The sequence below is a fragment of the Paraburkholderia sp. 32 genome (genome assembly GCF_050435345.1).
GTDB lineage: Bacteria > Pseudomonadota > Gammaproteobacteria > Burkholderiales > Burkholderiaceae > Paraburkholderia > Paraburkholderia tuberum.
Genome location: NZ_JBNDKD010000003.1, coordinates 1,374,876 through 1,601,565 on the forward strand (window position 1 = coordinate 1,374,876; position 226,690 = coordinate 1,601,565).

General features: G+C 64.4%; 214 protein-coding genes, 6 tRNA genes, 1 other RNA gene, 9 pseudogenes and 1 riboswitch (2 of these 231 only partly in view). Of the genes and pseudogenes, 100 read left to right on the forward strand and 130 right to left on the reverse strand.

Annotated features, from left to right (window positions below; all coding sequences use genetic code 11):
* Nucleotides 1-1,556: the 3' portion of a DUF6600 domain-containing protein gene (locus OKW26_RS28955; protein WP_429355934.1), read on the forward strand. 988 nt of this gene lie to the left of the window's left edge; the window shows 1,556 of its 2,544 coding nt (coding positions 989-2,544); its start codon lies beyond the left edge, outside the window; it ends in the stop codon at nt 1,554-1,556.
* A gap of 112 nt (nt 1,557-1,668) precedes the next feature.
* Here OKW26_RS28955 and OKW26_RS28960 read toward each other — a convergent pair whose 3' ends face one another.
* Nucleotides 1,669-2,640 (reverse strand): thymidylate synthase, encoded by a 972-nt coding sequence (locus OKW26_RS28960; protein ID WP_090801238.1) that lies wholly within the window; start codon nt 2,638-2,640, stop codon nt 1,669-1,671.
* Nucleotides 2,641-2,975: 335 nt separating this feature from the next.
* On the reverse strand, nt 2,976-4,370 hold the full coding sequence (locus tag OKW26_RS28965) for a sigma-54 dependent transcriptional regulator (RefSeq protein WP_090801240.1): 1,395 nt from the start codon (nt 4,368-4,370) through the stop codon (nt 2,976-2,978).
* 538 nt (nt 4,371-4,908) lie between these two features.
* Between OKW26_RS28965 and OKW26_RS28970 the strand changes: the two genes are divergently transcribed.
* The 9 genes from OKW26_RS28970 to OKW26_RS29010 all read left to right on the forward strand — a co-directional run bounded on the left by OKW26_RS28970 (nt 4,909) and on the right by OKW26_RS29010 (nt 13,384).
* On the forward strand, nt 4,909-5,385 hold the full coding sequence (locus tag OKW26_RS28970) for a hypothetical protein (protein WP_429355935.1): 477 nt from the start codon (nt 4,909-4,911) through the stop codon (nt 5,383-5,385).
* A gap of 119 nt (nt 5,386-5,504) precedes the next feature.
* A complete protein-coding gene (locus tag OKW26_RS28975; protein WP_184061375.1) occupies nt 5,505-6,056 on the forward strand; it encodes a hypothetical protein in 552 nt (183 codons plus the stop codon).
* Nucleotides 6,053-6,721: a hypothetical protein gene (locus OKW26_RS28980; RefSeq protein ID WP_429355936.1), complete on the forward strand. Its 669-nt coding sequence runs from the start codon at nt 6,053-6,055 to the stop codon at nt 6,719-6,721. The genes OKW26_RS28975 and OKW26_RS28980 overlap by 4 nt, the downstream gene beginning before the upstream one ends.
* Before the next feature lie 25 nt (nt 6,722-6,746).
* Nucleotides 6,747-8,138, forward strand: coding sequence for a hypothetical protein (locus tag OKW26_RS28985; RefSeq protein ID WP_184061373.1), 1,392 nt, complete (start codon nt 6,747-6,749; stop codon nt 8,136-8,138).
* 105 nt (nt 8,139-8,243) lie between these two features.
* On the forward strand, nt 8,244-8,957 hold the full coding sequence (locus OKW26_RS28990) for a C39 family peptidase (RefSeq protein WP_090801251.1): 714 nt from the start codon (nt 8,244-8,246) through the stop codon (nt 8,955-8,957).
* Between the two features lie 7 nt (nt 8,958-8,964).
* Nucleotides 8,965-9,774 (forward strand): peptidase C39, encoded by an 810-nt coding sequence (locus OKW26_RS28995; RefSeq protein WP_429355937.1) that lies wholly within the window; start codon nt 8,965-8,967, stop codon nt 9,772-9,774.
* A 92-nt stretch (nt 9,775-9,866) separates the two neighbouring features.
* Entirely contained in the window at nt 9,867-11,318 is a 1,452-nt protein-coding gene (locus tag OKW26_RS29000; RefSeq protein ID WP_429355938.1) for a hypothetical protein, read from the forward strand.
* A gap of 24 nt (nt 11,319-11,342) precedes the next feature.
* Nucleotides 11,343-12,812, forward strand: coding sequence for a sigma 54-interacting transcriptional regulator (locus tag OKW26_RS29005; RefSeq protein WP_429355939.1), 1,470 nt, complete (start codon nt 11,343-11,345; stop codon nt 12,810-12,812).
* A gap of 71 nt (nt 12,813-12,883) precedes the next feature.
* On the forward strand, nt 12,884-13,384 hold the full coding sequence (locus OKW26_RS29010) for a dihydrofolate reductase (protein ID WP_184061487.1): 501 nt from the start codon (nt 12,884-12,886) through the stop codon (nt 13,382-13,384).
* A gap of 97 nt (nt 13,385-13,481) precedes the next feature.
* Here OKW26_RS29010 and pmbA read toward each other — a convergent pair whose 3' ends face one another.
* Nucleotides 13,482-14,852, reverse strand: a complete 1,371-nt coding sequence (pmbA, locus tag OKW26_RS29015; protein ID WP_184061368.1) for a metalloprotease PmbA — start codon at nt 14,850-14,852, stop codon at nt 13,482-13,484.
* 150 nt (nt 14,853-15,002) lie between these two features.
* Here pmbA and yjgA point away from each other — a divergent pair, with 150 nt between their 5' ends.
* Together yjgA and mog are read left to right on the forward strand one after the other, a co-directional pair.
* On the forward strand, nt 15,003-15,620 hold the full coding sequence (yjgA, locus tag OKW26_RS29020) for a ribosome biogenesis factor YjgA (RefSeq protein ID WP_187619756.1): 618 nt from the start codon (nt 15,003-15,005) through the stop codon (nt 15,618-15,620).
* On the forward strand, nt 15,601-16,242 hold the full coding sequence (gene mog, locus OKW26_RS29025) for a molybdopterin adenylyltransferase (RefSeq protein ID WP_429355940.1): 642 nt from the start codon (nt 15,601-15,603) through the stop codon (nt 16,240-16,242). Before yjgA ends, mog begins: the two co-directional genes overlap by 20 nt.
* A 38-nt stretch (nt 16,243-16,280) precedes the next feature.
* Here the strand turns inward: mog and orn are convergent, their stop codons facing one another.
* Nucleotides 16,281-16,892 (reverse strand): oligoribonuclease, encoded by a 612-nt coding sequence (gene orn, locus OKW26_RS29030; RefSeq protein ID WP_090801266.1) that lies wholly within the window; start codon nt 16,890-16,892, stop codon nt 16,281-16,283.
* A gap of 227 nt (nt 16,893-17,119) precedes the next feature.
* On the opposite strand from orn, the gene OKW26_RS29035 reads away from it, so the two are divergent.
* The 3 genes from OKW26_RS29035 to OKW26_RS29045 are packed head-to-tail and all read left to right on the forward strand — an operon-like array spanning nt 17,120 to nt 19,696.
* Nucleotides 17,120-18,379: a M48 family metallopeptidase gene (locus OKW26_RS29035; protein WP_429355941.1), complete on the forward strand. Its 1,260-nt coding sequence runs from the start codon at nt 17,120-17,122 to the stop codon at nt 18,377-18,379.
* Nucleotides 18,376-19,374 (forward strand): ribosome small subunit-dependent GTPase A, encoded by a 999-nt coding sequence (gene rsgA, locus OKW26_RS29040; protein WP_429355942.1) that lies wholly within the window; start codon nt 18,376-18,378, stop codon nt 19,372-19,374. Before OKW26_RS29035 ends, rsgA begins: the two co-directional genes overlap by 4 nt.
* A gap of 1 nt (nt 19,375) precedes the next feature.
* The gene (locus tag OKW26_RS29045) at nt 19,376-19,696 is read left to right on the forward strand and encodes a DUF2007 domain-containing protein (RefSeq protein ID WP_184006321.1); all 321 of its coding nucleotides are present in this window, start codon (nt 19,376-19,378) and stop codon (nt 19,694-19,696) included.
* A gap of 72 nt (nt 19,697-19,768) precedes the next feature.
* Here OKW26_RS29045 and OKW26_RS29050 read toward each other — a convergent pair whose 3' ends face one another.
* The 6 genes from OKW26_RS29050 to rpsP all read right to left on the reverse strand — a co-directional run bounded on the left by OKW26_RS29050 (nt 19,769) and on the right by rpsP (nt 24,157).
* Nucleotides 19,769-20,707, reverse strand: coding sequence for a CobD/CbiB family protein (locus OKW26_RS29050; RefSeq protein ID WP_090801273.1), 939 nt, complete (start codon nt 20,705-20,707; stop codon nt 19,769-19,771).
* Between the two features lie 151 nt (nt 20,708-20,858).
* On the reverse strand, nt 20,859-21,617 hold the full coding sequence (locus OKW26_RS29055) for an NUDIX hydrolase (protein ID WP_184061363.1): 759 nt from the start codon (nt 21,615-21,617) through the stop codon (nt 20,859-20,861).
* Nucleotides 21,618-21,704: 87 nt separating this feature from the next.
* Complete coding sequence (gene rplS, locus OKW26_RS29060; protein WP_013090115.1) at nt 21,705-22,091, reverse strand: 50S ribosomal protein L19; 387 nt, start codon at nt 22,089-22,091, stop codon at nt 21,705-21,707.
* A 149-nt stretch (nt 22,092-22,240) separates the two neighbouring features.
* Nucleotides 22,241-23,008: a tRNA (guanosine(37)-N1)-methyltransferase TrmD gene (trmD, locus tag OKW26_RS29065; RefSeq protein ID WP_184027806.1), complete on the reverse strand. Its 768-nt coding sequence runs from the start codon at nt 23,006-23,008 to the stop codon at nt 22,241-22,243.
* A gap of 25 nt (nt 23,009-23,033) precedes the next feature.
* A complete protein-coding gene (rimM, locus tag OKW26_RS29070; RefSeq protein ID WP_184061361.1) occupies nt 23,034-23,768 on the reverse strand; it encodes a ribosome maturation factor RimM in 735 nt (244 codons plus the stop codon).
* A 134-nt stretch (nt 23,769-23,902) separates the two neighbouring features.
* Nucleotides 23,903-24,157 carry a 30S ribosomal protein S16 gene (gene rpsP / locus OKW26_RS29075; RefSeq protein WP_013090118.1) on the reverse strand — a complete coding sequence of 85 codons (255 nt, stop codon included), beginning with the start codon at nt 24,155-24,157 and terminating at the stop codon, nt 23,903-23,905.
* A gap of 261 nt (nt 24,158-24,418) precedes the next feature.
* Between rpsP and OKW26_RS29080 the strand changes: the two genes are divergently transcribed.
* Both OKW26_RS29080 and OKW26_RS29085 read left to right on the forward strand, forming a co-directional pair.
* Nucleotides 24,419-25,513, forward strand: coding sequence for a PQQ-dependent sugar dehydrogenase (locus tag OKW26_RS29080; protein WP_429357139.1), 1,095 nt, complete (start codon nt 24,419-24,421; stop codon nt 25,511-25,513).
* A 191-nt stretch (nt 25,514-25,704) separates the two neighbouring features.
* Nucleotides 25,705-26,172 carry an NINE protein gene (locus OKW26_RS29085; RefSeq protein WP_090801282.1) on the forward strand — a complete coding sequence of 156 codons (468 nt, stop codon included), beginning with the start codon at nt 25,705-25,707 and terminating at the stop codon, nt 26,170-26,172.
* 36 nt (nt 26,173-26,208) lie between these two features.
* Here the strand turns inward: OKW26_RS29085 and OKW26_RS29090 are convergent, their stop codons facing one another.
* Both OKW26_RS29090 and OKW26_RS29095 read right to left on the reverse strand, forming a co-directional pair.
* A complete protein-coding gene (locus OKW26_RS29090) occupies nt 26,209-27,360 on the reverse strand; it encodes a PA0069 family radical SAM protein (RefSeq protein WP_429355943.1) in 1,152 nt (383 codons plus the stop codon).
* 145 nt (nt 27,361-27,505) lie between these two features.
* Complete coding sequence (locus tag OKW26_RS29095) at nt 27,506-27,994, reverse strand: Lrp/AsnC ligand binding domain-containing protein (protein ID WP_090801287.1); 489 nt, start codon at nt 27,992-27,994, stop codon at nt 27,506-27,508.
* Nucleotides 27,995-28,047: 53 nt separating this feature from the next.
* Between OKW26_RS29095 and OKW26_RS29100 the strand changes: the two are divergent.
* Nucleotides 28,048-29,460: pseudogene (locus tag OKW26_RS29100) on the forward strand (D-amino acid dehydrogenase); the annotation flags it as partial.
* A gap of 139 nt (nt 29,461-29,599) precedes the next feature.
* On the opposite strand, the gene OKW26_RS29105 reads toward OKW26_RS29100, so the two are convergent.
* The 6 genes and pseudogenes from OKW26_RS29105 to OKW26_RS29130 all read right to left on the reverse strand — a co-directional run bounded on the left by OKW26_RS29105 (nt 29,600) and on the right by OKW26_RS29130 (nt 35,959).
* Entirely contained in the window at nt 29,600-31,390 is a 1,791-nt protein-coding gene (locus tag OKW26_RS29105; RefSeq protein ID WP_429355944.1) for an acyl-CoA dehydrogenase, read from the reverse strand.
* A 98-nt stretch (nt 31,391-31,488) separates the two neighbouring features.
* Nucleotides 31,489-32,436, reverse strand: a complete 948-nt coding sequence (locus tag OKW26_RS29110; RefSeq protein ID WP_429355945.1) for an electron transfer flavoprotein subunit alpha/FixB family protein — start codon at nt 32,434-32,436, stop codon at nt 31,489-31,491.
* A 13-nt stretch (nt 32,437-32,449) separates the two neighbouring features.
* Nucleotides 32,450-33,200: pseudogene (locus tag OKW26_RS29115) on the reverse strand (electron transfer flavoprotein subunit beta/FixA family protein).
* Between the two features lie 235 nt (nt 33,201-33,435).
* The gene (locus OKW26_RS29120; protein WP_429355946.1) at nt 33,436-34,233 is read right to left on the reverse strand and encodes a MetQ/NlpA family ABC transporter substrate-binding protein; all 798 of its coding nucleotides are present in this window, start codon (nt 34,231-34,233) and stop codon (nt 33,436-33,438) included.
* Between the two features lie 48 nt (nt 34,234-34,281).
* Nucleotides 34,282-34,935 carry a methionine ABC transporter permease gene (locus OKW26_RS29125; protein ID WP_184070708.1) on the reverse strand — a complete coding sequence of 218 codons (654 nt, stop codon included), beginning with the start codon at nt 34,933-34,935 and terminating at the stop codon, nt 34,282-34,284.
* Entirely contained in the window at nt 34,925-35,959 is a 1,035-nt protein-coding gene (locus tag OKW26_RS29130) for a methionine ABC transporter ATP-binding protein (RefSeq protein WP_090801299.1), read from the reverse strand. Before OKW26_RS29130 ends, OKW26_RS29125 begins: the two co-directional genes overlap by 11 nt.
* 239 nt (nt 35,960-36,198) lie before the next feature.
* On the opposite strand from OKW26_RS29130, the gene OKW26_RS29135 reads away from it, so the two are divergent.
* Complete coding sequence (locus OKW26_RS29135; RefSeq protein WP_184061352.1) at nt 36,199-37,104, forward strand: alpha/beta hydrolase; 906 nt, start codon at nt 36,199-36,201, stop codon at nt 37,102-37,104.
* A 27-nt stretch (nt 37,105-37,131) separates the two neighbouring features.
* Here the strand turns inward: OKW26_RS29135 and OKW26_RS29140 are convergent, their stop codons facing one another.
* Entirely contained in the window at nt 37,132-37,941 is an 810-nt protein-coding gene (locus tag OKW26_RS29140) for an enoyl-CoA hydratase (protein WP_090801303.1), read from the reverse strand.
* A gap of 79 nt (nt 37,942-38,020) precedes the next feature.
* Nucleotides 38,021-38,944, reverse strand: coding sequence for a histone deacetylase family protein (locus tag OKW26_RS29145; RefSeq protein ID WP_090801305.1), 924 nt, complete (start codon nt 38,942-38,944; stop codon nt 38,021-38,023).
* A 334-nt stretch (nt 38,945-39,278) separates the two neighbouring features.
* Between OKW26_RS29145 and mltB the strand changes: the two genes are divergently transcribed.
* Nucleotides 39,279-40,457, forward strand: coding sequence for a lytic murein transglycosylase B (gene mltB, locus OKW26_RS29150; protein WP_429355947.1), 1,179 nt, complete (start codon nt 39,279-39,281; stop codon nt 40,455-40,457).
* 111 nt (nt 40,458-40,568) lie between these two features.
* Here mltB and cysM read toward each other — a convergent pair whose 3' ends face one another.
* The 17 genes from cysM to gyrA all read right to left on the reverse strand — a co-directional run bounded on the left by cysM (nt 40,569) and on the right by gyrA (nt 59,877).
* Complete coding sequence (gene cysM, locus OKW26_RS29155; protein WP_184061349.1) at nt 40,569-41,471, reverse strand: cysteine synthase CysM; 903 nt, start codon at nt 41,469-41,471, stop codon at nt 40,569-40,571.
* Nucleotides 41,472-41,707: 236 nt separating this feature from the next.
* Nucleotides 41,708-42,082 (reverse strand): ComEA family DNA-binding protein, encoded by a 375-nt coding sequence (locus OKW26_RS29160; RefSeq protein WP_184056269.1) that lies wholly within the window; start codon nt 42,080-42,082, stop codon nt 41,708-41,710.
* A 78-nt stretch (nt 42,083-42,160) separates the two neighbouring features.
* Entirely contained in the window at nt 42,161-43,153 is a 993-nt protein-coding gene (rfaD, locus tag OKW26_RS29165; RefSeq protein ID WP_187612423.1) for an ADP-glyceromanno-heptose 6-epimerase, read from the reverse strand.
* Between the two features lie 85 nt (nt 43,154-43,238).
* Complete coding sequence (gene rfaE1, locus OKW26_RS29170) at nt 43,239-44,246, reverse strand: D-glycero-beta-D-manno-heptose-7-phosphate kinase (RefSeq protein WP_090801312.1); 1,008 nt, start codon at nt 44,244-44,246, stop codon at nt 43,239-43,241.
* The gene (locus OKW26_RS29175; RefSeq protein ID WP_429355948.1) at nt 44,212-45,615 is read right to left on the reverse strand and encodes a UDP-glucose dehydrogenase family protein; all 1,404 of its coding nucleotides are present in this window, start codon (nt 45,613-45,615) and stop codon (nt 44,212-44,214) included. Before OKW26_RS29175 ends, rfaE1 begins: the two co-directional genes overlap by 35 nt.
* Nucleotides 45,616-45,741: 126 nt before the next feature.
* The gene (gene lapB / locus OKW26_RS29180; RefSeq protein ID WP_184061347.1) at nt 45,742-46,917 is read right to left on the reverse strand and encodes a lipopolysaccharide assembly protein LapB; all 1,176 of its coding nucleotides are present in this window, start codon (nt 46,915-46,917) and stop codon (nt 45,742-45,744) included.
* Nucleotides 46,918-46,986: 69 nt separating this feature from the next.
* Nucleotides 46,987-47,280, reverse strand: coding sequence for a LapA family protein (locus OKW26_RS29185; RefSeq protein ID WP_184027701.1), 294 nt, complete (start codon nt 47,278-47,280; stop codon nt 46,987-46,989).
* Between the two features lie 298 nt (nt 47,281-47,578).
* A complete protein-coding gene (locus OKW26_RS29190) occupies nt 47,579-47,902 on the reverse strand; it encodes an integration host factor subunit beta (RefSeq protein ID WP_006050255.1) in 324 nt (107 codons plus the stop codon).
* Nucleotides 47,903-47,923: 21 nt separating this feature from the next.
* A complete protein-coding gene (gene rpsA, locus OKW26_RS29195) occupies nt 47,924-49,657 on the reverse strand; it encodes a 30S ribosomal protein S1 (protein WP_008921410.1) in 1,734 nt (577 codons plus the stop codon).
* A 164-nt stretch (nt 49,658-49,821) separates the two neighbouring features.
* Nucleotides 49,822-50,508, reverse strand: coding sequence for a (d)CMP kinase (gene cmk / locus OKW26_RS29200; protein WP_429355949.1), 687 nt, complete (start codon nt 50,506-50,508; stop codon nt 49,822-49,824).
* Nucleotides 50,509-50,555: 47 nt separating this feature from the next.
* On the reverse strand, nt 50,556-51,860 hold the full coding sequence (gene aroA / locus OKW26_RS29205; RefSeq protein WP_262419968.1) for a 3-phosphoshikimate 1-carboxyvinyltransferase: 1,305 nt from the start codon (nt 51,858-51,860) through the stop codon (nt 50,556-50,558).
* Nucleotides 51,861-51,878: 18 nt separating this feature from the next.
* Nucleotides 51,879-52,820, reverse strand: coding sequence for a prephenate dehydrogenase (locus OKW26_RS29210; protein ID WP_184028740.1), 942 nt, complete (start codon nt 52,818-52,820; stop codon nt 51,879-51,881).
* Between the two features lie 61 nt (nt 52,821-52,881).
* Nucleotides 52,882-54,003 (reverse strand): histidinol-phosphate transaminase, encoded by a 1,122-nt coding sequence (hisC, locus tag OKW26_RS29215; protein WP_429355950.1) that lies wholly within the window; start codon nt 54,001-54,003, stop codon nt 52,882-52,884.
* 81 nt (nt 54,004-54,084) lie between these two features.
* Complete coding sequence (pheA, locus tag OKW26_RS29220) at nt 54,085-55,164, reverse strand: prephenate dehydratase (protein WP_018421374.1); 1,080 nt, start codon at nt 55,162-55,164, stop codon at nt 54,085-54,087.
* A 63-nt stretch (nt 55,165-55,227) separates the two neighbouring features.
* The gene (serC, locus tag OKW26_RS29225) at nt 55,228-56,310 is read right to left on the reverse strand and encodes a 3-phosphoserine/phosphohydroxythreonine transaminase (protein WP_429355951.1); all 1,083 of its coding nucleotides are present in this window, start codon (nt 56,308-56,310) and stop codon (nt 55,228-55,230) included.
* A gap of 206 nt (nt 56,311-56,516) precedes the next feature.
* Nucleotides 56,517-57,122 carry a DUF2059 domain-containing protein gene (locus OKW26_RS29230; protein ID WP_184027684.1) on the reverse strand — a complete coding sequence of 202 codons (606 nt, stop codon included), beginning with the start codon at nt 57,120-57,122 and terminating at the stop codon, nt 56,517-56,519.
* A 124-nt stretch (nt 57,123-57,246) separates the two neighbouring features.
* Nucleotides 57,247-59,877: a DNA gyrase subunit A gene (gene gyrA, locus OKW26_RS29235; RefSeq protein WP_429355952.1), complete on the reverse strand. Its 2,631-nt coding sequence runs from the start codon at nt 59,875-59,877 to the stop codon at nt 57,247-57,249.
* A 475-nt stretch (nt 59,878-60,352) separates the two neighbouring features.
* On the opposite strand from gyrA, the gene ompA reads away from it, so the two are divergent.
* The 5 genes and pseudogenes from ompA to OKW26_RS29260 all read left to right on the forward strand — a co-directional run bounded on the left by ompA (nt 60,353) and on the right by OKW26_RS29260 (nt 63,803).
* Nucleotides 60,353-61,000 (forward strand): outer membrane protein OmpA, encoded by a 648-nt coding sequence (gene ompA, locus OKW26_RS29240; RefSeq protein WP_090801331.1) that lies wholly within the window; start codon nt 60,353-60,355, stop codon nt 60,998-61,000.
* Nucleotides 61,001-61,235: 235 nt separating this feature from the next.
* On the forward strand, nt 61,236-61,934 hold the full coding sequence (gene ubiG / locus OKW26_RS29245) for a bifunctional 2-polyprenyl-6-hydroxyphenol methylase/3-demethylubiquinol 3-O-methyltransferase UbiG (protein WP_429355953.1): 699 nt from the start codon (nt 61,236-61,238) through the stop codon (nt 61,932-61,934).
* A 41-nt stretch (nt 61,935-61,975) separates the two neighbouring features.
* Nucleotides 61,976-62,689 (forward strand): phosphoglycolate phosphatase, encoded by a 714-nt coding sequence (gene gph, locus OKW26_RS29250; RefSeq protein ID WP_429355954.1) that lies wholly within the window; start codon nt 61,976-61,978, stop codon nt 62,687-62,689.
* A gap of 144 nt (nt 62,690-62,833) precedes the next feature.
* Nucleotides 62,834-63,203: a transfer-messenger RNA gene (ssrA, locus tag OKW26_RS29255) on the forward strand.
* A 232-nt stretch (nt 63,204-63,435) separates the two neighbouring features.
* Nucleotides 63,436-63,803: pseudogene (locus OKW26_RS29260) on the forward strand (COG4315 family predicted lipoprotein).
* 115 nt (nt 63,804-63,918) lie between these two features.
* Here OKW26_RS29260 and OKW26_RS29265 read toward each other — a convergent pair.
* Complete coding sequence (locus tag OKW26_RS29265) at nt 63,919-64,185, reverse strand: hypothetical protein (RefSeq protein WP_018421395.1); 267 nt, start codon at nt 64,183-64,185, stop codon at nt 63,919-63,921.
* Between the two features lie 130 nt (nt 64,186-64,315).
* Nucleotides 64,316-65,395, reverse strand: coding sequence for a substrate-binding domain-containing protein (locus OKW26_RS29270; RefSeq protein WP_187614509.1), 1,080 nt, complete (start codon nt 65,393-65,395; stop codon nt 64,316-64,318).
* Between the two features lie 133 nt (nt 65,396-65,528).
* Here OKW26_RS29270 and OKW26_RS29275 point away from each other — a divergent pair, with 133 nt between their 5' ends.
* The 4 genes from OKW26_RS29275 to OKW26_RS29290 are packed head-to-tail and all read left to right on the forward strand — an operon-like array spanning nt 65,529 to nt 70,854.
* The gene (locus tag OKW26_RS29275; RefSeq protein ID WP_429355955.1) at nt 65,529-66,014 is read left to right on the forward strand and encodes an NAD(P)H-dependent oxidoreductase subunit E; all 486 of its coding nucleotides are present in this window, start codon (nt 65,529-65,531) and stop codon (nt 66,012-66,014) included.
* Nucleotides 66,011-67,585: a formate dehydrogenase beta subunit gene (locus OKW26_RS29280; RefSeq protein WP_429355956.1), complete on the forward strand. Its 1,575-nt coding sequence runs from the start codon at nt 66,011-66,013 to the stop codon at nt 67,583-67,585. The genes OKW26_RS29275 and OKW26_RS29280 overlap by 4 nt, the downstream gene beginning before the upstream one ends.
* 15 nt (nt 67,586-67,600) lie before the next feature.
* Nucleotides 67,601-70,585: a formate dehydrogenase subunit alpha gene (fdhF, locus tag OKW26_RS29285; protein ID WP_429355957.1), complete on the forward strand. Its 2,985-nt coding sequence runs from the start codon at nt 67,601-67,603 to the stop codon at nt 70,583-70,585.
* Between the two features lie 8 nt (nt 70,586-70,593).
* Nucleotides 70,594-70,854, forward strand: coding sequence for a formate dehydrogenase subunit delta (locus tag OKW26_RS29290; protein ID WP_018421400.1), 261 nt, complete (start codon nt 70,594-70,596; stop codon nt 70,852-70,854).
* An 86-nt stretch (nt 70,855-70,940) separates the two neighbouring features.
* On the opposite strand, the pseudogene OKW26_RS29295 reads toward OKW26_RS29290, so the two are convergent.
* Nucleotides 70,941-72,664: pseudogene (locus OKW26_RS29295) on the reverse strand (FAD-dependent monooxygenase).
* A 211-nt stretch (nt 72,665-72,875) separates the two neighbouring features.
* Between OKW26_RS29295 and OKW26_RS29300 the strand changes: the two are divergent.
* The gene (locus tag OKW26_RS29300) at nt 72,876-74,723 is read left to right on the forward strand and encodes a tetratricopeptide repeat protein (protein ID WP_429355958.1); all 1,848 of its coding nucleotides are present in this window, start codon (nt 72,876-72,878) and stop codon (nt 74,721-74,723) included.
* A 74-nt stretch (nt 74,724-74,797) separates the two neighbouring features.
* Here the strand turns inward: OKW26_RS29300 and OKW26_RS29305 are convergent, their stop codons facing one another.
* Nucleotides 74,798-76,099, reverse strand: coding sequence for an MFS transporter (locus OKW26_RS29305; RefSeq protein ID WP_429355959.1), 1,302 nt, complete (start codon nt 76,097-76,099; stop codon nt 74,798-74,800).
* A 323-nt stretch (nt 76,100-76,422) separates the two neighbouring features.
* Here OKW26_RS29305 and OKW26_RS29310 point away from each other — a divergent pair, with 323 nt between their 5' ends.
* On the forward strand, nt 76,423-76,947 hold the full coding sequence (locus tag OKW26_RS29310) for a GNAT family N-acetyltransferase (RefSeq protein ID WP_018421404.1): 525 nt from the start codon (nt 76,423-76,425) through the stop codon (nt 76,945-76,947).
* A gap of 201 nt (nt 76,948-77,148) precedes the next feature.
* Entirely contained in the window at nt 77,149-78,186 is a 1,038-nt protein-coding gene (locus tag OKW26_RS29315; protein WP_429355960.1) for a hypothetical protein, read from the forward strand.
* Between the two features lie 9 nt (nt 78,187-78,195).
* Here the strand turns inward: OKW26_RS29315 and OKW26_RS29320 are convergent, their stop codons facing one another.
* From OKW26_RS29320 to OKW26_RS29330, 3 genes are all read right to left on the reverse strand, one after another.
* Nucleotides 78,196-78,909, reverse strand: a complete 714-nt coding sequence (locus OKW26_RS29320; protein ID WP_429355961.1) for a DUF2968 domain-containing protein — start codon at nt 78,907-78,909, stop codon at nt 78,196-78,198.
* Nucleotides 78,910-79,254: 345 nt separating this feature from the next.
* On the reverse strand, nt 79,255-80,706 hold the full coding sequence (locus OKW26_RS29325) for a gamma-glutamyl-gamma-aminobutyrate hydrolase family protein (protein ID WP_429355962.1): 1,452 nt from the start codon (nt 80,704-80,706) through the stop codon (nt 79,255-79,257).
* 128 nt (nt 80,707-80,834) lie between these two features.
* On the reverse strand, nt 80,835-82,592 hold the full coding sequence (locus OKW26_RS29330; RefSeq protein ID WP_429355963.1) for a cation:proton antiporter: 1,758 nt from the start codon (nt 82,590-82,592) through the stop codon (nt 80,835-80,837).
* A gap of 214 nt (nt 82,593-82,806) precedes the next feature.
* Here OKW26_RS29330 and OKW26_RS29335 point away from each other — a divergent pair, with 214 nt between their 5' ends.
* The 7 genes from OKW26_RS29335 (at nt 82,807) to guaD (ending at nt 92,865) form a co-directional block, all read left to right on the forward strand.
* Nucleotides 82,807-84,186, forward strand: a complete 1,380-nt coding sequence (locus tag OKW26_RS29335; RefSeq protein WP_429355964.1) for an amidase — start codon at nt 82,807-82,809, stop codon at nt 84,184-84,186.
* Nucleotides 84,187-84,314: 128 nt separating this feature from the next.
* The gene (locus OKW26_RS29340; RefSeq protein WP_429355965.1) at nt 84,315-84,824 is read left to right on the forward strand and encodes a disulfide bond formation protein B; all 510 of its coding nucleotides are present in this window, start codon (nt 84,315-84,317) and stop codon (nt 84,822-84,824) included.
* Nucleotides 84,825-85,210: 386 nt separating this feature from the next.
* Nucleotides 85,211-86,749 (forward strand): xanthine dehydrogenase small subunit, encoded by a 1,539-nt coding sequence (gene xdhA / locus OKW26_RS29345; RefSeq protein ID WP_429355966.1) that lies wholly within the window; start codon nt 85,211-85,213, stop codon nt 86,747-86,749.
* Complete coding sequence (gene xdhB / locus OKW26_RS29350; RefSeq protein WP_429355967.1) at nt 86,749-89,238, forward strand: xanthine dehydrogenase molybdopterin binding subunit; 2,490 nt, start codon at nt 86,749-86,751, stop codon at nt 89,236-89,238. Before xdhA ends, xdhB begins: the two co-directional genes overlap by 1 nt.
* Nucleotides 89,219-90,235: a xanthine dehydrogenase accessory protein XdhC gene (gene xdhC, locus OKW26_RS29355; protein ID WP_429355968.1), complete on the forward strand. Its 1,017-nt coding sequence runs from the start codon at nt 89,219-89,221 to the stop codon at nt 90,233-90,235. The genes xdhB and xdhC overlap by 20 nt, the downstream gene beginning before the upstream one ends.
* 47 nt (nt 90,236-90,282) lie before the next feature.
* Nucleotides 90,283-91,332, forward strand: a complete 1,050-nt coding sequence (locus tag OKW26_RS29360) for an adenosine deaminase (protein WP_429355969.1) — start codon at nt 90,283-90,285, stop codon at nt 91,330-91,332.
* A 165-nt stretch (nt 91,333-91,497) separates the two neighbouring features.
* Nucleotides 91,498-92,865 (forward strand): guanine deaminase, encoded by a 1,368-nt coding sequence (gene guaD, locus OKW26_RS29365; protein WP_429355970.1) that lies wholly within the window; start codon nt 91,498-91,500, stop codon nt 92,863-92,865.
* Between the two features lie 78 nt (nt 92,866-92,943).
* Here guaD and OKW26_RS29370 read toward each other — a convergent pair whose 3' ends face one another.
* The 18 genes from OKW26_RS29370 to OKW26_RS29455 all read right to left on the reverse strand — a co-directional run bounded on the left by OKW26_RS29370 (nt 92,944) and on the right by OKW26_RS29455 (nt 110,260).
* Nucleotides 92,944-93,318, reverse strand: a complete 375-nt coding sequence (locus OKW26_RS29370; protein ID WP_184061309.1) for a hypothetical protein — start codon at nt 93,316-93,318, stop codon at nt 92,944-92,946.
* 11 nt (nt 93,319-93,329) lie between these two features.
* Complete coding sequence (locus OKW26_RS29375) at nt 93,330-94,142, reverse strand: hypothetical protein (RefSeq protein WP_429355971.1); 813 nt, start codon at nt 94,140-94,142, stop codon at nt 93,330-93,332.
* Nucleotides 94,143-94,289: 147 nt separating this feature from the next.
* Complete coding sequence (locus tag OKW26_RS29380; protein WP_429355972.1) at nt 94,290-95,534, reverse strand: NAD(P)/FAD-dependent oxidoreductase; 1,245 nt, start codon at nt 95,532-95,534, stop codon at nt 94,290-94,292.
* A complete protein-coding gene (locus OKW26_RS29385; protein WP_429355973.1) occupies nt 95,531-96,811 on the reverse strand; it encodes a beta-ketoacyl-[acyl-carrier-protein] synthase family protein in 1,281 nt (426 codons plus the stop codon). The genes OKW26_RS29380 and OKW26_RS29385 overlap by 4 nt, the downstream gene beginning before the upstream one ends.
* On the reverse strand, nt 96,808-98,034 hold the full coding sequence (locus tag OKW26_RS29390) for a beta-ketoacyl-ACP synthase (RefSeq protein WP_187613236.1): 1,227 nt from the start codon (nt 98,032-98,034) through the stop codon (nt 96,808-96,810). Before OKW26_RS29390 ends, OKW26_RS29385 begins: the two co-directional genes overlap by 4 nt.
* Nucleotides 98,034-98,759 carry a 3-ketoacyl-ACP reductase FabG2 gene (locus tag OKW26_RS29395; RefSeq protein WP_090801376.1) on the reverse strand — a complete coding sequence of 242 codons (726 nt, stop codon included), beginning with the start codon at nt 98,757-98,759 and terminating at the stop codon, nt 98,034-98,036. Before OKW26_RS29395 ends, OKW26_RS29390 begins: the two co-directional genes overlap by 1 nt.
* Complete coding sequence (locus OKW26_RS29400; protein ID WP_429355974.1) at nt 98,756-99,244, reverse strand: hotdog family protein; 489 nt, start codon at nt 99,242-99,244, stop codon at nt 98,756-98,758. The genes OKW26_RS29395 and OKW26_RS29400 overlap by 4 nt, the downstream gene beginning before the upstream one ends.
* A 5-nt stretch (nt 99,245-99,249) precedes the next feature.
* Nucleotides 99,250-100,434: a beta-ketoacyl-[acyl-carrier-protein] synthase family protein gene (locus OKW26_RS29405; RefSeq protein ID WP_429355975.1), complete on the reverse strand. Its 1,185-nt coding sequence runs from the start codon at nt 100,432-100,434 to the stop codon at nt 99,250-99,252.
* Nucleotides 100,431-102,890, reverse strand: coding sequence for an MMPL family transporter (locus OKW26_RS29410; RefSeq protein WP_429355976.1), 2,460 nt, complete (start codon nt 102,888-102,890; stop codon nt 100,431-100,433). Before OKW26_RS29410 ends, OKW26_RS29405 begins: the two co-directional genes overlap by 4 nt.
* Complete coding sequence (locus tag OKW26_RS29415) at nt 102,890-103,609, reverse strand: LolA family protein (protein ID WP_429355977.1); 720 nt, start codon at nt 103,607-103,609, stop codon at nt 102,890-102,892. Before OKW26_RS29415 ends, OKW26_RS29410 begins: the two co-directional genes overlap by 1 nt.
* Entirely contained in the window at nt 103,597-104,037 is a 441-nt protein-coding gene (locus OKW26_RS29420) for an acyl-CoA thioesterase (protein WP_184068732.1), read from the reverse strand. The genes OKW26_RS29415 and OKW26_RS29420 overlap by 13 nt, the downstream gene beginning before the upstream one ends.
* A 90-nt stretch (nt 104,038-104,127) precedes the next feature.
* Entirely contained in the window at nt 104,128-105,852 is a 1,725-nt protein-coding gene (locus OKW26_RS29425; RefSeq protein WP_429355978.1) for a glycosyltransferase family 2 protein, read from the reverse strand.
* Nucleotides 105,852-107,561 carry an AMP-binding protein gene (locus OKW26_RS29430; protein WP_429357140.1) on the reverse strand — a complete coding sequence of 570 codons (1,710 nt, stop codon included), beginning with the start codon at nt 107,559-107,561 and terminating at the stop codon, nt 105,852-105,854. The genes OKW26_RS29425 and OKW26_RS29430 overlap by 1 nt, the downstream gene beginning before the upstream one ends.
* Nucleotides 107,561-108,229, reverse strand: coding sequence for a hypothetical protein (locus OKW26_RS29435; protein ID WP_429355979.1), 669 nt, complete (start codon nt 108,227-108,229; stop codon nt 107,561-107,563). The genes OKW26_RS29430 and OKW26_RS29435 overlap by 1 nt, the downstream gene beginning before the upstream one ends.
* Nucleotides 108,229-108,480, reverse strand: a complete 252-nt coding sequence (locus OKW26_RS29440; protein ID WP_013090186.1) for an acyl carrier protein — start codon at nt 108,478-108,480, stop codon at nt 108,229-108,231. Before OKW26_RS29440 ends, OKW26_RS29435 begins: the two co-directional genes overlap by 1 nt.
* A gap of 2 nt (nt 108,481-108,482) precedes the next feature.
* Complete coding sequence (locus OKW26_RS29445; protein ID WP_090801395.1) at nt 108,483-108,782, reverse strand: phosphopantetheine-binding protein; 300 nt, start codon at nt 108,780-108,782, stop codon at nt 108,483-108,485.
* Nucleotides 108,757-109,551 (reverse strand): 1-acyl-sn-glycerol-3-phosphate acyltransferase, encoded by a 795-nt coding sequence (locus OKW26_RS29450; protein ID WP_184068744.1) that lies wholly within the window; start codon nt 109,549-109,551, stop codon nt 108,757-108,759. Before OKW26_RS29450 ends, OKW26_RS29445 begins: the two co-directional genes overlap by 26 nt.
* A complete protein-coding gene (locus OKW26_RS29455) occupies nt 109,535-110,260 on the reverse strand; it encodes a beta-ketoacyl synthase chain length factor (RefSeq protein ID WP_429355980.1) in 726 nt (241 codons plus the stop codon). The genes OKW26_RS29450 and OKW26_RS29455 overlap by 17 nt, the downstream gene beginning before the upstream one ends.
* A gap of 495 nt (nt 110,261-110,755) precedes the next feature.
* Nucleotides 110,756-110,969: riboswitch (yybP-ykoY riboswitch) on the forward strand.
* A gap of 10 nt (nt 110,970-110,979) precedes the next feature.
* On the opposite strand from OKW26_RS29455, the gene OKW26_RS29460 reads away from it, so the two are divergent.
* Complete coding sequence (locus OKW26_RS29460; protein WP_429355981.1) at nt 110,980-111,552, forward strand: TMEM165/GDT1 family protein; 573 nt, start codon at nt 110,980-110,982, stop codon at nt 111,550-111,552.
* Nucleotide 111,553: 1 nt separating this feature from the next.
* On the opposite strand, the gene OKW26_RS29465 is transcribed toward OKW26_RS29460, so the two are convergent.
* Nucleotides 111,554-112,246: a DUF4136 domain-containing protein gene (locus OKW26_RS29465; RefSeq protein ID WP_184068756.1), complete on the reverse strand. Its 693-nt coding sequence runs from the start codon at nt 112,244-112,246 to the stop codon at nt 111,554-111,556.
* Between the two features lie 323 nt (nt 112,247-112,569).
* On the opposite strand from OKW26_RS29465, the gene pepN reads away from it, so the two are divergent.
* The 5 genes from pepN to OKW26_RS29490 all read left to right on the forward strand — a co-directional run bounded on the left by pepN (nt 112,570) and on the right by OKW26_RS29490 (nt 117,465).
* Nucleotides 112,570-115,266 carry an aminopeptidase N gene (pepN, locus tag OKW26_RS29470; RefSeq protein ID WP_429355982.1) on the forward strand — a complete coding sequence of 899 codons (2,697 nt, stop codon included), beginning with the start codon at nt 112,570-112,572 and terminating at the stop codon, nt 115,264-115,266.
* A 196-nt stretch (nt 115,267-115,462) separates the two neighbouring features.
* Nucleotides 115,463-115,744 carry a type II toxin-antitoxin system RelE/ParE family toxin gene (locus OKW26_RS29475; RefSeq protein ID WP_090801404.1) on the forward strand — a complete coding sequence of 94 codons (282 nt, stop codon included), beginning with the start codon at nt 115,463-115,465 and terminating at the stop codon, nt 115,742-115,744.
* Nucleotides 115,745-115,760: 16 nt separating this feature from the next.
* Complete coding sequence (locus tag OKW26_RS29480; RefSeq protein ID WP_090801406.1) at nt 115,761-116,213, forward strand: HigA family addiction module antitoxin; 453 nt, start codon at nt 115,761-115,763, stop codon at nt 116,211-116,213.
* Between the two features lie 85 nt (nt 116,214-116,298).
* Nucleotides 116,299-117,315: a class 1 fructose-bisphosphatase gene (locus tag OKW26_RS29485; RefSeq protein WP_090801408.1), complete on the forward strand. Its 1,017-nt coding sequence runs from the start codon at nt 116,299-116,301 to the stop codon at nt 117,313-117,315.
* A 74-nt stretch (nt 117,316-117,389) separates the two neighbouring features.
* Nucleotides 117,390-117,465, forward strand: a tRNA-Thr gene (locus tag OKW26_RS29490).
* 362 nt (nt 117,466-117,827) lie between these two features.
* On the opposite strand, the gene OKW26_RS29495 is transcribed toward OKW26_RS29490, so the two are convergent.
* The 7 genes from OKW26_RS29495 to OKW26_RS29525 all read right to left on the reverse strand — a co-directional run bounded on the left by OKW26_RS29495 (nt 117,828) and on the right by OKW26_RS29525 (nt 123,070).
* Nucleotides 117,828-118,091 carry a hypothetical protein gene (locus OKW26_RS29495; protein ID WP_429355983.1) on the reverse strand — a complete coding sequence of 88 codons (264 nt, stop codon included), beginning with the start codon at nt 118,089-118,091 and terminating at the stop codon, nt 117,828-117,830.
* 119 nt (nt 118,092-118,210) lie between these two features.
* Complete coding sequence (locus OKW26_RS29500; protein WP_429355984.1) at nt 118,211-119,182, reverse strand: Tim44 domain-containing protein; 972 nt, start codon at nt 119,180-119,182, stop codon at nt 118,211-118,213.
* A gap of 126 nt (nt 119,183-119,308) precedes the next feature.
* On the reverse strand, nt 119,309-119,665 hold the full coding sequence (locus OKW26_RS29505) for a hypothetical protein (protein ID WP_090801418.1): 357 nt from the start codon (nt 119,663-119,665) through the stop codon (nt 119,309-119,311).
* 383 nt (nt 119,666-120,048) lie between these two features.
* Nucleotides 120,049-120,354, reverse strand: coding sequence for a DUF4148 domain-containing protein (locus OKW26_RS29510; RefSeq protein WP_184068778.1), 306 nt, complete (start codon nt 120,352-120,354; stop codon nt 120,049-120,051).
* 491 nt (nt 120,355-120,845) lie between these two features.
* Nucleotides 120,846-122,105, reverse strand: coding sequence for a putative Na+/H+ antiporter (locus OKW26_RS29515; protein ID WP_429355985.1), 1,260 nt, complete (start codon nt 122,103-122,105; stop codon nt 120,846-120,848).
* Between the two features lie 82 nt (nt 122,106-122,187).
* On the reverse strand, nt 122,188-122,313 hold the full coding sequence (locus OKW26_RS29520; protein WP_143037115.1) for a PliI family lysozyme inhibitor of I-type lysozyme: 126 nt from the start codon (nt 122,311-122,313) through the stop codon (nt 122,188-122,190).
* A 271-nt stretch (nt 122,314-122,584) separates the two neighbouring features.
* Nucleotides 122,585-123,070: an SgcJ/EcaC family oxidoreductase gene (locus OKW26_RS29525; protein ID WP_429355986.1), complete on the reverse strand. Its 486-nt coding sequence runs from the start codon at nt 123,068-123,070 to the stop codon at nt 122,585-122,587.
* Between the two features lie 853 nt (nt 123,071-123,923).
* Here OKW26_RS29525 and OKW26_RS29530 point away from each other — a divergent pair.
* A complete protein-coding gene (locus OKW26_RS29530; RefSeq protein ID WP_429355987.1) occupies nt 123,924-124,607 on the forward strand; it encodes an ureidoglycolate lyase in 684 nt (227 codons plus the stop codon).
* Between the two features lie 148 nt (nt 124,608-124,755).
* On the opposite strand, the gene OKW26_RS29535 is transcribed toward OKW26_RS29530, so the two are convergent.
* Nucleotides 124,756-125,787, reverse strand: coding sequence for an AI-2E family transporter (locus OKW26_RS29535; protein ID WP_429355988.1), 1,032 nt, complete (start codon nt 125,785-125,787; stop codon nt 124,756-124,758).
* Between the two features lie 47 nt (nt 125,788-125,834).
* The gene (locus OKW26_RS29540) at nt 125,835-126,506 is read right to left on the reverse strand and encodes a DedA family protein (RefSeq protein WP_429355989.1); all 672 of its coding nucleotides are present in this window, start codon (nt 126,504-126,506) and stop codon (nt 125,835-125,837) included.
* Nucleotides 126,507-126,529: 23 nt separating this feature from the next.
* On the opposite strand from OKW26_RS29540, the gene OKW26_RS29545 reads away from it, so the two are divergent.
* The 3 genes from OKW26_RS29545 (at nt 126,530) to OKW26_RS29555 (ending at nt 127,663) form a co-directional block, all read left to right on the forward strand.
* Nucleotides 126,530-126,715, forward strand: a complete 186-nt coding sequence (locus OKW26_RS29545) for a hypothetical protein (protein WP_429355990.1) — start codon at nt 126,530-126,532, stop codon at nt 126,713-126,715.
* Between the two features lie 3 nt (nt 126,716-126,718).
* Complete coding sequence (locus OKW26_RS29550) at nt 126,719-127,060, forward strand: hypothetical protein (RefSeq protein ID WP_429355991.1); 342 nt, start codon at nt 126,719-126,721, stop codon at nt 127,058-127,060.
* Nucleotides 127,061-127,204: 144 nt separating this feature from the next.
* Nucleotides 127,205-127,663 (forward strand): hypothetical protein, encoded by a 459-nt coding sequence (locus OKW26_RS29555; protein WP_429355992.1) that lies wholly within the window; start codon nt 127,205-127,207, stop codon nt 127,661-127,663.
* Nucleotides 127,664-128,242: 579 nt separating this feature from the next.
* Here OKW26_RS29555 and OKW26_RS29560 read toward each other — a convergent pair.
* Together OKW26_RS29560 and OKW26_RS29565 are read right to left on the reverse strand one after the other, a co-directional pair.
* Nucleotides 128,243-128,797, reverse strand: a complete 555-nt coding sequence (locus OKW26_RS29560; protein WP_429355993.1) for a hypothetical protein — start codon at nt 128,795-128,797, stop codon at nt 128,243-128,245.
* A 339-nt stretch (nt 128,798-129,136) separates the two neighbouring features.
* Nucleotides 129,137-129,388, reverse strand: coding sequence for a hypothetical protein (locus tag OKW26_RS29565; RefSeq protein WP_184053110.1), 252 nt, complete (start codon nt 129,386-129,388; stop codon nt 129,137-129,139).
* Nucleotides 129,389-130,053: 665 nt separating this feature from the next.
* Between OKW26_RS29565 and OKW26_RS29570 the strand changes: the two genes are divergently transcribed.
* Together OKW26_RS29570 and OKW26_RS29575 are read left to right on the forward strand one after the other, a co-directional pair.
* Nucleotides 130,054-130,203: a hypothetical protein gene (locus OKW26_RS29570; RefSeq protein WP_018421453.1), complete on the forward strand. Its 150-nt coding sequence runs from the start codon at nt 130,054-130,056 to the stop codon at nt 130,201-130,203.
* 278 nt (nt 130,204-130,481) lie between these two features.
* On the forward strand, nt 130,482-131,078 hold the full coding sequence (locus OKW26_RS29575) for a chorismate mutase (RefSeq protein ID WP_429355994.1): 597 nt from the start codon (nt 130,482-130,484) through the stop codon (nt 131,076-131,078).
* Nucleotides 131,079-131,116: 38 nt separating this feature from the next.
* Here OKW26_RS29575 and OKW26_RS29580 read toward each other — a convergent pair whose 3' ends face one another.
* Both OKW26_RS29580 and OKW26_RS29585 read right to left on the reverse strand, forming a co-directional pair.
* A complete protein-coding gene (locus OKW26_RS29580) occupies nt 131,117-132,265 on the reverse strand; it encodes an exonuclease domain-containing protein (protein ID WP_429355995.1) in 1,149 nt (382 codons plus the stop codon).
* Nucleotides 132,266-132,596: 331 nt separating this feature from the next.
* Nucleotides 132,597-132,800 (reverse strand): cold-shock protein, encoded by a 204-nt coding sequence (locus tag OKW26_RS29585; RefSeq protein WP_018421456.1) that lies wholly within the window; start codon nt 132,798-132,800, stop codon nt 132,597-132,599.
* A gap of 391 nt (nt 132,801-133,191) precedes the next feature.
* Between OKW26_RS29585 and OKW26_RS29590 the strand changes: the two genes are divergently transcribed.
* Nucleotides 133,192-133,440 (forward strand): hypothetical protein, encoded by a 249-nt coding sequence (locus tag OKW26_RS29590; RefSeq protein ID WP_429355996.1) that lies wholly within the window; start codon nt 133,192-133,194, stop codon nt 133,438-133,440.
* 525 nt (nt 133,441-133,965) lie between these two features.
* Nucleotides 133,966-135,135 (forward strand): porin, encoded by a 1,170-nt coding sequence (locus OKW26_RS29595; protein ID WP_090801447.1) that lies wholly within the window; start codon nt 133,966-133,968, stop codon nt 135,133-135,135.
* Between the two features lie 134 nt (nt 135,136-135,269).
* On the opposite strand, the gene greB is transcribed toward OKW26_RS29595, so the two are convergent.
* Nucleotides 135,270-135,839: a transcription elongation factor GreB gene (gene greB, locus OKW26_RS29600; RefSeq protein ID WP_184053119.1), complete on the reverse strand. Its 570-nt coding sequence runs from the start codon at nt 135,837-135,839 to the stop codon at nt 135,270-135,272.
* Between the two features lie 123 nt (nt 135,840-135,962).
* Between greB and OKW26_RS29605 the strand changes: the two genes are divergently transcribed.
* Nucleotides 135,963-136,039 (forward strand) — tRNA-Arg (locus tag OKW26_RS29605).
* Between the two features lie 75 nt (nt 136,040-136,114).
* Nucleotides 136,115-136,191, forward strand: a tRNA-Arg gene (locus OKW26_RS29610).
* A gap of 74 nt (nt 136,192-136,265) precedes the next feature.
* Here the strand turns inward: OKW26_RS29610 and OKW26_RS29615 are convergent.
* From OKW26_RS29615 to OKW26_RS29635, 5 genes and pseudogenes are all read right to left on the reverse strand, one after another.
* Nucleotides 136,266-136,751, reverse strand: coding sequence for a phage protein NinX family protein (locus tag OKW26_RS29615; protein WP_429355997.1), 486 nt, complete (start codon nt 136,749-136,751; stop codon nt 136,266-136,268).
* A 123-nt stretch (nt 136,752-136,874) separates the two neighbouring features.
* The gene (locus OKW26_RS29620; RefSeq protein WP_090801451.1) at nt 136,875-139,235 is read right to left on the reverse strand and encodes a RelA/SpoT family protein; all 2,361 of its coding nucleotides are present in this window, start codon (nt 139,233-139,235) and stop codon (nt 136,875-136,877) included.
* Nucleotides 139,236-139,333: 98 nt separating this feature from the next.
* Nucleotides 139,334-139,537, reverse strand: coding sequence for a DNA-directed RNA polymerase subunit omega (gene rpoZ / locus OKW26_RS29625; protein WP_008921215.1), 204 nt, complete (start codon nt 139,535-139,537; stop codon nt 139,334-139,336).
* 60 nt (nt 139,538-139,597) lie between these two features.
* A pseudogene (gene gmk / locus OKW26_RS29630) lies at nt 139,598-140,282 on the reverse strand (guanylate kinase).
* 19 nt (nt 140,283-140,301) lie between these two features.
* Nucleotides 140,302-141,225 carry a YicC/YloC family endoribonuclease gene (locus OKW26_RS29635; RefSeq protein WP_090801455.1) on the reverse strand — a complete coding sequence of 308 codons (924 nt, stop codon included), beginning with the start codon at nt 141,223-141,225 and terminating at the stop codon, nt 140,302-140,304.
* Nucleotides 141,226-141,425: 200 nt separating this feature from the next.
* Here OKW26_RS29635 and rph point away from each other — a divergent pair, with 200 nt between their 5' ends.
* The 6 genes from rph (at nt 141,426) to OKW26_RS29665 (ending at nt 145,689) form a co-directional block, all read left to right on the forward strand.
* Nucleotides 141,426-142,163, forward strand: coding sequence for a ribonuclease PH (gene rph, locus OKW26_RS29640; RefSeq protein WP_429355998.1), 738 nt, complete (start codon nt 141,426-141,428; stop codon nt 142,161-142,163).
* A gap of 53 nt (nt 142,164-142,216) precedes the next feature.
* Entirely contained in the window at nt 142,217-142,822 is a 606-nt protein-coding gene (gene rdgB / locus OKW26_RS29645) for an RdgB/HAM1 family non-canonical purine NTP pyrophosphatase (RefSeq protein ID WP_429355999.1), read from the forward strand.
* Nucleotides 142,819-144,048: a radical SAM family heme chaperone HemW gene (gene hemW / locus OKW26_RS29650; protein WP_187613210.1), complete on the forward strand. Its 1,230-nt coding sequence runs from the start codon at nt 142,819-142,821 to the stop codon at nt 144,046-144,048. The genes rdgB and hemW overlap by 4 nt, the downstream gene beginning before the upstream one ends.
* A 55-nt stretch (nt 144,049-144,103) precedes the next feature.
* Nucleotides 144,104-144,193 (forward strand) — tRNA-Ser (locus tag OKW26_RS29655).
* A 287-nt stretch (nt 144,194-144,480) separates the two neighbouring features.
* Nucleotides 144,481-145,245: a hypothetical protein gene (locus tag OKW26_RS29660; RefSeq protein ID WP_429356000.1), complete on the forward strand. Its 765-nt coding sequence runs from the start codon at nt 144,481-144,483 to the stop codon at nt 145,243-145,245.
* Nucleotides 145,246-145,470: 225 nt separating this feature from the next.
* On the forward strand, nt 145,471-145,689 hold the full coding sequence (locus tag OKW26_RS29665; RefSeq protein WP_429356001.1) for a hypothetical protein: 219 nt from the start codon (nt 145,471-145,473) through the stop codon (nt 145,687-145,689).
* A 145-nt stretch (nt 145,690-145,834) separates the two neighbouring features.
* Here OKW26_RS29665 and OKW26_RS29670 read toward each other — a convergent pair whose 3' ends face one another.
* The 3 genes from OKW26_RS29670 to OKW26_RS29680 all read right to left on the reverse strand — a co-directional run bounded on the left by OKW26_RS29670 (nt 145,835) and on the right by OKW26_RS29680 (nt 147,987).
* Nucleotides 145,835-146,239 (reverse strand): RidA family protein, encoded by a 405-nt coding sequence (locus OKW26_RS29670; RefSeq protein ID WP_429356002.1) that lies wholly within the window; start codon nt 146,237-146,239, stop codon nt 145,835-145,837.
* Nucleotides 146,240-146,321: 82 nt separating this feature from the next.
* Complete coding sequence (locus OKW26_RS29675) at nt 146,322-146,552, reverse strand: hypothetical protein (protein ID WP_429356003.1); 231 nt, start codon at nt 146,550-146,552, stop codon at nt 146,322-146,324.
* A gap of 214 nt (nt 146,553-146,766) precedes the next feature.
* Nucleotides 146,767-147,987, reverse strand: coding sequence for a Bcr/CflA family multidrug efflux MFS transporter (locus OKW26_RS29680; protein ID WP_184058073.1), 1,221 nt, complete (start codon nt 147,985-147,987; stop codon nt 146,767-146,769).
* Nucleotides 147,988-148,269: 282 nt separating this feature from the next.
* Between OKW26_RS29680 and OKW26_RS29685 the strand changes: the two genes are divergently transcribed.
* From OKW26_RS29685 to OKW26_RS29705, 5 genes and pseudogenes are all read left to right on the forward strand, one after another.
* Nucleotides 148,270-148,761 carry a hypothetical protein gene (locus OKW26_RS29685; protein WP_184058075.1) on the forward strand — a complete coding sequence of 164 codons (492 nt, stop codon included), beginning with the start codon at nt 148,270-148,272 and terminating at the stop codon, nt 148,759-148,761.
* Nucleotides 148,762-148,901: 140 nt separating this feature from the next.
* On the forward strand, nt 148,902-150,185 hold the full coding sequence (gene hemL, locus OKW26_RS29690; protein ID WP_429356004.1) for a glutamate-1-semialdehyde 2,1-aminomutase: 1,284 nt from the start codon (nt 148,902-148,904) through the stop codon (nt 150,183-150,185).
* 63 nt (nt 150,186-150,248) lie between these two features.
* Nucleotides 150,249-151,400, forward strand: coding sequence for a bifunctional diaminohydroxyphosphoribosylaminopyrimidine deaminase/5-amino-6-(5-phosphoribosylamino)uracil reductase RibD (gene ribD / locus OKW26_RS29695; RefSeq protein WP_187617179.1), 1,152 nt, complete (start codon nt 150,249-150,251; stop codon nt 151,398-151,400).
* Between the two features lie 15 nt (nt 151,401-151,415).
* Nucleotides 151,416-152,051, forward strand: coding sequence for a riboflavin synthase (locus OKW26_RS29700; RefSeq protein ID WP_429356005.1), 636 nt, complete (start codon nt 151,416-151,418; stop codon nt 152,049-152,051).
* Nucleotides 152,052-152,267: 216 nt separating this feature from the next.
* Nucleotides 152,268-152,384 (forward strand): annotated as a pseudogene (locus OKW26_RS29705) (energy transducer TonB family protein); the annotation flags it as partial.
* Between the two features lie 323 nt (nt 152,385-152,707).
* Here OKW26_RS29705 and catA read toward each other — a convergent pair.
* The 7 genes from catA to OKW26_RS29740 all read right to left on the reverse strand — a co-directional run bounded on the left by catA (nt 152,708) and on the right by OKW26_RS29740 (nt 159,965).
* The gene (gene catA, locus OKW26_RS29710; RefSeq protein ID WP_429356006.1) at nt 152,708-153,643 is read right to left on the reverse strand and encodes a catechol 1,2-dioxygenase; all 936 of its coding nucleotides are present in this window, start codon (nt 153,641-153,643) and stop codon (nt 152,708-152,710) included.
* Between the two features lie 78 nt (nt 153,644-153,721).
* Nucleotides 153,722-154,012 (reverse strand): muconolactone Delta-isomerase, encoded by a 291-nt coding sequence (gene catC, locus OKW26_RS29715; RefSeq protein ID WP_090801477.1) that lies wholly within the window; start codon nt 154,010-154,012, stop codon nt 153,722-153,724.
* Between the two features lie 27 nt (nt 154,013-154,039).
* Nucleotides 154,040-155,176 (reverse strand): muconate/chloromuconate family cycloisomerase, encoded by a 1,137-nt coding sequence (locus OKW26_RS29720; protein ID WP_429356007.1) that lies wholly within the window; start codon nt 155,174-155,176, stop codon nt 154,040-154,042.
* Between the two features lie 306 nt (nt 155,177-155,482).
* Nucleotides 155,483-157,126, reverse strand: coding sequence for a GMC family oxidoreductase (locus OKW26_RS29725; protein ID WP_429356008.1), 1,644 nt, complete (start codon nt 157,124-157,126; stop codon nt 155,483-155,485).
* Nucleotides 157,116-157,781 (reverse strand): gluconate 2-dehydrogenase subunit 3 family protein, encoded by a 666-nt coding sequence (locus OKW26_RS29730; RefSeq protein WP_429356009.1) that lies wholly within the window; start codon nt 157,779-157,781, stop codon nt 157,116-157,118. Before OKW26_RS29730 ends, OKW26_RS29725 begins: the two co-directional genes overlap by 11 nt.
* Nucleotides 157,778-158,815: a hypothetical protein gene (locus OKW26_RS29735; protein WP_429356010.1), complete on the reverse strand. Its 1,038-nt coding sequence runs from the start codon at nt 158,813-158,815 to the stop codon at nt 157,778-157,780. The genes OKW26_RS29730 and OKW26_RS29735 overlap by 4 nt, the downstream gene beginning before the upstream one ends.
* Before the next feature lie 28 nt (nt 158,816-158,843).
* Nucleotides 158,844-159,965 (reverse strand): enolase C-terminal domain-like protein, encoded by a 1,122-nt coding sequence (locus OKW26_RS29740; RefSeq protein WP_187630788.1) that lies wholly within the window; start codon nt 159,963-159,965, stop codon nt 158,844-158,846.
* Nucleotides 159,966-160,294: 329 nt separating this feature from the next.
* Between OKW26_RS29740 and ribBA the strand changes: the two genes are divergently transcribed.
* From ribBA to OKW26_RS29760, 4 genes are all read left to right on the forward strand, one after another.
* Nucleotides 160,295-161,428 carry a bifunctional 3,4-dihydroxy-2-butanone-4-phosphate synthase/GTP cyclohydrolase II gene (gene ribBA / locus OKW26_RS29745; protein ID WP_184023248.1) on the forward strand — a complete coding sequence of 378 codons (1,134 nt, stop codon included), beginning with the start codon at nt 160,295-160,297 and terminating at the stop codon, nt 161,426-161,428.
* A gap of 48 nt (nt 161,429-161,476) precedes the next feature.
* Nucleotides 161,477-161,989: a 6,7-dimethyl-8-ribityllumazine synthase gene (ribH, locus tag OKW26_RS29750; protein ID WP_184058095.1), complete on the forward strand. Its 513-nt coding sequence runs from the start codon at nt 161,477-161,479 to the stop codon at nt 161,987-161,989.
* Nucleotides 161,986-162,420, forward strand: a complete 435-nt coding sequence (gene nusB, locus OKW26_RS29755; protein ID WP_429356011.1) for a transcription antitermination factor NusB — start codon at nt 161,986-161,988, stop codon at nt 162,418-162,420. Before ribH ends, nusB begins: the two co-directional genes overlap by 4 nt.
* Before the next feature lie 159 nt (nt 162,421-162,579).
* Nucleotides 162,580-163,776 carry a pyridoxal phosphate-dependent aminotransferase gene (locus OKW26_RS29760; protein WP_429356012.1) on the forward strand — a complete coding sequence of 399 codons (1,197 nt, stop codon included), beginning with the start codon at nt 162,580-162,582 and terminating at the stop codon, nt 163,774-163,776.
* Nucleotides 163,777-163,874: 98 nt separating this feature from the next.
* Here OKW26_RS29760 and OKW26_RS29765 read toward each other — a convergent pair whose 3' ends face one another.
* Complete coding sequence (locus OKW26_RS29765) at nt 163,875-165,089, reverse strand: transglycosylase SLT domain-containing protein (RefSeq protein ID WP_429356013.1); 1,215 nt, start codon at nt 165,087-165,089, stop codon at nt 163,875-163,877.
* A 615-nt stretch (nt 165,090-165,704) separates the two neighbouring features.
* Between OKW26_RS29765 and OKW26_RS29770 the strand changes: the two genes are divergently transcribed.
* Nucleotides 165,705-167,279 carry a UbiD family decarboxylase gene (locus OKW26_RS29770; RefSeq protein WP_429356014.1) on the forward strand — a complete coding sequence of 525 codons (1,575 nt, stop codon included), beginning with the start codon at nt 165,705-165,707 and terminating at the stop codon, nt 167,277-167,279.
* Nucleotides 167,280-167,325: 46 nt separating this feature from the next.
* A complete protein-coding gene (locus OKW26_RS29775) occupies nt 167,326-168,006 on the forward strand; it encodes a LysE family translocator (protein WP_184053273.1) in 681 nt (226 codons plus the stop codon).
* A gap of 72 nt (nt 168,007-168,078) precedes the next feature.
* On the opposite strand, the gene OKW26_RS29780 is transcribed toward OKW26_RS29775, so the two are convergent.
* The 3 genes from OKW26_RS29780 to OKW26_RS29790 all read right to left on the reverse strand — a co-directional run bounded on the left by OKW26_RS29780 (nt 168,079) and on the right by OKW26_RS29790 (nt 170,111).
* On the reverse strand, nt 168,079-169,044 hold the full coding sequence (locus tag OKW26_RS29780; RefSeq protein ID WP_429356015.1) for a threo-3-hydroxy-L-aspartate ammonia-lyase: 966 nt from the start codon (nt 169,042-169,044) through the stop codon (nt 168,079-168,081).
* A gap of 206 nt (nt 169,045-169,250) precedes the next feature.
* On the reverse strand, nt 169,251-169,562 hold the full coding sequence (locus OKW26_RS29785) for a hypothetical protein (protein WP_184058106.1): 312 nt from the start codon (nt 169,560-169,562) through the stop codon (nt 169,251-169,253).
* A 387-nt stretch (nt 169,563-169,949) separates the two neighbouring features.
* The gene (locus tag OKW26_RS29790; RefSeq protein ID WP_167368604.1) at nt 169,950-170,111 is read right to left on the reverse strand and encodes a hypothetical protein; all 162 of its coding nucleotides are present in this window, start codon (nt 170,109-170,111) and stop codon (nt 169,950-169,952) included.
* A 276-nt stretch (nt 170,112-170,387) separates the two neighbouring features.
* Here OKW26_RS29790 and OKW26_RS29795 point away from each other — a divergent pair, with 276 nt between their 5' ends.
* The 3 genes from OKW26_RS29795 to OKW26_RS29805 all read left to right on the forward strand — a co-directional run bounded on the left by OKW26_RS29795 (nt 170,388) and on the right by OKW26_RS29805 (nt 172,450).
* The gene (locus OKW26_RS29795; protein WP_429356016.1) at nt 170,388-171,323 is read left to right on the forward strand and encodes a Rossmann-like and DUF2520 domain-containing protein; all 936 of its coding nucleotides are present in this window, start codon (nt 170,388-170,390) and stop codon (nt 171,321-171,323) included.
* Nucleotides 171,324-171,408: 85 nt separating this feature from the next.
* Entirely contained in the window at nt 171,409-171,729 is a 321-nt protein-coding gene (locus OKW26_RS29800; RefSeq protein ID WP_184058111.1) for an EthD family reductase, read from the forward strand.
* A gap of 157 nt (nt 171,730-171,886) precedes the next feature.
* Nucleotides 171,887-172,450 (forward strand): YggT family protein, encoded by a 564-nt coding sequence (locus tag OKW26_RS29805; RefSeq protein ID WP_184058113.1) that lies wholly within the window; start codon nt 171,887-171,889, stop codon nt 172,448-172,450.
* 58 nt (nt 172,451-172,508) lie between these two features.
* Here OKW26_RS29805 and OKW26_RS29810 read toward each other — a convergent pair whose 3' ends face one another.
* Nucleotides 172,509-174,092, reverse strand: a complete 1,584-nt coding sequence (locus OKW26_RS29810; RefSeq protein WP_429356017.1) for a methyl-accepting chemotaxis protein — start codon at nt 174,090-174,092, stop codon at nt 172,509-172,511.
* 224 nt (nt 174,093-174,316) lie between these two features.
* Here OKW26_RS29810 and OKW26_RS29815 point away from each other — a divergent pair.
* Nucleotides 174,317-174,390, forward strand: a tRNA-Gly gene (locus tag OKW26_RS29815).
* A 126-nt stretch (nt 174,391-174,516) separates the two neighbouring features.
* On the forward strand, nt 174,517-175,323 hold the full coding sequence (gene trmB / locus OKW26_RS29820) for a tRNA (guanosine(46)-N7)-methyltransferase TrmB (protein WP_429356018.1): 807 nt from the start codon (nt 174,517-174,519) through the stop codon (nt 175,321-175,323).
* Nucleotides 175,324-175,394: 71 nt separating this feature from the next.
* Here trmB and OKW26_RS29825 read toward each other — a convergent pair whose 3' ends face one another.
* The 3 genes from OKW26_RS29825 to OKW26_RS29835 form a co-directional block, all read right to left on the reverse strand.
* The gene (locus tag OKW26_RS29825; RefSeq protein WP_184058119.1) at nt 175,395-176,231 is read right to left on the reverse strand and encodes an undecaprenyl-diphosphate phosphatase; all 837 of its coding nucleotides are present in this window, start codon (nt 176,229-176,231) and stop codon (nt 175,395-175,397) included.
* A 90-nt stretch (nt 176,232-176,321) separates the two neighbouring features.
* Nucleotides 176,322-176,915, reverse strand: coding sequence for a DUF1439 domain-containing protein (locus tag OKW26_RS29830; RefSeq protein ID WP_184058121.1), 594 nt, complete (start codon nt 176,913-176,915; stop codon nt 176,322-176,324).
* Nucleotides 176,916-176,999: 84 nt separating this feature from the next.
* On the reverse strand, nt 177,000-177,302 hold the full coding sequence (locus tag OKW26_RS29835; RefSeq protein WP_429356019.1) for a YkgJ family cysteine cluster protein: 303 nt from the start codon (nt 177,300-177,302) through the stop codon (nt 177,000-177,002).
* A 178-nt stretch (nt 177,303-177,480) separates the two neighbouring features.
* On the opposite strand from OKW26_RS29835, the gene hemN reads away from it, so the two are divergent.
* From hemN to OKW26_RS29850, 3 genes and pseudogenes are all read left to right on the forward strand, one after another.
* A complete protein-coding gene (hemN, locus tag OKW26_RS29840) occupies nt 177,481-178,866 on the forward strand; it encodes an oxygen-independent coproporphyrinogen III oxidase (protein WP_429356020.1) in 1,386 nt (461 codons plus the stop codon).
* 123 nt (nt 178,867-178,989) lie between these two features.
* Nucleotides 178,990-179,074, forward strand: a tRNA-Leu gene (locus OKW26_RS29845).
* 198 nt (nt 179,075-179,272) lie between these two features.
* A pseudogene (locus tag OKW26_RS29850) lies at nt 179,273-179,593 on the forward strand (Arm DNA-binding domain-containing protein); the annotation flags it as partial.
* A gap of 294 nt (nt 179,594-179,887) precedes the next feature.
* Here OKW26_RS29850 and OKW26_RS29855 read toward each other — a convergent pair.
* From OKW26_RS29855 to OKW26_RS29870, 4 genes are all read right to left on the reverse strand, one after another.
* A complete protein-coding gene (locus OKW26_RS29855; RefSeq protein WP_429356021.1) occupies nt 179,888-180,331 on the reverse strand; it encodes a DUF4279 domain-containing protein in 444 nt (147 codons plus the stop codon).
* The gene (locus OKW26_RS29860; RefSeq protein ID WP_429356022.1) at nt 180,315-181,091 is read right to left on the reverse strand and encodes a hypothetical protein; all 777 of its coding nucleotides are present in this window, start codon (nt 181,089-181,091) and stop codon (nt 180,315-180,317) included. Before OKW26_RS29860 ends, OKW26_RS29855 begins: the two co-directional genes overlap by 17 nt.
* 322 nt (nt 181,092-181,413) lie before the next feature.
* On the reverse strand, nt 181,414-181,833 hold the full coding sequence (locus tag OKW26_RS29865) for a DUF4279 domain-containing protein (protein WP_429356023.1): 420 nt from the start codon (nt 181,831-181,833) through the stop codon (nt 181,414-181,416).
* Between the two features lie 9 nt (nt 181,834-181,842).
* Nucleotides 181,843-182,619, reverse strand: a complete 777-nt coding sequence (locus tag OKW26_RS29870) for a hypothetical protein (protein WP_429356024.1) — start codon at nt 182,617-182,619, stop codon at nt 181,843-181,845.
* A 631-nt stretch (nt 182,620-183,250) separates the two neighbouring features.
* Between OKW26_RS29870 and OKW26_RS29875 the strand changes: the two genes are divergently transcribed.
* The 3 genes and pseudogenes from OKW26_RS29875 (at nt 183,251) to OKW26_RS29885 (ending at nt 185,478) form a co-directional block, all read left to right on the forward strand.
* Nucleotides 183,251-184,105, forward strand: coding sequence for a PA4780 family RIO1-like protein kinase (locus tag OKW26_RS29875; RefSeq protein WP_429357141.1), 855 nt, complete (start codon nt 183,251-183,253; stop codon nt 184,103-184,105).
* Nucleotides 184,106-184,204: 99 nt separating this feature from the next.
* Nucleotides 184,205-184,829 (forward strand): annotated as a pseudogene (locus OKW26_RS29880) (tyrosine-type recombinase/integrase).
* A 115-nt stretch (nt 184,830-184,944) separates the two neighbouring features.
* Nucleotides 184,945-185,478, forward strand: coding sequence for a GNAT family N-acetyltransferase (locus OKW26_RS29885; protein WP_429356025.1), 534 nt, complete (start codon nt 184,945-184,947; stop codon nt 185,476-185,478).
* Nucleotides 185,479-185,575: 97 nt separating this feature from the next.
* Here the strand turns inward: OKW26_RS29885 and catB are convergent, their stop codons facing one another.
* Both catB and OKW26_RS29895 read right to left on the reverse strand, forming a co-directional pair.
* Nucleotides 185,576-186,217 (reverse strand): type B chloramphenicol O-acetyltransferase, encoded by a 642-nt coding sequence (gene catB, locus OKW26_RS29890; RefSeq protein ID WP_090801522.1) that lies wholly within the window; start codon nt 186,215-186,217, stop codon nt 185,576-185,578.
* Between the two features lie 225 nt (nt 186,218-186,442).
* Nucleotides 186,443-186,994: a GNAT family N-acetyltransferase gene (locus OKW26_RS29895; RefSeq protein ID WP_429356026.1), complete on the reverse strand. Its 552-nt coding sequence runs from the start codon at nt 186,992-186,994 to the stop codon at nt 186,443-186,445.
* A 438-nt stretch (nt 186,995-187,432) separates the two neighbouring features.
* On the opposite strand from OKW26_RS29895, the gene OKW26_RS29900 reads away from it, so the two are divergent.
* The 4 genes from OKW26_RS29900 (at nt 187,433) to OKW26_RS29915 (ending at nt 189,584) form a co-directional block, all read left to right on the forward strand.
* On the forward strand, nt 187,433-187,654 hold the full coding sequence (locus OKW26_RS29900) for a VOC family protein (protein WP_429357142.1): 222 nt from the start codon (nt 187,433-187,435) through the stop codon (nt 187,652-187,654).
* 200 nt (nt 187,655-187,854) lie between these two features.
* Nucleotides 187,855-188,427: a GNAT family N-acetyltransferase gene (locus tag OKW26_RS29905; RefSeq protein WP_429356027.1), complete on the forward strand. Its 573-nt coding sequence runs from the start codon at nt 187,855-187,857 to the stop codon at nt 188,425-188,427.
* Between the two features lie 100 nt (nt 188,428-188,527).
* Nucleotides 188,528-189,037: a GNAT family N-acetyltransferase gene (locus OKW26_RS29910; protein WP_429356028.1), complete on the forward strand. Its 510-nt coding sequence runs from the start codon at nt 188,528-188,530 to the stop codon at nt 189,035-189,037.
* Between the two features lie 241 nt (nt 189,038-189,278).
* Nucleotides 189,279-189,584, forward strand: coding sequence for a hypothetical protein (locus OKW26_RS29915; RefSeq protein WP_429356029.1), 306 nt, complete (start codon nt 189,279-189,281; stop codon nt 189,582-189,584).
* Nucleotides 189,585-189,596: 12 nt separating this feature from the next.
* On the opposite strand, the gene OKW26_RS29920 is transcribed toward OKW26_RS29915, so the two are convergent.
* Nucleotides 189,597-190,862: an IS256 family transposase gene (locus OKW26_RS29920; RefSeq protein WP_429352297.1), complete on the reverse strand. Its 1,266-nt coding sequence runs from the start codon at nt 190,860-190,862 to the stop codon at nt 189,597-189,599.
* Nucleotides 190,863-190,984: 122 nt separating this feature from the next.
* Here OKW26_RS29920 and OKW26_RS29925 point away from each other — a divergent pair, with 122 nt between their 5' ends.
* Both OKW26_RS29925 and OKW26_RS29930 read left to right on the forward strand, forming a co-directional pair.
* On the forward strand, nt 190,985-191,227 hold the full coding sequence (locus tag OKW26_RS29925) for a GNAT family N-acetyltransferase (RefSeq protein ID WP_429356030.1): 243 nt from the start codon (nt 190,985-190,987) through the stop codon (nt 191,225-191,227).
* 128 nt (nt 191,228-191,355) lie between these two features.
* On the forward strand, nt 191,356-191,706 hold the full coding sequence (locus OKW26_RS29930; RefSeq protein WP_429356031.1) for a VOC family protein: 351 nt from the start codon (nt 191,356-191,358) through the stop codon (nt 191,704-191,706).
* Nucleotides 191,707-192,044: 338 nt separating this feature from the next.
* On the opposite strand, the gene OKW26_RS29935 is transcribed toward OKW26_RS29930, so the two are convergent.
* Together OKW26_RS29935 and OKW26_RS29940 are read right to left on the reverse strand one after the other, a co-directional pair.
* A complete protein-coding gene (locus tag OKW26_RS29935; RefSeq protein WP_429356032.1) occupies nt 192,045-193,307 on the reverse strand; it encodes a glycosyltransferase family 87 protein in 1,263 nt (420 codons plus the stop codon).
* Between the two features lie 296 nt (nt 193,308-193,603).
* Nucleotides 193,604-193,801 (reverse strand): hypothetical protein, encoded by a 198-nt coding sequence (locus OKW26_RS29940; protein ID WP_429356033.1) that lies wholly within the window; start codon nt 193,799-193,801, stop codon nt 193,604-193,606.
* Between the two features lie 179 nt (nt 193,802-193,980).
* Between OKW26_RS29940 and OKW26_RS29945 the strand changes: the two genes are divergently transcribed.
* The gene (locus tag OKW26_RS29945; RefSeq protein ID WP_429356034.1) at nt 193,981-194,877 is read left to right on the forward strand and encodes an alpha/beta fold hydrolase; all 897 of its coding nucleotides are present in this window, start codon (nt 193,981-193,983) and stop codon (nt 194,875-194,877) included.
* A gap of 24 nt (nt 194,878-194,901) precedes the next feature.
* On the opposite strand, the gene OKW26_RS29950 is transcribed toward OKW26_RS29945, so the two are convergent.
* From OKW26_RS29950 to OKW26_RS29990, 9 genes are all read right to left on the reverse strand, one after another.
* Nucleotides 194,902-195,735, reverse strand: coding sequence for a M55 family metallopeptidase (locus OKW26_RS29950; protein WP_429356035.1), 834 nt, complete (start codon nt 195,733-195,735; stop codon nt 194,902-194,904).
* Nucleotides 195,732-196,847 (reverse strand): P1 family peptidase, encoded by a 1,116-nt coding sequence (locus OKW26_RS29955; RefSeq protein WP_429356036.1) that lies wholly within the window; start codon nt 196,845-196,847, stop codon nt 195,732-195,734. The genes OKW26_RS29950 and OKW26_RS29955 overlap by 4 nt, the downstream gene beginning before the upstream one ends.
* Nucleotides 196,844-197,749: a glutathione ABC transporter permease GsiD gene (gene gsiD / locus OKW26_RS29960; RefSeq protein ID WP_429356037.1), complete on the reverse strand. Its 906-nt coding sequence runs from the start codon at nt 197,747-197,749 to the stop codon at nt 196,844-196,846. Before gsiD ends, OKW26_RS29955 begins: the two co-directional genes overlap by 4 nt.
* Before the next feature lie 7 nt (nt 197,750-197,756).
* The gene (gene gsiC / locus OKW26_RS29965; protein WP_090801536.1) at nt 197,757-198,677 is read right to left on the reverse strand and encodes a glutathione ABC transporter permease GsiC; all 921 of its coding nucleotides are present in this window, start codon (nt 198,675-198,677) and stop codon (nt 197,757-197,759) included.
* A gap of 128 nt (nt 198,678-198,805) precedes the next feature.
* Nucleotides 198,806-200,368, reverse strand: coding sequence for a glutathione ABC transporter substrate-binding protein GsiB (gsiB, locus tag OKW26_RS29970; protein ID WP_090801538.1), 1,563 nt, complete (start codon nt 200,366-200,368; stop codon nt 198,806-198,808).
* A 153-nt stretch (nt 200,369-200,521) separates the two neighbouring features.
* Entirely contained in the window at nt 200,522-202,444 is a 1,923-nt protein-coding gene (locus OKW26_RS29975) for a dipeptide ABC transporter ATP-binding protein (RefSeq protein ID WP_429356038.1), read from the reverse strand.
* A gap of 70 nt (nt 202,445-202,514) precedes the next feature.
* On the reverse strand, nt 202,515-203,504 hold the full coding sequence (locus tag OKW26_RS29980) for an isoaspartyl peptidase/L-asparaginase family protein (RefSeq protein WP_429356039.1): 990 nt from the start codon (nt 203,502-203,504) through the stop codon (nt 202,515-202,517).
* The gene (locus tag OKW26_RS29985) at nt 203,501-204,592 is read right to left on the reverse strand and encodes a MurR/RpiR family transcriptional regulator (RefSeq protein ID WP_429356040.1); all 1,092 of its coding nucleotides are present in this window, start codon (nt 204,590-204,592) and stop codon (nt 203,501-203,503) included. Before OKW26_RS29985 ends, OKW26_RS29980 begins: the two co-directional genes overlap by 4 nt.
* A 216-nt stretch (nt 204,593-204,808) precedes the next feature.
* Nucleotides 204,809-206,077, reverse strand: coding sequence for an MFS transporter (locus tag OKW26_RS29990; protein ID WP_429356041.1), 1,269 nt, complete (start codon nt 206,075-206,077; stop codon nt 204,809-204,811).
* A 94-nt stretch (nt 206,078-206,171) separates the two neighbouring features.
* Here OKW26_RS29990 and OKW26_RS29995 point away from each other — a divergent pair, with 94 nt between their 5' ends.
* Together OKW26_RS29995 and OKW26_RS30000 are read left to right on the forward strand one after the other, a co-directional pair.
* The gene (locus tag OKW26_RS29995) at nt 206,172-206,882 is read left to right on the forward strand and encodes a pseudouridine synthase (RefSeq protein WP_429356042.1); all 711 of its coding nucleotides are present in this window, start codon (nt 206,172-206,174) and stop codon (nt 206,880-206,882) included.
* A gap of 167 nt (nt 206,883-207,049) precedes the next feature.
* Entirely contained in the window at nt 207,050-207,238 is a 189-nt protein-coding gene (locus OKW26_RS30000) for a hypothetical protein (RefSeq protein WP_090801547.1), read from the forward strand.
* 111 nt (nt 207,239-207,349) lie between these two features.
* Here OKW26_RS30000 and OKW26_RS30005 read toward each other — a convergent pair whose 3' ends face one another.
* On the reverse strand, nt 207,350-208,381 hold the full coding sequence (locus OKW26_RS30005) for an SDR family NAD(P)-dependent oxidoreductase (RefSeq protein WP_429356043.1): 1,032 nt from the start codon (nt 208,379-208,381) through the stop codon (nt 207,350-207,352).
* 94 nt (nt 208,382-208,475) lie between these two features.
* Here OKW26_RS30005 and OKW26_RS30010 point away from each other — a divergent pair, with 94 nt between their 5' ends.
* The 4 genes from OKW26_RS30010 to OKW26_RS30025 all read left to right on the forward strand — a co-directional run bounded on the left by OKW26_RS30010 (nt 208,476) and on the right by OKW26_RS30025 (nt 212,055).
* Nucleotides 208,476-209,507 (forward strand): CDP-6-deoxy-delta-3,4-glucoseen reductase, encoded by a 1,032-nt coding sequence (locus OKW26_RS30010; protein WP_184072636.1) that lies wholly within the window; start codon nt 208,476-208,478, stop codon nt 209,505-209,507.
* 313 nt (nt 209,508-209,820) lie between these two features.
* Nucleotides 209,821-211,005 carry an acetylornithine transaminase gene (locus OKW26_RS30015; protein WP_429356044.1) on the forward strand — a complete coding sequence of 395 codons (1,185 nt, stop codon included), beginning with the start codon at nt 209,821-209,823 and terminating at the stop codon, nt 211,003-211,005.
* Nucleotides 211,006-211,024: 19 nt separating this feature from the next.
* Nucleotides 211,025-211,498, forward strand: a complete 474-nt coding sequence (locus OKW26_RS30020; RefSeq protein WP_184072640.1) for a GNAT family acetyltransferase — start codon at nt 211,025-211,027, stop codon at nt 211,496-211,498.
* A gap of 263 nt (nt 211,499-211,761) precedes the next feature.
* Nucleotides 211,762-212,055 (forward strand): GYD domain-containing protein, encoded by a 294-nt coding sequence (locus OKW26_RS30025; protein ID WP_018421572.1) that lies wholly within the window; start codon nt 211,762-211,764, stop codon nt 212,053-212,055.
* Nucleotides 212,056-212,174: 119 nt separating this feature from the next.
* On the opposite strand, the gene OKW26_RS30030 is transcribed toward OKW26_RS30025, so the two are convergent.
* The 7 genes from OKW26_RS30030 to OKW26_RS30060 all read right to left on the reverse strand — a co-directional run bounded on the left by OKW26_RS30030 (nt 212,175) and on the right by OKW26_RS30060 (nt 219,247).
* Nucleotides 212,175-212,879: an ABC transporter ATP-binding protein gene (locus OKW26_RS30030; protein ID WP_409259243.1), complete on the reverse strand. Its 705-nt coding sequence runs from the start codon at nt 212,877-212,879 to the stop codon at nt 212,175-212,177.
* 17 nt (nt 212,880-212,896) lie between these two features.
* Nucleotides 212,897-213,688, reverse strand: a complete 792-nt coding sequence (locus tag OKW26_RS30035; RefSeq protein ID WP_184023151.1) for an ABC transporter ATP-binding protein — start codon at nt 213,686-213,688, stop codon at nt 212,897-212,899.
* Nucleotides 213,689-213,708: 20 nt separating this feature from the next.
* On the reverse strand, nt 213,709-214,878 hold the full coding sequence (locus OKW26_RS30040; RefSeq protein ID WP_184058163.1) for an ABC transporter permease subunit: 1,170 nt from the start codon (nt 214,876-214,878) through the stop codon (nt 213,709-213,711).
* Nucleotides 214,879-214,904: 26 nt separating this feature from the next.
* Nucleotides 214,905-215,855, reverse strand: a complete 951-nt coding sequence (locus OKW26_RS30045) for a branched-chain amino acid ABC transporter permease (protein WP_184051600.1) — start codon at nt 215,853-215,855, stop codon at nt 214,905-214,907.
* 228 nt (nt 215,856-216,083) lie between these two features.
* A complete protein-coding gene (locus tag OKW26_RS30050) occupies nt 216,084-217,286 on the reverse strand; it encodes a branched-chain amino acid ABC transporter substrate-binding protein (protein WP_184058165.1) in 1,203 nt (400 codons plus the stop codon).
* A 543-nt stretch (nt 217,287-217,829) separates the two neighbouring features.
* Complete coding sequence (gene ispH, locus OKW26_RS30055; RefSeq protein ID WP_018421578.1) at nt 217,830-218,789, reverse strand: 4-hydroxy-3-methylbut-2-enyl diphosphate reductase; 960 nt, start codon at nt 218,787-218,789, stop codon at nt 217,830-217,832.
* A 2-nt stretch (nt 218,790-218,791) separates the two neighbouring features.
* Entirely contained in the window at nt 218,792-219,247 is a 456-nt protein-coding gene (locus OKW26_RS30060) for an FKBP-type peptidyl-prolyl cis-trans isomerase (RefSeq protein WP_090801560.1), read from the reverse strand.
* 206 nt (nt 219,248-219,453) lie between these two features.
* Here OKW26_RS30060 and radC point away from each other — a divergent pair, with 206 nt between their 5' ends.
* The 4 genes from radC to nadB all read left to right on the forward strand — a co-directional run bounded on the left by radC (nt 219,454) and on the right by nadB (nt 222,812).
* A complete protein-coding gene (gene radC / locus OKW26_RS30065; protein ID WP_429356045.1) occupies nt 219,454-220,365 on the forward strand; it encodes a RadC family protein in 912 nt (303 codons plus the stop codon).
* Between the two features lie 210 nt (nt 220,366-220,575).
* On the forward strand, nt 220,576-220,809 hold the full coding sequence (gene rpmB, locus OKW26_RS30070; RefSeq protein ID WP_007180631.1) for a 50S ribosomal protein L28: 234 nt from the start codon (nt 220,576-220,578) through the stop codon (nt 220,807-220,809).
* A gap of 10 nt (nt 220,810-220,819) precedes the next feature.
* Nucleotides 220,820-220,987, forward strand: coding sequence for a 50S ribosomal protein L33 (gene rpmG, locus OKW26_RS30075; RefSeq protein ID WP_008919555.1), 168 nt, complete (start codon nt 220,820-220,822; stop codon nt 220,985-220,987).
* A gap of 226 nt (nt 220,988-221,213) precedes the next feature.
* Nucleotides 221,214-222,812, forward strand: a complete 1,599-nt coding sequence (nadB, locus tag OKW26_RS30080; RefSeq protein ID WP_184058169.1) for an L-aspartate oxidase — start codon at nt 221,214-221,216, stop codon at nt 222,810-222,812.
* A gap of 124 nt (nt 222,813-222,936) precedes the next feature.
* On the opposite strand, the gene nadC is transcribed toward nadB, so the two are convergent.
* The 4 genes and pseudogenes from nadC to OKW26_RS30100 all read right to left on the reverse strand — a co-directional run.
* A complete protein-coding gene (gene nadC, locus OKW26_RS30085) occupies nt 222,937-223,860 on the reverse strand; it encodes a carboxylating nicotinate-nucleotide diphosphorylase (protein WP_429356046.1) in 924 nt (307 codons plus the stop codon).
* A complete protein-coding gene (gene nadA, locus OKW26_RS30090; protein ID WP_429357143.1) occupies nt 223,860-224,999 on the reverse strand; it encodes a quinolinate synthase NadA in 1,140 nt (379 codons plus the stop codon). The genes nadC and nadA overlap by 1 nt, the downstream gene beginning before the upstream one ends.
* Before the next feature lie 130 nt (nt 225,000-225,129).
* Nucleotides 225,130-226,326 carry a DesA family fatty acid desaturase gene (locus OKW26_RS30095; RefSeq protein ID WP_429356047.1) on the reverse strand — a complete coding sequence of 399 codons (1,197 nt, stop codon included), beginning with the start codon at nt 226,324-226,326 and terminating at the stop codon, nt 225,130-225,132.
* A 200-nt stretch (nt 226,327-226,526) separates the two neighbouring features.
* Nucleotides 226,527-226,690: pseudogene (locus OKW26_RS30100) on the reverse strand (hypothetical protein); its annotated part runs 560 nt beyond the window's last position; the annotation flags it as partial.

Sequence of the window (226,690 nt, forward strand, 5' to 3'; positions counted from 1 at the left end):
GCACGTGGGCCTGGGTGCCAGGTCCGCTCGAAGCGGACGCGGCGCCGGTCTATGCGCCGGCGCTGGTCGCATTCGTCGGCGACGACGACGGCGGTGTCGACTGGGGTGTGAACCTGGCGGTCGGCGGCGTCGTCGCGGCGGGCGTCGCGTGGTTTCCGCTCGGGCCGGGCGAGCGGTGGCATCCGCATTGGGGCGGTCACGACCGCTGGAGCGCTGGGTACTACGACCGCGTGAACCGCACGACGATCGTCAACGACTACCGCCGCAACGTGAACATCCGCAACACATACGTGAACTATCGCGTGCCGGGCGGTGTGACAGCCGTGCCGGCGACAGCGTTCGTGCACGGTCAGCCCGTCCGACGCTTTTCGCAGAAGGTCGATCCGGCGCTGTGGCGCAACGCGCGGATCAACCCGGGCGCACCGGGGATCGCGCCGGTGCGCGAAAGCTTCGGGTCGGATCTGCGGCGCGCGAACTACCGGCCACCGGCGAGCGTCGTCGGCCGGCCGGTCGTCGCGACTCGCAATCCCGTCATGCCGGCCGCTTATCACGACGAGCTCGCGCAGCGCTTCGCGCAAAGCGGCGGTCGGGTGCCCGGCGGCGGCCAGCCGGTCGTGCGCACCGCGGTGCCGGCGCATATGACCGGCGCACCGAGCGCGCTGCCGGTGGCGAACGTGCGGGTCGTGCAATCGCATGTGCCGGGACGTCCGCCGGGGATGGCCGCGGGTGCGCCTGGCGCGCCTGGCGCCCCCAGCGCAATGGGCGGTAACGGCCCGCATGGCGTCGAGCAGGCTGGCCAGCGGCCCGGCGAAGCCAGCGTCGTGGGGCCGCATGGCGAAGCGCCGCAAGCGCGTCCGGCCATGCCGCCGCAGACGGTCGGCAAGCCGCGTCCGCCGCAGTCTGGCGAGAGCGGGCTCGCGGGCAATATGGGCCATCCGTCGAATGGTGTGCCGCGGCCGCCGCAAGCAGCCGGTGGGAATTCAGCCAACGCGGCGGCGTACGCACGGCAGCGCGGCGCGCCGCAGGAATGGGGCGCGGTCGGTAGGTCTCAGCCGGCATGGACGCAGCCGCATACCCCGATGGCGCAGCAGGCACCGCGCATGGCGCAACCGGGCGGCCCGCAACAGCCGAGCTTCGCGCAACAGGCCGGTGTACCCCATCCGCCGGACAACCCGGCTGCGCAGCAACAGGCGCGTGTGCCAAACTCGCATCCGCCTGTGACGCAACAGGCGCCGCACGCCCTCCCGCCGCAGCAACCGCGTCCCGAACCACAAATGCAGCAGGCGCAACAGCGGCGTGTCGAACCGCGTCCGCAGCCGATGCCGCAAGCCCCTCGCCCCGAACCGCAGTTCCGGCAGGCGCAGCAGCCGCATTTCGAACCGCGTCCGCAGCCGATGCCGCAAGCCCGGCCCGAGCCGCGTCCGCAGATGCAGCAGCCACGCCCCGAACCGCGGCCCCAGCAGGTGCAGCAGCCACGTCCGCAACCCCAGCCGCAACCGCAACATGCCGAGCAGCACCAGGGCGGCGGCAATCGCGACGAGCATCACAAGAGCTAAGCAGGACGCCTGCCGTCCCGGCAACAATAAAGCCCCGCGATGCAAACCATCGCGGGGCTTCTGTTATTCGACGACGACAAGGGCGAGCGCTACCGCCCCGCTCCCACCGACATCAGATCGCCATCGGCGCCGTCAACGGCTCGTGATGCCGATAGCCGACCAGAGAGAAATCCGCAGGCTCGATCGTCTCGAGCCATTCCGGCTCGTACACGCCAGTCTTCGCGTAGTCGGGCACGCGATCGGAAATCGCGAGCCGCGGACTCTCGTACGGCTCGCGCTCGAGCTGCTGGTGCAGCATATCGAGCTGATTCTCGTAGATGTGCGCATCGCCGATGAAATAGCTGAACCAGCGCGGCGTATAGCCCGTCAGCCGTCCGACCAGATGCAGCAGCGCCGCGCCCTCGGTCAGATTGAAGGGCGTGCCAAGCCCGACGTCGTTGCTGCGGATATACAGGCATAGCGAAATTTCGCGGCGTGTAACGTTCGGCAGAAACTGGTACAGCAGATGGCAAGCCGGTAGAGCGATCTGGTCGAGCACGGCCGGGTTCCAGGCATGGAACAGAATGCGTCGATCGGCGGGGTTCTGCATGATCGTGTCGAGACACTGGCGCAGCTGGTCGATCGCCTTGTAAAGCAGCACCTTCGAGCGGCCTTCTTCGTCGAACTGCGTGATCACGCGAAAACCGCGCGCCTGCGCGTCAGCGAGTTGCGCACTTGCGCTGGCGTCGAGCACCTTGTAGGCCGGCCACTTGCGCCATTGCACGCCGTAGACATCACCGAGATCATCCGGGCCCTCGCGATACGGATTGGCGAGCCACTGCGCGTTCTGATTCGCGTTCCCGTCCCACACCTTGCAGCCGAGCTCGCGGAAATCCGCGGCGCTGCGCGAAGCACGCAGAAACCCGACCAGCTCGCCGATCGCCGACTTGAACGCGAGCTTCTTCGTCGTGACCGCTGGAAAGCCTTGTTGCAGATCGAAGCGCAGCATCGCGCCGGGCATGCTGATGGTGCGGATGCCGGTGCGGTTTTCCTGCCACGTGCCGGTGTCGAGAATCGTACGGACGAGGTCCAGGTATTGTTTCATGCAGTTTCCTTCGGCGCGGCGCGAACCCGATCAGGCGCGCACACGGAATTGAGCAAAACCCGATTCTAGCAAGCGCGACCGCACGCCGCCGGGGCATGGCGCGCCGCAGGGGGAATATCGAGGGAAATATCAGACGGAAAGGAAAACACCGCGGTACGCGATATACGGGCAGCAAATACGTACATGCAAAAGTGCTTCGACGCGACGCTTGCCGGCGGGCGTCGCTGCGCCCGGAAGGCACAGTCAATCCGTCCGAACCGCACAGCCCGAGACCCCCGGCGACGCGCCAGACCTTCACCTGCCACGTCGCCCGTCTCGCCGCTCGCCCGCGCCGCCTACAGATGCTGCACCGACGCCGGCAAATCGCCGTGCGGCGGCGCCATCGGCTCACCTTCCATATGACGCATGCCGTGCGAGCACAGCAGCCGGTACAGCGTTACTCGCGAGATGCCAAGTTCCTGCGCCGCGTCTCCGAGCCGCCCGCGATGCCGCAGCAACGCAAGCTCGATCGCCTGACGCTCGGCCGCTTCGCGCGCCTGCGCGAGCGACACCGGCACGATCTCGACGTATTCGGCAAGTTCGAGGTCGCGCGCGGTGATCGCGCGTCCCTCCGACATCACGATCGCGCGCCGCACCCGATTGATCAGTTCGCGCACGTTGCCGGGCCAGCCGTAGTTATGCAGCGCGGCGATCGCGTCGGGCGCGAAGCCACGCAGGCGGCGGCTCGCATCCTTCTTGAAACGTTCGAGCATGTGCCGCGCGAGCAGTTCGATGTCCTTGCCGCGCGCGCGCAGCGGCGGCTCGTCGATCTGCAGTACGCAGAGGCGGTGATAGAGGTCGGAACGGAAGCGCCCTTCGATCATCGCTGCGGTCATGTCCACGTGCGTGGCCGAAATGATGCGCACGTCGACGTCGATCGCGCTATGGCCGCCGAGCCGCTCGACCTTGCGCTCCTGCAGGAAGCGCAATAGGCTCGCCTGGCTTTCGAGCGGCAGATCACCGATTTCGTCGAGAAACAGCGTGCCGCCGTTGGCCGCCTCGACCCGGCCGATCTTGCGCTGGTTCGCGCCGGTGAACGCACCGCGCTCATAGCCGAACAGCTCCGATTGCAGAAGATGCGGCGGGATCGCACCGCAATTGATCGGCACGAACGGCGCGTTGCGCCGCGCCGAGCGTTCATGAATGGCGACTGCCGTCAGCTCCTTGCCGGTACCCGATTCGCCGGAGATGAACACCGGCGCGTCGGTCATCGCGACCTTGCGGATCGAGCGGAACAGCGCGAGCATCGCGTCGCACGAGCCGACCATCTCGCCCTCGGCGCCTTGCGAGCCGTCGTGCGACGCCGTTTCGCTCAGCGAGATCATGCCGTACGCATGACCGACCGAGTCGACAATACGGTCGCCAGAAGACGGCACCGTCACGTAATCGAAACAGTAGTCGCGCACGAGCCGGCGCAACGCGGCGTCCTGGAGTTGGCCAGGCGTAGTGGCAGCGACCCAGCCGACGTTCGGCATGGTCAAACAGGATTCAAAAGCGGCGATTTCGTGCGGCTGGAAATCACTGGACAGATCGAGCAGGCCGCCAGCAGCCGAGCCGGTGCGCACTGCCCGGCGCGCATCGCGCGCCGATCCCACGACTTCGACATGCCAGCCACGCTGCATAAAACGCGTATTCAGTTCCGCGCTCGGGTCACGCGAAACGTAAATCAGTTGCCGCGTTGCGGGTTCCATTATTCAGATCCTCTCGCCAACGAACGTTAAGGACGACGCATGCACCTGAAATTGCGGTTCAGACACGCTGACTCGTCCAGGATTCGCGAATCGCAAAACCCGAACGGCCATTCCATTCCGTGCGGACAGCTGATCCCCAAGAAAGCGGCGTGTGTGTTCGAGACGGCCCGATATGGGCCTTTTTTAAATCTGAAGCTGTTTTCGAGAGCTTACTATACGCGCGCCGCTTCGAAAACAATTATGCGAATTTAATCGATCGACCCGTTGCCCATCAAGGCTTAGCGGCCGATCGCGATTTATTCAGCCGACAAATCAAACATTAGTGGAAGCGCTTTTCGTGGCGTTCTCGCGACAGTATTTCGTACCTCGCGGATTAACGAATTATAGGTATTTTCTGCTGACCCGTTTCAGGGCTGCAACGTTTTTTCCCGATTTGGAACGTATTAGTCGTGTTTGCGCTGGTTGGCGCCAGACGTATCAATGGATTGCGAGCGATGGCACACGTTTCGCTAATTGGCGTGCACCAGGGAGACACATCATGCGACTCGCATTGCGCATCGATCTGATAAACCGCCGCGCACCATACTTCGCGATCTGCGCAGCTCTCGCATTCAGCGCCCTGCCGGCGAGTGCCGGCACGCCGACAGCGCAAGCCGCCCCGGCGCGATTCGCCACGCTGACGGATTCCAGCGATGCTGCCGACCCCGCCTCCGCCAGCCTGCAAGCCACCACGCCGGTTGCCGCGGAGGACGACAGCCAGGTTGCCGCCAACCCGTCGACCCCGGCTGCCGATGCTGCATCCATGAACGATATTTCGCTCGACGACCAGATGCTGTCGCGGCAACGCGGCGGCGCGCTCGGCATGTTGATGGTCGCCGCGACGCCCCGGTTGATGCAAAGCGGCGGTAACCAGGTGACGTTGTGGGACGAGATCGCGCCACCCTCGCCGCTGCCGGTGCCCGTCGATGCCGCGCGCGCCGCCCAGGGCAACGTCGCGACATACCAGCGCAAGTAAGCAGGACAAAGCCACGAACAGACGGCAAATAACCAGGCAATGCAGGACCGGTGGCCGCGCGAGCAGTGACGCGCCCCACGACGGCGGGACACAGGCAACAAGAGAGAAGGGACCGGGACATGAGTACGAACCAACAGACGCCGCACGCCCTCGGGCTGCCGGCGGCGTCGTTCAGCAACGCTCCCGTCTTGCCGCGCGCCGCCTCGGCCGGCACCGCCCTTCTCGCCAGCGTCCTCGTCACCGTCTGCTTCACGAGCCATGCCTATGCCGAGCAGGTTGCCAATCCGGGCGACCTCGTCGTCGAGCGCAGCGTCACGCCGCGCGACGCGTTCGTCCCCGTGCCGCGCGACCAGGACCCGGTCGCCGTGCGCGCCACCACGTTCCCAGCCAACTCGTTCGATCCGACGATCGCGACGCTCGTCGGCGACACCGATCTGACGAACGCGCACGGCTCGAACGGCGTCGCCGCCGGCGGCGTACTCGGCGGCACCGGCATGCAGGCCGTCACGCAGATCCTCTCCGGCAAGGCGACCGGCAACACGATCCCGCTGAACTCGGGCGGCATCGGCGGACCGGCGACGGGCGTCGGCGGCACGATCAGCTCGTCGGTGACGGGCGCGCTCGCGCCGCTATCGAACGTCCTCGGCGGCGCGCTCGGAGGTCTGAAATGAGCACACGCCTGCGCCCCTCGCTGCGCTCGCGGCAAATCGCTGCGGCACGCCCGGCCCTGCGCGTCTGCGCGTGCCTGTGCATGGGCGTCGCTGCGTTCGTCGCCGGCGCGGCTCACGCGCAGGCGCAAGCGGTGCCCATCGTCGGCGCCATCGCGACGATCGGCACCGGCGCGGGCATGGGCGCGACGGGCGCGCTCACGGTCAACGAAACGGCTGGCCTCGACAACGCGCAGGCCAACCAGATCACGGTGACGAACGGCGCCGCGGTCGGCAACGCGAACGCGAGCGTGCAAAGCGCGTCGGTGGCCGCGAACGTGCCGCGCGCGCAGGCGTCGATCGAAGCCAATGCGTTTTCGAACACATCCGGCGCGGTGCTGGTGAACCAGTCGGCCGGAGCAGGGAATCTGCAGCGCAACAGCACCCAGATCGGGACTGCGGCGCTCGGAGTCGAGACCGTCTCGGATGGGGAGCTATCCGCGACGGCCCCGAAAAACGGCAGTCCGGGGCAGTCGAACGCGATTCACGGCGTGCGCGAGGCAAGCATTTCCAGCGATGCCTTGCGCAACGCGAACGGAATCGTGCAGGTCAACCAGGCAGCCGGCGCCGGTAATGCCACGGCAAACAGTTTTGTGCTCCGTCCCCCGGCGGGCACTTTTTTTAACTGACCACACTTAAGTATCGGAGCGAATCATGAAGCGCACTCTTATTGCCACGGCCGTTCTCGTTGCCGCGTCCGGCAGCGTGCTTGCCGCGCCGCAGAAGGCCTACCTGTTCAATACGACGGTCGTCGGCGAGATGGTCGGCGTCGAAGGTCTGGTCGGACTGTTTGGCTGCGTGCATGTCTCCAGCACGGCTAACGCTGTGATCAACAACAATCAGACCGTCAACGTGAATGCGACGCTCGATCCGCAGGCGCAGACCTACACCAGCGGCAACGTGACCACGACCCTGAACAACAGCAGAACGTCGGTCAGGGGCGGCGGCTCGGCATTCGCGTTCACGACGCAAAACCATACGTCGTCGAGCTCGGGCTCGCAGGGCTTCGAAGCCTCCGGCGGCTATGCGTACGGCAGCCAGAGCGCGAGCGTGACGAGCGGCGGCTATGAAACCAGCCAGCAGGCAGCCGGCATTGCGGGCAGCTTCTCGCACACAAGTCAGAACTCGGGCGGCCATCTGTCGGCCGGCGGCTCGATCGGCGGCAGCTACAGCTATCAGGACCACAACACGTTCTCGCACGGCAGCGGCTCGTTCAGCGCCCGCGGCGGCCTGCAGGCCGGTTATCGCGAATCGAGCTACGCGAACTCGTCGGGCGTCGCCGGCGGCTTCGAAGCGAGCGAAGCGTCCGGGCAAAGCCGTTCATGGGGCTTCAGGGCGAGCGAAGGCTCCGGCTATGCGATGGTCGGCGAGCAATCGTCGGGCTACTCGCGCAGCCGCTCGTCGTCGAGCGACTCGTATGGCGCCGCCTGGGGCATCGACGCAGGCATGTCGACGACCGACGTGACGACGCGCGGCTCGATCACGCAGCACATCAACAACGAAGCGGCCGCCACGCTGAATGCAACCACCGGCACCAACGCGGCGAGCAACGTGTCGGGCAACCTCGGCATCAACATCGCGGAAGGCATCGACAACGCGCAGAGCAACGACGTGTCGCTCGCCTCGGTCGACGTCGGCAACGTGTTCGGCAACGCGCAGGCCTTCAACGTGCAGTCCTCGGGCGGCAGCGCGACGATCCACAACTTCAATCTGAACGCGTCGGTCGGCAACGGGTCGCTGTCGGGTGTGACGGGCAACGTCGGCGTGAACATCGCTTCCGGTATCGGCAACGCGCAGGACAACGCGCTTGCCGGCGCCGTGACGACGACCTCGCCGGGCAAGGCGCTGACCACCGCGATGGATGCGACGGACGACAACTCGCAATCCGCGACGATGACCGTCCACGGGCAATTCCAGGGCACCGCGAGTCTGGGTGCCGATACGCTGAAAGGCGCCTCCGGAAACATCGGCGTGAACATCGCCGGCGGCGCGGGCAACTTGCAGCACAACGGCCTCGCCATCGCGGCGCTGAACAGCGGCAAGTAAGCCGACGACGCGGCGAGCGCGGGCAAGCAGAAGAAGCACAAAGCAGTCGGAGGGGCGCGCCGGCAGCCATCGAAGCTGCCGGCGCGGATCGGGCAGGAGACCAGCATGACCGGGTTCAAGGGGTTCCCGGCGCTACCGTTCGCCGTAGCGCTGGCAGGGTGCGTGCTGTGCGCGGATCACGCCGCCGCACAGTCGAGCATCGACACGTCCACGTTCGTCGGCGTGCCATTGACGAAGACGGTCCGTTCGATGAAGGACCTGCGCTACAACCACATCGTCAATCAGCAATTCGATTACAGCTGCGGCGCCGCGGCGCTCGCCACCCTCCTCAAGTACGGCTACGGCATCGATATTCCGGAAACCGAACTGATTCGCCGGATGATGGTCTTTTCAACCCCCGAAGTCGTCGTCAAGAACGGCTTCTCGATGCTCGACATGAAGCACTTCGTCGAGACCATCGGACTGCGCGGCCGCGGCTTTCGCGTCAACGTCGAAGCGCTCCACCATCTTCAGATCCCCGTGATGGTCCTGATGAACATCGACGGCTACGAGCATTTCGTGATCGTCAAGCATGCGCAGGACGGCCGCGTGTTCATCGCGGACCCGGCGCTCGGCAATCGCATCGTGCTCGAAGAGGACTTCGCGAAGACCTGGAACGGTCTCGTGTTCGCGGTCCTCGGCAAACCCTTCAGGGAGGATTCACCACTGTTGCAGGACAACGAGTCGCTCGCGCTGAAGCTGCGCGCCGCTGCGCTGGCAGCCGGCACCGCCGCGACGCCCTTTTTCGAGTACGGCTTGAACAAGGCAGACATGTTCTGATCCCGCCATGAAGTCACACTTCACACAGCTTGGGTTCGTGCTCTGCACCATCGCCTGCGGCGCAGGCGGCCTTGCCCACGCTTCGGAGGGCGCCGCCTCGCCACCGGCTCCCGAACTTTCGATACCGCCCGAGCCAGGCGCCGCGCCCCTGCGGGTGCAACTCGTCGGCGACGACGTGCTCGCGACCCAGACCGGCAAATACGCCGGCGCGACGATGATCTCCGGCTTCGTGCTGAACGTCATTTCGCAATGGCAGTTGCCCAACGGCGCGAGCGCGCTCGCCCAGGGATCGCTGAGCGCGGTGCAGAACGGCGGCGGCCAGCTCACGAGCTCCGTCAGCACGTTCGCCAGCGTGAGCGGCGGCGCGCACGGCCAACCAGGCGATTCGGGCGCCAACCCGAATGCCCAGGCGCGCGGCGGCCAGAGCGTCGGCGTCAATGGCGTGTCGCAGGTCACCCAGGTCGCGGGCGATCGAAACAGCGGCACCAACACCGCGCTAATCGACTTCAACAACAGCGCCGTGACGCTGACGGGCTCCGCCAACGCGCCGTCGGCATCGGCCAGCAATTCGACCGGCTCCGTGAAAGCCGGCATTTCGTTCGGCAGCAACGGCGTGAACGTGGCGCTGCAGACACCCGCTGGGCTCGCCACCCAGACCATCGCGCCGAGCAACGGGCAGATCGCCCAATTGCTGCAGATTGCAGGCAATAACCAGCAAGTCGCCAACGCCCTGCAACTGCATCTGCAAACCCAGCAGATGTCGGCTTCGATGCTTCGTCAGTTAGGCGTACTGCAGGCACTGCAAAACAGGAGATGACGAGGCGGGCCGCCACCGCCAGTTGCAGCACAAGCAGTAAAGAAACGGCCGCGCAGTCAGCACCGCGCGGCCGGACCACCGGGGGAGCAAAAATGAAAAAAGTGTCATCGACCAGGGCACCGCGCATGGCTCTCGCGGCCATTCCGGCCGCCGTCATGTTGTGGGCTCTTTCTCAGACGGCGAGCGCGCAGGCGCTCGCCGGTCAATCCGTGGAGGACCGTCTGAACACGCTGATGCGCGTCGTCGACGAGCAGCAGCGGCAGATCCATTCGCTCGAACGACAGGTCACCGAACTCGAGATGGCGCAGCGCGGACGCGGCGTGCCGGGCGCCGGCGCCCCCGCGGGCAGCGACACGGTGGCCGAGCAGCCCGGCGCCGACGGCCTGCCGGTGCCGCTGCCGCCGCTCGCGCAGATCGCCCCCGGCGCGCCCGCGCCGGCGGGCACCACCGGCACCGCGACCGGCGTGCCGATCAATCCGCCGACGCCGGACGGCAGCAATGCAGGCAACGCCAGCGCCGGCGGCCTGCCCGCCGCCACCGACGGCAGCGGCGCGGTCGGCCGGACCCAGCGCGCGAACGAACCGGTGCGCACGCAGGCCGAGCAGGCGGTCGTGCAACGCGAGCATGCGCCGCTCTTCGACCACAAGCTGACGATGGACTTCGGCATCAGCGACACCTACTACGACCGTCGCCAGTTGCAGTTGTCGGGCTTCCTCGCGCTCGACGCGATTTTCCTCGGCAACATCAACCTCGGCCAGACCAAGTCGCACCAGGTGATGGCGGACCTCGACACGCGCTACGGCGTGTCCGACCGCATCAATGTGGACGTCGACGTGCCGTACGTGTATCGGCGCAGCACCTTCATCGTCGGCGGCGCGGGCGGCGCGGCGAGCACGCTGTCGGACGCGACGGTGTCGAGTCACGACATCGGCGACGTGAACTTCGGCATCTACTACCAGTTCGTCAGGGAAACCAATGCCTTGCCGGACGTGGTCGGCAGTCTGCGCGTGAAGGCGCCGACCGGCAGCTCGCCGTTCGGCGAAAAAGTCGTGCAGGTCGACGCGGACAACACCAACCTCGTCGCGCCGACCAGACTGCCGACCGGCACCGGCTTCTGGAACATCACGGCGGGTCTGTCGGTGCTGAAGACCTACGACCCGGTCGTGCTGTTCGGCAGCGTTTCCTATACCTACAACCTTGCGCGTTCGTTCGCGGACATCTCGTCGGTGCAGGGACAAACCGAACCGGCGACGGTCAAGCTCGGCGACATCGTGCAGTTCGGCGGAGGCGTCGCGCTCGCGTTCTCCGACAAGGATTCGGCCAGCGTGTCGTTCACGATGGCGCTCGAACCCGCGTCGCAGACCAAGTCGCCGGGCGGCAGCTATCAGAAGGTGCCGGGCAGCGAAACCACGGCCGCGGCGATGAATTTTGGCCTGAACCACGTCGTGAACAAGCATCTGACCATCAACGGCTCGGTATCGATCGGACTCACACCCGACGCGCCGAACTTCGTGGTCGGCATGCGCTTTCCGTACACCTTCTGACGTGCCAACGATACGAGGTCGAACGTGCGTGAATCACCTCATCTGACCAGTGTGGCTTCCGTCGCGGCAGCGGGATCGCATCTGTCGCTCGCGGTGCCGAAGCAGCGCGCCGCCGTCGCGCGACAGCTGCTGTACGTCGCGCGCACACCCGACGAAACGCTGATCGCGCATCTGAAAAGCCGCGGCTGGCAGGTCGCGGCGGCGCGCTCGGCGCACGAACTCGGGCGGCTCGTGAAACCTGACATCGCATGCGCGGGGATCGTCGATCTGGCGAGCTTCGCGCCGCGCGACATCGGCGGGCTCGAGGCGAGCCTGCGTCAGCAGCAGATCGGCTGGATCGCGCTGGCGACCAACGAGCGGCTCGACGATCCGCTCGTGCGACGCCTCGTGCGCCACTACTGCTTCGACTTCGTGAAGCTGCCCGTCGCGCACGCCACGATCGACTATCTGGCCGGCCACGCGTTCGGCATGGTCGCGCTGTGCGACCCGGAACTTCCGCCGCCCGTCAGCGAAGCGGGCGACGAGGAAATGGTCGGCACCTGCGAGGCGATGCAACAGCTTTTTCGCACGATCCGCAAGGTCGCGAACACCGACGCGAGCGTGTTCATTGCGGGCGAATCGGGCACTGGCAAGGAGCTGACCGCGCTCGCGATCCACGAGCGCTCGCCGCGCCGCAAGGCGCCTTTCACGCCGATCAACTGCGGCGCGATCCCGCATCATCTGCTTCAATCCGAACTGTTCGGCTACGAGCGCGGTGCCTTTACCGGCGCGAATCAGCGCAAGATCGGCCGCGTCGAGGCGGCAGACGGCGGCACGCTGTTTCTCGACGAGATCGGCGATCTGCCGCTCGAAAGCCAGGCGAGCCTGCTGCGCTTTCTGCAGGAAGGCAAGATCGAGCGGCTCGGCGGACGCGAATCGATTCCGGTCGACGTGCGCATCATCTCGGCGACCCACGTCGATCTCGACGGCGCGATGCGCGAGGGCCAGTTCCGTGCGGATCTGTTTCATCGCCTGTGCGTGCTACGCGTCGACGAGCCGCCGCTGCGCGCGCGGGGGCGGGACATCGAGATTCTCGCGTACCACATGCTGCACAAGTTCAAGACCGACAACGCGCGCAAGATTCGCGGCTTCACGCCGTCGGCGATCGAGGCGCTCTACAACTACAACTGGCCCGGCAACGTGCGCGAGCTGATCAACCGCGTGCGCCGCGCGATCGTGATGGCCGAGAACAAGCTGATCTCGGCCGACGACCTCGACCTCGCGGGCTACACCGGGCAGGAAAGCATGACGCTCACGCAGGCGCGCGAGGCTGCCGAGAAGCGCGCGATCGAGGCCGCGCTGTTGCGCCATCGGCATCGGTTGAACGAGGCGGCGGTGGATCTGAACATTTCCCGCGTGACGCTGTATCGGCTGATGGGCGTGCACGGCTTGCGCGAACCGGGCGGCGCCGACGACAAGGGAGCGCTCCCCGCGGACGGGCCGGCGCGGGCGTGAGCGGCGGGTACGCGTCGGTGTGGATCGACGGCTCGGGTAGAATCGCCCGGTTACCCTCCTCTTTCCATTCGATGACGACGCTCACCCTGATCGTCGCTCGCGCCAGCAACGGCGTGATCGGCCGCGACAACCAGTTGCCCTGGCGACTGCCCGAAGACCTCAAATTCTTCAAGCGCACGACGATGGGCGCGCCCATCATCATGGGCCGCAAAACGCATGAATCGATCGGCCGGCCACTGCCGGGACGCCGCAACATCGTCGTCACGCGCGATGCCTCGCGACGCTTTCAGGGCTGCGACACCGCGACCAATCTCGACGAAGCGCTCGCGCTCGCCGCGCAGGACCAGGCGCCGCAGGCGTTTCTGATCGGCGGCGCAGAGCTCTACGACGAAGGGCTGCGCCATGCGGACAAGCTGATCGTCACCGAAATCGCCGCCGACTTCGACGGCGACGCGACCCTCCCCGCGATCGACCCGCAAGTGTGGGAAGAAATCGCGCGCGAAGCGCATCACTCGAATGCGCCCAACGACTTCGATTACGCATTCGTCACTTATCAGCGCAAGGACGTCTGAGGGCGCGCGCCGCGCAAGCGATAAAAAACGCCACGCAACGTTCAGTTGCGTGGCGTTTTCGTTTGATACGGGGCTGCGTTGGAACGCGCCGTGCGGCTTACTGCCCCGCGATGGTCATCCGCTCGATCAGCACCGAGCCGGTCTGCTTGGTGCCGCGCGTGATCGTATCCGCGCCGATCGCGACGATATGGCGGAACATCTCCTGCAGCGTGCTCGCGACCGTGATTTCCTCGACCGGATACTGGATCTTGCCGTTCTCGACCCAGAAACCCGACGCGCCGCGCGAGTAGTCGCCGGTCACGTAATTGACGCCCTGCCCCATCAGCTCGGTCAGCAGCAGACCCGTGCCGAGCTTCTTCAGCATCGCCTCGAAGTCGTCCTCGGGGCGCGTGTTCGAACTGAGCAGCGACAGGTTGTGCGAGCCGCCCGCGTTGCCGGTGGTCTTCATGCCGAGCTTGCGCGCCGAGTAGGTGGACAGGAAATAGCCCTCGACGACGCCGTCCTTCACGACCGAGCGCTGGCGCGTGCGCACGCCTTCCTCGTCGAACGGCGCGCTGCCCATCGCGCGCGCGACGTGCGGGTCTTCGACCACCTGCACGTGCGGCGCGAACACCGGCTTGCCGAGGCTGTCGACCAGAAACGAAGTCTTGCGATACAGCGCGCCGCCGCTCGTCGCCTGCACGAATGCGCCGAGCAGGCCCGCCGCGAGCGGCGCCTCGAACAGCACCGGCACCTTGCGCGTGTCGAGGCCGCGCGCGCCGATGCGCGCGAGCGCGCGCTGCGCCGCGTAACGACCGACCGCTTCGGGATCGGCGAGTTCGTCGGCGCTGCGCGTCGACGTGTACCAGTCGTCGCGCTGCATGTTGCGGCCGCTGCCGGCGATCGGCGCGCACGCGACGTAGTGGCGCGAATACGGATAGCCGGAGAGGAAGCCGCGCGAGGTCGCCAGCACGAACTGCGAGTGCTGTGCCGACACGCTCGCGCCTTCCGAGTTCTTGATCTGCGGATCGGTCGCGAACGCGGCGTCTTCGGCGCGGCGCGCGATTTCGACCGCTTCGTCGGCGGACAGATTCCACGGGTGGTACAGATCGAGGTCGCGCGGCGCGGTTTCGAGCAGCTCCGCTTCGGCGAGGCCCGCGCAATTGTCTTCGGCGGTGAAGCGCGCGATGTTGTAGGCGGCCGCGACCGTGTCCTTCAATGCCTGCGGCGAGAAGTCCGAGGTGCTCGCGTTACCGCGTTTGTTGCCGATGAACACCGTCACGCCGACCATCTTGTCGCGGTTGTGCTCGATCGTCTCGACTTCGCCGCGCCGTACCGAGACGGACAGGCCGTCGCCTTCGGAGATTTCGGTCGCGGCGTCGGTGCCGCCGAGCGCCTTCGCGTGACGAAGGATGTCCGAGGCGATTTCCTTCAGCTCATCCTGGGTATGCGGAAAAAAGCGCTGCTTGACGTCCATGTCTGCTGCCATTGTGGTTGCCGTCCTGTTGGGGCCGCGCGGCCCTGGGTATGCACACCGTATTCGGGGCAGGCGCGCGGGTGCGGGATAGATGCATCCCGCGATCATAGCAAGGTACGCGCCGCCGCGGGTCGGGCCGGCGCGGCAAGTTACAATACCGGCATGACACGCAAAACCCGCATTCAACCGATCGAATCCGTCGTCACGGAAGTCGACGAAAACGGCTACGATCGTCCGAGCAAGTCCCAGGTCAAACGCGAAATGCAGGCGTTGCAGGATCTGGGCTTGGAACTCGTCGCGCTGCCGAAAGACGCGCTCAAGCGCATGCCGATGCCCGAAAAGCTCGACGAAGCCGTGCGCGAAGCGCGCCGCATCACCGACCACGAAGGCAAGCGCCGCCAGATCCAGTACGTCGGCCGCGTGATGCGCTCGCTGCTCGACACCGAAACCGCCGCGCTGCGCACCGCGCTCGACACCTACAAGGGCATCAACAAGTCGGAGACGGCGAAGCTCCATTGGATCGAGCGCACCCGCGAAAAGCTGCTGGCCGACGACGCCGCGCTGACCGAGTTCATCCGCCGGCACCCGAGCGCCGACCCGCAGCAGGGCCGCACGCTGATCCGCAACGCGCGCAAGGAAGCGGAGCAGAGCAAGCCGCCGCGCTACTTCCGCGAGTTGTTCCAGTGGATCAAGAGCGCGGCCGGCACCGACGACGAAGCGCAAGACGCGCACGACCCCAACCTCGCCGCGGAAGACGACGATGACGACCGCGACGCCTGATCGACGTAAGCAACGTCAGCACCCCGACGAAATCGTGATCGGCCTCGTGTCGATCAGCGACCGCGCGTCGACGGGCGTGTACGAGGACAAGGGCATTCCGGCGTTGCAGGAGTGGCTCGGCGCGGCCTTGAGCTCGCCATGGCAGGTGGTCACGCGGTTGATCGCCGACGACGCGCCGACCATCTCGGCGACGCTGATCGAGCTGGTCGACGAAGTGGGCTGCGATCTGGTGCTGACGACCGGGGGCACCGGACCGTCGCGCCGCGACGTGACGCCCGAGGCGACGCTCGCTGTCGCGACCAGGGAGATGCCCGGCTTCGGCGAGCAGATGCGGCAGATCAGCCTGAATTTCGTGCCGACCGCGATCCTGTCGCGCCAGATCGCGGTGATCCGCGAAACCGAACGACACGCCGCGCTGATCATCAACCTGCCCGGCCAGCCGAAATCGATCAGGGAAACGCTGGAAGGCCTGCGCGATGACGGCATGGTCAAGGTGCCAGGGATTTTCGCGGCGGTGCCGTACTGCATCGACCTGATCGGCGGCCCTTACGTAGAAACGAACGTCGACGTGGTCAAGGCGTTCCGGCCGAAAAGCGCGCAACGCGCGCCGCGGCAAGACTGAGGTTCGAGGTTCGGGGCCTGCCCGTGCAAGCCCGCGCTTTACTGAGCGCTCGCGGCGGCGTCCGGCGCCGACGGCACGAGGAAATGCTCGCGGTAGTACTTCAGCTCGTCGATCGACTCGTGGATATCGGCCAGCGCCGTGTGCATCGCGCGCTTCTGGAAGCCCTTGTAAATGACCGGCTGCCAGCGCCGGCACAGCTCCTTCAGCGTACTCACGTCGAGGTTGCGGTAGTGGAAGAAGCTCTCCAGATCCGGCATCCAGCGCGCCATGAAGCGGCGGTCCTGGCAGATCGAGTTGCCGCACATCGGCGACTTGCCCGGCGGCACGTACTGGCCGAGGAACTCGCGGATCTGTGCGGTCGCGTCGGCCTCGCTCACCGTCGACGCCTTCACGCGATCGATCAGCCCCGAGCGGCCATGCGTGTTCTGGTTCCACGCGTCCATCTTCGCGAGCGTTTCATCGCTCTGATGAATCGCGAGCACCGGACCTTCGACCATCCTGTCGAGCGTCGAATTCGTCACCACCACCGCGATCTCGATGATGCGGTCGGTGTCGGGCTCGAGCCCGGTCATTTCCATGTCCAGCCAGACGAGATTCATGTCGCTGCGCACGAGCGGCGGCTGTTCGGTGGATGCGAGGATGTCAGTCATGAAGGCAACCCTGAGGGCCGCGCGGCGGGCTTCGCTGGAAACCCGCGCGGCGCGGCATGTGTTCGTTTGAAATCGATTGGCGCGGTTCGAGCCGGGCCGGCCGCGCCAAAGCGCCGCCCTGAACTGCTACCCGGAGCTCTTGCGCTGAACCGTCGCTTTAAACCGTATCTCCGCCGCAAGGCGGGAAGAAACATATAATTCTCGCATAGATACCACGGAATCCCCGGATGCCTACCCTGTACTTCACCGCCCTGTTCGTCGTCGCCGTCGTCGCGATGGTCGGCACCAAACTCTGGCTCGCGTCGCGGCAGATCCGCTTCGTCGTCGCGCATCGCGAACAGGTGCCGAGCCAGTTCGCGAACACCATCGCGCTCACCGCGCATCAGCGCGCGGCCGACTACACGGTCGAGCGCACGCGGCTCGCGATGGTCGAGATCGTCGTCGGCGCGGCCGTGCTGATCTGGCTCACGCTGCTCGGCGGCGTGCAGATGCTCGATCTCGCGATCTCCGACTGGCTCGGCCGCGGCTACGTCGGTCAGATCGCGCTGGTTGCCGCTGTGATCGCGATCACGAGCGCGATCGACCTGCCGTTCGATTACTACCGGCAGTTCGTCGTCGAGCAACGCTTCGGCTTCAATCGCATGAGCAAAAGCCTGTTCTTTTTCGACCGTCTGAAGGGCGCGCTGCTCGGCATCGCGTTCGGCCTGCCGTTGTTGTTCGTCGTGCTGTGGCTGATGAACCGCGCGGGCAACCTGTGGTGGCTGTGGGCATGGGTCGTGTGGGTCGCGTTCCAGATGTTCGGCCTGCTGATTTTCCCGACCTTCATCGCGCCGCTCTTCAACAAGTTCGAGACGCTGAAGGATGAAGCGCTCGTGACCCGCATCGAGGCGCTGATGAAGCGCTGCGGCTTTGCCGCGAAGGGCCTGTTCGTGATGGACGGCAGCCGCCGTTCGGCACACGGCAACGCGTACTTCACCGGCTTCGGCGCGAGCAAGCGCATCGTGTTTTTCGACACGCTGCTCGCGCGCCTGTCGGGCCGCGAGATCGAAGCGGTGCTCGCGCACGAGCTCGGCCACTTCAAGCGTCGTCACGTGATGAAGCGCATGCTGGTGACGTTCGCGATCAGCCTCGCGATGCTCGCGCTGCTCGGCTGGCTGACGCAATGCGTGTGGTTCTACGAAGGGCTCGGCGTGCGGCCGTCGCTCGTCGGCGGCAATAGCGGACTCGCGCTCGTGCTGTTCTTCCTCGCGCTGCCCGTGTTCATGTTCTTCGTCACGCCGCTTGGCAGTCTCAGCTCGCGCAAGCACGAGTTCGAAGCCGACGCGTTCGCGGCGACGCAAACCGACGCGCACGATCTCGTCAACGCGCTCGTCAAGCTGTACGAGGACAACGCGTCGACGCTGACGCCCGATCCGATCTACACCGCGTTCTACTATTCGCATCCGCCGGCCTCGCAGCGGATCGACCGACTGCTGCAGCACGCATGAGCGGCCGCGCTCCGAAGAAGGCGTCGCGCGGCGCGTCGGCCACCGCATCCGGCATGTACGGCGTGCGCACGGGCGGCCTCGTGGTGGCCGCGCACGGCCGCCACTATCTGGTCGCTCCTGAAGACGGCGGCGCGTTGCTGCAATGTTTCCCACGCGGCAAGCGCAGCGAGGTCGCGGTCGGCGATCGCGTGATCTATGAGCCGACCTCGGCGGATCAAGGCGTGATCGTCGAGATCGGCGAGCGGCGCAATCTGCTGTATCGCTCGGATCAGTACAAGTCGAAGCTGTTCGCCGCGAACCTCGACCAGTTGCTGATCGTGCTCGCCACCGAGCCGCATTTCAGCGAGGATCTGCTCGGCCGCGCGCTCGTCGCCGCCGAGGCGAACGAATTGAAGCCGCTGATCGTGCTGAACAAGATCGACGTCACCGATGCTCTGGACGGCGCGCGCAAGCGGCTCGAGCCGTATCGCACGCTCGGCTATCCGGTGCTCGAAGCGTCGATCCGGATGCAGCCCGAGGCGGCACGCGCCACGCTGACCGAACATCTGCAGGGTCACGCGACGCTGCTGCTCGGCCAGTCCGGCATGGGCAAATCGACACTCGTGAACCTGCTGATTCCCGATGCCGAAGTCGCGACGCGCGAGATCTCGACCGCGCTGAACAGCGGGCGCCATACCACGACGTTCACGCGTCTTTATCCGCTGCCGCGGTCGGAGGGCACGACCGGCGTGAATGGCGTCAACGGCGCGGCCGGCGCGCTGATCGACTCGCCGGGCTTTCAGGAATTCGGCCTGCATCACCTGACCGAAGGCCGGCTCGAACGCGCGTTCCCCGAGTTCCGGCCGCTGCTGCCAAACTGCCGTTTCTATAACTGCCATCATTTGCACGAGCCTGGCTGCGCGATCCTCGAAGCCGTCGCCGACGGGCGTATCCGCCGCGAACGGCATGCGCTTTATGCGCAGCTCGTGCACGAGGCGAGCCAGATTGTCCGCTGACATGAAACTGATGCGCGCGCCGAACCTGATCATCGGACAGCATTGGGTCAACGTGCTGGAGACCGCGGGCATCGCTTGCGAGCTGCACAACCGCTATCTGAACGGTGCGCTCGGCGAGATTCCGGCCGACCAGTGCGCGCCGGAGTTGTGGCTCGTCGATGAACGCGATGAGGCGATCGCGCGGCGGCTGATCGAAGCGGCCTCACGAGGACCAGCGCCGGGCGCGCCTCCATGGCAATGTCAGCAGTGCGGCGAGGTGCTCGAGGCGCAATTCACCGTGTGCTGGCAATGCGGGACTGTGCGCGATCCGTTGAAGGGGTGAAGCGGAGTCGGGAATTGAAGAAGCCGGGCATTGCCCGGCTTCTTCTTGTGCTGCGCGCGTGGCCTCGCCGCTTCAGGCGAGCCACACCGCGATGGTCAGCATCAACAGCAGGATCATCCACAGTACGACTGCACGCCACACCAGCCCCACTGCCGATTGCAGCGTGCGCGGCGTGCAGTCGTCGCCGACCTGCATCGGACCGCCGTCGCCGGTGGCGAGCGCGTCGAGGCTCGACGGCTCCGCGAGTGGCCCGGCCAGGCGCGCGCCGAGCGCCCCGCTGCCCGCGGCGAGCAGCACGCCGTCGTTCGTATCGGGCCACTGCCGCGCATGGTTGCGCCACGCGTAAATCGCATCCTCGAAATTGCCGACGATCGCAAAGCCCAGCGACGTCAGCCGCGCCGGCACCCAGTCGATCACGAAGAACGCGCGCTGCGCGAAGCTCGAAAACGCGACGGTGCGGTCGTCGGCCGGCCGCGCCCATGCGCGCGCGAGATATTCCGCGCAACGGTACAGCACCGCGCCAGCGGGACCGACCGGAATCAGGAACCAGAAGAACACGCCGAACACATGACGATGCGACGCGACCACCGCGTGGATCAGCGTGTGACGCACGATCTCGCTGACCGGCATGTCGACGGTCTCGAGCCCGGTCCATTCGTTGAGAATTTCGCGCGCGCGTGGCACGTCGTCGTTGTTCAACGCGAGATGGATGTCGGTGAAGTAATGGCTGAACTGCCGGAAGCCGAGCGTGAAGTACAGCACCACGACGTTCCACAGGAACGCGAGCATGAAGTGAATGTGATACAGCACGTAGTAGACGAGCGCGACCGCGAGCGTCCAGGGCACCACCACGACGAGCCACGCGAGCAGACCGTGACGTTGCTTGCCAGCATCGAATCCGTGCGCCGCCGACTCCGCATGGTATTGAAGCAACGCGGACAACGGATTGTTCGGCGACAGCGCGCGTACCTGTTCAATGATCAGAGCCAGCAATACGGAGAAAAAAGTCATGCGATGCGCCGTGCTTTTTAAGTTTTTTACGATTGTTTTATAACGATAGCACAGGGTCGGATGAGTCTGAACGCGGATGCTGACAAAGCGCCGACAAGTGCGTCGTTCGCGCAACTGTGCAACGTCGACGCGGCGATGCGAGTCACGTAATTTATGCGGCGAGGAACCGATACAGGTTGCGCAGCATCGCCGCCGTCGCGCCCCAGATGAAATGATGGCCGCCTTGCACCGCTGCTGGCGTGACCGTCTGCGCGTGGTGCGCGCCGCGCTGCTCGGCGGCCTCCGGAGCCGCCGTCAATTCGCCGCGCGGATACGGCATCGCAAAGAAGCGGCGCTCTCCGCCCTCGTAGCGGAACAGGCGCTCTTCGTGGTTGGACGGGTCCATCAGGAACGCGAGCGGCACTTCGAAGACCTCGGCCACTTCGAGCGTATCGATCTCCAGCGAGAACGGCGGGTGCACAAGAGCGACGACCGGCGACACGCGAAAGCCGGTGCCAGTGAGATAGTCGGGCAACGCGCCGAGAACTTCGACGCGCGACGCGTCGAGGCCCACCTCTTCGCGCGCTTCGCGCAGAGCCGTAGCAGTCGCATCAGCGTCGAACGGTTCCTGGCGGCCGCCGGGAAAACTCACCTGACCGGCGTGATCGTTCAGATGGTCCGCGCGCTGCGTGAGCAACACGGTAAGACCATGCGCGCGCACGACGAGCGGCACCAGCACCGCGGCCACGCGCGGATCGAGGTCGGTATTGCGCCACGGCGCATCGGCAATTTTCTCGGGTGTCCAGGCAAGCTGCCGATCAAAGCGCGCCCGCAGTGCATCGGGCGTCAGACGCTCGCGCGCGACCGGTGGCAGATCGGCGCCTGTCGCGATGACAGGCAGAGTTTCGGGCTCAAAGACGGGGCGGATCAACGGGTCTCTCTGATGAGCGTGGACATGCCGCTATTTTGACCTGGCCAACAAAAAAGCACCCGCGAGGGGTGCTTTTTCTTACAGCATTTACGCTTGGGAAGCAGCGCGGTCTTTCGAGACCAGCTTTTCCTTGATTCGAGCCGACTTGCCCGAACGCTCGCGCAGATAGTACAGCTTCGCACGACGCACATCGCCGCGACGCTTGACGACGATGCTAGCCAGCAGCGGCGAATACGTCTGGAACGTACGCTCGACGCCTTCGCCCGACGAAATCTTACGGACGATGAACGACGAATTCAGACCACGGTTACGCTTGGCGATCACGACGCCTTCGTAAGCCTGTACACGCTTACGCGTGCCTTCAACCACGTTCACGCTGACGATGACCGTATCGCCCGGACCAAAATCCGGAATGGTCTTTTCGCCGAGAACGCGCGCGATTTCTTCCTGCTCGAGTTTTGCAATCAGATTCATCACTGACTCCTAGATCCATCTTGTCGGCGTTCGTACCTGCCTCACGCGCTTACTGCGTTGGGCTACGGCCCCGATAGAGGATGGGTTCACATCTGGCACCGCACACGCATGCACGGCACCGCCTTGTGTCCGCTCGAAAGACCGGGGCCTCAGGCCTTCGGCTCTTCCTTCGCGAGACTCGCGAGCCACGCCTCGTCGGCACGGCTCAGCATTCTGTTCTTTCTGGCCTTCACGATCAGATCGGGCCGCTTGTTCAACGTGTTGCGCAATGCTTCGCGCCGCCGCCACGCTTCGATTTCCGCATGATGGCCGCCGAGCAGCACATCAGGCACCCGCACGCCCTCGTATTCCTCGGGACGCGTGTAGTGCGGACAATCGAGCAGCACATCGACGAAGCTATCCTGCACCGCCGACTGTGAGTCGTTCAGCACGCCAGGCAACTGACGCACGACCGCATCCATCAACGCCATCGCGGGCAACTCGCCGCCCGACAGCACGAAGTCGCCAAGGCTTACTTCTTCGTCGACTACACGGTCCAGCAGACGCTGGTCGATCGCTTCGTAGCGCCCGCACAACAGGATCAGACCGGGTTCGGCCGCGAACTTCATCACGCGCTCGTGATTCAGTGTGGCGCCTTGCGGCGACATCATCACGACGCGCGCCGCGCCGATGCCCTGCTCCGACTGCGCCGCTTTCGCGGCACTGATCGCGTCTTCGAGCGGCCGGGCCAGCATAACCATGCCGGGGCCGCCGCCGTATGGGCGATCGTCGATCGTGCGGTAGTTGTCGGTCGTGAAATCGCGCGGATTCCACGTACGCAACCCATAGCGCTGCTGCTTCGCGGCCCGGCTGGTGATACCCCAGTCAGTCAGCGCGCGGAACATTTCTGGAAAGAGCGTCACGACATCGAACTGCATCGCTCTCCCCGCTCAACGATAGATTTCAATAGTCAGCTTCCCAGTCGACGACGATATGCTTTGCCGCCTGGTCCACCGTTTTGACAAAGACGCCGACGAACGGGATCAAACGCTCGCCTGCGACCGGCTTGCCGTTTTTGTCGGTAGCCGGATATTCGATGCGCAGCACCGACTGCGCGCCGTTGTCGATCATGCTGGCGACTTTGCCGAGGTTGAGCCCGGCGAGATTCACCACGTCCAGGCCGATCAGATCGACCCAGTAGAATTCGTCGGCTTCGAGCGCCGGAAATTCGCTACGGCCGATGTATACGCGGGAACCGCGCAAAGCCAACGCCGTATCGCGGTCAGCGACGCCACCCAGACGGGCGACCACGCTGTCGCTATGTGTTTTGGCCTGCAAGGACGGCGCCGATTTGCGCTCCTGGCCTTTCACCAGCCACCAGCGTTTCGCGCTCAGCAAGACGTCGCCGCCTTGCCCGGCATCCGCATGCGCGGCTACCTTGACCCAGCCTTTGAGACCATAGGCGTCGACGATTGCGCCGACTTCGACCGCATCGGCCGGCCAGCTTGCCGCCGTTTCGATGCGCATTTCTGCAGCTTCGAAATCGGCGTTCGCGGCATTGGCTTGCGCCTCTTTCGCCTTGCCGTCGGTTCGTTCGACCGGCTTGCGGACGAATGCACCGAACGACGCCTGACCAGACGCCTTTGCGCGCGAAGCTGCCTTGACGCTACCAGAACTGCCGGAATCACGCTCAGACATCGAATAACCTCGACAACAACTTCGCAGCCTGCTTTGGCGTCTGCTTCAGTAAAACAAATTGCGCATCGGACTGCTCACGCGAGTTGCGCGAGCCGCCGGCCGAACCGACGACGATACGCCTGCGGGCCGCCATATCAAGCAGCCGGCTGCGCCTTTTGCGCTTCCTTCACGAGACGTTCGACGGTCGGCGACAGTTGCGCGCCAACACCTTGCCAGTACGTCAGGCGATCCTGAGCAATACGCAGGGACTCGCCCTTCGTAGCGACCGGGTTGTAGAAACCGACGCGCTCGATGAAGCGGCCGTCACGACGGCTGCGCGAGTCGGTGGCGACGATGTTGTAGAACGGGCGCTTCTTGGAGCCGCCGCGAGCCAAGCGGATGATGACCATACTAGAATCCTTGAAAACCGGGGTTCGGAACGACTGAAACACGCGATTATAGCGGGAAACCGACGCCATAACAAACACTTACCGGGATAAACTGCGGAACCGGGCTGCACCCACCTTCTACAAGAGGTGCGAGAACCCGCTCGAACGCCCGAATTACCTGAAGGAGCGCCTGTGCAACGCCAGCCGAAACTCCCGTTTCCGTTCGCCTTTTGTGCCTTTTTCGTACGCTTTGCTGGACTTTCGCGCACCTCGTGCAGCCGGATTCTACGTGCGGTAGCGGCCGCGGTTATCGCCGCGCAGGCGTTGACGGCAATCGCCGCGCTGCCCATCGAGAAAATCAAGCTGCCGCCGGGCTTTCACATCGAAGTGTTGTCGGACGAGGTGCCGAGCGCGCGCGCGATGACGTTGTCGCCCAAGGGCATTCTCTACGTGGGCAGCGACGATGGCCATGTGTATGCGCTCGAGCTGCGGAACGGCCGCGTGACGGGTCACCACGTGATCGCGTCCGGGCTGCAGATGCCCGCCGGCGTCGCGTGGCGCGACGGCGCGCTGTATGTGTCGGCCGTGTCGAAAATCGTGCGCTTCGATGCGATCGACTCGCATCTGAACGATCCGCCGAAACCGGTCGTTGTCACCGACAAGCTGCCGACGGACACGCATCACGGCTGGAAATTCATCGCGTTCGGCCCGGATGGCAAGCTGTACGTGCCGCAAGGCGCGCCGTGCAACATTTGCCAGAGAGATCCGGACCGCTTTGCGATGATTGGCCGCATGAACCCGGACGGCAGCCACTACGAGGTCGTCGCGCGCGGCATCCGCAATTCGGTCGGCTTCGCGTGGCATCCGGTCACCCACGAACTGTGGTTCACCGACAACGGTCGCGACCTGCTCGGCGACGATATTCCGAGCGACAAGCTCAACCGCGCGCCGCATGTCGGCATGAACTTCGGCTTTCCGTACTGTCACGGCGGCGACACGCCCGACCCCGAGTTCGGCAAGGATCATCCGTGCAGCGAATTCACGCCGCCAGTGGTCAAGCTTGGCGCGCACGTGGCGGCGCTTGGCATGCGCTTCTACGACGGCCCGATGTTTCCAGCCGACTACCGCAACAACATCTTCATCGCCGAGCACGGCTCGTGGAACCGCAGCAAGAAGGTCGGCTACCGCGTCGTGCGCGTGATCACCGACCCTGACGGCAGCCACGCACGCCAGCAGGTCTTTGCCGAAGGCTGGCTGCAACCCGGCGAATCGGTCTGGGGCCGCCCCGCCGACGTGTTGCCGCTGCCAGACGGTTCGCTACTGATCAGCGACGATACCGCCGGCGCAATCTATCGCATCACGTATTCAGCGCCGTAACGCGCGGATGCACGCATGCCCGGCTGAACTCACCCTGAGCCAGGTCCGGCGCATCTCGCCACCCCGCTTTCAGCCTGGGCGATCGTCCTCCACGTGACCACCCGCGCGCCGCAGGCGTAGAATGCGCGTCGGTCCGCGCCCCCCGCGGCGCGCCGCTCCTTTCGACCGCCCGTCACTCTGCCCACGCGTTCATGCCCACCGCTGCCTCGACTTCCCCGCGCTTCAGATCCAAGACGCTCACCGCCGCGTTGGCGTTCCTGTTCGGCAGCCTCGGCGCCCACCGCTTCTATCTGTATGGCACCCGAGACATCTACGGCTGGGCGCATCTACTCGGCACGCTGATCGGCATTCCCGGCGTGATGCTGCTGGTCGCGACCGAGCGCGCGTCGATCCTGGGCTGGGTGCTCGCGCCGATCGGCGCGGTTTCGCTGTTTGCCGCGTTTCTGGCGGCGCTCGTCTACGGGCTGCGTCCTGATCAGAAATGGGATGCGCAATTCAACACCCACACGCAACGCAAAAGCCGCTCCGGCTGGACGGTCATTTTCGTCGTGATCTTTTCGCTGCTGATCGGTGCGTTTCTGCTGATGACCGGTCTCGCGCTCGCGTTCCAGACCTACTTCGAAAGTCAGGTCGAAGCGGCCAAAGCGATTTCGCAGTAATGCCCCCGTGGCGGGACCCGCAGACGTTCCTGCGCGCTAGAAAAGCCTCAGTTGCGGATTGTCGCGCGCCGGTGCGCTCACCTGTTCGGCGCGCGGCGGCTCGATCCGGCGGAAATGCGACATGTCGAGAATGCCGCGGTCGCGCCCGTTCAACCCTAACCGGCGCACGGCCTTGTGAAAGCGCTGCCTGAGCAGATCCGCCCATAAGCCCTCTCCCTTCATGCGGGTCGAGAACGAAGAATCGTAATCCTTGCCGCCTCGCATGTCGCGCACACGGCTCATCACGCGCTCGGCCCGATCCGGGAAATGTGCGCCCAGCCAATCCTTGAACAGCGGCGCGACCTCCCACGGCAGCCGCAGCACGATATAGCTCGCATTGCTGGCGCCCGCTTCGGCGCATGCTTCGAGCACGCGCTCCATATCCGGTTCGGTGACGAACGGGATCACCGGCGCGATGCTGACGCCGACCGGAATGCCCGCCTCGCTGAGCGTACGGATCGTGCGCAGCCGGCGCGACGGCGTGGCCGCGCGCGGTTCGAGCGTGCGCGCGATGTCGGCGTCCAGCGTGGTGATAGTGATCGCCGCCATGAATTGCCCGCGCCCGGCCATCGGCGCAAGCAGGTCGACGTCGCGCTCGATCAGCGATGATTTGGTGATCGCCGCGAACGGGTGGTTGCGCTCGCTGAGCACCTCGATCACACGACGCGTAAGACGCAAGTCACGTTCGGCCGGCTGCCATGCATCGGTGGCGACGCCGAGCGCGATCGGCTCGGGTACATAGGACTTCTTCGACAGTTCCCGCTCGAGCAGCTCGGGCGCGTTGATCTTCGCGTAGATGCGGCTTTCGAAATCGAGCCCGGGCGACAAGCCCAGGTAGCTGTGCGTGGGCCGCGCGAAGCAATAGATGCAGCCGTGTTCGCAGCCCCGGTAAGGATTCAGCGACACATTGAACGGAATGTCCGGCGACGCATTGCGTGTGAGGATGGTTTTTGCGCGCTCCTCGAACACCTGCGTGCGCAGGACCTTCGGCTCCCCCTCTTCGTCGGCCGTCTGCCAGCCGTCGTGGACGGCTTCGCGCTGGTCGACTTCGTAGCGGCCTTGCAGGTTCGTGACCGCGCCGCGCCCCTTGCGAGGCGCCGGCGGCGCGATCGGAAATTCGGGAATGTCAGGGGTGTCGGGGTCATCCACGGCGGGCCACGCAAAGCAAACACAAACGGGAAGCGCCAAAGGAAAGCGGCGCAAAATACCTGTATAAATATACAGTGTTTACGCCGTTTGTCGAGCACTTCGTTGGTCGCTTGATGCGCGTCCAACCCCGTCAGTGAACCGGCACCTACTCGCCCACCGCGATCGTCAGCGTCTCCTTGATTTCCTCCATCACCACATAGCTCTTCGACTGCACCGCGCCCGGCAGCTGCAGCAGGATATCGCCGAGCAACTTGCGGTAATCGGCCATTTCGCCGATGCGCGCCTTGATCAGATAGTCGAAATCGCCCGACACGAGGTGGCACTCGAGCACCTCGGGGATCTTCTGCACCTCGCGCCGGAACAGATCGAACATGTTGCCACTCTTGTGATCGAGCGTGATCTCGACGAACACGAGCAGCGCCGCGCCCAGCTCGGCCGGGTTCACGCGGGCGTAGTAGCCGGTGATCACGCCGTCGCGCTCCATCCGCTTGACGCGCTCGATGCACGGCGTCACCGACAGACCGACCTGCTCCGCCAGGTCCTTCATCGCCATACGGCCGTCCTGCTGCAGGAGCCGCAGGATCTTGTGATCGAGCTTGTCGAGAGCCCGCACGGGCTGGCGCTGGGTACGCATGGTGTTTTTTCTAAAAATGATGAAAATACAATAACAAAACCTGTCTCACAGTTAATAGTATAGCGGTTAACACTGGGCAAACGGCATTTCACCTCACATTGCAGCTCGTCGAATCGAATCAGATCGAACTTCCAACGAGCGCCTTGCCCTCACTCAATTTTTGGATATCTGGAGCAGCTATGCGAGTCGTCGTTTTGGGCAGTGGCGTCGTCGGCGTGACGAGTGCGTATTACCTCGCGCGCGCCGGTCACGAAGTGACCGTTATCGATCGCGAAGCCGGCCCGGCGCTCGAAACCAGTTTCGCCAACGCGGGCCAGATCTCGCCGGGCTACGCTTCGCCGTGGGCCGCCCCGGGCGTGCCGCTGAAGGCCGTCAAGTGGATGTTCCAGAAGCACGCGCCGCTAGCGATTCGCGTCGACGGCACCGCGTTCCAACTGCAATGGATGTGGCAGATGCTGCAGAACTGCACGGCGCCGCGCTATGCGGTGAACAAGGGCCGTATGGTGCGGCTGGCCGAATACAGCCGCGACTGCCTGCAGGCGTTGCGCGCCGACACCGGCATCGAGTACGAAGGCCGCACCGGCGGCACGCTGCAGGTATTTCGCACGCAACAGCAGTTCGACGGCGCCGCGAAAGACATCGCCGTGCTGCAGGAAGCCAACGTGCCATACGAGCTGCTGACGGCCGACGAACTCGCCAAGGCCGAACCAGCCCTCGCCGCGGTGTCGCACAAGCTCACCGGCGGCCTGCGCCTGCCCGGCGACGAAACCGGCGACTGCCAGATGTTCACGACGCGCCTCGCGGCGCTCGCCGAGGAACTGGGCGTCAAGTTCCGCTACAACACGTCGATCGACGCGCTCGCGATGGCGGGCGGCCGCATCGCCGGCGTGCAGTGCGGCGGCGAGCTCGTGCGCGCGGATTCGTTCGTGGTCGCGCTCGGCTCGTATTCGACGCGCTTCCTCGATGGCATGGTGAAGATTCCGGTCTATCCGCTGAAGGGCTATTCGATCACCGCGCCGATCGTCGACGCGGCTGCCGCGCCGGTGTCGACCGTGCTCGATGAGACCTACAAGATCGCGATCACGCGCTTCGACGACCGGATTCGCGTCGGCGGGATGGCCGAGATCGTCGGCTTCGACAAATCGCTGCGCCAGGCGCGCCGCGAGACGCTCGAGCTTTCTGTGAATGACCTGTTCCCGGGCGGCGGCGACACGTCGAAGGCGACGTTCTGGAGCGGTCTGCGGCCGATGACGCCGGACGGCACGCCGATCGTCGGCCGCACGCCGGTGCCGAACCTGTTCCTGAACACCGGCCACGGCACGCTTGGCTGGACGATGTCGTGCGGCTCGGGCCAACTGCTCGCCGACTTGATGTCGGGCAAGCAGCCCGCGATTCGCGCGGACGATCTGTCGGTGCATCGCTATCTCGGCGAGACCGCGGGCGAGCATCGGCCGGCGTATGCGTGAGTTTGAGTGCGTGCGCTGACGCGGCCCTGGCGGCGGCGCAGGCCGCAACAAACAGCAGCCGGACAAACAAACGGCGCCTCGCGGGGCGCCGTTTGCATTTCAATGTGCTGCCGCGATCGCGGCCGGCATCGAGGCATGCTCAGAACTGGTCTTCCGACAAAGCCAGCACGCCCTCGCCCCCCTTCGCGCTGACGATCGCCACTTCGAGCGCCGCCGCCTGCGGCAGCACGTGCTCGGCGTAGAACCGCGCGGTCGCGATCTTCGCGTCATGAAACGCTGGGTCCTCGTCGCGCTTCGTCGCCGCGGCAAGCTGCGCACGCGCCATCTGCCAGCCGCCCAGCACGATGCCCGCGAGCTCGAGATAGGGCACGCTGCCCGCGAACACCGCATTCGGATCGCCCTTCGCATTGGCGACGACGAAATCGACGACCGCGCCAAGCGCGCGCTGGCCCTGCGCGAGCTGTGTGCGCATCGATGCGAACGCCGCGCCCTGCTGCGCACCAAGCGCTTCAACCGTTTCGGCGACGCCAGCGAGCAGTTCCTTCGCGACCTTGCCGCCGTCGCGCAGCGTCTTGCGACCGATCAGGTCGTTGGCCTGGATCGCGGTCGTGCCTTCGTAAATCGGTAGAATGCGCGCGTCGCGGTAGTACTGGGCAGCGCCGGTTTCCTCGATGAAGCCCATGCCGCCATGCACCTGCACGCCGAGGCTCGTCACGTCGATCGACAGCTCCGTGCTCCAGCCCTTCACGATCGGCACGAGGTATTCGTAGATCGCCTGATGCTTCGCGCGCGTCGCATCGTCCGGATGACGATGCGCGATATCGCAGTGCGAGGCCGCGACGTAGGCGAGCGCGCGCGACGCCTCGATGAGGCTGCGCATCGTCGACAGCATGCGGCGCACGTCCGGGTGCTGGATGATCGCGACCGACTGCTTCGCGGAGCCGTCCACGGGACGGCTCTGCACGCGCTCTTTCGCATACGCGACCGCCTTCTGATATGCGCGATCCGAGATCGCGACACCTTGCATGCCGACCGCGAAACGGGCGGCGTTCATCATGATGAACATGTATTCGAGGCCACGATTCTCTTCGCCGATCAGCTGACCCAGCGCGCCGCCGTGATCGCCGAACTGCAGCACCGCGGTCGGGCTCGCCTTGATGCCGAGCTTGTGCTCGATCGACACGCAATGCACGTCGTTGCGCTCACCGAGCGAGCCGTCTTCGTTGACGAGAAACTTCGGCACAAGAAACAGCGAAATGCCTTTCACGCCATCGGGCGCGTTCGGCGTACGTGCGAGCACCAGATGCACGATGTTCTTCGCCATGTCGTGCTCGCCCCACGTGATGAAAATCTTCGTGCCGAACAGCTTGAACGAACCGTCGGCCTGCGGCTCGGCGCGCGTGCGTACGAGCGCGAGATCGGAGCCGGCCTGCGGCTCGGTCAGGTTCATCGTACCGGTCCATTCGCCGGAAATCAGCTTGGGCACATAGGTCTGTTTTTGCGCTTTGCTGCCAGCGGTTAGCAGCGCTTCGATGGCGCCGTCGGTCAGCAACGGACACAGTGCAAAAGAGAGGTTCGACGCGTTGAGCATTTCGATGCAAGGCGTCGCGATCAGCTTCGGCAGGCCCTGGCCTTCGTAGTCGAGCGGATGTTGCACGCCCTGCCAACCGCCTTCGGCAAACTGGCGGAAGGCTTCCCTGAAACCCGGCGTCGCAGTGACCACGCCATCCTTCCAGCTGCTCGGATTGCGATCGCCGTCGACGTTCAGCGGCGCGAGCACTTCACCGCATAGTTTCGCCGACTCGTCGAGCACGGCCCGCGCGGTGTCGAGGTTCGCGTCCTCGAAGCCGGGCAGCTTCGCGATGTCTTCGAGTCCGGCCAGTTCTTTCATCACGAACAGCATGTCCTTGATGGGCGCCGTATAGCTCATTTCGGTTCTCCTCCCTTGATATGAAAAAAGGGCGCGGGACTTGGTCGGTCCTGCGCCCTTCGCTTGCTTTCGGCGGCCTCTTTCAGGCGCCGCGGCGCTTAGCCGAGTTCGCTCACGAGTTCCGGCACGAGGGTGAACAGATCGCCAACCAAGCCGTAATCGGCCACGCTGAAAATCGGCGCTTCTTCGTCCTTGTTGATCGCGACGATGACTTTCGAGTCCTTCATGCCGGCGAGGTGCTGGATCGCCCCCGAGATGCCGACCGCGACGTACAGTTGCGGCGCGACGATCTTGCCGGTCTGACCGACCTGATAATCGTTCGGCACAAACCCCGCGTCGACCGCCGCACGCGATGCGCCCAGTGCCGCGCCGAGCTTGTCGGCCAGCGGTTCCAGCACCTTCATGTAGTTCTCGCCATTGCCCAGACCACGGCCACCCGACACGATGATCTTCGCGCTCGTCAGTTCCGGACGATCGAGCTTCGTCACTTCGCGGCTCACGAACTGCGCGAGGCCTGCGTCGGCTGCCGCTTCGATCCTCTCGACCGCTGCGCTGCCGCCTTCGGCCGCGACGGCATCAAAACCGGTCGAGCGCACGGTGATGACCTTGATCGGATCAGCCGATTGCACGATCGCGATTGCGTTGCCCGCGTAGATAGGACGCTCGAACGTGTCGGCGCTATCCACTGCCGTGATGTCGCTGATCTGCGCGACGTCGAGCTTCGCGGCGATACGCGGCGCGATGTTCTTGCCGTAGGCGGTAGCCGGCGCGAGGATGTGCGTGTAGTGCTTCGCCGCATCTTGCACAAGCGTCAGCACCGTCGCTTCGACGTTTTCCGCGAGGCCTTCGGCCAGTTGCGGCGCATCGGCGAGCAGCACCTTGCTGACACCCGCGATCTTCGCGGCCGCATCGGCCGCGCCCTGCGCGTTATGTCCCGCGACCAGCACGTGAATATCACCGCCGATCTTCTGTGCCGCTGCGATCGTGTTCAGCGTCGCGGCCTTGATCGACGCATTGTCGTGTTCTGCAATTACCAGGTTCGTCATTTCTCGGGTCTCCTCACAGCACCTTCGCTTCGGTCTTCAGCTTCTCGACCAGCGTCTTCACGTCCGGCACCTTCACACCGGCGGAACGCTTCGGCGGCTCGGCGACTTTCAGCGTCTTCAGACGCGGCGTGACATCGACGCCGAGGTCTTCGGGCTTGAGCGTTTCCAGCGGCTTTTTCTTCGCCTTCATGATGATTCGGCAGCGTTACGTAACGCGGCTCGTTCAGGCGCAGATCGGTCGTGACCACGGCCGGCAGCGTCAGCGACAGTGTTTCCGCGCCGCCGTCCACTTCACGCGACACCGTCGCCTTGCCGTCCGCCACGACAAGCTTCGACGCGAACGTCGCCTGCGGCAGATTCGCGAGCGCGGCGAGCATCTGGCCGGTCTGGTTGGAGTCGTCGTCGATGGCCTGCTTGCCCAGGATCACCAGTTGCGGCTGCTCCCTGTCGACGAGCGCCTTGAGCAGCTTCGCGACGGCGAGCGGCTGCAGGTCTTCGTTCGATTCGATCAGGATCGCGCGATCCGCGCCGATGGCGAGCGCGGTGCGCAGCGTTTCCTGCGCCTGCGCAACACCGGCCGACACGGCGATCACTTCGGTCGCGACGCCCGCTTCCTTCAGACGCACCGCTTCTTCAACCGCGATTTCGTCGAACGGGTTCATCGACATTTTCACGTTCGCGATATCGACGCCCGTACCGTCCGATTTCACGCGGACCTTCACGTTGTAGTCGACCACTCTTTTCACTGGCACCAGAATTTTCATGCACACGCTCCAAAGTTACGAATACGTCAACCCGATGAACATTATAGCGACTGCCCTCATGACAGCCGTGTCGCGGGCGCTTTGCGGGAGGATATCGCTCCTCAGCGGCGTAACGGCAATATCGAACGATCGTTCTATTTTAATCTCCAAAAAACCCGGGAGACAACCCCGGGTTCCGACTCAGACCTCTAATTTCGCATTGCCGTCGTGTTCTGCGAGGTCCGCGGGCGTTGCATCACCAGGAGGTGATTACCGAGCCGCCGAATTTGCTGTCGACGAACTGCTTCACTTCCGGCGAGTGGTACGCCGCGACGAGCTTCGCGACCCACGGCTTGTTCTTGTCCGCTTCGCGAATCGCGATCACGTTCACGTAGGGACCTTTCCGGTCCTCGATCGCGATAGCGTCCTGCGTTGGCTTGAGGCCCGCTTCCATCGCGAAGTTGGTGTTGATCGCGGCGGCATCGACATCGCCCAGCGAACGCGGAATCTGCGCCGCGTCAAGCTCGACGATCTTTAGTTTCTTCGGATTGTCGACGATGTCGAGCGGCGTCGCCTTCAGGCCCGCCTCGGCGCGCAGCTTCAGCAAGCCCTGCTTCTGCAGCAACAGCAGCGCGCGGCCGCCGTTGGTCGGGTCGTTCGGCACGGCGATCTTCGCGCCCGGCTGCAGTTCGGCGAGCGACTTCACCTTCTTCGAGTAGATACCCATCGGGTACGTGACCGTATCGGCGATACGGATCAGCTTGTAGCCGCGATCCTTCACCTGCGCCTGCAGGTACGGGTCGTGCTGGTAGCTGTTCGCGTCCAGATCGCCGCCCGCGAGCGCCGCGTTCGGCTGCACGTAGTCGGAGAATTCGACGATCCTGATGTTCAGGCCGTTCTTCGCCGCGACCATCTTCACGACGTCCATGATCTGCGCGTGCGGGCCGCCGGTGACACCAACCTTGATCGTGTCTTCGGCATGCGCCGTGGTGGTGGCGAAGAGCGTTGCCGCGCCGAATGCGGCGGCCAGCTTGAGAATGAAGCGACGTTGCATGATCGACCTTTTCCGAATCTTTATTAGCGGGCTTCCGAACGCCCTTGTTTATTTGTGGCTCAGACGACGCACGAGCCAATCCCCAAACGACTGCACCAGTTGCACGAACACGATCAGTATCAGCACGACCGCGAGCATCACTTCTGGCAGGAAGCGCTGATAGCCGTAGCGGATGCCGAGGTCGCCAAGACCGCCGCCGCCGATCGCGCCGGCCATCGCCGAATAGCCGACCAGCGACACGAACGTGATCGTCAACCCGGCGACCACTCCCGGCAGCGATTCCGGCAACAGCACCTTGAAGACGATCTGGCTGGTGGTCGCGCCCATCGCCTGGGCCGCCTCGATGAGCCCGCGATCGACCTCGCGCAGCGCCGTTTCGACCAGACGCGCGATGAACGGCGCCGCGGCGATCGTCAGCGGCACGATCGCGGCCGCGGTGCCGATTGACGAACCGACGACAAGTCGCGTAAACGGAATCACCGCGACCAGCAGGATGATGAACGGCGTCGAGCGCACCGCGTTGACGATCACGCCCATCACGCGATTCAACGCGACGTTTTCGAGCACGCCCTGGCGGTTGGTCAAATACAGCAGCACGCCGAGCGGCACGCCGACCACAGCGCCAATCAGTCCGGAGACGCCCACCATGATGAGCGTCTCCCAGAACGACTGGACGAACATATCGAACATTTCACTCAACATGCGAGAGCTCCTCCACTACGACACCCTGCTCGCGCAGAAACGTGATCGCCTGCGCGACCTTGGCCGGATCGCCGCCCGCGAGTACCGCGAGCGAGCCGAACGCCTGCCCCTGGATTTCGTCGATCTGGCCGTGCAGGATGTTGAAGTCGAGCTCGTAGCGGCGAATCGTCTCCGACAGAATCGGCTGATCGACGCCCGAACCGGTGAACGCGAGGCGCAGCAGATGGCCGCTGCCGGTCTTCAACCGCTGCGCGACGCGCGCCTTCATGGCGGGCGGCAGCTCCTGCGCGATCACGTCTCCGATCAGCGCGCGCGTGACTTCGTGGTGCGGCTGCAGGAACACGTCGATCACCTTGCCCTCTTCGACGACGCGGCCCGCGTCGAGCACCGCGACGCGATCGCAGACCTGCTTGATCACGTCCATCTGGTGAGTGATCAGCACGATCGTCAGGTTCAGTTCGCGGTTGATGCGCTTGAGCAGATCGAGGATCGCGCGGGTGGTTTCGGGGTCGAGCGCGGAGGTCGCCTCGTCCGACAGCAGCACCTTCGGCTTGCTCGCGAGCGCGCGCGCGATGCCCACGCGCTGCTTCTGCCCGCCGCTGATCTGCGCCGGATAGCGGTCCTTCTGCGCCGACAGACCAACGAGCTCGAGCAGCGGCAGCACGTTCGCCTCGATCTCGTCGCGCTTCAGGCCGGCCAGTTCGAGCGGCAGCGCGACGTTCTCGTACACGGTGCGCGACGACAACAGATTGAAGTGCTGGAAGATCATGCCGATCTCGCGACGCGCGTCGCGCAGTTGCGCGGCGGGCAGCGTCGTCAGATCGCGGCCGTTGACGAGGATGTTGCCCTCGGATGGGCGCGTCAGCAGGTTGATCGTGCGCACGAGCGTGCTCTTGCCCGCGCCGCTGCGGCCGATGATGCCGAACACCTCGCCCGCCGGAATCGTCAGATTGACGTTGTGCAGCGCCTCGACCCACCCCCGGGGCCCGGCAAACCGCTGGGAAACATTGCGTATTTCGATCATGGACAAACGAAAACGGCGGAGGCTGCCGGCGAGCATCGTGCTCCCGACAAGCGGCCGCCGTTTCTTTTATTGGGATTTGAGGTCGTCATTCTACCGCAGCGACGACATGCCCTTTAATAATCAATTTCGATCTTTTCATAACCTGAGGGCATTAGAGCCGCGCCTTATGCACGAAGCTCACGCGCTTCGCGCCGCTACGACTATGATCGGGCCACTCTCCTTCAGCACAGGCCGCCGCCATGCAGACTTCTCCGAGCCACACCGTGCGCGCGAGCGCCGGCAGTCTCAATAAAGATGCGCCGCAGCGCGGGTCGGTGACGACCGGCGATGGCATCGAATTGCCGCTGTATCGCTGGCGGCCGAACGGGCCCATACGCGCGACGGTCGCGCTGCTGCACGGCCTCGCCGAGCACGCCGGCCGTTACGCCGCCGTTGCGGGCCGGCTCAACGCGGCGGGCATCGAACTCGTCGCGATCGATCTGCGCGGCCACGGCCACGCGCCCGGCAAGCGCGCCTATGTGAAACGCTTCGACGACTACCTGCTCGATGCGCAGGCGCTGCTCGACGCCGCCGCGCAAAGCTGTGCGCCGTTATTCCTGATGGGTCACAGCATGGGTGGCGCGGTGGCGGCACTGTATGCGATAGAGCGCCTCGACGCGAGCGGGCGGCGCCTCGCCGGCCTGATCCTGTCGAGCCCCGCGCTCGCGCCGGGCCGCGACGTGCCGAAGTGGATGCTCGCGCTAAGCCAGGTGATCAGCCGCGTGTACCCAACCTTCCCGGCGATGAAGATCGACCCTGCGCTGCTCTCGCGCCTTCAGCCGGTGGTCAAAGCCAACCTCAACGATCCGCTCGTGCATCACGACGCGATTCCGGCGCGCACGGGCGCCGAGCTGCTGCTCGCGATGGCGCGCATCGAACGCGGACGCGCGAGGCTGCGCATGCCGCTGCTCGTGTTTCATGGCACCGACGACAAAGTGACCGAGCCCGACGGCAGCCGCGCGTTCGGCGAGCACGCGGGCTCGCCGGACAAGACGCTTACGCTGCATGAGGGTAGCTACCACGAGACGATGAACGACCTCGATCGCGATCGGGTGATCGAGGCGTTGGTCGAGTGGATCGAAAGGCGGGCGGTGGGACCCGGTTGACAAGACGCGGCGCTTGCTGGCCGTCGACTACCGCTTCCACTTCGGCGCGCGTTTGTCGATGAAAGCCTGCACGCCTTCGAGCGCCGAGTCGTCCATCATGTTGCAGGCCATCGTCTGCCCCGCGAGCTGGTACGCGGCTTCGATACCCATTTCGAGCTGCCGGTAGAACAGGCCCTTGCCCGCGCTGACAGCTTCGACCGGCTTCGCGCAGATGCTCGCGGCGAGCCGCGCGACTTCGTCGTCGAGCGCATCGGCTGGGGCGACGCGGTTCACGAGCCCCTGCTTGCGCGCTTCGGCGGCGTCGATGAAATCGCCGGTCAGCAGCATTTCGAGCGCGGCCTTGCGCGACAGGTTGCGCGACAGCGGCACCGACGGTGTCGCGCAGAACAATCCGAGGTTCACGCCCGATACGGCGAAGCGCGCGGTATCGGCGGCGACCGCGAGATCGCACATTGCGACCAGCTGGCAGCCGGCGGCGGTCGCGATGCCATGCACGCGCGCGATCACCGGCTGCGGCATGCGCTGGATCGTCAGCATCAGCTTCGTGCAGCGCGCGAACAGCTGCTGGTAATAAGCAAGCGATGGCGCCGCGCGCATTTCCTTCAGGTCGTGCCCCGCGCAGAACGCGCGGCCAGCGCCGGCGATCACGACCACGCGGGCATCGGTCTTCGCGATCCCGGTCAGCGTCTGCTGCAGTCCGTCGAGCAACGCTTCGGACAGCGCGTTGAACGCATCGGGCCGGTTCATCGTCACGCGCACGACGCCCGCTACGCGATATGCGTCGTGTTCGATCGTGACCAGCGACGCGTCGCCGGTGCTGGCGGGACTGGCGTTCATGGCTCGCTCCTCGGTACGTGAATGTCGATTTTCGCTCACTGGCTTTCGAGCCACTGTCGCCGCGTGCAGTCGGGCAACCTCAGATCTCCGCCAGCGACCGCACGTGCGCGACCACGCTGCGCCCGAGCGCCGACAGGTTGTAGCCGCCCTCGAGACAACTGACGATGCGCCCACGCGCATAACGCCGCGCGATCTCGCGCATCTGGTCGGTGATCCACGCGTAATCGTCTTCGACGAGGCCCATGTTGCCGAGGTCGTCCTCGCGATGCGCGTCGAAGCCGGCCGAGATGAACAGCATCTCCGGCCTGAATTCGTGCAGGCGCGGCAACCACAGCATATCGACCGCTTCGCGCACGGCCATGCCGTTCGAACGCGCCGGCATCGGCACGTTGCACATGTTGGACGCCTGGTTGTCGGCGCCCGTGAACGGATAGAACGGATGCTGGAAGATACTGCACATCAGCACGCGCGGGTCGCCCGAGAACGCGGCCTCTGTGCCGTTGCCGTGATGCACGTCGAAGTCGATGATGGCGACGCGCGCGAGACCATGCACGTCGAGCGCGTGGCGCGCGGCGATCGCGATGTTGTTGAAAAAGCAGAAGCCCATCGCACGCGCCGGCTCCGCGTGATGGCCCGGCGGCCGCACGCTGCAGAACGCGTTGTCGTAGCGGCCTTCGATCACCGCGTCGGTGGCGGCGACCGCCGCGCCCGCCGCGCGCAACGCGGCCTGCCACGTGTGCGGATTCATCGTCGTGTCGGGATCGATCTCGGCGACGCCCTCGACGGGCGAGCGACCGCGGATGTAGTCGACGTGCGCCTGCGTGTGCACTCGCAGCAGCGCGGCCTCGTCGACGAGCGGCGGCGATTCGCGCTCGATCAGCGCGTCGATGCGGCTTGCGATCAGTTGATCCTCGATCGCCTGCAGGCGCGCGGGACACTCGGGGTGCCACTGCCCCATGTCGTGCAGCAGACAGTCGGGGTGGGAATAGAAGCCTGTTGCCATAGTTCGTGTTGTGCGTCTCTTCTACGGCGCGACGCATGAACTGCGCGCGCGGCGTGTCTCCGTCGAGCGGCGCGCGCCCCCGCGCGCCTCCATTCGTCAAGTTACCACACGACGCCGCTGTCGCCGATTCAGCACGGTTTTGCGGAAGTCGTCGGATATACTTCCCCGACCCGTTATTCGCCGTTTCGTTCCTACAGCTTTCCGACTGCTTCCAGCCTTTCACGCATCGCGCTCACTGCTCACCATGACCGTCAAGCTTGCTCTGTCCGCAGGATCCCCACGCAACCGTCTTCGCCTCGGCACCCACGCCGCCTCACTGATCGTCGCATCGTGCATGTTCATCGCAGCAAGTCCCGCGAGCGCGCAAAGCGCCACAAGGAAAGCACCGGTGCAACTCGCGCAGAGCCAGCCGCAGCAGCCGGTACCGCAAGGACAGACGTTCGAGGAAGAGATCATTCCGCAGCGCTATGCGCACAACGCGAACGTCGATGCGTTCATCAACGAGATGGTCGCACGCTACGATTTCGACGAAGCGTCGCTGCACGCGCTGTTCACCGGCGTCAGCTACTCGGCGACCGCGGTGAAGCTGGTCACCCCGTCACCGACGCCGTCGGTCAAGAACTGGCGCTCGTATCAGGCGCGCTTCCTCGACCCGGTGCGCGTCAATGCCGGCGTGCAGTTCTGGCGCGAGAACCGGGCCACGCTGCAGCGCGCGTATCAGGAGTTCGGCGTGCCGCCGGAGATGATCGTCGGCATCATCGGCGTCGAGACGATCTACGGTCGCTACATGGGTAATTTCCGCGTGCTCGATGCGCTGACCACGCTGAGCTTCGATTATCCGAACACCGCGAATCGCGCGGACCGCCAGGCGACCTTCCGCAAGAATCTCGAAGACTACCTGGTGTGGACGCGCGACGCGCAGATCGACCCGAACACGGTGCTCGGCTCGTACACCGGCGCGATCGGCATTCCGCAGTTCCTGCCGAGCAGCATCGTCCAATACGCGGTCGACTACGAAGGCGACAAGCGCATCGATCTGCGCACGAGCGATGCGGATGCGATCGGCAGCGTCGCGAACTATCTGCGCCAGAACGGCTGGGAAAGCGGGCGGCCGGTGGTATGGCGAATCGGCTCGGACGCGGGCAGCCTCGGTGTCGCGCAGGCCGCGGCCAATGGGCAGCCGGAGCCGCACTGGCCGCTCGACCAGTTGCTGCGTGCCGGCCTCGTGCTGAACGAGCCGAACGTCGACATTGCTTCCGAAGCGGGCACCCCGGTCACGGTGGTCGATCTGCCGACACCGGGACGCGGCACCGAGTTCGTGCTCGGCCTGAAGAATTTCTACGTGCTCACGCGCTACAACCGCAGCTTCTTCTATGCGCTCGCGGTGTATCAGCTGGGTCAGAAGGTCAAGGCGCAGATGCAAGCGATCGACGCGGCGAATGCCGCAAAAGCGGCCAACAACGGCAGCGCGTCGCAAGGCCAGGCGGATCAGTCGAACTCTGATTCGCAGTGAGTCACGCCGCGAGTCGCCGCGGGCGCCTCGCGTTGAAAAACGCAAAAAAAGCGCCGGCTCGACCGGCGCTTTTCATTAGCTCGTGTGCCCGCGAAGGCGCCGGCGACCCGCTTACGCTGGAAATACCCCCGTGGACAGGTAACGGTCGCCGCGATCGCAGACGATGAACACGATCGTCGCGTTCTCGACCTGACGCGCGATGCGCAGCGCGACTTCGCACGCGCCACCCGACGAAATGCCCGCGAAGATGCCTTCGACCGACGCCAGGCGGCGCGCCATCGCCTCGGCCGCGGATTGGCTGACGTTCTCCACGCGGTCGACGCGGCTGCGGTCGAAGATTTTCGGCAGATACGCTTCCGGCCACTTGCGAATACCCGGAATACGCGAGCCCTCTTCCGGCTGCGCGCCGATGATTTCGATCTGCTGGTTCTGCGTTTTCAGATATGTCGACACGCCCATGATCGTGCCGGTCGTGCCCATCGACGACACGAAGTGCGTGATGCGCCCTTCCGTGTCGCGCCAGATTTCCGGGCCCGTGCCTTCGATGTGCGAGGCCGGATTGTCCGGGTTCGCGAACTGATCGAGGATGATGCCCTTGCCTTCGCGCTGCATCTGCTCGGCGAGATCGCGCGCGTACTCCATGCCGCCTTTGACAGGCGTCAGGATGATTTCCGCGCCGTAAGCGGCCATGCTCTGGCGGCGCTCGACCGACAGATCTTCCGGCATGACCAGTACCATCTTGTAGCCGCGGACTGCGGCGGCCATCGCGAGCGCAATGCCGGTGTTGCCGCTCGTCGATTCGATCAGCGTGTCGCCCGGCTTGATGCGTCCGCGCGCTTCGGCCTTCTTGATCATCGACAACGCCGGCCGGTCTTTCACCGACCCCGCAGGATTGTTGCCCTCAAGCTTCGCGAGGATCACATTGTTGCGGCTACGGATCTCGTCGTCGGGAAGCCGGACGAGTTGTACGAGCGGCGTATTGCCGATCGTGTCTTCAATCGTTTGGTATGCCATATGGGGTCTAGCGATCGATGCGCGAAAGAGTGTCTTCAATCCGTCGATTCTAAACCACGATCTCCGGCGCTGCCCTGCAGCCCTTCTGCCCGCATGGATGCATGGTGTTGCCACGCAAAAGCCCGCGGCTGCGAGCCACGGGAACACGTGTGTACCAATCGATGCAATGGAACGTTCGCGAACCCTGCGCGCCGCAAGCCGCTCGTCAGCATGGCACGCGCAAGGCTCGCGACCGCTTACTTCTTCACCGCCACTGCGGCGGCGCCCTTCTGCGTGGCGGCGGACGCGGCCGTAGCGGCCGGCTCCTTGCCCGCCGCAGCTGCCGCAACCTGCGTGCTAGCAGCCGCACCAGCCGGTCCGACAGCGAGACCCTCCGCCTGCAGGCGCTCGATGGTGTGCCCGCCCATGCCCTTGACGCGCTTGCCGAAATCCGCCGCGTCCTTGAACGGGCCGTGCGCATTACGTTCCTCGACAATCGCTTTGGCTTTTGCCGGACCGATGCCCTTGATGCCGCGCAGCGCGTCTTCGTCAGCCGTGTTGACGTCGACCGCCGCATATGCGTGGCCGAAAGCGGCGAGCATCGCCGCGGTAACCAGTACTTTTCGAAACATATTGGAATCTCCCTGTTGCCACTGGCCGGCGACCATCACCGGCCAGGAGATTCCAGTTTAAAGAGGATGACGTACGAATCACACCTGGCCGAACAGCCAACGCACGTAACGATCGACACCTTCCTGCACGCTCAGAAACGGCTCGTCGTAGCCGGCCGTGCGCAGTTTCGACTGATCGGCCTGCGTGAAGCACTGGTACTTGCCGCGCAGCGCGTCGGGGAACGGAATGTATTCGATCAGCCCGCGTTGCACCTGATCCGCGAGCGACAGCGCCGGCTCGTTGTTCAGCGCGCGCAGCGTGTTGACCACGGTGCTCGCGATATCGTTGAACGGCTGCGCGCGGCCGGTGCCGAGATTGAAAATGCCTGACTTCTCCGGATGATCGAAGAAGAACAGGTTGACCTTGACGACGTCTTCGACGGAGATGAAATCGCGCGTCTGCTCGCCGGCCGCATAGCCGTTGTACTCGCCGAACAGCTTGACCTTGCCCTCGGCGCGGAACTGGTTGAAGTTGTGAAACGCGACCGACGCCATGCGCGCCTTGTGCGTTTCGCGCGGACCGTAGACGTTGAAATAACGGAAGCCCACGATCTGGCTCTTCGCGGTGGGCAGCACGCGGCGAATCACCTGATCGAACAGGAACTTCGAATAGCCGTACACGTTCAGCGGCTGCTCGACCTCGCGCTCCTCGACGAAGCGGCTCGAGCCGCCATACGTCGCCGCCGACGACGCGTACAGGAACTGGACGTTCTGCGCGAGGCAGATGTCCAGCACGTCGCGGCTATAGCGGTAGTTGTTGTCCATCATGTAGCGGCCGTCGGTTTCCATCGTGTCCGAGCAGGCGCCTTCGTGGAATATCGCGCGCACCTTGCCGAAGTCGCCGCGCCTGAAGCGCTCGACGAATTCGGTTTTGTCGAGATAGTCGTCGATTTCGCAGTCGACCAGATTCCTGAACTTGTCCGCACGCGTGAGGTTATCGACGGCGATGATGCGCTGTTCGCCGCGCTCGTTGAGCGCCTTCACGAGATTGCTGCCGATAAAACCGGCCGCGCCGGTGACGATGACGGTCATGGTGATCCTGCGGTAGTGAGCTTCGTTCAGTCAACGCCGCGCGGGGTCCGCTGGTCCGTCGGACGACGGCGCCCCGCGGGCTGCATCAGGAAAAGAGTTCGTCGTAGTCGACGGTGGCGGTGCCCAGTTTGCCGACCACGATGCCGGCCGCGCGATTCGCGAGTCCAACCGCGTCGACGAGCGAAAGACCCGCGCCGAGCATCGCGGCGAGTGTCGCGATCACGGTGTCCCCCGCGCCCGAAACATCATACACTTCGCGCGCAACGGCCGACGCGTGCAGGATGCCATCGTCGGAGAACAGCGTCATGCCCTCCTCCGAGCGCGTCAGCAGCAGCGCCTTGAACTGGAGCTCGGCGCGCAGCTTCGTGACGCGCGCGATCAGATCTTCCTCGGACTTCCACTGTCCGACGACCTCGCGCAATTCCGCGCGATTCGGCGTGATCAGCGTCGCCCCGCGATAGCGCTCCCAGTCGTCGCCCTTCGGATCGACGAGCACCGGTTTGCCGGCCGCGTGCGCCTTCGCGATCATTTGCGTGACGTGCGTGAGGCCGCCCTTCGCGTAGTCGGACATCAGGATCACGTCGTACGATGGCAGCAGCTCGTCGAAACGCGCGAGGCCCGCGAGAAGCACCTCGTGTGCCGGCGAGTTTTCGAAATCGACGCGCAGCAACTGTTGCTGACGCGACAGCACGCGCAGCTTGATCGTCGTCAGCAAGGCCGGATCGCGTTCCAGATGCGGCGTGACGCCGCTTTCGCCGAGCAGCTGCACGATGCGCTCGCCGGGCTCGTCATGACCGACCACGCACAAAAGACCCGCCTGCGCGCTGAGCGCGACCGCGTTGCGCGCGACGTTCGCCGCGCCGCCCAGCCGATCTTCCTGGCGCTGCACGTGCACGACCGGCACGGGCGCCTCTGGAGAAATGCGGTTGACGTCGCCGAACCAGTATCGGTCGAGCATCACGTCGCCGACCACCAGCACGCGCGCCGCGTTGAGCTGCGCGCGCGGCACGACCGTGAGCTTCTGCGCCGTCGTGGACGCGGGCGCCGCGGGCATGGCCTCAGGCATCGACCGGAAGTTCAGAGGGTTGGGCATAGGGGCGTCCAATGGCGTGGTAGTCGATACCGAGCTCGGTCATCGCGTCCAGTTCGTACAGGTTGCGGCCGTCGAAAATCAGCGGTGTCTTCAGCACCGATTTCAGATGCACGAAATCAGGACTCTTGAACTCCTTCCATTCGGTCACGATCACGAGCGCGTCGGCGCCGATCAGCGTTTCGTCCTGAGTGCTCGTGAACGTGAGACGCGCCAGCTGCTCCGGCGCAGCGTGCAGATCCATCGCGAATACGCGACGCGCCTCGGTCACGGCGACCGGATCGTACGCACGCACGTTCGCGCCGCGCGCAAGCAACTCGCCGATCACGCGACGGCTCGGCGCCTCGCGCATGTCGTCGGTATTCGGCTTGAACGCGAGACCCCACACCGCGAACGCGCGGCCGCTCAAATCCTCGCCGAGCTTCGCGGTGATCTTGTTCACGAGCACGTCCTTCTGCTGGTAGTTCACTTCCTCGACCGCCTCGAGAATCCGCAGGTTGTGGCCGCTCTCGCTCGCGGTGCGAATCAACGCCTGCACGTCCTTCGGGAAGCACGAGCCGCCATAGCCGCAGCCCGCATACAGGAAGTGATAGCCGATGCGCGGATCGGAACCGATGCCGCGGCGCACCGCTTCGATGTCGGCGCCGACCTTGTCCGCGAGATTCGACATCTCGTTCATGAACGAGATGCGCGTCGCGAGCATCGCGTTGGCCGCGTACTTGGTGAACTCGGCCGAGCGAACGTCCATGTACAGCGTGCGTTCGTGATTGCGGTTGAACGGCGCGTACAGACGCTTCATCATTTCGCGCGCCCGCACGCCCGGTTCGTCTTCGTCGATACCGATCACGATACGGTCGGGGCGCATGAAGTCGTCGACGGCCGCACCTTCCTTCAGGAACTCCGGATTCGACACGACCGAGAAGCGATGCTGCGCGCTGCCGGCGAGCCCGCGTTTCGCGAGCTCTTCATTGATCACCGCGCGCACGCGCTGCGCGGTGCCGACCGGCACCGTCGATTTGTCGACGATCACCTTGAAACCATTCATCGTGCGGCCGATGTTGCGCGCGGCCTCGAGCACATATTGCAGATCGGCGGAGCCGTCTTCGTCGGGCGGCGTGCCGACCGCGATGAACTGCACGTCGCCGTGCGCGACGCTCGCGGCGACATCGGTCGAGAACGTGATGCGGCCAGCCGCGCGCGTGCGGGCGATCATCTCCTGCAAGCCCGGTTCGTGAATCGGCACGCCGCCTTTGTTGAGGATGTCGATCTTGCGCTGATCGACGTCGAGACAGAAGACGTCATTGCCGATTTCGGCGAGACACGCGCCGGTGACAAGGCCCACATAGCCGGTGCCGATAATGGTGATTTTCATACGCTTTCCGGTGGAAGGTTCCGGTAATGAATGCCGCTCATGAGGCCGGCGATAAACTCGTTGCGAAATTCGCGGAGCGGTTGCGTCGCAATGAACGCCGACGCGGCCAAAGCCGCGCGTGCGGCGTCAACTCGGCGCGGTAATCGGCTCGACGCGGCGCGGTGCATAGGTTTCCCAACCGCTGCATCCGGGGCACTGCCAGTAGAAAAGCCGCGCCCGGAAACCACAATTCTGGCACGTATAGCGTGGCAGATTCTTGGTGCGCTGGCGGATCAGTGTGTGCATCAGTTCGAGCTCGCTGCGCCGCGGCTCTTCGGCGACGGCCTGCTGCGCTTCGAGCAGACGCGTCATGCCGGCCAGATTCGGCGACTTCTGCATCTGCGTGCGCGCGAGCGCATGCGCGGCATCGGCGCCGCGCAGCAACGCGACGTGCTGATACGCGACGTCGAGCAGATCGTTGCTCGGATGATGGTCGACCCACGTGGTCAGCAGATCGGCGCCCTCCTGCGCGCGGCCGAGCGCTTCATACGCCTTCATGATTTTCTCGGCGACGAGCGGCAGATACGCGGGGTTCTGCTCCTCGACGCCGCGCCATTGACCGATCGCCGCTTCGGACGCGCCGCCGGCCGCGTCGACGTCGCCGAACAGGATCGTCGCGCGCACGTTGGTCGGGTTCGCCTTCAGCGCGAGACCGAGCTGATGACGCGCTTCGTCCGGTTTCTTCTGCTGCAGCGCTTCCTGAGCAAGTTCGCAATGGAACTGCGCGATTTCCTTGTCGAGCGACGGTGCGCCCATCGTTTCGAGATGTCGCGCGGTATCGATCGACTTGACCCAGTCCTTCTCGATCTCGTAGATTGTCAACAGCGCGCGTTGAGCACCGAGTGCGTAATCGCCCGCCTGCAGCGAGCGGAAGGTTTCCTCGGCACGGTCGAGCAGACCCGCTTTCAGGAAGTCCTGGCCGAGTTCGTACAGCGCGTGATCGCGCTCACTGACAGGCAGGTCCGCGCGGCTCAGCAGATTTTGATGCACGCGGATCGCTCGATCCGTTTCGCCGCGCCGGCGGAACAGATTGCCGAGCGCGAAATGCAATTCGACTGTTTCAGGGTCGAGCTTGACGACCTCGATGAATGCGTCGATCGCCTGGTCGGGCTGCTCGTTGAGCAGGAAGTTCAGGCCGCGAAAATAGGACCGCGGCAGGTTCGCGCTTTCGGACAGCAGCGTCTTGAGGTCGTAGCGCGCCGCCATCCAGCCGAACGCGAATGCGACGGGTATGACCAGCAGCCACCAGAAGTCTAGATCCATGCGATTAATGCAAATGTGCGGGAAAGCGAAAACGAAAAGCCGCGCTCAGAGCGCGCGGCGCAACGGAGTTCAGATCAGCGGCGGCATCGGCGGCTGCTCGACGACGGCTGGAGTTTCGCGCGCCACGCGCAACTCGCGCCTGAGCCGGCCATTCTCCATGCGCAGACGTACGACGGCCGGCACCGCCGACACGAGCCCCGCGAGCAAGCCGATCACGAAAAACGCGAGACCGATCAGAATCAGAGGCGCCGACCAGACGTAGCCGGCGAGGAAATTCAGCGTAGCGGGTTGCGTGTTGGAGAGCGCCAGCACCAGCAGCAGCACGAACACCAGCACACGGATCAGCCAGACGATAAATTTCATGAATAGATCTCTTGACGGCAGTTGCGGGGTGACGCCGGCTCGATGACGCGTCGCGCCAAGGTGTTGCCCGCGCCGAAGTGACCCGTATTGTAATGGATGACCTCGGGGCCGGACAGCAAGTGGCGGGATGGCGCACTGACGGGTGATTCGCGAAATGCAAAGGCCGCACCGGGAAGCGCCCTCTTCTCAAACGATGGACGAAAAAAAAGCGCCCGAAGGCGCTTTTCCTGGTCTTTTGCCGACTGGCTTTGGCCGCTGACGCTAGCTATGCCACGCTGCAAGACGCACAGCGGAGTCATTAAAGGTCGTCATCCGGCTCTTCGGCCTTCAGCGGCTCGCCCGCGCGACGATCCACCCGCTCGCGCAATTCCTTGCCTGGCTTGAAGTGCGGTACGTACTTCTCAGGTACCAGCACCTTCTCGCCCGACTTCGGATTGCGTCCAACGCGGGAGGGACGGCGGTTGAGCCCGAAACTGCCGAAGCCTCGAATTTCGATGCGATGACCTTTGGCAAGTGCCTCCGACATCGCATCGAGCATCGTCTTCACCGCGAAATCCGCATCCTTGAGAACAAGTTGCGGAAACCGCGTAGCCAGCTGGGCGACCAATTCCGATTTGGTCATACTGCAGCAGACCTCTCAGGCTTACTGGTTCTGGCCGTCGAGCTTGGCCTTCAGCAGCGCGCCGAGGTTCGTCGTGCCGGTAGCGGCTGCGCTCGAATCCGAAGCAGCGAGACCGCGGATGGCTTCCTGCTGCTCAGCCGAATCCTTCGCCTTGATCGACAGGTTGATGCCACGCGACTTGCGATCGATGTTGATGATCATCGCGTTGACCTTGTCGCCTTCCTTCAGCACGTTGCGAGCGTCTTCCACGCGGTCCTGGGCGATTTCCGAAGCACGCAGGTAGCCTTCGACTTCACCCGACAGCTGGACCACAGCACCCTTCGCGTCCACCGACTTGACAGTACCGTCGACGACCGAACCCTTGTCGTTCATTGCAACGTAGTTGCTGAACGGGTCGCCTTCGAGCTGCTTGATACCCAGCGAAATACGTTCCTTCTCGACGTCGATGCCGAGAACGATCGCTTCCACTTCGTCGCCCTTCTTGTACTTGCGAACGGCTTCCTCGCCGGTTTCGCTCCACGACAGATCCGACAGGTGAACCAGACCGTCGATGCCGCCCGGCAGACCGATGAACACGCCGAAGTCGGTGATCGACTTGATGGCGCCGCTGATCTTGTCGCCCTTCTTGAAGTTGCGGCTGAAGTCGTCCCACGGGTTCGGCTTGCACTGCTTCATGCCGAGGCTGATACGACGGCGGTCTTCGTCGATTTCGAGAACCATGACTTCGACTTCGTCGCCCAATTGGACAACCTTCGACGGAGCAACGTTCTTGTTGGTCCAGTCCATTTCCGACACGTGGACGAGGCCTTCGATGCCCGATTCCACTTCGACGAATGCGCCGTAGTCGGTGATGTTGGTGACCTTACCGAACAGACGCGTGCCCGACGGGTAACGGCGCGAGATGCCTTCCCACGGATCGTCGCCCAGTTGCTTGATACCGAGCGAAACGCGGTTCTTTTCCTGGTCGAACTTGAGGATCTTCGCGGTGACTTCCTGGCCAACCGACAGAACTTCGCTCGGGTGACGCACACGACGCCATGCGATGTCCGTGATGTGCAGCAGGCCGTCGATACCGCCGAGGTCCACGAACGCGCCGTAGTCGGTGATGTTCTTGACCACGCCTTCGACGATCGCGCCTTCCTTCAGCGTTTCGAGCAGCTTCGCGCGCTCTTCGCCTTGCGTTGCCTCGATGACAGCGCGGCGCGACAGCACGACGTTGTTACGCTTGCGGTCGAGCTTGATGACGCGGAATTCGAGCGTCTTGCCTTCGTACGGGGTGGTGTCCTTGACCGGACGCGTATCAACCAGCGAACCCGGCAGGAACGCGCGGATGCCGTTGACCATCACGGTCATACCACCCTTGACCTTGCCCGTGATCGTGCCGGTTACGAGTTCGTTGTTGTCCAGCGCCTTTTCCAGCGACAGCCACGAAGCCAGACGCTTCGCCTTGTCACGCGACAGGATGGTGTCGCCATAGCCGTTTTCCAGCGCGTCGATCGCGACGGAAACGAAGTCGCCCGCCTGCACTTCTACCTCGCCCGCGTCGTTCAGGAACTCTTCGAGCGGGATGTAGGCTTCGGACTTCAGACCAGCATTCACGACCACGAAGTTGTGGTCGACACGCACGACTTCCGCGGAGATCACTTCGCCAGCGCGCATGTCCTGCTTGGTCAGCGACTCTTCGAACAGAGCCGCAAAAGATTCGGTATTCGGGGTAGAGGTTTGCAGGTCGGACATAAAAATCAGAGTTTGCATGGTCTTCGCAACGCCTGGCTCACCGGACTGGTCAGCAACTGCGGCAAATACGCGAACGCCACGCGGGGTTAAAGGGTTAAAAAAACAACGCTTCGCGACCATCGCGAAGCACCTACCAACAACAGGACTGCCGCTGTCTGGCCACTACCGCATGACCGTTTCAGTTACGCATGCGGGACCAGCGCTTCATACCATTGCACCACCTGCTCGACCGCCTGGTCGACCGACAATGCGGAGGTATCAAGCAGTTTTGCATCCGCCGCGGGCTTGAGCGGCGCGGCCGCGCGCTGACTGTCACGCTCGTCGCGCTCACGCAAATCCCGGAGCAAGTCATCTATATTAGCAGAAAATCCTTTTTGGATCAATTGCTTATGCCGGCGCGTCGCGCGGGCCTCCACGCTCGCCGTCATGAACACCTTCAGCACGGCATCCTGAAAGATCACGGTGCCCATGTCGCGCCCGTCGGCGACGAGCCCCGGCTCCTTGCGAAACGCCCGCTGACGCGCCACCAGCGCGGTTCGCACCGGCCCGTGAACGGCGATCGCCGAGGCGCGGCTGCCCACTTCCTCCGCACGAATTTCGGTCGATACATCGACGCCGTCGAGCTGCGCGAGCCCCTCGCGAAACGTGATATGGAGGTCGTCGATCAGTTTGACAAGTGCGTCGACGTCGTCCGCCGCGACGCCGTAGCGCAGGCTCGCGAGTGCCGCGAGCCGGTAGAGCGCGCCGCTGTCGAGCAGGTGAAAGCCGAGGTTGGCGGCCACCATCGCGGCCACAGTGCCTTTGCCGGAGGCGCTGGGGCCGTCGATCGTAATGACGGGCGTCTGGTGAAAGGGACGGATCGGTTTCATCTAAAAATGTCGCACATCGGGCGATTCGCACGCGAATCTGGATTGCATCAGGGTTGCGCGAGCGCCGTGAAGCGCTCGAAATAATCCGGGAACGTCTTGCCGACGCACCTCGGGTCGTTGATGCGGATCGGCACACCGCCCAAGCTCACGAGCGAGAAGCACATCGCCATACGGTGGTCGTCGTAGGTGTCGATCGCGGCATTCGGGATGAGCTTTTCGGGCGGCGTGACGACGAGGAAATCCTCGCCCTCCTGCACCTTCGCGCCGACCTTGCGCAGCTCGGTCGCCATCGCGGCGATGCGGTCGGTTTCCTTGACGCGCCAGCTTGCGATGTTGCGCAGCGTGGTCGTGCCGTCCGCGAACAGCGCGGCGACCGCGATCGTCATCGCCGCGTCGGGGATCAGGTTGAAGTCCATGTCGATCGGATCGAGCTTGCCATGGTCGTTGCCGACGCCGCGCACTTCGATCCAGTCCTCGCCCATCTGCAGGTTCGCGCCCATCCTGATCAGCGCATCGGCAAAGCCGACGTCGCCCTGGATGCTCGCGCGGCCCACACCTTCCACTCTCAGCGGGCCGCCGCCGAGCGCTCCCGCGGCGAGGAAATACGACGCCGACGACGCATCCCCTTCCACCATGATCGCGCCTGGCGACTGATAACGCTGCCCGGCCGGCACCACGAACTGGTGCCAGCCGTGACGCTCGACGTCGATGCCGAAGCGCGCCATCAGCTTGATCGTGATCTCGATGTACGGCTTCGAGATCAGCTCGCCGTCGACCTGCACGGTGGTGACGCCGCTCGCGGTGCGCAAGAGCGGCAGCGTCATCAGCAGCGAGGTCAGAAACTGGCTCGACACGTCGCCGCGCACGCGGATCGGCGCGTCGGCCGTGATCTGGGCGGGACGGATGCGTAGCGGCGGATAGCCTTCGTTCTGTTCGTAGTCGATCTTCGCGCCGATCTGGCGCAGGCCGTCGACGAGATCGCCGATCGGCCGCTCGTGCATGCGCGGCACGCCGTGGATCCGGTAGTCGCCGCCGTTCACGGAGAGGGCCGCGGTCAGCGGACGCACCGCCGTACCCGCGTTGCCGAGGAACAGGTCGGCCGTTCGCGCGGTGAACGCGCCGCGCGTGCCGGTCACGACGCAGGTGTCACCGTCGCGCTTCAGACGTACGCCAAGCTTTTCGAGCGCGGCGAGCATCACGCGGGTGTCATCGGAATCGAGCAGGTTCGTGATCGTCGTCTCGCCTTCGGCGAGCGCGGCGAGCAGCAGCACGCGGTTCGAGATGCTCTTCGAGCCGGGCAGACGAATCGTGCCGGACGCACGGGAAAAAGGTCCGAGATCGAGGAATTCCATGATGTGTCCAGTTTCCGGTTATTTGGACGCGTCGCTGGCGGCCACGCCAGCCGCGCGCTGCTCCTGCCACTGACTGCGCGCGACGCGCGAGCGCGCGAACACCGCTTCGAGCGCGGCGCCGTCGCCGGCCTCGATCGCCGTGCGCAGGCGCGCGAGCACCGCGGTATACGCGTCGAGTTCGTCGAGCAGCGCCGCGCGATTGGCGACGCAGACGTCGCGCCACATCTCCGGACTCGACGCGGCGATGCGCGTGAAGTCGCGGAATCCGCCCGCCGCGAACGAAAACTTCAAAGCGGCGTCGGGCGAACTGAGGATCTGTTCGACGAGCGCGAACGACAGCACGTGCGGTAGATGACTGACCGACGCGAACACGCGGTCGTGCTGCTGCGGCGTCATGTCTCGCACCAAGGCGCCGGTGGCGCGCCACATCGCCGCGACGCGCTCGACCGCTTCCGGCGCGTTCTCCGGCAGCGGGCACAGCACGACGTTGCGGTTCACGTACAGATCGGGCAACGCGGCGTCGACGCCGCTCGACTCGCGGCCGGCGATCGGATGGCCCGGCACGAACTGGCCGATCCGTGCACCGAGCGCCGCGCGCGCGGCGGCGACCACGTCGGACTTGGTGCTGCCCGCATCGGTGACGATCGTGTTGGCGTCGAGATGCAGCGCGATGCGTTCGAGCAGCGGCTGTGTCTGCGCGACCGGCGCCGCGAGCAGCACGAAGTCCGCGCCCGCTAGCGCGTCGCGCAGCGCGGCGTCGTCGGTGAGCGCCGCGGCGCCGTCGATCACCCCGAGCGCCAAGGCGCGCTCGCTCGACGCGGACGTCCGTCCCACCCCAACCACCGTGCGTGCCCCGCCGGCCTCGCCGCGTTCACGCAACGCGCGCGCGAGCGATCCGCCGATCAGGCCGACACCGAAAATCACCAGCTTGTTAAAAGAAAACGCGGCCACGTCGCTCACACAATACGGACAATAAGCGCGCCGCTCCTGCCGGCCGACGCGCGGGATCAAGGAGCAATGCTTACGCAGCGGCAGGCTCGGCAAGCGTCTTTTCGAGCGCCGCGAGGAACGCTCCGTTTTCCTCCGGCAGGCCGATCGTGATGCGTAGCCATTGCGGCAAACCGTAGTTGCCGACCGGTCGCACGATCACAGCCTGTTTCAGCAGCGCGAGATTCACCCGGGCGCCGGCTTCGTCGTCACCGCCGACGCGCACGAGCACGAAGTTACCTTCGGATGGCACATATTCGAGACCGAGCTTGTCGACCGCCTCGGTCAGAAGCTTATAGCCCTGCGCGTTCAGCGCCGCGCTCTTTTCCAGAAATGCGCTGTCGTTCAGTGCCGCAATCGCCGCGGCCTGCGCGAGCGTATTGACGTTAAACGGCTGACGCAGTCGATTCAGCAGATCGGTCAAGCCGGGTTGCGCGATCGCGAAGCCGATACGCAGGCCCGCCAGGCCGAACGCCTTCGAGAAAGTACGCGACACCAGCAGGTTCGGATAGCGGCGCACCCAGTCGATCGAGTCATAGCGCTTGTCCGCCGACAGATACTCGGTGTACGCCTCGTCGAGCACGACGACCACATGGCGCGGCACTTTGCCGAGAAACGCCTCGAGCGTCGGACCGTCGACGAACGTACCGGTCGGATTGTTCGGATTGGCGACGAACACGAGACGCGTGTCGTCGTCGATCGCGGCAAGCATCGCGTCGAGGTCGTGACCATAGTGCACGGCCGGCACGACGATCGCGCGCGCGCCGACGCCTTGCGTTGCGAGCGCATAGACCGCGAACGAATACTCCGAGAACACTACCGCCTGGCCCTTCTCGACGAACGCGTGCGCGGCGAGTTCGAGGATGTCATTGCTGCCGTTGCCGAGCGTGATCCACTCGGCCGGCACGCCGTAGCGCGCGGCGAGCGCCGCCTTCAGTTCGAAACCGTTCGAGTCCGGATAGCGGCCGAGGTCGGCGATCGCCTGCGCCATCGCGCGCTGCGCGGATTCCGGCATGCCGAGCGGATTCTCGTTCGATGCCAGCTTCACGATGCTCGCCTCGTCGAGACCAAACTCGCGGGCCAATTCCGAAATCGGCTTGCCGGCGATGTACGGCGCGATCGCACGCACATAGGAAGGGCCGAAAGACGCTGTCATGAAAATCTCCGAACGACGATGGATAGTGAAATATGCGTTCGGGCAGTGCACTTGGCGCCGCCCGGACTGCGCTGCCAGCCCTTACCGGGCGCGCGGATACGAGCCGAGTATTTTCAGGAACGCGGCCTTCTCGCCGAGCCCGGCGAGCGCGGCGGCCACGGCCGGGTCGTCGCGATGGCCTTCGACATCGATATAGAAGTAGTACTCCCACGTGCCGACGCGCGCCGGGCGCGATTCGAAACGCGTCATCGACACGCCGTGGCGCGCCAGCGGCTCGAGCAGCTTGACCATCGCACCCGGTTCGTTCACGACCGACACAATCAGCGAGGTCTGGTCGTAGCCGCTCGGACCGGTCGGCTGCTTGCCGATCATCACGAAGCGTGTGCGGTTGTGCGGATCGTCCTGGATCAGCGCGTTGGTGACCTGCAGGCCGTAGTGGATCGCGGCGCGGTCGCCGGCGATGGCCGCGACGGTCGGATCTTCGGCTGCCATCCGTGCAGCTTCCGCGTTGCTCGACACCGCCTGGCGCTCGAGATGCGGCGCGTTGGTCGACAGCCAGCGCTGGCACTGCGCGAGCGCCTGGGCGTGCGCGCACACGCGCGTGACGCCGGCGAGCCCGTTTTGCGTGAGCAGGTTGTGATGAATCGGCAATGCGAGTTCGCCGCCGATGGTCAGCTGCGTTTGCAGCAGCAGATCCAGCGTGCGCGACACCGCGCCTTCGGTCGAATTCTCGACCGGCACGACGCCGTAGTCGGCGGCGCCCGCCTCGACCGAGCGGAACACTTCATCGATCGACGGGCACGGCAGCCCTTCGATCGACTGACCGAAGTACTCATGCATCGCCTGTTCGCTATAGGTGCCGACGGGCCCGAGGTACGCGGCCTTGATGGTCTTTTCGAGCGCGCGGCTTGCGGCCATGATCTCGCGCCAGATCGCGCTGATGTGTTCGTCCGCAAGCGGCCCCGCGCTCATCTCCTGCAGGCGCGCGATCACCTGCATCTCGCGCTCGGGTCGGAACACCGGTGCGTTGAAATGCTTCTTGACCTCCCCGACTTCGAGCGCGACCGACGCGCGCTGGTTCAGGAGCGCGATCAACTGCGCGTCGAGCGCGTCGATGCGATCGCGCAGAGGTTTGAGTCGTGTATTGAGTTCGTCGTCCATGCGTAAAACGGCTTTGCCGGGTAAATGCTGGAAAAGATGCGCACGCCTGCCGGTCAGTGTGACTCAGGCACTGCGCTGTTCGAATTCCTTCATGTATTCGACAAGCGCTTTGACGCCTTCGAGCGGGACGGCGTTATAAATCGACGCCCGCATGCCGCCGACGGACTTGTGGCCCTTTAGCTGTACCAATCCCCGCGCTTTCGCGCCGGACAGGAAATCTTCGTTGCGCGACTCGTCGACGAGAAAGAACGGTACGTTCATCCGGGAGCGCGAGCCACGCTCGACCTTGTTCAGATAGAAGCTGCTCGAGTCGATCGTGTCGTACAGCAGCTTCGATTTTTCGAGGTTGCGTGCCTCCATCGCCAGGAGGCCGCCCTGCTTCTTCAACCACTTGAACACGAGCCCGGCGATATAGATCGCGTAGGTGGGCGGAGTGTTGTACATCGAATTGTTCTCGGCGACGGTCTTCCATTCGAACGCCGACGGGCAGATCGGCATCGCGCGATCGAGCATGTCCTCACGCACGATCACGACCGTCACGCCGGCCATGCCGATGTTCTTCTGCGCACCGCCGAATAGCACGCCGTATTTGGCGATGTCCATCGGGCGCGACAGGATATGCGACGACGCGTCCGCGACGAGCGGAGTATCGCCGAGGTCGGGAATCTCGAAGGTTTCGACGCCGTGAATGGTCTCGTTGGTGCACAAGTGCACGTAAGCCGGATCGTCCGACAGTTGCCATTCCGAGCGCGCCGGCGCGCGGGTGAAGCCCTCGGCTGTCTTGCCGGTCGCGGCGAGATGCACGCTGCCGTATTTCTGCGCTTCCTTGAACGATTTCTGCGACCACGAGCCGGTGATGACGAAATCCGCGCGCGGTTTCGAGCCGAGCAGGTTCATCGGCACGATCGCGTTTTCGCCGAGTCCGCCGCCCTGCAGAAACAGGATGCGGTGGCTTGCCGGCACCTGCAGCAACTCGCGCAGATCGGTCAGCGCTTCCTCGTGGATCAACATGAATTCCTTGCCGCGATGGCTCATTTCCATCACGCTCATACCACTGCCTTGCCAATTCAGCATCTCGTCGGCTGCCTGGCGCAGCACTTCTTCGGGCATGGCCGCCGGGCCGGCGGAGAAATTAAAGACGCGCATGTGAGGTCCTGGAAGCGGGCGCGAAATAACGAAGTCGCGCGGGAATCGGCGAAAAGAACTGCGAAATGGCTCGCCGAAAAAGAAAATGGCCGTCTGCGCCAGTGCGCAAACGACCATTATCGCATTGTCGCCGCCAACCCGCCACGCCGGGTGGCCCTGCGGGCGCGACGACAGGCAGGCTGATCAGCGCAGCCTGCGCGCGGAATTTACTTGGCAGCCGGCTTGACCGATGCGACTTCCTTGTCGGCCTGGTCACGCGTTGCCTTGATCGATTCCGGCATGTACTTCTGCATCAGACCGTTCACGACGTCGCGACCAACCTGGTCTTGCACCTGGATGAACTTGCGACCGGTCGGGCTCTTGTAGAACGTGGTCAGATCCTTGATTTCCGACGTGCTGTAGTACTTCGCGTACGCGTCGTACTGAGATTGCATCGCGTCCTGACGGAAAGAGTCGGTCGCGAACACCTGGCCCGCGCTGTCCACCAGCTTCGGTACCGCGTTCTTTTGCAGCGTCGGCACGGCGGCCTGCTTCTGCTTGTCCGTCATCGTCTTGTTCTCGGTCAGCGCGTCCGACAGGATTGCCGGAACGAGCTGCTTGGCCTGCATCTGCGCGCTGTTGCCGATTGCGCCAACCAGCTTCTGCGCATCGATGGCGTCGAGCAGCTCCTTGATGGCAGCTTGCTTGGCCGGATCAACCGGTGCTGCTGCGGCAGCCGGAGCCGCAGGCGCCTGGTTCTGCAGCGCTTGAGCCATGGCGAAGGTCGGCACGATGGCAGCCAGCAACATCAGTTGTTTGAATCGTTTTTGCATCACTACTCCCTAAGAGAAATTAACTTGAACTGCACGCCACACGGGAAAGCGTACCGGCCCGATACGCGGTGACCCGCAGCGTAGCTTCAACGTATTAACTGAGACTGAAAGCCGCTGGCACGGATCAAGCCGCGCCGCCGCCCTCACCGCCGTTATCACCTTCAGCGGAGCCGTCGGAATCGCTTTCCGACTCGCCCTCGGCCTCCGCTACCTGTTGCAGACCGGACAGCTTGGTCCCTTCGTCAAGGCTGATGAGTGTAACACCTTGCGTTGCGCGTCCCATTTCGCGAATTTCCGACACGCGCGTGCGAATCAGCACGCCCGTCGTGGTAATCAGCATGATCTGCGCTTCCGGGTCCACCAGCGTCGCGGCAACGACCTTGCCGTTACGCTCCGACGTCTGGATTGCGATCATGCCCTTCGTGCCGCGGCCGTGACGCGTGTACTCGGTGATTGGGGTGCGCTTGCCGTAGCCGTTCTCGGTTGCGGTGAGCACCGACTGCTGCTCGTCGTCGGCCACCAGCAACGCGATCACGTTCTGGCCGTCCTCGAGTTGCATGCCGCGCACGCCGCGCGCCTCGCGGCCCATCGGACGTACGTCGTTTTCGTCGAAACGCACTGCCTTGCCCGAATCCGAGAACAGCATCACGTCGTGCTGGCCGTCGGTGATCGCGGCGCCGATCAGGTAATCGCCCTCATCGAGACCGACCGCAATAATACCCTTGCGCAACGGCCGGCTAAATGCTTCCAGCGGCGTCTTTTTTACCGTTCCCAACGCGGTCGCCATGAACACGAACTTGTCGGCCGAGAACTCCTTGACCGGCAGCACGACCGTGATCTTTTCGCCTTCTTGCAGCGGGAACATATTGACGATCGGCCGGCCGCGCGAATTGCGCGAACCCTGCGGCACTTCGTAGACCTTGACCCAGTACACACGGCCGCGGTTCGAGAAGCACAGGATGTGGTCGTGCGTATTGGCAATGAACAGCGTGTCGATCCAGTCGTCTTCCTTCATGGAAGTGGCCTGCTTGCCACGACCACCGCGCTTCTGGGCTCGATATTCGGACAACGGTTGCGATTTCACGTAGCCCGCGTGCGACATCGTCACGACCATTTCCTGCGGCGTGATCAGGTCTTCGGTGTTCAGCTCGGTCGCGTTCAACTCGATCTTCGAGCGACGCGCATCGCCGAATTCGGCCTTGATGGACGCGAGTTCGTCGACGATGATCGCCGAAATGCGTTCCGGGCGAGCCAGAATGTCCAGCAGGTCAGCGATCTGCGCCATCACGTCGCGGTATTCGCCGATGATCTTGTCTTGCTCGAGGCCGGTCAGTCGCTGCAGGCGCATCTGCAGGATTTCCTGCGCCTGCGTATCGGACAGACGGTAAAGGCCGTCGGTCTGCATGCCGAACGACGGGTTCAGTCCCTCCGGACGATAAGCTTCGCGACCGCCCGCCGACGCGTTTTCCGACTCGGCGCGTGACAGCATTTCGCGCACGAGCGACGAATCCCACGCGCGCGACATCAGCTCCTGCTTGGCGATCGGCGGTGTCGGCGCGGCCTTGATGAGCGCGATGAATTCGTCGATGTTCGCGAGCGCAACCGCGAGACCTTCGAGCACGTGACCACGTTCGCGCGCCTTGCGCAGTTCGTAGACGGTGCGCCGCGTCAGCACTTCCCGGCGATGCGACAGGAAGCACGTCAGCATTTCCTTCAGATTCAGGAGCTTCGGCTGGCCGTCGACGAGCGCGACCATGTTCATACCGAACGTGTCCTGAAGCTGGGTCGCCTTGTACAGATTGTTCAGCACGACCTCGGGCACTTCGCCGCGCTTCAGCTCGATCACGACGCGCATGCCGCTCTTGTCGGATTCGTCGCGGATGTCGGAAATGCCTTCGAGCTTCTTCTCGTTGACGAGCTCGGCGATGCGCTCGAGCAGCGAGCGCTTGTTCACCTGATAGGGCAGCTCGTCGACAATGATCGCCATGCGCTGGCCACGGTCGATTTCCTCGAAGTGCGTCAGCGCGCGCATCACGACGCGGCCGCGGCCGGTGCGATAGCCGTCGCGCACGCCGGCCACGCCGTAGATGATGCCGGCGGTCGGGAAGTCGGGCGCGGGGATGATCTCGATCAGCTCGTCGATCGTCGCTTCCGCGTTTTTCAGCAGATGCTGACACGCGTCGACGACTTCATTGAGGTTGTGCGGCGGGATATTGGTCGCCATGCCGACCGCGATGCCGGACGAGCCATTGATCAGCAGATTAGGGATGCGCGCGGGCAGGATGGCCGGCTCGTTCTCGCTGCCGTCGTAGTTCGGCGCGAAGTCGACCGTTTCCTTGTCGATGTCGGCCAGCAGTTCGTGGCCGATCTTCGCCATGCGGATTTCGGTGTAACGCATCGCCGCGGCATTGTCGCCGTCGACGGAACCGAAGTTCCCCTGGCCGTCGACGAGCATGTAGCGCAGCGAGAAGTCCTGCGCCATCCGTACGATCGTGTCGTAGACAGCGGTGTCGCCGTGCGGATGGTATTTACCGATGACGTCGCCGACGATACGCGCCGACTTCTTGTAGGCGCGGTTCCAGTCGTTGTTCAGCTCGTGCATCGCGAACAGCACGCGCCGGTGCACCGGCTTCAGGCCATCGCGGACATCGGGAAGCGCTCGCCCTACGATCACGCTCATCGCGTAATCGAGATACGAACGGCGCATTTCCTCCTCAAGGGAGATTGGCAGAGTCTCTTTGGCGAATTGATCCATTATCCGTATCTTTTACGTGCGAAGGCGGGGTTTCGCCGCGTCTTCGCGTAAGCATTGCAGGCGCAACGCATCACGCGATTCTAACATGCCACGAATCCACGCCCGACGAAGGTACGTATACATATTAGAGGGGCACCCGCCAACACCTCGCCGATCGCACAATTTCAGTCTCGTCAGGCTCGATTCCTGCGTGGGACCAATCCGCCGCTCAGCCAGAGCCGGCGGACCGCTCAGACGAAAACATTTGTTGCGCATGCACCACAATTGGAGGGGGATTTGATCGGGGGCGGATTTTTTTTTCGTCGGAAGGGAACGATATGGCAAAATGCCAACGCACAAAGAGTCAGACACTGCTCGAAGTCTACACAAACGGTTTTTGTTCCGCACCAATGTTATACTTCGAGCAATGTATGACTGGTCTTCGTCAACAGGCTCGCAGTAAACCTGCGGTAATCTCAATTTCGAGAGGAGAAATATGAATAAACTTTCAAAGCTCGCGTTCATTGCAGCTACCGCAGTTATGGCTGCATCCGCCATGGCGCAGTCGGTGCCGGCGTCGCGACAAGCTACCAACGACAACTGGGTGAATGGTACTGGCGAATACGTGTGGATGAACGGCACGAACGAGCTTTGCTGGCGCGATGCATTCTGGACGCCCGCAACGGCTAACGCCAAGTGCGACGGCGCTCTGGTTGCTCAGGCTCCGACCCCGCCGGCACCGGTCCCTCCGCCTCCGGCTATCTCCAGCGAAAAGATTACGTATCAAGCTGATGCGCTGTTCGACTTCGACAAGGCAATCCTGAAGCCGGCCGGCAAGGAACGTCTGAGCGAACTGGCATCGAAGATCCAGGGCATCAACCTCGAAGTCGTCGTCGCTACGGGCCACACCGACCGTATCGGTTCCGTCGCCTACAACGACCGTCTGTCGCTGCGTCGTGCTCAAGCTGTGAAGGCCTTCCTGGTCAGCAAGGGCGTCGAAGCCAACCGTATCTACACGGAAGGCAAGGGTCCGCGCAACCCGGTTACCACCGGTTGCAACCAGAAGAACCGCAAGCAACTCATCGCCTGCCTCGCACCGGACCGCCGCGTGGAAGTCGAAGTTGTCGGTACGCCGAAGCAGTAAGCTGGAAAATTACCGCAGTATCGAAAGCCCCGCTTCGGCGGGGCTTTTTTTATGCGCGGGTACCGCGGCCTGGCGTGATGCGCGACGCAGGAGGGTCCCGCTCAGCTACCAGCGGCTCGCAGCTTGCATCAGCGCCCGCTACCCGACGCGCTTTTGCCGCTCTTTCTCTCGCCCTATATACTCAGGGTTTATCCTCGAGCGTCCGCTCACCGCTTTCATCGAGGCAGCCTTCACCATGACCAACGCCGATCCTCACGAACTACAGAAATTCAGCGACCTCGCGCATCGTTGGTGGGACCCGAACGCCGAATTCAAGCCGCTGCACGAACTGAATCCGATTCGTCTAAGCTGGATCGACACCCACGCCCATCTCGCCGGCAAAAAGGTGCTCGATATCGGCTGCGGCGGCGGCATCCTGTCGGAATCGATGGCAGGTTTGGGCGCTCATGTGAAGGGCATCGATCTGTCGACGCAGGCACTCGGTGTCGCCGATCTTCACAGTCTTGAAAGCGGTGTAACCGTCGATTACGAAGAAATCGCGGCTGAGGCGCTGGCCGCACGCGAACCGGGCACCTATGACGTGATCACCTGCATGGAAATGCTCGAGCACGTGCCCAGGCCGGCCGCGATCGTCGAGGCCTGCAAGAATCTCGTGAAGCCGGGCGGCTGGGTGTTTTTCTCCACGCTGAACCGCAATGTCAAGTCGTATCTGTTCGCGGTGATCGGCGCCGAGTACATCGCGCGAATGCTGCCGATGGGCACGCACGACTACGCGCGCTTCATCCGCCCGTCGGAGCTCGCCGGCTTCGTGCGCGCCGCCGAGCTGCGCACGGCGGACATCAAGGGCATCGTGTACAACCCGCTCAGCAAGCTTTTCGCGCTGTCGTCCGACACGGGCGTCAACTATATGCTCGCCTGTCGCCGCGACGCCTGAATTGCCCGAACCGCCCCGATCCGCCGTATCCGAAACGAACAATGAGCGACCCGACTCCCCTGCCGCAACGCGAACACAACGACGACACGCTCGGCTTTTGCCTCGCCGTGCTTTTCGACCTCGACGGCACGCTTGCCGACACGGCGCCCGACCTCGCGGCCGCCGTCAACAAGATGCGCCACGACCGGGGGCTCGAGATGGTGCCGCTCGAGAAGCTGCGCCCGCTGGCTTCAGCCGGAGCGCGCGGACTGATCTGCGGGGCGTTCGGCATCGGGCCCGATCATCACGAATTCTCATCGATGCGCGAGGAGTTTCTCGCGAACTACGAAGCAGATCTGTGCATCGAGACGACGCTCTTTCCGGGTATCGCGGAAGTGCTCGACGAACTCGACGCGCGCGGCGTGCGCTGGGGCATCGTCACGAACAAGGTCGCGCGGCTCACGGAGCCGCTCGTCGCGCAACTCGGGCTCGAGGAGCGCGCCGGCTGCGTGGTGAGCGGCGACACGACCCCGCATTCGAAGCCGCACCCCGCGCCGTTGCTGCACGCGGCGCGTGAGCTGGACATCGCGCCGGAGCGCGTCGTCTATATCGGCGACGATCTGCGCGACGTGCAGGCCGGTTTTGCCGCCGGCATGAAGACCGTCGCCGCGGCGTACGGCTATTGCGGCAACGACATTCCGCCGACACGGTGGCACGCGCAACACGTCGTCGAATCGACGGCCGAGTTGCAAACCCTGCTGCGCGACATCGGCTGACAAAGTCAGACAGATCGGCTGAAGGTCCCGTCCCGCACTCTTGTTAACCATGCTGCACCATTCAGCGGCCACCAAAGACGCACGACGCGGCCCTCGATCTATTGTAAAATCTCCTTTGGCTCACATATGTGAGCAACGAACCGCGGGGGCGACCTGGTTTCGACAGGGGTTGCGAAGCGGCTAGGGCATGTCGAGGACCCGTCACCTCGTTAATCAATGGGAAAAACGTAACTGCAAACGACGATACGTTCGCACTGGCAGCCTAAGGGCCGCCGTCCTCTGCCTAGTTCACTGACGGGCTAGTGTCGCAAGACCGGTAGCAATACCGACAGAGGTCATATACGTCAGTTAAGCCTTGGCGGCGTCACGACGTCCGGGTCGAAAATTTAGTGAATCGCCGTAGCGCAGCGTGTTCGTCCGCGTCGCTCCGGTTAAATCAAAAGACAGAACTAAACATGTAGAACTGGTCGTAGAGGACTTCTGGACGCGGGTTCGATTCCCGCCGCCTCCACCAAATACCTGGAACGTTCGCGATGAACGGCCCCAAAAAACCCCGGTAGCGTAACGCTGCCGGGGTTTTTTATTTTCGGCACCGTCCGCGACGCTTTGCGGGCCGGCCACACGTCTCCCCTTCACTCAGCGGGGACGCACAACACGCCCCGGTAAATCCGCGGCCGCTGCCTATACTCGTAGCTCGAAGCGAATCGTCACTCGTCAACCACGTCGCCAAAACAGGAGCCTGCGTCATGCGCAAGACCATCGCTCTGCTGGCCCCGCTCGCACTCGCCGTGCTACACGCCGGTGCCTTCGCCGATCCGCCCAAACTGTCCGACGGCCGCTTCGTCACCGCTGACGGCATGACGCTCTACACGTTCGACAAGGACACCACGCCCGGCGTCAGCGCCTGCACCGGCGCTGCATGAGCAACTGGCCGGCGGCCACGGCGGCGCCGACCGACAAGCCGTCTGGCGACTGGACGCTGATCCCGAGCGCAGACGGTAAGCAACAATGGACGTACAAGGACCATCCGCTGTATCACTATGCGACCGACAAGCAGGCGGGCGATGCAAAGGGGGACGGCTTCAAGGAAATCTGGCACATCGCCAGGCCATAAGAAGCCACTCCGGCCGGCAACTGGGCCGCCATCGCCCCCGCCACAAAGCACAACGCCGACCCAAGGGCCGGCGTTACGTCAAACCTCGAAGCTCGAGCGAAGCCCGAGCCAATTCTTATTCGTCTTTCGGGCACTGCAGATTGCAGCCATTCGGGTCTCCCATGTCGCCGCGCTTGCGCGCTTGCGAACGTCGGCCGTGCTGATACTTGTCCGACGGGGCGGACGCGGCGAATGGCATCTGCGGATGCTCGTTAATGCGGAATTCGTCGGTCAGGATGCCACCCGGCACGCCAGGCGAATTTTGCGCGTAAGCGACGGAGACGGTGGCACAGAGCACACCAGCCGCGGCAGCGGCGGCACATGCATGGAGAAGAGCTTTCATGTCGGTTCAGCGCGGCTTGGCGCGCGGTAGAGGCGGATACGAAGCCAAGAGAGTAGCCGAAACCGGCGCGCTGCGCAGCCGCGCACGCCGAGCGCCACCGCTTTTCTGGTTACAGGCTCTTACTCCGCCGTTACGCGAGCGCGCCGCCGAGCCCCTCGTCCAGATCGACGAGCCTGCCGCAGTCGCACGGATCGTAGCCGGCGAGCTGCTCGACGCGTTGATGAAACGCGCTGCCGCGCAACAGGTTGATCACCGTCGCGAGCGGCGCGCGAGAGAGGTGCGCGCGATCGCACGCGAAGTAATAGTCCTCGTCGACGATCGGAATGAAGTCGAGCCCGAAATGATGCGCGGCCGGCTCGACGCCGAAGCCTATGTCCGCCATGCCGCTCGCGACGAACGCCGCGATCGCCGAGTGCGTCAGCTCGGTCGACGCATAGCCGTTGACGCGGTCCGGGTCCACACCGACCTGTCGCAGCGCGAGATCGAGCACCATCCGCGTACCCGAGCCCGGCTGGCGGTTGACGAAACGGATGTCGTCGCGCGCCAGATCGCCGAGCCCGCCGATCCGCTTCGGATTGCCCTTGCCGATGAACAGACCCTGCTTGCGTCGGGTCAGATGCACGAGCACATGGCGTTGCGGATCGAGCCAGCGCCGGTAGGTATCGGCGCACACCGCGCGGAACTCGCCGAGCGGCAGATGAAAGCCCGCCAGATCGCACTCGCCGCGCGCGAGCGCACTGACCGCCTCGGCGCTGTCGCGGTACTTGATCTCGACCGGCAGATCGTTGGCGACCAGCGCCGTAACAAGCGCGGCCACCGCGTAACCGTGCGACGCGTGGATGCGCACGTCATCGGCGGGGGGCGCAAGCCAGCGGTTCAGATCGCTCGCCACTTCGCTCGCGAGCGCCTGCAAATTGCCGTCGAGCCGCTCGCCGCAGAGCCGCTGCCCGCGCAGCACCGCGTGACCGAGCTCGGACAACACCGAGCCGCGCCCACGCTCTTTCGCGATCAGAGGACCACCAAACCGCTCCTCGATGCTGCGCAGCAAGCCCCATGCGTGCCGATAGGACAAACCCTTAAGCGCCGCGGCCTGCGCAATGCTGCCAGATTCATCGACGAGCGCGAGCAGCGGCACCACGTCAGACAGGCTGGCCTCGCGGCCGTCCGCGCCCTTCACCACCAGCTCGACCTGACATTCGATCCTGACCATATATGTTTGACCGTTTCCTATTGCGCGCGCCGGTCGGCCCGCCTATCTTTCGGCTATACCATGTCGAATAAGCGAAGCATACGTGCGCGTATTATGAATAACAAGTGCATATATCGCTTTGGAGGAGCCCCCTTTGGACGATTCTCTCGCCACGGCGCCGGATCAGCTCGTGCAACGTCACGCACAGCCGGGCCGCACACTCATCACGATCCTGCACGCGATCCAGGACGAACTCGGCTTTGTGCCACCCGCGGCGGTCGGACCGCTCGCCCGCGCGCTGAACCTGTCGCGAGCGGAAGTGCACGGCGTCATCACTTACTACCATCACTTTCGCACCTCACCGGCCGCGCCCGTCACGGTGCAGCTTTGCCGCGCCGAAGCGTGCCGCAGCATGGGCACCGAGGCGCTGGCCCAGCACATCGAGGCGCACACCGGTTGCCGCTTCGACGCCGGTCACCATGACGGCGCAACGGTGGAACTCGAATCGGTGTACTGCCTCGGCCAATGCGCGCTGTCGCCGGCGATGATGCTCAACGGCACGCTGCACGCGCGCATGTCGCCGCAAAAATTCGACGCGCTGTTCGCCGCTGCCCGCAAATGCGTGGAGGTGCCGGCATGACGCGCATCTATGTTCCGCGAGATTCGTCGGCGCTCGCGCTCGGCGCCGATGCGCTGGCCGAAGCCATCGCCAGCGAAGCCGCGCGCCGCGGCATTGCGATCGAACTGATCCGCAACGGTTCGCGCGGGTTGCTGTGGCTCGAACCGCTCGTCGAAGTTGCGACGCCCGAAGGCCGCATCGGCTATGCGAATGTCGACGTGGAAGACGTCGCCGCGTTGTTCGACGCGGGCTTCGTCGGCGGCGGCGAGCATGCGCGGCGCGTCGGCGTGGTCGACGAGATTCCGTATCTGAAGAAGCAGCAGCGCCTGACCTTCGCGCGGATCGGCATCACCGACCCGCTGTCCATCGACGATTACGTCGCGCACGGCGGCCTCGAAGGCCTACGCAACGCCCTGCAAACCGACGGCGATGCCGCCTGCGAAGCGCTGATCGAATCCGGTCTGCGCGGCCGCGGCGGCGCGGCCTTCCCGGCCGGCATCAAGTGGCGCACGGTGCGCGGCGCGAAAGCCGCGCAGAAGTACGTCGTCTGCAATGCCGACGAAGGCGATTCCGGCACCTTCTCCGATCGTCTCGTGATGGAAAGCGATCCGTACGTGCTCATCGAAGGCATGATCATCGCCGGCGTCGTGACCGGCGCGACCGTCGGCTACATCTATGTGCGCAGCGAATACCCGCACTCGATCGCGACGCTCGAAGCTGCCATCGCCCGTGCGCGCACAGCCGGCTGGCTCGGCGACAGCGTGCTCTCGAGCGGGCAGCGTTTCGAGCTGTTCGTCGCGAAAGGCGCGGGCTCGTATGTGTGCGGCGAGGAAACCGCGATGCTGGAATCGCTCGAAGGCAAGCGCGGCATCGTCCGCGCAAAGCCGCCGGTGCCCGCACTCGTGGGTCTCTATGGCCAGCCCACCGTGATCAACAACGCGATCACGCTCGCCACCGTGCCGATCATCTTCGCGCGCGGCGCCGCGTTCTATAAAGACTTCGGCATGGGCCGCTCGCGTGGCACGCTGCCGTTCCAACTGGCCGGCAACATCAAGCGAGGCGGCCTCGTGGAACTCGCGTTCGGCGTGACCTTGCGCCAACTGCTCGACGACTTCGGCGGCGGCACCGCGAGCGGCCGGCCGGCGCGCGCGGTGCAGGTCGGCGGTCCGCTCGGCACCTATCTGCCGCCAAGCCAGTGGGACATTCCGATGGACTACGAGGCGTATGCGGCAGTCGGCGCGGTGATCGGCCACGGCGGTCTCGTCGTGCATGACGACACCTCGAATCTTGCCGAGCTCGCGCAATACGCGATGCACTTCTGCGCGCTCGAATCGTGCGGCAAATGCACACCGTGCCGGATCGGCTCGACGCGCGGCGTCGAGGTGATCGCGCGGATTCGCAACGGCGACACGTCGACGCGTCAGGTGCAATTGCTGCGCGATCTGTGCGACACGATGGTAGCCGGCTCGCTGTGCGCGATGGGCGGCATGACGCCGTATCCGGTGCTGTCCGCGCTCGATCATTTCCCTGAAGACTTCGGTCTCGCCGCCGATCCCACTGCCGACCACGCCACCAAAGCGGCCGCGGCCTGACTCCAGGAGTTCACCATGTCCGACCAGTTCAACCCCCCTGCCGGCGCCCCGAAGGAAGCCCCCCTGGGGGGCGGCTGCGGCTCAGGCAACTGCGCGTGCAAGTCGCAAGCCCAGGCACGCGCCGCCAACGCGTTCGCCGACGACACCGACTACGGCACCCCCGCCCGCCACTCGGACGTCGACGTGACGCTCGAAATCGACGGCCAGGCGGTGACCGTACCGGCGGGCACGTCGGTGATGCGCGCGGCGGCTGAAGCTGGCGTCAACGTGCCGAAGCTGTGCGCAACCGATTCGCTCGAACCGTTCGGCTCATGCCGCCTGTGTCTCGTCGAAATCGAAGGACGGCGCGGCTATCCGGCCTCGTGCACGACGCCGGTCGAAGCCGGCATGAAGGTGCGCACGCAGACCGACCGTCTGCAGTCGCTGCGTCGCAACGTGATGGAGCTGTACATCTCCGACCATCCGCTCGATTGCCTGACCTGCCCCGCCAACGGCGACTGCGAACTGCAGGACATGGCGGGCGTGACCGGCCTGCGCGAAGTGCGCTACGGCTTCGACGGCGCGAATCATCTGAAGGACCAGAAGGACGAATCGAATCCGTACTTCACGTACGACCCGGCGAAGTGCATCGTCTGCAATCGCTGCGTGCGCGCGTGCGAGGAAACCCAGGGCACGTACGCGCTGACGATCACCGGACGCGGCTTCGAATCTCGCGTCGCGGCCAGCGAGAACCAGCCGTTCATGGAATCGGAGTGCGTGTCGTGCGGCGCCTGCGTGGCCGCGTGCCCGACCGCGACCTTGCAGGAAAAGTCCGTCGTGATGCTCGGCCAGCCCGAGCACTCGGTCGTCACCACCTGTGCCTATTGCGGCGTCGGCTGCTCGTTCAAGGCAGAGATGAAGGGCAACCAGGTCGTGCGGATGGTGCCGCACAAGAACGGCCAGGCCAACGAAGGCCATGCATGCGTGAAGGGCCGCTTCGCGTGGGGCTACGCGACGCACAAGGACCGCATCAAAAAGCCGATGATCCGCGCGAAGATCACCGACCCGTGGCGCGAAGTCAGCTGGGACGAAGCGATCTCATACGCGGCATCCGAATTCCGTCGCATCCAGGCGAAGCATGGGCGCGATTCGATCGGCGGCATCACGTCGTCGCGCTGTACGAACGAGGAAACCTACCTCGTGCAGAAGCTCGTGCGCGCCGCGTTCGGCAACAACAACGTCGACACCTGCGCGCGCGTGTGCCACTCGCCGACCGGCTATGGTCTGAAGACGACGCTCGGCGAATCGGCTGGCACGCAGACGTTCGCCTCCGTCGACAAAGCCGACGTGATCATGGTAATCGGCGCGAATCCGACCGATGGCCACCCGGTGTTCGCCTCGCGTCTGAAGCGGCGCGTGCGCGAGGGTGCGAAGCTGATCGTCGTCGATCCGCGTCGGATCGACATCGTCGATACGCCGCACGTGAAAGCGTCGCACCATCTGCAATTGCGGCCCGGCACCAACGTCGCGATCGTCAACGCGCTCGCGCACGTGATCGTCACCGAAGGCCTGCTCGACGAAGCGTTCGTCGCCGAGCGCTGTGAAACCCGCGCGTTCGAACAGTGGCGCGATTTCGTCGCGCTGCCGGAGAACTCGCCGGAAGCGACCGAAGCGGCGACCGGCGTGCCCGCGCAACAGGTACGCGAAGCCGCGCGCATCTACGCGAGCGCCGGCAACGCCGCGATCTACTACGGCCTGGGCGTCACCGAACACGCGCAAGGCTCGACGATGGTGATCGGCATCGCGAACCTGGCGATGGCGACCGGCAACATCGGCCGCGAAGGTGTCGGCGTGAATCCGCTGCGCGGCCAGAACAACGTGCAGGGTTCGTGCGACATGGGCTCGTTCCCGCACGAGCTGCCCGGCTATCGTCACATCGGCGATCCGCTCGTGCGCACGCAGTTCGAAAACGCCTGGGCCGTCACACTGCAACCGGAACCTGGCCTGCGCATTCCGAACATGTTCGACGCCGCGCTGCACGGCAGCTTCAAGGGTCTGTACTGCCAGGGCGAGGACATCGTGCAGTCGGACCCGAACACGCATCATGTGGCGGCGGCGCTGTCGTCGATGGAATGCATCGTCGTGCAGGACATCTTCCTGAACGAGACCGCCAAGTATGCACACGTGCTGCTGCCCGGCTCGTCGTTCCTCGAAAAGGACGGCACGTTCACCAATGCCGAGCGCCGCATCTCGCGCGTGCGCAAGGTGATGCCGCCGCTCAGCGGCTACGCGGACTGGGAAGTCACGCTGCTGCTGTCGCGCGCGCTCGGCTACGAGATGGACTACACGCATCCGTCCGAGATCATGGACGAAATCGCGCGGCTCACACCGACCTTCCACGGCGTGTCGTACCAGAAGATCGACGAAATGGGCAGCATCCAGTGGCCATGCAACGAGGACGCGCCCGACGGCACGCCGACGATGCACGTCGACACCTTCGTGCGCGGCAAGGGCAGGTTCGTGATCACGAAGTTCATTGCATCGCCGGAGAAGGTCACGCGCAAGTATCCGTTGCTGCTGACGACCGGGCGCATTCTGTCGCAGTACAACGTCGGCGCGCAGACGCGCCGCACCGAGAATTCGCGCTGGCACGACGAAGACCGGCTCGAACTGCATCCGCACGATGCCGAGGAACGCGGCATCAAAACCGGCGACTGGGTCGGCATCGAATCGCGCGCGGGGCAGACCGTGTTGCGCGCGAAGGTGACGGAGCGGATGCAGCCGGGCGTCGTCTATACCACGTTCCACTTCCCCGAATCGGGCGCGAACGTGATCACGACCGACAGCTCCGACTGGGCGACCAACTGCCCCGAATACAAGGTGACCGCGGTGCAGGTGATGCCGGTCGAGCAGCCGTCGCAATGGCAGAAGGACTATTCGCGCTTCAATAGCGAACAGCTCGAACTGCTGAAGCAGCGCGAGCTGGCCAATGCGGCCGCGGCCGTCACCGCGGGCAAGTGAGGCGAGCCATGGACAATCGGAATCTGATCGACATGGCGAACCGGATCGGCGACTTCTTCGAGTCGATGCCCGACCACGAGGAAGCGCTGACCGGCGTCGCCGAACACATCCGCCGCTTCTGGGAGCCGCGCATGCGGCGCGCGCTGCTCGCGACGCTCGACGAAGCGCCGGACACGTATGACATCGCGCTATCGGACTTCACGCGCGAGGCGATCGTCAGGTATCGCGAGAAGTTGACGCCGGCGCAGGCCCAGGCGCCGGCGGCTTAGGCTCGGGCCGTTTCCCCAATCAACCAGGCGCGGCGGCGCGATCCTCTGCCGCGTGCGTGCCCATGCCACGCAACAGGCGGCGCCAATCACAACGTCGCCTGTTCCGATATCTCTCCCCCAACCGTAAACCACGCTTCGCAGTGCCGTACGAGACCGTGCAGGTCCGAGCCGGTGCGTCCGCGCGCGCTGATGTAGCCGTCGGGCCGCACCAGATAAAACGACGGCCGCGTGCGCCCATACGATTCGGACAACGCCGGGCCGCCGTCGCCGCTCGTATCGGTGACGCGCCAGATTCGCACCGCGTTCGGCAGCAGCCGCTCGACCTCGGCGGCGAGCTTTTCTACTTCGGGGTCCGGCGGCGGTGCATGTTTCGCGGCGGGATCGAGCGGCGTGCCATCGACGGGCAGCGGCGGCAACAGCAGAAACAGCGAGAAGAACGCCGGATCGTGCAGATCGAAAATGCAGCCGACGCCCGGCGCGCGTCCCAGCGGACCGTCGACGACGTGCACGAGCGCATCGGGTGCGCGCTCGCCCGCGCGCGGGCCGCCGTCGAGCACGCGTTCGAGCGTCAGCGGACTGCGCCGGTACTGGATCGACAGCTCGCTGATCGTCGCGCGTGCGGCATCGCGCAGCGGACCGAGCGTGGCCAGCACCGGCATCACGCGCTCGCGCAGCAGCTTCATCGGTCCGTGATCGGCCTCGGCCATCTGCGTGATGAAACCGGTCTGCCGCAGCACCTCGCGCTCGATCGGATGTCGCTCGGCGTGATACGTGTCGAGCAGGCGATCCGGCGCCGCGCCGCCGATCACGCGCGCGAGCTTCCAGCCGAGATTGAGCGCTTCCTGGATGCCGGTGTTCATGCCTTGTGCGGCCGCGGGGCTGTGTACGTGCGCGGCATCGCCGGCGAGGAAGATGCGGCCCACGCGCAGCCGATCGACCATCCGGCTGTTCACGTGGAAGTACGCCGACCACGCCAGATCCGACACGTCGACGCGCTCGCGCACGCGTCGCGCGATCAGCGCCTTGCATTGTTCGAGCGACGGCGCCGGCGCCCGCTCCAGCGGCGGCTCGCCGAGCACCGCGGGGGCCGGCGGCGCGGCGCTGTCCGACGGCTCGACCGCATGATCGGCGATCAGACGATGGCGGCCGTGGCCCATCGGAAACAGGGCGACGAGACCGTCGCCCGACGCGAAGATATGGAACTCGTCGTCGGGCCAGTCGGTTTCGGCATGCAGGTCGGCGAGCAGAAAGGTCTGGTCGAAGGTCTTGCCCTCGAAGTTCAGGTCGAGGCGATGGCGAATCGAACTGTGCGCGCCATCGGCCGCGATCAGATATGACGGGCGCATGGCTTCCGTGCGGCCGTCCGCGCGGCGCAAGGTCGCCTGAACGCTCGCGGAGCCTTGCATGAACGCCACGAGCTCGACGCCGCGCTCGACCTTCACGCCGAGCGTCGCCAGATGCTCGGTCAGGAGCCGCTCGGTCACCGACTGGTCGAGAAACAGCAGATAGGGATAGCGCGTGTGCAACGGGTCGAAATCGAGCTGCGCAAGCCGCATGCCGTTCGAAAACAGATTCGCCACGCGCGCGCGATGGCCGAGCTCGAGAAACGGTTCGACCAGCCGATGCTGCTCGAGCAGTTCGAGCGTACGTGCCTGAATGCCGATCGCGCGCGAGTAAGGGTTCGGCTGCGGCGCCTTGTCGATCAGGCGCACGGGACGTGGGCGCGCGCGAGACTCATCGCTGCGGCAAGTCCGGTGGGACCGGCCCCGACGATCAGCACCGGCGACGCGTCGTAGGCGGCAGCGTCCATGCGGAACTCCGGAGGCAACAATGCGTTCTAGTGTACGCCGCCGCTCTTGCGCACACGGGTGCGCTGCATCAATCGCGCGTCGGCAAGACGGGTCGCGCGGGGGGTCCATCCGTCGTTGCCCATGAACTCACGCTCCGCGCAAATCCGGGCCGCTTGCGCAAGTATGGGAAAATGCGCCCTCAGTCTGATTGATCCAAATGCCCTCCCCGTCATGCAACCTGTATTTGACCGCGCGTTCGCGGCGCATCGTGACGGCCGCCTCGACGACGCCGAACGCGGCTACCGCGCCACGCTCGACCACGACCCCAGCCACGTCGACGCGCTGCATCTGCTCGGCGTGCTGCGCCACCAGCAGGGCCAGCACGCCGAAGCCGCGGCGCTGGTGCGGCGCGCGGTCGATCTGCGCCCCGAAGACGCGGCGCTGCAGCTGAACCTCGGCAATGCGCTGAAGGCGCTCGGCCAGATCGACGCCGCGATCGAGCAGTTCCGCAACGCGCTGACGCTCGCGCCGAGCTTCCCGATGGCGCACTACAACCTCGGCAACGCGTACGCGTCGCAAGGCCGTCACGAAGACGCCGCCGATGCGTTCGAACGTTCGCTGCGCCTGCAGCCGAACGACGCGTCGTCGCACAACAATCTCGGCAATGCGCTGCACGCGCTCGGCCGTCACGCGGACGCGATCGCGTCGTTCCGGCGCGCGCTCGAGCTGCGCCCCGGTCACGCGGGCGCGCTGAACAACATGGGCATGTCGCTGAACGCGCTCGATCGACCGAACGAGGCGGTGCCCTGCTTCGAGGCCGCGCTCGCCGCCGAGCCGCGCTTCGTCGCTGCGCACTTCAATCTCGCGAATACGTTCGATGCGACCGGCCGCCATGCGCGGGCAGTCGCGTCATTTGAAGCGGCGCTGCGTCTGCAGCCGAACCTGCCGCCCGCGATCTATGGCATGGGCAACGCGCTCGCGGCGCTCGGCCGTGCCGAACAGGCGCTGCCGTATCTGGAGCGCGCGGTCGGGCTCGATCCGCAATTCGCGCTCGCGTGGCTTGCGCTCGGCACCGCGCACCAGGCGCTCGGCGCGCACGCGGCCGCGGTGCGCGCGCTCGATCAGGCGTTGCGGCTGCGCCCGGATCTCGCGTCCGCGCATATGAACCGTGCGCTCGCGTGGCTCGCGATGCGCGACTTCGAGCGCGGGCTGCCCGAATACGAATGGCGCTTGCAAACCGTCGCGCAACCGGTGATCCAGACGTTGCCGCGCTGGCACGGCGAGTCGATCGAAAAATACACGCTGCTGATCCATGCCGAACAGGGTTTCGGCGACACGCTGCAGTTCGTGCGCTTCGTACCGCTCGCAGCGCTTCGCGCCGCGCGCGTCGTGCTGGAAGTGCAGCCGCAGTTGGTGCCGCTCTTCGCGCCCGTCGCGCAGGCATGGCGTGTCTCGCTGATCGCGCAGGGCCAGCCGCGCCCCGCCGCCGATCTGCAGATTCCGCTCTTGAGCCTGCCGCTAGCGCTCGGCACGCGCTACGACACGATTGACGCGCGCACGCCCTATCTGAGCGTGCCGCCGGCCTATGGCCGCAAATGGCGCGGCTCGCTCGGCGGTCAGGCGAAGCGCAAGATCGGGCTCGCATGGTCGGGGCGCATCCAGCGCAACGAAACCCGCACGATGCCGCTCGCCGCGCTGGAGCCGCTGTTTGCACTGGATGGCATCGACTGGATCGTGTTGCAGCCCGATCTGTCCGAGGACGACCGCGCGGCGCTCGACGCGCATCCGCGCGCGGCCGCGATCCATCGCTTCGACCACCGCATCGGCGACTTCGCGGATACCGCGGCGATCGTCGAGCGGCTCGACGCGGTGGTGTCGATCGACACGTCGATCGCGCACCTCGCGGGCGCGCTGCGCAAGCCGCTGTGGCTGATGCTGCCGTGCGCCGCCGACTGGCGCTGGTTCGACGGCGACACGCCCAGCCCGTGGTATCCCGGCGCGACGCTCGTGCGTCAGCCGCGGCCGGGCGCGTGGGATGAAGTCGTCGAGGTGGTCGCTAACGAATTGCGGCACGGGTAGCCACAGACCACGCGCCGCAAACAAAAGACCCCGCTTTCGCGGGGTCTTTTGTTTTCAGAACACGAAGTGAACCGTCAGGCCGCCCGATACTGATTGCGTGACTCCGGCGTGCGATACAGGAACAGCGTCGCGAGCAGACCGCAGATTGCCGCCACGCCGAGGACCAGGCCCGGCGCCGCCTTGTTGCTGGTCACGTGGATCAGCAGCGTGGCGATGGCCGGCGTGAAGCCGCCGATCGTCGTCGCGAGACTGTACGCGAGCGAGAAGCCAGCGGTTCGCACTTCGACCGGCATCACTTCGGTCAGCGCGACGACCATCGCGCCGTTGTAGCAGCCGTACAGGAACGACAACCACAGCTGCACGGCGAGCAGACGCGCGAACGACGGTTCGGCGACGAGCCATTGCAGCGCCGGATACGCGGTGAGGATCGTCAGGATCGTGAACGCGAGCAGCACCGGACGGCGGCCGACGCGGTCCGACAACGCGCCGGACAACGGCAGCCAGATCAGATTCGAGATACCGACGCAGACGGTGACGACGAGCGCGTCGATCGCCGACAGCTTCAGCACTTCCCTGCCGAAGGTCGGCGTGTAAGCGGTGATCGTGTAGAACGACACGGTCGTCATGACGACCATGCCCATGCCGCCCAGCACGATCGGGTAGTTCGCGAGCATCGACTTCAGGATCTCGCCCACGCTCGGACGATGCTTGCGCGCCGTGAACTCCTCGGTTTCCTGCAGCGAGCGGCGGATGATGAACAGGAACGGCACGATCAGACAGCCGATCAGGAACGGCACGCGCCAGCCCCACGCGAACATCTGTTCGGCGGGCAGAATCTTGTTGAGCCCCACGCCGATCAGCGCGGCGAATACCACCGCGACCTGCTGGCTGCCCGATTGCCACGAGCAATAGAAGCCCTTGTTGCCCTTCGTCGCGATCTCCGACAGATACACCGACACGCCGCCGAGCTCAGCGCCGGCTGAGAAGCCTTGCAGCAGCCGGCCGAGCAGCACCAGCACGGGCGCCACGAGCCCGATGGTCGCGTAGCCCGGTATCGTCGCGACCGTCAGCGTGCCGAGCGCCATCAGGCTCAGTGTGAGGATCAGGCCTTTGCGACGGCCGTGATGGTCGATGTAGGCGCCGAGCACGATCGCGCCGAGCGGACGCATCAGGAAGCCCGCGCCGAACACGGACAGCGACAGCATCAGCGATGCGAAATCGCTGCCGCCAGGAAAGTAGGTCTTGGCGATCGCGGAAGCGTAGTAGCCATAGACCATGAAGTCGTACATTTCAAGAAAGTTGCCGCTGACAACGCGGAACACTGTCTTGACCTTGGATTCTTGGGTGGTGGAAGCGGCGTGGGTCGCTGTAGACATGACACTCTCGGATAAGCCCGTCGGCCCTGTCGGACGGATCGACGCGGACGGTGACGAGCGGGCAGTTGGAACGATCCACTGCGTTTGGCAAGCGGATGCCGCAGGCGGACACACACGTATAAGCAAGCGCGCCCGGGGGCGTCGCATTCTGCTGCTCACGGCGTTCATTCGATATCAGGGTAAACGCTGAGCTCGATGCCGGGCTGATGCCACGTAATGTTACTGCTGATAGGGTCGACGCGAAACGCATACAGTTTGCTTACGCGCGACACCCGCGGGCGGCCGCAGACTGTCCGCGCGAGGCCATTCAGTCGATTACGCCGATGCGAACCACCCCTGCTCTTTCCCTGCGCCCCGCCACGCTCGAGGACGCCGCGCTGATTGCGTCGATCCACAGCGCCAGTTGGCAGGCGACCTATCGCGGTCTGTTGCCCGACGCGTTCCTCGACGGCGAAGTCACGCGCGAACGCGCCGCCTATTGGGAAGCACGTCTCGGCGCGCCGGGCGGCGAGCGCCGCATCGTGCTGATCGCCGAGTTGGCCGGCGAGCCGGCCGGCTTCGTGTGTGTCGAGCGCCAGCCCGAGTCCGCGTGGGGCGTGCTGCTCGACAACCTGCATGCGCTGCCCGGTTATCAGGGCATCGGCGTCGGCAAAACATTGATGCACGCAGCCGTAGACTGGACGCGCGCGCAAGGCGAGGCACAGCTGTATCTGTACGTGCTCGAGGGCAATACGGCGGCGATCGGCTTTTACGAGCGACACGGCTGGCAGTTGGTCGGCGCGGAGCCCGATCAGATGGGCGGCGTGGATATCACCGCGTTGCGCTACGTGTACCGGTTGAAGGCTTGAACCCCCTGGTTGAGAGTGCGTGATGCGCGTGGCGTCGCGGGGACGGCGCGCGCCGGCCGCGTCCCTGTTTTTCGGAGTCATCTGAACGGTGGACGACGTAGTTTCGAGGCATGATTTTCTGTTGCCGATGGCTTCATCGGCCCCCTACAGATTTTGTCACTGCCCCACCGGTGAGCCTGTCCGAGACACCGGAAGAAACCGATGACCAGCACGCCGCTCATCCTGATCGAAGGCGCATTTGCGCTTCCCCCTCTCCGCGCGCTCGACTACCTGCCCGAACCGTTCGGCCGCGACTGGGCGTTGCTGTCCGGCGCTCAGCGCTGGCGAACCGGGCTCGATTCGCTGTATGCCGCGCTGCTGCGCACCGTGTGCATCAGAGATCAGCAGTTGCTGTCGTATGGGCAGTGGGTGTCGATCGACGGCGTGCTGACCGGCGTGCTAACTGACATGAAGCGGCCGGCAGAGACGCCCGTCGCGAACGCCACGCAGCCTGCCGGGGAACCGTCGAATACCGCGACGGCGGCGCATCCCGCTATGCAACGGAAGGTGCCTCAGGGTCCAATGCGAATCGCGCTCAAGGCCCGCTCGCCGCGAATCGCGCAGCGGCGCACTGTGCGGCATCGGCGAACGGTCGCGGCGAGTGCCGTCGTAATCGGCTGCGTCGCGGTGCTGGCGTGGTGGATCGTCGATCAGCCTCTGGCGCCGCGGCATATGGCCTCCGACATGCTGAAATCGGCGCAAGCTCTGATGCCCCGTCGTGATGCGCCGGCGCCGGTAGAAAAGCGTCGTGCGCAGCATCTGGTTGCGAGTCCCGAGGCACCGGTGATTGCGGAGGCCGTCACACCGGCTCCTGTGCTTCCGCCATTACCTGTCGACGTGGCCGCCGCCGCACCCGCGCGCATCGTGGCTTTGCCTCAGGGCACCGCCACGCGACATGCGCCCACGCCGCGTGACGCGATTCGCTCATCGCCTCCGCGTCGTGCGCTTCGCGTGCAAACGCATCCGCTTCCGGTAAATCGCCATGCCGCGAATGACCCATCGCATGAAGCGCGCGTTCGTACCCGGTTCGGCGAAGACGGATACGCTGATGTAACGACGTTCGCCATAATGTCTTTGCGCGACGTCGCGCCGCTGCCGCGCTCCACCGTGTCGAACAATCTGCCGGCAAATAGCACCGAGTGGATGAACCACATATCGCAGCGTCGCGTCACCGAAATCCCGGAACAATTCGCGCAATGAGCGCCGCCGTTACTTCGACGCAGGCAAACCCGCTTCCGTCTGCTGCTGCAAGCGCGTGACCGCGCTCTGAAGCTGACGCAATTGCGCCTGCGCGTTGTCGCGCTCCGCGCGCAGCGCGAGCGCCTCGTCGCGCGTCTGCCGCTGCCGGTCGTCGACCTTCGCCTGCTGCGTGCGGGCGACGTCGAGATCGGTCCGCAGCCGTTGCGCCTGCTGCTGCGATATCGCGATGCTGCCCTGCAGATACGCATTCTGCGCCTGCAACCGCGTGCGATGAATCTCGACGTCCGCGAGTTGCTGCGTCTGCTGCGCGAAACCGGCGTAGATCGCTTCCGCGCGCTCTGCCGAATCGCTCCTGATCACGCGCCAGAAATGCTTGTTCTGAAACAACGCGACGTAGTACGTCATCCGCGGCGGATGGAAGAACAGGCTCGCACCATAGCTGCCGTTGTAGGTCGTGCGCAGTTCGCTGAGGTTCGCGTCGTGGATCAACTGGATCAAATCGGCGACGTCGCCGCGCGCGGCGGCGGGCGTATTCGCGGACACCTCGGGCTCAGCGACGGACTGGGGGCCAGCCTCTCGCGGCGCCAACTCCCCTGGAGCCGGCCGCATGCCCGCCAGCGGCGCGCTCACGCTGTCCTGCTGAGCCACCGCAACACCCGTATGCCACAACGCACAGACACCGGCGAGCAACATAGCGCGCCGGATAACCAAGGAGTACTTCATATGCCTGCTCCACGCCGATCGAGAATGACGTTGGATTATCGCGCGGATTTATCGCGACGCGAAGCTCGTGGGCACTGTATGGACACGCTCGAAATCGAGATAGACGGTTGGCGCAGCGAACCACTCCATCCAAAATCACAGTCGCAAAATAAAGACGCCACCCAGCTCGCACTCCTGATTATTTCGAGAGAAGAAAACGCACTGCCACATAACGTGACAGTGCGTCAGATGGATGGAATGGCTCCGTCGGGCTGCGGAAAACAGCGAAAGCGCGGGACCGATGCGCAACCACGCCGCGGACTCAACCTCGACCGCGCACGCCGCGCCAACGCAAACCCGCCTTGCTTAAAACCGCGTCTCCCGCGCGACCCGCAGGAACGTATCGAGCAACGGCGTGCAATCGAGCAGCTCCGGGCCGCCCGCGCGATGAAACTCCGGGTGCCACTGCACGCCCATCACGAACGGCGCGCGCCGGTAGCGCACGGCCTCGATGATGCCGTCCGACGCCGACACCGCCTCGATATTGAGATCGCGGCCCAGCGTCTTTACCGCCTGATGGTGAATCGAGTTGACGATCGCGTCGCGCCGTCCGGGGAACATGTTCACCAGCGTCGAGCCATCCGGAAAATGCACGCCGTGCCGGTGCTGATCGTAGTTTTCGTTGACGTGGACGTTCGCGGTGGGCACTTCGGTCGCGATGTCCTGATATAGCGTGCCGCCGAACGCGACATTGATCAGCTGACAGCCGCGGCACACGCCGAGCACCGGCTTGCCCGATTCGACGAACTCGTGCAGCAGTTCGAGCTCGTACATGTCGCGCACGCGGTCACCGGGCCATTCGTGGCTGGTCGCCGATTCCGCATACGTCTGCGGCGACACGTCGGCGCCGCCTTGCAGCAGCAGGCCATCGAGATGCTTCGCATAGTCGCGCAGGCGGATGTTGCTCGGGTGCAGCATGCCCTGATGACCAACGGTCGGGATCATGAACACCAGCACGTCGCGCGACATCACCCAGTGCGCGACCGACTCCTCCAGATACTGCAGCGTCTTGCCGCGCAAGCCCTTCGCGCCCGGTTCCGGATGGAAGATGCGCGCCGACACGCCGATGCGCAGCGTGCGCTGCGTGATCCGCTGCCCCGCGCGATCGAACAGCTGCCGCGCGCGCGCCGCGATGATGCGGCCGAACACGCTCCACGCGGAGTCGCTCTGCTTCAGATAACGCGGTGGCGACGGCGGCAGCGCGTTGGGTGGCGGCGGGTTCGTGGCGCTGAAATCGGGTGCCGCGCCGAAACCGGGCGGCGGCGAGCCGGGCGCACGCGCCGCGGGTGCGGCGGCTGCCTCGCTGGCGATTTCGTCTTCGGTGGCGAGGTCCGCGGCGCTGCCGCCAGCCGCGCGCGGCTCGCCGGCGGCCACCGTCGGTTTCGCGAGCGGCTCGGGTTTCACCATGGTCGCGCCGCCGGCGTACGTACCAGCGCGCTGCGCTTCGCGCTCGTGCACCTTGGCTTCCTGCCGCGCGGTCGATTCGGCGGCGGCGCTGCGCGCCTCGGCCGCGTCGCGCAGCCGCGCCGTGCGCGGATCATCGGGCGTGACCGACGATGCGCGGAGCGGATCGTCGGTCGACGACCTCGCGGTCGCCTCCTCGGCCGTCGGGCTCGTGTCTTTCGCGGCCGACTGGGTGGCATCTTCATGCGAGGGAGGAAGCGAGGCGGCCGGTTCGGCCGGCGCGCTGCTCGGCGCGGGGGAGGCCGGCTGCGGACTGCCGGTCGTGCCGGCGTTTTCGGGTTTGTTTTCGCTCATGACTGTCGGACGGGCGCCTTACACGCGAACGAATGAATATGCCCTGATTATCCGTCAGTGCTGCAGGCCCCGCAAACCCGCACACAATTGCTCACATTGTTGCGAAGCGTTACACGGACCCCGATGAGTCAAGGATCCGGCCGCTCTTCGAAGGTTTCCCGCAACGCGATCTGCATCGACGCATGAATCTTCACGCACCAGCGCCACACGAGCGCGAGCAGCAGCGCGGCGCACACAAGCACGGCGACGAGCAGGCCAGTCGGCGGCAGGATGCTGCCCGACAGCGCCGCCACCAGCACAAACACGCCGATCATCGACACGATCGGCACGAGATCGGCGATCGCGTGACGCAGCGCGCTCGTGAAGCGTCCCGCGGTGGTCGGCTGCACGCCGACTTCGGCAAGCAGCAGCGCGAGCGACTTGGTCTTGCGATACACGGCCACGAGAAACGGCAGCGAAACGACGAGCGCGACGCTCCACTGCACGACGCGTTGCAGCGGCTCGTCGTCGAGCCAGTGCGCGAGCAGCTGGCCGCTATGCGGCGCGCTATACGACACGGCGAGGAAAATGGCCACGACGAGCGCGAGATTCACCGCGATCTGCAATACGATCCGCCGCGTCATGCTGATGAGCGTCGGCTCGCCGCGCGCCGTGATCAAACTGCGCAGCCATTGCCCGTACATGCCGAACACGTTGGACAACGTGGCGGGCATCGCCTGCCCGATGCGGCGCGTGAGCGGATCGGCGACGCGGATCAGATATGGCGTCGTCAGCGTCGTCAATGCCGACACGGCGACCGCGATCGGATACAGAAACCCGCTCGTCACCTTCAACGTCAGACCGAGCGTCGCGATGATGAACGAGAACTCGCCGATCTGCGACACGGTCATGCCGACGCGCATCGAGGTGCGCGCGTCCTGTCCCGACAGAAACGTGCCGAGCCCGCACGACACGATCTTGCCGACGATCACCGCGAGCGTGATGACGGCGATCGGCCACGCGTAGTCGAGCATCACGGCCGGGTTCAGCATCAGTCCGATCGTCACGAAGAAGATCGCGGAAAACGCGTCGCGCAGCGGCGCGATCAGATGCTCGATCCGATGCAGATGACGCGACTCGGCCATGATCGCGCCGATCAGGAACGCGCCGAGCGCGATGCTGTAATCGAGCTTGACGACCAGCAGACAGAAGCCGAAGCAGAAGCCGAGCACGGACACGAGCATCATCTCGTCGCTGCCCGTGCGCGCGACGTAGTTCAGCGCGCGCGGCACGAGCAGCACGCCGACCAGCAGCGACACCGTCATGAACAGCAGCAGCTTGCCGAGCGTGACGGCCGCGAGCCCGGCCGACAGCTGCCCGGTCTGCGCGATGCCGGTCAGCAGCACGAGCATCGCGATACCGAGAATGTCCTCGACGATCAGAATGCCGAACACGAGCTGCGCGAAGCTTTCGCGTTTGAGTCCGAGATCGGACAGCGCCTTCACGATGATCGTCGTCGACGAGATCGCGAGGATCGCGCCGAGGAACAGCGAGTCCATCGGAGTCCAGCCGAACGCGCTGCCGATCTCGTAGCCGATCCACAGCATCAGCACGATTTCGGACAGCGCGGCGACGATCGCCGTCGCGCCGACCTCGAACAGCTTGCGCAGGCTGAATTCGAGGCCCAGCGAAAACATCAGGAACACGACGCCCAGCTCGCCGAGCGTCTGGATCGTCTGTTCGTCGTGGATCAATTGGAACGGCGGCGTGTACGGTCCGATGATCACGCCGGCCGCGATATAGCCGAGCACCACCGGCTGCTTCAGGCGATGGAACAGCACGGTGACGACGCCGGCCAGCGCCATCACGACGGCCAGATCCTGGATGAAGCCGATGCCATGGTGCATGAGCGCTTTCCTTACAAACAGTAATCTCAGAAAGCGCAGTGTAGCAAACGAACCGACCATCTTTTTGGCGAAGTCGCGCGCCGCGCCGCGCCGCCAGTAGCAGGCCGCTCGGCCGCAAAACCTTGCTCTACAATGCGGACGGACCTTTCCCTTTGGCTCCGCACTGCCTCGCTCATGCGCCCGCGCTGCGCTCAACCGGATTTCTACCGACATCATGGCCACTGAATTCGCCCCTTTCCCGCCGCTTGCCCAGCTTGCCGCCGATCTCGCCGCCGGCCGCACGACGAGCCGCGCGCTCGTCGAAACCGCGCTGGACCGAATCGCCGATCCGGCTGGCCAGGGCGCCGCCGTCTTCATGCACGTCGACACCGACGCCGCGCGCGCCGCCGCCGACGCGCACGACCGCCTGCGCGCGGCCGGCACCGTGCTCTCGCCGCTCGCCGGGATTCCAGTGTCGGTCAAGGACCTGTTCGACATCGAAGGCCAGCCGACCCGCGCGGGCTCCGTCGTGCTCGCCGACGCGCCCGCCGCGAAGGCCGACGCGGTCGCGGTCGCACGTCTGAAGCGGGCCGGCGCCGTGATCGTGGGGCGGACCAACATGAGCGAGTTCGCGTTTTCCGGACTCGGCCTGAATCCGCACTACGGCCATCCGCTGTCGCCGTACCGGCGCGGCGTGAAGGGCGACGAGCGGATTTCGGGCGGCTCGTCGTCGGGCGCGGCCGCATCGGTCGCCGACGGCATGGCCGCGGTCGCGCTCGGCACCGACACCGGCGGCTCGATCCGCATCCCGGCCGCCTTGTGCGGGCTGACCGGCTTCAAGCCGACCGCCGCGCGCATCCCGAAGCAGGGCGGCGTGCCGCTGTCGTCGACGCTCGATTCGTTCGGGCCGATCGGCGTGTCGGTCGCATGCTGCGCGCTGGTCGACCGGATGCTCGCCGGGCTCGAGCCGCGCATCCCGGCCGCGCGGCCGCTCGAAGGCGTGCGCCTCGGCGTGCTGACCAATTTCGTGACCGACGGCGTCGAGCCCGAAGTCGCGCGCGCGATCGATACCGCGCTCAAGCATCTGGAGGCGGCCGGCGCGATCGTCAGCGAGGTGCGCTTCGCGCCGCTCGACCGGCTGCCGGAGATCAACCGCTTCGGCTTTTCGTCGATCGAGGCGTATGCGTGGCATCGTCCGCTGCTCGACAAGCATCGCGAGCAGTACGATCCGCGCGTGCTCGCGCGCATCATGAAGGGGCAGCCAGCCAGCGCGGTCGACTATCTGGACCTCGTCGCCGAGCGCGACGCGATGCTCGACGAAGCCGCGCGCACGCTGTGGCAGCGTTTCGACGCGGTCGTCGCGCCGACCGTGCCGGTCGTGCCGCCGCGCCTCGCCGACCTGCTCAACGACGACGACGCGTTCGGCCGCACCAATGCGCTGATCCTGCGCAATCCGAGCGCGTTCAACTTCCTCGATAGCTGCGCGCTGTCGCTGCCGTGCCATCTGCGCGGCGACGCGCCGGTCGGCCTGATGCTGGCGGGCGCACCGCACGCCGACGACGCGCTGCTCGCGATCGGCCGCGCGGCCGAGGCAGTGCTGAAAGCGATCCGGTAAAGCGCGCCGGGGTTGGCCGCCCGGCGCGGTCGCCGCCGTGCCAATGTTCAGGCAATAAGTGGCGCGGCCGGGGTTCGCGCTAGAATCGCGGGCACCCGCCCTTTCGTCTCCAGACCAATCGAAGATCCATGAATAACGACTCCGCAATGCTGCGCCGCGAGCGCACCCTGCTGGTTCTGCTCGGCCTGATCTGCCTCGCCCTCGTGGGCGGTGCGTTGTATCTGCAGTTCGGCCTGCGCGAAGACCCGTGTCCGCTGTGCATCATCCAGCGCTATTTCTTCCTGCTGATCGCGATCTTCGCGTTCCTCGGCGCGAGCTTCAGGCACTGGCGCGGCGTGCGCCTGCTCGAAGTGATGGCGGCGCTGTCGGCGCTCGCCGGCATCGCGACCGCGGCGCGCCATGTGTACATCCAGGCGAATCCTGGCTTCAGCTGCGGCTTCGACGCACTGCAACCGGTGGTCGACAGCCTGCCCCCCGCGCACTGGCTGCCGAGCGTGTTCAAGGTTGCGGGCCTGTGCGAAACCGCCTATCCACCGCTTCTCGGGCTGACGCTGCCGATGTGGTCGGGCGTCGCGTTTATCGTCGCGTTCGTCGCGCTGGTGCTGAGCCTGGTGCGCAATCGCCATCGGGTGGCCTGACGGCGGTGAAACCTGGCCGAGCGAGCTTCGAACGCCGTCTGAAGCGCCGAACTCGCCGCCAGGGCGCTTACCGATTCGCATCGCCAATGACGCCGGACTTCGTGTTGTCCATGCCGGGCACCGAAGTCCGGCGTTTTTTCTGCGCGACGTTCCGCGATCGCGCGCCGTTCCTGTCGGTCCCCGCTCCACGCACGCAACTTCTCGCCTCGGCGCGAATCGTACCCGGATCATGACCGCCGCCGCATGAGCTTCATGCGACACGGGAAATATTTTCGGGCCGGGGTAGTGCTATCTTCGGGTATGGATGGCGATCTACGTGCGCGAGGCCGGCTTTTTGCGACCCCATGCGTAACGCGCGCCCGGTCCGCACTGTCTTCCGATTCGCCATGACAACGCAAACCATCCGCTTCTACCATCAGGGGTCCGTCCGCGAGGTCGCGGGCGTGCCGGCAACGCGCACCGTGCTGCAGCACCTGCGCGAGGACTTGCGCTGCACCGGCACCAAGGAAGGCTGCGCGGAAGGCGACTGCGGCGCATGCACGGTCGTGATCGGCGAACTCGATGCGCGCGGCGACCTCACGTTGAAGGCGGTCAACGCCTGCATCCAGTTCCTGCCGACACTCGACGGCCGCGCCCTCTTCACCGTCGAAGACCTGCGCGCCGCGAACGGCGCGCTGCATCCGGTGCAGCAGGCGTTGGTCGACTGCCACGGTTCGCAATGCGGCTTCTGCACACCCGGCTTCGTCATGTCTATGTGGGCGCTCTACGAGAACCAGCCCGTCAGCGCCGGCCTGCCGACCCGCCATGAAATCGACGCCGCGCTGTCCGGCAATCTGTGCCGCTGCACGGGCTACCGGCCGATCATCGACGCCGCGCAGAAGATGTTCGACTACGCGCAGCATCCGCGCGTCGCGCTCGACCGCGACGCGATCGCGGCCACGCTGCGCACACTGCAACGCGAAGACACGTTCGAATACAGCGCGCCCGGCACCCGCGGCGCCGCCTTCGGCTCGCCCACCTTCCACGCCCCGCTCACGCTCGACGCGTTTGCGACGCTGCGCGCGCAGCATCCGGACGCGCGCATCGTCGCGGGCAGCACCGACGTCGGCTTGTGGGTCACCAAGCAGTTCCGCGATCTCGGCGATCTGCTGTACACCGGCAACGTCGCGGAACTGAAGACGATCGCGCGCGACGCGCAAACGCTGACCATCGGTGCGGCGGTCACGCTCGAGGACGCGTACGCGGCGCTCACCGCCGACTACCCCGAACTCGCCGAACTATGGACGCGTTTCGCATCGCTGCCGATCCGCAATGCGGGCACGCTCGGCGGCAACGTCGCGAACGGCTCGCCGATCGGCGATTCGATGCCGGCACTGCTCGCGCTCGGCGCCGACGTCGAGTTGCGCCGCGATCGCACGACCCGCACCGTGCCGCTCGACGCGTTCTACCTCGGCTATCAGAAGACCGCGCTCGCGGAAGGCGAATTCGTCAGCGCGCTGCGCGTGCCTCGCCCGGCCGGCGCGCTGCGGTTTCGCACCTACAAGGTGGCGAAGCGTTACGACCAGGACATCTCGGCGGTGTGCGCGGCGTTTGCGCTGCACGTCGCGGAAGATGGCACGATCCGCGCGGCGCGGGTCGCGTTCGGCGGCATGGCGGCGACGCCGAAGCGGGCCGCGTATGCCGAAGCCGCGCTCAACGGCGCGGCGTGGAACGAACCGACGGCCCGTCGCGCGATGGACGCGCTCGCCGCCGACTACCAGCCGCTCCCCGACATGCGCGCGTCGAGCGCGTATCGGCTGAGGGTCGCGCGCAATCTGCTGTGGCGCTTCTACCTCGAAACGCGCGACGACGCGCCGCTCGCGCTCTGCGACGTGAACGCGTTCGCGTTCGAGGCCAACGCAATCGTCGTGAAGGAGTCGCCGTGATGAACCGGACCGATGCCTTCATCGAACGCGCTGGCGCGCGTGCCGATCAACGCGAGGACGCGTCGATCGGCGTACCGCTGCCGCACGAATCCGCCGCGCTGCACGTGAGCGGCGAAGCGACCTACACGGACGACATCGCCGAGCTGCACGGCACGCTGCACGCGGCGCTCGGCCTGTCGCGCCATGCGCATGCGCGCATCGTGTCGATGGATCTCGACGCGGTGAGAAACGCGCCCGGCGTGATCGCGGTGCTGAGCGCCGACGATATCCCCGGCGAAAACAATTGCGGCCCGGTGCTGCACGACGATCCGATCCTCGCCGACGGCGAAGTGCTCTATCTGGGCCAGCCGGTCTTCGCGGTGATCGCCGAGAGCCACGAACTCGCACGTCGCGCCGCCGCGCTCGCGAAAAGCGACGACGTGATCCGCTACGAGCCGCTCGACGCGATCCTCACCGTCGCCGATGCGAAAGCCACGAAGCAGTTCGTGCTGCCGCCACTGCATCTGCGCCGCGGCGACCCCGACGCGAAGATCGCCGCCGCGCCGCATCGACTGGCCGGCACGTTCGAGGTCGGCGGCCAGGAGCAGTTCTATCTCGAAGGCCAGATCGCCTATGCGGTGCCGAAGGAAATGGACGGCATGCTCGTCTACAGCTCGACGCAGCATCCGAGCGAGATGCAGCAGGTCGTCGCGCACATGCTCGACTGGCCCGCGCATAACGTCGTCTGCGAATGCCGGCGCATGGGCGGCGGCTTCGGCGGCAAGGAATCGCAATCGGCGCTGTTCGCGTGCGTGGCCGCGCTTGCGGCGCAACGCCTGCGTCGCCCGGTCAAGCTGCGCGCCGATCGCGACGACGACTTTCTGATCACCGGCAAGCGCCACGATGCAGTCTACGAGTACGAAGCGGGCTTTGACGAGCAAGGCCGCCTGCTTGGCGTGCGCGTCGAAATCGCATTGCGCGCCGGCTATTCCGCGGATCTGTCCGGCGCGGTCGCGACGCGCGCGGTGTGCCACGTCGACAACGCGTACTACCTGTCCGACGTCGATATCGTCGCGCTGTGCTGCAAGACCAATACGCAGTCGAACACCGCGTTTCGCGGCTTCGGCGGACCGCAGGGCGCGCTCGTGATGGAGGTGCTGCTCGACGGCATCGCGCGCGAGCTGCGGCTCGATCCGCTCGACGTGCGGCTCGCGAATTACTACGGCGTCGGCGAACGCGATACGACGCCGTACGGACAACGCGTCGAAGACAACATCATCGCGCCGCTGACCGACGCGCTGCTAGATTCGAGTGACTACCGCGCGCGTCGCGCGGCACTCGCCGAATTCAATGCGAAGAGTCCCGTGCTCAAACGCGGCCTCGCGTTTTCGCCGGTCAAGTTCGGCATCTCGTTCAACGTGCCGTTCCTGAATCAGGCCGGCGCGCTCGTGCACGTGTACAAGGACGGCTCCGTGCTCGTCAATCACGGCGGCACCGAGATGGGCCAGGGGCTCAACACGAAAGTCGCGCAGGTGGTCGCGAATCAGTTCGGCTTGCCGTTATCGCGCGTCCGGGTGACCGCGACGGATACCTCGAAGATCGCCAACACGTCGGCAACGGCGGCCTCGACCGGCAGCGACCTGAACGGCATGGCCGCCGAAGCCGCCGCGCGGACGATCCGCGCGCGGCTCGCGGAACTCGCGGCGCGCCAGCTCGGTGGCGGCGCCAACGACGTGCAATTCGCGCGCGGCAGCGTGTCGGTGAACGGCGGCGCGCTGCCGTTCGAACAGCTCGTCAACGCCGCGTATCTCGCGCGCGTGCAGTTGTGGTCGGACGGCTTCTACGCGACGCCGAAAGTGCATTGGGATGCGAAGTCGCTGACCGGTCATCCGTTCTATTACTTCGCGTATGGTGCGGCGGTGTCGGAGGTCGTCGTCGATACGCTGACCGGCGAGTGGAAGCTCCTGCGCGCGGACTTGCTGCACGACGCGGGCCAGTCGATCAATCCGGCGATCGATCTCGGCCAGATCGAAGGCGGCTTCATTCAGGGCATGGGCTGGCTCACCACTGAAGAGCTATGGTGGAGCCGCGACGGCCGCCTGATGACGCACGCGCCGTCGACGTACAAGATTCCCGCGGTCAGCGACACGCCCGCCGCGTTCCACGTTCGGCTCTACGACAACAGCAACGCCGAGCCGACCGTGTTCCGCTCGAAGGCGGTCGGCGAGCCGCCGTTGCTGCTGCCGTTTTCGGTGTTTCTCGCGATTCGCGACGCGATCGCGGCCGCAGTGCCGGGCGCGCGACATGCTCCGCCGTTGCGCGCGCCGGCGACGCCCGAGGCGATACTCGATGCGCTGGACGCTTTGAATGCGATGAACGCGTCGCAGACCGCAGATCCGACCGAAGCCGCCGCGCACCCCGATAGCACCGACACAAACACGCAACCCGCCGCGGAAACGCCCCACGCGGCCCCCCACGGAGAATCGCCGGATGCAAGCCTGGCTCACTGACCTGCAACATCTGCTCGCGCATGGCGACGCCGCCGTGCTGGTGACGGTCGCGCGCGTCGAAGGTTCGGCGCCGCGCGAAGCCGGCACGAAGATGATCGTCACGCGCGAGGCGGCCAGGCATACGATTGGCGGTGGCCACCTCGAATGGAAGGCGATCGAGACCGCGCGCCAGGTGCTGCGCGACGGCATGCGCGCGCCGCACATGCGGCGGCTCGAACGCTTCGCGCTGGGGCCGAGCCTCGGCCAGTGCTGCGGCGGCGCCGTGATCCTCGCGTTCGAGCGGCTCGACGTCGGCGATCTCGGCTGGCTCACGTCGCTCGCCAAGCGCCTCGCGGCGGGGCAATCGACGGTGCGCAGCGTATCATTCGGCCCCGCGCCGGATGCGGTGATGCTGTCCGAGCCCGAGCCCGGCATCGACGGCGCCGACTGTCTGCTGTGGGACGGCGCCGGTTTCGACGACAGCAGCGCGCTCCTGACCGAAACCATCGCGCCGGGCGAATTCGCCGTCGTGCTGTTCGGCGCCGGTCACGTCGGCGCGGCGCTCGTGCGCGTGCTGGCGACACTGCCTTGCACGGTGCGCTGGGTCGACGAGCGCGACGCGCAGTTTCCGTCGCTCGATGCGCTGCACGCGCCGAACGTGACGATCGACGCGAACGACGCACCCGACGAGGCGATCGATCAGGCCGCGCCGAACACGTACTTCGTGGTGATGACGCACAACCACGCGCGCGATCTCGAACTGGCCGAACGCATCCTGCGGCGCGGCGACTTCGCGTTCTTCGGCATGATCGGCTCGCATACCAAGCGCAAGCAGTTCGAGCATCGGCTCGCGGCTCGCGGCATCGATCCGGCGCGGATCGCGCGGATGAAATGTCCGCTCGGCGTCGACGGCATCGTCGACAAGTCGCCCGAGGTCATCGCGATCTCGGCGGCCGCGCAGGTGTTGCAGGCCGTCGAGGCGAACGCGGGTGCGCGCCACCCGACGCAGGCGGTTTGATACGCGGCCGGCGCCACTCGTTACCCAACACACAATTCCAAACCACGATGAACCCGACAACCGCTACCCCTGTTTCCTCCGTTACGCTCGCCGACAAAACCGCGCGCGCACCGAAGGCCGAGCTGCATATCCACATCGAAGGCTCGCTCGAACCCGAGCTGATTTTCGCGCTCGCGCAACGCAACGGCGTGAAGCTCGCCTACGACTCGGTGGAAGCCTTGCGCGCCGCCTATGCGTTCACCGACCTGCAATCGTTCCTCGACATCTACTACGCGGGCGCGAGCGTGCTGCTGCACGAGCAGGACTTCTACGACATGACGATGGCCTACGTCGAGCGCTGTCTCGCCGACAACGTCGTGCATAGCGAAATCTTCTTCGACCCGCAGACCCATACCGAGCGCGGCGTGCGGATCGCGACCGTCGTGGCCGGCATCGAACGCGCGCTCGCCGACGCGGAGAAGCGCGGCATGTCGAGCAAGCTGATCCTGTGTTTCCTGCGCCATCTGTCCGAGGACGATGCGCTCGCCACCTTCGACGAAGCGCTGCCGCTGTTCGAGCAGTACGAGCATCGGCTGATCGGCGTGGGGCTCGATTCGTCGGAACGCGGCCATCCGCCGTCGAAGTTCGAGCGCGTGTTCGCGAAGGCGCGCGCGCTCGGTCTGAAGCTCGTCGCGCATGCGGGCGAGGAAGGCCCGCCGTCCTACATCTACGAGGCGCTCGACGTGCTGAAGGTCGACCGCGTCGATCACGGCGTGCGCAGCATCGAGGACCCCGCGCTCGTTACGCGTCTCGCCGATACGCGCGTCGCGCTGACCGTGTGCCCGCTGTCGAACCTGAAGCTGTGCGTGTTCGACGACCTGACCAGGCACACGCTGAAAGACCTGCTCGATCGCGGCGTCGCGGTGACCGTCAATTCCGACGATCCGGCCTATTTCGGCGGCTACGTGAACGCGAACTATCTGGCGACGATCGACGCGCTGAAGCTCGACGACGCCGAGGTCTACACGATCATCCGCAACGGCTTCGAGGCGTCGTTCGTGACGCCCGAGGAACGCGCGATGCTGATCGCTGAGCTCGACGCGTATTGGCGGCACTGAGTGGCGGCACTGAGCCGCGCGCCGACGGATTTCAACTGACAGGCCTCGACCGACGTCGGCGGCCGGCGGCTTCGCTTCGTTCGGGCAAACGGCAACGACCCGAACCGGGAAGCCGCTGCCGCTGCCTGCGCCGCCCAGCTTTCAACATTCGGAGACAGCTTTTCCATGACTGAATCGGCTCATACCGCGCAAGCGGCGGCGCAAGCGGCATTCCGCGCCCCTCTGCTGACCTTCAACGGCGATCCGGCGCACGCGCCGAACGCCGTGGTGTTTCACGAGGACGGTCTCCTGATCGTGGAAGACGGCCGCGTCGTCGCGGCGGACGCGTATGCGGCGCTCGCGTCGCGGCTCGCGCCCGGCACGCAGGTCGTGGAGCGGCGCGACAAGCTGATCGTACCGGGCTTCATCGATACCCACATCCACTATCCGCAGACCGACATGATCGCGTCGCCGGCGCCGGGTCTGCTGCCGTGGCTCGACACGTACACGTTCCCAACCGAGCGCCGCTTCGCCGACATCGCGCACGCCCGCGACACGGCGAGCTTTTTCCTCGACGAACTGCTCGCCTGCGGCACGACGACCGCGCTCGTGTACTGCACGGTGCACAAGGAATCCGCCGACGCCCTCTTCGCCGAGAGCGAAGCGCGCAATCTGCGCATGGTCGCGGGCAAGGTGCTGATGGACCGCCTCTGCCCCGCGTTCCTGCGCGACACCGCGCAATCGGGCTACGACGACAGCGCCGAGCTGATCGGCCGCTGGCACGATCGCGGCCGCCAGATGTACGCGCTGACGCCGCGCTTCGCGCCGACCTCGACCGAGGCGCAGCTCGAAGCATGCGGCGCGCTCGCGCGGCTGCATCCGGACGTGTTCGTTCAGAGCCACGTCGCCGAGAACACCGACGAGGTGAAATGGGTCGCCGAGCTGTTCCCCGGCCACCGCAGCTATCTCGACATCTACGATCACTATGGGCTCTTGCGCCGTCGCGCAGTGTACGGCCATTGCATCTACCTCGACGACGAGGACCGCAAGCGCATGGCGCAAACCGGCGCGCTCGCCTCGCACTGTCCGACGTCGAACCTGTTCCTCGGCAGCGGCCTGTTCGACTTCGACAAGGCCGACTCGGCCGGCATGCCGATCGCGCTCGCGACCGACGTCGGCGGCGGCACGTCGTTCTCGATGCTGCAGACGATGAACGAAGCGCACAAGGTTGCGCGCCTCGGCGGCCATCATCTGACGGCGACGCGCATGTTCTATCTCGCGACCGCCGGCGCGGCCGAAGCGCTCGATCTCGGCGACAAGATCGGCACGCTGAGGGACGGCTCGGAAGCGGACTTCGTCGTGCTCGATCCGCAGGCGACGCCGCTGCTCGCGCGCCGCACCGCGCGGCGCGAATCGCTCGAGGAGCTGCTGTTCGCGTTCGCGCTGCTCGGTGACGATCGCGCCGTGTATGAAACGTATGCGGCCGGCAAGTGCGTGCATCGCCGCGACGACGCGCGCCAGCGCGTGCCGGGACGCGCGAAGATCGCGGCTTGACACCAGCTTCGGTTGAGACGCCCCAGTTGCAGACGAAACGCTAGTGCGCGTCTTGGTCCGCGAGTGCTCACAAATTGGCTATTCAGTGTCAATTTCGAGCGTCTCAAATTCGACGGCAATCTCAGCGCCAACTGTTGAGAAAACGTATGCGATATGGTCGGCACGGCGCTTTCCAAAATGCGCGGATTTCTTGAGTACCTCGATTGCCGCGGCGTATGCCTCATCACCGGGTTTCAACACCTCAATCGAATTGACGATGTTCAACAATCCACCATCAATGATGCTTGCTCGCGTCACTCCAAGAAAGGTAACGGTCGCGCGCCGGCTCTCATCGTACAACCCAAGTGTTAGTACGTTTGGTGTATTGGCGCCACCTTCCTTGCTGGTCGCAATCGCATCCAGGTACCAGTCATGAAAACCGCCGAACTGTTCCAGTGCATCTGTGATGGTCATGGTGGCTTGTCCTATGGAGGTATGGAGACCGGCCAGCCGTGATCGCGGCCCTGGTCGTCCCAGTTGTGGGCGTGCGGATTTGGCTGGCCATGATGGTTGTCGAAGTCAATATCAACGGTCGGGGTGCCTTGTGAACCGTACATCCGCCATTGCTTCTTTTTCCCCGGCGCGTTCTCAACCCACGCGTTGGGCATACCCTCAAACGGGATTCCAGCCAGTTCCGTCGAATCCCCCGACAAGTCGTTAGCGTAGTATGCAAACGGCTGGGCATCGCCGAGCAGCGTTGAGGCGCCCGCATCGTGGGCCAGATCGCCGTCGCTGTTGCTGGCTGCCGTGGCTGCGCGTGGAGCGATCAGCCCGGTTTGCCGGGTGGCTGGATCAGCCCGGCCGGACAGCATGGGTTCCCCGTTCGGGAGACCGACGGCCCTCGCCCCGAGATTGCTCAACGGCGTGCTGTGGGGGGATGGAAACAGGTCAGCCCGAGGGCCTTTAATGGCAAGACGAGCACCTCTGCGCAGATCGTCGAGAAGCGCATTAATGATCCACCAGCCATCGGTGTTGGGGTTCCAGTTTCGCACACCATCAAACGCCAGCAACTGACGATCAATGAGACGCCTGACCAGCGTTAGGTCCTCCTCCCACTTTCGCTGATTCAATCTGACAATACTGAGAAATTCCTGGGTCTCCGCCTTGGCCTTCTGAAGGTCTGCGGCCCTTCCGAGGCACGCCTTGTAGTGCCGCTCATCGCAGATGACATAACAGGCACCAAGGGGCCTTTGACAGCGCAGCTCCACGGAGTGCATTTCAAATACGGACAAGGACATAGGCGTGTCGACGATCTATTTGAAGTTGCTGCCCGGATTGGCAGCATCCAGATAGATACCGTGCTCGGGGTCGTCCGTATATGGGCGACAGCCCAAAACCTCAACTGCCCTCGATCCCCTGGGACACGCCCAAAGCGCCGGCCCGCCTCAGCCCGCCTTGCACACCTCGTGCAACGCGTTGAGGCGCCGCACCGGATCCGCGACATACGGATTCGACTCGTCCCACGCGTAACCGGCGAGCACCGCGCAGATCATGCGGCGGATCGGCGTCACCGGTTCCGGGTAGTAGATGATGTCCTGCAGCTCGCCCGTGTACCAGCGCTCGACGAATGCCCGGAACGTATCGATGCCCTTGCGCAACGGCACGTCGTAATCGGCTGACCAGTCGACCGTCGCGCTGTCGAGCTGCCGGTTCAGCGCGCGCGCCGCCAGATGCGCGGAGCGCAGCGCGATCGTCACGCCCGAGGAAAACACCGGATCGAGAAACTCGCCCGCATTGCCGAGCAGCGCATAGCCCGGCCCATGCAGACTCGCGACATTCGCCGCGTAGCCGCCGATCTGCCGCACCGGCATCAGGAACGGCGCCTGCCCGATCAGCCGGTTCAGCGTCGGCTCCTGCTGGATCAGCGCGCGCAGCGTCGCCTCGCGCTGCGTTTCGGGCACCTCGAGAAAACTCGCCTCGGCGACACATCCCACCGAACAACGGCCGCCCGCGAGCGGAATCATCCAGAACCACACGTCGCGACGCTCGGGATGCGTCGCGATGCAGATCTTGTTGCGATCGATGGCGTCGAGCGCGAGCCCGTCGCGCACGTGCGTGAACAATGCGGCGCGGGTCGGCATGCGCGTCGGCGCCTCCAGCTTCAGCAGGCGCGGCAGCACGCGCCCGAAGCCGCTCGCATCGAGCACGAAACGCGCTTCGACCCGATGCGCGCAGGCACTTTCATCGACGACGTCGAGCACCGGTGCCGCGCCCGTGCGCACCGCACTCACCGTGTGGCCGAACCGCACGTCGGCACCCTGCGCGGCCGCGCAGCGAATCAGCACGTCGTCGAACAGCGCGCGCTCGACCTGGTACGTGGTGCCCCAGCCCGGCGAATGCTTGTCGCGAAAGTCGAACGACGAGCTCTGGTCGCGATATACGAAGTGCGCGCCGTTCTTGTACTGGAAGCCCGCCTCGACGACGGCCTGCAGCATGCCGGCCTCTTCGAGGTCCGCCATGCTTTGCGGCAACAGGCTCTCGCCGATCGAGAAGCGCGGAAAGTGCTGACGCTCCAGCACCAGCACCGAGCGGCCCGCCTTACGCAGCAGCGCGGCGGCCACCGCGCCGGCGGGACCCGCACCGATGATCGCGACGTCGACCACGGTCCGCTTTGAAGAATCGCTGTTCAAATCACTCCTCCAACGGTTTGCGTGCGTTGCCGCGCCGTATGCGAGCCTCGCCACGCTTCGAACATCAGGCTCGCGCAACTCCCGCCGAACCCGAAAGAAACCGACATCGCCGTGTCGATGCGCGCGTCGCGCGTCACGCGCACGAGCGGCAGGTCCCGCACTTGCGGCTCCGGCGTATCGACCAGCGCGGTCGCCGCGATGAAGCCCTCACGCATCATCAACAGCGTATAGATCGCTTCGTGCGCGCCGCACGCGCCGAGCGAATGCCCGGTCATGCCCTTGGTCGACGAAAACGCGGGCAACCCTTGCGCCGATGCACCGAACACGTCGCGCAACGCGTGCAGCTCTTCGAGATCGCCGAGCGGTGTGGACGGCGCATGCGTGTTCACGTAGTCGGGACGGCGGCCCGCCTGCTCGAGCGCGCCGCGCATCGCGCGCGCGATGCCGGCCGCACGCGGCGCGACCATGCCCGCGCGATCGGTGCAATCGCCGAAGCCGCTCAGCTCCGCGTAGATGCGCGCGCCGCGCGCGAGCGCATGGTCGAGCGCTTCGAGCACGAGCACGCCGCCGCCCGACGCGATCACGAAACCGTCGCGCTGCGTGTCGTACGGCCGCGATGCACTGTGGGGCGTGTCGTTGAAGCGGCGCGACAGCGCGCCCATCGCGTCGAACATCAGCGTCGTGTTGTCGTGCAGCGCTTCGCTGCCGCCCGCGAGCACGATCTGCTGGCGGCCGTTCTGGATCAGCTGCATCGCCTGCCCGATCGCGAGCGCCGACGTCGTGCATGCCGATGACGGCGAATAGCTGACGCCTTCGAGCCCGAACATCTGCGCGACGTTCGCCGACGCGGTGCTGCTCATCGTATGCGGCACCGTGAACGGCGGCACCTTGTCGACGCCGCGCGTGTGCGCGATCGCGAGCGCCGCGTCGTAGCTCGCCATCGTGCCGACGCCCGAGCCGATCACGACACCCGCGCGCGGCGACTGCAATGAAGCGAGGTCGAGCCTTGCATCGTCGATCGCGCGTCGCGCCGCGTGGCACGCAAAGCGCGCGGTGTCGCCCATGAAGCGTTCGAGCTTGCGCTCGAACGGCGCCTCGTGCGCGACCGACGCCACGCCCGCGACTTGCGATGCAAACCCGCGCTCGCGCCACGCATCGATACGCTCGACGCGTGAGCGCCCCGCGCGCAACGCCGCGCAGACCTGATCGAGCGTATTGCCGAGACACGACACGATGCCCATGCCGGTCACGACCACGCGTTGCAGGCCTGTGCTCATCGAACGCGCCGGAAAATCAGCGACGTGTTGATGCCGCCGAACGCGAAGTTGTTGCTCATCACGTACTCGGCGTCGATCTCGCGCGCGCCGCCGACGATGTAATCCAGCGGCGCGCAAGCCGGATCGAGGTGGTCGAGATTCAGGGTGGGCACGTACCAGTTGCGCTTCATCATCTCGATCGTCCACCACGCCTCGATCGCGCCGCACGCGCCTAGCGTATGGCCCACATAGCTTTTCAGCGAGCTGATCGGCATGCGCGCGCCGAAGGTCTGCGCGGTCGCATGGCTTTCGGCGATGTCGCCGCGATCGGTCGACGTACCGTGCGCGTTCACGTAGGCAATCGCTTCGGGCGGCAATTGCGCGTCGCGCAGCGCGAGTTGCATCGCGAGCGCCATCGTGTCGGCGGTGGGTTGCGTCATGTGCGCGCCGTCCGAATTGCAGCCGAAGCCGACCACTTCCGCGTGAATCCGCGCGCCGCGCGCCAGCGCATGCTCGTATTCTTCGAGGACGAGCGTCGCCGCGCCCTCGCCGACCACGAGGCCGTCGCGCGCGGCATCGAACGGACGCGGCGTCAGATGCGGCTCGTCGTTGCGCGTGCTGGTCGCGTACAGCGTGTCGAACACGGCGACCGCGGGACCCGACAGCTCTTCCGCGCCGCCCGCGAGCATCAGCGTCTGTTTGCCGGACTGGATCGCCTCGTACGCATAGCCGATCGCCTGGCTGCCCGACGCGCACGCGCACGAGGTCGGGATGATGCGGCCTTTGAGGTCCCAGAACAGGCTCACGTTGACGGCCGTCGTGTGCGGCATCATCTGCACGTAGCTGTTCGACGTGACGTTGCTCATCAAACCGGTTTCGAGCATCGTGCCGAACGCGCGGATCGGCTGCACCGAGCCCGACGACGAACCGTACGCGACGCCCATGCGGCCATCCGCGATGCTCGTGTCGTCGGCGAGACCCGCGTCGGCGAGCGCGAGTTCGCTCGCGCGCACCGAGTACAGCGACACCGGGCCCATCGAACGCACTCTCTTGCGCGGGTAATGCGCGGGGATCGTGAACCCGGGCAGCGGACACGCGAGCCGCGTATGCAGCGACTCGAAGTAATCCCACTCGGACATGCGCCGCACCGCGTTCTCGCCGCGCTTCAGGCGCGCTTGAACCGCGTCCCAGCTATCGCCGAACGCGGTCACGCCGCCCATGCCGGTGATGACGACGCGCTTCATCAGACCATCCCGCCGTTCACGCCGATCACCTGGCGCGTCACATACGACGCGCCATCCGACATCAGAAAGCTCACCACCGACGCGACCTCCGCCGGCTGGCCGACGCGGTTCATCGGCACGGTCTTCAGCGCGTGATCGAGCGTCACCTGTTCGAGCATGCCGGTTTCGATCAACCCCGGCGCGACGCAATTGACGGTGATGTTGCGCGACGCGAGTTCGACCGCGAGCGCCTTGGTCGCGCCGATCAGTCCCGCTTTCGCGGCGCTGTAATTGACCTGGCCGCGATTGCCCATCACGCCCGACACCGACGCGATCGTGACGATACGGCCGCCCTGGCGCGCGCGCACCATCGGCATCGTCAGCGGATGCACGACGTTGTAGAAGGCATCGAGGCCGGTTTCGATCACGACGTCCCAGTCTTCTCCGGTGAGCGCCGGAAACGCCGCGTCGCGCGTGACCCCCGCGCTGCACACGATGCCGTAGTAAGGACCGTGCGCGGCGACGTCGGCTTCGAGCGCCTCGCGGCACACGGCGCGCTCGCGCACGTCGAATTGCAGCACGCGCGCCGTGCCGCCCTGCGCGGCGATGCCCGTCGCGACCGCGTCGGCTTCGCTGCGTCCGGTGCGGCAATGCACGGTCACGGCGAACCCGTCGGCGGCCAACTTGTACGCAATCGCGCGGCCGATGCCGCGGCTTGCGCCGGTAACGAGAACTCGCCGGCTCATGAACTGATACTCCCTTCGATGAATGACTGGAAATCGGGCGGTTGAAACACCTTGATCACCGCTTCGGCACAGCGCGCGTCGCCGTCGTCGATCGTGCATTCGTAGGCACTGTGGCCCGCGTCGCTGCGCAGCAGCTCGCTCGCGTGAACGCGCAAACGCGCGCCGCTTCGGAACACCGGCTGCAACGCCTGATAGCTGCGCGAGCCGAGCAGCACGCCGGGACGCGCGTGGCCGCCGCCGCGCATCGCGACGAGCGCGATGTGCGCGGCGATCGCCTGCGCCATCAGCTCGATGCCGATCCACGCGGGCATCGCGCCGGCGGCGTCGGCATACCATGCGTGCGGGTCGACGTCGGCGAAGGCGCTCAGCGTGGTGTCGGCGAACGTGTCGATCGCATCGAGCAGCAGCATGCTGCCGCGATGCGGGATGATCGCTTCGATCGGCTGACGCACGAGTTGCTCGACAGTAAGTGGCGGAGTCGTCATGCGCTTTACCTGGCGAGAATCAGGCTGACATTGCTGCCGCCGAACGCGAACGAATTGCTCATTGCGTACTGCGTGCCCGTGCCGCGCGGCAGATGGCGCGCGCCCGCGACGAGATCGAGCGCGGGCAGCGCGGGATCGGCCTCGCCGTCCCATAGATGCGGCGGCAGCGGCGCGTTTTCGCGCGCGAGCGTGAGCCACGCGAAGCCGAGTTCGGTCGCGCCGGCCGCGCCGAGCTGGTGGCCGGTCAACGGCTTGGTGCCGCTCGCGGCGACGCCGCCGGGGAACACGCGCGCCATCAGATGCGCTTCCATTTCGTCGTTCTTCTGCGTGGCGGTCGCGTGCAGATTCACATAGCCGACCGCCGAGGCCGCGATGCCCGCGTCCGCGAGCGCTTCGCGAAGCGCGAGTTCGCCACCGACGCCCTGCGGGTCCGGCGCCGAAATATGATGCGCGTCGCTCGATTCGCCGAGGCCCGCGAGCCGCACCGCCGCTTCGTCGCGGCTCATCAGGAACACGGCCGCGCCCTCGCCGACGTTGATGCCGCGGCGATTGCGGCTCATCGGATTGGTGCGCGCGCTGCTGGTCGATTCGAGCGACGCAAAGCCCTGCACCGTCAATTCGCATAGCGAATCGACACCACCGACGACAACCGCATCGCATAGCTGCAATTGCAGCAGCCGACGCGCCGACGCGAACGCCTTCGCGCTCGACGTACACGCGGTCGAAATCGTAAACGCCGGCCCGTGCACGCCGAGCGCGGCGGCAGCGAACGGCGCGGCGGTGCCGATTTCCATTTGCCGATAGTTGAAGTTGGCCGGCAACGCGCCGGCTCGTGCGTGATAGACGAACGCGGTTTCGGCCGCCTCGATGCCCGACGTGCTGGTGCCGAGCACGACGCCGATGCGCTGCGGGCCGTAGCGCTCGCGCGCGGCTTCGAGCGCCGGCGCGATCTGCGCGAGCGCCGCGAGCAGCAGCCGGTTGTTGCGGCAGTCGTAGCGCGCGAGGTCGGCGCGCGGCGCGAGATCGAGCGGCGCGAGCACGCTGCCGACGAACGCGTCGCCGATGCCGGTATGCACATTGCCCATGCCGGGCGAGCGTGCGGCGGCGAGCGCCGGCACGATCTCGTCGACGTCGCCGCCGAGCGCGTTGATCATGCCTAGCGCGTGCAAATAAACTGTTGGCGCTTTCATACCGCCCTCCGTGGTTCCGATGACTTGCCCGAGCGCGCTGCCGATGGCATGCCGAGAGGCGCGAGCAGCACCGCCACCGCGATGCCGAGCGCGAGCGTGGTGCCGAAGCTTTTGAGCGCGGGCATCGCGCTCACGCCGAGCATGCCGAACGACAACAACGTGGTCGCCGCCGACAGCAGCACACCGGTCCACACCGCGCCGAGATCCGCCTCTGCGCGCGCGCAGCCTTCGCGCAGGAACACCGCATAGTTTGCGCCGACGCCAAGCACCAGCATCAGCGCGAGCCAGTTGAACAGATTGAGCGGCACGCCCGCGTAGCCGAACACCGCCAGCGCGACGCCGACCGCGAACAGCACGGGCAAGGTCGTGACGATACCCCCGCGCGCCCCATAGCGCAGCATCAGCAGCACGCACACGAGCACGAGCGCGCCGCCGAGCCACCAGCCGCTATCCACGCGATACGCGCCGAACAGCCTCGACACGCTCGCGGCCTTATCGACGAACACGACGCCGGGCAGGCCGCGCGCGAGCGCGATCAGCGCGGGCTCGTTGCGCGGCGTCACGCCTTGCGGGATCACGACGGCCGCGTAGCCAGGTTGATGAGCCCGATTCTTGTCGTTCGATCCCACCGCGCCGAGCCACAGCTGCCGATACGGCTGCGACCACGGCGCCGCGAGCCAGCGCTCGACGGTCAGCGGCGCGGGCGGCTTGGCGAAGCCGGCGAGCCACGCATCGGCGACTTCGTCCTTGAAGCCCGCTTGCAGCAGCGTCGCACGCAACGCGGCGAAGTCGCCGAACACATGCTGCGCGAGCAGCGCGCGATCCTCGCGCTGACGTTGCGCGGACGGCACGAACTGCGCGACCGACTGGTAGCCGCCGACGCTATCGGCAATGCCGTTCAGCGCATCGAGCTTCGCACCGAGCGCTTCGGCGCGTTGCAGCACCGCTTCCTGGGTCGCGCCGCGCACGACGAAAAACTGCGCGCTGTTATCGACGCCGACCGCCTCGCGCACCGTGTCTTCCTGCGCGGCCAGCGACGCATCGCGCTGGATCAGCAGATGGATGTCGTCGTCGCTGCTCAGACGCAGCCAACCGGGCACCGACGCGATCAGCAGCAGCGCGGCGACCAGCCAAGCGCGCTTGCCGCCGAGCGCATGCTGCCAGCGCGCGAGCAGCCGCGCCGCGCCCGCGAACAGGCGCCGAGGGCTGTGCTTCGGCGCGCGCGTGAGCAGCGCGGGCAGCAGCCACAGCACCGACGCGAACGCGGTCGTGATGCCCACCATCGCGAAGCACGCGATCTGCTTCAACGCGGGGAACGGCACCCACATCAGGATCGCGTAGCCGAGCAGGCTCGTCGCCAGCGCAACGCCCAGCGCGGGCCGTACCCTCCGCGCGCCGAGCCGCGCATCCCAGTCGCGGCCCGCGCCGAGATAGACGACGAAATACTGGATCGAGTAATCGACGGCCTCGCCGATCAGGCTCGCGCCGAACACGAGCGTCAACAGATGCAGCTTGCCGAAGATCAGCAGCGTCGCCGCGAGCGCGCAGACGATGCCGAGCGCGGTCGATACGAAGCCGAGCAGCAACAGACGCGGCGAGCGGAACACCCACATCATCAGCAGCGCGATGCCGGCGAGCGACGCGATGCCGATCACGTGCACCTCGCGTTCGGAAGCGCTGCGCGCGGCCTCGGCGTAGAACACGGCGCCCGTGCGTGCAACCGATACGTCGGGGAACGTCTGACGCAACGCGCTTTCCGCATCGGCGAGCGCCGCGTGTACCGCGCGCTGCGTCTTCGTTTCGTAGGCGGAGCCCGGCAGGGTCGCGATGACCAGCACGCTGGTCATGTCGCCATGCGCGTCGTGACGATGCGACACCAGCAGGTTGTCCTCGACTTCGAGATTCGACGTCGCGAGCGGCAGATTGCCGAGCCAGCGTTCGAGCCAGCCGAACGGATCGTCGGCGAGTTGCGTACTGAGGCCGCCTTGCAGCGGGCTGTAGATGCGCTGCGCGAGCATGTCGTGCAGCGTCGTCGCGCTCGCGGTCGCGAGCGCGGTGCGATCGGCCGGCGCGAGCAGGCCGAAGCGGTATGGCAGATACAGCGCCGAGATCTGCGACAGGTCGAACGGCGGCAGTTCGGCCGTCACCGAGGCGAATGCGCCGCTCTTTCGCAGCGACGCGCCCAGCTGCTTCGCGGCCGCTTTCGCGTGCGCATCGTCGCGGCTCGTGACGAGCAGCACGGTGCGATCGCCGAGCGCGCTCGCGAGCGTGTCGACCGCTTTCTCGGCGACCGGGTCCGCTTCGGTCGCGGGCAGCAGCGCGAGCAGATTGGTTTCGAGCGGCGACGCTCCGGCGAAGCGCCAGCCGCAATACAGCGCCGCCAGCAGCGCGAGCACGAGCCATGCGGCGCGCACGCCCCACGCATGTTTCGCGGTTCGCTGCTGCGGCATGTCCATCACGGCGCTCCGAACAGGCTGCGCTCGTCCGGCGTCGGCTCGGCAACGGCCGTGCTGTTCGCGAACTCGAGCTTCGTCTCGTCGCCGTTCGCGAGCGTGATGCGCAGGTTTTGCAGATAATCGCCGCCGCTCATGTCGAGGCCCTTGATCGATTGCGCGAGCTGCGGTTGATTCGGCGTGAGTCGCATGCGCCATTGCGCGGCGCTGCCTTCGGCGCTCACGTCGAACTGCGAGTACAGCGCCGACAGATCGCCGCCGAGCATCGCGCGCATCATCTTCGACACTTGCGCGACGCCGCGGCTGCCCTGCGCGCTTTGCGTGCTCACGCGGCGGCCGCTGGCGTCGAGCTGCGCGACGCCAGCGTCGGTGATCACGTAGGTGGCCTTGTACGGCGTGTCGATCCGCCAGATCACGCCGCGCTCGCGGAAGAACAGCAAGGTGCCGTTGCTGACGAGCGGCTGCTTCATCGCGGCAAGCGTCTGCGTCTGCGTGAATTGCGCGCGCACGCCCTTGGGCTGCGCGAGATGCGCGGCGATCTGCGAGACGAGCGCGGCGTTGGCGTTGCTGGCGGCGTTGGCGGCGTTGGCGGCTGGAGCCGTATTGCTGGCGGTGGCCGCATCGGCCGACGCCGCTGCCAAGGCAAGCGCCCCTATTGCGACGATCGCCCCCGCCAGCCGCGACACGAGCGCTCCCAGCGCGCATCGGTTCACCGTCCCCATACGCGCTCCAGCTTTTCGAATACGACCGGCGGCGACACGAACTGCAATTCCTCGGTGGCGGCATCGACGGCGACCTGGATCGTATAGCCCTTCGTGAGCCGCGCGCCCGATGCGCAATCGACGATTTCATAGCCTATTTTCAGGCGGTTTTCGTATTCGAGCAGTTGCGCGCGCACCTCGATCTTCTGTCCGTACACGGCGGCCCGCACGTACTTCAGATGCGCCTCGACGATCGGCCACAGATAGCCGGACGATCGCATCTCGCGATAGTCGTAGTCGAACGCGCGCAACAGGGCCGCGCGGCCCAACTCGAAGTACTTCAGATAATTGCCATGCCAGCACACGTTCATCGCGTCGACGTCGTGAAACGGCACTTCGACGGTCGCGCTCGCGGCGAGCACGTGCTGCGTTTTCGCGGGCTCGCTCATGCGTTGACTCCTTGGCGATCGGCAGCGGCACCGGCATCCACATGCGCCGCGGCACTCGTAACAGCGCGTGCGTGCCGTACATCGTTCAGATCATGGTCGGCCATTTGCGCCTCGCTCGGAGCTGGCCCAGAAATCGAAGAAATTGAACCATTGGTAAGGGGCCTTGCGGCAATAGTGTTCGAGGCGTAGCGCGTAGCGTTGCGCCCACGCTGCCAGATGCTGCGCGCGTTCGCGGCGCGGCAGCTCGATGCGCTCGGCGAACGGCTCGAAATACATGCGGTAACCGTCGTGTTCCTTCAGGCAGAAGAACAGGTAGACCGGACAGCCGAGCGCATGCGCGAGCACGTAGGGTCCTTGCGCGAACCGCGCGCTCGCGCCGAGAAATTGCGCGTCGGTGGTGCGTCCCGCCTCGCGCGCCGGCACCCGATCGCCGACGATCACCAGCAGCTCGCCCGCATCGATGCGCTGCTGCATCAGCACCGCCGTCTCGGGACCGAAGTCGCCGACTTCGAGCAGATGCCGCGCGAAGTCGCGATTCGACGCCGCCAGCACCTCATTGAAGCGGCGCGCGTGCCCGGTGTAGACGACCGCCGTGACCTTCGCGTGTTCGCCGCGGATGGCGAGCGCGCGCATCATCTCCAGGTTGCCGAGGTGCGCGCCGATCACGAGCGCGCCCTTGCCGCTCGCGATCAGTGCTTCGAACGCCGCAGGATCGTCGAACGTGACGTCGGTGTCGTCGACGCGGCCGGTCCATGCGGCGAGCTTGTCGAAGCCCGATTGCGCGAACGCGAGCATATGGCGATACGCGGACAGCCAGCCCGGGCGCGGCGTATCCGCCGACGGCGCGACCGCGCTCAGATGCGCGAAGTAGTTGTCCGACGCGGCGCGCGCCGCGCGGCCCGTCAGCAGAAAATACGCGACGACCGGATGCAGCCACAGCGCGGTGAAGCGGCGGCCGAACAGCTTGCAGCTCAGCGCGAGCAGGCTCATGCCGAGGCGGCTGCCGCGTTCGGCGATGCGCCACCAGGCTTCGGGCCGGGCTTCATCGGCGGCGGCGGCCAGCGCGCCGCGGCGCGGCATCAGCTTGTGCGCGAGCAGCATCGGCAGACGCCACAGCATCCCGAACACGAGCCGCGTATGGCTGCGGCTGATTCGGACGTTGTCCCACAGCACGTCGAAATGCGACACGCCGTCGGCCGCGTAGGTCACGCGCGTCGGGACCGAGCGGAACGTGGCGCGGCGCCAGTAGAGACGCACGAGGATCTCGATGTCGAAGTCCATGCGCGTGGGCAGTCGCACGCTGTCGATCAGCTCGCACGCGAGCGCGAGCGGATACAGACGAAAGCCGCACATCGAATCGCGAATCGTCAGCGACAGCGTCTCGATCCACACCCACACGTGGGTCAGATAGCGGCCGTACAGACGTGCCTTCGGCACGCTGTCGTCGTAGACCGGACGGCCGAGAATCACCGCGCCGGGTTCGGCGCGCGCGGCATCGATGAAGCGCGGCACGTCGGTCGCATCGTGCTGGCCGTCGGCGTCGATCTGCAGCGCGTGCGTATAGCCCGCGGCGCGCGCCGCGCGCAGGCCCGCCATTACTGCCGCGCCCTTGCCGCCGTTTGCGGGCAGACGCAGCAGCGTCATCTGCTGCGCGTATTGCAGGGCGAGCGCGGCGAGTACCCGCTGGGTCGGCGCGTCGCTGCCGTCGTCGACGACGAAGATCGGCAGGCCGTGCACCGCGAGATGCGCGACGCTCGCTCCGATCGCGTCCTTGTGGTTGTAGATCGGAATGACGATGCAGGGCGCGAACGTCATCACGCGTCCTCCCGATGCACGAGCAAGCCCGACGCGCATTCGCGTCCGTCGAGCCGGTACGCGAACTGCACGCGCCGGCGCGCGGCATCATAGGCGAGCGTGAGTTCGAGCACCGCACCGGGCGACACCGGCGCCATGAACTTTAGGCGGTCGACCGACGCCACCTCTCGCACGCGCGGCCAATGCCCCGCCGCCAGCCGCGCTGCCCAGTCGACCTGCACGACGCCCGGCAGAATCGGCAGACCCGGAAAGTGGCCGGCGAAATGCTGGAGTGACTGCGGCACGCGCAGCACGTAGTGCAGCGTGTCGCCGACGCGCATGTCGCCGACGCGCGTTTCGGCGAGCACTTCCATGCCCTCGGCGAGCGGCGCGAACGCGGCCGCAACCGCGCTCGCGGGCAGCTTGCCGCGCGCGTCGAATGGCAGGCTCACGCGAAAACGCCAATGACGCGGCAGCACGACCGCATCGAAGTAATCGGCCAGATGCCGGCGCAGCGTTTTCGCCAGCGCGACGCGGCCTTCGTCGCACAACGCAACGCCGCCCGCTTCGGTCAGCGCGACCACCGCGCCGACGCGTTCGCGCGACGCGCCTATGAGCGGCACCAGCGCCGCCTGCGCGACATACGGATGCAGCGCGAGACGCGCCTCGAGTTCCGGCAGCGAGACGCGCTTGCCGCCGAGCTTCAGCACGCGGTCGAGGCGCCCTTGCAAGCGGAAGCGCCCGTCGGCATCGAACGCGATGCGATCGCCGGTGCGATGCCAGCCGTCGTGGTCGAGATGCGGCGAGCGCACGCACAGCGCGCCGTCGTCGTCGCGGCGCACCTCGGCGCCGGCGACCGGCTGCCACGCGTCGCCCTGATCCTGACGCCGCCACGCGATCCCGCCGGTTTCCGTGCTGCCGTAGACTTCGAGCGGCGCCGCGCCGTAGCTCGCCGCATAGGCCAGCGCGGCGTCGGCCGCGAGCGGGCCACCCGACGAAAAGAACGCGCGCGGCGCGGGCGTAAGCGCGGCGAAGCCCGGCAACGCGGGCCAACGCGACAGCTGCGCGGGCGTCGACACCACCGCCGTCGCGCCGCATTGCGCGATGCGCGCCTGCAGTTGCAGCGGCTCGACGCCGATCGCGCGATCGAAGGCGCGGCCGGCCGCGAGCGGCCACAACACGCGAAACAGCAAACCGTAGATGTGGTGATGCGGCACGCTCGCGAGCATCGTCACGTCGCCGAGCAATGCGCCCCATTGCCGTTCGAGCGTGTGGACTTCGGCGTTGAATTGCGCGAGCGTCTTGCGGATCGGCTTCGGCGTGCCGCTGCTGCCGGATGTGTAGAGCGTCATCGGCGCATGGGCGTCGATCGGGTGGGCGGTGTGAGCCGTGCGATGCGTCGCTGCGACGAACGGCGGCAGATCCGCATCCGTCAGCAGGAAGTCGTAGGCGTGCGCGAGATCGGCGAGATAGCCCGGCGTTGCATTGGCCGGAATCACTGGCTCCTTGCCGCACGCGAACAGCGCGAACAATGCGCAGGCGAACTCGAACGGATCGTCGATGCAGAGCGCGCAGCGCCGCGCGTCGGGCGTTCGCACGAGCTCGATCAAGCCCTCGACGCGCGCGCGAAACGCCGCGCGATCGAGCAGCACGGCGCCATCGCGGCACACCGGTGCGGCGGACGTCGCAAGCGCGGCATCGGCCGACAACAGATCGTGCAACGCGAGCATCAGGCGGCCTCCGAATCCGCTCGCGCGGCGCGCGGCAGCACGAACAGACGTCGCCATACGTATTCGCCCGCCAGCAGCGCGCCGATCAGTCCATAGGCGATCGCGCCGTTGTACAGCGACCAGGCCGCGCGGCTCCAATAGAGCGCTGTGTAGACGGAAAACGCGCCGTTCAGCACGAAGAAAACGCACCAGACCTGGGTCACGCGCCGCGTATAGCGCACCGCACCCGGCGGCAGATCGGGACTGCCGAGGCGCGCAAATTTTTCGATCATCGACGGCCCGCGCACGAGCGTCGCGCCGAACGCGATCAGCAAACCGAGATTGACGAGCGACGGATAGAAGCGCAGCAGCAGCTCGCTATCGGTGACGACGATCGTCGCCGATGCGCAGCTCAGCATCGCCACCACGCTCCAGTCGAGCGTGGAAAGCCGCCGCAGCGACATCGCAACCGGACCGCCACCGGCCCAGCGCTGCAGCCATAAAGTCACCAGCAGCATGCCGCCGACGAGACGCGGCGCGTCCCAGCGCCATGCGCACAAGATCAGCGCCGGGTAAGCGAGTTTCAGCAGCACCTGCAGGACGGTCCTGCTCCAGTGAGGCCGCGCGCCGGATTCGCTTGCGGCGGGACGTGGCTGCGACATCTGCGTGCGCGGGTGCGCGACCGGCATCAGCCTTGCGCCGCGAGCAGCGATTCGACCGCGCCGATCACGTCGCCGACCGTGCGCACGGATTTGAAGTTCTCCGGCTTGATGCGGCGGCCGGTCATCTCCTGCAGCTTGATCGCGAGATCGACCGCGTCGATGCTGTCGAGATCGAGGTCTTCGAACAGGTGAGCGTCGGGCGTCACACGCTGCGGCTCGATCGCGAAGTTTTCCTGAAAGATCGCGCGGATGCGCTCAAGAATCTCAGTCTCGGTCACGATTAAACTCCCTTCCTTGCGGTTTCGTTCGCAGCGTGCGCCGCTTCGCGCTGACTCTCGACCAACGCGGCAAGCGTGTTGATCGAGCGAAAGTGCTCGCGCGTGCGTTCGTCGTTCGCCACGATGGTCAATTGGTATTGTTTGCGCAGCACGATGCCGATTTCGAGCGCGTCGATCGAATCGAGACCGATGCCGTCGGAACCGAACAACGGGGCGTCGTCGTCGATATCGGCGGGGCTCAGGTCTTCGAGATCGAGGGCTTCGATCAGAAGCTTTTTAATTTCCAGTTTTAAAGAATCCATAGTCGAACAGGTGCTGGGTAATGTGGGCTTCTACGGCATTCGTCACGCTGCGCGCCGCGATGGCCGCGGTGGTGTCGTGCGCGGCCAGCTCGGCGACGCCAAGCGGCGCGAGCACGTTCACGCGCATCCGGAAAGCGCGCGCCGGCACGTCGTACCAGCGCATCTGCCGCGTGAACGCGGGCGGATCGCAATCCATCAATACCGGCACGATCGGCGCGCCGGCCTTCAGCGCCATGTGCGCGAATCCGCGCGAGAATGCGTGTAGCCGGTTCGGCGCCGGGCTGCGCGTGCCTTCCGGAAAAATGATCATCGTATAGCCGGCCGCGAGCTGCTTCGCGCCGGCCTCGACGAGCGCGATCGCGTCCGCGTTGCTCACGTATTCGGCCGCGCGCACGATGCCCCAGAAACACGGGTTGTGCCAGTGCGCGTGCTTCACGACGCAGCACGCGCGCGGCGTCAACGACAGCAGAACCATCACGTCGAGGTAAGTCGGGTGATTCGCGACGACGATCGCCGGCCCGCCCGCGCGCAACGCCTCGGCGCCGGACACTTCGAGTTCCATCACGCCGAGACCGCGCAGCACCGCGACGAGCGCGCGGAAAAACCGGTGAATCACGACGGTCACCGCGCGCTGCCGCGACGCGCGATGCGGCCACAGCCACGCGAGCGGAAACACGAGTACCGAAAACAGCACGCCGCACACGCCGAACCCGACGAAAGCGAGGCCAGTCGCGCAAAAACGCCATGCGTAATCAAGCCGCGCGCTCATCCCACCTCCAGTGCCACAGCGCGCCGGCGCGCTGCCAGCGCGCGGGCTGGCCGGTTTCGAGGCAGTGCAGCAGCGCCTGGCTCTGGGTCGGAAAGCTCGGGGCGTCGCTCAACGCGGGTCGGGGGTCGCCGCGTTGCTCGGCCACCTCCTCGTCAGCGCGGGTCAAAGAGCAAACAACCTGCCCAGCCGACGCATGTTTGTCGAGCAACATCGCGATCGCACCGCCGTGCACTTCGTCTTCGATCGTGCCGTACGCGAGATCGGCCGGTTCGTCGGCATATACGAGCAGCACCGGCGCATCCGGTTGCGTCGCGTATTGCGCGTACGCTTCGAGCAGCGCATAGCCGAGCGTCTGCGCTCCAGCCGATACCGCGCTCGCGGCCGAGCGGTCGCCGCGCGCAATCCCGAACACGCCGGTCATCGCGTTCAACACCGACAGGCTGAAGGCGGTCGGCGACACCGGCTCGCCGGCGCTGATGCTGCGCAGGATGTCGGTGGTACGCCGCAACTCCCCGTGCCGCGAAGCGAACACCACGCGCGCGGGTTCCTGCGCGACGCAGTCGTGCGCGACCTTGAGCGCCAGCTTGGACAGCGTGCTGAGACGCCGCCGCACGATCGGCTCGATGAAGCCGATATCGGGTGCGGCAGACGAGGTAGCCGGCCAGCTAGACCAGCGACCGACCGGAATGATCCAGTGCAGATCGGGCATATTGGTGTTCGCGCGTGGAAACGGGGAAGGGGCTCAAGCGCCTGACGGAATACACAGCCGTCACGGCGAGCGCCGCCGCGCGGATCGGGGAAGCTCCAACCCGGGACCGACCAGTCTGCCAGTCAGGGAATGCAGCACCGGCGATCGGGCCCGATTTGTCAGGCGCCCCTGACAATCGGTGTAGTGGATAGCGGCTCGGGCTCCTTTTGTGGCCGAATAGTACCGGGTATTTTGAATCAGATCGGCGAGGAAAGACGTATCCATCTGTATCCGCGCCTGTCACGCAACACATTGTTAGACGATTTGACAAGACCGGCCGCGCCGACGCACCGGAAGGCGATCTCGTGCGTCGGCGCTGGCGCGACAACGCCGCCGGAACCGACGAAAAACCTTTCATTCGTCTTTCTTCGAATAAGCCGCAGAGCGAAAACACCGACGCCGCGTCGTGCGTGCAAACAACATTCGTGGCAACGATGCGCCCGCGCCTGCTATACTCCGGCCCTCATTGGGGAGTAGCCGCCCCGCGGCACGTCCGCACCGCTTCGCCGGTGCGTCGCACGTGTGGTTCGCGGGGGCGCCTGTCAACAGACTTGGCCTGCACGGCCATGGCAGTCGCAGCCTCTGGCCTGGCGAGACCGATGATCCACACGCGCCGCAACAGGGCCCGGCGTGTCGTGGGTCGTCGCTCGTTCATCTTCGGCCCGAGGAATCCGTTCAACGTGAATCAAGCTTTTCTGATTTCGACCGGAGCGGTCGCGCTCGCCGAGATCGGCGACAAGACGCAACTGCTATCGCTCGTGCTGGCCGCGCGCTATCGCAAGCCCGTGCCGATCATTGTCGGCGTGCTCACGGCGACGCTGATCAATCACGCGGGAGCCGGCGCGCTCGGCGCGTGGCTCGGCTCGATGCTGACGCCGACCATCATGCGCTGGGCGCTGGCGGCGTCGTTTATCGGCATGGGGCTGTGGATTCTCGTGCCCGACAAGCTCGACGAAGAGGAAGCCAACACGAACCGCACGCACTTCGGGGTGTTCGGCGCGACGGTCGTCACGTTCTTCCTCGCGGAGATGGGCGACAAGACGCAGATTGCGACGGTCGCCCTCGCCGCGCGCTTTCACGATTTCTTCGGCGTGGTGGCCGGCACGACGCTCGGCATGATGATCGCGAACGTGCCGGCGATCCTGCTCGGCGACCGCTTCGCGCATCGCCTGCCGACCAGGCTCGTGCACGGCATCGCCGCGGTGATGTTCGTCGTGCTGGGCGCGATGGCGTTGTTCGGGGTCGGGGTCTGAGCTACTGCGCGGCCTTCGGCGCCGACGCCGCGCCCGCGGGGGGCATGGCCGCCGGCAGCGACACTTCGTTGGCGTCCGCGCCGCCACCGCCGAGCGGAATCTTCACGGTGTGCACCGCGCCGTTGGCCAGCGGGAAATCAGCCAGCGCGCTACGCGCCAGATATGGCATTGCCCGCACCAGCGACGACTCCTCGCCGACACTGCGCGCCGTGACGTTGTAGACCTCCCGGCCGCTCGCGCGCTCGGTGATCCGGATGCCGAGCAGATGCGTGAACACCGGATAGCTCTGGTTCACGTACGTCGCCGGGAAAGGCCCCCACGGTCCCCACGTATCGAACGGCCGGCCCCAGTAAGGACCGGGCCACGGGTTGTAGTAGACCGGCTGCGCGACGGTCACGATGTCCGAGCGGATGCCATAGGCGAGCTCGACCAGATAGCGCGCGTCGTCGTGCGAGACTTCGCGGAACGCGTGCAAGGCGAGCTCGTTCGCGACGATCCGCTCGTACGCGCTCAGTTCGAGATTGTTCTTCTGATCCTCGTGCCGCGTGAACGCATAGGTGCGCGTCGCGTCGCTTCCGCTCCAGTCCGAGAACGCCGTGACCTGCGTGGTCACGTAGGTCGTACAGCCGGACAGCAGCGCCGCCAGCGCGACGAACAGCAGCGCGACGCGGCGGGTCCATCGATCGATGTTCATGGTCTGCCTCGTGATGCCTCTGATTGCATCCATTCTGCTTCAGTTGAAACTCTGCTTCTGTCGAGATTATTCCGTCGCGCGATCCGCTGCCCGGCGGACGATGCCGGCGCTCCGCCACGCGCGGCGCCCGATAATACGCTGACCTCGCCAGCCGGTAAAAGGTTCTTCCCCTGTCCGTCGAAAGCGGCAGCGCTACCCGGCGCCGAGACTCGGCCCCCTTCCCTTCCGCACGATTGCCCGAGGCTTTGTACAATGAGTCGACCAAGCCCGGCTTGCGCGCCGTTTGCGCGCCCGACCGCTCGAGTACACCACCACAGAACGCCATGGCCGATACCGCAACGCCCAATCTGATCCGCCGCGCCGATTACGCGCCGCCCGCCTTCCTGATCGACACCGTCGCGCTCGAGTTCGATCTGGTCCCCGAACGCACGGTCGTCAGGAACACGATGCGTGTTCGCCGCAACCCGGATGCGTCGCGCGCCGCGCATCTCGAACTGATGGGCGAGCAACTGGAGTTCGTCAGCGCCGCGATCGACGGCAAGCCATTCCCGAACGCGCACCCCCACGAGCACGGCCTGCTGCTCGACGACGTGCCGGACAGCTTCGAGCTGACCCTCACCAGCATCTGCAATCCCGCGGAAAACACCACGCTGTCGGGGCTGTACGTGTCGAGCGGCAACTTCTTCACGCAGTGCGAGGCCGAAGGCTTTCGCCGCATCACCTATTTCCTCGACCGCCCCGACGTGATGGCGAGCTTCACGGTCACGCTGCGCGCGAGCAAGGCCGACTATCCGGTGCTGCTGTCGAACGGCAATCTTCTGGAACAAGGCGAGTTGCCCGACGGCCGCCATTTCGCGCGCTGGGAAGACCCGTTCAGGAAGCCGAGCTATCTGTTCGCGCTCGTCGCGGGCAAGCTCGTCGCGCTCGAAGAACGCGTGAAGACCGGCTCAGGCAAGGAAAAGCTGCTGCAGGTCTGGGTCGAGCCGCACGATCTCGACAAGACCCGTCACGCGATGGATTCGCTGATCCACTCGATCCGCTGGGACGAACAGCGCTTCGGGCTCGAGCTCGATCTGGACCGCTTCATGATCGTCGCGGTCAGCGACTTCAACATGGGCGCGATGGAGAACAAGGGGCTCAACATCTTCAACACGAAGTACGTGCTCGCGAACCCCGAAACGGCCAGCGACACCGACTTCTCGAACATCGAGGCGGTGGTCGGCCACGAGTACTTCCACAACTGGACCGGCAATCGCGTGACCTGCCGCGACTGGTTCCAGCTGAGCCTGAAGGAAGGCCTGACGGTGTTCCGCGATCAGGAGTTCTCGGCCGACATGGCGGGCGGCGCCACCGACGAAGCCGCGCGCGCGACCAAGCGCATCGAGGACGTGCGGGTGCTGCGCCAGATGCAGTTCGCCGAGGACGCGGGCCCGATGGCGCATCCGGTGCGCCCGGAAAGCTACGTCGAGATCAACAACTTCTACACGATGACCGTCTACGAGAAAGGCTCGGAAGTCGTGCGGATGTATCAGACGCTGTTCGGCCGCGACGGCTTTCGCAACGGCATGGACCTGTACTTCAAGCGTCACGACGGCCAGGCCGTGACCTGCGACGACTTCCGTCACGCGCTCGCCGACGCGAACGGCCGCGACCTCGCGCAGTTCGAGCGCTGGTATAGCCAGGCCGGCACGCCGCGCGTGTCGGTGCGCACGCGCTACGACGCCGCGCAGCAGCGCTACAGCGTGACACTGCGCCAGGGCTACGGCGATGCCGTGCCGGCCGCGCGCGAAACGCAGAAGGGGCCGCTGCTGATTCCGTTCGCGATCGGTCTGATCGGCAAGGACGGCCGCGATCTGCCGCTGCAGCTCGACGGCGAGGCGAAGGCGTCGGAGTCGACCACGCGCGTGCTCGAATTCACGCAGACCGAGCAGACCTTCACGTTCGTCAACGTCGGGCAGGAACCGCTGCCGTCGCTGCTGCGCAATTTCTCGGCGCCGGTGATCGTCGAATACGACTACACGGGCGAACAGCTCGCGTTCCTGCTCGCGCACGACAGCGATCCGTTCAACCGCTGGGAAGCCGGCCAGCGGCTTGCCACGCGCGAGTTGCTCGCGCTGGCCGCGCGCGCGGCCACGGGCGCGGCGCTGCAGTTCGACGACTCGGTGGTCGCCGCGTTCGCGCGCGTTTTGACCGACGAGACGCTGTCGCCGGCGTTCCGCGAGCTCGCACTGATGCTGCCGTCCGAAGCGTATCTCGCCGAGCAGATGGCCGAATCGAATCCGGCCGCGGTGCACGCGGCACGGCAGTTCGTGCGCAAGCGCCTCGCGAATGCGCTGCGTGACGACTGGCTGAAGGTCTACGAGCAGCATCGCACGCCGGGCGCCTATGAAACGACGCCCGAGGCCGCCGGTCATCGCGCGCTGAAGAATCTGGCGCTGTCGTATCTGACCGAACTCGACGACTCCGCGGACGCCGTGCGTGTCGCGGCCGCGCAATATGAAACCGCGAACAACATGACCGACCGCGCCGCCGCGCTGTCGGCACTGCTCAACGCGGCCGCGCCGCAAGGCGGCAGCCCCGAGGCGCAGCACGCGCTCGACGACTTCTATCGACGCTTCGAGAAGGAGCCGCTCGTCATCGACAAATGGTTCGCGTTGCAGGCCACCCAGCGCGGCGGCGCAAGACATCCGGTGATCGATACGGTGCGCAAGCTGATGACGCATCCGGCCTTCAACCTGAAGAACCCGAACCGGGCGCGTTCGCTGATTTTCAGCTTCTGCGCGGCGAACCCCGCGCAGTTCCACGCGGCAGATGGCTCCGGCTACGCATTCTGGGCCGAGCAGGTGATCGCGCTCGACGCGCTCAATCCGCAGGTGGCCGCGCGCCTCGCGCGCTCGCTCGAACTGTGGCGACGCTTCACGCCGGCGCTGCGCGACAGCATGCGCGCGGCGCTCGAGAAAGTGGCCGCACAGGTCAAGTCGCGCGACGTGCGCGAGATCGTCGAGAAGGCGTTGGCGTGATGCCTCTCTGAGTTCCCGAGTCACATCGGAAAGCCGGCACGCGTTGCCGGCTTTTTTTCGCGTTGTTTTCAGCTGCGTTCACGCGCTCGTATCGCGCCGTTAGCCGTTTGGCCGACTGTTCATCGGAGCTCGCCGGGCAGAAAGTATACGTACAGGTTTGATGGTTTACATTTAACGCGGTACGTTATACGATTCGATGATCACGACATTCGCAGACAAGGCCACCGCAAGAATTTTCCAGGGCAGGTTCGTGCATTCGTTGCCACGCTCGATCCAGGCGCTAGCGCATCGCAAGTTGCTGATGATCGACGCCGCGAGCTCCGTCTCGAATTTGCACGCGCCGCCCGGAAACCGGCTCGAAGCCTTGCAAGGTCAGCGCAGCGGGCAATGGAGCATCCGCATCAATGCGCAGTGGCGCATCTGTTTTCACTTCGTCGGCGAGGACGCGCTGAATGTCGAGATCATCGACTATCACTGACTACTGGGAGACCGACATGGTCATCAAACGCTCCGCGCTCAACAGCATCGATTTCTCCGACATCGATACGGGCGCGGCCATTGCCGAGATCCATCCGGGCGAAATTCTGCGCAGCGAGTTCCTCGAGCCGCTCGGCATGTCCGTCAACGCGCTCGCGCTCGCGCTGCGGGTGCCGGCGCCGCGCATCAACGACGTCGTGCGCGGCCGCCGCGCAATCTCCGCCGATACCGCGCTGCGGCTCGAGCGCTACTTCGGCGCCAGCGCGCAGTTCTGGCTCAATCTGCAAATCGCCTACGACCTGCGCGTCGCCACCGCCGCCGCCGGCGAGCAGATCGAACGGGAAATCGAACCGATGCCGCGCGCCGAGCGCCCGAAACTGCCCCGCGTGCCGGCCGGACACGCCCGGGCCGCGGCCCTCGCGGCCAGCGTCAGCGGCACCGTCTCGGCCAAGGCGCGCCGCAAGACCTGAAGCCGGCCGTGCGACCAAAAGCACGGAGCCGACACAAACGAGCGGTTAAAATCCCATCATTCTTCTAGCCTTCCGGAGTACAGCAATGTCTTTGCAACGTCGTACCACTCTCACGAAGTACCTGATCGAGCAGCAGCGCGAAACCAACAACCTGCCCGCCGACCTGCGCCTGCTGATCGAAGTCGTCGCGCGCGCGTGCAAGGCGATCAGCTACCACGTCAGCAAGGGCGCGCTCGGCGATGCGCTCGGCTCGGCGGGCAGCGAAAACGTCCAGGGAGAAGTGCAGAAGAAGCTCGACATCCTCTCGAACGAAATTCTGCTCGAGGCGAACGAATGGGGCGGCAACCTCGCGGGCATGGCCTCCGAGGAGATGGAACAATTCTTCCCGATTCCGGCCAACTATCCGAAGGGCGAATATCTGCTCGTGTTCGATCCGCTCGACGGCTCGTCGAACATCGACGTGAACGTGTCGATCGGTACGATCTTCTCGGTGCTGCGCTGCCCGGACGGCCATCAGGCCACCGAGCAATCGTTCCTGCAGCCGGGCACGCAGCAGGTCGCCGCGGGCTATGCGGTGTACGGCCCGCAAACGGTGCTCGTGCTGACTACCGGTAACGGCGTGAACTGCTTCACGCTCGATCGCGAGCTCGGCTCGTGGGTGCTCACGCAAAGCGACATGCGCATTCCCGTCGAAACGCGCGAGTACGCGATCAACGCGTCGAACGAACGCCACTGGTATCCGCCGGTTCAGCAATACATCGGCGAGCTGAAGGCGGGTAAGGACGGCTCGCGTCAGGCCGACTTCAACATGCGCTGGATCGCGTCGATGGTCTCCGACGTGCATCGCATCCTGAGTCGCGGCGGCATCTTCATGTACCCGGCCGACAAGCGCACGCCGGACAAGCCGGGCAAGCTGCGTCTGATGTACGAAGCGAATCCGATGGCGTTCATCGTCGAGCAGGCGGGCGGCGCCGCAACCAACGGCGAGAAGCGCATTCTCGACGTCCAGCCGAAGAGCCTGCACGAGCGCGTCGCGGTGTTCCTCGGCTCGAAGAACGAGGTCGATCGCGTGACCCGCTATCACCTCGAAGCGAAGAAGTGATCTCGAAAGAAAAAAATGCCTCAAGGGGCTTGCCAAGGCGCTAAAGTAGTCCCTATAATTTCGGTTCTCCTGATGCCGGAATAGCTCAGACGGTAGAGCAGCGCATTCGTAATGCGAAGGTCGGGGGTTCGATTCCTCTTTCCGGCACCATCAAGTTTCAAGCAAAAAGCCCAGTCCTCGCGACTGGGCTTTTTGTTTTCTGGAGCCTGTGTAGGCGCTGCGTAGGCATTTCACGTCAACTAGATGTGTTTTCGGACGGCCAGGTTCTCGAATATTTCACGAACTGTCGGCCGAGCCTAGCCTGGCGCATCTGGCCGAGTTCGACCCTGCTCTGCCGTTTGCTTGTCCGTCGGCCGAATGGCCGCCTTGAGATGGGGATGCGACACAGCCTCCTGCCGGCATAATCAGGAAATCTGCCAGTGCCGACAAGTGGGGCCAAGCCGATTTCTATCGAGCATGCACGCTGCTCGCCCGAGGCCACCGTTGACGCGTCCGCGCATTGAAGTCATTGATCAATCGGCTGATCCAGTCGTGCAGTAGTGAGCAAACTGTTCTGCGGAGAGCGCGAAACCCTTCTGCCTGGCGAGTTCCCAAGGACGTTCGCATTGGTGCGTGGATTCACACCAGGAATACCCAGCCGAACCAATACAACCATGTGCATCGCGATCTGCACCGACAACGGGTGACGGGCTGCTGGGCGGCGAGGCCGCGCAAGCGCCTAGCAAGCATGTCATCGTGACAGTGGCCAGGCAAAGAGAAAAGTAGTCTCGGCGCATAAAATGAGTCCCGGATTTGTGTGACGTCGGATTTTGGTCTTTTGCCGTTTGCGAGTCGCGCAATAGCGCTTGTGGGCTAACCGGCAGCGAGCCGCTGCCGGTTCCGACCGCGCTCGATGCTAACGGCCAATCTGCTGTATGCCCGCCAGTCGCCAGGCCGGGTCGCCATGCTCGTGGCCCACGATGTTCCAAACCTCCTCAAACGGTTGCGCCGTCTGCGCGTCCTCGTCTTCCCGCATCTGGCCGTGAAAGCGAAGGCTAACCAGTGTTTCGCTGCCATTGTGTTCCGTGCTCAACAATTCCACGTCCAACTGCGTGATTTCCGTATGGCTCGGCTGGTTGCCCCGATCTTCCAGGTCCCGCTTGATCACCGCGAACATTTCCGGGGTTGTCAGCTCGAAAAGGTCGCCTTGTTCGTTCTGGTCCCAGGCGCGTTGCAGACGCAGGAACAAGGTCCTGGCCGATGCCAGCAAGACCGCCTGATCGAGCCCGACAGGCAGCCCCGGCACTGTCGTTGTTTGTGCCGCTGCGGCGGGATTCATCGCTGTGCGCGGCCAGGCACCGAAATTCGTCTCAGGCGCCGCCTGCCCGCTCTGATTCATGAGCAAGGAGCCGTTCACGCGCTGCCCGTTCGCCGCGTCGTGCCCATAAGCGAGATCCGGACGGCGCCGGTTGGCAATGAAGCGGAACAGCATGATGCCGGCGACAATCACGAGGCCGATCACCACTACGCTCGACAGCATCTGGGCCAGCCCTTCACCCAGCCCCAACGACGACATCAGCGCGGCAATGCCGAGTCCTGCGGCCAGGCCGGCGAGCGGGCCCATCCAGCGGTTGGCTGGCTTCGCGGCAGCGGCCGCCGGCGCGGCCTGCTGCGCCGGTTGAGCTTGCTGGCTCCGTTGGCCTTGCCCGGACGGCGACGCCGTCTGCGACTGGCGGCCGACACTACTACCACCGCCAATACGCTTCGCTTCGGCATGGTTGGATGCGACAGTGCCCGCGACGAGCACTAGCGCCATGGCCAGGACAGCTGCACCACGCGTCACGACACTCGCAAGGCGTCGCAACTGATTGATTGTGTGCGAATACATAAGAATCTCTTTCGTGTAGGACAGAAACTCGCGAAGGTCGCCCGAACGCGTCTTTCCATCGCGGACCGCAAATAGCGAGCAATACCGCTCGTACGATGCCACCGTAGCCGTGCAAGCATGGCTTGCTTAGACGGCATCAGGCTCAGCGCTCCAGGTGCACTCGCGTTGACTCGCGCGGCGCCTCGCGACGCGCGCCTGGCGCCTGCGGACGATCGAAGAAACGGCGCGGGCAAGCGCGAGATCGAGGGCGCCGCGCCAATCTTTCGCAATCGACGTCACCACGACCGGATTCGCACCGGGCACCTGCACCTGCACCTGGCAACGCTTATCGAGTCCGCGGCGCGGGCCGTTGACGTCGGAGAGATTGACGGTGGCCCGGGAAACCAGCCAGGCCATCCGGCGGAACACAAACTGGGTGCGTTGGCGCGCGAAGCTGCGCAAGCGTGCAGCTTCAATGTCGCAGGACTTGAACAGGACTTGCATGAGACCTCCATCAGAAACAGAAAGAAAAGACGGGTTAGCGAAACAACGACCGCCGGGGCGGAAGCCTGAGTGCTTAGTCGTTGAAGCCAGTTTATCGGTTTAACGCGTCATTACAATCACCTTTCACCCAATAGATACTTGTCGCGTCTGCAACGTCACCCCAGTGGGCGCAAAGCAATACAAACGACGAAACGCCGGAGCGAATGACGAATTCGCGCCGGCGCAAAAATGCAATGAAACGCTAATATTGGAAAGGGATGGAATGCCGGTCTGCGCGGCTGAATGCAGGCCCGGTTGCAGACGATGAAGCGGCGACGATGCCGCTCGCCGGAGATCACCGGGCCGGGCAGTCGAAAGCGCCCGGCCATCCGGCTGATAGCCCATTAACTTCCTTTGTAGATCGAATGATCCGAGGCCACCTGGGTCGGTGCGCCGGAAGCGGCCGAGCCCGATTTCACGCCACCGTGGCCACTGAGTGCCTGCTGAGCCGCCACGCTTTTCAGCGCGGCCTGGAGGTGCGTGGGGTAGTGCGCGTCACCGTGGTTGCCGTCGTAGCCCGCTTGCCGCAGCTGGGCCAGCTCCGCGCGCACTTGCTCACGGGTGAGGGGGCCGTTGCTGTTAGCGGATGCAATCGTCGGCAGAACGAGGACCGAAACGAGTGCGATAACCGGAATGAATGTTTTAGCCATGGTTAATTCTCCAATTTAATTTCAGAAACAGAAAATACTGGGTTAGCGAAACAACGACCGCTGGGGCGGAAGCCTGTGTGCTTAGTCGTTGAAGCCAGTTTATCGGTTTAACACATCATTACAATCACCTTTCACCCAACAGATACTTTCCGCATCTGCAACGTCATCGGGGTACCTCGCGGCGCAAAGCAATTACAAACGACGAAACGCCGGAGCGAAACGAATTCGCCCCGGCGCAAGAATGCAATGAAACTGTCGCTAATACTGGAAGGGGGATGGAATGCCGGTCTGCGCGGCTAAGTGCAGGCTGCCGTCACGCGCATTCGTCATGCCGCTGGCCGCGACCTGCGCAGTCGTGGTGGTCTCGTGCAAAATCCAGGCCGGTGTTGGTTATCGCCGCAAGACGTTATTCATCGTGGCCCGGCGTCCTGCGACTGCGCGCCATCGAATCGCACCCAGTTGGGCGCACTGCCGGACAGCGGTGCGGCAGCCTACAGCAAAAGCAGCGTTGCCGAGACGACGCACGTCGGCACGACGGCAGCGAGCAACAGGCCGACCAGGCTGACTGACTCATCATGGAATCCCTTGTGCACGATGGCGAGTCCTGCGGGATTCGGCGCGTTGGCGATCACTGTGAGTCCGCCTCCAGCGACTGCGCCGGCCAGCAGCATGTACTTCGCCTGGTCCGGAAGGCCCGCGATCAGCGAGCCGAGATAGGTAATCGCCGCGTTGTCCATGATCGCCGTCAGGCCAAGCGCGCCGGCATAAAGTGCGTAAGCATCGAGCGATGCGACGACCGGCTGCAGCCACCATCGCTGCAAACCCCCGAGCACGACCAGGCCTCCGAGAAAGAACGCTACCAGCAGGCTCTCGCGCAACATCAGCGGCGACTGGTACTGCTCGTATGCCTGCGTGAAGCCCAAAAAGAAAAGCAGGAGGCCGATGAAGACAACCGGGTGATGGGCCGACAGCACCACCGCGACGAGAAAGCCGGTGTGTATCAGCGTGACGCCCGTCGGAACGGGAACCGCGGCGGCGGGCGCGTCGTTGCGCTCTGCGTGCTTCGGGAGCTTGCGGTGCATGAATAGCAGCAGGCCTGTTGCGTTGACCAGCACGGCAATGGCCGCCTTCCAGCCAAACTGCGCCGCCATAAACGCGCTGTCCCATCCCCAGGCGGCGGCAACCATCAGCACCGGAGGCGCGGCATAGGCGGTCAGCATGCCGCCGACCGACACGTTGACAAACAGCACCGCGAGCGTGAGATATTTCCAGTGTTCGGCGATCGGCGACCTGAAAAGCCGGTCTCGCAGGATCAGCGCTGCCAGCGTCATTGCGGCCGGCTCCGTGATGAACGAGCCGAGCAACGGAACTAGGGTCAGGGAAAGCCAGATGACGCCTGTTTCCGTCTTGACGGGAAGGACACGCGCGATGTGCGACACGAGCGTCGTGACCGCGTCGAGAATGGGCCGGCTCGCGGCGATCACCATGATCACGAAGACAAACAGGGCTTCGGTGAAGGAGCGCGATTCAGCATAGGCCACGGCCTGCGCAGAACCGGCCAGCGCGACGATAGCCAGACACAGGATCAGGGCCCAGAGGCCGAAGACGACTTCCACTTCGCCGAGAAAGTGAAACAGGCCCGCGTGGTGCGGGTGCCGGTGGGCCAGAACCTCGAAGCGTTTCGCAAGGAGCGTATGGAGCAGGGCCAGTCCGAAGATGACTGTGCCGGCGATTTCAACTGAATGTGGCATGTGTTCGCTTTGAATGGCGATGGAACGGACTCTGGAACGCACGCGGTTGGTGTTGCCGCCGGCCGGATCGCTGGCCTCGCTTTTAGGCAGCTCTCAGCGTAGCCACGACATCGTGCCGCGTATCGGTATCGACGCGGGCAAGCAGCCTGACCGTGTGGAGGCCGATCCTGAGCGCGTCGACTTCGAGAAAGTTTCCGGAGGCCGCCATGAGGTTTGTAGTGCAAATTAATTGTGTCAATCCAGAATTCTGGCGGCAGGGCCGAGCGGCGCCTGGAATTCGTTGAACTTAAATTCTTATCGAGGGGCTAGCCGGACTCAATCGCCAGTTGACAGTTTCATTTGATCTATGAGGGTTGGCGGCCGAAATTCCCCTCGATTCCGCGCGTGAAGCATGCGCGGCAGCAATTGGCGTGAGGCGTCTAACGCGCTCAGCCATTCACATCTGATCGCCTGGCACGGACCCGTTGTTCAATGGAGTGTTACTCCGGCATCGCCGACGAATGGTGATTGAGGATCTTCCACTCCCCATCAACCTTCTTGTACACGAATGTATAGCGCGCATGCACCTTCTGATGCTTGCCGTTCTTCACCAGGTCGAACGTATAGACGCCCGTGTCCAGCGCCGAATCGTCGCTCAGCAAGCGGATCTCGCGGAGGTTGATCGTACCGTGCGGTTTCAGCTTCAGGAACTTCACGAAATAGTCCTTGATGCTGGCGGGAGTCGTGCGGACTTCATTGGAAACCGTTGGCTCCAGTACGGCATCGGGTGCGTACAGTCTGGCAACGGAGTCGGCGTCGCCCGTTGCGAGCGCCTCATTCCACCGATCGAACAGCGACGCGATTTCAGCTTCGCGCTGATTCGTCGGCGCCACGGCGATTTCGCGATAGACCTTCGGTACGAGGGCTTCGCCTGCAAACACGCTAGTGCTGAAAACAACTGCGGCGGCGATCAAAATCTTCTTCATTTTTGCGTTCAATCCATTTAAACGAGAGCCAACGAGGAGTCGGGAAACTACAGCCACCAGGCGCCTTAGGCTACAAGGGAACCTTTCAGGTATCGCCGCCTGCCAACGGCCAGCCAGCTATGTCGTCAGTCGACCTGTCTGGGACGTATTGTGATATTACACCCACTATTGATGTATTCGTCAACTATGACGTAATAGGAAAGTTTTAGCCTCGTTGTTCGCAAACGCTTCGCGCGAACAGACGCCTGATGACGTTGCAAGCGTGGAAACTCACGCGTCGACGCGCACGACGCAACGCTACGACCAACATTCGAGCGCGATCCGGTTTGAAGAGGTTGAGCGGATTTCTTTATAGAAGTGATCGCGCTTCTCATTCGGATCGCCGATGCTCTTCGAGAATCGCCTGAATGCGCCGGTGCGGTGGTTGTGGGGTCGTTGCAAAGGACAGCGCAGACCGTCCCTCTGATATCGACCTGGTAGTCTTTTGTCTGGAAGGCGCAGGACATTCGTTACTTCAAACGATAATCAAGCAATTCGCGCCGTCGAAAATTCTTTTCACGTTCGACGGCATGCACGATTTGGACAGAGTGATAGATCGCCTCGCTAGTGCGTTCCAGAACGCATTGTTGACAATCCAGCCCGCTGTGTCGAACGGCCGAAAGGGCCGGGCCCGGACGGTCGACCTGTGTTGCTGCGGTTGCGCCGCAGCATCGCCGCCAACTTCCGTAGCCGACCCACTTCCCACGTCAGGTCCGACGTTGTGCCAGTGGCCGTTTCCACGTGGACAAGCGGCGGTCAAACTCTTTGTTCGATCATCGGCGGTCGGTACGTTCTACTCCTGTAGACTGCCGCAATGACCCAAGAAATCGATTACCTCAATCCCAGCCTTCCTTCTGGTCTTCGGCGCGTGTCAATGCCCGTGGTCGATGCGACCCCCACAACGCTTGATGGATTCGGCAGGCTTGTAGCAGACCCGAGCGAGTGTTCGATCGAGATTGTGCAGTGGCCGGCAGTGGGTGCAAGGCCCGTTGACCCTGGAACCGGTGATGAGGCAGGCACGACCGAAGGCACATTTGTGAGCGAATGGCGCGGGGACATTCTGTACGGTCGAAACGAGGCTGTGGGCGGCAACTACATCCTTGCGTACGCAGTGGAGCCTGAAGCAGCCCGTGACGACAACACCAATGTACCGGAGCGCATGTTGCTTTGGCACGCGAACTACCACCCAGACGGTGGACAACTGTTCTTTCCTCTCGACCATCGCCCGTTCTACGTTCCCTTGGCGCTGCCCGGGGACGACATAGCGCCAGAGAAGTTCGTGTGCTTTCGCTTTGATGGACAGCAGGGCCTCTACATCCATCCAAACATCTGGCATGAAGGTGTGTTCACTCTCGAAGGAACCCAGCGGTTCTTTGACAAGCAGGGCGCCGTCCACGCGCGCGTCTCTGTCGACTTTGCCCGCGAGTTTGGTTGTCTCCTCGAGGCACCGATTGCCCGCGACGCCCAACCTCTTCGAGGCGGCAGCCTACAGCTGTAGCGCGTAGGGAACACCCGCTCCCGCCAGGTCCAGCGGACATACGTCCTCAGTTCGCCAGCATCGCATCCCTTTATGAGAGTGATGAGGCGCGCGCCACGCGCACGAGGTATCCCTGAAATTAACGGACGTCGCCGACAGGCGAACAACGTTAGTCATCGTTCGTCAGGAGAACTGCGAAACGACGTGTCGATTCGAACGTGGAAAACGCAATGACCAGGCCGACGGTGATCGGCACTGCGAGGAAGGCGCCCGCGATGCCCCAGATCGACGACCACACCGCCAGACTGATCAGGATCACCGCGGGGCTCAGGTTCAGTGAGCCGCCCATCAGCCACGGGTCGAGGAGATGGCCGACCACGAAGTTCGCGAGCGTGAGCGAGATGAACAGCACGATCGCCGCGTTCCACTGGCCGAACTGCAGCGCGGCGAGCAGCGTCGGCACCGCGACCGAGATCCACGAGCCCGCATACGGGATGAAGTTCAGTAGGCCGGCCAGCACCGCCCAAAGCTCCGCGAATTCGAGTCCGACGAGCCGCATGCAGGCCCAGCTCGCGATGCCAAGGATCGCGCCGAGCAGGGTCTTCATCGCGAGATAGACGCCGATCTTCGAGTTGATCTCGTCGATTACCGACACGATCCGCGTCGAGTCGCCCGCGAAGTTCACGAGCTTGCGGCGGTATTTCGCGTGCTCGATGAGAAAGAACGTCGCATAAAGCAGCACGACGATGACCGCCGCGAGCAGCGACGACACCGACGACAGCGTGGCGGTTATGATCGCCTGCACGTTGACGCTCGCTAACAGGTCGCGGCGGATCGCAGCCCAGTTGGCCTCCGTTTCGATGTGCAGCAGCGCGGCGAACTTCGTAAACAGTACGAGCAGCGTCGCCTCGTACTTCGGCGCGACGGCCATCAGCCGTTCCCTATCGGACAGCAGCAGGTCGACCGACAGGTAGACCGTGAAGAGCATCAGCGTCGCAGCGATCGCGTGGCGCAGGCCGTCCCGCAGGCGTGCACCGAGGTAGGGAATGCGGCGCAGCAGGTTGGCGAGACCGAAGACCACGTACGTCGCGATGATGCCGAACGCAATTGGCACCAGCACGGGGCGGCCGACATACAGTCCCCACCCGAGCAGTGTGGCGAGCACGGCCGCACATGTGCATTTCAGCAGGCCCGGGTCCATGCGTTTCCTCGCGAGCAGCGCTGCCTGGCGGGTTGTGGGCCGCCGCGTCAGTCGCAGCGGGACTTTTCGTCGGGTAGCGTCGGGTCGGCGGTGCGGTGCTTGCGCCGTCCTCGCCACAGCAGGCTGACGACGAGCGCGACGACACCCGCGCCGATCACGATCGCCATCGCAGCCGGCAGGTGCGAGCGGACCCACGGCACGTTGCCGAAAAAATACCCGGGACCCGCAAGTGAGCATATCCAGATCACCGCGCCGCCGGTCGCGAAGCGCACGAAGCGGCGAAACGGCATCTTCGTCGCGCCGGCGAGCGCGGGCGCGACCGCCCGGACGATTGCGATGAACGGAGAGTACAGCAGCAGCGCGGCGCCGTGACGTACGTAGAGCGCGCGCGTTCGCGCAGTCACCTTGTCGATCCAGCCGCTGCGCTTCGGGTTCCATACCGACGCGACGGCACGTGCCAGCGCATAGTTGAACACTTTTCCTGCAACCGCGGCCGCGACCAGCAACGGCGCGAGCCACACAGGCTGCAGCACGCCGACGGCAGCGAGCGCGCCGGACAGGAACAGGAGCATGTCCGCGGGCAGAATGACGAGCGGCAGTACGCCGACACTGCAGAAGACGATCGCCCCGAGGATTGCGTAGGCCAACGGCCCATGCCGGACCAGCAGCGCTTCGAGGTCCTGGTCCAGTTGCAAGACGAATTGCACGAACGTGGCCATGTGTGCCGGCTACGTGTCCGTTGGTGGAGGGGAAGTATAGCGGCAAGCGCGCAGCAGTCCCGCGCTTCGGCGAAGCGCTCTACAACTCGCTGGGCGAACCGAGACAGCTGATGGTGGTGAAGGCGGCTGAACATAACGACTGGATGGGCCGCGTCGACGAAACCTGGTGGCGGGAGGCGATCGGCTTGCTGCTCACGCCTTCGCATTGAAATATGAAAGCACGCTCCGTCCCGTCGAGCTGGAAACGCTTCTATGTCCTCGATCCGAAGAACAGGCCTGTCGAGGTGTTCGACCACGGCGCGTGGTCGCACTGGATGACTGAAAACGAACTGATCTTCCGCCGCACACTGCTGGACGAATCCGGCGTGATGGTCACGACCCGCTTCCGCGGTGTGTCCGAACCGAAAACCGGGGAGGTTTCGCTGTTCGTGACGCGCATCGCCGGAATGGAAGCGCGAGACAACACGAGCTACGGAGCACGTACGCTCGATGAGGCGCTGGAGCAGCATGAGCGCATCGTGCAGAAAATCCTCCGGATGCTGGCCGCGCGGTGATCGCCACAGCGCGACGATTCTCCGCGAGACGCAAATGCCACAGAAGGCGCAAGGGCGTGTAGATTAGGATCTTGTTGCGACCCACCACTGTGTCTTCGAATCGGTCGCGATCCGAACCAGTCCTGAAGTTGCACAGGAGCCGGCATGAACACGAAGCACAGCAAGAAAGGTCATCTCGAAGCCGCGGCGTCACACCACGAGCAGGCCGCGCGACATCACCGCGAGGCGTCGCGGCATTTCGATGACGGTCAAGACTTTGCCCACGCCGCACATCAGGCGATGATGGCCCATGGCCACACGTTGCATGCGATCGATCAGGCACACGACGCTGGCGCGCACAGCGCCAATACGCCATCAATAACGCCTCCATCGACCGGCTCAGCCGCAAGTGCCGCGGACGTGGCAAAACATCATGCGGCGGCCGTGGAGCTTCACACGCAGGCGGCGCAGCATATGCGCCACGCCGTCAAGCTCTTCGATCAGGATCGTAGCGCGGCCTCCCACGACGCACAGCTAGCGCTCTCCCTTGCACTGCGCGCTTTGTCCCATGGCAACGAAGCAGCCAGACTATTTGTCAAGCTCGCTGCCAGTGGTGCATCGTGAGTTAAGGCCGGTTGAATTCAAGCCAGTCACAACTTATTTGGTGGAGTATTCGGAGTGGTGCGGTATCCGCTTATACCGATTCTTGAGCGCACCGAAAGCTGAATCGCTTTCTGCACGGCATGCACGCCGTACAGCACCAGGTTGTCGCGCGGATCTACGGTCGTGGGCCTGCCGCAAAGATCCGCGCATTGATAGGCATGGCGCAATCCAGCGCGCCACTCGCGACCAGGCCTTTCGCCCCACTCAGGTGAAGCCGGTAAGGAAAGGTGCTCAACCGGCGTAGCGCTGAAACTGGCTCGTTCAACTACACTTCGTCGCCTGAGCGGACGGGCAAGGAGGAACGCGCTGGTCATCTGGGAACGAGCTGTAGATGCGGCGCTGTACGCGCTTAAACCGCGACCGCTAAAAGAGCCGCTGATGGATGCCGGATTCGCTCGTTGACAATGAGATCGGGACTCAACTCTTGTTTGTTGAACGACCCAAACTGGGCCGAAACCAGAAGTTCCTCTCCGTGCTCGCGCGAGGCCACGCAAGTGCTAGTGCATGGTATGCGTGACGTGGAAATAGATTTCAGGCGCCTCATCGCGCCCCGTCCTGCGCTTCGCTGTCCGACGCATCAATGCACGCATATATGCGACCCACGTACGAGATTTGCCGAAACCGCCGCATTGGCATCGCGGAGCGCAGCGGCCAGTTCGTGCGCAAATATGCGTTGAAACACCGCCAGCGCTCCTTCATTTCCTCTACCACCCGTTGCGAATAGCCAGCGAGCGAGTCACGACAACCATTTGCCGTATCGCGCTCGAACAACTCATCCGCTATCCGCTGCGCCGCCGTTTGCCGGTTATCCCGATTCGCCGGTTCACCAGCCTCGGTGGGTAGTTTCGCATCGCACTCTGGGAGCGCCATTTCGTCGGGCAAAGTCATCCCAGATGTCCCGCGCCATGCCTGCAACACGATCCGTAGCATACCGAACGTGGTCAGCCCGACATCGCCGTCGTTATAGAGGAAGCAGTACACGCACGAGTTGCACAATGCCCAGTGGCAGCCCCCTTCGTTGTCGGCAAAGTGATGAACGACGGCGAGCAACGCCGCGAACGCACGCAGCCCAGTCAGGCCGTAGATCTTTCGCATTGAATTGCCCGGCGATCACGCAAGTGAGCACGACGCAGCGCCAGGTAAAAGAGGTGCGGCCATGCGATGCGCGGCTCCCAGCGGCAAATAGTGTTGACGCAACGATGTTGCGAGACAGGCCTACCCTCCTCGCGCAGCCGGCCTTCGGTATCGGCTGTTTGCAGACTGATGCGGGTGTGGTTGCCGGTTCACCCGACAACGGGTGAGAGGCCGACGGCAGCACGGCAATTGCATCGTATAAGTTCGCCGCAACGCGGTGTGCGCTAACACCCCACTTGATCGGTAAGGTCTCGAGGGTGCGCCGACGAGTCGCTTCGGGCCTGATACAGCCGTTTGCGGTCAGCGTTGCGCCGCGTCCGGCGCAACGTCGTGGCGCAACGCATGGCCAGCCTGGTCGGGAACGTGGAGCGGGTCGTACGACCGTGGCATCGCGAGGTTGCGCGCAACGACGGTATCGGCCTGTGCGCTCGGCTGCTGGCGTGGCGCGCCGTATGCGGCTATCGCTTGCGCGGGTGCCGACGCGAACCACAAGATCCTGCCGGCGCATTCGATGCCAACCTGACGTCCGTTCCAGTAGACAGCGTTTTCCATCGCAACCTCTCCCCGAACATGAAGAACGTCATCATCCGCGCTGCGCCTCGCGTGTCCGTCTGCCAGCGCACGTCGAGCCATCAGTAGTCGCTTCAATCATAGGTGGCCCGGTGCGCTGCGCATGACTTGTCACCAAATGAGGTCCTTTTGTCACAGCAATGCGGGAATGTGTTTGCCAACCCCTGTTTGTCAGTTGATTAATGACCAAATCTTTAAATAGTGTTTTGCGCGGTCAACGCGATGGGGAATGGGTCGTTTACAAAGAATTAGACTGCAAGTTATGCAATCGGCAAATTGCGTACGTTCAGTTCAGGAAAAGCGAAAAACCTGTTGATGCGGCAATGCACAAGTTTGTCACGTTTTAGTCATGCGACAACGTTAGATGCAGCGCGGCGAAAATATCGATCGGTCGTGCTAAAGCCTACGCTGGGCAAGGCTCAGAGGGACTGGCAGAAGGAGCGGGAAGGAGTTGATTTCGCGCTGGCAATTAAGCGGATCAAGCAGACCGCGAAACGCAGGCAATAGTCAGACGATAAATTTTATTCAATCCTTCCGCTGGTGTGTCGGCTTGTGCCGTTAAAGCAACAGAGTGTGTATGACTCGCATCGGACACTGGTGCGATGCAGGGAACGAGGCCGATAATCGATTCGCAAAGGAGAAAGATCATGGATGCCAAACCACCGAAGATTCCGACCCCGGACAAAGTTCTTTACCCGGATCCGGAACCTGTGGCCGTCGAGTTTTTGGGAGCCGAGCTGCCCGAGCATGTTCGCGCTTTCTTTGACGAACAACGCAAGTCGTGCGATCCGAAGTAACGGTTCCTTGGCGCGGCGCAGCATTCGCGCTCGTTGATTTCACGCGCAGCGAATACTCGCGTCCTCATTACGCGTCCGACATCTCCGTCATGACGTTGGATCAGCTCGCCTGAGCACAGCAGTTGCACTGGGCCACGCGGCTCGAGCGTGTACGCGCGTCCTTCTCTCGCCCACTTCCCCCCGACGAGCCGTGTGAATCGACCCGGTGCTCGCAGATTGCGGCGCATCATTTATTCTTCTGGTTTTTCCGTCAACGGCCGCCCGGCCACGTCCACCTCATGAATCATTTGCATCGCTTCGGCGCGTCATGCGCGCTCGTCATCGCCGCCGCCTTCGCCTTCTCGCCCGCCCCCGCCCTCGCCGACGGTGACGACACCGCGCTCACGAGCCTGATCGCGCTGGTTTCGCAGCGCCTTGCACTCGCGGAACCGGTCGCACGCTGGAAGTGGGCGAACCACCAGCCGATCACCGATATGCCGCGGGAAAACGCGCTGCTCGCCGAGGTGGAAAAGCGCGCCGCGGCGGCAAACGTCGACCCGGCGTTCGCCCGCGCGTTCTTCCAGGATCAGATCGATGCGAGCAAAGACGTGCAGAACGCGCTCTTCGCGAACTGGCGTCGCACCCAGCCACCGCAAGGTCCCGCACCCGATCTCGCAACCAGCACCCGACCGCAGCTCGACAAGCTGACACAGTCGTTGATGGCGAGTCTGGCGCGCGTGCAGCCGCTGCGCGCGGCGGACGATTGTCCGTCGCGGGTCGCGCAATCGCTGGCTAACTGGAAGGCGCTGACGCGCTATGACTCTGCGCATTCGAGCGCGTTGACGCACGCACTAGGTCACGTGTGCGAAACGGGCGGAGTCGGCGCCACCGGCTGATTCCGGTAACGCCACGGCGCGCGCACGTCGCATAAGCGTCACGCGACGATGCTCGACTCAGGGCTGTCACGCGACACGCTCAACGGCATCACGCGCAGGCCTCGCGCCAGATGGCTTTGCAGGATACGGTACGTCGAGAGTTCGAACGACCCAGCCAGCATCGACGCATGCAGCTGCGCCGCCGCGACGAGCGAGGGCGCGTGCCCGAGGTAGCGCCAGCGATCGACCACGTGGAAGATACCCTGCGCGTCCTCACGCTCCTCGAACACGATGGGCCCCTCGAACGGCCACGGCGCGTTCGCGGGATCGCTCTTCGTCACGCGCGGCAAGCGGTTGTGGCCCGGCCGCAGCGTTGCGATCCACTGCGCCTCCGCGAGCATCGCGCCGAGTTCGCCGCCAGTCGCGTGCCATTCGACGCGTCGCACGAGCTGCGCTAGCCGCATATCCTTCGACGAACGCCGCTCGCCAGTCAAATGCGAGCGCAGCCGCTGACGCACGCGCACGCTGCGACCGACATACAGCGGCGCATCGTCTTCGCCATAAAACGCATACACGCCACAGCCAGCCGGCGCGGTGTCGAGCAAATCTTCGGTGATGTCGCCGGCGAGCCGGTAGCGACGCGTCGTGCGCTCGATCTGCGCGCGCAGCGCTTCCAGCGGCACGAGCGTCGGCAGACGCTGCCAGAACTGCCAGATCAGATCGGCGTCGGCGAGCGCGCGGTGGCGGTCGGACGGCACCAGCGCATGGCGTTCGACCAGCGCATCGAGACCGTGGCGCTTTTCGCCGGGAAACAGCGCGCGCGACAGCCGCACCGTGCACAGCACGTCCGGATCGAACGCGATTCCCGCGCGACGAAATTCGCTGCGTAAAAATCCGCGATCGAAACTCGCGTTGTGCGCGACGAACAGCTTGCCGTTCAAGCGCTCGAACAACGCGGGCGCGATCGACTCGAACGTCGGTGCGCCGCGCACCATGTCGTTCGTGATGCCGGTCAGCTGTTGGATGAACGACGGAATCGGCTGCTGCGGGTCGATCAGGCTGCTCCAGCGCGAGACGCCGGCCAGCCCGACTTCGACGACGCCAACCTCAGTAATGCGGTGCTCGCTCGTGGAGCCGCCGGTCGTTTCGAGATCTACGAAAACGATGGGTGCATCGAGTGCCGGTTCCGGCGAAAGCAGTTCAGACATGGGACAAGGGATTCGGGCGCATGAATTTGCGGCAAGTATGCACCAGTTGGACGTTGCGCATCCAGACAGCGCCGCGTGCGCAGCTGGAAACTGCGTCGGCATGGGCCGTCGATTTTGCGCTGAAATCCCGCAGACGCTTAAACCAGACCATTAATCCTGACGTAGTCAATTCGTTTCGATGGATTATCTTCCGACAATAATGCGTATTGTTGAACCACGCAGTTACCGAAGATCCGACCTGGGAGACATCTAGATAAAAATAAAAACCCTCGCGCGACGGCGAGGGTTTTTCGCTCCCGATTGCGCGGGCGGCGCGCCCAGCCCAGCGCATTTACAGCGGCTGAATGTTGGCCGCCTGCTTGCCCTTCGGGCTGGTCTTGACTTCAAAAGACACGCGCTGATTTTCCTTCAACGACTTGAAGCCCTCGCTGCGGATCTCCGAAAAGTGCGCGAACAGATCCTCGCCACCCACGTCCGACGTGATGAAGCCAAAACCCTTAGCATCGTTGAACCATTTGACGACACCAGTTTCCATTTCCTGTTTTCCCTCGGTGATTTATCCAAAGCGGGCGTTGCCCTTGAATCGATCCAACCCCGATTCAATTGCCTATATCTGATCAAGACAGAAACAGCCAATCAAATTCGGCTTTGCCGTTATACGGGGAACAGAGAATGACCGTCAAGTAAACTTTTCATATGCGTTTAGCGTATAAAAAGATAAGACTTCAAACTACACGGATATAGGTCGGCGCGTCAAATTTACCTGAACGAAAATAATCCGAGTCCGCAAACGGGAAAATTTGCGAAAATATGCAATACGAATGTAACAAAGTCTATCTTTGCGTAAGTGTTTGTCCGACTTGTTGCGGCGCCGCCTCACTCGCATGATGCAAGTCAGTTGTAGCGATGCGCTTCAGGAGGTTGCCATGCTGTCCAAGGAAATTCACCGTCTCTTCACTTGGCTCACTCATTCGCACGCAAAGGTCATATCAGACCAGCCCGCACAGATCGGGGATTCATGCACCGTTTTCGACTTCGATCCGATGTGGCACGGAGACCACTGGCAGAACCTGCTCTCCTCGCCAATGGATGCGCGCCGTTATGTGATGGAAGACTGGAGCGTGCCCGCGCAGGCGGACTGGGACGACGTGGAAGGTACCGCGCCCGCTCATTAGAGACATTCGCGAAACTCGTCCGCCATAAAAAAAGCGCGACTGGAAGGTCGCGCTGACAAAGGTTTGGAGATCTTTTTCATCAACGAAAAAGTCTGCTTCGGAAAGCAGAAGTTACAGTATAGCGGTCATATGCAAGTTCGATTATTCACATAATTAACAATCGTCTATTGCCGCCACAACAACAATCGTTTTCCCGCATTTCTTCCCGTTGTTTTTCCGCATCGTTCGGTGTCGCGAATCAGCAACGCGCTTTAGGAAAATTCAGACGCCGAATCCGCCCAGTCGGCGCAAAGCCTTTATCCATAAGGCTCGAATGGCGATTAACGATCGTTTCTCCTCGCGTAATACTTTATTGCGCGAATCGGAACGCCAACTCCCGGAAGTGTCTCTCTACACTCTGCCTAATCGGAAACCGGCGCGGATCTGGTCAACGCGCTTCTCACGCGGATTTCGCTTCTCGCAGCGCTCGCGTGAAGGTCTCCTAAGCCAGGGTTTTATATTTCTCTCGCTCTTGGAGTTATATCAATGAAGAAGACACTCATGGTCGCGGCCCTGTCGGGCGTTTTCGTAACGGCAGCGCACGCGCAAAGTAGCGTCACCCTGTATGGCCTGATCGACGCCGGAATCACTTATACGAACAACCAGCATCCGAATCCGAGTAGTAACCAGCACGGCGCCAACGTGGCGATGACGAGCGGCTCGGTGAACGGCAGCCGTTTCGGCCTGCGTGGCGCTGAAGATCTGGGCGGCGGTCTGAAGGCCATCTTCACGTTGGAGAACGGCTTCGGCATCAATGACGGCACGCTCAAGCAGAACAGCCGTCTGTTCGGCCGTCAGGCCTTCGTCGGTCTGTCGAGCGACCAGTTCGGTGCCGTGACCCTCGGCCGTCAATACGACAGCATGGTCGACTACGTCGGCCCGCTGGCACTGACCGGCACGCAGTACGGCGGCACGCAGTTCGCGCACCCGTTCGACAACGACAACTTGAACAACTCGTTCCGTATCAACAATTCGGCCAAATTCCAGAGCGCGAACTACGGCGGCTTCAAGTTTGGCGGCTTGTACGGTTTCTCGAACCAGGCTGCCGGCTTCGCCAACAACCGCGCTTACAGTGCGGGCGCGTCGTATAACTGGGGCGGCCTGAACGTTGCCGCTGCGTACATGCAACTGAACAGCAATGGCGCGAACAGCGCAGCCGCTGCGTTCAACTCGGGTGGCGCGGTGTCGGGCGACAACACGTTCTTCGCTCAGCGTCAGCAAACGTGGGGCGCAGGCGCCAACTACGCGTTCGGCCCGGCAACGGTCGGCCTCGTGTACTCGCAGACGAACCTGCATGGCTTGGCAGGTATCAGCGCGGCCGCATCGGGCATAACGAGCGGCATCGGCTTCCCGACCAACAGCGCTCAGTTCCAGAACTTTGAAGCCAACGCCCGTTACGCGCTGACGCCGGCAATCAGCATCGCTGGCGCATACACGTACACCCGCGCCAACCTGTCGAGCTCGCACGTGCACTGGAACCAGGTCAACCTGCAAACCGCGTACGCATTGTCCAAGCGTACCGACGTGTATCTGCAAGGCGTGTATCAGGCAGCAAACGAAGACTCGATCGTTAACGCCTACATCAATGGCGTGGGCGGTGCTTCGGGCAACAACAAGCAAGTCGCTGTGACCGCAGGTCTGCGTCACCGCTTCTAAGCACTGCGCAAGGACTGGCAGTAGAGAAGGCGCCGTTCGCGGCGCCTTTTTTTATGTCCGTGCCGACGTGGGTTTTTGCCGCTTTGTGCGCAGGCCCGCGTGCGTGCACGTGAGCCCAGGTCCTCGCCAGAGGCCTAGCGGCCGCTATCAGGCAGCGGATACTTGACGTCGAGAATGTCGATCGACTGCGGACCGGCCGGCGTGAACAGCGTGACCGTATCGCCGACTTTAGCCTTTAGCAGCGCACGCGCAATGGGCGAAATCCAGCTTACGTGCCCGATGTCCAGGTCGACCTCGTCGACACCGACGATCGTCACCTGATGCTCTTCGCCGTCCTCGGTCGCATAGTCGACCGTCGCGCCGAAAAACACCTGGTCGACGTTTTCCTGCCGGCTGCTATCGACGACCTCGGCTAGATCGAGCCGCTTGGTCAGAAAACGGATGCGCCGGTCGATTTCCCGCAGACGGCGTTTGCCGTAGATGTAGTCGCCATTCTCCGAGCGGTCGCCGTTCGACGCCGCCCACGACACGAGCTTGACAACCTCGGGCCGCTCGACATCGATCAGATGCAGCAATTCATCACGCATACGCCGATGACCGGCGGGAGTCATGTAGTTTTTGGTGCCTGCGGGCACGTCGGGCTGGGCGATGTCGAGATCGTCATCGTTGTCTTCGCTCGACTCTTTGACAAAGGCCTTGTTCATAATCATCCGTTAACAGCAACTAGCAACAATCTCATAAAAGGTTACACGATCGGGCCGGCGACACAAATCGCCGTGATGGGCTTCCGTTTTTCAAATCTGTTGGCTATAATCTCGTCTCTGTGTGCGGCTGTAGCTCAGTTGGATAGAGTACTTGGCTACGAACCAAGGGGTCGTGGGTTCGAATCCTGCCAGCCGCGCCACCTTATTCGAGAGCGCTCCTTACAGGGAGCTCTCAGGTTTCATCAGTTTTTACAGTAAGCATCACCGTTTTGCGTGCGGCTGTAGCTCAGTTGGATAGAGTACTTGGCTACGAACCAAGGGGTCGTGGGTTCGAATCCTGCCAGCCGCACCACCTATGAAGGGCCTTCCAACCGGAAGGCCCTTTGTTTTTTCTGGCGCACCATGCCGTGCCCGTGCGCCAGCAACTCATCGCGGCGGCGACTGGATATCCCCAATTTGCCCATCCGGGTGCGGCAAGTCCTCGACGACCCCGCCCACCGTTTGCTCGCTGATCGTGTCGGTCCGCATGCCGGTCAGTGCCTGGCGCTCGCGCAGCACGTCGTCGACGGTATCGCCGAAACGGCTCACGACAAACGCCCGCAGCAAAGCAATGCGCAGCGAGTCGCCCATTCCCTCCGAGGCTCGCTGCCCGCCCTTGAACTCAGCGACACATACCGCGCCTTTATCGCTCTGCTCGCGCACGTCGATCCGCATCGCGCGCTCGAGCACAACGGCAGCCGCCTCCCATGATGCGGAAGGCGTGAAACGCCCGTCCCACGGACGACCACGATCGTTGCCGCGGATCGCAACAGTCTCGCCACTATCGGTAAAGTAGATTTCGCGCACGAAGTCGTGCAGGCTGCGCGCCACCCAGTAATCGAGCGCCACGCCAGCAAGGTCGGACACGTTCATCTGCGTTCCCCCTGGAGTTCAGGTGAGACCTGCCTTGAGTTGTATCCTGAGCCGCCGCACGAAAGATGCCTGACTGGCGTGAAGCGCCAGTCCAAGCCGCGCCGACGCCCAGCCGGAGGCCGTTCAGTAGTCCGCGCGCTCGCGGTCGATGCGCATGCCGCCGTCGTGGCGGTGATGCCCCTCTTCGCTCGGCCGCTCACGCGTGATGCGCATCACATCGGGATTCGTGCGCACGCGCCGCATCACATTGGCCAGATGCACCCGGTCGCTGACCTGGATCACGAAGCGCAGAATCGTGGATTCCTGCGACAGATCTTCGTCCATCGCGATATGGACGATGTTCGCGTCCGCCGATGTGATGTCGGCCGCTACGCGGGCGAACACGCCCTTGGTGTTCTTGACCAGTACCTTGACCGCGACATCGAACAGCCGCCCTGGCTGCGGCGCCCACGCGACGTCGATCCAGCGGCCCGGATCGCGCCGGTGGATACGCTGCGCGACGCGGCAGTCGGTGGTATGAATCGCCATGCCGAGACCGATGCCGATATAGCCCATGATGTCGTCGCCCGGAATCGGACGGCAACACGCGGACAGCTGCACCGACATGCCCTCGGTACCGGTGATGACGACCGGCGGCGCGTGCGGCGTCGAACCGGACTCGGAGCGCGAGCCGTCGTCGTCGGCGTCGCGCCCGCTCATCAGCACTTCGATGCGCTTGGCCATCACCGCGGCGACCCGCCGGCCGAGACCGATGTCCGCGAAAATTTCCTGACGGTTCTTGTTGCCCGTCCACTGCACGAGCTTTTCCCACGCCTCCGGCGTCACATCCGATAGCGCAAGGCCATAGCCCTTCAACGCCTGATCGACGAGACGCTCGCCGAGCTGCACCGACTCGTTCAGACGCATCGTCTTCAGATAATGACGGATCGCCGAGCGCGCCTTGCCGCTGCGCACGAAGCCGAGCCATGCGGGGTTCGGCTTCGAATACGGCGCCGTGATGACTTCGACGATGTCGCCGCTCTTCAGCTCGGTACGCAACGGCAACAGCTCGTTGTTGATCTTCACCGCGACGCACTGGTTGCCGAGGTCGCTGTGGATCGAGTACGCGAAGTCGAGCGCGGTGGCGCCGCGCGGCAGCGCCATGATCTTCGACTTCGGCGTGAACACGTAGACCGCATCCGGGAACAGGTCGATCTTCACGTGCTCGAGGAATTCGCTCGAATCGCCCGCTTCGCTCTGAATGTCGAGCAGCGACTTCAGCCACTGGTGCGCGCGCTTCTGCACGTCGTTCAGATCCGCGCTGCCGTTCTTGTACAGCCAGTGCGCGGCAACGCCCGCCTCGGCGATCTCGTGCATCTTGCGCGTGCGCACCTGAAACTCGATCGGTGCGCCGAACGGGCCGACGAGCGTGGTGTGCAGCGACTGATAGCCGTTCACCTTCGGGATCGCGATGTAATCCTTGAACTTGCCCGGAACAGGCTTGAAAAGCGCATGCAACGCGCCGATGCAGGTATAACACTCGAGCGCGCTCTCGACGACCACGCGAAAACCATACACGTCGAGCACCTGCGAAAACGACAGTTGCTTGTCGCGCATCTTCTTGTAAATGCTGAAGATGGTTTTCTCGCGACCGGTGACTTCGGCGTCGAGCTTCGCGTCCGCAATCGCGCGCTGCACCGATTCGAGAATCTTGCCGACCACCTCGCGACGATTGCCGCGCGCCGCCTTCACGGCTTTTTCGAGTGTCGCGTAACGGTGCGGGTTGAAGTTCGCGAAACTCAGGTCCTGCAGCTCGCGATAGGTATTATTCAGGCCGAGCCGGTGAGCGATCGGCGCGTAAATGTCTAGCGTTTCGCGCGCGACACGGCGACGTTTCTCCGACGGCACCGCGCCGAGCGTGCGCATGTTGTGCAGCCGGTCGGCGAGCTTCACGAGGATCACGCGCACGTCGCGCGCCATCGCGAGCAGCATCTTGCGGAAGTTCTCCGCTTGCGCTTCCTCGCGATTGCGAAACTCCATCTTGTCCAGCTTGGACAACCCGTCGACCAGCTCCGCGACCTTCGCGCCGAAGCGCTCGGCGAGCTCCGCCTTGGTCACGCCCTGGTCTTCCATCACGTCGTGCAGCAGCGCCGCCATGATCGCCTGGGCGTCGAGATTCCAGCCCGCACAGATTTCCGCGACGGCGACCGGATGCGTGATGTAGGGCTCGCCGCTCTGGCGATACTGGCCGAGGTGGGCTTCGTCGCTGAAGTGGAACGCCGCCTTGATGTCCTTGATCTCTTCCGGCTGCAGATAGCCGGACAGCGCAGACGTCAGATTGGCGATGGAGACGACGTCATGCCGGCGCGGCTGCTCCGGCGTGGCGGTCGGCCCGAACAGATGGCGAAACGATTGCTCGAGGACCGCGTCGATGTACTTGCGTGCAGAGGACGGCGAGTCGGTGTCGTGCTCCGCTTCCGTGGCGGTGGGCGGGGTAGCACTCATGGTCGCCTCCGGTAGCGGTCAGGGTTGGACGCAGTTCTGCACGTTGAGCAATCCGGTGTGGCGAATACCGGCAAGTCGAAAACGAAAATCCGTGGGCCTTAGACCGGCACCTTCTTCAGCATTTCGACGCCGACCTGACCCGATGCGATTTCACGCAGCGCGAGGACGGTGGGCTTGTCGCGGCTTTCGATTTTCGGCGTGTGGCCTTGAGCGAGCTGACGCGCGCGATAGGTTGCGGCAAGCGCGAGTTCGAAACGGTTCGGGATCTGTTTGAGGCAGTCTTCGACGGTAATGCGGGCCATGTTGGGTTCCTTCTCAGTATGTTGCTTATTCTACCTTATGTGCTTGACACCACGCCGCGCTCACGCGTGCGGCAGGTGGATGCCGAGCTGCATGGAAAAGCTGCGTGTGACGCGCGTACTGCGACGCGAAGCGCGAGCGCGTCGCGCCGACGAGGCACTGCAACTCCGCCAGCGCGCGATCGAAGTTCTCGTTGATCACGACGTACTCCGCTTCGGCCGCGTGCGCGATCTCGCCGCCCGCCGCGAGCAAGCGTCGTGTGATTACGTTCGGCTCGTCCTGGCCGCGCTTTTTCAGACGCTCTTCGAGCGCTTCGAGCGACGGCGGCAGAATGAAAATCTCCACAGCGTTGTTGAATTGCTTCTTCACCTGCTGCGCACCCTGCCAGTCGATTTCGAGCAGCACGTCATGGCCGTTTTTCATCTGCTCCTCGATCCACACGCGCGACGTGCCGTAATAGTTGCCGTGCACTTCCGCGCTTTCGAGAAACTCGCCCGCGTCGTGACGCTGCATGAAATCTTCGACGCTCGTGAAGTGATAGTGCTCCCCGTCCTGCTCCTTCGGACGCGGCGGGCGCGTCGTGTAGGAGATCGACAGACGGATCGCGTCGTCGCTCGCGAGCAAAGCGTTCACGAGCGTCGACTTGCCCGCGCCCGACGGCGCGACGACCATGAACAGGTTGCCGGGATAAGCGCCGGCGTACGAATGGCGCGCCGCGCCGGTTTCGCGTGGATGGTGGTCGGTCATGATGTGTGGTGCTCCAGCCTTATTCGAGATTCTGTACCTGCTCGCGCATTTGTTCGATCAAGAGCTTCAGCGTCATCGACGAATCCGCGAGTTCCTTCGCCGCCGCCTTCGAACCGAGCGTGTTCGCTTCGCGGTTCAGCTCCTGCATCATGAAGTCGAGCCGCTTGCCGACCTTGCCGCCCTTCTCGATCACGTGACGCGTTTCGTTCAGGTGCGCGGTGAGGCGCGACAGCTCTTCGGCGATGTCGATGCGAATGCCGTACATCGTCACTTCCTGGCGAATCCGCTCGTTGATCTCTTCGCGCGACACGATCGTCACGGCCGCATCCGGCGCGGCGATGCCGAGCGCTTCCTGCAGACGCTCGACGATTTTCTGCTGATGTCGCGCAATCAGCTCGGGCACGAGCGGGGTGATCTTCACGACGATCGTCTCCATTTCGGTGACGTTGGCGAGCAGCATCGTCGCGAGTTGCGCGCCTTCGCGCGCGCGCACGTCGATCAGGTCCGCGATCGCCTGCTTGCCGCATCCGAGCACCGCTTCGCGCAGCGTCTCGGGCGCGATGCCGCTTTCGGCGAGCACGCCCGGCCAGCGCAGAATTTCGCCGGTGCGCAGACGGCCGGCTTCAGGAAACGTGCCGAGCACCGTGCGTTCCAGCTGCGCGAGTTGCGCGAGCGCGTCGCGGTTGATCGCGCCCGCGTTCGCCGACTGCTCGCTGCGCTGCAGATTCACGCGAATGTCGACCTTGCCGCGCGACAGCTTGTTCATCAGCATCTCGCGCAGCGTCGGTTCGACGACGCGCACGTCTTCCGGCATGCGGAAGTTCAGATCGAGAAAGCGCGAGTTCACCGTGCGCAATTCGACCGACACGCTGACGCCACCCGTGCCCGAGGCTGCCACGAGTTCGCGCGTGGCGCTCGCATAGCCAGTCATGCTGTAGATCATCGTATTTCTCGCGATTGGGGCCATGCGGTAGACGATGGCCTGAGAAGCGGATCGCCCGGCGTGTACGAGACGCGGGGCGGGGAATCGGCATTATCCCATTTTTGTTGCAGCCATCCGTATGGGCAACCGCCCTATCCGATCGGCGGTAAAATTAGCGTTTTTCCTCCGCCCTCCTCCAGCCCATCCCGACCCATTCCGACATGAGCAACGACACCCAACGCCCCAGCGGCCGCCAGCCCCACCAGTTGCGCGACGTGCGTATCACGCGTCACTACACGAAGCATGCGGAGGGCTCGGTGCTGGTCGAATTCGGCGACACCAAGGTGATCTGCACCGCGAGCGTCAGCGAGAGCGTACCGCCGTTTCTGCGCGATCGCGGCCAGGGCTGGCTCACCGCCGAATACGGCATGCTGCCGCGCGCCACGCATACCCGCAGCGACCGTGAAGCCGCGCGCGGCAAACAAACCGGCCGCACGCAGGAAATCCAGCGGCTGATCGGCCGCGCGCTGCGCTCGGTGTTCGATCTCGAGAAGCTCGGCGCGCGCACGCTCAATCTCGACTGCGACGTGATCCAGGCCGATGGCGGCACACGCACCGCGAGCATTACGGGCGCGTTCGTCGCCGCGCATGATGCGGTCGCCAGATTGCTTGCCACGGGCCGCATCGAAAGCTCGCCGATCCTGGATTACGTCGCCGCGATTTCGGTCGGCGTGTACGACGGCGTGCCGGTGCTCGACCTCGACTACGACGAAGACTCGCAGTGCGACACCGACATGAACGTCGTAATGACGGGGGCGGGCGGCTTCGTCGAAATTCAGGGTACCGCGGAAGGCGTGCCGTTCTCGCGCGAAGAAATGAATGCGCTGCTCGGTCTCGCGAGCGACGGCATCAGCACGCTGATCGCAAAGCAGAAAGAGGCGCTGGGAGTGCAGCAGTGAATGAGGGTCGTCAGGACAGTGGCGGGAACAATGCTCACGGCGTAACGTCGGGAATGCCGCTGAAAAAGGTCGTGCTCGCGTCGAACAACGCGGGCAAGCTGCGCGAATTTGCGGCGCTGCTCGGCGCGGCCGGCATCGAGTTGATCGCGCAAGGCGAGCTCCACGTGCCGGAAGCGGAAGAGCCGCACCCCACCTTCGTCGAAAACGCGCTGACGAAAGCCCGTCACGCTGCGCGGCTCACCGGCCTGCCCGCGCTCGCCGACGACTCGGGCCTTTGCGTGCGCGCGCTGCGCGGCGCGCCGGGCGTCTACTCGGCCCGCTTCGCGCAACTCGCCGGCGGCGAGAAAAGCGACGCGGCGAACAACGCGCGCCTCGTCGACGAACTGCGGGACGTGAGCGACCGCCGCGGCTATTACTACTGCGTGCTCGCACTCGTGCGTCACGCGGACGATCCCGAACCGCTGATCGCCGAAGGCCGCTGGCATGGCGAAATCCTGGACGCGCCGCGCGGCGAGCATGGCTTCGGTTACGACCCGTACTTCTATCTGCCGTCGCTGAACGCGAGCGCCGCCGAACTCGAGCCGGCGGTCAAGAACGCGAGCAGCCATCGCGCGATCGCGCTGCGGCAACTGCTCGCGCGTCTGTCGGAGGAAGCGTGATTCCGATCCGATCGACGCCGGCGGACATCGGCAAGGGTGTCGTCAGTGCGTTCACGTCGCCGGGCAGCATCCGTTTGACGTCGCTGCCGCCACTTGCGCTGTACGTGCATTTCCCGTGGTGCGTGCGCAAGTGCCCCTACTGCGACTTCAATTCGCACGAGTGGAAAGGCGAGACGTTCCCGGAGAACGACTACCTCGACGCGTTGCGCGCCGACCTGGAAATGGCCTTGCCACTGATCTGGGGCCGCCAGGTGCATACGGTGTTCATCGGCGGCGGCACGCCTAGTTTGCTGTCGGCGGCGGGGCTCGATCGCATGCTGTCGGATATTCGCGCGCTGCTGCCGCTCGATGCCGACGCGGAAATCACGCTCGAAGCGAACCCCGGCACGTTCGAAGCCGACAAGTTCGCGCAGTTTCGCGCGAGCGGCGTGAACCGGCTGTCGGTGGGCATCCAGAGTTTCAACGAAACGCATCTGAAGGCGCTCGGCCGCATTCACGACGCGGCGCAGGCACGCCACGCGGTCGAAGTCGCCGCGACCACGTTCGACAACTTCAACCTCGACCTGATGTTCGCGCTGCCCAGGCAAACGCTCGCCGAATGTCAGGCCGACGTGGAAACGGCGTTGTCGTTTGCCCCGCCGCATCTGTCGCTGTATCACCTGACGCTCGAACCGAACACGCTATTCGCCAGGTTTCCGCCCGCGTTGCCCGACGATGACGCGTCCGCAGACATGCAGGACTGGATTCATCAACGCACCGCCGAGGCCGGCTACGGGCGCTACGAGGTGTCCGCGTATGCGCAGCCGCATCGGCAGAGCAAACACAATCTGAACTACTGGCGCTTCGGCGACTATCTCGGCATCGGCGCGGGCGCGCATACGAAGCTGTCGTTTCCTAATCGCATCGTGCGCCAGGCGCGCTACAAACATCCGACCACGTTCATCGAGCAGGCCAGGGCTGGTGCGAGCGTGCAGGAAGAGCATGAGGTCGGGCCGCGCGATCTGCCGTTCGAGTTCATGCTGAACGCGCTGCGCCTGGTAGAAGGATTTCCGGTACATCGGTTCATCGAGCGCACGGGCCTGTCGATCACGACGATCGAGCCGGCGTTGCAGGAAGCGGAACAGCGCAAACTGATCACACGCGACCACGAACGGATCGCGCCGACGCCGCTCGGCCAGGCGTTCCTGAACGACTTGCAGGCGCTGTTCCTGAAAGATCCGCAGTGATGGCGGGTCACCTAGACTCGGCAGCGAAGTCTTTTCAGGTTACAATTTGCGGCTTGGAGGTGTGGCCGAGTGGTTTAAGGCACCGGTCTTGAAAACCGGCGAAGGAGCAATCCTTCCGTGAGTTCGAATCTCACCGCCTCCGCCAGGCTTTCAAGAAAAACCCCGTAAGTTCAGTGACTTACGGGCTTTTTGTTTTTCTGGCCCGAGGTGGAGCAGTTCTCCGCTCTGATAGACCAGCGGTACGGTCGCTGCCCGCGAACATCCGCGCTACGGGCGCGAAAAGCCGCAATGTTCGTGCGGGCGCTTTTTTCCGTTTCGTCGAGAGCCGTCGAGATTTTGGGCGGTCGCCCATGTACGGACTGCCTGTCGCACAGTAATTATCTGACTGCTGTCAACTCCGGCAGCGACTTCAGATAGACCATCGACACACCCATGTCCCTGTCCGTATTTGAAATGCACTCCGTGGAGCTGTTCTGCCAGCGGCCACCGGGTGCCTGTTATGTCATCTGCGACGAATGGCACTATAAGGCGTGCCTCGGCAAGGCCGCAGACCTTCAGAGGGCCAGGGCGGAGACCCGGGAATTTCTTGCTATCGCCGCACTGAATCGCAGGAAGTGGGAGGAGGACCGGAAACTGATTAGGAATCTCATTGGCAGTCACTGGCTGTTTTTTCATGATGTACGGGACCGCAACCCTGATACCGATGGCTGGTGGGTGATCGTTGCTCTTCTCGAAGAGATTCGCCGGGGCAAACTGCTTGCCGTTAAAGGTCCGCGTAATGGCCTGTTTCCGTCACCGTACAGCAGCACGCCGTTAATGAATCCCGTAGCGAGGACAGGCAGTCACCCGGACGGCGAACCCATTTTGTCCGTCCAGTATGATCCGGCCACCTGGCAAACCCGGTTGAACGCTGCGCGGGCAGCCAGGGCTGGCGATAGAGGCTCATCAACGCTGCTCGGCGACGCGCAGCCGTTTGAGTATGTGCCTGATGCGTTGAGCGGCGATGTGGTTGAACTCGCCGAGAGCACGAACAACCCAAACTACGCGGCGAAGATGCTGGGGTATGACCGCAAGACCTTCGGCAGGATGATCCATATGATGAAAGAAGACAATCGAATGCGCGGGGGACGACAACGTTATTTGGCACGACGATGGGAATGTCGAGTTCAGAGGCGCGATCATCGACAACATGCATAGCTGGGCACCCTGAGAGAAACAGAGATGGCACCCGAACACAAACTCGCCCACGCAGCGTTCACGATCTATCAGGACACCGAGCCGCCCGAATTCTGGACGAACTATTTTGGCGTATCACCATCTCGCGCGGGAGCCAAAGGGCAGCCCAGGTTAATGCCGTCCGGCATGATGAGCAGCATTCCTTGGCGGCAAGGCACATGGATCGTTTCGAGCGCGGAGGCAATAATGAGCGACGATCTGACGCCTCATCTTCGCTATCTGGTGGGCCACCTCGGGCTACCCCGTGCCGATTTGCGAGAACTCATCGAGCGCACTTGCGCGCAGATGCGCTTCTTCTGCTATTGGGACAACGAGAGCGGCGACCGCGTGCCTGACGTGCCCGACGATATTCGCACCATGATGGAAGCCATGGGCGGCACGGTCGAGATCGATGAATATCGATAGAGCCTCGCTCGAATGCACAAGCCGATGCTCGGGAATTGGCTTTTTTTGCAACCCTGCAAGGCACAGCGCGAGTGTTATGGGCCGCACTTCTGAATTAATCCTCTATGCTGCAAACAGGCACGGCCCCCGTACCCACCATCACGACCTAAACCACCGCCACCGCCTCAACCTCGATCTTGAACCCATAGTGCAACTGCGGCACCGGCACGACCGCGCGCGCCGGCCTTGCCTCGCCGGCCCAGCCCGCATAGATCTGATTGAAGCTCGCCCAATGTTCGACATCGACGACATACACGCGCACCTGCACCAGTTGCGCGACGCTGCTGCCGACGCTTTCGAGCGCCGCCTTCACATTGGCCAGAACCTGTTCGGCCTGCGCGTCGAACGACGCATCGGCGAGCTTTTCGCCTTGCGCGTTGATCGGCAACTGCCCGGACACGAAGACGAAGCCATTCGCGACCGCGACATGACTGTAGTGGCCGCCAGGTTTCGCCAGCGCGGCCGGATTGTCGGTATGGGGCAAACGTAAGGCGTGCGTGCTATCGGTCATCAACCACTCCAGAAGTGAAAATCTCGGAGCGATTCATCGCCGTGCTTCATTCAGCACGAACCCGCGCAACACGCAACACGCATCACGCGTCCGCCATCTCGAGCTTTTCGCGCGCATCCGCGCAACGACGATTCAGATCGCGATGCATCAACTGGCTATCGAGCAGAGCCGATACATCCGTCAAACCGTGATCAAAGCGCAAGACGTATTCGATGTCGGTGTAATCGTAATAAGCGCCGCTGTCGGCCAGCCGTTGCGCTTCGGCGAATGCGGCTAATTGCCGTTCGCCGTTCATCAGGTCTTTGATCGCCATGAGTGCCGCTCCGAGGAACAGTGACTTCATCATAGCAATGCAAAGCGCGACGCACGGTGGTGCGCGCGCAACACCAGGTGTTTTCCGGAGACGCGTCCGATGAACTCACGCGTCGGCCGATGCCCACAGCCGCAATAGCACGATCGTCATCCAGTTTTCACGCCGTTTTAACAGCGCTCGCGCAGTGCTCACCCTCGAGATCCGAACAACACGCTCACACAGCCGCAACCGGCGACTTCGTCCCGTGCCAACGCATCACGAGCATGCGTCCGACAAAGCACAGACAGCCCGCCACGCCGACCACGATACCCATGCCCTTCGGCGTGCCGTCCTGCCACAGTCCGACCGCGAGGCTCGACAGTGCGCCGAGCGCGAGCTGCACCGCGCCGAACACGGCCGCCGCGGCGCCCGCGTTGGCGGGATAGCGATGCATCAGATCGGTCGTGCAGTTGGCGGACAACACGCCCACCACGCTGACGACGAAGAACAGCCCGAACACGATCGACCATAAGCCGCCCCACCCCGTCAGCGACACGACGGACACGAACAGCGACGCGACGAAGCTCACGGTCGCCGCGAACGAGATGATCGGCACCGGCCCGAGCCGGCCGACGAGCCGCGTGTTCAGGTAATTGCCGAAGATGATGCCGACGATGTTCAGCGCGAACAGGAAGCCGTAGTGCTGCGCGGACACGTGGAAATACTCGATGTATACGAACGGCGTCGCCGTGATGTAGGCGAACATCGACGCGAACGCCATGCCGCCGCACAACATGTGTCCCCACGCAACCGGATCGCGCAGCAGCGTGCCATACGCGCCGAACGACTTCAGCAGCGCCGACTGCGCGCGCATCTCGCGCGGCCACGTCTCCGGCACCTTCAGGAATGCGGTCACCGCGCACACGGAACCGAACAGCGTCAGCGCGACGAACACGGCGCGCCAGCCGCCCAGCAGCAGCAACTGTCCGCCGATCAGCGGCGCGAGCAGTGGACCGATCGCCGTGACGATCGCGATCATCGACAGGACGCGCGCCGCGTCGCCCGGCTCGTGCGCGTCGCGCGCGATCGCGCGAGCCAGCACCGACGCCGCGCCCGCGCCCAACGCCTGCACGAAGCGGAAACCAACCAGCGAGCCGATCGAGACCGACAGCGAGCAGGCGATGCTCGCGAGCGCATACATGATGATGCCGCCAAGCAGGATCGGCCGACGGCCATACGTATCGGACAGCGGACCGTACAGCAGCATGCCGATCGAAAAGCCGAACATGAAGCTCGTGAGCGTCGATTGCGCGGCGCCCGTGCCGACCGCGAAGGCCTGCGCGATGGTCGGCAGGCTCGGCAGATACATGTCGATGGAAATCGGCCCGCACGCGGCCAGCGCGCCGAGCAACAGGATCAGCCGGCCATCGGGCCGGCGTCTGACGACGTGAGACATGGGAAATCCGGATGGAACGCCGCGCCGGCATCGGCAGCGGAACGGGTGAAGCGGGAACGGCCATCAGTTGACCGGCTCGATTGTACGCGACGGTTAATCCGCTGACGGCGCTCGTGGCCCGCTGCGTGGACGTTGCGCGACAGCGCCGCGCGGCGCAATCAGCCTCGATCGGTTAAGCTGCCGCCAGCATGCCCAACGCGCTTCCGTATGCGCAGCTTGACGGCCCGACATAAAAGCTCGACGTCGCGCAACGCCCTTCCCCTGATCCCGTTCGAACCCGCGATGACCGCCTTCCTGCTCATCTGGAGCCCCAAAAAATGGCCGTGGCCCGAGTTGCCCGACATCGCGAAACGCGTGGCGGCCGGCGACGCGGTGGCCGACGTGTGGGGCTGCGGCTTTGCGCGCGGCATCCTGCCCGGCGATCGCGTGTTCCTGCATCGCGTCGCGCAGGAGCCGAAGGGCATCTTCGGTTCGGGCTACGTGACGCGCGCGCCCTACGAAGTCCCCGACGCGTCGACCAAACGCGGCTACCGGCTGTGCATCGATTTCGTCTACGACTGGCTCGTCGATGCGCATCACGCGCCGGTCATCACGCGCGATCAGCTGCGTGTGCATCCGTTCTCGGTGCAGACGTGGGATGCGCAAAGCTCGGGCACGATCATCAAGCCGATCGCCGAAGGCGCGCTGGAGAAGCGCTGGGCCGAATTGACCGGCAGGCGCAAGCCGCCGACGATACCCGCACCGGGCAGCCAGGCGAAACACGCGCCGCCGTGACCGCCCGCCCGCACAGCCCGCCGGCGCCGACTCCGGTACAATTTCTCGATCCACCCCAGCATCGCGCGAAGGGTCCGCGGGAATCGTCCGAGGCCCTTTGCGCCGCTGCGCAACCCCTGCTCCCTATTCCAGCCATCGCCATGTCCAGAAACGAAACCCTCTTCGAACGCGCGCAACGCACGATCCCCGGCGGCGTGAATTCGCCGGTGCGCGCTTTCCGTTCCGTCGGCGGCACACCGCGTTTCATCGAGCGCGCGCATGGCCCGTACTTCTGGGACGCGGACGGCCAGCGCTATACCGACTACATCGGCTCGTGGGGCCCCATGATCCTCGGCCACGTTCATCCCGAAGTGCTGGAAGCCGTGCAGCGCGCGCTCGTGAATGGCTTTTCGTTCGGCGCGCCGACCGAGTCGGAAGTCGAGATCGCCGAGGAAATCTGCAAGCTGGTGCCGTCGATCGAACAGGTGCGCATGGTGTCGAGCGGCACCGAGGCGACGATGAGCGCGCTGCGTCTCGCGCGCGGCTTCACGAACCGCAGCCGCATCGTCAAGTTCGAAGGCTGCTATCACGGCCACGCGGACAGCCTGCTCGTGAAGGCCGGCTCGGGCCTCCTGACCTTCGGCAATCCGACCTCGGCGGGCGTGCCGATCGATATCGCGAAGCACACCACCGTGCTCGAATACAACAACGTCGCCGAGCTCGAAGAAGCGTTCAAGGCGTTCGGCAACGAGATCGCTTCGGTGATCGTCGAGCCGGTCGCTGGCAACATGAACCTCGTGCGCGCGACCCCTGAATTCCTGCAGGCGCTGCGGCGCCTGTGCACCGAGTATGGCGCGGTGCTGATTTTCGACGAAGTGATGTGCGGCTTTCGCGTCGCGCTCGGCGGCGCGCAGCAACTCTACGGCATCACGCCGGACCTCACCTGCCTCGGCAAGGTAATCGGCGGCGGCATGCCGGCGGCGGCGTTCGGCGGCCGGCGCGACATCATGGCTCACCTCGCGCCGCTCGGCGGCGTCTATCAGGCGGGCACGCTGTCGGGCAATCCGATTGCGGTCGCGGCCGGCCTGAAGACGCTGCAGCTGATCGAGGCGCCCGGCTTCTACGACACGCTCGCCGCGCGCACCACGCGTCTCGCGCAAGGGCTCGCGCGGGCGGCACGCGAAGCGGACGTGCCGTTCGCGGCCGATGCGCTCGGCGGCATGTTCGGCATCTACTTTCGCGAATCGATCCCGACGAGCTTCGCCGACGTCACGAAGAGCGATGTGCCGCGCTTCAACGCGTTCTTCCACAAGATGCTCGACGCGGGCGTGTACTTCGCGCCGTCCGCGTATGAGGCCGGCTTCGTGTCGAGCGCGCACGACGACGCGGTGATCGACGCGACGATCGACGCCGCGCGCGGCGCGTTCGCAGCGTTGAAAGGCTGAAGCCGGGCCCCAAGCAAAGGCCGCAACTCGCACGACCCAGACACCGCACCACAACGGACACCGATGTTCTCGCAAACCGATTTCGTCCACATGGAACGCGCGCTCGCGCTCGCGAAGCGCGGCATGTATACGGCCGACCCGAATCCGCGGGTCGGTTGCGTGCTCGTCAGAAACGGCGAGGTGATCGGCGAAGGCTTCACGCAGCCGGCCGGCCAGGATCACGCCGAAATTCGCGCGCTGAAGGACGCGCGCTCGCGCGGCCACGACCTGCGCGGCGCGACCGCCTACGTGACGCTCGAACCGTGCAGCCATTTCGGCCGCACGCCGCCGTGCGCGAACGCGCTGATCGAAGCGCAGATCGGCCGCGTGATCGCGGCGATGGAAGATCCCAACCCGCAGGTCTCCGGCCGCGGTCTCGCGATGCTGCGCGAAGCCGGTATCGAAGTGCGCTGCGGGCTGCTCGCGAACGAAGCGCGGGAGCTGAACATCGGCTTCGTGTCGCGCATGACGCGCGGCCGTCCGTGGGTGCGCATGAAAGTGGCGGCGTCGCTCGATGGCCGCACCGGCTTGCCGTCGGGTGAGAGCCAGTGGATCACGAGCGCGGCCGCGCGGGCCGACGGTCATGCGTGGCGTGCGCGCGCGTCGGCGATCCTGACCGGCATCGGCACTGTGCGCGAGGACAATCCGCGCATGACCGTGCGCGCGGTCGATACGCCGCGCCAACCGCACCGCGTGCTGATCGACAGCCAGCTCGACGTGCCGCTCGACGCGCAGATCCTGGCCGGCGCGCCGACGCTGATCTTCTGCGGCGAGCTCGACGCGCGTCTCGAAGAACGCGCGAGCGCGCTGCGCGAGCGCGGCGCCGAGATCGTGCCGCTGCCGAACGCGTTCGGCAAGGTGGATCTCCCGCGCATGCTGAGCGTGCTTGGCGAGCGTCACGTCAACGAGCTGCACGTCGAAGCCGGCTACAAGCTGAACGGTTCGCTGCTGCGCGAAGGCTGCGTCGATGAACTGCTGGTCTATCTCGCGCCGAGCCTGCTCGGCGTGGACTCGATGAGCATGTTCAATCTGGACGCGCCCGACCAGCTCGAAGACCGAGTGAAGCTGAATTTCCACACGGTCGAGCGGATCGGCGACGATCTGCGGATCCTCGCGCGTTTCGCGCCGACAGCCTTACCCGGGACCGACACCGTGTCGCCCACCGTTTCGAAATGATCAAGGACTAGCACGATGTTTACAGGAATCGTCGCGGCAGTGGGCCGCATCGAATCAGTCAAGCCGCTCGGCACGGGCGGCGACGTGGGCGTGCGCCTGAACGTCGAGGCGGGCGGGCTCGACCTCGCCGATGTGCAGCTCGGCGACAGCATCACGATCCAGGGCGCCTGCATGACGGTGGTCGCGAAGACCGCTCATTCGTTCGAGGTCGACGTGTCGCGCGAGAGCCTGAACCGCACGGCCGGTCTCGGCGAAACCGGCGAGGTCAATCTCGAGAAAGCGCTGCGCGCGCATGACCGGCTCGGTGGACATATCGTGTCCGGACACGTCGACGGACTCGGTATCGTCACGCGTTTCGCGCCGGTCGGCGAATCGCACGAGCTGCGCGTTCTCGCGCCGCGCGACATCGGTCGTTATCTCGCGTACAAGGGATCGATTACGGTCAATGGCGTGAGCCTGACCGTGAACTCCGTCGTTGATCGCGACGACGGCTGCGAGTTTTCGATCAATCTGATTCCGCATACCGTGCAGGTGACGGCGCTCAAGCATCTGCACGACGGGGTAAAAGTGAATCTGGAGATCGATCTGATTGCGCGCTATGTGGAGCGGATGCTCAATGCGCCGCGCGATGGCGATCCATCCTCGACGTAACCTGGCCACTTCCCTCGAGACCGTTACGCGATACCTGGAGCGCATGCTCGGTGCGTATCCGGAAAGCGATCGATCCGCGCAGCAAGCCGGTTTGAGCGAGGCGAATCCGGGGCCGTGACCCAGCGCGCGTGCACGATCCGAAGCTGACAAACACAATGAAAGAGCCGCACCTGCTCCGGCGCTGCGGTCGCGCACGCGCCGCGTCCCAATGCGATCGTGCGTGCATGGGTCGACGAACGTGGACAGATCAGCGACGCGGTCGTCGAAGTCTCGTCCGGCAATCCGGCGTTCGACAACCTCGCCCTTCAGGCATCGCGGCGTGCCCAGTGCAGCGCTCTCACGGGCATGGACAATCAGCCTGTGGCGGTCGAAACGAATTTCGTTTTCAATCTACCGCACGCGAGCGGCGATACGGCTCGCTCCGGCGCAGGCGTCGCGGCGGCCGCGAGCAACGCGGACTCCACACGACCGCCGTCTTCTCCCGCGGGCGCGACCGGTTCTTCGCTGTTGCTCGAGCCTTGCGAGCGCCCCTTGCGACGACTCGCCCAGAACGCCAAGCAACGGCAGCACGACGCTTCAGGAATTCGGCCGGCAAGACCGCCGGCCGTTGGCAACGAAAGGCGGCGGCCGTGTCGCCACGGCGCCGCCTCGTGCGATTACGCTTCGGCCGAAGCGCGCAGACGATGCACGAGCTGGTTGTCCTTACCCTGGACCAGCGGCGTGATCGTGAAGTTGAACTCGATCTCCTTGTACGTATCGGCCTTCAGGCCCAGCGCCGCGCCACCGCTTTTCTCGACGACCGGCGGAATCAGCTCTTCGCGCGTTGCATACGCGAAGTCGTCCCAGATCAGCGGATCGCCTTCGATGTTGAACTGCGTGGTCAGCTTGCGATGGCCGTCGCTGCTGACGAAGAAGTGCACGTGCGCCGGACGGTTGCCGTGACGGCCCAGCACGTTCAGCAACTGCTGCGTCGAGCCGTGCGGCGGGCAGCCGTAGCCTACCGGCATCAGCGTGCGGACCTCGTACTTGCCGTCGGCGCCGGTCTTCACCGCGCCGCGCAGGTTGAAGTCGCTCTGCGCGCCGGTCGGATCGAAGTGCGAGTAGAAGCCCTTCGAGTTCGCGTGCCAGCACTCGACGACCGCGCCGGCGACCGGCTTGCCGTCCAGATCCTTGACCGTGCCGCGAATCACGAGCGGGCCCGCGTCTTCGTCCGGGTTGATGTCGATCTTCGAGACGCCCTCGCGCACCGTCGCGCCGGCGACGTACAGCGGGCCTTCGATCGTACGCGGCGTGCCGCCTTCGAGACCGATCTTCTTGTCCTCGGCGTCCATGCGGATGTCGAGATACTTCTCGATACCGAGGCCGGCCGCGAGGAGCGCCGCTTCGCCGTCCTGACCGAGCTTGTTCAGATAGTTGACGCCGGCCCAGACTTCGTCGGGCGTGATGTCGAGGTCATCGATTGCCTTGAACAGGTCGCCCAGCAGACGGAAAACGATCTGCTGGAAACGCGCGTTGCCACTCCCGGCATCGACGTTGGAAGCGGCTTTCAGCAGATCCTGCACTTCTTTGGTTTCAAATACTTTGACGCTCACGATGACTGTCTCCAGTTGGTATAGGGGGAAAAGATGGCTTTGGATGCGCTCGCCGTCAAAAGCGCCTGGCCCCTGGGCTCAGATGTCGCCGTCCCGAATCGACGACGGGTGACGACACAGAGGCGTCACCGAAATCTTCATGTACGGGAACAGAGGCAAGCCGGACAGAATGTCGTGAAGTTCGGCATTGCTCTCTACATCGAAGATGCTGTAATTCGCGTACTCGCCAACGAGGCGCCAGATATGACGCCACTTGCCGCTACGCTGGAGCTCCTGCGAGTAAGCCTTCTCGCGGGTCTTGATTTCGTTCGCCACTTCGGCCGGCATGTCGACCGGCAGGTGCACGTCCATTCGCACATGGAAAAGCATCGTTGAATCCTCTTGATCAAAATCCGTTTAGCGGGTGACCTTCATCAGCCCGTCTCGCGTGAATCGCTTGACCTTCGCCTCGTCGAGTTCGATGCCGAGACCCGGGCCGTTCGGCACGGTCAGTTCGAAGTCGCTGTAGTCGAGCGGCGTGGTCAGAATTTCTTCGGTGATCAGCAACGGCCCGAACAGCTCGGTGCCCCATTGCAGATTCGCGAAGCTCGCGAACAGATGCGCCGACGCCACCGTGCTGAACGCGCCTTCGAGCATCGTGCCGCCGTACAGCTCGATGCCGGCGGCATCCGCGATCGCGGCCACGCGCTGCGCGGCGAACAGGCCCCCGCTCTGCTCGATCTTGATCGCGAACACATCGGCGCCGCCGTTCTTCGCGATCTCGAACGCGCTGTCCGGGCCTTGCAGGACTTCGTCGGCCATCAGCGCGACCGGGAAGCGGCGCATCAGTCGCGCGAGCGCCGCGGCGGACGCGACCGGCTGCTCGACCAGATCGCAGCCCGCGTCGGCCAGCGCCGGAATCGCCCAGGCGGCCTGGGTCTCGCTCCACGCCATGTTCACGTCGACGCGCACCGCGGCGCGCTCGCCGACCGCTTTCTTGATCTCGGCGACGTGCTTGATGTCGGTCTTCAGTTCCTTCGCGCCGATCTTCAGCTTGAAGACCTTGTGGCGGCGCACGTCGAGCATGTGCTCGGCTTCGGCGATGTCCTTCGCGGTATCGCCCGACGCGAGCGTCCACGCAACCGGCAGGCGCTCACGGCGACGGCCGCCGAGCAGCTCGCTCACCGGCACGCCGAGACGTTTGCCTTGCGCGTCGAGCAGCGCGGTTTCGAGCGCGCTCTTCGAGAAATGATTGACCTTGACCAGCTTGCCGAGGTGCGCCATCAGCGCCTGGATCTGCGTCGCGTCCTTGCCGATCATCGCCGGGGCGAAGTAGGCGTCGATCGCGAGCTTCATTGCTTCGGGGCTTTCCGGGCCGTAGGCCATGCCGGCGATCGTGGTGCCTTCGCCAATCCCGACGATGCCGTCGCTGCAGTAGACCTTGACCAGCATCAGCGTCTGCCCGTACATCGTGGCGACCGACAGCTTGTGAGGACGGATCGTCGGCAGATCGACGAGGCGGGTTTCGATACGTTCGATGGTCGCTTGGGTCATGGCGGCTGCGGCGGGAAGTGAGTTCATTGGATGTTTTTATACCCTTCGCCCGTTTGGCCCGTCCAATACTTTTCCTGTCCTTTTTCATACCTGCAGGGTATGGTGAGGCCAGCAAGCCCGGCCTTTCTATGGATTTGGCATTGCACCATGCAGGTGGGGCATCGAAAATGAGGCCCGTTTTTGCGCCTCAAACATGACTTGGGTCAATGTTCGATGCATGGAGAGCATGTTGTGTAACCACCCGGATCGCGCAGCGAGTACTCCATCGTTTCGGACTGCGGTTCATGCGCGCGGGCAACACTCCCCCTACAACTCGCCGCGCGCGGCTAGCGCGGCGATGCGCTCGGCGGTGCGACACGCGATCGCCTGAATCGTCAGCGACGGATTCACGCCGCCCACAGTCGGAAACACCGAGCCGTCGCACACCCACAGGTTGCGGATGTCCCAACTGCGGCAGTCCGCGTCGACGACGCTCGTCGACGGATCGTCACCCATGCGCGCGGTGCCGTTCAGGTGGCAGGTGTCGTCGGTCTCGCGCCAGATCTCCTTGCCGCCGGCGGCCGCGAGCGCCTGCTCCATGAAGTCGAGCGAATGCGCGATGAGCCGCTTGTCGTTGTCGCACCATGAATAGGTGACGCGCGCGATCGGCAGCCCGTACTGGTCTTTCTCGTCGGCAAGCGTCACGCGGTTGCGCTGCTGCGGCAGCATCTCGCCGACGATCTTCAGCCCCGCCTGGTGGTTGTACTTGAGCATCTCCGCGCCAAGCGCGTCGCCCCACAAGCCGCGGCCATTCTGTACCGCGACCCATCCGTTCGGCAGCGGCCCCTGGCTCATGTAGCAGTAGCCGCCGAAAAAATCCTTGCCCTTGTCTTCGTAGTTCCAGTGCTCGGTGAGCGCGAGCGACGGCGGCCCCTTGTACCAGCGGATGTCTTCATCGAAGGTGCCGTAGACGGCCTGATTCGACTGCGCCATCAGGTTTTTGCCTACGAGTCCCGAACTGTTCGCGAGTCCGTCAGGAAAGCGGCTGTTGGCCGACATCAGCAACAGGCGCGGCGTTTCGATCGCGTAGCCGGCCACCACCACGTGCTTCGCGCGCTGGAATCGCCAGCGTCCTTCGCGCAGATATTCGACGCCGGTGGCGAGCCCCGCGTCGTTGGTGACGACGCGGCCGACCATCGCCAGATCGCGCACCTCGGCGCCGGCTCGCAGCGCACGCGGGATCCACGTGACGAGCGCGCTTTGCTTCGCGTTGGTCGCGCAGCCGGACACGCAAAAGCCGCGGTACACGCACGGATGCGCGCGGCCGCGCGGCGCGGAGAGGGTCGCGAGCGGCGTCGGGCTCCAGCCGATGCCGAGCGCCTCGGCGCCGCGCGCGAGCACCAGCGCCGCCGCGTTCAGCTCATGCGCGCGATACGGATAGCGCGGCCGCTTCGGCCCCCACGGATAGTTCACCGGTCCGGAGATTTTCAGCGCGTCCTCGACCTCGCCGTAGTAGTGCCACATCTCGCGCCAGTCGAGCGGCCAGTCGGCGCCATAGCCGAGCACGCTGCGCGACTTGAACCACTCGGGCCGAAAGCGCAGCGACACCATCGCGAAATGGACCGTGCTGCCGCCCACCGCCTTGCCGCTGTTGTTGTTGCCGAGCTTCAGCGGATTGTCGCCGTCGCAGATGCGCTCGTCGGTCCAGAACAGTTTTTCCTGATGCGCTTCGTCAGACGCGAACTCTTCGAGCGGACGCCACCACGCGCCGGCATCGAACGCGACGACCTTGAAGCCTTTTTCCGCAAGCCGGCACGCAAGCGTGCCACCGCCGGCGCCGGTGCCGACGATCGCGAAATCGACCTCCTCGCCGTCAGGGTACGCGCGCATCGGCACCCAGCCGCCGCGCTGGAACACGTCGGGTGCGCGGCCGTCCTTGCCGCGTGGCCGTTGCTGCGCGTCATCGGACACGGCGGTTCTCCTTCGCGGCCTGCTCATGGGTGTCGGGCGTCGCTTCGACCGCCTCCCACGGATCGCGGCGATTCAGGTACATGCGCACATAGCCGCGCGGATTCGCCGGGCCGCCGAAGCCGATCTCGCTCCACGCGTGCGGGTGCGAGTAGTAGAGGCCGCAGATGTCGTGCAGCACGCGCTCGCCGAAGAACAGCTTCGACGGCATGCCGCGCCACGCGGGGTTCGTCAGTTCGCCGCGCTGCATCTGGCCGAGCAGCGCGATCTGCGGGTCCTCCGCGAGGCTCGCGAACGGCAGGCCGCCCCGTTCGCGGCACTCGGCATCGAGCGCGGCGAGGCCGATGCGCCAGGCGTCGCGCATCGGCGGCAAACGGTCGTCGCGGTAGCCGTCGTTGCCATTGCCGGCGAGCCGCGCGTCGAGCAGGGCGGCGAGCGGCACCACCGGTTGCGCATTCGCTTGCGGCACGATGCGGGCGCACAGCGACGTGACCGCGAGCCATTCGACCGCGTTGAAAAAGCGCGGCTCGAGTGGTGTCGCGAGGCGTTCGGCGATCACCGCGCGGGTGTGCGCGTCCCACGACGGCGTCGTGCGTTTGTCGAGCACGTCGTAGCCGGGATAGCGGGTGGCTCGGGTCGAGCGTGGTCGGTTGGTCATTTTTCAGTCTCCCGCAAACGCAGTGCGGCGAGCCCGGCGAGCGCCAGCGCGGAAAAGCTCGGCGGCGCGGGCAGCGGCGGCCCGTCGAACAGATTCTGGCTCCAGTTGCGCCAGCCGCCCTGACGACGCGCGATCCCGCGCGCGTGAAAACCCGCGCCGACAAAGCCGAGCACGGTCGTGATGCGTAACCAGAGCCGCGTGTACCAGCGCTCGCGCGGAGCGGACAGCGCGGCATGCGCGAGCAGCGCGGCGGTGATGGGCGGAATGCTGACCGGCGCGTACATCGCGCGATGCTGAAACGCGCCACGAAAATGCAGCAGCGCGGCCTCCCCCACCGTGCCGACGAGACCCGCCGCGACCAGCAGACCGAGCGCCTGACCGGCCGGCATGCCGAGCAGTTGCGGGTCGTCTGCGGGCTCGTCGCGCAAGCGTTCGGCGACGGCACCGAGCGCGCCTGACAGCAGCAACGCGCTCGGCGCGCCGAGCGGTGCCGCGTGAAACAGGTTGTTCCAGCTCCAGCCGCCCGGCCGCTTCATCACGTTGTAGAAATGGAAGCCCGTGCCGGCGATGCCCGTCGCCGCCGCGGCCAGATAGATCGCATGGCGCGCGCGATGCGTCTGGCCGCGACGATCCGCGCCGCCATGCAGGCCCGCGGCGAGCGACAGACTCGCGCTGACGAGTGGCGTGAACATCGCGGGGTTGTCGAACGAGCCGCGGTAGTGCTCCATCGCGCTGTCGGCGAGCACCGACAGCGCGAGCAGCGCGGAGCTGTGGTTGAAGGTGCGGGCCGCTTCGACGTGTGCCTCCACCTCGGCGGTGGGTTCGCTCGCGTGCACGCGCGCCGGCGCGCGCTGATGGCTGCGGGCGGCACACGTCGGGAACGTCACGGATGCCCGACGCTCGTGGTGTTGCGGGCCGCTCTCACGCCGTTCGCGATGCGACTCAGGTCTTCCCGCGCCGCGCGCGGCCAACGCCGCGACGGCCGTCACCGCCGCCGCCGTGTACAGCAATCCGGGTACGCGTGAAGAGCCCATCGATATCGCTTCCGTGTCGTGGCCTGCTTTATTTGATGAGGTAGCGCTCGGCGTCACCATGCTTGAACTCGAGCCCGCAACCGGGCCGCGACAGGTCCGGCTCCATCTGGCCGTCGCGCAACCGCGGCGCACCGTCGAACAGCATGGCTTCGATCCGGGCGTGGTCATGGAACCACTCCTGATGGCGCAAGCGCGGCGCCGCGCACGCGACGTGCAGATGCAGCGCCGGTGCGCAATGCGCGGACAGCGGCACGTGATACGCGTCGCACAGCGCGGCGGCCTGCAGAAAGCCGGTGATGCCGCCGCAACGGCTCGCGTCGGCCTGCAGCACGTCGACGGCCCCCGCCGCGAGCAGGTGGCGGAAGTCGTCGAGCGTGTAGCCGTATTCGCCGGCGGCGATCTCCATGCCGGCCGGCACGCGCTCGCGTACGCCGCGCAGGCCCGCTTCGTCGTCCGAAGACACAGGCTCCTCGAACCAGCTCACCTGGTGCTCGGCGAAACGTTGCGCGTAGTACAGCGCCCGTTGCGGCGTGAACGCGCCGTTCGCGTCGACGAACAGGCCCGCACCGCCGATCGCCGCGCGCGCCGCCGCGACGCGCGCCGGGTCCTTGTCCGGCTCGCTGCCGATTTTCATCTTTACCCACCGGCAGCCGTCCTGCGCGACCCAGCCGGCGAACTGCTGCTGCAAGCGCTGGTTCGTATACGTGGTGAAGCCGCCGCTGCCGTACGCCGGCACGGCCGGGCGCAACGCGCCGAGTAGCCCGACGAGCGGCACGCCGAGCAGCTTCGCCTTCAGGTCCCACAGCGCGCAGTCGATTGCCGAAATGGCTGTCGCGGCCAGTCCCGCGCGGCCGAGATTGCGCACCTGGCGTTGCAACCGTTGCCAATGCGCGCCGACGTCCAATCCGTCGTGATTCAGCACGCAGGCGGCGAGCGCGCCCTGGATCAGCGCGACGATGCAGGCATCGCTGTACGTGTAGCCGATGCCGGTGTCGCCGCCCGCGTCGACCTCGACGACGACCAGCGTGGTCGCGTCCCACGCGAACGTGCCGTCGGCCTCCGGCGCGTCGGTCGGAATGCGGTACGCGCTCGCACGCAGCGCGCTCACGGGCGCTTGCGACGAGCCCCCGCTCGTGGCGCCGCGCTTCATCGACGCGCTCCTTGCGCGCGCGCGTGACGCCCTTCATTGATGCAACAGCCGACGGTCCCCGACATTCCGGTCTCCAGGTGGTAGTGAGACGAAAGCTGCCTGCTGCGTCGCAAGTACCGTTCCGCACTATTGCAATCCGTAAAGCGGGCCGCGCAGGAGCACACTTCGCGTTGCCGCCAACGCCACTCGCGCGCTCGCCCACCGTTTCGACGAGCATGGCAACCCCGCCCGGCTCGTCACAGTCGGCCAAACGGTCTATGTCGTCTGGCGGAGGCGACTTGGGCTCGCGCGTGGCGTAAAATACGCGCTTTCCCGAAAAACTCGCCAACATGACGCTCGCCTCCACCCAAGAGATCATTGCCGAACTGAAAGCCGGCCGGATGGTGATCCTCGTCGACGAAGAAGACCGCGAGAACGAGGGCGACCTCGTGATCGCCGCCGAGTTTGTCACTCCGGAAGCGATCAATTTCATGGCTCGCTACGGCCGCGGCCTGATCTGCCTGACGCTGACCCAGGATCGCTGCCAGCAGCTGAACCTGCCGCTGATGACCTACCGCAACGGCACGCAGTACGGCACCGCGTTCACGGTCAGCATCGAAGCGGCCGAAGGCGTGACGACCGGCATCTCGGCGGCCGACCGGGCCCGCACGATCGCGGCCGCGGTCGCGCCGGACGCCAAGGCCGAGCACATCGTGCAGCCGGGCCATATCTTCCCGATCATGGCGCAGCCGGGCGGCGTGCTGGTGCGTGCCGGCCATACCGAGGCCGGCTGCGACTTCACGAGGCTCGCGGGCCTCACGCCTGCCGCGGTGATCTGCGAAGTGATCAAGGACGACGGCACGATGGCGCGTCTGCCGGACCTGCTCGAGTTCGGCAAGGAGCACGGCCTGAAGACCGGCACGATCGCCGATCTGATTCACTATCGCAGCCGCACCGAGTCGATCGTCGAGCGTGTTTGCGAACGTACGATGCAAACCGCGCACGGCGCGTTCCGCGCGGTCATGTATCTCGATCAGCCGAGCGGCCAGCCGCACATCGCGCTGGTGCGCGGCACGCCGATGCCCGATCGCGACACGCCGGTGCGCGTGCACGAGCCGCTGTCGGTGCTGGATCTGCTCGAAGTCGGCGAATCCACCCATTCGTGGACGCTAGACGCGGCCATCCAGGAAATCGCAGAACGCGATCTCGGCGTGGTCGTACTGCTGAACTGCGGCGACTCGAAAGACCATCTGATCGACGTCTTCAAGGCGTTCGACTCGAAGGAAAAAGCGGACGCGCTGAAGCGCCGGCCGGTCGACTTCAAGACCTACGGCATCGGCGCGCAGATTCTGCGCGAACTCGGCGTCGGCAAGATGCAGGTGCTGTCGAACCCACGCAAGCTCGGCAGCATGTCGGGTTATGGTCTCGAAGTCACGGGCTTCATTCCGATGCCCGGCAGCAAAACGCAAGCCCCGCAACTCTGATCCGGCCACTCACGCGCCTCGCGCCCACTCAAACACTACGGAATTCATATGGAAATCGGACAATACCAACCGAATCTCGACGGCGACGGACTGCGCATCGGCATCGTCCAGGCGCGCTTTAACGAACCCGTCTGCAACGGCCTCGCCGACTCCTGCATCGAAGAACTCGAACGCCTCGGCGTGACCGGCCAGGACGTGCTGCTCGTCACGGTGCCGGGCGCGCTGGAAATCCCGCTCGCGCTGCAAAAGCTCGCGGAAAGCGCGCAATTCGACGCGCTGATCGCGCTCGGCGCGGTGATCCGCGGCGAGACCTACCACTTCGAGCTGGTTTCGAACGAAAGCGGCGCGGGCATCACGCGCATCGGCCTCGACTTCGGCATTCCGGTCGCGAACGCGGTGCTGACCACCGAGAACGACGAGCAAGCCGTCGCGCGCATGACCGAGAAGGGTCGCGACGCCGCGCGCGTGGCTGTCGAAATGGCGAACCTCGCGGTCGCGCTCGAGCAACTCGGCGGCGATGACGACGAAGATGAAGACGAAGACGACGAGGAAGAGGCATGAAGAGCGCACGCCGACGCTCCCGCGAACTGGCCACGCAGGGGCTTTACCAGTGGCTGCTGTCGGGCTCGCCCGGCGCTGAGATCGACGCGCAACTACGCGGCGCGCAAGGTTACGACAAGGCCGATCACGAGCACCTGGACGCGATCCTGCATGGCGTGATGCGCGATTCCGAAGCACTTTCCGCCGCGATCGCGCCGTGCCTCGACCGTCCGATCGATCAACTGTCGCCGGTCGAACGCGCGGTGCTGCTGGTCGCCGCGTTCGAACTGAAGAATCACGTCGACATTCCGTATCGCGTGGTCATCAACGAAGCGGTCGAGCTGACCAAGACGTTCGGCGGCTCGGACGGCTACAAGTACGTGAACGGCGTGCTCGACAAGCTCTCGGCGCAACTGCGGGCCACCGAGACGCAGGCGGCTCGCAAGAGCTGAGCGCGGCGCCGGTGGGGCCATGCCGCGCATCGGCTCCCTGCCACGTCGCACTGCACAGGGCGAAGCACCTCGATCGCCCGCAAGGACGGCGCTGCGCGCATCGATGAACGCATCATTTGATGGGTAGGCGCCGTCCTGCTTCTGACCTGGACTGACCGTATGAACTCCGTGACCGAACCTCTCGTGCGGCTTGCCGCGCGCGTCGATGCCATCCAGCCTTTCTACGTGATGGAACTGGCCAAGGAGGCCGTGCTGCTCGAACGCGCGGGGCGCGACATCATTCACATGGGCATCGGCGAGCCGGATTTCACGGCGCCCGAACCGGTCATCGAGGCGGCCGCGAGCGCGCTGCGCCGCGGCGTCACGCAGTACACCAGCGCGCTCGGCGTGCACGCGCTGCGCGATGCGATTTCCGCGCATTACGCCGAGTTCTACGGCATCGACGTCGATCCGGCACGGATCGTGGTGACAGCGGGCGCATCGGCCGCGCTCTTGCTGGCGTGCGCGGCGCTCGTCGATCGCGACGACGAAGTATTGATGCCCGACCCGTGCTATCCGTGCAACCGCCATTTCGTGATCGCCGCCGAAGGCAAGCCGGTGATGGTGCCGAGCGGGCCGGCCGAGCGCTTCCAGCTGACCGCCGCCGACGTCGAACGCCTGTGGGGCGAGCGCACCCGCGGCGTGCTGCTCGCGTCGCCGTCGAATCCGACCGGCACGTCGATCGAGCCGGCCGAACTCGAGCGCATCGTCAAGGCCGTGCGCGCGCGCGGCGGCTTCACGATCGTCGACGAGATCTACCAGGGCCTCAGCTATGACGCCAAGCCGGTGTCGGCGCTATGGTTCGGCGACGACGTGGTCACCGTCAACAGCTTCTCGAAGTACTTCAACATGACCGGCTGGCGCCTCGGCTGGCTCGTCGTGCCGCCCGCGATGGTCAGCGCGTTCGAAAAGCTCGCGCAGAACCTGTTCATCTGCGCGTCGGCGCTCGCGCAGCACGCGGCGCTCGCCTGTTTCGAGCCGGAGACGATCGCGATCTACGAAGCGCGGCGCCTCGAATTCAAGCGACGCCGCGACTTCATCGCGCCGGCGCTCGAATCGCTCGGCTTCTCCGTGCCGGCGATGCCGGACGGCGCGTTCTACGTGTACGCGGACTGCCGAGGCGTCGCGCATCCGGCGGCCGGCGACAGCGCGGCGCTCACGAAGGCGATGCTGCACGATGCCGGGGTCGTGCTGGTGCCGGGCATGGACTTCGGCACGCACGCGCCGAAGGACTACATCCGGCTGTCATATGCGACCGCCTATCCAAAGCTCGAAGAGGCGGTCGAGCGGCTGGCAAAGCTGTTCGGGCGGCATTGACGCATCGGGATTGATTCGGCAGCAACCGGCCTGCCAGACGCAAAAAAGGACACCCGAGGGTGTCCTTGTTGTTTTCATGCGGCACGGCAACGTCTAACTCAAGCCCCCAGCTCCGACGCCGACGCCACGTGGCGCGTCGTCGAATTGGCGCTCGCGTCGTCCTGATCGGCCGGCTGCGTGTGCGCCGCCGACGTCGTCGGGCTCAGCGCGTGACCGCCTTGCAGTGTCACCTGAACGCGCTTGCCATTGCCACCACTCGTCGCCGCGGCTGGCGCCGGCGTGGCCGACGCGGTCAGCACCGGAGCTTGCGGCGCATTGATCGGCACCTTACGGCCGCGCGCGACGTCGCGCAGACGACCGCGCTCGGCCATCACCTTCGCGCCGTACCCGCCGTCATCCGGCGTGGTCGAGCCGACGTACAGACGCAGGCCGCCCGGCAGCGAGCCGCCACGCGCGATGCAATCCTTCAGCACGAGCGCGCCGACCTTGATGTTCGCGAGCGGTTCGAGCGCCGCGCGTTGGCCGCCGAAATACTGGAATTTGTCCGAATGCACCTTCGACATCACCTGCATCAGGCCCTGCGCGCCGACGCCGCTCTCGGCGTACGGATTGAAGCCCGATTCGATCGCCATCACTGACAGCAGCAGCAGCGGATCGAGGCCGACTTCGCGGCCGGTGTCGAACGCGGCTTTGACGAGCTCGCCGACGGGCTCCTGAGCGACGCGATAACGCCGCGCGAGGTACGACGCGACCAGGTCCTGCTCGTGGCTCGACACGAGCACGCGGTCATCGCGTGCATCGGCGGACACGCGCTGCTGCGGAATCAGACGTGCGAGCGCGCTGACGCCCTGCATCGTGCGCGGATCGAGGCCGTTGAGCGCGGCGGCGCTCGTGCCCGACGTGCCGGCGCCGTCGAACGCGCCGTCGAAGCCGGTGGTGGCCGCGGTGAGGGTCATGCTGCCGTCGTTCGAGCCATCGGTGGGACTCGGCGTGGTCAGCGTGTTCGGCGAATCGGCCGACAGCGATTCGTCGGAGGATGCGTCGGCGTTTCTGGTCGGTCCGATGGCGGGCAGCGGATTGCCTTGCAGCAGGCGGGCGGGGCCCGCTTGCACGGCGGCGGAAATGACCGGCATCAGACGCGCGGCGAGCGCGCCGCGCCAGGTCGGCATCAGCCACAGTGCGAGAGCCAGCACCACGGCGATCCCGCCGACAATGCTGAACAGGTGATGACTCAGTCGCGTCCCGCTGCGCAGCGCACCGCGCACAATCTGCGCAATACGCTCATCGGGACGCCACGATAACCAGGCGTTCATTCAGATCTCCCATCTTGCATGATCCGCGAACTCCGCCGGGACAAATCAGGCGGTACGGCGCGCTCGCAGAGTCAAGACATCGCGTGCTCTCTGGTTGGGCAGCAGCGACGTCGGGAAAACGGCAACATATACCGTTTTGGGAGCCATCTCAAAAACAGCCCACACATACTCGATGTGTATCAGGCTTGGCTCCCACGCGAAAAACCAGCGTTGGTGGACGCTGGTGAGGGACTTCAATCATGCCGTTCTACCCTGCAGGGAAGCAAAACGGTGACGCGTTGCGTCTGAGGACCGGGGGCGACGGTAAAAAGGTTAACGCCCTGCAACCAATGTGGACGGATTCTATGCACGGTTTTATAGATCGTCAACACTATAGAATTCAAGAATGATAACTTTTCGTAATTATGAACAGTGTTCAGTCACCCGAGAACCGCGCTCAATGCGCGTTTCGGGCGATCCGACCCTGGCTGTTTGGACTAGACCATTTGGTCGATCTACGTGCGGTGGCTAACGCAGGTAAAATCGACAATCGTTTTTTGCGTCAGATAGGTACCAACGCCGTTCCTCCTGCCTCCCCGTCCTATGCGCCGTGCATGCGGCCCTGAACCGTCACAGATGAAATACAAAGACTTACGCGATTTCATCGGCCGCCTCGAGGCGATCGGTGAATTGCGCCGAATTTCGCAAAAAGTATCGCCGAATCTCGAAATGACCGAACTTTGCGACCGTGTGCTCCGCGCGGGCGGCCCGGCTCTGTTGTTCGAGAACACCGAGCGGCACGCGTTCCCGGTGCTCGGCAATCTGTTCGGCACGCCGCGTCGCGTCGCGCTTGGCATGGGCATCGATGCCGAAGCGGGCGCGGGCGACCAGGCGGCGCTCGAATCGCTGCGCGATGTCGGTCGGCTACTCTCCGCGTTGAAGGAACCCGAGCCGCCGAAAGGGCTCAAGGACGCCGGCAAGCTGCTGTCGCTAGCGAAGGCCGTGTGGGACATGGCGCCGAAGACGGTCAACGCACCGCCCTGCCAGGAAATCGCCTGGGAAGGCAATGACGTCGACCTTGCCAAATTGCCCATTCAGACCTGCTGGCCCGGCGATGCCGGGCCGTTGATCACTTGGGGTCTGACCGTCACGAAAGGGCCGAACAAGAGTCGACAAAACCTGGGTATCTATCGCCAGCAACTGATCGGGCGTAACAAGCTGATCATGCGCTGGCTGGCGCATCGCGGCGGCGCGCTCGATTTTCGTGAGTTCGCGCTTAAAAATCCCGGCAAGCCGTATCCGGTGGCCGTCGTGCTCGGTGCGGACCCGGCGACGATTCTCGGCGCGGTCACGCCGGTGCCCGACACGCTGTCCGAATACCAGTTCGCCGGCCTGCTGCGCGGCGGGCGCACCGAGCTCGCGAAATGCGTCACACCGGGCGTCGACGGTCTGCAGGTCCCCGCGCGCGCCGAGATCGTGCTCGAGGGCTTCATCTATCCGCAGGAAGGCGCACCCTCGCCCGCCCCGGCCGGCGCACCGCCGCGTCCGTCGAAGGGTGCGTCGGCCACGTACGAACACGCGCTCGAAGGCCCGTATGGCGATCACACCGGCTACTACAACGAACAGGAGTGGTTCCCGGTCTTCACGGTCGAGCGCATCACGATGCGCCGCGACGCGATCTATCACTCCACCTACACCGGCAGACCGCCCGACGAGCCGGCGGTGCTCGGCGTCGCGCTGAACGAAGTGTTCGTACCGCTGCTGCAGAAGCAGTTCACCGAGATCACGGACTTCTATCTGCCGCCCGAAGGCTGCAGTTACCGCATGGCGATCGTGCAAATGAAGAAGAGCTACCCCGGCCACGCGAAACGCGTGATGTTCGGCGTGTGGAGCTTCCTGCGGCAGTTCATGTATACGAAGTTCATCGTCGTCGTCGATGAGGACGTCAATATCCGGGACTGGAAGGAAGTGATCTGGGCGATCACCACGCGAGTGGACCCGACGCGCGACACGGTGCTCGTCGACCGCACGCCGATCGACTATCTCGATTTCGCGTCGCCGGTAGCCGGCCTCGGCTCGAAGATGGGGCTCGACGCAACCAACAAGTGGCCGGGCGAAACCGACCGTGAATGGGGCCGCCCGATCGTGATGGACGACGCGGTCAAACAGCGCATCGATAGTTTGTGGAACGAGTTGGGCCTCGGCCTGTAACGCGCGCGGGACAGCACAATCAATAACGGATGGAGCGCTCGCGCGGATGCACGCTTTTTCAATGATGTCGGACGGCTTTTTTCTGTCCTTGTCGCTGTGCCTCGATATCGGTCTCGTCAACGTCGCGATCATTTCGCTGACTCTGTCGCACGGCTTTCGGCCGGGCTTCTGGCTCGGCCTCGGCTCTTGCGTCGGCGATCTCATTTACGCGACGCTCGCGCTCGCGGGCATGGCCGCGCTGCTGCAGTTCGAATCGGTGCGCTGGGTCGTATGGATCGGCGGCGCGGCGATCCTCCTGTTTCTCACCTGGAAGATGGCGCGTGAAGCGATGTTCCCGGCCACGGCGCAAGCTGTTGCCGGCGAAGGCGACGCGGCTGCGCCGCATCAGTCGGCATGGCGCGGGTTTGTGCGCGGCGTGCTGCTCGCGGTGTCGTCGCCGTCGGCGATCCTGTGGTTCGCGGCGGTCGGCGGCGCGCTGATCGCGAAGGCCGGCGCAACGAGCCCGACAACCGCGCTGATCTTCCTCGGCGGATTCTTTCTGGGCGGCCTGTGCTGGACGCTTTTCATCTGCGGGCTCGGCAGCCACGGACGCAAGCGCGCGGGCGCCGGTCTGCTGCGCGCGTGTCACGTTCTGTCGGCACTGCTGTTCGCCTATTTCTCGTACAGCGTGATCGTCAACGGGTATCGCGATCTGATCGTGCAGAGCACCGCGCAGGTGGCAAGCTGAAGCGGCTCGCGAACAAAAAAAACGGCTCGCATCGGCGAGCCGTTTTTCTTCATGCGACTCGACGTGAGCCGCTCATGCGAGGTACTGCGCGAGCTTCGGCAGATCGACATTGCCACCGCTCACCACCACGCCGACGCGCTTGCCGTTCACCGGCACGACGCCGTTCAGCACCGCCGCCGCCGCGAGACAACCAGTCGGTTCGACGACGATCTTCATGCGCTGCGCGAAAAAGCGCATCGTCTCGATCAGTTGCGCATCGCTGACCGTTTCGATTCGCGCGACCAGCCGGCGGATGACCGCGAACGTGTAGTGGCCCAGATGCGTCGAAGCGGCGCCATCGGCAATCGTGCGCGGCGCGTCGATATGAACGATCTCGCCGCGTGCGAGCGACTGCTGGCCGTCGTTGCCCGCCTCGGGCTCGATGCCGATCACCGTGCAGGCGGGGCTCAGCGCGGCCGCCGACAATGCGCTGCCGCTGATCAACCCGCCGCCGCCAAGGCACACGAACAACATGTCGAGCGGGCCGGTTTCGTCGATCAGTTCTTTGACCGCGGTGCCCTGGCCGGCGATCACGTGCGGATGATCGTACGGCGGGATCAGCGTCATGCCGCGCTCTTCGGCGAGCCGGTGGCCGATTTCCTCGCGATTTTCCTTGTAGCGGTCGTAGCTGATCACTTCGCCGCCGTAGCCTTTGGTCGCGGCGACCTTGGCCTCGGGTGCGTCGTGCGGCATCACGATCGTCGCGTGAATGCCGGCGAGGCGCGCCGACAGCGCGATCGCCTGCGCGTGATTGCCCGACGAATAGGTCAGCACGCCCGCCTTGCGCTGCTCCGCGTCGAAATGCGAAATCGCGTTGTACGCGCCGCGGAACTTGAACGCGCCCATGCGCTGGAAGTTTTCGCACTTGAAGAACACCGACGCGCCAGTGCGCTCGTCGAACGTGCTCGATGTCAGAACGGGGGTGCGGTGCGCGACGCCTTCGAGACGCGTGGCGGCGTCGAGGACGTCATCGAAGGTGGGAGCGGGAAGCGCTTGCATCGGCGAAACTCTCCTGGAGCGGTGGCGAAGCAGCCATTCTCCCAGCTTCCTCGATGCTTTGGAACGGCGCTCGCGCGAGCGCGCGACACCAGCCAGGAACGCTGCGGAAAGCAAAAACCAGCGACACAAAAAGAAACGACGTAACCCGGCACAAGCCGGCGTTACGCCGTCGACGTTCCCACGCGCGTCAAGCGCGCCCGCACTTCTTAATGACGATAGTACGAGTGCCCATAGCCGCGATAGTAGCCACGGTAGCCGTGGTAGTAGCCACGATAGTAAGGGCGGCCATAGCCGTAATAGCCTCCGACCACCACCGGAGCCGGTGCGAACACAACCGGCGGCGCGTACACCGGCGCAGGCGGCGGGGCGTAATAGACAGGCGGCGGCGCCGCATAGACCGGATAGGCCGGCGCGATCGGCACCCCAAGGCCGATACCGACGGAAACACCTGCCTCAGCGGCCCCGGCAAGTCCCAAGCCGAGTGCGGCTGCAACGACAAACGGAACGATCTTTTTCACTTCTATTCTCCTAGCGCGGCCTGCCAAGGTCGCCGACTGCGCATGCCTCGCATGCTGTGAAATCAATGTATCTAAAAAGCCCCAGCCGAAATGTTCGCATTTGTTGCAAATTGCAAGGGCGAGCCGAAGCGTTTTGCCGAGCGCGGCGCGAGCGCGCCTACGCGCCGCCGCGACCTGAGCGAAATCAGCCGGGAATCAAGGGGTTGCACGCGGGCGACGGGCCGCGCGTCACAGGTCTGATCGAGCGCGGGGGTTTGAGTTCGCGCATCGGTAATCTTTAATTACAAATTCGCTTCAATCCTGACAGCCGGAAGAAAATTCCCAACAAAAAATGCCCGGCTCAATTGCTCGAGGCCGGGCATTTTGTCACCTGCGAAGACCGCGCGACTAGCCGACCTTCACGTACACGAATTCGCGGGACACGTTGGGCGGCACGTATGCGCCGCTGATCCGCACGCGCGGCGTAAGGCGCTTTTTCTGATCCCACCAGCGACGGCGCTGGGCGCGCGTCAGGAACCGCAAGTGCTTTCGGTAAGAAAAAATACTCATCTCGACCCTCCCGAATTTCTGACTGCGAACGAAGTACGGAAAATACGACCGCCAAACCGGCTCATCGACCACTGTTCCTGTCACGTACGATTGTGAGCAGTTTTCACATCCGTGGGCGTCACGCCACCCGATGACCGACCGTTGGCGCCATATCGCCCGCAAACTTATCCGACGACCGCTGTCGAACCGTGCAAGGGGCCGGATCGCGGCCGCGCTTCGCCGGATGCGAGATACTGCTGCTTTCCCGTTCACACGATCCGTCTGGAGCAGGTGACCATGTCCCAGTCTTCCTTGCCGCGCGTCGGCTTCATCGGCGCGGGGCGGCTCGCGCGTTGTCTCGCGCTCGCGTTTGCGCGCGCCGGCTATCCGGTCACCGCGGTGGCGAGCCGCTCGGCCGATTCCGCGCGCCGGCTCGCCGCCCAGATCGCACACTGCGCGGCCACTGACGACCCGCAACAGGCCGTCGACGCTGCCGATATCGTTTTTTTAGCCGTTCCTGACGACAGCATCGGTACGACAGCGCACACACTCCGCTTTGGAGGCAATGCGGCAAGCCACCCCGGCAAAGCGCTCGTGCACTGCAGCGGCGCCTCGCCGGTCGAACTGCTCGCGCCAGCGCGCGATCAGGGCGCGGCGATCGGCGGCTTTCATCCGTTGTATCTATTTAGCGGCGAGCTCGCCGATCTCGAGCGTATCGTCGGCTGCTCGGTGACGATCGAAGCCGACGGCGAACTGAAGGAGACGCTGACCGCGCTCGCGCTCGCGCTGCGCTGCCATCCGCTGTCGATTCCGCCGGGCGGCCGCATGCTGTATCACGCCGCCGCGCACTACGCGGCGAGCTTCGCGCTCTGCAGCCTCGCCGAATGCGTGGCGTTGTGGCGCACGCTTGGCTTCGCCGAAGACGACGCGCTGCGCGCGCTGCTGCCGATGCTCGCCGGCACGATCGAAACCGCGCGCGACAAAGGCCTGCCCAACGCGCTCGCGGGGCCGGTATCGCGCGGCGACACGGGTGTCGTCGAGAAGCAGCTCGCGCTGCTCGAAGGCTTCGGCGGCGACCATGCCGCGCTGTATGGTCTGCTGACGCGCCGCGCGGTCAACCTCGCCCGACGTCGCGCAACGCCGGCCGCGACGATTGAAGCGATCTCCGAAGCTGTGGAAGAATCGCTGGGCCGCTCGCTGAATCAGGCCGCGGCAGGTGCAAGCGTCAAGTAAGCCGTGATAATGTGACGTCCGGCACGCTGGGCGAACCACGCGACGACCCGCGCCGCGCTTCGGGACCAACAGACGAGAACGCACAATGATCAAGGTCAGCATCCTCTACCCGTACCGGGAAAACGGCCGTTTCGACATGGACTACTACTGCGCGACCCATATGCCGCTCGCGGCGAAGCTGTTCGCGCCGGCGCTGAAAGGCTGGTCGGTCGACGCGGGCCTGAACGCCGGGCCGCCCGGCACGCCACCGCCTTACGTGGCCGCGGGACACTTCCTGTTCGATAGCGCGGACGACTTCTATAAAGTGTTCAAGCCCGCGTCCGAGCAACTATTAGCGGATATCCCGAACTACACCGACGGCGGCAACGGCACAATCCTGATCAGCGAGGTCCGGATTTCCGTGTGATGCCGGACAGACAGCCATCGGGAGGCGGCGCGCAATGACGTCGAACCTCCGGTTGGCTAACCGGGTAAATCCAGAAAACCGCCGGCACGCACCGATCGGGCGACGCCGGCAGCCCGCGGCCGGTCGGCGGCCGTCATCAGAAGCATAAGGACACGAGATGTTTGGCGATATCGCCCGTTTTCTGCTCAATACCGTTTTCACGCTGTTTGGCGCCGCGCTGCTGTTGCGCGCGTGGCTGCAGGTTGTGCGCCTGCCGCCGTACAACCCGGTCTCGAACGCCGTGCTGCAGGCGACCAACTGGATCGTGCTGCCGCTACGGCACATCCTGCCGAGCACGCGCAACATCGACTGGGCGAGCGTGGTCGCGACGCTGATCGCCGCGATCATCTACGTCGTCCTGATGATCGTGCTGACGGGCGCGGATCCGCTGACGCTCGTGCCGACGCTGCTGATCGTCGCGGTGCTCACCGCGATCAAGTGGGCGCTCAATCTGATCATCTGGATGACGATCCTGATGGCGCTGCTGTCGTGGCTCAATCCTCGTTCGCCCGCGATGCCGATTCTGTATCAGCTGACCGCGCCGTTTCTGAATCCGTTGCGTCGCGTGCTGCCGAAATTCGGCGGTATCGATCTGTCGCCGATCCTGCTGTTCGTGATCGTGCAGGTGCTGCAGATGGTCGTCACGCGCGCGGCGGTTCAGCTGACTTATTTTGTGATCTGAGCTGATTGCGCGGGAAAGTTGGGCTGACGCGCGGCGGCCGCTTGAGTCGGCGCGGCTTCTACACGGGTGCCGCGAAACCGCGGCTCTCCCCCGTCCGGAACACCGACACCGTCTGCTTCATCTTGCGCGCCTGCGTCTCGAGCGATTGCGCGGCCGCCGCGGCCTGTTCGACGAGCGCCGCGTTCCGCTGCGTGGCCTCGTCCATCTGCGTGACGGCCTGGCCGACCTGGTGAATGCTGCGGTTCTGCTCTTCGGAGGCCGTTGCGATCTCGCTGACGATATCCGACACGCGATGAATCGCGGCCTTGATATCCGCCATCGTCGTGCTGACTTCGGCTGCCTGCTGCGTGCCGCCTTCGATGATCGCGACCGACGTCGTGATCATCTCCTTGATCTCCTTGGCCGCGCTTGCCGAGCGCTGCGCGAGGTTGCGCACCTCGCTCGCGACCACCGCGAAACCGCGCCCCTGCTCGCCCGCGCGCGCGGCCTCGACCGCCGCGTTCAACGCGAGAATATTGGTTTGGAACGCGATGCCCTCGATCACGCCGGTGATCTCCGAGATTTTCGTCGAACTGCCGCTGATATCACCGATGGTGCGCACCATGCCCTCGACGGCAGTGTTGCCGGTGTTGGCGACCTGTGCAGCCTCAGTCGCGAGCGCGCTCGCATTGCGCGCGTTGTCGCTGTTGCGGGTGACGGTCTGCGTCAATTCCGACATGCTCGCCGCGGTCTGTTCGAGCGAAGCGGCCTGCTCTTCGGTGCGAGCGGACAGATCGATGTTGCCGCTCGCGATCTGCTGCGAAGCGATGCTGACCGACTCGGCGCTTTCGCGAATCGAACCGATCGTCGCCGCGAGACGCTCCTGCATGTGCGCGACCGCTCGCAAGATGCTGCCGTCGTCGGCGGCGCCGGTGTGCAGTCGCCGGCTCAAGTCGCCGCCCGCGATCTGCTCGACGACCTTCGCGACTTCGGCCGGTTCGCCGCCGATCTGCCGCACGACCGCGCGCGTCACCAGCAGCCCCAGGCCGATCGCAACCGCGACGCCGACGACCGCGCAGCTCGCGATCCACCACGTCACCGAGCGAACCATCTCGACGCCGTTCGCGACACGCTGTCTGGCCAACTCATCCCGCACGTCGGACAGCTTGATCATCAGCGTGCGCAGCTGGACGTGCAGCGGGTCGGTGGTCGATTTGAGCTCGGCGAGCGCGCCGCTCTGATCGCCCTGATCGGCCAGCGCCATCACCTTCGCGACCGAACTCATATAGGCCGGATAGGCGGCGTCGAAGTCGCTCAGCAATTGCTTCTGCGCGTCGGTGGTCGCATGCTTGCGCTCGTAGTCGAATGCCGACAGGATCGCCGCTTCACCGCCGTGATTCAGGCGCACCGTATCGGCGCGGCCTGCCGGCTCCGGATTCAGGATGTACGAATAGAGGCGCCGGAAGTGCGAAGCGGCCTGCCACGCGGCGGTGCCGTCGTCGCGCACAGGCACGAATTCGCGGTCGTACATTTCGGTTTGCATCGTCGCGACTTCGCGCACCTTCAGCACACCGACCGTGCCGACGATGGCCGTCACGAACGCGCACAGCATCAACGAGCCGACAAGCTTCTGGCTCAGTTTCAGATTGGAAAGCCACTGCATCTTGGGAAAATCTCTTGATCGGGATGGGAAGCGCCGGGTTCGTGCCGGCTTGTGGGTGCGCAAGCGCACGGTGTTGGGCAGTATTCGGATTAACGGCAGGCGCAGACAAAGTCTGAAGGCTCGCGCCGTTCGAACCGCAGAAGCGAAAAGACGGGTCGGCTGCTCGTGCGCGCGAGCCATACCCCTGCCCAAACGGCCCAAAAGCCTGTAAAATCGCGAGTTCTGCGGGCGTCGTATAATGGTAATACCCTAGCTTCCCAAGCTAGAGCCGTGGGTTCGATTCCCATCGCCCGCTCCACTTTCCCGCTGAGTGTTCAGCGGAATCCAGCAAGAGCCGCCTCCCTGAAGGCGGCTTTTTTGTAGTGGCAACGGCCCGGCACAGCGCGCAAGCCGCGCAGCCCTCACCCTTGCAGCAGCATCGACGATGATCCACGATCCAAACGACTCCGGTCTCCCGGACGACGCCCCGACCCCCACGAGCGCAGCCGATCAGCCCGCCGGCAACGAGACGAACGACGTCGACGGCACGCCGGGTGCAACGCCGGCAGACACGCTTCATCACCGCCGCATCCGCAGCTTCGTCACGCGCGCGGGTCGCGTGTCGACCGGCCAGCGCCGCGCGCTCGATGAGTTCGGCCCGCGCTTCGTCGTGCCCTATGCACCACAACAACCCGACTGGACCGGCGTGTTCGGCCGCGAAGCGCCGCGCGTGCTGGAGATCGGCTTCGGCATGGGCGCCACCACCGCGGAGATCGCCGCGCACCGTCCCGACGACGACTTCTTGGGCGTCGAAGTCCACGAGCCCGGTGTCGGCGCGTTGCTGAAGCTGATCGGCGAGCAGTCGCTGACGAACATCCGCATCATCCAGCACGACGCGGTCGAAGTGCTCGAGCACATGATCGCGCCCGACAGCCTCGACGGCGCGCACATCTTTTTCCCCGACCCGTGGCACAAGGCGCGCCATCACAAGCGCCGGCTGATCCAGCCGAAGTTCGTCGCACTGCTCGTGTCGCGTCTGAAGCCGGATGCGTATCTGCATTGCGCGACCGACTGGCAGAACTACGCCGAACAGATGCTCGAAGTGCTCGGCGCCGATCCGCTGCTCGAAAACACCGCCGACACCTACGCGCCGCGGCCCGACTATCGTCCGGTGACGAAGTTCGAACGGCGCGGCCTGCGGCTCGGCCACGGCGTGTGGGACCTCGTGTTCCGCAAGCGCGGCGCCGCGTAACGCGACGAGACGACAAGCCAACGAAAAAAGGTCCGCACATACGCGGACCTTTTTTCATTGCACGGCAAATCTCAATCGGCCCAGCTCAACCCGCCGCTATAACCGATCAGCAGGATCAGCAGGCCAAAGCCGATCCGATACCACGCGAACACCGTGAAGTCGTGCGACGCGACATAGCGCAGCAGCCAGCGGATGCAGACGAACGCACTGACGAACGCGGCCGCGAAGCCGAGCGCGAAGCTGCCGAGCGCATCGGTGGTGAGCAGGTGCCAGTCCTTGTACAGCTCGTAGGCCGTCGCGCCGAAGATGATCGGAATCGCGAGAAAGAATGAAAACTCGGTCGCGGCGCGGCGCTCGATGCCGAACAGCATGCCGCCGATGATCGTCGAGCCCGAGCGCGAGGTCCCCGGAATCAGCGCGAAGCACTGTGCGAGGCCGACTTTCAACGCATCGAGCGGGCTCAGATCGTCGATGCTGCGCACCCGCACCGCCGCGTCGCCGCGCGCGCGCTGACGCGCCTCCGCCCACAGGATCACGACGCCGCCCGCGACCAGCGCAAACGCGACCGGCACCGGTGAAAACAGCGCCTCCTTGATCGACTTCTCGAACAGCAGGCCGAGCACGACTGCCGGAATCGTCGCAATGATCACGTTCAGCGCGAAGCGGCGTGCCTCGGGCCGGCTCGGCAGCCCCACGATCACGTTGCCGATGCGGCGGCGAAACTCCCAGCACACGGCGAGAATCGCGCCGAGCTGGATCACGACATCGAAGGTCTTCGCGTGCTCGTCGGAGAAATCCAGCAGACTGCCGACGACGATCAGATGCCCGGTGCTCGACACCGGCAAGAACTCCGTCAAACCCTCGACCACGCCGAGAATCAGCGCCTTGCAAGCCAGTAGCCAGTCCATCCGTGCCCCTTATCGCGGTAGGTTGTCGCAACGAAATGGGCCCGCACGGTCATGACTGGCATGCGCGGCCCACGTGGCCGCGCATGCCGGTCATCTTTCGACGATCTGCACGCGTATGCCGTTTGTAAGGATCGTGATTGTACCGGGTTCGTAGTTGACGCCGGCAAATTGCAGTTGCTCGGGCTTGAACGTGTAGATCGGATAGTTGGTCAGCAATTGGGTCGCGAGCAGCGCCGCGGCCGCGTTGATCTGCTGCGTGTACATCTGCGCCTCACCGCTCACGCTGACGTTGTCGACACTCGGCGACTTGAGGATCACCGAACGGCTCGCCGCGTCGTATGCAAGTTCACTCGACAGCGTGAACACGCCATCGACCGGCTGCTGCAGGAACGGACTCGCGAAACGCGCGTCGAGCTTCACCTGCACGCGGTTCGCATCGGGCAGCATGCCCACCACCGGATTGCTCAGCGCGACATCGAACACCTGCGACACCGTGCGCTGATACGGGAACTTGCGCTGCACGGCCTCCTGCACCTGCTTCTGCGAGAACGTGTAGTGCGACGGCATGAACGGAAACGTCGGGCTCGCGCAAGCCGCGAGCGACACAGTGATGCCAAGCGCGCTGCAGCCGGTCAGCGCAGCGCGCAGAAAGCGGCGCCGGGCCGGCGCTGCGGGTCGAGTCATGCGAAATCTCCTGTGGAAGCCCTTGCGGACATCGGCTTGCGTTGACGGGTGTGGTCAGCGACGGCGTTTACCGCATGCCGCGCGTCATGGATGGGATGCCGGTTGTGTTTGCGCCTCGAGTAGCGTGAGCCACGCGAGCGCTTCGCCGCGATTCGCGCCGCACATCTCGAGTTGCGGCTGCAGACCCGAGCAGCATGCGGGCCGCTCCGGCCGGCCGAAGATCGCGCAGCGCAGATCGTCGCCGAGTTGCACGCAGCGCACGCCCGCCGGCTTGCCGTTCGGCATGCCTGGAATCGGGCTCGAAATCGACGGCGCGATACAGCACGCGCCGCAATCGGGACGGCACGCGTGAGCGTCCACCCGTGCACTGTTCAACCTTTGATCCACGTCATCTTTCCTGAACTCAAACCTTGGCAACGTGTTGCCAGACCCGCATTGTGCCACTGCCTGTCTGTGCGACCTCTTTACACAATCGGGTCCCATGGGCACGCACGTAAACTCGAAGCTGCTGACTGACCATGACACGCGGCACGCGGCGAGAGCCGCCCACCGTCCGACACCGCTCATGTCCCAAACCGACACCCTGTTCCGCCCCGACCTGCTCGCGCGCTACAGCGCGAACGGTCCCCGGTATACGTCCTATCCGACCGCGCCGCAGTTCCGCGAATCGTTCGACACCGCCGACTATCACCGCGCCGCCGCCGACCCGAGTGCCGCGTCGACCGATCTGTCTCTGTACTTCCACATTCCGTTTTGCGACACCGTGTGCTTCTACTGCGGCTGCAACAAGGTCGTGACGAGAAATCGCGCGCATGCGCGCCCGTACCTTGAGCGGCTCAAACGCGAAATCGGTTTGCAGGCCACGTGTTTCGATACGCAGCGGCCCGTCTCGCAATTGCATTGGGGCGGCGGCACGCCGACGTTTTTGTCGCATGACGAGATGGCCCAGCTGATGGCCGCGACGCGCGAGCACTTCAAACTTCTGCCCGACGATCGAGCCGAATATTCGATTGAGGTCGATCCGCGCGAGGCGTCGCCCGACACGGTCGCGCTTCTGCGCCGCCTCGGCTTCAACCGGCTGAGCCTCGGCGTGCAGGACTTCGATCCGCGCGTGCAGCAGGCGATCAATCGCATCCAGCCGTTCGAGATGACCGCATCGGTGATGCAGGCGGCGCGCGCGTACGGTTTTCATTCGATCGGCGTCGATCTGATTTACGGGCTGCCGCATCAAACCGTCGCGAGCTTCAGCCGCACGCTCGACACGATGCTCGAACTGGCGCCGGACCGGCTGTCGGTGTTCGCGTATGCGCACATGCCGCGGCTCTTCAAGATGCAGCGCCAGATGGATCCCGCGACGCTGCCGTCGAGCGAGGAGCGGCTGGCTCTGCTGCAACGGATCGTCGAACGGCTGACTGAAGCGGGCTATGTGTACATCGGCATGGATCACTTCGCGCTGCCCACCGACGAGCTCGCTCGCGCGCAGGCGCAGCGCACGCTGCATCGCAATTTCCAGGGCTATAGCACGCGGGCCGAGTGCGATCTGATCGGTTTTGGCGCCTCGTCGATCGGCAAGGTCGGCGACGTGTACGCGCAGAACGCGCGAGAGCTGCCCGCTTACACCGACTCGATCGATGCGGGCCGGCTCGCGATCGCGCGCGGCATCCGCCTGTCCGCCGACGACCGTCTGCGGCGCGACGTGATCACGCAGCTGATGTGCAACCTCGAACTGCGCTTCGACGAATTCGAAGCGGCGTACGGCATCCACTTCGCCGACACGTTCGCGCCGGAACTCGCGCGTCTGCGTTCATTCGAGGACGACGGGCTGATCTCGCTCGGCGCACGCAAGCTCGAAGTGCGAATGGCCGGCCGCATGCTCGTGCGCAATCTCGCGATGATATTTGACCGCTATCTGGGCGAGCAGACGCTCACACGATTCTCGCGGACGGTCTGAGCACCGCTCGCCGCGAACGCGCTGTGGCGGGTGAAGGCAATCGACTTGCCCGTCTACCGATTTTCGGCCATAATCTGCGTCTTCCTTGCGCGCTGAACTCCCGATGCGCGCGCTGCAGTATCTGCCCAGGTGGTGAAATTGGTAGACGCAGGGGACTCAAAATCCCCCGCCGCAAGGCGTGCCGGTTCGATTCCGGCCCTGGGCACCAAACACTCTTCAACCGGTAACGGTTCATCACGAAGCCCCGACAGCTAGCGCTGAGCGGGGCTTTTGTTTGCTGTAGCCTCCAAGGGTTCACCAGCGATTACAACCCCCACCAGGGGGTCATTTCGGGGGTTGCCACGATTCAAGCGCCCGTCGGATGGAAAACGCCCCCAGTAGCGGCGCGACAACCGGAGACGCAAACATGGCGCTGACGGATGCCACGATCCGTAACACGAAGCCGGGTGAAAAACAGCAGAAGCTGTACGACGGTGGCGGCCTGCTGCTGCTTGTCACGCCAACGGGCAGCAAGCGATGGATTTTCAAGTACCGTTTCGCCGGAAAGGAAAAGAGCCTCGCACTTGGCGTCTATCCAGACGTGCCGCTTGCCGATGCCCGCAAGCGTCGGGACTACGCCCGCGAAAAACTGGCAGCAAACATTGATCCGGAGGAAGCTAAAAAGGCCGGGAAACGCGCCGCCCGCCTTGCTGCTGCCAATTCATTCGAAGCCGTTGCGCTCGCCTGGATGGAAGAGCGCGGTCAGTCCGTTGAAAGCGGGTCGATATCGCTGGGCCGATTACCTTGACCGGATCAAGGCCGGGGCCGAAGTCATTCCGATCAAAGGCGGGACGGTCGCCTTACTACCTCAGCGGGACAACCATTTGGAACAGCGCCGCCCGATGATGGAAGCGTGGGCCGTGTATGTTTGCGGCATAGAGGATTAATTCAGAAGTGCGGCCCATAACACTCGCGCTGTGCCTTACAAGCTCGCACAAAAAAGCCGACTCGCGAGGATCGGCTTGTGCATTCGAGCGAGGCTCTATCGATATTCATCAATCTCAACCGTGCCGCCCATGGCTTCCATCATGGTGCGAATATCGTCGGGCACATCAGGCACGCGGTCGCCGCTCTCGTTGTACCAGTAACAGAAGAAGCGCATCCGAAGTCCCTTGTCTGCGAGCAGTTGGCCAAGTTCCGCTCTCGGCAGATTCAGGCGCCCAATCAGGTAACGCAAATGCGGCTCAAGTGAATCGCTACGAACTGCGCCCTCACTGCGCACGCCCCAAAGGCCAACGCGGCCCGGCGCGCTGCTCGGTCGCCCAGACGGTGTGGTGAACGGCTGTCCCTTGGTAATCGCTGTATCCGGCTTGATGTCGAAATACGCCGTCCAAAAGGCTGGCTCCAATGAGTCGCCGGATATGTAAAAGGTCGCGTGCGCAAGTTGGTGATCTGCCATTGGAGCGGCCTCAGTTTGCCCAGTCATGAAAATTTCCGATGTGGCTACCATTAAAGTACACGTCGCCGTTGTCATGCCAGATGACGTTATCGGCTGGCCCCAAGCCATTGCCTGGCTTGAACCTGTGCAAGATAGCCCCAAACGTCTTGCGGTCATACCCCAGCATCTTCGCCGCGTAGTTTGGGTTGTTCGTGCTCGCGGCGAGTTCAACGACATCGCCGCTCAACGCGTCAGGCACATACTCAAACGGCTGCGCGTCGCCGAGCAGCGTTGATGCGCCTCTATCGCTAGCTCTGGCTGCGCGGGCAGCGTTCAGTTGGGTTTGCCAGGTGGCCGGATCGTACTGCACAGACAGAATGGGTTCGCCGTTCGGCTGACTGCCGGCCTTCGCTACGGGATTCATTAACGGCGTGCTGCTGTACGGTGACGGAAACAGGCCGTGACGCGGACGTTTAACGGCAAGCAGTTTGCCCCGGCGAACCTCTTCGAGAAGCGCAACGATGACCCACCAGCCATCGGCGTCAGGATCGCGGTCCCGGACCCTATGAAAAAACAGCCAGCTGCGGCCAATGAGATTCCTGACCGGCTTCCGGTCCTCCTCCCACTTCCTGCGATTCAGTGCGGCGATAGCAAGAAATTCCCGCGTCTCCGCACTGGCCCTCTGAAGGTCTGCGGCCTTGCCGAGGCACGCTTTATAGTGCCATTCGTCGCAGATGACATAACAGGCACCCGGTGGCCGCTGGCAGAACAGCTCCACGGAGTGCATTTCAAATACGGACAGGGACATAGGTGTGTCGATGGTCTATCTGAAGTCGCTGCCGGGGTTGACAGCAGTCAGATAATTACCGTGCGACAGGCAGTCCGTACATGGGCGACAGCCCGAAATCTCCACGGCTCTCGATGAAACGGAAAAACGCGCCCGCAGGAACATTGCGGTTTTTCGCGCCCGTAGCGCGGACGCTCGCGGGCAGCGACCGTACCGCTGGTCTATGACCTTTCCAGCCGCTGGCGGCACTCGCGCAGCAGATCTATTCGCCCGAAGCCGCTGTTCGCGCCAATACGGCGCGTACGTCCGCGAGCGCATCCTCGAAGAGCATTCGAGCGAGGCTCTATCGATATTCATCAATCTCAATCGTGCCGCCCATGGCTTCCATCATGGTGCGAATATCGTCGGGCACATCAGGCACGCGGTCGCCGCTCTCGTTGTCCCAATAACAGAAGAAACGCATCTGTGCGCCAGTGCGCTTGAGCAATTCGGGCAGGTCTGATCGGGGCAATGCCAAGCGTTCGACAAGATAGCGAAGGTGAGGCGCAAGAATATTACTCTGAACATGCCCCTTGCTATCCACACTCCATACACCAATTCGAGCGGGGTACTTGCTAGTGCGCCCAGATGGTGTAGTGCGGAATTGCCCCCGAACACTCTGCATGTCCGGTTCAACGCCAAAATAGTTTGTCCAGAATTCGGGCCGCTCCACGTCCTGGTAGATATTGAAAGAAGCATGTGCAAGTTGATGGGTCGTTACCATAACATTCCTTTAGGGTGCCCAACTGTGCATGTTGTCGATAATCACGCCGTGAAATTCCACGTCTCCATCGTCATGCCAGATTACGTTGTTGTCGCCGCGCAATTTGTTGTACTGCTTCATAGCGTGAAGCATGTCGCTGAACGTGTTTTGATCGTATCCAAGCATCTTGGCGGCATAGCGTGGGTTATTGGTGCTCGCGGCGAGTTCAACGACATCGCCGCTCAACGCATCAGGCACATACTCAAACGGCTGCGCGTCGCCGAGCAGCGTTGATGCGCCTCTATCGCCAGCCCTGGCTGCGCGCGCAGCGTTCAGCCGGGTTTGCCAGGTGGCCGGATCATACTGGACAGACAGCACAGGTTCGCCGTCCGGGCGAGTACCGGCCCTCGCTGCGATATCCCTCAACGGCGTGCTGCTGTAGGGTGACGGAAACAGGCTATCGCGAGGGCCTTTAATGGCAAGCAGGGCACCGCGGCGCACCTCTTCGAGAAGCGCAAGGATGACCCACCAGCCATCGGTGTCAGGGTTCCGGTCCCGTACATCATGAAAAAACAGCCAGTGACCGCCAATGAGATTCCTGACCAGTTTCCGGTCCTCCTCCCACTTCCTGTGATTCAGTTGGGCAATGTCAAGAAATTCCCGGGTCTCCGCACTGGCCCTCTGAAGGTCTGCGGCCTTGCCGAGGCACGCTTTATAGTGCCATTCGTCGCAGATGACATAACAGGCACCCGGTGGCCGCTGGCAGAACAGCTCCACGGAGTGCATTTCAAATACGGACAGGGACATAGGTGTGTCGATGGTCTATCTGAAGTCGCTGCCGGGGTTGACAGCAGTCAGATAATTACCGTGCGACAGGCAGTCCGTACATGGGCGACAGCCCAAAATCTCCACGGCTCTCGATGAAACGGAAAAACGCGCCCGCAGGAACATTGCGGTTTTTCGCGCCCGTAGCGCGGACGCTCGCGGGCAGCGACCGTACCGCTGGTCTATGACCTTTCCAGCCGTTGGCGGGACTCGCGCAGCAGATCTATTCGCCCGAAGCCGCTGTTCGCGCCAATACGGCGCGTACGTCCGCGAGCGCATCCTCGAAGAGACCAAAAATCGACACCTGCGCAACCGTTGCCGCTTTGGAGAAAGTCGAATGCGCGTTGTGGTCGGGCGCTGCCCGTCGTGGCAAGTAGCCAGCGGCCAGGAGCGGCGACAATGCATCTGCGCAGTCGCCAGGAAATTTGATTTGAGTCGCCTCCCCCTCGCTCCCTTTATAATCCGGCATGACTTCCTCCACTCCCCATGCAGCAACCCGACGAGCGGAACCGCCCACGCGATTCATCGGTTCGCCGATTCCGCACACCTCAGCGACCCATTCGCCTTCCACGCATTTCGAACGCACGCGCCACGAGCCGCACTGGTCGGTCGTATGAAAATACCCAAACGGCTTGCACCGCTTCTTGACGAAGGACTCATCGACGAAGTGATCGGCCAGTTGATGAGCGGCAAGGAAGCAACCGTCTACGTCGTGCGCAGCGGCGACTCGATGCGGTGTGCAAAGGTCTACAAGGACGCGAAGCAGCGCAGTTTCCGGCAAGCCGCATCGTATCGGGACGGCCGCAAGGTCAAGAACAGCCGGCAGGCGCGTGCGATGGAAAAAGGTACTCGCTATGGGCGCCAGATGCAGGAGGAGTTGTGGCAAAACGCCGAAGTCGACGCACTGTTCCGACTTGCCGACGGGGGCGTGCGAGTGCCGCAACCCTATATCTGTACCGATGGGGTGTTACTGATGGAACTGGTGGTCGACGCAACGGGTGACGTCGCGCCACGCCTCAACGACGTCCATCTGACTGAAGCGCGCGCCCTTGAACTGCACGCCCTGCTGCTCAACCAGGTTGTCCGCATGCTCTGCGCGGGTGTGATTCACGGCGACCTGTCCGAATACAACATCCTGCTGGCGGCTGATGGACCGGTGATCATCGATCTGCCTCAGGCCATCGACGCCGCCGCCAACAACGAAGCCGCCTCGATGCTCAAGCGTGACGTCGACAACCTCGCTGCGTACTTCGGACGGTTTGCACCGCAAATTCTCGGCGCGGATTACGGAACGGAGATCTGGGCGCTGTTCCAAGCAGGCGAGCTGCATGTCGAGGTCAAACTGACCGGCCGCATCGAGCTCGACACGCGACCTGTCGACCTCGATAGCGTGCTGCAGGAACTCGAAGAGACACGTCTTGACGAAGACGCGCGAGTGCGGCGACAGCAGGAACTGACCGCGAACTGATAACCGTTATGGAGAAAATTGAACGCCCCTTGCCGGTCGGGTATCGCCCATCGAGGTTGGCGCAGACTGATTTTCTCTTCACTTGAAAGAAGAGTCGAAATGGACGCGATCATCATCGGCAACGTGCCGCGCGTGCCGTGGAACAATGACAAGCTAACCGGGCAGAAGTCGCCGCTGAAGCTCAAGGAGATTTGGGCCATTCGGATTCGCCTGCAATTGGGGGCGAAAACCCGTGATCTGGCGATGTTCAATCTGGCGATCGACAGCAAACTTCGAGCGTGCGACCTGACAAAACTTCGAGTCCGCGATGTCTGTCTGGGCACACATAGCGCCCCGGGCGACCGTTATGCAACAGAAAACGCAGCGGCCGGTGCAATTCGAGATCACCGAGCAAACGCGGGATAGCGTGGAAAGCTGGATCAAGGCAGCAGCTCTGTGTCCTTCAGATTTCCTGGTCCCGGGGCGAATACACGCGTCGCCCCATCTTTCGACCCGTCAGTACGCACGGATCGTCCATCGCTGGATAAAATCGATCGGGCTCGACGACTCCGCCTATGGCACGCACACGATGCGTCGGACGAAGGTCTCGTTGATCTATCGCCGTACGAAGAATCTCAGAGCCGTACAGCTTTTGCTTGGTCATACGAAGCTTGAAAGTACCCTCAGATATCTTGGCATCGAGGTTGACGACGCGCTTGAGATGGCCGAACAGACGGAAGACTGAGTGGTGATCGCCGGACAGCAATCGGACGCTGTCCGGTCAGGATGAGACATTCGACACACGTTTCTGATTCGTCGACAATCGGTGAATATAGACAAACCTCGACGGAAGACTTGAGATGATGCTGCGGCCGACAGAAATCCAAATTGAATCAACCCGGCTCTTGATCAAACCGTTCTCGGCCAACGACGCGGATGCTGCGTTCTCGTTCATCACCCCTTCGCTCACCCGTCACATGGCGTGGGAGCCGCCTGCATCCCGGCAGGATTTTGACGGTGTTTGGCGGTCCTGGGTACCGTCGATTGACGATGGGTCAGACTATGTGTTCGCGATACGTCAACGCACCGACGGGAGTTTCCTTGGGTTAGCCGGGCTTCACCGCGTCCGCACCGAGAGCCCGGAACTGGGTATCTGGATTCGTGAAGATCGTCATCGAAATGGGTTTGGTTGTGAAGCTGTGACCCTTGTTGCACACTGGGCAACGCGAACCATTGGTTGTGAAAGCTTTACCTATCCGGTTGCCGAAGAGAACCGTCCCAGCCGGCGCATCGCCGAAACGCTAGGTGGCGTCATTGTGGAAAGCCGCGCGACGCCAAAGTACAAGTCTGTGGTTTACAGAATTCCTCGCCAGCCAGTCGCAAGCGAGGTATAGGCGATTCTGCCTGTGGACTGGCTTCCGTCGGGCAAGATCGGTCAGTCAAGGTCGATGCCCAGATCGTCAACTGCGTGCGTGTCGGTCGACGCGAGTGTTAGCGACCCGATAACGATGAACTGCTCCAGCGTTCATACAATGCTGCGATATCCGTGGCACAGAGCAACTTCATCGACTTGCCGATCTCGTCCAGCGGCCAGTCCCACCAGTTCATCTCGAGGAGCATCCCGATCTCATCGTCCGAAAAGCGCTTTCGGATCGGCTTTGCCGGATTCCCGCCGATGATCGTATAGGGTTCAACGTCCTTCGTGACAACGGCGCAACTCCCGATCACGGCACCGTGACCGATGTGAACACCTGGCATGATCATCGCTTCGGAACCGATCCAGACGTCATTCCCGACAACCGTATCGCCGGCGGGTTCGAATGCATCGCAGGCGTCAGCAAACGCCGGTTCTTCCGTCATGTAGAAGAAGGGAAATGTGGTTACCCAATCGTTCCGGTGCCCCTGGTTGCCCGCCATCATGAACGTCGCACCACTTCCGATAGAGCAGAAGCTACCGATGATCAGCCGGTCGACACCTGTGCGGTCTGGCAACAGGTAGCGTGCACAGTCATCAAAGGAGTGTCCGTGATAGTAGCCAGAGTAGTAGCTGTAACGCCCCACGATGATGTTGGGATTGGTTACCTGCTCTGAAAGCGGCTTCCCCTTGAAGGGGCTGTCGAAGTAATTCTTCATAAAGGGACAAGCTGTAGTCTGGGGTGCGTTTATCGTTCGAGCACGCAGCGGCAAACCTGAGCCGTGCGGCAGAATCTTTCGTCAATGACGGTCGGGACCAGTTTCGCCGGTTTCAGCCAACTCCGATCAGTCGACGCTGCCGCGTAAATTCGCGACAATCAGAGAGAATTCCGGTCGCTCACGCCGCAGCGTCAAGTTCACATCCTGGCGTCAGCCAGTGGCCATCTACGCCCGACGATCACTTTCGAGCAGCCCGTACAGCGCGCTATCCGACACCTCATCGCCAACTATCCAGCGATCACGCAACAACCCTTCGCGGACAAATCCGAGCCGTTCGAGAAGAAGCGCCGAGGCTACATTTCGTGGGTCGATATCCGCCTCAATCCGGCGTAAATTCAGCGTGCCGAACGCGTGCTCGATCAGCGCGGAAACCGCCTCACTCATATATCCGTTTCCCCAATGCTTGCGTTGCAGACCAAAGCCTATCTCCGCGCGTCGGCATTGCTCGTCTGCATGAAAGAGAGCGCAATCACCGAGCACTTCGCCGGTTGTCTGCAACTCGACTGCACAGATGAAGTCCTGGCCGCCAGCTGACGTATTCAATTTACGTGCGACTCGATCCGTTGCCTGATCCAGGGAAGTCATCGCCGGAAACGAAAAATAGCGCATCGCATCCGCGTCCGACCAGATCGCGAACAGTGGTTGCGCGTCTTCATGACGAAGCGGCCGCAGAACGAGGCGTGGGGTAGTCAGCGTGACGGGCTCGAATAATGGCATGACGGGGGCGGGGCACCGGAAATAGATGACCCCATTAGAACATGTGGGCCGAGTGCCAACAACCGCACGCATCGAACCGCGTGGCAGCACAGCCTTTGTGCAGCCACTTTCGCGATTTACCTCTGTCGCTTACGGGTCGCGTGCTGCCGGTCATGACACGACACTTGTCGATCGCACAACGATTGGCAAGGTTCGGCCAGGAAGGGTCACTCGACTCGGGGAGTACAATCGGCAACAATCGGTGGCCGTTCGCGGCCGAAGCTACTCAGGGAGTGACGTGATGGCCGAAGCGCTGACGGATCTTAGTTCTTTTTCTTTCGTCCTCGCGGTTCCAAACCTCGAAGCCAGTGCCTCATACTTTCGGGACGCGCTCGGTTTTCGACTGGACTGGCTCGACGGGACAGGTTGGAAGTTGGCCACGAGAGGGGTGTGCGCGTCATGATCGGCCATTGCCCCGATGCCATGTTGCCTTCGGCAACCGGGGACCACAGTTATTTCGGCTACCTCCAAGTGGCGAACGCTGACGCACTTCATGAAGAACTTGTCGGTCGAGGCGCCATCATCCTGCAACCTCCGACCGACAGACCGCACGGCATGCGCGAGTTCCTTGTAGGGACTCCGGATGGTCATCGAATGATGATTGGTCAAGACCTGTCATGACTCCGCGCATAAAAGGAAGCGACGACACAATGCTGATTGTTGTTGGCTTCACAGCTAGCTCGCACAAATTTTCTTGCGCTATGCCGACTGCATGAAGCGCAATTGGTGGCCGCCGCCGCGTGGGGCACAGCCCGGCCACTTTGAGACACTCGACGCCGCCGCTTAAACTGTTGTCAATCATTCCTCCTGAGGCGAAGAAAATGACAACTGAGATCGAACTCTTGAGGCCTACGACTGCGTTGCTGGCAAGCTACGTTTCGGCCCTTGAGGCGGGATGGTCACCTGACAATGTTCGTAAGGAGGTCGCTGCGCGCGAACAGTTGAATTCTATCGAGTTGAACGCAGAGGCATTCGTCGACGGGCTGGATGATCCGACCGCATCAGGCGGCCCGATTCCTTTGCCCGATGGCTCGACCGTTGCCCGTCTTCCAAGCATCATCCGATGGATTTGGGACGGCGATGTTAGCGGTGCGATCGGATTTCGGTGGCAGGCTGGATCTGCCGAATTGCCGCCGTATGTGCTCGGACATATCGGCTTCTCAGTCGTGCCGTGGAAGCGAGGCAACGGCTACGCCAAGCAGGCGCTCAATTTGATGCTTGGCGAAGCGAGGCTGCAAGGCTTGCCCTACGTGGAACTAACGGTTGATCCTGAAAATATAGCCTCACAGCGGGTGATCGCAGCATGCAGTGGTGTCCTGACTGACCGGTTCAAAAAGACCGCCGCCTATGGATTCGCGGAAACTCTTCGTTATCGCATTGAGCTAGACGACTGAGAAACCTGTCGGACCCTGTTCGGCCAACTCTGGAGATTGATCCATCTCTGTTGGATCGGCGACAATTCAAGCCCTGCACACGCCTATACGATGGAGCATCATGAGTGGCATTCAGCTAAGCCGAGTGATCCGTGCCGACGCCGCCGATTTGATCGCCGCAAACTCAGCAAGTCAGGACTATCACCTGCCTTGGGTCACATCCTTTACCGATCAAACGGGCTTCGATAGCTGGTTTTCAGGTGGTCTCACCGGGTCGAACGTCGGCCTCATTGCGCGTGAAGTGGCATCGATTCAAATTGTCGGTGTGGTGAACATTAACGAAATAGTAATGGGCGCTTTTCGCAGCGCCTATCTCGGGTATTACGGAATGTCGAACTTCGCCCGGGCAGGGTTGATGACGGACGCGGTACGGGCAGCTGTGATCTATGCTTTCAGCGAACTTGGATTGCATCGGGTGGAGGCAAATATTCAACCAGGGAATATCGCGTCGATCGCACTTGTGCGGCGGTTGGGTTTTAAACAGGAAGGTTTTTCTCCTCGCTATCTCCGCATAAATGGCGAATGGCGCGACCACGAGCGATGGGCGTTGCTGGCCGATATGCCCGGTTAGACACAGCCGCCACTCAAAAAAATAATGTGCTCACGCAGAAATTGTTTTTGTGCCAATATTGACAGCATGGAACTTCGTAACGTCCCGAGCAAGGCTCACCACCATCATCACGGTCGCTATCCGCTGCGCCGTGGGTCGTTACGTCCATAGTAAGGAATTCGACCTCACGGTCCATTCCATGTGCAAACGACCAAGGCGCTTAAGGCGCCTTTTTTTATTTCCCCACCATCAAGAGCTGAAGATGACCGACTCGATAAGCTATCGCCGCGCAACCATCGACGACATTTTGAAAATTTGCGAGTTGGGTCAAAACTTGAACGCGATCCACCATCAGGCACGTCCTGACGTCTATGCAAACGCCACAGAAGAGTTCGCTCGAGACAAGCCGCACTGGCTCTCCAGCCTTCAGGGAGAAGATCGAGCCATGTTTCTCGCCGAGCATGGCAGCACGGCGGTCGGCTTTATCACCGTTCAAGTGATGCAGCCGACAAGTCCACTGTTGCAACCGTTGAGAGCTAACGTCAAGAGTGGTGTATGGGCAGCTTGATAGCGTTCGGCTTCAGGCGGCGAGTTTCTGCTGAACCGGTTGATCGCCTTGCACCGGTTCGCCGTCCCTGAAGGCAATGCCCTCCAGCAACAGCTTGATCTGCTCAGGGCCGTTGATACGGCGCCAGGTTTTCTCGGCTTCCTCGATCAGCTTGAATGCCAGACCGAGGAAGGTTGGTCGCGACACGCAGTTGCGGGTGCGAGTCGTCCGGTGGCGCACGGTCGCGAATGTCGACTCAATCGCATTCGTCGTGCGCAAATGCTGCCAGTGCTCGGCGGGGAAGTCGTAAAACGCCAGCAGGCTCTCCCGGTCCTTCTTCAGCGTTTCGGTTGCCTTCGGATATTTCGCGGCGTAGACCGTCACGAAACGATCGAACGCGGCGTACGCGTCGGCGCGCGTCGCCGCCATCCAGATCGCCTGCAGGTCGGCCTTCGCGCGCCCCTGTTGCGACTTCGGCAGCGCGTTGAGCACGTTGCCCATCTTGTGAAACCAGCAGCGCTGGCCGCGCGTTGCAGGAAACACTTCCTCCAGTGCGGCCCAGAAGCCCATTGCGCCATCACCGACGGCCAGCAGCGGACCACCCTGCAAGCCTCGCGATTTCAGATCGAGCAGCAGTTCCTGCCAGGACGCCTTCGACTCCCGATACCCGTCGCCGATTGCCACACGCTCCTTGCGCCCATCCGGCCTCACGCCGATGATCACCAGCAGGCATTGACCATCCGAGTTCTCGCTGCGCAGGCCGGTATGAATGCCGTCGACCCACCAGTACACGTAGCGCGAGTTCGACAGATCACGCCGGCTCCAGCTGGCGTGCTCATCGCCCCATTGCGCCTTCAGGCGACTTACCACGTTCGCCGACAACCCCTTGGCGTCCTCGCCCAGCAGCACGCCCAGCGCTTCGCTCATATCGCCCGTCGAAATGCCCTTCAGATACAGCCACGGCAGCGCCGCACTCACGCGCGGCGACTTCCGCACATACGGCGGCACAATCGATGAATTGAACTTCACACCTGATCCTGATCGATCGCGAACCTTCGGCACCTTCACCGCAATGGGGCCGGCCGCCGTCAGCACCTCGCGCTCCGGCAGATAGCCATTGCGCACCACGGCACGCTGTCCGTGCAGGGTTTTAACGTTCTCGAACCGCTCCAGCAGCGCCGACAGCTCTGCTTCGATTGCCTGCTGGATCACCTGCCGCGCGCCCTGGCGCACCAGATCGTCCAAGCCCAGACCGACTTCCGATAGACCGACGACTTCTTTTTCCGTAAACTTGCTCATGGTGGATGGTTTGTTGTTTGCTGGTTTCCGACTTCGACAATCAGATTCTCAGCTGAAACCTCCACCGCCTTCAATCTCCCGCCTCAAATCCCCCATACACCAGATTCGAGCTTAGCTCACCGTTGACCGTTGGCCGCATTGGCTCAGTCGCTGTTTTGGAACGACTGCGGGGACGCGGCGTCGGGAGCACGCTGATGAAACTTGCTGAAGAGTGGGCACGAAAAAACGGTGCCAACGACATGAGGCTGACCGTTTGGGCGTTTAATGAACAGGCGGTCGATTTGTATCAGGAACTTGGCTACGAGCTTCGTGCGTTCGAGATGGGAAAGCAACTGCCTATTGCTGGGGATATGCCAGTCGCATGAGGCGATGCTCGGCCACGAACGATCAGTCTATATTCGTGCATAGATCGTGGAAAATTAATTGTTCACGTGAAACTTTTGAAACCTCTATTATCTGTTTCGTCTTTCCGAAAACGTTCTTGGAGCATTCAATGCGGATTAGAACCACCTATTTGAAAGTGTCGGACATGGAACGCAGTTCTGCTTTCTGGGAAAACCTGTTGGAAAGCGCGCCGAACCGCAGGTCGGATAAGTGGACCGAATTCTCGCTCGGTGAAGTCCGCTTCGGGTTGCTGCTAAATGATTTTGGCGATGAGTTCGTCGGGAGCGGATGCGTTCCTGTGTTCGAATTTGACGTATCCGCCTTGCATATATTTCTGGATCGCGCCAAGGCTTTTGGGGCAACAGTCGCTCTCGACGGGCTAAACAATGAAGCCATGAAGAGCATTGTGTTGGTTAGCCCTGATGGCCATGAGTTCGAACTTTGCGCATGTCACGACTAATCGGTTGTTCTACCCCGAAAATCTAGGCCCGCGTTGCCCGTCGCGAGTGTCCGTTCCTAAGAGCGTCAACGGGCTGTTGTGGGTCGAACTCGGCCGACTGTAATATGCCCGGTTCACCGATAAGCTTTCGCTCGCTCATTCTGGCAAATACGCACGCCCGGTGGTATTTTTGGTGGTATCCGTACCGGCAAAATTCCTCAAACCCGCTCAAGCAAAGCGATAGCAGGGGGTTTTTCATTCCGGCCCTGCCATCAAACAATCTTCCCGATTCCCAATCGTCCGGAAGACATCGCCAGTCGCATCTCCCATCAAAAACCCTTTAGCCACACCGGGATCATTCATCCAGGCTGGTAAGCACGCCCTCGCCGCCTCACCGACGGTGGAAAGTACCTTGCGACACAGAGGCCGTAAATGATCAGCGCCGCGACCGTGTAGGACACGAATCGCGCCGCAAAGAACAGCAAGACCACGACGACCGCGGCCAGCAGCATCTCCAGTCTCGGACCGAGCGCCGACAGCTGCCCGCCGCGCGCTTCGAAGGCGGTCCCCAGCAAAATCAGCAACGGGATCAGCGCGAGCACCATGTGGATCGGCTCGAGGATCGGATAAGCCACGAGCATCGTCATCGAAGCGAGCGCGTAGTCGATGCGGCTGTCCCGATGGCGGCGAAACACCAGATACGCGGACAGCAGGCAAGCAGCCAGCACCACCGCATGCGAAGCAATCGACAGCAACGCACCGGACACCGGCATGCCGACCGTCGCCGATAGCGTCTGCAGCGCGCCCCTCACGGCGTTGTTCATCGGCGCGCCGCCACCGCTCATCCCCAGTGCCATGCCGTTCAGGCGCGGCATGTCCGACACGAAGTAGTGCCACAAAACGTCGAAGCCGAGGCGCGCTCCGGTGATCAACGTCAACGCAATCGCAACGACGCTCGCCATCACGAACGTCCGCCATTCGCGACGCAGCAACAGCAGGCCGGCGACGGCCAGGGGCGTGAGCTTGATCGCGATCGCAAAGCCAAGAAAGAGTCCAGCGGCATAACCTTTGCCACGCTCGATCAGCGCGAAAGTCGCAATCAACAGGAAGAACAGCAGTTCGTTCGATTGGCCGTCGTAGGTATCTTCGACGAGCGGAAAGCTCAGCAGCGCGACCGCCACCAGCAGCAGATTCACGCTGCGCTCCGTGCCGCGGTACGCCATCGTGACGACGAGATACAAAGCCACCGAGAACAACACGATCGACGCACTCACCCAGACGATTTTCGCGGCGAGCGGCGTCAGCAGCGCGAGCGGCGCAAACACCAGCGCGAACTGCGGCGGGTAGGCGTAGAAGATGTCGTCGCCCGTCGAGCGCGCGCCGATGCCCTGCAAAAACGCGATGAGTGCGTCGTGATCGTACAGGCGCGCCGGGTCATGCAGCACGACGTTGAAGGCGTACAGGTAGAAATTGAAATCGCCGAAGGCGTCAGGGACGTTGCCACGAAACTTGGCGACGACGTGCAGGATACGCAGCGCGAGGCAGGCTACCGCAATCAGCAAAAGGAGCGCGGCACCCGCGCCGAAGTTCGACCTGGTCCGTACGGCGCCTGCGTTGAACATGGTGTCTCTCCGCGGTACGTCAATCAACGTGGGAGTTGCTGCGCCCTTGAGACCCGCGCTAGCGGGGGCGTACCAGCAGACCATGTCGCCGGTACGGTCCGGGGATGGCCGGCATGGCCAGCCATCCCGGCTTCGTGCCGGACGACCGGACAGAGATTACCGATTCGCAAAAATCGATCTGTGCGCTCGCCCACACGAGACCGACCTATGTCGGGAACTTCGCCGCGCGAAGATCGTTCGTCGGCGGCGAATCGCCGTGTTCGCCGCGGAACACCACGCGTCGCGCCGATCGGCGCTTATCGGCTCGCGGCCCCCATGCCAGCGCGCGCAACCTCGCGGCGTCGCTTGATCATGTAGCCGCCCCACATCAGTACGAGCCATGCCGGCACCAGCCACACCGAGACCGACCAGCCCGGCGTCAGCGCCCCTGTGTTCGCCGCATGTCGCCGCTGGGCGCAGAACGCTGTCGAAGGCAGCGCTGTGGCAGATTGCACGGCTGGACCGTACGGTCCGGTCTGGCAAAACCGCTAACTTTACCCGACCGATATTCCTCTGACATTCGGAGCCGCCCGCTTCGTTCTGCGCCGCACTCAAGCGCGCGGATTGTGATTGTCACGGGGATCGCGCCCGGGTATGTTGCCGAAGTCCACTTTTCACGCCGCGGAGCATCACTATGTTGCCCAAACGTCTGCTTTGCGCCGCCGTGTTGTGCCTCTGTTTCGCGGGCGTCAGTACGTCCGCGCTCGCGCAGACGGTGCCCGCCGCCCAGCAAACGGCCGATGACGCCGCCGCGTCGCAGGCAAGCGGCCAGCCTGCGCCAGCGCCTGCCCCCGCTACTGCCAGCAAGCCGCCTGCCGCCGCGCTCGGCGGCCCGGTGCGCAACATCGTGCTCGTGCATGGCGCGTTCGTCGACGGATCGAGCTGGAACGGCGTGGTCGCGAAGCTGCAGCAAAAGGGTTATCACGTGAGCTCGGTGCAGAACCCGCTGACCTCGCTCGCCGACGACGTCGCCGCGACCCGCCGCGTGCTCGATCGCGAGAACGGTCCGGTGCTGCTGGTCGGGCACTCCTGGGGCGGCGTCGTGATCACCGAGGTCGCCGCGAATGCGCCGAACGTCGCCGGGCTCGTGTATGTCGCCGCGCTTGCGCCGCAACTGCACGAATCGGCGATGGACGTGATGAAGGCCGGCGGGCCGATGCCGGCCGGCCAGAGCATCAGCAAGGACGCGAACGGGTTTTTGTGGATCGACCGCGCGCGCTATCACGCCGATCTCGCCGCCGACGTGCCCGAGACCGTCGCACGCGTGCTCGCCGCCGCGCAGGTGCCGATCGCCGCGAGCGCATTCGACGAACCGGTCGATCAGGTCGGCTGGAAGGACAAACCGTCGTGGTACGTGCTGACGACGAAAGACCACGCGGTGTCGCCCGATCTGCAGAGAATGATCGCCGCGCGCATCGGCGCGAAGGTGGTGCCGGTCGCGTCGAGCCATCTCGCGCCGGTGTCGCACGCCGGGGCGGTGGCGGAGGCGATCGATCACGCGGCGCGCGAGTTGAGCCGGCAGCAGCAGTAAGCCGGCGGCTCGACGCCGCGCGGCTCAGCGCAGCATGAACGACATCGCCGACAGACAGTTCAGCATCCGCACCGCATGCTCGGCCGACGCCGCACTGAAGCGCAACGTCACGCCATCGACGCGCGTAAGCGTCGGCCATTGGCAGAACAGATCGGCGAGCCCGCTCGTTTGCACGCGCAGTTCGCAGTCGATCGTTCGCGGCTCCGCGCGCGTCGCGGCAGGCGCGCGGCCCGCTTCGACATGCTGACGGACCACGTCGCGCGCGGCGGCCCGCAGCGCCTCGCGCACGCTCGCAGGCGACTGCGTGACGCCGCTTGCTTGCCCGGTTGCGGTCTTCGTGACGACGAAACGCGCGCCGGGAAAACGCGGCGCGGTTTCCTCGGCGAACACGTCGTCACCCGATAAAAGCACCACACGCGCGCCATATTCTTCGGCGAGCGCACCGTACAGCCCCGCTTCGCCCAGCTCCACGCCGTTGAACGCCACGCGCGCGAACGCGAAGCTGTTGATCGTGTGCGCTAGGATGCCGCGCGTTTGCGCTTTCGCGTGATAGCCGAGCATGAAGACCAGCGCCGCACCGTATTCGAGCCCGGCCATCATGCCGAGCGTGCGCGGCTTGCCGAGCACGAGCTGGGCGCGCGGATCGAGCAGATCGGGCAGCAGGTTGCGAAAGCCGCCGTGCGAATCATTGACCCACACGTCGGTCGCGCCGCCCGCGAACGCGCCTTCGACGGCCGCGTTGGCTTCGAGCGTCATCCAGCGTCGCGCGGCTTCGTATTCGCCGTTGCCCGCTCGGGTCTGCTCGGCATGGAACACGCCGGCGATGCCTTCGATGTCGGTGGAGATCAGGACTTTCATCGCGCGGAATTCCTCAGCAAGTGGGCAAGGTCCGGCACGCTGTCGCGCAGCGACAGCCGCCGATGGCCGTCGCGACCGGTGACCGACTCGGCGCTCCACAATGCATCGACGATCGCCTGCTCGACGCTGTCGGCGCAGGCGCGAAACAGCGGGTCCATACAGTGATCCGCGACCAGCGGCGGCAGCGCGACGAAGTCCGCGCCGTGCGGCACCGTGTACGCGGTCGAAAACGCCAGCGCGATATCGCCGCTGCCGTGGCCGTACACCGAGCCGGTGCGCGCGAGACCGGCCGCCGCGCGCAACGACAGGCGTTTCAGCTGGCGCGCGTCGAGCGGCGCATCGGTCGCGACGATCATGATGATCGAGCCTTGCTCGGGTTGCTCGGGGGTCGCATTAGCAGCGGCACTGGCAGCATTCGCCGCCTCAGCGACGGCCGCGCGTTCGGCCAGAATGCGGCCGAGCGGCGTGCCGTCGATCGTCAGCATCGGCAGACGGCCGAAGTTGGCAAGCACGAGCGCGCCAACGGTGTAGTCGCGGCCCGCCGCACTGGACACGCGCGACGCAGTGCCGATGCCGCCCTTCAGATCGAAACACGACATGCCGCGCCCCGCGCCGAGCGCACCGCTCGCGACATCGGCGCTTGCCGCGTCGAATGCTTCGTTGAAATGCTGTTCGGTCACGGCAAGCGCCTGAATGTCGTTCAGGTAGCCGTCGTTGCATTCGAACACGAGCGGATTGAGCGTCGACCATTCGCGGCCGATGCGCGGATTCGCGCGAATCGCCGCGCGGATCTGCGCCTGCGCGACCGTACCGACGCCGAAGGTGTTGGTCAGCGCGATCGGCGTCTCCAGCGTGCCGAGTTCGTCGAGCTGCACGAGCCCGACGCTCTTGCCGAAGCCGTTGATCACCGACGCGGCGGCCGGCACCTTGTCGACGAACGGATCGCCGCGATGCGGCCGGATCACGGTCACGCCGGTTTGCAGCGCGCCTTCGGCAAGCGTGCAATGACCGACGCTGACGCCGTCCACGTCGGCGATCGTGCCGAGCGCTCCGGCCGGCAACGTGCCGAGATGCGGCGCGCGCTCAGCCGAATGATGGTTGCTCATGCTCATGGCCGATCCAGCTTCGGATCGAGCGCATCGCGCAGACCGTCGCCGAGCAGATTGAACGCGAGCACGGTCAGGAAGATAGCGAGGCTCGGAAACAGCGCGATATGCGGCGCGGTCACCATGTCGGCGCGAGCTTCGTTGAGCATCGCGCCCCACTCGGGCGTCGGCGGCTGCGCGCCCAAGCCGAGAAACGACAGGCTCGCCGCCGTGATGATCGACGTGCCGATGCGCATCGTCAGATACACGACGACCGATGAAATCGTGCCCGGCAGAATGTGCCGCGCGATGATCGTCCAGTCCGACGCCCCGATGCTGCGTGCCGCCTCGACATAGGTGAGCTGCTTGAGCATCAGCGTATTGCCGCGCACGAGCCGCGCGAACGCCGGAATGCTGAAGATCGCCACGGCGCAGATCACGTTGATCATTCCGTTGCCGAGAATCGCGACCACGCCGATCGCGAGCAGAATGCCGGGGAACGCGAACAGCACGTCGGCCACGCGCATTGTGATGCGATCCCACCAGCCCTCGTAGTAACCGGCAAGCAGACCGAAGAACGTGCCGATCACCGCGCCGATCGCCACGGACAGAAAGCCTGCCTCGAGCGAAATGCGCGAGCCGACGAGGATGCGGCTGAAGATATCGCGGCCCAGCGAATCGACGCCGAACCAGTGCGCGGCCGACGGCCCCGCGTTCAGCGCGTCGTAGTCGAAGAAATTCTCGGGGTCGTACGGCACGATATGCGGCGCGATGATCGCGACCACGATCAGGAGCAGCACGAACACGCCGGCGGCCAGCGCGACATGCTGCTTGCGGAACTTGCGCCAGAACTCGCTCCACGGTGTGCGGATCGCGCGTTCGGAGGCAGTGGGAGTGGCCGCATTCGGCCCGGTGGCGGTGGTGCTCATGCGGGCCTCACTTGAAACGGATGGTCGGGTTGATCACCGCGTACAGCACGTCGACGATCAGGTTGATGATGATGAATTCGAGCGAGAACAACAGCACCTCGGCCTGAATGATCGGATAGTCGCGCATCGACACCGCATCGACGAGCAATCGGCCGAGGCCCGGCCAGTTGAACACCACTTCGACGACGATCGAGCCGCCGAGCAGAAAGCCGAACTGCAACCCCATCATCGTGACGACGGGAATCAGCGCGTTGCGCAGGCAGTGCTTGATGATCACGAGCCGCTCGGGCACGCCCTTCGCACGCGCGGTGCGCACGAAGTCCTCGTGCAGCACCTCGACGAACGAGGCCCGCGTGAAGCGCGCCATCACGGCCGCGACCGCCGCGCCGAGCGTCAGCGACGGCAGCACGTAGCTGCGCCACGAACCGTCGCCGACGATCGGCAGCCAGCCGAGTTGCACCGAGAAAATCTGCATCAGCAGCATGCCGAGCGCGAACGCCGGAAACGAAATGCCCGACACCGCGAGCGTCATGCCCAGGCGGTCCGGCCAGCGGTTGCGCCACACCGCCGAGGCGATGCCGATCGCCATGCCGATCACGACCGCCCACACCATGCTCGCGATCGTCAGCCACAACGTCGGGAAGAAGCGTTCCGCGATCTCCTGGCTCACCGGCCGCTTGCTGCGCGTCGAAACGCCGAAGTCGCCATGCGCCATCCGCCAGAAGAAACGGACGAACTGCTGCGGCAGCGGCTTGTCGAGCCCGAGGTCGGAGCGCACGAGCGCCACGGTCGCCTCGTCCGCTTCAGGACCGGCGGCGAGCCGCGCCGGATCGCCCGGCAGCAGATGCACGAACAGGAACACCAGCACGGCGACGATGAAGAGCGTCGGCAGCAGGCCTAGCAGACGTTTGACGAGGAAGTTCAGCATGAAACCAGTCCGGCAAATGAGCGGCAATTGAGCGGCAAATCAGGCGGGCAACGAGGACCCGTGTGCGGCGGCGGCGCGGCGGCGGGCTGGGTGAACCGCCGCCTGACGCATGCCGCCTCGTCAGCTCATCACTTGATCGCGATCTCGTCGAAGTTGAACGAGCCGTCCGGCGCGACGTAAGCGCCCGACAGACGCTTGCTGCGCGCATACACGACCTTCTCCTTGACGAGGAAGATCCACGGCGCGTCGGCCCAGATGCGCTTCTGCGCGTCGGTGTAGAGCGCGGCCTTCTGCGTGCGGTCGGTGGTTTCGAGCGCCTGCTTCAGATCGTTGTCGACCGCGTCGTTCTTGTAGTACGACGTGTTGACCATCTTCGGCGGAATCGAGTAGCCCGCGAGCAGCGGGCTGATCGCCCAGTCCGCCTCGCCGGTCGACGACGACCAGCCCGCGTAGTACATCCGCACCGGCGCGGTCGCCGGATCCTGCGCGCTTTCGACCTTGGCGACGCGCTGACCCGCTTCGAGCGCCTCGACGCTGGCCTTGATGCCGACCTGCGCGAGCTGCTGCTGCACGAACTGGATCACCTTCTGCGCGGTCGAGTAGTTATACGCGGACCACAGCGTCGTTTCGAAGCCGTTCGGATAGCCCGCTTCCTTCAGCAGTTCGCGCGCCTTCGCGGGATCGTACGGCCAGGGTCCGAGCTTGACCGCATAGTCGACGCCCTGCGGCACGACGCCGTCGGCCGGCGTCGCGTACCCGGCGAACGCGACCTTCGTCAGCGCTTCCTTGTTGACCGCGTAATTCAGCGCCTCACGCACCTTCGGGTTGTCGAACGGCTTCTGGTTCATGTTCATGCTGATGTAGCGCTCGATGATCGACGGCGCCGCGATCAGATCGACCTTCGGGCTCGACTGCAGTTGCGCGGCCTGCTCGAACGGCACCTGGAACGCGAAGTCCGCTTCGCCGGTGCGGATCAGCGCGGCACGCGTGTTGTTGTCGACGACCGGCTTCCAGTCGATCGCATCGATCTTCGGATAACCCTTCTTCCAGTAGCCGGCGAACTTCTTCACGGTCAGGTCGCCGGCCGGGTCCCACTTCACGAGTTCGAACGGGCCTGTGCCAACCGGATGAAACGCGATGTCCTTGCCGTACTTCTTCAGCGCGTCCGGCGAGATCATCACCGCAGACGGATGCGCGAGCACGTTGATGAACGCCGAGAACGGCGTTTTCAGCGTGACGCGCACCGTGTACGGATCGACCACTTCCGTTTTCTCGATGCGGCTGAACATGTTGTAGCGCTTCAGCTTGTTGGCCGGATCGGTCACGCGGTCGAAGTTCGCCTTCACGGCGGCCGCATTGAAGTCGGTGCCGTCCTGGAACTTCACGCCATGGCGCAGCTTGATCGTATAGACGCGCGCGTCGGGGCTCGCCTCATAGCTGTCGGCGAGCACGTTGACGAGCTTCATGTCCTTGTCGAAGCCGAACAGCCCCTGATAGAACGATTTCGCGACCGCCTGCGACAGCGTGTCGTTCGCGTCGTACGGATCGAGCGACGTGAAGGTCGACGCGACGGCCATCACGGCCGTCGTTTCGGCGTGCGCCAGATTGCCCGCGAGCGTCGCGAACACCACCGCGCCGCCGCTGACGAGCGCGCGCAAACGAAACGGAGAGGACGGGAACAGCAGGTTCATGAGATTGCTCCAGGCTGCGAGTTAAGGATGTGACAGGGCCGTTATGGTTGGCGTGGCTTCAATTGCTGATGTTTCTCTTGCTGTTGCTTCGATTGCCGATGCTTCGGGTCTCGCGCTTCAGGTCTTCCGCTTCAATGCGATGCGGCGCTTCGCTCAATAAGCGCCGCCGACGCGATGCTGCGCGACGAAATGATCCGGACCCACCGCGACGAGCGGCGCAACGACCGGCTCGTCGTGCAGCGCGCGGATCGGGCTCGGAATATCGTCGGCGGCGAGCATGCGTTGCGCGTGACGGCGCCCGGGATCGGCGACCGGCACCGCGCTCATCAGCTTCTTCGTGTACGGATGCTGCGGCGCCTCGAACACCGCGCGACGCGGACCGATCTCGACGATCTGGCCGAGATACATCACCGCGACGCGATGGCTGACCCGCTCGACCACCGCCATGTCGTGCGAAATGAACAGATACGCGACGCCGAGCTCGCGCTGCAGGTCGAGCATCAGATTGACGATCTGCGCCTGCACGGAGACGTCGAGCGCGGACACCGATTCGTCGGCGATCACGACCTTCGGATTCAGCGCGAGCGCGCGAGCAATCGCGATACGCTGACGCTGCCCGCCCGAAAACTCATGCGGATAGCGGCGCGCGGCCTCGGCCGGCAAACCGACTTTCTCGAGCAGCCATGCGACGCGCGCCTGCGCTTGTCCACCCTGCGCGACGCCATGCACGAGCAGCGGCTCCATGATCGAGAAGCCGACGGTCAAGCGCGGATTCAACGACGCGAACGGGTCCTGGAAAATAAACTGGATATCGCGGCGCAGCGCCTGCAACGCGGGCCCGGTCAGCGAGCTGATTTCCTTGCCAGCGAATTCGATCGAGCCACTCTGACTTTCGACGAGCCTCAGCAGCGAGCGGCCCGTGGTCGACTTGCCGCAGCCCGACTCGCCGACCAGCGCGAGCGTTTCGCCGGGCCGCAGATCGAAGCTGACTTTTTCGACCGCATGCACACGGCCCGTCATACGGCCGAACAGGCCGCTACGGACCGGAAAGCGCGTGACCAGATCGCGCACGCGCAGGATCGGCGGCGTGTCGTCGCGCACCAGCGGCTGCGCTTCTTCGGCGACAGCCGCCGCCGGCTGCACCGCGGCATCGGCGCCGTTCGCGCCGGCCTGCTCGACGCTCAGGATCGGAAAGCGCGCGGGCTGATCGGTGCCGTGCATCGAGCCGAGCCGCGGCACCGCCGCGAGCAGCGCCTTCGTGTACGGATGCGACGGCGCGGCGAACAGCGCGTTCGACGCGCCCTCCTCGACCTTCTCGCCGCGATACATGACGAGCACGCGGTCGGCCACTTCGGCGACCACGCCCATGTCGTGCGTGATGAAGATCACGCCCATGTTCATCTCGTCCTGCAAGCCGCGAATCAGTTGCAGGATCTGCGCCTGGATCGTGACGTCGAGCGCGGTGGTCGGTTCATCGGCGATCAGCAGCGCAGGCTTGCACGACAACGCCATCGCGATCATCACGCGCTGGCGCATGCCGCCCGACAGCTGATGCGGGTAACGCGCCGCGACGCGCCTTGCCTCGGGAATCCGCACGATCTCGAGCAGACGCAAGGTTTCGGCGCGCGCGGCCTCGCGGCTCTTGCCCTGGTGCAGCGCGATCGCCTCGCTGATCTGATCGCCGACCGTGAAGACAGGATTGAGCGAGGTCATCGGCTCCTGGAAGATCATCGCGATGTCGGCGCCGCGCACCGTGCGCATCGTGCCGGACGACGCCTTCGCGAGATCGAGCACGCTGCCGTCGCGCCGCCGGAAGGCGATGCTGCCGCCGGCAAGACGGCCGCCGCCATGCTCGATCAGCCGCATCAGCGCCAGCGACGTGACCGACTTGCCCGAGCCCGATTCGCCGACGATCGCAAGCGTCTCGCCGCGCTCGACCGTGAACGACAGATTGCGCACCGCGTTGAAGGTCGAATCGCCGCGGCGGAACGCGACCGTCAGATCGTCGACCGCGAGCACGCGCTGCGGCGGCAGGGTTTCGATAAGCGGGCTGGCGGTGTGCGAGGAAGTCGGCACGGTGGTTCCTTTGCTTTGAATTCGAACGCGGCTAACGGGGTCTCAGGCAGGTGGCGACACGCGCCAGCGGCTAGCGATAGATCGCCGTCACCGGCGCTTCGCCGAGCCGCGCGAAACCGCGGTACATACCCTCGGTATTGAACGGCAGCGTGACGTTGCCCCGCGCGTCGACGGCGACGAGGCCGCCGCGTCCGTCGATCTTCGGCAAGCGGTTCATCACGACGTCGTGCGCGGCTTCTTCGAGCGAGACCTGGCGATAGGCCATCTGCGCGGCGACGTCGTAGGCGGCGACCATGCGCATGAACATTTCGCCGGAGCCGGTGGTCGATACCGCGCAGGTCGCGTCGTCCGCGTAGCAGCCCGCGCCGATCAGCGGCGTATCGCCGACGCGGCCCACCTGCTTGTTGGTCACGCCGCCCGTCGAGGTCGCCGCGGCGAGATGCCCGTGGCGGTCGAGCGCGACTGCGCCGACGGTGCCGAACTTGCGATTCGGATCGATCGGCTCGTGCGGCGTCGGGTCGTCGCTGCTCGAAGCCGTGGACGCGAGCGTCGCGGCGTCGTGATCGAGCATCGGACGCTGCTGCTCACGGGCCAGTTGCCATTGGCGATAGCGCGCGTCGGTATCGAAGTAGCTGTTGTCGACGAACTCGAGCCCCTGCGCGGCCGCGAACGCTTCCGCGCCTTCACCGGTGAATAGCACGTGGTCGCTGCGCTCGAGCACGCGGCGCGCGGCGAGAATCGGATTGCGCACGCGCGTCACGCAACAGATCGCGCCCGCGTCGAGCGTGCGGCCGTTCATGATCGCGGCGTCGAGCTCGTGCGTGCCGGCCGCCGTGTAGACCGCGCCGTGGCCCGCATTGAAGAGCGCGCAGTCTTCGAGCAGCCGCACCGCTTCGCTGACCGCGTCGAGCGCGCTGCCACCGTCGGCGAGCACGCGCTGGCCAGCGCTCAGCACCGCGTTGAGCGCCGCGTGATATCCGGTTTCGGCGCTGGCCGACATCGACGTGCGCAGGATCGTCCCGGCGCCGCCGTGAATGGCAATGACTGCGTTGGAGTTCATCGTCTGGATCGTGAAGTGCGGGTGGTTCGGGGAGTGCGGGGTGCTGTGATGGCTTTTGCTTCGGCATCCCTGGCTTTCGTGCTTCTGGCTTGGGTGCTGTCGGCCTTCGCGCCGTCGCTGTGTTTTAGCCTTGCAGCCTTCGCGCGCGCGGCTTTGCTCAAGGCGCGCGCCGGCTCCTGCGCGGCGCCGGCCGCGCCCGACTGCGGATCGAACAGCCACGGCAGCACGAACTCGCTGACCTCGGCGGCCGCCTTGACCGAGCGTTGCGCGCGATACGCGACCGCGTCGCACAACGCCTCGATGACCGCGAGCACGGCCGAATCGGCATTCGACGCGAGACGCCGGTCGGTGCGGACATACAGCGCCAGGTCCGCGAACCGCACGAGCGGCGAGCGCGGACCGTCGGTGAGCGCGAGCACGCGCGCGCCGCGTTCGGAGGCGCGGCGCGCGAGCTCGATCGTGTCCTCGACATAGCGCGGAAACGCGATGCCGATCACGAGATCGCCCGGGCCCGAACCCACGAGGTGCCGCGCCGCATGCGACGGCCCGCCGCTCAGCGCCAGCGAATGCACGTTGTCGTGATACGGCAGCAGTCCGTGCTCCATCAGGCTCGCGAGAAACGCGCTGGCGCCGAAGCCGATCACGAATACGCGACGCGCGGCGATGATCGCGTCGACGGCGGCGTCGGCGGTCGCGCGATCGATCGACGTACGCGTTGCGTGCAGATTGTTGGCGGCCTGCTCGAGCGACGCGTCGATCAGATCGTCACCGGCCGCGAGCGTTTCCTGCGCGCTGCGCAGCCGCTCGACCGGCGCGAGCGTCGCCTCGAAGCCACGCACGAGCGCCTCGCGAAACTGCGGATAACCGTCGAAGCCGAGCGCGCGCGCAAAGCGATTCGCGCTCGCGACCGACGCGCCGACCACGCTCGCGAGCTCGTCGATACGCATCGTCGCCGCGCGGAACAGATGGGCCAGCACGTACTCGCCCATGCGCTGGTGGATCGGCGTGAGCGTCGGCATCGCGGCGGTGATGCGCGCGGCAATGGCCTGCTCGGCGGGGTTCGACACAGCGGACGGGTGATGGATCATGCGAACGGACAGGCGCGGTTGTTCTATGTGAACTGGATGAAATTATATTTACATGAAACACGCGCAGAAAAAAATTCATTTTCATTATTTCGAGGGTTTTCACCGACCGAAGGTCTTCAGACAATGGAGTTCAGCATCCACGCCATGCCGCACCCCGATGAAAATCCATTTTCATCGGGGCGACGGGTGGCTTCACCGCGTGCCGCGCTCCGCCGCTCAGCACGCCGCCGCGCTCTGTTCGGGAATGCCCAGCAGCCGCGCCGCCGGCGACATCACGATGATCAGCGCCTGCACGACGAACGCGAGCGACGCCGCGACCAGACAGACGTCGATGCTCCAGCGCGCGCTGAGCGCGGCGCCAAGCAGCGCGCCCACCGGCCGCGCGCCGTAGGTGGCGGTGCTGATCAGCGCGGACACGCGGCCGATCATCCGTTCGGGCGTGATCGCCTGACGCAGCGTGGTCGAGCCGACGACCCACAGGATTGGTCCCGCGCCGAGCAGGAAGAAGCTCGCGAGCGCGAGCCAGAACGATGGGACGATCAGCGTCGCCACCATCACGAGCGACGCGAGCAGGCCGCACGACGGTCCGACGATCAGCAGACGGCCGAATGCGAGACGCCGCGCGACCGCGGGCGCGGCGAGCGCGCCGCAGACCATGCCGACCCCGTACGCGCCGAGCGTCACGCCGACCGCCGAGGCATTGAGCCCCAGCCGATGCACCGCGTAAGGCACATAGACCGCCTGCAGGATGAAGAAGCCGAGATTGAAGAACACGGCGGTCAGCAGCATCGGCAGCAGCAACGGATCGCGCAGCACGAAGCGCGTGCCGTCGCGCAGCTCCAGCATGAAGTGCCGCCGCGGCGCGGCCGCGCGCGGCGGCTCGCGCAATCCCGCCAGCAACGCGACCGCGAACGCCGACAACATCGCCGCGCCGCCATACGCCCAGCCCGCGCCGATCCAGCCGACCAGCACGCCGCCCAGCGCCGGCCCCGCCGAATACGCGACGCTGCGCGCGAGTTCGAGCCGGCCGTTCGCGCTCGCATAGGCGTCGCGCGGCACGATCGACGGCACCAGCGACGGCGCCGCAACGTTGTAGGCGACCGTACCCGTCGCGGCGACGAAGCCGAGCGCGGCGAGCAGCGGCAGGTTCAGCGCATGCGTGAGCACCAGCAGCAGCACGCACAGCATCGCGCAGACCCGCACGCTCTCGGCGAGCGTCATCAGCACGCGGCGCGAGCGGCGGTCGGCCCAGACGCCGAGCGGCATCGACAGCAACAGGAACGGCAGCGTCTGCGCGGTTTGCAGCAGACCGGTATCGCGCGCGTCGGCGCCGAGCGCGAACACCGCGACGAGCGGTGCGGCGGCGAGGCTGATCTGCTCCGCCGATTGCGCGCACAGGTTCGACCAGGCGAGGCGCTGGAATGCGCGGGGCAGACGTTGCGCATTGGACGGCGAAGACGACGAAGGGGAAGACGTGGCGGACATCGATGCACTCCCGAGGTTTGACGTGAGGCATTCATCGTCGGCGCTCAGGGCCTGCGGGGCGCTCCGCTTCTTGCGGTGTTATTCTTCGCTCGCCATGAATCTCGAAAGCATCCTCTTCACTCAAGGTTTCGGTTCGCGCCGCCAATGTCGCGCGCTGATCGGCGACGGCCGCGTCAGCGTCGACGGTGCGATTTGCACCGATGCCGACGCCGATTTCGCTGTTGATGGCGGCGCGTTGCGTTTTAGCGTCGACGGCGTCGAATGGCCGTATCGCGAGCACGCGTATCTGCTGCTGAACAAGCCCATCGGCTACGAATGCTCGCGCGATCCGCAGCATCATCTGAGCGTGTTCAGCCTGCTGCCGCCGCAGTTCGCCGAGCGCGGCGTGCAGTGTGTCGGCCGTCTCGATCAGGACACCACGGGCCTCCTGCTGCTCTCCGACGACGGCAGGTTCGTGCATCAGTTCACGTCGCCGAAACGCAAGGTGCCGAAGCTCTACGTCGCGACCACGCGCCATCCGCTCGACGACGCGCAGCTCGCCGCGCTGCGCGACGGTGTGCTGCTGCACGGCGAAACGAAACCGAGCGCCGCGCTCGACGCCCAGGCGCGCGACACTCACACGCTCGCGCTCACCGTGCTCGAAGGCAAATACCACCAGGTCAAGCGGATGATCGCGGCCTCGGGCAACCGCTGCGAGGCGCTGCATCGCGAACGGATCGGTGGGCTCGCGCTTCCCGCGGCGCTCGCGCCCGGCGCATGGCAATGGCTCGACGCAGCGGGTCTTGCCGCGCTGCGGGCCGGGTAAACGACTAGCCGCAATGAGGGCCCGCCTAAGCCCTTGATGCGCCGGGGAAAGCCCGCGCGCATTGCGGTGCACCGAACATGGGCCGTTGCGTTGCAGCATGCCGTTGCTTACATGTCGCCCTATACTCGTCTAAACAAACGACTACAAAGGTTTCAAGGAGGGGCGCCATGCAAATCGACGGCACGATGGCGTTTTCGCACGCGATGATCTCGTTTATCTGCCTTGCGCTGCTGCTGGTCGGCGGATTGCTGGTCATCATGCGGCTGCGGCACAAGTACCATCCGAATCTGATCGGCGCATTGATCGGCGGCATGCTGTGCTTCCTGTTGCTGGAAGTGCTGCCTGCGCTGACCTGATGCCGGTTGGACCGCGCAGCTCGTGTTGCGCGGCGCATTGATGCGGTGCGGCGGATACGCTTTGCGGGGCAACTCCCCCTCGCGAGGCGATATTTTGTTTCTGCTGCCGGCCTAGCCGCGTTTCCCGTTCGCCTCGCGCAAAAAATCCTCGACGCTCGGATAGCGCAGACGTACCCGCAATTCCTCCTTCAGACGCCGGTTCACGAGCCGGCGCGACTCGCGCATGAACGACAGCAGCAGCGGATCGATCTGCTGCTCCGCCTGCTCTCTCGTGATGCGCGGCGGGCGCGCGAGCCCGAACGCATCGGCGACCGCGTCGAAATACTCCCCCATTTTCAGCGACGAATCGTCGGACGCGTGCAGTGCGCGCGCGGGCCGGCCATGCGTGGCGAGACGCACGAGGATCGCGGCGAGGTCGTCGGCGTGGATGTGATTCGTGTAGACGTCGTCGGCATCGACGAGCGCCGGCGTGCCTCTTTCGAGCCGCGCGAGCGGCAGACGGTTGCGCGCATAGATGCCCGGGATCCGCGCGATGCTCGTGGCGACGCTGCCGCGCGCCGTCGCGCGCCGCAACTGCCGCTCGGCCGACACGCGACGTTTGGCGCGCGCATTCGCGGGCCGCGGCGCGCGCGTTTCGTCGATCCACGCGCCGCCGCAATCGCCGTAGACGCCCGTCGTGCTCGCGTAAACGATGCGCACCGGTGCGCGCGAAGCGCCGGTCCGGCGCACCCCGTCGGGTACAATATCGGGTGTTTCAGCGTCCAGACCTGAAGCGCGCGCCCGGCGCAACCGCGCGATCGGCGCGACGGACGACCTCGCCGCGCAAGCGTTCATGCGGCCCCCGGCACCTAACGTCGCAAGCAGCGCGCGAGTGCGTCGATCGTCGTCGCCGGACTTCTGCGGTGGCGCGAGATGCAGCACCGTCGGCGCGAGGCGCGCGAGCCGTTTGAGGCTGTCGCGCGCGTCGAGATCGCCGACGAGCGGCATCACGCCCGCGGCGCGCAACTCATCGCAGCGCGCGGCATGGCTCGTCAACGCGAAGATACGCGCGCGCGGCCGCAACAGGGACACGCAGCGCATGCCGACGTCGCCGCATCCTACGATCAGCACGCGCGGCCGGCGGAAGTTTCGTGTCGCTTTCATGGTGGGCGCATTGTAGCGGTCACACGCAACAGGTACCGCGCGGTTGATCCGGCGGGTCCCATTACGATTCCGAATTTTCGATTCCGAACACTTTATGGCATTTAACGTCACGCTCCGGCAAACCGGCCGGCAGTTTCAGGTAGAACAGGACGAACCGGTGCTCTCCGCAGCGCTGCGTCAAGGCATCGGCCTGCCGTACGGCTGCAAGAACGGCGCGTGCGGTTCGTGCAAAGGCACGGTCGTGAGCGGCGAGGTCGAACAGCGCGCGCACTCGTCGTCGGCGCTGTCGAACGACGAAAAGACGCGCGGCATGGCGCTCCTGTGCTGCGCGACCGCGTGCTCCGATCTCGAAGTCGACATCCGCGAAGTGGCCGGCGTCGGCGATGTGCAGGTCAAGAAGCTGCCGTGCCGCGTGAACGCGATCGAGCGCAAGGCCGACGACGTGATCGTCGTGAAGCTGCAACTGCCCGCCAACGAACGTCTGCAATATCTGGCCGGCCAGTACCTCGAATTCACCCTGAAGGACGGCAAGCGCCGCAGCTATTCGATGGCGAGCGCGCCGCACGTCGAAGGCCCGGTCGAACTGCACATCCGCCACATGCCCGGCGGCGCGTTCACCGACCATGTGTTCAACACGATGAAGGAGCGCGACATCCTGCGCTTCGAAGCGCCGCTCGGCACGTTCTTCCTGCGCGAAGACTCGGACAAGCCGATCGTGCTGCTCGCGTCGGGCACCGGTTTCGCGCCGCTGAAGGCGATCGTCGAGCATGCGGTGTTCAAGAGCATGACGCGCCCCATGACGCTCTACTGGGGCGCGCGCCGCAAGAAAGACCTGTATCTGCTCGAACTCGCCGAGCAATGGGCGCGCGAGATTCCGAACTTCAAGTTCGTGCCGGTGCTCTCCGAGCCCGATGCGGGCGACGCATGGACGGGCCGCACGGGCTTCGTGCATCGGGCGGTGATCGAGGATCTGCCCGATCTGTCGGCCTACCAGGTGTATGCATGCGGCGCGCCGGTGATGGTCGAATCGGCGCTGCGCGACTTCACGCAGCATCACCAGCTGCCGGAAGACGAGTTCTACGCGGACTCGTTCACCAGCGCGGCCGATCTCGCGAACGCGGTCTGATTGCACGGCGGCAAATTCCCCCCGATGCAGCGCCAGTGCAAATTCATGGTTTACACCAGCGCTTTTCTTATCGTATTCTTTCGCGCATGAACCGCATCCAGTCCGAATTCCGACGTCGCCGCTCGCCGCTCCCTTAGGGACGCCGCTGGCTTCGTCACGGACTCGCGCCACACAAAACCTGGGCGCAAGCTGTTCGAATCATGAAAGCCACGGCATGCCGTGGCTTTTCTGTTTTTCCGGCCGCCGTTTTTATTGGCCAAACCGTCACCGTTTCTTCACCCTGCTCTTACCCTTTTGCCTGGAGCCTGCCGTCATGAATTTCAATGAGTATCCAATCGATTCGCTGATGTACATCACGAACCGGCCTGAAATCGTTTTCACGCACGGCAAAGGCTCGTGGATTTACGACAACAATGGCAAGCGCTACCTGGATTTCATTCAGGGCTGGGCGGTCAATTGTCTCGGCCACTGCAACGACGGCATGATCGAAGCGCTGAACCAGCAGGCCAAGCTGCTGATCAACCCGTCGCCCGCGTTCTACAACGAGCCGATGGCGAAGCTAGCGGACCTGCTCACGCAGCACAGCTGCTTCGACAAGGTGTTCTTCGCGAACAGCGGCGCCGAGGCGAACGAAGGCGCGATCAAGCTCGCGCGCAAGTGGGGCAGAAAGTTCAAGGACGGCGCGTTCGAGATCATCACGTTCGACCACAGCTTCCACGGCCGCACGCTCGCGACGATGTCGGCCAGCGGCAAGCCGGGCTGGGACACGATCTACGCGCCGCAGGTGCCGGGCTTCCCGAAGGCGGACCTGAACGACATCGCGTCGGTGGAAAAGCTGATCAACGCGAAGACCGTCGCGGTGATGCTCGAGCCGATCCAGGGCGAAGGCGGCGTGATCCCCGCAACCCGCGAGTTCATGCAGCAACTGCGCGAGCTGACGAAAAAACACAACATCTTGCTGATCGTCGACGAAGTGCAAAGCGGCTGTGGTCGCGCCGGCACGCTGTTCGCGTATCAGCTGTCTGGCATCGAGCCGGACGTCATGACGCTCGGCAAAGGCATCGGCGGCGGCGTGCCGCTCGCGGCGCTGCTGTCGAAGGCGGAAATCGCCGTGTTTGAAGCGGGCGATCAGGGCGGCACCTACAACGGCAATCCGCTGATGACCGCGGTCGGCTACTCGGTGATCTCGCAGCTGACGGCGCCGGGCTTCCTCGAAGGCGTGCGCTCGCGCGGCGAATATCTGCGCACGAAGCTGCTCGAGCTGTCCGAGGAGCGCGGCTTCAAGGGCGAGCGCGGCGAGGGTCTGCTGCGCGCGCTGCTGCTCGGCAAGGACATCGGCAACCAGATTGTCGAGAAGGCGCGCGACATGCAACCCGACGGCGTGCTGCTGAACGCCGCGCGTCCGAACCTGCTGCGCTTCATGCCGGCGCTTAACGTGACGACCGGAGAAATCGACCAGATGCTGGCGATGCTGCGCTCGGTTCTCGACTCGCTGTAATCAACCACGGAGCGCACCGATGACGACGAACACGACGCTGTCGATCCGCCGCTTCGACGCGACCGATACCGAAGCCGTGATTGCGCTATGGCAGGACGTGTTTCCCGAGTATCGCGACGTGACGCGACCGCAGCGCAACCCGCGTCAGTCGATCGCCAACAAGCTCGCGACGCAACCGGAGCTGTTCTTCGTCGCGGTGCTCGATGGACGCATCGTCGGCACCGTAATGGGCGGCTATGATGGACACCGCGGCTGGTTGTATTCGCTCGCGGTCGACGCATCGCTGCGACGTCATGGCATCGGCACGCGGCTCGTCGCGCACGTCGAGAGCGAGTTGACGAAGCTTGGTTGTCCGAAGCTGAACCTGCAGATACTGTCGTCGGCAACGGCTGAGATACGGGCGTTCTACGATGCGCTCGGGTATCGCACCGATGCGGTGATCAGCCTCGGCAAGCGGCTCGGCCAATACGCCGACGCGGCCCCGGCCAGTTGATTCGCGTCGTACGCCTGATTAAAGAAAGCCGCATGCGTTGCTTAACGCATGCGACTTTTTCAATGGTTCTCCCGCAAGCAGCGCACGTATCGGCGGATTCGGACAAATAGCAGATGGCGAGCAGTTGGATTGCCTAGAATCGTTTACGCACGAGACGACGCCGGCGCTGGAAAGACAGGTTTGCGGCGAATCGCGACCCTTCCCCCCCGGGGGCGGCTCATGCGTCTGAGTCCCAACGCGTTGGAATCCTAAGGGGAATCTTCATGGCGACTTATGTGGTGCTCCTGCAATTTACGGATCAGGGTATCCGCACGATCAAGAACAGTGCAGAGCGAGCCGGGCAGGCGGCGGAAATGGCGAAATCTTTTGGCTGCGAGATGAAGCAGATCTACTGGACGTTAGGGGCATACGACGTTGTCTCGGTCGTCGAAGCGGCAGACGAGCAGAGCTTCCTCGCCTTCGGCTTCGCACTCGGCTCGGCCGGCAATGTCCGCTCGCAAACGCTGCGTGCGTTCACAAAAGACGAAATCAGTTCGGTTATCGGGCGACTCCCTTAATTCACGTCCCAACCAGAAAAATAAAACGCGCCCCGCGACATTGCATCGCGGGGCGCGTTGCAAGCCGGACGTATGCGCAAAGGGCATACGTCCAACTATTCACCCACTCATTCACCCACTCATTCACCCAGATAGGCGGCCCGAACCTTCGGATCGTCGAGCATCTGCTTCGCGTCGCCCGACATCGTGATCAAACCGGAGTCCATCACGTAGCCGCGATTCGCCGCCTGCAGCGCGAGCCGCGCGTTCTGCTCGACGAGCAGCACGGTCATGCCTTCAGAGGAAATCAGGCGCACCACTTCGAAGATCTTCTCGACCATGATCGGCGACAGACCCATCGACGGTTCGTCGAGCAGCAGCAGTTTGGGCCGCGAGATGATCGCGCGTGCCATCGCGAGCATCTGCTGCTCGCCGCCCGACAGCGTGCCCGCGTATTGCGATGCACGCTCCTTCAGACGCGGAAAGAAGCCGAACATGCGCTCGACGTCCGACTTGATGGCGTCGGTATCGTTGCGCAGATACGCACCCATCTGCATGTTCTCGACGATCGACATGCGCGCGAAAATGCCGCGCCCTTCCGGCACCATCGCGAGACCGCGCTTCAGAAGCTCATGCGCGGGCAGGCCCTTGATCGACTGACCCATGTACTCGATGTCGCCGGCCGCATACGCCTTCAGGCCGGTGATCGCCTTCATCGTCGTGGTTTTGCCCGCGCCGTTCGCGCCGATCAGCGTGACGAGTTCGCCCTGCCCGACCTCGAGGTCGACACCCTTGACCGCCTGGATGCCACCGTAGTTGACCTGCAGGCCCTTGATTTTCAACATTGCTTGCGTCGTGGACATCAGTGGACCCCCGCACCCAGATAAGCTTCGATCACCTTCGCATCCTTCTGCACGTCCTGCGGCAGACCTTGCGCAATCACCTTGCCGTAGTCGAGCACCGTCATCTGATTGCACAGACCCATCACGAGCTTCACGTCGTGTTCGATCAGCAGAATCGTCTTGCCGTCCGCACGGATCTTGTCGAGCAGCCTGGTCAGCTCGACCTTCTCGGTGGCGTTCATGCCGGCCGCCGGTTCGTCGAGCGCGAGCAGCTTCGGATCGGTCGCCAGCGCACGCGCGATTTCGAGCCGCCGCTGGTGGCCATACGACAGGTTGCGCGACGTATAGTCCGCGTACTGCGTAATGCCGACGTAGTCGAGCAGTTCGAGCGCGCGCTCCTTGATCTCGCGCTCTTCCTGGCGTTCGGCCGGCGTCTGGAACACCGCGCCGAGCAGACCGTGCTTCGTGCGCACATGACGGCCGACCATCACGTTTTCGAGCGCGGTCATGCCGCCGAACAGACGGATGTTCTGGAACGTGCGCGCAATGCCCGCCTTCGCGACCTGATAGACCGCGGTCGGCGTGTAGCTCTCGCCGTCGAGCTTGAACTCGCCTGAATCCGGCGTGTACAGACCCGTGATCACATTGAAGAAGGTGGTCTTGCCGGCGCCGTTCGGGCCGATCAGGCCGTAGATCTCGCCCGCGCGGATCTGCAGGCCGACCTCGGAAAGCGCCTGAAGGCCGCCGAAGCGCTTGTTGACGCCCTTCACCGACAGCCGGGTCGTCGCGTTGTTGCTTACGTTATCGCTCATGTCTTTTTCTCCACCGGACCTTATGCGCGCACCGGCTTCTTGCCGCCACGCTTCGCCAGCTTCGCAATCCTGTCTTCGTGCTTCGGCGCGGGCCACAGGCCTTCCGAGCGGTACAGCATGATCACGACCATCGCGAGGCCGTACAGCAACTGACGGATCACTTCGGTATCGACGATTTCATGGCCGAAGATCATGTTCTGCAGCGGACCCATCGTCGAGCGCAGGAACTCGGGGAACACCGCGAGCAGCACCGCGCCGAGGATCACGCCCGGAATGTGGCCCATGCCGCCGAGCACCACGCAGGCGAGCACCACGACCGATTCCCAGAACGTGAACGATTCCGGCGACACGAAACCCTGGAACGAGGCGAACATCGCGCCCGACAGGCCGCCGAACGACGCGCCCATCGCGAACGCAAGCAGCTTCACGTTACGGGTATTGATGCCCATCGCCTTGGCGGCGATTTCGTCTTCGCGGATCGCAGCCCACGCGCGGCCGATCCGCGAATGCTGCAGACGTGTACAGGTCCAGATCACGAACAGCGCGCACAGCACGAACAGGTAGTAGTACAGGTACACCGACGGAAACTGCATGCCGAACAGCGAGTGTGTCTGCGCGAGGCTGAAGCCGCCGACGGACACCGGATCGATCCCGGTGATCCCCTTCGGGCCGTTGGTGATGTTCACCGGACGGTCGAGGTTGTTCATGAAGATCCGCACGATTTCCCCGAAGCCGAGGGTCACGATCGCGAGGTAGTCGCCACGCAGACGCAGTGTCGGCGCACCGAGCAGAATCCCGAACATCGCGGCGAGCGCCATCGCGATCGGCGCGATGATCCAGATCGGCACATGGATGCCGTTCGGCGCGAGATGCGCGATCCACTCGAATTGCGTCGCGAGGTGCGGTGAGCTCAGCAGCGCGGCCGTGTAGGCGCCGATCGCGTAGAACGCGATGTAGCCCAGGTCCAGCAGGCCGGCAAAGCCGACCACCACGTTCAGGCCCAGCGCGAGCATCACGTACAGCATCGCGAAGTCGAGCACGCGGACCCAGTAGTTGCCGCCCGCGGCACCGATGACCATCGGCGCGGCGATCACGAAGATCGCCGTGAGAATACCGATAGTCAGCGTCTTCGTGCGGTTCTTTTCGGGGATGAGCGTCGTGGACGGCTCGATCGGTTGAATTGAGGTCATGATTGTTGACTCCTTGTGGCCCGGGATCAGGCGCGATCCGCGACACGTTCGCCGAGCAGACCCGACGGACGGAACACCAGCACGACGATCAGCACGATGAACGCGAACACGTCCTGGTAGTTACTGCCGAACACGCCGCCCGTGAGGTCGCCGATATAGCCGGCACCCAACTGTTCGATCAGGCCGAGGAGCACGCCGCCGACCATCGCGCCGCCGAGATTGCCGATACCGCCGAGCACCGCCGCGGTAAAGGCCTTCAGGCCAGGGATGAAGCCCATGTAGAAGTGCGCGTTGCCGTATTCGGACGCGATCATCACGCCGGCGAGCGCAGCCAGCGCCGAGCCGATCATGAAGGTCGCCGAAATCACGAAGTTCGGGTTCACACCCATCAGACTCGCGACGTTCGGGTTCTCGGCGATCGCGCGCATCGCACGGCCGAGCCTGGTCTTGTGCACGAGCAGCAGGAGGCCGCCCATCACGAGGAACGCCGCCACGATGATCACGATTTCAGTCATCGAGATCACGGCGCCGGGCGTCGTGTCGGTGGCCTTGATCACGTTGAGCGGGTCGGTGGGCAACAACTGCGGGAACGGCAGCGGATTGCGCGACCAGATCATCATCGCGAGCGTCTGCAGCAGAATCGATACACCGATCGCGGTGATCAGCGGCGCGAGACGCGGCGCACGCCGCAACGGCCGGTAGGCGACCCGCTCGATCGTGTAGCCGACCACCGCGCAGACCGCCGCCGCGATGATCAACGCGATCACGAGCGTCAGCACATTGCCGAGGCCCGGGAAGTGGTTCTGCAGCACACCTATGGCGGAGAGCGCAACCATCGCGCCCACCATCAACACGTCGCCGTGGGCGAAGTTGATGATGCCCAGAATGCCGTAAACCATCGTATAGCCCAGTGCGATGATGGCGTAGACACTGCCAAGTACCAGTCCATTGATGATCTGCTGGATGAAGATATCCATTTAATGCTCCTTAGCCCGTGCGACTGGATTCGCGTTTTTCATCTGCCGGTGGGCGGTGATGCGCTACGAATCTCAACGGCACTGCGGGTACTGATGTAAAAGACCGGTAAGGGTTATCCGCTGCCGGCTGGCCCTGACGACCGTGATGCGGTCGCGAGCTCACCTTGGGCGGATGCAAAAACGGCACCGTTGGATGGTGTCGGTGCCGTCAGGCCGAACTTCCCGTCATCACATCTTTACGACGTCGAGCACTGCTTTCTTGCCGTCCTTGAAGTCGTAAAGCGTAATGGCGCCCTCTTTCAAATCACCCTTGTCGTCGAACGCGATGTGGCCGATTACCCCGTTGTAATCGGTCGAAGGCATCGCAGCCAGCACCTTGGGCGCCTCGATAGAATTAGCGCGCTTCATTGCATCGACGATCACGTACACAGCGTCATACGTGAACGGCGCGTAAATCTGCACCGGCGTGTGGAAGCGGTCCTCGTACTTCTTTTCGAAGTCCGCTCCATTGGTCATTTTCGAAAGCGCGAGTCCTGCTTCCGAACAGACCAGGTTTTGCACGGCGGTACCCGCCAGCTCACCTACCTTGTCGGTACACACACCGTCGCCGCCAAGGATTTTTGCCCTGATACCGAGCGCCGCCGCCTGCTTCGTAAACGGCCCGCCCGTCGCGTCCATGCCGCCGAACATGATGGCGTCCGGCTGAACACTCTTGATCTTCGTGAGAATGGCCCGGAAGTCCGTGGCCTTGTCGCTCGTCGCCTCCCGCGCGACGATCTTCGCGCCGCTCGCCTCGGCGGTCTTCGTGAACTCGTCCGCGAGACCTTTGCCGTAGGCGGTCGCATCGTCCACGACCGCGATGCGTTTGGCGCCCAGCGCCTTCGTCGCGTAATTGGCGAGCGCCGGACCCTGCTGCGCGTCGGTCGCGACCACCCGATAGGTCGTCTTGAACCCTTGCTGCGTATAGGCCGGATTCGTCGACGACGGCGAGATCTCGACGATGCTCGCGTCGCTATAGATCTTCGACGCCGGAATCGAGACCCCGGAGTTCAGGTGTCCGATCACCGCGACCACGTGATCGTCGACCAGCTTCTGCGCGACGGCGGTGCCGGTTTTCGGGTCCGCCGCATCGTCCTGCGCGTCGAGTTGCAGCTGGATCTTGCGACCGTCGATCGTCAAACCCTGCGCATTGATTTCTTCGACCGCGAGGCGCGCCCCATTTTCGTTGTCCTTGCCCAGGTGCGCGATGCCGCCCGTCAACGGAGCCGCATGACCGATCTTCACGATAGTCGCTTCGCTCGCGGCGGCAACCGCCGCGGCCGAGGCCGCCGATGCGCCCGTTCCCGCTTCGCCATCCTGTTTCTTGCCGCACGCGGTCAGCATCGCAACCGTGGCCGCGATGGACACGGCGTAAGCAAATTTGACTCGCATCAAGTAAGGTCTCCTGCGCCTTGCGAAATCCACTGTCCAGGACCTCAAGGCCTTGAGAACGCGCGCATTGTAACTCCAATTATGCGGGTGGCAATATTGTTGAACCGGTGGGGTTTTCCTGCATTGCAACCTGATTTTGAGAGCAAAATCCGTTAAAAGGCGCAACCTGGTTGCGATCCGTTTTCGTGCACCAGTTGCACCGGCGCCGAACCCGCTGGCATCAAGTGTTGCGGGCGATCTGCGCGAATCCCGGATAGGCCGGGCTTTGCGTCGGGTATGACCATTTAGTGCGCGCTCGGTAAATTGCACCAATTCAGTGCATGATCAATCTGTCTTAAGGCTTTGGGGAGCTTAAAACGGGGACGCATCGCGCCAAAATCGATAAAAGCCCCGATCACAATTCAAAATAATTTGTGCGCGAGACCCCCGAAAGTCGACCGGTCATTCGATGTGGCACTTAATTTAATCAGAGGTTCGTCGGGCACGGGCATAAAAAAAGCGCGCCCACGGGCGCGCTTTCCTTTCAGTGTAGCTAACGGATTGTCAGGCTGGCAGACCGAGCCCGCGTGGCAGCGGAAACGCGATGTTTTCCTCAATGCCCTCGAGCGCGCGCACGTTGCGCACACCCAGTTCGCGCAAACGCGCGATCACCGCCTGCGCCAGCACCTCCGGCGCCGACGCACCGGCGGTCACGCCAATGCGGCGCTTGCCCTCGACCCAAACCGGATCGATCTGATCGGGCGAATCGACCATATAGGCTGGCACGCCGAGCTTCTCGGCGAGCTCGCGCAAGCGGTTCGAATTCGAGCTGTTCGGACTGCCGACGACGATCACGACGTCGCACTGCGGCGCCATGAACTTCACTGCGTCCTGGCGATTCTGCGTGGCGTAGCAGATGTCCTGCTTCTTCGGCTCACGGATGGACGGGTACCTGGCCTTCAGCGCGCCGATGATTTCGGCGGCGTCGTCGACCGACAGCGTGGTTTGCGTGACGAAGGCGATCCGCTCCGGATCGGCGAGTTGCAACGCCTGCACATCCTCGATGTCCTCGACCAGATGCATGCCCTCGGCCGCCTGGCCCATCGTGCCTTCGACTTCCGGGTGGCCCTTGTGGCCGATCATCACGATGTCGAAACCGTCCTGGCGCATCTTCGCGACTTCGATATGCACCTTGGTCACGAGCGGACAAGTGGCGTCGTACACCCGCAGCCCGCGCGACTCCGCCTCCGAGCGCACGGCCTTCGACACGCCATGCGCGCTGAAGATCACCGTGTTGCCCGCCGGCACTTCGTCCAGGTTCTCGATGAAGATCGCTCCCTTCTTGCGCAGGTCTTCGACCACATAGGCGTTATGGACGATTTCGTGACGCACGTAGATCGGCGAGCCATACAGCTTGATGGCCCGCTCGACGATCTCGATCGCCCGGTCGACGCCGGCGCAGAACCCGCGTGGCTGGGCCAGCAGGATCTCCGCTTCGGCAAGAGTCGTATCCGTGATGCTCATGTTTACAGAATCCCGATGATTTTCACTTCAAACGCCAGCGCCTGGCCGGCAAGCGGGTGATTGAAATCGAATAGGGCCGACGTTTCGCCAACTTCCTTCAGTACGCCGGCATAGCGCCCGCCGCCCGGCGCGTTGAATTCGACCAGGTCACCCGGGGAAAAATCCTCGCCGATCATGCTGTTCTCCCGCAGCGTGGCGAGCGACACGCGCTGGATCAGATCCGGATTGCGCGGGCCGAACGCCTGGCCCGGCGCTAGCTGAAAGGTCGAATGGCGGCCCACCTTCAAACCCAGCAAAATATCTTCCAGCGGCGGCGCCAGTTGACCGGCGCCGAGCAGCAGCGTGGCCGGCTTGTCGTTGAACGTGTTGATCACTTCGGCGCCATCGGCAAGGGAAAGCCGGTAATGCAGCGTGACGTGTGAACCGGGTTTCACCTCGGAAATATCGATGATGCTCATGCAATGCTCGCTCAGTCGAAGCGCTGCACGCGTGCGCCGCGGGGCAGTCGACGCGTGTGGCAAACCGTCGGCGTGCCGTGCGCAAAGTGCCTATTGTAAGCCACCTAGCGGGCGCCGGCTTGAGTCCGTCGCGCGCAAGGGCGGCACGGCCCGGCGGCGCATTGCGCCGCGTGCGCCGTCAACCTTACGCGGAGGACTCTATATATATGGCTGATTTCGCCAGCACAATCGACGAAAAACCTGCGGCAACGGTGCGACCGAAGGCGCCGGCACGCGCCGAAGGCGGCGTGAAAGCCGCCGCGAATCGGTCGGCCGAGGCCCCGTCAGAAGCCGCGGACTCCAGCGCCCGCCGCCGGCGGCAACTGTTTCGGGGTAAATGGCTCCGGCGCGACATGCCGCGCGAGCGACTGATCGAGCAGGGCCCCGACGTGCTGTCGGACACCGAAATGATCGCGCTCGTGCTCGGCTCCGGCCTGCCCGGTCACGACGTGTTCAGTGTCGCGCGGGCGCTGCTGGATCGCTTCGGCTCCCTGCGCGCGATGCTCGACGCGACTTATGCGGACTTCGACGGCATTCGCGGCATCGGCCCCGCGAAAAAAGCTCAATTACTCGCGATCATGGAAATGGCGCGTCGCTCGCTGATCGACAAGATGCGCAAGCGCCCGCTAATGAATTCGCCCGAAGCGGTCGAAAGTTATCTGCGCCTTCTGATCGGCGGACAGCCGCAGGAGGTGTTCGTGTCGCTGTTTCTCGACGCCCGGCATCGGCTGATCCGCTGCGAGGAAAGCGCGCGCGGCTCGCTCACGCGCATGGCCGTGTATCCGCGCGAGATCGTGCGGCGGGCGCTCGCCGCGAACGCGGCCAGCCTGATCGTCGCGCATAATCATCCGTCCGGCGCCGTCGAGCCGAGTGCCAGCGACTGCCGCCTCACGCAGACCCTGCGCGACGCGCTCGCGCTCGTCGATGTGCAGTTGATCGATCATCTGGTGATCGGCGCGGACACCGTATATTCGTTCGCCCGCGCCGGCTGGCCGGGGCTCGCGCGCAAGCCCGCTCGAGCGCGGGAAGCGGAATGGCCGCCGTACGGCGCAGCGTCCCGCATCGCAAATAAGGTTTGATTTTGCGGCTTTTTTTCTGCTAGAATTCCGGTTTGCCTATTTCCAACCCCCTGTTCCGAAGCCATCAAGGCGTTCCGCAAAGGTCAGGCAGCTGTGGTAGCGAAGTGTCTCGATGCAAATTCGGCGCAACTTCGCACACTTTCAGCGCGGCTCTTTTCGGGAAACTTTCACGGCGTTCGAACTCAGAATTAGCGTATTAGGAGTGCTCTCATGGCACGCGTATGCCAAGTAACTGGGAAAGCGCCGATGAGCGGCAACAACGTTTCCCACGCGAACAACAAGACCAAGCGCCGGTTCCTGCCGAACCTGCAAAACCGCCGTATCTGGGTGGAAAGCGAAAACCGTTGGGTGCGTCTGCGCGTTTCGAACGCCGGCCTGCGCCTGATCGACAAGAACGGTATCGACGCTGTGCTCGCAGATTTGCGCGCACGCGGTGAAGCCTAAGGAGTAAATCATGGCGAAAGGCGCACGCGACAAGATCAAGCTGGAATCGACCGCAGGCACGGGTCACTTCTACACGACCACGAAGAACAAACGCAACATGCCGGAAAAGATGCTGATCAAGAAATTTGATCCGGTCATCCGCAAGCACGTTGACTACAAGGAAACCAAGATCAAGTAATCTTGGATCTCCAGCCTGACGAAGGCAAAAACATGAAAAGCCTCGCATTCGTGCGAGGCTTTTTTGTTTTTGCGCGGACCTCGCGATAGCTCCGCAAGGCGCGTGCGAATCGCCCTATTCCGTTTGGCCAGCTTTCGCCAGGGCGATGCGGCGCGTATCCTTTGTCGTTTTCGCGGCGTGCGGTTCGCGCGCCGTCATCGCAAAACGAAAGACGGAGATGTGGGCAATGGAATTCGATGTGGCGATTGTCGGTAGCGGTCTGGCTGGTTTGAGCGTCGCGCTCAATCTCGCGCAGACACGGCGCGTTGCTGTGATCGCCAAGCGATCGCTGACCGAAGGCGCTAGCGACTGGGCGCAAGGCGGCATCGCCGCGGTGCTCGATTCGGCGGACAGCGTCGAGAATCACGTGCGCGATACGCTGACCGCAGGCGGCGGCCTGTGCGACGAGGCGGCGACACGCTTTATCGTCGAGCATGGGCGCGCCGCGATCGAATGGCTGATCGGACAGGGCGTGCCGTTCACGAAAGACGAGGCCGCCGAACTGGGCTTTCATTTGACGCGCGAAGGCGGCCATAGCCATCGCCGGATCATTCACGCGGCCGACGCGACCGGCCATGCGGTCGTCGCCACGCTCAGCGAGCAGGTGCGCCAGCATCCGAACATCACGCTGTTCGAAGACCATCACGCAATCGACCTGATCACGTCCGAACGCCTCGGCCTGCCCGGCCGCCGCTGCCATGGTCTGTATGCGCTCGATCTGCAAAGCGGCCGCACCGTTACGATCGAAGCGCCGCATACGGTGCTCGCGACCGGCGGCGCCGGCAAGGTCTACCTGTACACGACCAACCCCGACACCGCGACCGGCGACGGCATCGCGATGGCATGGCGCGCCGGCTGCCGCGTGTCGAACATGGAATTCATCCAGTTCCACCCGACGTGCCTGTTTCACCCGTACGCGAAGTCGTTCCTGATTTCGGAAGCAGTGCGCGGCGAAGGCGGCATTCTGAAACTGCCGGATGGCACGCGCTTCATGCCCAATCACGACGAGCGCGCGGAGCTTGCGCCGCGCGACATCGTCGCGCGGGCGATCGACTTCGAGATCAAGAAACGCGGCATCGATTGCGTGTACCTCGACATCAGCCACCAGCCGGCCGCGTTCCTGCACGAGCATTTCCCGACGATCCTGGCGCGCTGCCTCGAGTTCGGCATCGACATCACGAAGGAGCCGATTCCAGTGGTACCGGCCGCGCATTACACGTGCGGCGGCGTCGTCACCGATCTGGCGGGCCGCACCGATCTCGCGGGTCTCTACGCGGTCGGCGAAACGTCCTGCACCGGCCTGCACGGCGCGAACCGACTTGCCAGCAATTCGCTGCTCGAATGCCTCGTGATCGGCCGCTCCGCCGCCAAGGCGATCGAAGCGGAAGGCTTCGCTGCCGCCGTTCACGCGCCGCTGCCGGCCTGGGACGAAAGCCGCGTGTCCGATCCGGACGAGGAGGTCGTGGTCGCGCACAACTGGGACGAACTGCGCCGGCTGATGTGGAACTACGTCGGTATCGTGCGCACCGACAAGCGGCTCGAGCGCGCGAAGCATCGGCTCGCGTTGCTGCGCGACGAGATCCACGAGTACTACGCGAACTTCAAGGTGAGCCGCGATCTGCTGGAACTGCGCAATCTGGTCGATGTGGCGTCGCTGATCGTGGACAGCGCGCGCTCGCGGCGCGAAAGCCGCGGCCTGCATTTCAGCCGCGACTGGCCGTCCACATTACCCAAGGCGCTACCGACGGTGCTCACGCCGAAGTATGTACGCAGGCCGAATCCCTGACAGCCTTGGGCCGAAATACACGCTGAAACGACGCCACAAACGACAAGGCCATTGCCGGTAAGCTCCGGCAATGGCCTTGTTAAGTCGTCACGAGCGTCAACTGTCGCGCTAAAACGCGCGGCGCTCAAACGATCCGCATCGAGTAGTCGGTCGCGCGCACGTCTTTGGTCAGTGCGCCAATCGACACGCGGTCCACGCCAGTCTCCGCGATCGTGCGCACGGTCTCGAAATTCACGCCGCCGGACACTTCGAGCACCGCGCGCCCGGCCGTGATGCGAACCGCGTCGCGCATCATGTCGAACGAGAAGTTGTCGAGCAGGATCGACTGCGCGCCATGCGCGAGCGCAGTTTCCAGTTGTTCGAGCGTTTCGACTTCGATCTGGATCGGCACGCCCGCATTCAACGCGAGCGCCGCGTCCATCGCCGCGCCCACGCCGCCGGCCGCGGCGATATGGTTTTCCTTGATCAGAATGCCGTCGTACAGCGCGAGCCGCTGGTTCGCACCGCAGCCGATGCGCACCGCGTACTTCTGCGCGAGCCGCAAGCCCGGGAGCGTCTTGCGCGTATCGAGAACGCGCGCGTGCGTGTGAGCAATCGCGTCGACATAGCGGCGCGTCGCGCTCGCCACGCCCGACAGCAGCTGCAGGAAATTCATCGCGTTGCGCTCGGCGGTCAGCAGCGCGCGCACCGGCCCGCGAAGATCGCAGACCGTCGTGTCGGCGCTCATGCGGTCGCCCTCGCGATAACGCCATTGAACTACGATGCGAGGATCGACCGCGCGCATCACCGCGTCGAACCACGGCACGCCGCACAGTACCGCTTCCTCGCGCACGATGATGCGCGCGTCGCGAACGTCATCGGCAGGCACGAGGCGGCCGGTCTGATCGCCGGTGCCGATATCTTCGGCGAGTGCATCGGCGACATTGCGTGCGAGCGCCGCGTCGAACGCCACGCCATATTGCGCGTGAATCGCCGCGAAAAGCGGCGACACTGCGTCGGCCCCTTCGCGCTCCACTACCTGCTCAGGCGCCCTCTCCACCACCTTCATTACGCTGCCCCCACATTCGAATACAGTTGCGCGTCGCGCGCGAGATCGCCGCTCGCCTGCACGCGCTTCTTGTGACGCGCCGCGAAATCGAGCATGCGATCGATCGGTAGACGCGCACGCTCGCCGATCCCACGCTCGACGAAGATTTCGTTGTGGCCGCGCTCGAGCACATCGGCCAGATTGGCGAGTCCGTTCATCGCCATCCACGGGCAATGCGCGCAGCTCTTGCAGGTCGCGCTGTTGCCGGCCGTCGGCGCGGCAATCAGCGTTTTGCCGGGCGCGGCGAGTTGCATCTTGTGCAGGATGCCGAGGTCGGTCGCGACGATGAAGTGCGTCGCATCGAGCTTCTGCGCGGCGTCGATCAACTGCGTGGTCGAGCCGACCACGTCCGCCTGTGCGACCACGTTAGCCGGCGACTCCGGATGCACGAGCACCTTCGCGTGCGGATAGTCGGCGCGCAGCAGATCGAGTTCGATGCCCTTGAATTCGTCGTGCACGAGGCACGAGCCCTGCCACATCAGCATGTCCGCGCCGGTCTTGCCCTGGATGTAGCTGCCGAGATGACGGTCCGGCGCCCAGATGATCTTCTCGCCGCGCGCATGCAGATCGGCGATGATCTCCAACCCGATCGACGACGTCACCATCCAGTCCGCGCGCGCCTTCACGGCCGCGCTCGTGTTCGCGTACACGACCACCGTGCGGTCCGGGTGTGCGTCGCAGAACGCCGAGAACTCGTCGACCGGACAACCGAGGTCGAGCGAACAGGTCGCATCCAGATCCGGCATCAGAATGCGCTTGTCCGGACTGAGGATTTTTGCGGTCTCGCCCATGAAGCGCACGCCCGCGACCACCAGCGTCTGCGCCTCGTGATCGCGGCCGAAGCGCGCCATTTCCAGCGAATCGGCCACGCAACCGCCGGTTTCGTCGGCGAGTTCCTGCAATTCGGCGTCGACATAATAGTGCGCGACCAGCACCGCTTTCTCGCGCTTGAGTAATTCGCGAATGCGCGCCTTCAGCGCCCGCTTTTCTTCCGCCGACGGCGTCTCGGGCACCTTCGCCCACGCCTGCCCGATCCCGCAGGTCGTGCCCTGCGCCTGAGGCCGATCGAATTCGACGGTCTTGATCGCCTGCTGCTCCATCATGTCCTCTGCCCTCACCTGGCCGCCGCGGCTTGCCGCTCGCGCTACACACGCGATGCTTTTCCACGGCCCAAAAACGCAAAACCCCGCCAACGCGGGGTTTTGTGACGTCCTGAAATTTTAATGGATTTCAGGCATAGCGACGCAGTCGCATCGCGAAGTCTTGCAGCGCCTTGATACCGCTCTGCTCTGCGCGATGGCACCAGTCCTGCAATTGCACCAGCAATTGCTCGCGCGACGCGTTGGAGCGCTCCCACATTGCCGCCAGTTCGTTGCGCATGTCGATGTAGGTCTTCAGCTTCTGGCTGTTCGCGAAAATCTGCGGCAGCTGGAGCTTCTGCGGCTCGTTCAGGCCCGCCTCTTCCTTGTGGAACCAGCTGCGCGCACCACGCATCACCTGATACTTTTCGCGCGCGCCGACTTCCTTCAGATGCGCGAGCTCCTGGCGGTATGCGCGCTTGATCGCTTTCGCGTAACGCGCCATCACTTCGTAGCGGTTCGCGAGCACGGCCTGCAGCGTGTCCTGATCGAGCACGAGCTTGCCGGTGGTCAGGCGCGGCGTCGGTGCGACCTTCTTCACTTTGGCCAGACGAAACGCCTGCATGATGCGGATGTACATCCAGCCAATGTCGAACTCGTACCACTTGTTCGACAGCTTCGCCGACGTCGCATACGTGTGGTGATTGTTATGCAGCTCTTCGCCACCGATGATGATGCCCCACGGGAAAATGTTGGTGCTCGCATCCGACGAATTGAAGTTGCGATAGCCCCAGAAGTGCGCGAGGCCGTTGACCACGCCCGCGGCCCAGAAAGGGATCCACACCATCTGCACGGCCCAGATGGTCAGGCCGACGACGCCGAACAGCGCGACGTTGATCACCATCATGAGGCTCACGCCAAGAATCGGGTACTTCGTGTAGAAGTTGCGCTCCATCCAGTCGTTCGGCGTACCGTGACTGAACTTGCGCATCGTTTCTTCGTTTTTCGCTTCGGTGCGATAGAGCTCGGCGCCTTCGAGCAGCACCTTCCAGATGCCGCGCGTCTGCGGGCTGTGCGGATCCTCTTCGGTCTCGCACTTCGCGTGGTGCTTGCGGTGAATTGCGGCCCACTGGCCGGTCAGCATGCCGGTGGTCATCCACAGCCAGAAGCGGAAAAAATGACTGGCGATCGGGTGCAGATCCAGCGCGCGATGCGCCTGGCAGCGATGCAGATAGACGGTCACACCGATAATCGTGATGTGCGTCACGATCAGCGTGTACACGACGAGTTGCCACCACGAGAAACGCAGCAGCCCGTGGGCAAGGAAATCGAGCAAAGAATTCAACAAGGTAAGTTACCTGCAGAACGAGAGATACGAAGCACACGCGGCACGCGTGTCATGAAAGTGAAAGCATACAGCGGGATAGGACGATATTCTACTTGAAGGGTTCCAAGTGTTTGTAACAAATAGGGATTTTTTGTGCGCAATCAAGTCGATAGCGACTGCCTGGGCACTGGCGCATGCCTTGCCGCGGCGCGAAATGGGGCTTAACGGCCGTCGTTGGCGGCACGGTTGGCGGGCCTGAGCGCGGGATCGGACGTGGTGTCGGAAACCGGATCAGTCGTCGCCACCGGGTGCGGCATTGCGCCGCTTGCCTGACCGACGATGCGCACCTCGCGTTGCGGGAGCGCAATAGTGATGCCGTGCTCGG

Coding starts and splice junctions, on each gene's coding strand:
- OKW26_RS29765 (WP_429356013.1), bottom strand. CDS start 165,089: ATGAACGCCTGGTTATCGTGGCGTCCCGATGAGCGTATTGCGCAGATT.
- OKW26_RS29635 (WP_090801455.1), bottom strand. CDS start 141,225: ATGATCTACAGCATGACTGGCTATGCGAGCGCCACGCGCGAACTCGTG.
- hisC (WP_429355950.1), bottom strand. CDS start 54,003: ATGACAGCGTCTTTCGGCCCTTCCTATGTGCGTGCGATCGCGCCGTAC.
- OKW26_RS29985 (WP_429356040.1), bottom strand. CDS start 204,592: ATGATCCATCACCCGTCCGCTGTGTCGAACCCCGCCGAGCAGGCCATT.
- OKW26_RS29400 (WP_429355974.1), bottom strand. CDS start 99,244: ATGACGACTCCGCCACTTACTGTCGAGCAACTCGTGCGTCAGCCGATC.
- rpoZ (WP_008921215.1), bottom strand. CDS start 139,537: ATGGCCCGCATTACCGTCGAAGACTGCCTCAAACAGATCCCGAACCGT.
- nusB (WP_429356011.1), top strand. CDS start 161,986: ATGAAGAGCGCACGCCGACGCTCCCGCGAACTGGCCACGCAGGGGCTT.
- OKW26_RS29035 (WP_429355941.1), top strand. CDS start 17,120: ATGCCTACCCTGTACTTCACCGCCCTGTTCGTCGTCGCCGTCGTCGCG.
- OKW26_RS29290 (WP_018421400.1), top strand. CDS start 70,594: ATGGACAATCGGAATCTGATCGACATGGCGAACCGGATCGGCGACTTC.
- OKW26_RS29540 (WP_429355989.1), bottom strand. CDS start 126,506: ATGGCCACGTTCGTGCAATTCGTCTTGCAACTGGACCAGGACCTCGAA.
- OKW26_RS29720 (WP_429356007.1), bottom strand. CDS start 155,176: ATGACCCAAGCGACCATCGAACGTATCGAAACCCGCCTCGTCGATCTG.
- OKW26_RS29135 (WP_184061352.1), top strand. CDS start 36,199: ATGCAGACTTCTCCGAGCCACACCGTGCGCGCGAGCGCCGGCAGTCTC.
- OKW26_RS29375 (WP_429355971.1), bottom strand. CDS start 94,142: ATGTCCTTGTCCGTATTTGAAATGCACTCCGTGGAGCTGCGCTGTCAA.
- OKW26_RS29160 (WP_184056269.1), bottom strand. CDS start 42,082: ATGTTTCGAAAAGTACTGGTTACCGCGGCGATGCTCGCCGCTTTCGGC.
- OKW26_RS29580 (WP_429355995.1), bottom strand. CDS start 132,265: ATGTCTGAACTGCTTTCGCCGGAACCGGCACTCGATGCACCCATCGTT.
- OKW26_RS30035 (WP_184023151.1), bottom strand. CDS start 213,688: ATGAGCGATAACGTAAGCAACAACGCGACGACCCGGCTGTCGGTGAAG.
- OKW26_RS28960 (WP_090801238.1), bottom strand. CDS start 2,640: ATGAAACAATACCTGGACCTCGTCCGTACGATTCTCGACACCGGCACG.
- OKW26_RS29885 (WP_429356025.1), top strand. CDS start 184,945: ATGATGCTGCGGCCGACAGAAATCCAAATTGAATCAACCCGGCTCTTG.
- cysM (WP_184061349.1), bottom strand. CDS start 41,471: ATGGCATACCAAACGATTGAAGACACGATCGGCAATACGCCGCTCGTA.
- OKW26_RS29450 (WP_184068744.1), bottom strand. CDS start 109,551: ATGAGCGCGCGGCTTGATTACGCATGGCGTTTTTGCGCGACTGGCCTC.
- OKW26_RS30020 (WP_184072640.1), top strand. CDS start 211,025: ATGACGACGAACACGACGCTGTCGATCCGCCGCTTCGACGCGACCGAT.
- radC (WP_429356045.1), top strand. CDS start 219,454: ATGGCTGATTTCGCCAGCACAATCGACGAAAAACCTGCGGCAACGGTG.
- ompA (WP_090801331.1), top strand. CDS start 60,353: ATGAATAAACTTTCAAAGCTCGCGTTCATTGCAGCTACCGCAGTTATG.
- OKW26_RS29570 (WP_018421453.1), top strand. CDS start 130,054: ATGGATGCCAAACCACCGAAGATTCCGACCCCGGACAAAGTTCTTTAC.
- OKW26_RS29910 (WP_429356028.1), top strand. CDS start 188,528: ATGAGTGGCATTCAGCTAAGCCGAGTGATCCGTGCCGACGCCGCCGAT.
- OKW26_RS29675 (WP_429356003.1), bottom strand. CDS start 146,552: ATGGCGATCAAAGACCTGATGAACGGCGAACGGCAATTAGCCGCATTC.
- OKW26_RS29485 (WP_090801408.1), top strand. CDS start 116,299: ATGTCTTTGCAACGTCGTACCACTCTCACGAAGTACCTGATCGAGCAG.
- OKW26_RS30060 (WP_090801560.1), bottom strand. CDS start 219,247: ATGAGCATCATCGATATTTCCGAGGTGAAACCCGGTTCACACGTCACG.
- OKW26_RS29995 (WP_429356042.1), top strand. CDS start 206,172: ATGAATCTCGAAAGCATCCTCTTCACTCAAGGTTTCGGTTCGCGCCGC.
- OKW26_RS29315 (WP_429355960.1), top strand. CDS start 77,149: ATGACCAGCACGCCGCTCATCCTGATCGAAGGCGCATTTGCGCTTCCC.
- OKW26_RS29770 (WP_429356014.1), top strand. CDS start 165,705: ATGAAATACAAAGACTTACGCGATTTCATCGGCCGCCTCGAGGCGATC.
- gph (WP_429355954.1), top strand. CDS start 61,976: ATGAGCGACCCGACTCCCCTGCCGCAACGCGAACACAACGACGACACG.
- OKW26_RS30010 (WP_184072636.1), top strand. CDS start 208,476: ATGGCATTTAACGTCACGCTCCGGCAAACCGGCCGGCAGTTTCAGGTA.
- OKW26_RS29395 (WP_090801376.1), bottom strand. CDS start 98,759: ATGAGCCGGCGAGTTCTCGTTACCGGCGCAAGCCGCGGCATCGGCCGC.
- OKW26_RS29085 (WP_090801282.1), top strand. CDS start 25,705: ATGCCCACCGCTGCCTCGACTTCCCCGCGCTTCAGATCCAAGACGCTC.
- OKW26_RS29125 (WP_184070708.1), bottom strand. CDS start 34,935: ATGTTGAGTGAAATGTTCGATATGTTCGTCCAGTCGTTCTGGGAGACG.
- OKW26_RS29620 (WP_090801451.1), bottom strand. CDS start 139,235: ATGAGTGCTACCCCGCCCACCGCCACGGAAGCGGAGCACGACACCGAC.
- gsiC (WP_090801536.1), bottom strand. CDS start 198,677: ATGCTGAACTTCCTCGTCAAACGTCTGCTAGGCCTGCTGCCGACGCTC.
- OKW26_RS29825 (WP_184058119.1), bottom strand. CDS start 176,231: ATGGACTGGCTACTGGCTTGCAAGGCGCTGATTCTCGGCGTGGTCGAG.
- OKW26_RS29010 (WP_184061487.1), top strand. CDS start 12,884: ATGACGACGCTCACCCTGATCGTCGCTCGCGCCAGCAACGGCGTGATC.
- OKW26_RS30025 (WP_018421572.1), top strand. CDS start 211,762: ATGGCGACTTATGTGGTGCTCCTGCAATTTACGGATCAGGGTATCCGC.
- xdhB (WP_429355967.1), top strand. CDS start 86,749: ATGAACCGGACCGATGCCTTCATCGAACGCGCTGGCGCGCGTGCCGAT.
- ribD (WP_187617179.1), top strand. CDS start 150,249: ATGTTCTCGCAAACCGATTTCGTCCACATGGAACGCGCGCTCGCGCTC.
- xdhA (WP_429355966.1), top strand. CDS start 85,211: ATGACAACGCAAACCATCCGCTTCTACCATCAGGGGTCCGTCCGCGAG.
- OKW26_RS29360 (WP_429355969.1), top strand. CDS start 90,283: ATGAACCCGACAACCGCTACCCCTGTTTCCTCCGTTACGCTCGCCGAC.
- OKW26_RS29615 (WP_429355997.1), bottom strand. CDS start 136,751: ATGAACGTGTCCGACCTTGCTGGCGTGGCGCTCGATTACTGGGTGGCG.
- OKW26_RS29420 (WP_184068732.1), bottom strand. CDS start 104,037: ATGAGCGAGCCCGCGAAAACGCAGCACGTGCTCGCCGCGAGCGCGACC.
- xdhC (WP_429355968.1), top strand. CDS start 89,219: ATGCAAGCCTGGCTCACTGACCTGCAACATCTGCTCGCGCATGGCGAC.
- OKW26_RS29230 (WP_184027684.1), bottom strand. CDS start 57,122: ATGCAAAAACGATTCAAACAACTGATGTTGCTGGCTGCCATCGTGCCG.
- OKW26_RS29425 (WP_429355978.1), bottom strand. CDS start 105,852: ATGACGTTCGCGCCCTGCATCGTCATTCCGATCTACAACCACAAGGAC.
- OKW26_RS29990 (WP_429356041.1), bottom strand. CDS start 206,077: ATGTCCGCCACGTCTTCCCCTTCGTCGTCTTCGCCGTCCAATGCGCAA.
- rfaD (WP_187612423.1), bottom strand. CDS start 43,153: ATGACCGTCATCGTCACCGGCGCGGCCGGTTTTATCGGCAGCAATCTC.
- OKW26_RS29415 (WP_429355977.1), bottom strand. CDS start 103,609: ATGGGGACGGTGAACCGATGCGCGCTGGGAGCGCTCGTGTCGCGGCTG.
- greB (WP_184053119.1), bottom strand. CDS start 135,839: ATGAACAAGGCCTTTGTCAAAGAGTCGAGCGAAGACAACGATGACGAT.
- rimM (WP_184061361.1), bottom strand. CDS start 23,768: ATGTCTGAGCGTGATTCCGGCAGTTCTGGTAGCGTCAAGGCAGCTTCG.
- OKW26_RS29310 (WP_018421404.1), top strand. CDS start 76,423: ATGCGAACCACCCCTGCTCTTTCCCTGCGCCCCGCCACGCTCGAGGAC.
- OKW26_RS29980 (WP_429356039.1), bottom strand. CDS start 203,504: ATGAACTCCAACGCAGTCATTGCCATTCACGGCGGCGCCGGGACGATC.
- OKW26_RS29550 (WP_429355991.1), top strand. CDS start 126,719: ATGAAAGCACGCTCCGTCCCGTCGAGCTGGAAACGCTTCTATGTCCTC.
- OKW26_RS28990 (WP_090801251.1), top strand. CDS start 8,244: ATGACCGGGTTCAAGGGGTTCCCGGCGCTACCGTTCGCCGTAGCGCTG.
- OKW26_RS29330 (WP_429355963.1), bottom strand. CDS start 82,592: ATGCACCATGGCATCGGCTTCATCCAGGATCTGGCCGTCGTGATGGCG.
- OKW26_RS29595 (WP_090801447.1), top strand. CDS start 133,966: ATGAAGAAGACACTCATGGTCGCGGCCCTGTCGGGCGTTTTCGTAACG.
- OKW26_RS30040 (WP_184058163.1), bottom strand. CDS start 214,878: ATGACCTCAATTCAACCGATCGAGCCGTCCACGACGCTCATCCCCGAA.
- yjgA (WP_187619756.1), top strand. CDS start 15,003: ATGACACGCAAAACCCGCATTCAACCGATCGAATCCGTCGTCACGGAA.
- OKW26_RS29930 (WP_429356031.1), top strand. CDS start 191,356: ATGCGGATTAGAACCACCTATTTGAAAGTGTCGGACATGGAACGCAGT.
- OKW26_RS29430 (WP_429357140.1), bottom strand. CDS start 107,561: ATGCTCGCGTTGCACGATCTGTTGTCGGCCGATGCCGCGCTTGCGACG.
- OKW26_RS30000 (WP_090801547.1), top strand. CDS start 207,050: ATGCAAATCGACGGCACGATGGCGTTTTCGCACGCGATGATCTCGTTT.
- OKW26_RS29555 (WP_429355992.1), top strand. CDS start 127,205: ATGAACACGAAGCACAGCAAGAAAGGTCATCTCGAAGCCGCGGCGTCA.
- OKW26_RS29370 (WP_184061309.1), bottom strand. CDS start 93,318: ATGACCATCACAGATGCACTGGAACAGTTCGGCGGTTTTCATGACTGG.
- OKW26_RS29700 (WP_429356005.1), top strand. CDS start 151,416: ATGTTTACAGGAATCGTCGCGGCAGTGGGCCGCATCGAATCAGTCAAG.
- OKW26_RS29865 (WP_429356023.1), bottom strand. CDS start 181,833: ATGGTAACGACCCATCAACTTGCACATGCTTCTTTCAATATCTACCAG.
- nadC (WP_429356046.1), bottom strand. CDS start 223,860: ATGAAGGTGGTGGAGAGGGCGCCTGAGCAGGTAGTGGAGCGCGAAGGG.
- OKW26_RS29480 (WP_090801406.1), top strand. CDS start 115,761: ATGGTCATCAAACGCTCCGCGCTCAACAGCATCGATTTCTCCGACATC.
- OKW26_RS29900 (WP_429357142.1), top strand. CDS start 187,433: ATGATCGGCCATTGCCCCGATGCCATGTTGCCTTCGGCAACCGGGGAC.
- OKW26_RS29270 (WP_187614509.1), bottom strand. CDS start 65,395: ATGGTCAGGATCGAATGTCAGGTCGAGCTGGTGGTGAAGGGCGCGGAC.
- OKW26_RS30050 (WP_184058165.1), bottom strand. CDS start 217,286: ATGCGAGTCAAATTTGCTTACGCCGTGTCCATCGCGGCCACGGTTGCG.
- OKW26_RS29320 (WP_429355961.1), bottom strand. CDS start 78,909: ATGAAGTACTCCTTGGTTATCCGGCGCGCTATGTTGCTCGCCGGTGTC.
- OKW26_RS29905 (WP_429356027.1), top strand. CDS start 187,855: ATGACAACTGAGATCGAACTCTTGAGGCCTACGACTGCGTTGCTGGCA.
- mog (WP_429355940.1), top strand. CDS start 15,601: ATGACGACCGCGACGCCTGATCGACGTAAGCAACGTCAGCACCCCGAC.
- pepN (WP_429355982.1), top strand. CDS start 112,570: ATGGCCGATACCGCAACGCCCAATCTGATCCGCCGCGCCGATTACGCG.
- OKW26_RS29660 (WP_429356000.1), top strand. CDS start 144,481: ATGTCCCTGTCCGTATTTGAAATGCACTCCGTGGAGCTGTTCTGCCAG.
- lapB (WP_184061347.1), bottom strand. CDS start 46,917: ATGGATCTAGACTTCTGGTGGCTGCTGGTCATACCCGTCGCATTCGCG.
- OKW26_RS29500 (WP_429355984.1), bottom strand. CDS start 119,182: ATGTATTCGCACACAATCAATCAGTTGCGACGCCTTGCGAGTGTCGTG.
- OKW26_RS30045 (WP_184051600.1), bottom strand. CDS start 215,855: ATGGATATCTTCATCCAGCAGATCATCAATGGACTGGTACTTGGCAGT.
- OKW26_RS29405 (WP_429355975.1), bottom strand. CDS start 100,434: ATGAAAGCGCCAACAGTTTATTTGCACGCGCTAGGCATGATCAACGCG.
- rph (WP_429355998.1), top strand. CDS start 141,426: ATGAGCAACGACACCCAACGCCCCAGCGGCCGCCAGCCCCACCAGTTG.
- rplS (WP_013090115.1), bottom strand. CDS start 22,091: ATGAATCTGATTGCAAAACTCGAGCAGGAAGAAATCGCGCGCGTTCTC.
- OKW26_RS29565 (WP_184053110.1), bottom strand. CDS start 129,388: ATGGAAAACGCTGTCTACTGGAACGGACGTCAGGTTGGCATCGAATGC.
- OKW26_RS29495 (WP_429355983.1), bottom strand. CDS start 118,091: ATGCGCCGAGACTACTTTTCTCTTTGCCTGGCCACTGTCACGATGACA.
- OKW26_RS29875 (WP_429357141.1), top strand. CDS start 183,251: ATGAAAATACCCAAACGGCTTGCACCGCTTCTTGACGAAGGACTCATC.
- OKW26_RS29095 (WP_090801287.1), bottom strand. CDS start 27,994: ATGCGTACCCAGCGCCAGCCCGTGCGGGCTCTCGACAAGCTCGATCAC.
- OKW26_RS29130 (WP_090801299.1), bottom strand. CDS start 35,959: ATGATCGAAATACGCAATGTTTCCCAGCGGTTTGCCGGGCCCCGGGGG.
- OKW26_RS28975 (WP_184061375.1), top strand. CDS start 5,505: ATGAGTACGAACCAACAGACGCCGCACGCCCTCGGGCTGCCGGCGGCG.
- OKW26_RS29775 (WP_184053273.1), top strand. CDS start 167,326: ATGCACGCTTTTTCAATGATGTCGGACGGCTTTTTTCTGTCCTTGTCG.
- OKW26_RS29665 (WP_429356001.1), top strand. CDS start 145,471: ATGAGCGACGATCTGACGCCTCATCTTCGCTATCTGGTGGGCCACCTC.
- hemN (WP_429356020.1), top strand. CDS start 177,481: ATGTCCCAAACCGACACCCTGTTCCGCCCCGACCTGCTCGCGCGCTAC.
- OKW26_RS29265 (WP_018421395.1), bottom strand. CDS start 64,185: ATGAAAGCTCTTCTCCATGCATGTGCCGCCGCTGCCGCGGCTGGTGTG.
- OKW26_RS29830 (WP_184058121.1), bottom strand. CDS start 176,915: ATGACTCGACCCGCAGCGCCGGCCCGGCGCCGCTTTCTGCGCGCTGCG.
- OKW26_RS29465 (WP_184068756.1), bottom strand. CDS start 112,246: ATGAACATCGATCGATGGACCCGCCGCGTCGCGCTGCTGTTCGTCGCG.
- OKW26_RS29435 (WP_429355979.1), bottom strand. CDS start 108,229: ATGCCGGTCGCGCACCCGCGCACGCAGATGTCGCAGCCACGTCCCGCC.
- aroA (WP_262419968.1), bottom strand. CDS start 51,860: ATGGAATTCCTCGATCTCGGACCTTTTTCCCGTGCGTCCGGCACGATT.
- OKW26_RS29105 (WP_429355944.1), bottom strand. CDS start 31,390: ATGAGCTATACGGCGCCCATCAAGGACATGCTGTTCGTGATGAAAGAA.
- OKW26_RS29525 (WP_429355986.1), bottom strand. CDS start 123,070: ATGAAGAAGATTTTGATCGCCGCCGCAGTTGTTTTCAGCACTAGCGTG.
- OKW26_RS29870 (WP_429356024.1), bottom strand. CDS start 182,619: ATGTCCCTGTCCGTATTTGAAATGCACTCCGTGGAGCTGTTCTGCCAG.
- gsiB (WP_090801538.1), bottom strand. CDS start 200,368: ATGAACCTGCTGTTCCCGTCCTCTCCGTTTCGTTTGCGCGCGCTCGTC.
- mltB (WP_429355947.1), top strand. CDS start 39,279: ATGTTCATCGCAGCAAGTCCCGCGAGCGCGCAAAGCGCCACAAGGAAA.
- OKW26_RS29810 (WP_429356017.1), bottom strand. CDS start 174,092: ATGCAGTGGCTTTCCAATCTGAAACTGAGCCAGAAGCTTGTCGGCTCG.
- rpmB (WP_007180631.1), top strand. CDS start 220,576: ATGGCACGCGTATGCCAAGTAACTGGGAAAGCGCCGATGAGCGGCAAC.
- OKW26_RS29145 (WP_090801305.1), bottom strand. CDS start 38,944: ATGGCAACAGGCTTCTATTCCCACCCCGACTGTCTGCTGCACGACATG.
- OKW26_RS28970 (WP_429355935.1), top strand. CDS start 4,909: ATGCGACTCGCATTGCGCATCGATCTGATAAACCGCCGCGCACCATAC.
- rpmG (WP_008919555.1), top strand. CDS start 220,820: ATGGCGAAAGGCGCACGCGACAAGATCAAGCTGGAATCGACCGCAGGC.
- OKW26_RS29915 (WP_429356029.1), top strand. CDS start 189,279: ATGACCGACTCGATAAGCTATCGCCGCGCAACCATCGACGACATTTTG.
- OKW26_RS29800 (WP_184058111.1), top strand. CDS start 171,409: ATGATCAAGGTCAGCATCCTCTACCCGTACCGGGAAAACGGCCGTTTC.
- OKW26_RS29530 (WP_429355987.1), top strand. CDS start 123,924: ATGACCCAAGAAATCGATTACCTCAATCCCAGCCTTCCTTCTGGTCTT.
- OKW26_RS29795 (WP_429356016.1), top strand. CDS start 170,388: ATGTCCCAGTCTTCCTTGCCGCGCGTCGGCTTCATCGGCGCGGGGCGG.
- catC (WP_090801477.1), bottom strand. CDS start 154,012: ATGCTTTTCCATGTGCGAATGGACGTGCACCTGCCGGTCGACATGCCG.
- gyrA (WP_429355952.1), bottom strand. CDS start 59,877: ATGGATCAATTCGCCAAAGAGACTCTGCCAATCTCCCTTGAGGAGGAA.
- ispH (WP_018421578.1), bottom strand. CDS start 218,789: ATGAGCATCACGGATACGACTCTTGCCGAAGCGGAGATCCTGCTGGCC.
- OKW26_RS29950 (WP_429356035.1), bottom strand. CDS start 195,735: ATGAAAGTCCTGATCTCCACCGACATCGAAGGCATCGCCGGCGTGTTC.
- OKW26_RS28985 (WP_184061373.1), top strand. CDS start 6,747: ATGAAGCGCACTCTTATTGCCACGGCCGTTCTCGTTGCCGCGTCCGGC.
- OKW26_RS29790 (WP_167368604.1), bottom strand. CDS start 170,111: ATGAGTATTTTTTCTTACCGAAAGCACTTGCGGTTCCTGACGCGCGCC.
- rdgB (WP_429355999.1), top strand. CDS start 142,217: ATGCCGCTGAAAAAGGTCGTGCTCGCGTCGAACAACGCGGGCAAGCTG.
- OKW26_RS29735 (WP_429356010.1), bottom strand. CDS start 158,815: ATGGGCTCTTCACGCGTACCCGGATTGCTGTACACGGCGGCGGCGGTG.
- OKW26_RS28980 (WP_429355936.1), top strand. CDS start 6,053: ATGAGCACACGCCTGCGCCCCTCGCTGCGCTCGCGGCAAATCGCTGCG.
- OKW26_RS29560 (WP_429355993.1), bottom strand. CDS start 128,797: ATGCGAAAGATCTACGGCCTGACTGGGCTGCGTGCGTTCGCGGCGTTG.
- OKW26_RS29340 (WP_429355965.1), top strand. CDS start 84,315: ATGAATAACGACTCCGCAATGCTGCGCCGCGAGCGCACCCTGCTGGTT.
- rpsA (WP_008921410.1), bottom strand. CDS start 49,657: ATGCAAACTCTGATTTTTATGTCCGACCTGCAAACCTCTACCCCGAAT.
- OKW26_RS29050 (WP_090801273.1), bottom strand. CDS start 20,707: ATGACTTTTTTCTCCGTATTGCTGGCTCTGATCATTGAACAGGTACGC.
- rpsP (WP_013090118.1), bottom strand. CDS start 24,157: ATGGTCATCATCCGCTTGGCTCGCGGCGGCTCCAAGAAGCGCCCGTTC.
- catB (WP_090801522.1), bottom strand. CDS start 186,217: ATGAAGAATTACTTCGACAGCCCCTTCAAGGGGAAGCCGCTTTCAGAG.
- OKW26_RS29515 (WP_429355985.1), bottom strand. CDS start 122,105: ATGCCACATTCAGTTGAAATCGCCGGCACAGTCATCTTCGGACTGGCC.
- OKW26_RS29585 (WP_018421456.1), bottom strand. CDS start 132,800: ATGGAAACTGGTGTCGTCAAATGGTTCAACGATGCTAAGGGTTTTGGC.
- OKW26_RS29505 (WP_090801418.1), bottom strand. CDS start 119,665: ATGCAAGTCCTGTTCAAGTCCTGCGACATTGAAGCTGCACGCTTGCGC.
- OKW26_RS30005 (WP_429356043.1), bottom strand. CDS start 208,381: ATGAAAGCGACACGAAACTTCCGCCGGCCGCGCGTGCTGATCGTAGGA.
- cmk (WP_429355949.1), bottom strand. CDS start 50,508: ATGAAACCGATCCGTCCCTTTCACCAGACGCCCGTCATTACGATCGAC.
- OKW26_RS29855 (WP_429356021.1), bottom strand. CDS start 180,331: ATGACTGGGCAAACTGAGGCCGCTCCAATGGCAGATCACCAACTTGCG.
- OKW26_RS29445 (WP_090801395.1), bottom strand. CDS start 108,782: ATGGATTCTTTAAAACTGGAAATTAAAAAGCTTCTGATCGAAGCCCTC.
- OKW26_RS29535 (WP_429355988.1), bottom strand. CDS start 125,787: ATGGACCCGGGCCTGCTGAAATGCACATGTGCGGCCGTGCTCGCCACA.
- OKW26_RS29190 (WP_006050255.1), bottom strand. CDS start 47,902: ATGACCAAATCGGAATTGGTCGCCCAGCTGGCTACGCGGTTTCCGCAA.
- OKW26_RS29685 (WP_184058075.1), top strand. CDS start 148,270: ATGACCGCCTTCCTGCTCATCTGGAGCCCCAAAAAATGGCCGTGGCCC.
- OKW26_RS29780 (WP_429356015.1), bottom strand. CDS start 169,044: ATGCAAGCGCTTCCCGCTCCCACCTTCGATGACGTCCTCGACGCCGCC.
- OKW26_RS28965 (WP_090801240.1), bottom strand. CDS start 4,370: ATGGAACCCGCAACGCGGCAACTGATTTACGTTTCGCGTGACCCGAGC.
- serC (WP_429355951.1), bottom strand. CDS start 56,310: ATGCGCGTCTTTAATTTCTCCGCCGGCCCGGCGGCCATGCCCGAAGAA.
- trmD (WP_184027806.1), bottom strand. CDS start 23,008: ATGCAGTTCGATGTCGTGACGCTCTTTCCAGAAATGTTCCGCGCGCTG.
- OKW26_RS29475 (WP_090801404.1), top strand. CDS start 115,463: ATGATCACGACATTCGCAGACAAGGCCACCGCAAGAATTTTCCAGGGC.
- OKW26_RS30015 (WP_429356044.1), top strand. CDS start 209,821: ATGAATTTCAATGAGTATCCAATCGATTCGCTGATGTACATCACGAAC.
- OKW26_RS29895 (WP_429356026.1), bottom strand. CDS start 186,994: ATGCCATTATTCGAGCCCGTCACGCTGACTACCCCACGCCTCGTTCTG.
- hemL (WP_429356004.1), top strand. CDS start 148,902: ATGTCCAGAAACGAAACCCTCTTCGAACGCGCGCAACGCACGATCCCC.
- nadA (WP_429357143.1), bottom strand. CDS start 224,999: ATGGAGCAGCAGGCGATCAAGACCGTCGAATTCGATCGGCCTCAGGCG.
- OKW26_RS29300 (WP_429355958.1), top strand. CDS start 72,876: ATGCAACCTGTATTTGACCGCGCGTTCGCGGCGCATCGTGACGGCCGC.
- OKW26_RS29670 (WP_429356002.1), bottom strand. CDS start 146,239: ATGACCGATAGCACGCACGCCTTACGTTTGCCCCATACCGACAATCCG.
- OKW26_RS29740 (WP_187630788.1), bottom strand. CDS start 159,965: ATGAAGCGCGGCGCCACGAGCGGGGGCTCGTCGCAAGCGCCCGTGAGC.
- OKW26_RS29945 (WP_429356034.1), top strand. CDS start 193,981: ATGTTGCCCAAACGTCTGCTTTGCGCCGCCGTGTTGTGCCTCTGTTTC.
- OKW26_RS29140 (WP_090801303.1), bottom strand. CDS start 37,941: ATGAACGCCAGTCCCGCCAGCACCGGCGACGCGTCGCTGGTCACGATC.
- OKW26_RS29510 (WP_184068778.1), bottom strand. CDS start 120,354: ATGGCTAAAACATTCATTCCGGTTATCGCACTCGTTTCGGTCCTCGTT.
- OKW26_RS29390 (WP_187613236.1), bottom strand. CDS start 98,034: ATGAAGCGCGTCGTCATCACCGGCATGGGCGGCGTGACCGCGTTCGGC.
- pmbA (WP_184061368.1), bottom strand. CDS start 14,852: ATGGCAGCAGACATGGACGTCAAGCAGCGCTTTTTTCCGCATACCCAG.
- OKW26_RS29325 (WP_429355962.1), bottom strand. CDS start 80,706: ATGAGCGAAAACAAACCCGAAAACGCCGGCACGACCGGCAGTCCGCAG.
- rfaE1 (WP_090801312.1), bottom strand. CDS start 44,246: ATGCCCAACCCTCTGAACTTCCGGTCGATGCCTGAGGCCATGCCCGCG.
- OKW26_RS29805 (WP_184058113.1), top strand. CDS start 171,887: ATGTTTGGCGATATCGCCCGTTTTCTGCTCAATACCGTTTTCACGCTG.
- OKW26_RS28995 (WP_429355937.1), top strand. CDS start 8,965: ATGAAGTCACACTTCACACAGCTTGGGTTCGTGCTCTGCACCATCGCC.
- OKW26_RS29410 (WP_429355976.1), bottom strand. CDS start 102,890: ATGGACATGCCGCAGCAGCGAACCGCGAAACATGCGTGGGGCGTGCGC.
- OKW26_RS29730 (WP_429356009.1), bottom strand. CDS start 157,781: ATGACCAACCGACCACGCTCGACCCGAGCCACCCGCTATCCCGGCTAC.
- OKW26_RS29955 (WP_429356036.1), bottom strand. CDS start 196,847: ATGAGCATGAGCAACCATCATTCGGCTGAGCGCGCGCCGCATCTCGGC.
- OKW26_RS29120 (WP_429355946.1), bottom strand. CDS start 34,233: ATGCAACGTCGCTTCATTCTCAAGCTGGCCGCCGCATTCGGCGCGGCA.
- OKW26_RS29590 (WP_429355996.1), top strand. CDS start 133,192: ATGCTGTCCAAGGAAATTCACCGTCTCTTCACTTGGCTCACTCATTCG.
- OKW26_RS29185 (WP_184027701.1), bottom strand. CDS start 47,280: ATGAAATTTATCGTCTGGCTGATCCGTGTGCTGGTGTTCGTGCTGCTG.
- ubiG (WP_429355953.1), top strand. CDS start 61,236: ATGACCAACGCCGATCCTCACGAACTACAGAAATTCAGCGACCTCGCG.
- OKW26_RS29575 (WP_429355994.1), top strand. CDS start 130,482: ATGAATCATTTGCATCGCTTCGGCGCGTCATGCGCGCTCGTCATCGCC.
- OKW26_RS29680 (WP_184058073.1), bottom strand. CDS start 147,987: ATGTCTCACGTCGTCAGACGCCGGCCCGATGGCCGGCTGATCCTGTTG.
- trmB (WP_429356018.1), top strand. CDS start 174,517: ATGATCCACGATCCAAACGACTCCGGTCTCCCGGACGACGCCCCGACC.
- fdhF (WP_429355957.1), top strand. CDS start 67,601: ATGTCCGACCAGTTCAACCCCCCTGCCGGCGCCCCGAAGGAAGCCCCC.
- OKW26_RS29280 (WP_429355956.1), top strand. CDS start 66,011: ATGACGCGCATCTATGTTCCGCGAGATTCGTCGGCGCTCGCGCTCGGC.
- ribBA (WP_184023248.1), top strand. CDS start 160,295: ATGACGCTCGCCTCCACCCAAGAGATCATTGCCGAACTGAAAGCCGGC.
- OKW26_RS29175 (WP_429355948.1), bottom strand. CDS start 45,615: ATGAAAATCACCATTATCGGCACCGGCTATGTGGGCCTTGTCACCGGC.
- OKW26_RS29305 (WP_429355959.1), bottom strand. CDS start 76,099: ATGTCTACAGCGACCCACGCCGCTTCCACCACCCAAGAATCCAAGGTC.
- OKW26_RS29520 (WP_143037115.1), bottom strand. CDS start 122,313: ATGGCGGCCTCCGGAAACTTTCTCGAAGTCGACGCGCTCAGGATCGGC.
- OKW26_RS29000 (WP_429355938.1), top strand. CDS start 9,867: ATGAAAAAAGTGTCATCGACCAGGGCACCGCGCATGGCTCTCGCGGCC.
- rsgA (WP_429355942.1), top strand. CDS start 18,376: ATGAGCGGCCGCGCTCCGAAGAAGGCGTCGCGCGGCGCGTCGGCCACC.
- guaD (WP_429355970.1), top strand. CDS start 91,498: ATGACTGAATCGGCTCATACCGCGCAAGCGGCGGCGCAAGCGGCATTC.
- OKW26_RS30030 (WP_409259243.1), bottom strand. CDS start 212,879: ATGTTGAAAATCAAGGGCCTGCAGGTCAACTACGGTGGCATCCAGGCG.
- OKW26_RS29760 (WP_429356012.1), top strand. CDS start 162,580: ATGAACTCCGTGACCGAACCTCTCGTGCGGCTTGCCGCGCGCGTCGAT.
- nadB (WP_184058169.1), top strand. CDS start 221,214: ATGGAATTCGATGTGGCGATTGTCGGTAGCGGTCTGGCTGGTTTGAGC.
- OKW26_RS29045 (WP_184006321.1), top strand. CDS start 19,376: ATGAAACTGATGCGCGCGCCGAACCTGATCATCGGACAGCATTGGGTC.
- ribH (WP_184058095.1), top strand. CDS start 161,477: ATGGAAATCGGACAATACCAACCGAATCTCGACGGCGACGGACTGCGC.
- gsiD (WP_429356037.1), bottom strand. CDS start 197,749: ATGAGCACCACCGCCACCGGGCCGAATGCGGCCACTCCCACTGCCTCC.
- OKW26_RS29110 (WP_429355945.1), bottom strand. CDS start 32,436: ATGACGAACCTGGTAATTGCAGAACACGACAATGCGTCGATCAAGGCC.
- OKW26_RS29385 (WP_429355973.1), bottom strand. CDS start 96,811: ATGAGCACAGGCCTGCAACGCGTGGTCGTGACCGGCATGGGCATCGTG.
- OKW26_RS29335 (WP_429355964.1), top strand. CDS start 82,807: ATGGCCACTGAATTCGCCCCTTTCCCGCCGCTTGCCCAGCTTGCCGCC.
- OKW26_RS29920 (WP_429352297.1), bottom strand. CDS start 190,862: ATGAGCAAGTTTACGGAAAAAGAAGTCGTCGGTCTATCGGAAGTCGGT.
- orn (WP_090801266.1), bottom strand. CDS start 16,892: ATGACTGACATCCTCGCATCCACCGAACAGCCGCCGCTCGTGCGCAGC.
- OKW26_RS29860 (WP_429356022.1), bottom strand. CDS start 181,091: ATGTCCCTGTCCGTATTTGAAATGCACTCCGTGGAGCTGTTCTGCCAG.
- OKW26_RS29935 (WP_429356032.1), bottom strand. CDS start 193,307: ATGTTCAACGCAGGCGCCGTACGGACCAGGTCGAACTTCGGCGCGGGT.
- OKW26_RS29455 (WP_429355980.1), bottom strand. CDS start 110,260: ATGCCCGATCTGCACTGGATCATTCCGGTCGGTCGCTGGTCTAGCTGG.
- pheA (WP_018421374.1), bottom strand. CDS start 55,164: ATGGACGACGAACTCAATACACGACTCAAACCTCTGCGCGATCGCATC.